The sequence below is a fragment of the Priestia endophytica genome (genome assembly GCF_026790145.1).
Classification (GTDB): Bacteria; Bacillota; Bacilli; order Bacillales; family Bacillaceae_H; genus Bacillus_I; species Bacillus_I endophytica_A.
Genome location: NZ_JALAMS010000015.1, coordinates 115,344 through 286,955, shown reverse-complemented (window position 1 = coordinate 286,955; position 171,612 = coordinate 115,344). Strand labels below are relative to the sequence as shown.

Genomic DNA, 171,612 nt, shown 5'->3' with positions numbered 1-171,612 from the left:
TGGCGGTGTAGCTCAGCTGGCTAGAGCGTACGGTTCATACCCGTGAGGTCGGGGGTTCGATCCCCTCCGCCGCTATTGCTTTATTATATTATCCATAATGGACCCTTAGCTCAGCTGGTTAGAGCAGACGGCTCATAACCGTCCGGTCGCAGGTTCGAGTCCTGCAGGGTCCACCATAATTTCAGGTGGAGGAATACCCAAGTCCGGCTGAAGGGATCGGTCTTGAAAACCGACAGGGGTGTCAAAACCCGCGGGGGTTCGAATCCCCCTTCCTCCTCCATACATATAACATTAACAAGTTTTCTGCTAAGCAGAAAACTTTTTTTGTTTAGTCGTATAAAAACCGGGTAAAAGGTAAATATAAACTCGTTGTTTCAGCAAGAAGAAAATCATTTTAATTGAAACAATAGGGTATATTTGCTATTCTAAAGCTAACGGAGCAATTTTTGCTACCACAAATTTTACATAATCTAAAGGAGGAATTTTTCATGGCACATGAATTACCACAATTACCTTACGCGTATGACGCACTTGAACCACATATCGACAAGGAAACAATGAACATTCACCATACGAAACACCACAACACATATGTAACTAAGTTAAACGATGCAATCAAAGGTACTGATCTTGAAGCTAAAAGCATTGAAGAACTAGTATCAAACTTAGACGCTGTACCTGAAAACATTCGTACAGCTGTACGCAACAACGGTGGTGGACATGCTAACCATAGCCTTTTCTGGACAATCCTTTCACCAGAAGGTGGCGGTGAGCCAACTGGCGAATTAGCAGATGCAATCAACAAAAAATTTGGAAGCTACGAGAAATTCCAAGAAGAATTCGCAGCAGCTGCAGCAGGCCGCTTCGGTTCTGGTTGGGCTTGGCTTGTTGTAGACAACGGCGAAGTTGCGATCACAAGCACTCCAAACCAAGATTCACCGCTTATGGAAGGTAAAACACCTGTCCTAGGCTTAGATGTTTGGGAGCATGCTTACTACTTAAACTACCAAAACCGTCGTCCAGACTACATTTCAGCATTCTGGAATGTTGTAAACTGGGACGAAGTATCAAAACGCTACGAAGCAGCAAAATAAGAGAAACGCTTATAATAAAAAGGCTCGGAGACAACATGTCTCTGAGCCTTTTTATTATAGAAGTTATATTCCTTTGTTCAAAATTACATTATGTAGTATAACTCTTTTATCTTTTGCCAAACTAGGGGTAGAAGAGAAAAGGAGTTTTACGTATGGCAGTTTTGAAAAAAGTGTTTGGGGATGTTGAAGTTACGAAAGATCTTTTGCTTCTTTTAACGGTTGGAGCTCTTTATTCACTTGCAATATCATTATCCAATACGTTTGTAAACGTCTATTTATGGAAGCAATCAGGGCAGTTTTTGGATCTTGCTCTCTACAACTTAGCCATTGTGATTTTTCATCCTTTGACATTTGTTGTAGCAGGGAAGCTTGCTAAGAAAGTGGATCGAGTTATTGTCTTAAGGCTAGGAGTATCATTTTTAGCAGTCTTTTATATTACGGTCTTACTTGTTGGAAACAATGCTTCATCGCTCCTTTTACTCTTAGGAGCTTTACTTGGAATTGGCTATGGATTTTACTGGCTTGCTTTTGATGTATTAACATTTGAGATTACAGAACCTGAAACAAGAGATTTTTTTAACGGATTTATGGGCATATTGAATTCATTCGCAGGAATGATTGGTCCCATTGTAGCAGGATTGATTATCTCGTCTTTCATTAAAATGACGGGATATAAAATTATTTTTTTTACTTCTTTATTTTTATTTCTAAGCGCTGTTGTATTAAGTTTCTTTCTTAAAAGAAGAGAAGCAGAAGGAAAGTATCGTTTTAAAGAAGTACTTGCTGAACGAAAAAAGAATCGAAACTGGCGTCTTATTTTATATGCACACCTTTTCCAAGGAATCCGAGAAGGTACCTTTATTTTTATTATCTCTGTTCTTGTTTTTATTACGACAAACAGTGAGCTTGCGCTAGGAACATTTGGTCTTGTTAATTCCGCTGTCGCTTTTGTTGGCTATTATTTAGCATCACGATTTATAAAGAAGAAGCATCGATACAAGTCAATCTTAGCAGGTGGACTTTTGCTATATGCTTCTGTCTTTTTAATTATTTTTAAAGTAACGTATGTTAAATTGTTATGCTATGCTGTTTGCATTGCAATCGGATATCCGCTCTTACTTGTTCCTTATATGTCGATTACATTTGACGTAATTGGAAGGGCCGAAGGAATTAAAGAAAAGCGAATTGAATTTATCGTTGTACGGGATGTTTTTTTAAATATGGGACGAATTATCTCAATTCTTCTATTTATCGGGGCCATCACCTTTTTTGATGAAAAACAAAGCGTGCCAATTCTTTTAGCAATAATCGGAGTTGGACATGCAACTATTTATTTTTTTGTTCGTCATGTATCATTGAAGCCCTTAGAAAAAATAAAGGAAGAAGAACCCTCAATTTCCAAAAAAACTTTAAATGAAGGTGATGGAGAGTCACCTGCATGAGTAATTTGGCGGTAGAAATCTTTCTTTATTTGCATTAAAATAACACTAGACAGTTAATAGGGCACCTTCCATAGGTGTCTTATTTGTTTGTGGAATAGCGAGAGATTGAAGGTGAAGGGATGAAGAAAAAGAGAAGAAAAAAAACGCACATTTCGTTGCGACTTAACCTCCTGTTTTTTGTTGTTTTTCTTCTTTTTGCAATTTTAATTTTAAGGCTTGGTCTTGTTCAAATTGTCCAAGGTGAAGATTACAAACGAGAAGTAGAAGAAACACAGGATTCAACAGTGAGTAACCCAGCTCCCCGGGGCAAGATTTATGATCGATATCATCGTTCAATTGTTGATAACAAGCCGCTTAATGCGATTACGTATACGCGCTTTAAAAATGACCCTGAACAGTCTCTTAAAGTGGCGAAGAAGCTTGCAAAGCTTATCGATAAATCAACAGACAAAGTAACAGAACGAGATATGAAAGATTATTGGCTTATGGTTCACCCGAAAAAAGCTAAAAATCTAGTTCCACAGAGTGAAATTAAGAAAAAAGAGTTAGCTGATGATAAAGTCTATGATCTTCAGCTTGAACGTATTACAAAGAAAGATCTTGCTTCTATTTCGGATGCTGAGATGGAAGTTATCGCAATCAAGCGCGAAATGGACAGCGGGTACAAAATGACGCCTCAAAACATTAAAAATGAAGGTGTAACAGATGCAGAATATGCCCGTGTTAGTGAGAATTTAGCTGACCTTCCAGGTGTTAATACAACAACATACTGGAAACGAAACTATGTTTATGATGGACTGCTTCGCTCACTTTTAGGAAATATTACGAGCGATGAAGAAGGGCTTCCAAAAGACCGCTTAGATTACTACTTAACGCGCGACTACAGTCGTAACGATCAAGTTGGGAAAAGTTATCTTGAATCTCGCTACGAGGAACTGTTAAACGGTCAAAAAGAGCAAGTAGAATATATTAATAATGAAGCAGGCGACATATTAGATACTGAGTTAGTCAAGGAAGGGCAACGCGGTCGCGATCTTGTATTAACAATTGATATGGAACTGCAAAAAGCAGTCGAAGAGAGTTTAACAAAACGTCTTCAGGCTCATCATAGTGGAAATCCATATATGGACCGTGCATTTGTTATGATGATGGATCCACGTAATGGTGACATTCTAGCAATGGCTGGGAAGCGCTATGAGAAAAATGAGAAAACAGGTGTTCAAGAGATAACAGACTATGCGCTTGGAAATCTTGTTTCCTCTTATAATATGGGTTCGACTGTTAAAGGAGCAACAATTTTAGCAGGTCTTGATTCAGGAGCTATCCAACCAGGAACTACTTTTGTAGATGAACCAATCAAAATTAAAGGAACTCCCCTTAAAAAATCATACAAAAATATGGGGCGAATTGGAATAGGAACAGCTCTAGAGATGTCATCAAACGTTTATATGTTTAAAACAGTAATGGCTATGGCTGATGCTAATTACGTTCCTGGACGTTCACTTAACATTCCAAAATCAACTTTTGATCAATTACGTAATTACTATTCACAATTTGGTCTTGGGACTGAAACAGGTCTTGATTTACAAAATGAATTTACAGGATATCAAGGTACAAAATATAATCCAGGTTTTGCACTTGACTTAGGGATTGGTCAGTATGACACATATACACCGCTACAGCTTGTTCAATATGTGTCAACAATTGCGAATGACGGTTATCGAGTGAAGCCGCAGCTTTTAAAAGAAGTGCGAGAAGCAACGGTTGATGAAGATAAAGAAGGGAAAATTCTTTATGAATCAGAACCAGAAATTCTAAACCGCATTTCTATGAAAGATGAGTATATTGATGTTGTACAAAATGGTTTCCGTCGTGTTATGACATCTGGTACAGCTGCAAAGACATTTAAAAATGCAGCGTACAATCCAGCAGGAAAAACAGGTACAGCTCAGTCATTCTATACAGAAGGAAATCGTCCTAAAGGTACAGAACCACCTGAAACAGAGAACCATACGCTTGTTGGTTATGCACCTTACGACAATCCTGAAGTAGCTTTCGCTGTTGTTGTGCCATATGGAACAACAAGCGATATTGGAACAATGAGTCAACAAGTTGCAAAAGATGCGCTAGATGCTTACTTTGAGAAAAAAGAAGAAGGCGAGAAAGATCAGCAAGAAAACTTGAATGCAGCAGGCGGCGTTCAAGCTGTAGACAGTGAAGACTCCGAAGCATCAAGCGGAGATGAGTAAAATAGAAAAACCCCTCTTTTTATAGAAAATTTACCAAAAGTGGATTATAATAGTCATATAACATAAAAGCACCTTTTTAAAAGGTGCTTTTATTTTGGTCTTATATAGTAAGGAGAGGGAAATATGAAAAGAAAAAAAGGCAGAAAAAGAACGCACATTACAACGCGCGTTAGTCTTCTGTTTTTTGTTGTTTTTCTCCTTTTTGCCATTTTGATTTTGAGACTTGGTCTCGTTCAAATTGTTCAAGGAGAAGAATATAAACGAGAAGCAGAAGCAGAGCAAGACTCGACAGTAAGCAATCCTGCTCCGCGTGGGAAAATTTATGATCGGTACCATCGTTCTATTGTCGACAACAAACCCGTTAATGCAATTACATATACGCGTGTTAAAAATGATCCAGAGCAGTCGCTAAAAGTAGCGAAGAAGCTAGCAAAACTGATTGACAAGCCAACAGACAAAGTAACGGATCGCGATATGAAAGATTATTGGATTTTAATTCATCCAAACAAAGCGAAAAAATTAGTGCCGCAAAGTGAAATTGAGAAAAAAGAGTTGTCAGATAAAAAGGTCTATAGCCTGCAGCTTGATCGTATTACGAAAAAAGAGTTAGGAACGATTTCGGTCGGGGAAAAAGAAGTTATTGCGATTAAACGCGAGATGGACAGTGGCTATAAAATGACGCCTCAATATATTAAAAATGAAGGAGTAACAGCTAAAGAATATGCTCGCGTTAGTGAGAATCTAGCTGATCTTCCAGGAGTAAACACTACAACATACTGGAATCGTAACTATGTTTATGACAGTTTACTACGCTCGTTAATAGGCAACATCACAAGGGATGACGAAGGGTTACCAAAAGAGCAACTAGATTATTATTTAACCCGTGACTATGGCCGTAATGATCAAGTCGGCAAAAGCTACCTTGAATCGCGCTACGAAGAACTTCTTCAGGGTCAAAAAGAGCAAGTGGAGTATATTAATAATAGTGCAGGTGATATATTAGATACAGAGTTAATTAAAGAAGGTCAGCGCGGTCGTGATCTTGTGTTAACAATTGATATGGAACTGCAGAAAGTTGTTGAAGAAAGTTTAACTAGTCATCTTAAAGCCCAGCATAATGGGGCAAATCCATATATGGACCGTGCTTTTGCTATTGCAATGGATCCGCGTACAGGTGATATTTTAGCAATGGGTGGGAAACGTTATCAGAAAAATGATGAAACAGGTAAAGAAGAGTTAACAGACTATGCACTTGGGAACCTCGTTTCCTCTTATAACATGGGATCTACTGTTAAAGGAGCAACAATTTTAGCAGGATTGGATTCAGGAGCTATTACACCAAATCAAATTTTCTATGATTCCCCTATTAAGATTAAAGGAACTAATCCGAAAAGTTCGTACGTTAATATGGATAATATCGGTATTGGGGAAGCTTTAGAACGCTCTTCCAACGTATTTATGTTTAAAACTGTAATAGAGATGGCACATGCGAACTACATTTATAATCATTCGTTAAACATTCCAAAATCAACTTTTAGTGAACTGCGTAATTATTATGCTCAGTTTGGTTTAGGATCTGAAACAGGTCTTGATTTGCAGAATGAATTTATAGGATACAAAGGCACATCATACCTTCCAGGATATGCGCTTGATTTAGGCATTGGACAATACGATACGTATACACCATTGCAGCTTGTTCAATATGTCTCAACCATTGCAAACGATGGGTATCGTGTGAGACCACAGCTTTTAAAAGAAGTACGCGAATCAACAGTTGATGAAGAACAAGAAGGAAAGGTTATATATGAATCAGAACCAGAAATTTTGAACCGTATTTCTATGAAGCAAGAGTATATTGATATTGTTCAAAACGGATTCCATCGCGTTATGATGGGAGCTAAAGGGACAGCAAGAACAACGTTTAGCAACGCACCATACAATCCAGCTGGTAAAACAGGAACAGCTCAATCATTTTATACAGAAACAAAACGCCCTAAAGGGACTGAACCACCTAAAACTGAAAATCATACATTAGTTGGTTATGCGCCATATGACAATCCTGAAATCGCCTTCGCTGTGGTTGTACCCTATGCCAACGGTAATAAAGTAGGCGCAATGAGCCAACAAATCGGTAAAGACGTTCTTGATTCTTATTTCGAAAAGAAAGAACAAGGAGAAAAAGACCAAGAAGAAAACTTAAATGCAGCAGGCGGCGTTCAAGCTCCAAACAGTGAAGATTAAACTAGAAAAATAGTTAAATTTGTAGAAATTTTACTAATAATGGATTAAACTATATGTGACAACAAGTAAAGGCACCTTGCAAAAAGGTGCCTTTATTTTTTGAGGAATTTTACAGGGGGAGAAGGAATGAAAAAGAAGAGAAGAAAATCTCAACTTTCAACGAGAATCAACTTATTGTTTTGTATTGTCTTTTTTCTTTTTGCTGTGCTTATTTTAAGGCTTGGACTTGTTCAAATTGTAAGAGGAGAAGAGTACAAACGCGAAGCGGAAGAAATGCAGGACGTGTCTGTTGAAAACCCGGTTCCTCGCGGAAAGATTTATGATAGCAGCTACAGGTCAATTGTTGATAACGTTCCACTTGAGGCTATTACGTATACTCGATTTGAGGACGATCCGGAAAAGACACTTTCAGTAGCTAGAAAACTAGCAAAAATGATTGATAAACCAGTCGAAGATGTTACGGAACGTGATAAAAAAGATTATTGGATTTTAACGAATGAAAAGAAAGCAGAAGCAAAAGTACCACAAGAAGAGATTGAAAAGAAAAAATTATCTGATAAAGAGGCTTATGAGCTACAGCTCAAACGTATTACAAAGAAAGATTTATCTTCACTTTCTAAGCAAGATGAGGAGATTATTGCCATAAAAATTGCGATGGATGGCGGTTATAAACAAACTCCTCAAGTTATTAAAGGGGAAGGTGTGACAAAAGAGGAATATGCCCGCGTTAGTGAGAACCTAGCAGATCTTCCAGGTGTTAATACAACAGTCCTTTGGGAAAGAAGTTATGTTTATGATGACCTTTTGCGTTCTCTTCTAGGAAACATCACCTCTGAAGGAGAAGGATTGCCAGAAGAGAAACTTCAGCACTTTCTTGTACGAGAATATAGCAGAAGTGATAGAGTTGGAAAAAGTTATCTTGAAGCTCGCTATGAAGAAACGCTAAATGGTGAAAAAGAACGTGTTGAATATATTAACAACGAAGAGGGTGACATTATTGGTACAGAGTCAATTCAAGAAGGTGAGCGAGGACGCGATCTTGTTTTAACAATTGACATGGAGCTTCAAAAAGCAGTCGAAGAATCGCTAACAAGAAATTTAAAAACGTATCAAGGTGAACCATATCTTGACCGAGCATTTGCGATTATGATGAACCCAAAAACAGGTGATATTCTAGCGATGGGTGGAAAGCGATTTGAAAAAAATGAAAACGGAAAAGAAGAAATTAAAGATTTTGCACTTGGGAACCTTGTTTCTTCATATGGTATGGGATCAACTGTAAAAGGAGCAACAATCCTAGCGGGTCTTGATTCAGGAGCAATTACTCCAAATACCATGTTTTTAGATGAACCACTTTACATTGCAAGCACGCCAAAGAAAGGGTCATATAGCAATAACCTAGGAACTCTTGGTATCAATGGCGCTCTTGCAAAATCATCAAACGTATATATGTTCAAAACAGTTATTGAAATGGCTGGAGCTAAGTATGTTCGAAACGGCTCACTGCAAATCGGTCCTAAAACATTTGAACAACTTCGTAACTATTATGGTCAGTTCGGTTTAGGAGTTGAAACAGGGTTGGATTTACAAAATGAATTTACAGGCTATAAAGGGTCAGAGTTCAACCCAGGTTTGGCGCTTGACTTATCGATTGGCCAGTATGATACGTATACTCCGTTACAACTTGTCCAGTACGTTTCAACGATTGCAAACGACGGCTACCGAGTTCGTCCACAGCTTGTTAAAGAAATTCGGGAGGCAACCATTGAAGAAGATAAACCAGGGAAAGTTTTACATGCTACAGAACCGGAGATTTTAAACCGCATTTCAATGAAAGATGAATACATTGATATTGTGCAACGCGGTTTTAGAAGCGTAATGACAACGGGAACAGCTAAACAGTTTGCAAGTAAATCATACAACCCTGCTGGTAAGACAGGAACAGCTCAGTCTCTTTACACAGAAGGAGAAGGCCCAAATGTAGAAACCTATAATGTTACACTTGTTGGCTATGCTCCATATGATAATCCTGAAGTAGCCTTTGCCGTTGTTGTGCCATATGCCATAAGTTCAGATAATCCAATGTCAAAAAATATTGGAATGGATATTCTGGATGCTTATTTTGAACAAAATGAAGATAAAGAAAATGCTCAATAATATTTTAAAATAAATTAGGTCTAAAAGAGGGAAGACGAAAGCGTCTAAGCGCGATTGTCTTCCCTTTTTGTCGATTTTACAGAGATAAATAGGAGAAAAGGTCTACAAAAAATATGCAACATTTACAAAACCTTTACATTCGGTTAAAACTGATTTAAAAATTGAGCGTTATTGTAGTACTCGTAGGACAAAACAACGAATATTCTTAGGGGGAATTACCAATGAAAAGCTTCAAGCGTCTCACATTTATGATGATGCTATCGTTAGTAGTAATCATCGCTGCAGCCTGTGGGAATAACAGTGCAAAAGAAGACGGTGAAGGAAATAGTGGTTCAGGAGAAGGTTCAGGAGAACTTTCTGGATCAATCACAGTTTCTGGTTCAAGTGCAATGCAACCTTTAGTAGCTGCTGCTGCTGAACAATTCATGAACGAAAACCCAGATGTTGACGTACAAGTACAAGCTGGTGGTTCTGGTACAGGACTTAGCCAAGTTTCTGAAGGCTCTGTAGACATTGGAAACTCTGATGTATTTGCAGAAGAAAAAGAAGGTATTCCAGCAGACGAGCTTGTTGACCATAAAGTAGCCGTTGTTGGTATGACAGCTGCTGTAAACCCTGAAGTAGGCATTAAAGATATTTCTAAAGAAGATCTTAAAAAAGTATTTACTGGTGAAATTAAAAACTGGAAAGAACTTGGTGGTAAAGACCAAAAGATCGTTCTTGTAAACCGTCCAGATTCTTCTGGTACTCGTGATACTTTCGTAAAATATGGTTTAGATGGTGAAACACCTGCAGAAGGCGTAACAGAAGATTCTTCAAACACAGTTAAAAAGATTATCTCTGAAACTGAAGGTGCTGTAGGATATCTAGCGTTCTCATATTTCACTGATGATACAGTAACACCACTTTCAGTTGATGGTGTTAAAGCAACAGATGAGAATGTTCAAAAAGGTGAATTCCCAATCTGGGCTTACCAACATTCTTATACTAAGGGCGAAGCTGATGGTGTAGCTAAAGAATTTTTAGACTACATGATGAGTGAGGAATTCCAAAAATCTGTTCTTAAAGACCAAGGTTACATTCCAGCGATCGATATGAAAGTTGAGCGTGACGCAGAAGGTAAACAGACAGATAAATAAAAACATTTCATGGCTCTTTAGGAAAACTATTTAAAGTAATAGGGTAAGTGCTAAAAGGAGGCATTTACCCTATTGCAATGTTATTAGGGGTGTTTTAAAAATGGAAAATAAAATGAGTTTAACAGCTAGGGAGCGTCTCATCACTTCAAAGAAAAATAAACATAAGGATGAAACGCGTGGGAAATGGTTGGTAAGAATTTGTGCATTAATCATGATTGCTGCAACAGTAGCAATTACAATATTCCTAACAGTAAAGGGATTACAATCCTTCATTAAAAATGGTGTAAGCCCAATTGAATTTTTAACCAGTACAGATTGGAATCCAAAAAATGGAGAATTTGGCGCGGTACCGTTTATTTTTGGCTCATTTGCCGTAACATTTTTATCGGCAATTATCGCAGCTCCACTTGGCATTGGAGGAGCTATTTTTATGACGGAGATTGCACCTTCATGGGGACGAAAAATTTTGCAGCCGGTTATTGAGCTACTGGTTGGTATTCCGTCCGTTGTTTATGGATTCATAGGTCTTACAATACTTGTTCCGTATATCCGCGGAAATTTTGGAGGCATTGGCTTCAGTTTACTAACAGGAACAATTGTTTTATCAATTATGATTCTTCCAACGGTTACAACTATTGCAACAGATGCAATGAGTTCATTACCGAAAAGTCTTCGTGACGGCTCTTATGCGCTTGGGGCTACTCGTTGGCAAACGATTCGAAAAGTATTAATTCCTGCAGCTCTTCCATCACTTTTAACAGCAATCGTTCTTGGGATGGCTCGTGCATTTGGAGAAGCATTAGCAGTTCAGATGGTAATCGGAAATACAAGAAATCTTCCAGAAACGCTTCTAGACCCGTCAGCAACATTAACAACGATTATTACACTTAACATGGGACATACAACATACGGAAGTATTGAAAATAATACGCTATGGTCAATGGGACTTATCCTTTTGGTTATGTCATTTGCTTTCATTCTTGTTATTCGCTATCTATCTGCTAGGAGGAAAATGTAATGAACAGTAAGAAGTGGGATAAAATTGCGACAGGAGTATTTATTGTCATCGCAGGGATTATCGTGTCGCTGCTTGTGGCATTATTTTCTTATATTATTGTTAACGGATTTAAACAGCTTTCATTTGATTTTATAACAAATCCATCAAGTGCAGTTATGGCAGGCGGTGGAATACGAGATCAGCTTTTTAACTCTCTATATATTCTCGTGATCACAATGGTTATCACAGTTCCTCTTGGAATTGGTGGCGGAATTTATATGGCTGAATACGCAAAACCAGGAAAAGTAACAGATTTTATTCGTACTTGTATTGAAGTTTTAGCTTCACTTCCATCTATTGTTATTGGGATGTTTGGTTTATTAATGTTTGTTAACTTAACAGGATGGGGCTACACGATTATTGGCGGAGCTCTAGCTCTTACTGTATTTAACTTACCTGTTATGGTGCGTGTGAGTGAAGATGCTATTCGCTCTGTACCAAGAGATCAAAAAGAAGCAAGTCTTGCATTAGGAATTACACATTGGCATACGATTAAAACGGTTCTACTGCCAACAGCATTCCCATCTATTTTAACGGGAGCTATCTTAGCATCTGGGCGTGTCTTTGGGGAAGCAGCAGCGCTTCTTTTCACTGCAGGGCTTTCAACACCGCGTCTTGATTATGCAAACCTTAATCCGTTTTCTGAAACATCACCATTAAATATCTTTCGTCCAGCTGAGACATTAGCTGTACACATTTGGTCTGTAAATACACAAGGACTTATTCCTGACGTGAGCGAGATTGCGAATGGTTCTTCAGCAGTACTTGTATTGGCAGTTCTTGTGTTCAACTTATTAGCACGTTTCATTGGAAGTATTATTCATAAAAAACTAACAGCTTCAAAATAATAGAGTGGGGGTTTCCAGCATGGCCAATATCGCCAGCTTAAAACAAAGAGATAAAAATGAAGGTATAGCTGAACGAATTGCAGAAAAAGATGTATCGTTATCTGTTGAAGATTTAAGCATTTATTATGGTCAGAACCAAGCGGTAAAAGGAATTTCTTTTGAAATCGAGAAAAATAAAGTAACAGCGCTCATTGGTCCTTCAGGATGTGGAAAATCCACATTTCTCCGCAGCGTTAACCGAATGAATGATCTAATTCCAATTGCTAGAAGCGAAGGGAAGATCATGTATGAAGACATTAACATTTTAGGGAAAGATATTAATGTTGTTTCTTTACGAAAAGAAATTGGGATGGTATTTCAAAAGCCAAATCCGTTTCCAAAATCTATTTATAACAATATTACACATGCTTTAAAGTACAGCGGTATAAAAGGAAAGAAAAACTTAGATAGCGTTGTAGAAGAAAGCTTATGTAAAGCAGCTCTATGGGATGAAGTAAAAGATCGTCTTCATGAGTCAGCTCTATCTCTTTCAGGAGGACAGCAACAGCGCTTATGTATTGCCCGTACGCTTGCTATGAAACCGAGAATTCTCTTGCTTGATGAACCATCTTCAGCTCTTGATCCTATTTCAAATGCTAAGATTGAAGAGCTTATCGTCAATTTGAAGAAAGAATATACGATTGTCATTGTTACTCATAACATGCAGCAAGCTTCTCGTATTTCTGATAAAACTGCCTTTTTCTTAAATGGAGATTTAGTAGAGTATGCAGAAACAGATAAAATCTTTACAAATCCATCTGTAAAGAAAACGGAAGAATATATTTCTGGACGTTTTGGATAAGGAGGAGCGAGAATATGTCTGCTGTCGCAACAACGAAAACAGTATTTAATATGAACGATTTAAATTTATGGTATGGAGAACACCATGCATTAAAAAACTTAAATTTCGCAATTTATGATCATGAAGTGACGGCTATTATCGGACCTTCAGGATGTGGAAAGTCAACGTTTATTAAGACACTTAATCTTATGAATAAAACAGTGCCAGGCGTAAAGATGTCTGGTGAAATTAATTACAATAACCAAAACATTTTAAACTCTAAAGTCGATTTAGTAGAGCTTCGTAAAAATGTAGGAATGGTATTTCAAAAAGGTAATCCATTTCCACAATCTATTTATGACAATGTTGCTTATGGACCAAGAGTTCATGGAACAAAGAAGAAGCAAGTATTAGATGAAATTGTAGAAAAAAGTTTAAAAGATGTAGCGCTTTGGGACGAAGTAAAAGATCGTTTGAAAGCTCCAGCACTAGGTTTATCAGGAGGACAGCAGCAACGTTTATGTATTGCAAGAGCGTTAGCTACAAAACCTGAAGTGGTATTGATGGATGAGCCTACATCTGCTCTTGATCCTATTTCTACATTAAAAATTGAAGAGCTTGTATTAGAACTTAAAAAGCAGTACACAATTGTAATGGTAACTCATAACATGCAGCAAGCAGCACGTGTTTCTGATAAGACTGCCTTCTTCCTAATGGGAGAGCTTGTAGAAATTAATGATACAGAACAAGTTTTTTCTAATCCTACAGATCAACGCACAGAGGACTACATCACAGGACGCTTCGGGTAAGTTATTATTTCGTATCATGGGAGGAGACATGAATCATGCGAAAGATGTTTGACGTAGAATTAGACAGTTTGAGAGAGAAACTGTTCTATATGGTTGAACAAGCGCAACACAGCCTTAAAATGGCTGTTTCCTCATTACAACAACAAGACGAAAACCTTGCTAGAAAAGTAATTGAAGAAGCTCCAAAAATTGATGAGTTAGAATATGAAATTAATAATGATGCAATCCAGCTTTTAGCAAAGCAATCTCCTGTTGCTTCTGATTTACGTCGTATTGTTATAGCTATTAAAGTTTCCTCAGACCTCGAGAGGATTGGAGATTTGTCTGAGAATATTGCTCGTATTAGTTTGAGGATAGGAGATAAGCAACTTGTGAAGCCAATTGAGGAAATTCCAAAGATGGCTGAAGTTGTACAAGAGATGCTTCTTTCTTCTTTCAAAGCTTTTGACGCAGAAGATGTAAGGCTTGCTAAAGAAGTAGCAGATAAGGATGATCTCGTTGATGCGTACTATGGCAATCTTGTTGATGAGCTTACAATACTTATGACGACCCATCAACAGGATATTCATCAGCTAACACAGCTTCAATTTGTTTGTCGTCATATTGAACGAATTGGAGATCATATTACAAATATTTGTGAAAATATTGTTTATCTTGTTACAGGAAAAATGTATGAGTTAAATTAACAAAGAGCGACGGCTAATAGCTGTCGCTTTTTTTGTTGTAAAGTTTTTGTGAAGAATGAGGGTAATTAGTCATGTGTATTTAGTAATGAGTTATGATGGTTATATAGGTAATCATCAAGACTTGAAAGGAATTTTTAAGCATGAACAGTAAAAAAGCATGGATTTTTAAATCCTTCTGGAGAAGTGTACCGATTAGCAAGAAGTTTTATAGTATTTTTTTAATGATGTTTTGCTTTATGATTGCTTCTATTTTTATAGCTATGTTTTTTCTGAATACAACACTGCAAACTTTTCAAAGTGCTAAAGAAAAAAACGAGCGGGCTGTTCATATTACAGAAATAGGATCTCTTATTCGTTCTAAAGATATTAACATTGCTGATTATATTACATTTTTAAAAGAAGAGGATCTGAAGCTTTATCGTTATCATCGAGAAGAACTTCATAAGTTAATGAATTTAATTCAGGAAGATGTAAATGTTTCGACTGAGATGAAACAACTTTTCTCTAAAGTCAAAGAGAATAATGAAAAAATTGATAGATTATTTATTTTTGAAATTTCTCCAGCTGTTGTTCGATTAGATAAAGAAATCTATACGTCGGCTCGAGACGAAATTTCAAGCTTGAGAGACGAGAATCTGCGGCTGCTAAAGGAGCTTAGAACATTTACCACAAAAGAAAGTATAGAAGCTTATAATGAAGCAGAAGGCAGCATTATTATTAGCATATTAGGTCTTCTCATCTCTACAGCTGCTACTTTTCTATGTGGAAGCATTGTTTTATTTTTCTTAGTGCGATTTATCAACTATCACTTGCAAAAGGTTGTTGGTTTGGCAAAGAAAATTGCAGAAGGAGATTTGTCAGTAGAAAAAATGTTCTATGATGGAAATGATGAAATTGGCGTTCTCATTCATTCTTCAAATCAAATGGCAGAAAATTTGAGGACCTTTGTAACCTCTATTCATGCTGTTTCTAAAAACATTCATTATGAAAGTGACCGTCTCTTAACATCTACACAAGAAGTAAGAAGCGGCAGTGAAGAAATATCTGCAACATTCCAAGATCTTTCAGATGGAGCCCATATACAAGCTTCCTCGGCAGCCCGAGTGATGAAAACGATGCAAGCTTTTAGTGAAGAGATGGATTCAGCTACCAAGGAAGTAGAACATCTTGTCCTTGCCTTTCGATACATAAGAGATATTACAAATAAAGGGAACAAATCAATGGGGGATTCTGTTCAAGAAATGACTTCTATCTATAATATTGTTCAACATTGTTACAAAGAAATCCAATCTCTAGATAAAAGCTCAGAGCAAATTACTCAACTTACTGATTTTATTAAAGAAATTGCAGAGCAAACAAACCTACTTGCCTTAAATGCGGCGATTGAAGCAGCTCGAGCAGGAGAGTATGGAAAAGGGTTTAGCGTCGTAGCTGAAGAGGTGAGAAAACTATCACAGCAAGTTGAAAGCGCATTAGGAGATATAACAGGAATTACAACTGAAATTCAAACTAAAGCAAAGGATGTTTTACAAGGGCTAGAAATTGGCTATGAAATGGTTGAAAAAGGAACAACCCATATCGAAGCAACAGGACAAGGATTTCAACATATTAACGAGAGAATGGAAAAAGTTATTACAACTATTGAAAAGATTTCGCGTTCTATCTATCACCTAAAAGAGCAAAATGTCCATGTTAAAAGTACTTTTGACCAAGTTGCACTAAGTTCGGATAAAATGACAAATCGAACGTTCCAGACGTTACAATCTGTCCAAGTTCAGGACAGTGAAATTGAAACTATATTAAAAAGGATTGAAAACTTATCAAATAATGCTGATGACTTAGCTTTTCTTGTCGAAAAGTTTAACCTAATGAAAGATAAAAAAGAAGAATAGTATGATTCTTTCTAAAATCGTCATACAGAAAAGCTCATGGCAATGGGAGATCAAAACATTTTAAAATAGATAAAAGTATAAAGAATATAGAATCGACAAATTCTGTTCATTGTAGTGGTAATCCAATGATGGTAAAATAAAGGTAAGAAAATTTTAACTATTGTTATGTTTTAGAGTCTCTTGAGCGTAAAAGAATGAGGAAGTAGAAATTATAATGTCTCTAGATAGACTGATCCTTTCAGTGCACACATGTGAAAGGAACATTGTTTTCTTATAGGTAATATAAGTTTACAATATTCTTTACAATTAACTGAATTTTTAGAAAAATAAAAGTGCTAATGCCTATAAACAATCTTCAACAGAAAGATTTAATAGAAAACGTTTAGATGACAGTAAATTTACAAAGCTTTTAATAAGTTCACATATCAATTGTGTTCGGTACAATAAAACAGATAGAGGGTGCGAAGATGGATACATTGTATACAAACGAGAAGTGTATGGATAATTTCAATGATTCAGCAACATTTTTTCAACTAAGAATTGGAATGTGGATTGATGGAGAATTTTCATGGATTGAAATGTCCGAAAAAGAATATCACATTCAAAATTGTGTCCAGTACAAATCCTTTGCTTTTCAAGACGAGCATAAGTCTTGCCTTATTGATGGACACAGAATTTCTTTAGAGAACTTAAATAATAGAAGTAAAGAAATTAAGCTATATGTGCAGTATGAGCAAACGAAGCCTTTAGCAAAGCTTGCTTACTACAGGCCGAAAGATCATCTTCTTTCTTATCATATTGAAGAAGGGCTTGTTTTTATTAATGGAAAAATTGATGAAAAAGGTATAAAGCAGTATACTGTAACTTCAGCAGATCAAATAAATGAAGAGCGTCATCTTTGGGGAAATATCCGTAAAGGGGCGTTAAAACATCAACCTCTTGCATCTCGAAATATTGTGAGTGCGTTTACTTTAGAGAGCTTTCTTCTTCCATATGAATATACTTCCGCTGATATATGGAATATTAAAGCAATAAATGAAGAAAACGGGGTTAGTGCTAATAGAAAGCTTATAAAAAACAGACTGGAATTTTCATTCGAAAGATGATATTATATTATAGTCTGATTAACGAAATCATGTTTGGAGGGATAACATCATGCGTGTACAAGTAACTTTAGCTTGCACTGAAACTGGTGACCGTAACTACATCACTACTAAAAATAAACGTAACAATCCAGATCGCCTTGAGCTTAAAAAATATAGCCCAAGACTTAAAAAAGTAACATTACATCGTGAGACTAAGTAAAACAGTAGGAATTTTATTCCTGCTGTTTTTTATTTAAAAAGAACTCTTTTAAAAGATAGATAAGAACATTACATAATAAGGGGATAAAATGATGGAGGAGAAAAAGGTTAAAAGAAATCTAATGAAGAAGAACTTAAAAGAGCTGTCTTTGTTAGAGCGGAAAGAGATGAATAAAGAGATTCTATCAAGAGTTGAAAATACAAGAGAATGGAAAGAAGCAAGAACAATTGGAATTACACTTTCACTTCCATTTGAGGTTGAAACAAGAGATATTATTGAGAAAGCATGGGAGGAAGGGAAAAGAGTTGCCGTCCCTAAGTGTTTTCCTCAAACGCACAAAATGGAGTTCTACCAACTTTCATCTTTCACTGAGCTTGAGACTGTTCAGTTTGGCATTGAAGAACCGCTTATTACAGCTGAAAAAATATCAAAAGAAGAACTTGATGTGATCTTTGTTCCAGGAGTAATTTTTGCGAAAAATGGTTATAGAGTAGGGTTTGGGGGAGGATATTATGACCGTTATTTGCAAAATTACCTAGGGAAGAAAATATCCATTGCCTTTCATATTCAAATTGCTGACTTTGTGCCAATTGAACCTCACGATATTCCCGTTGGTAAAATCATTACAAACCAAGAGGTGTTGATTTGTGAATGAGCATCTTCTTTTCTTCCTTCTTATTATTGTCGCATCATATGCAGGATATAAAGTAAAGGCTCTTACAAAATCAGGAGCGTTTGGAGCCTTTTTAATAGGAAGCAGTATCTATGCTGGAACAGGAGTGAAAGGTCTTGCTTTACTTGGTGTTTTCTTTATTACTTCTTCATGTGTGAGTTTTTTATTTCAAAAGCGAAAAGAACATGTTGAAGAAAAGTTAGAAAAATCAAGCAGTAGAGATATTATACAGGTGTTTGCAAATGGAGGAGTTCCAGCTTTATTTAGTCTTTTCTTGCTTTTCGATCCTACTCACAAAGAAATGCTCACTTTCTTATTTGCGGTAAGCATTGCAGCAGCAAATTCGGATACGTGGGCATCAGAAATTGGGACACTTAGTAAAAGAAAGCCACGTTATATTTTAACATTAAGAAAAGTAGAAGCAGGAACATCAGGAGCTATCTCATTGCTTGGAACCTTTGCCGCATTTAGCGGAGCTTTGTTAATTGGTCTTTTTTTCACTATCTTTTGGGAGGAAAAGTTGATAGCTCTTTTGTTTATTGCGATTTTCGGTTTTTTAGGAAATATAGCCGATACTGTTCTTGGAGCAACCATCCAAGTAGAATACAAATGTGCGAATTGTGGTATTCATACTGAGAAAACAGAGCATTGCTACATGAAAACAAAGAAAATTAAAGGTATTACCTTTTTTAATAATGATACAGTTAACGTAGCAGCTGTCTTCATTGGAGCATTTCTCGCTTTTCTTGCCTTCTCTTATATACAAGTTTAATTAAGAAAGGAAAGAATAATCAGCATTGTTCGTGGGAAAGTAAGAAGAGGAGGTTAGAATATATGAAACGTTTATTGAAGTTTTTCATTATGACTTTACTTATTTCACTTGTTTATCAGTCACGTTATCAGTTGTTAAACATGCTGTTAAGAAATAGAGTAGGTCGCAGCTTAGCTGTAAGAACGGCTTTTACTTTCCCTTATATCCGCGGTAAGATGATGTCGCAACTTTTTAAGTATTAAGAAGGAAGGAACACAGTTTCTTCCTTTTTTTATATGGATGGAATGTAAAAACTTGCTTTTTTTACTGGATTTTGCGATGTTAAAAAAAAGAGTTCAGGGTGGTGAAAAAGATAGCAGTCTTAAAGCGAGATTTTCTATACTTTCAAATCGCACACTTTCTTATAGAAGAACAGAACTACAAACTAATCTATGCTTCCGATTCTAAACAAAATTTATACTTTAAAAATATCGAACAGGATAGCTATATTAGGCTTGTTAGAAAAGATTTAATTTGGACGAGAGATCTTAAAGAAGATATAGAAAAAGAGGAAGAAACTTTACGAAATTCAACAGTTTATCGTTTGTCTAAAAAAGCAAAATGGACTTATTTATATATATCAGATGTTAATCCTTTTTTTGACTTTCACTATATTTTTAGCACAATTACAGAAGAAAACATAACTGGAAATCTTTTTTCTCCAGCTGATGTAATGGAAGAGGAAGAATTGGCTTTTGGGAAAAAGTTTTCACCGCTTGTAGATGAGGAAAGCGCTTTAAACTTTATAGAAGGTGTGAAACAAAAAATACAAAGTATTGAGCGAGAGCGGGAAAAGACCATTCAAAGAACGTTCTTTTACGGAAAGCCCATCTTTTCTTCCATTTTCTTATTTATACAGATTCTCTTCTTTTTTTGGCTTGAATTTAACGGAGGAAGTCAGAATGTAGAAACGCTCGTTAAATATGGAGCTAAGCATAATGAGCTTCTCTTAGAGGGAGAATGGTGGAGACTTATTACCCCTATTTTTCTCCACATTGGCTTTTAGCACCTTTTAATGAACAGTATTGCTCTGTATTATGTTGGCACAGTTGTTGAGCGAATATATGGAAGCAGTCGTTTTCTATTAATTTATCTTATAGCTGGAGTATCTGGAACAATAGGAAGCTTTTTATTTAGTCCAACCATTTCAGCCGGAGCCTCTGGTGCTATTTTTGGCTGTTTTGGTGCTCTCTTGTTTTTTGGGTATAAAAGCCCGAAAATCTTTTTTGATACGTTAGGAACGAACGTCATCATGCTCGTTCTATTTAATATTGTGTTTGGATTCGTTGTACCTGGTATTGATAATGCGGGTCATTTGGGCGGACTTATTGGAGGGTTTGTTGCAGCAGGTGCTGTTCAACTTCCTAAAAATCAGAGTAAACGAGCTTCTTTAGTGTATATTGTAATTTTAATAATTGGGATTGGCAGCAGTTTATTTTATGGATATAATTATAAGAGTTAGCAGTAAGATTTAATAGGTATATTGAAAGGATTATAGCTTTTAAAAAAGAAAGTATGTTCATACCTATTGAAAGAATTTACAGTAATTCACGAGGGAGAAACCTTGACGACTATAGTGATTCTCGTTACAGTAATATAGGAGAATTTATTAATTAATAGGTGAATAAATGAAAACGTTATACGATGTGCAGCAGCTTTTAAAAAGATTTGGAACTATCATTTATACAGGAAGCCAACAAGCTGACCTTGACCTTATGGAAGAAGAGCTAAGAGAGCTTGCAAGGTCTGGTTTGATTGAATATCGTCAGTTAACTGAAGCACTTCTTTTAATTCGCCATAGACGTGAACAAAGAACAGAAAAAGGATGAGATCTTATGGAAGAGAAATGGCTGATTGGGGTTGATTTAGGAGGAACGACAGTAAAGTTAGCCTTCGTTAATCAATATGGAGAAATCATTTACAAATGGGAAATTCCGACTGATAAAAGCAATCAAGGGCATAATATCCCAACAGATATTGCAAAATCAATTGATGAACAGCTTGAAAAGTGTGGGGAAATAAAAGCTAAAATTATGGGAATTGGCATCGGAGCACCAGGACCTGTAAAGGAAACAAATGGTTCTGTAGATGTTGCCGTTAATTTAGGGTGGAATAAATTCCCTTTGAAAGACTTACTTGAAGTTGAAACAGGTCTTCCTGTGTTTGTAGACAATGATGCAAATATTGCAGCAATTGGTGAGATGTGGAAAGGTGCTGGTGAAGGAGCAAAAGATCTTCTTTGCGTTACCCTTGGTACAGGTGTTGGCGGTGGCATTATTGCACATGGTGACATTGTACGTGGAGTAAATGGGGCTGCTGGTGAGATTGGACATATTACTTCTATACCTGAAGGTGGGGCTCCTTGTAACTGTGGAAAAACGGGATGTTTAGAAACAGTAGCTTCAGCAACAGGAATCGTTCGTCTTGCTAAAGAAAAGATTGCTGAAAACGGAAACACGACAATGCAACGTTTTTATGAAGACGGAACTTTAACAGCCAAAGAAGTATTTGACTGTGCTCGTGAAGGCGATGAAGTAGCAAAGGCAGTAATTGAAGAAGTAGCATTTCACCTTGGTTTAGCACTAGCGAATACTGCAAATGCATTAAATCCTGAAAAAATCGTGCTCGGTGGAGGCGTTTCTCGTGCCGGTGATATTTTACTTCAGTCTCTTAAAGACAGATTTAATCAATTTGCGTTTCCTCGCGTTGCAAAAGGAGCGGAAATTACAATTGCAACGTTAGGTAACGATGCAGGGGTAATTGGTGGGGCATGGCTTGTTAAAACACAGCTGCCACAGCAAGTGTAAAAGTTAGACTTGGACAAAAAGCTTAGAAAGTAAAAGAGTGTTGTTATACACCCTCTTACTTTCTAAGCTTTTTTAGTATGTTGAATATCTCTTAACAGTTCTTCAACATAAAGAAGCTTCTTCTATAATAAAATGAATGAGAAGAGGGGGGATAACGTGTGGAATACACCTTGTGATTCAAGACGCTTAGAGGAAGCTTTATATGCATTAAACAACTTATACTCTTTCGTTAACATAGAGGTTATTGGGCAGAGCGTGCTAGGACAAGATTTATATCATATAACAATAGGAGAAGGAACACGAAAAGTTCATATGAATGCCTCGATGCACGCGAACGAATGGATTACAACAAATAGCCTTATGCTCTTTTTGTTTCACTATTGTCAAAGGATTGATTGTGATGGAGAAATTGAAAACAAGAAAGCAAGAGAACTTTTTAAGGAGACAACACTTTCTGCCTTTCCGATGATTAATCCAGATGGAGTTAACCTCGTTTTACATGGAGTTAAAAGTGTCGATGTAGAAAGAGAGAAAGTGCTGTTTATAAATGAAGGAAGTATGGAGTTTCATCACTGGAAAGCTAATATTAGGGGAATAGACTTGAATAATCAATTTCCAGCCAATTGGGAAATTGAAAAAGAGCGCAAGGAAGCCAAACAAGCTGCACCACGTGACTATCCTGGTGATGTGCCGCTTACAGAACCTGAAGTAAGAGCACTGTATACTTTAACAAAGCAGGAAAACTTTGATTCCGTTCTTTCCCTACATACACAAGGAGAAGAATTTTATTGGGGCTATATGAACAAAGAACCACAAATCTCTAAAAAAATGGCGGATGAGTTTGCAAGAGTAAGTAATTACAAATCAGTTCAAATGATTGACAGCCATGCAGGGTTTAAAGATTGGTTTATTCATGAGTATAGAAGACCAGGTTTTACAATTGAACTTGGCAAGGGTATTAATCCACTTCCTATTTCCCATCTTCCTTCTATTTATGATAGATGTTCTAAAATCTTAGTAGCTCAGTTAGCTTTTAATACAAAAGGATAAAATAAAAAGGATCGCTTATATTTAAGCGATCCTTTTGCTTTTACAAGCTGCTTAGCTTGCTTTCTTCTTTGTTGCTTTCTCTTCTTCAAATTCCTCTCGCAATGCTTTGATAAGTGCCCAGCACATAAAGAGAAGAACAAAAATAAACGGAAAGGCTGAAACGAGAGAAGCCGTTTGGAGAACATTTAGAGCATTTTCCCCACCAGCTAAAAGTAGAACTGCTGCCGATGCAGCTTGCACAATTCCCCATGTTACTTTGATTTTAACAGATGGATTTAAGTTTCCTCGCTCACTTAACATCCCTAGTACGAAACTAGATGTATCTGCTACTGTAATATAATAAATTAATACAACAGCAAATCCAACAGCAGTTAAGATACCACTTGCAGGAAGATAGTCAAAGAACGTGAAAACAGATAGAGATACGTTAGATGCAATATTATTTGCTAATCCAGGATTGCTTGCATTTTGGACTAAATCAAGCGCAGCTCCTCCGAAAACAGCAAACCATGCGCACGTACCAAGTGTTGGTACAACAAGTACGCCGATAACGAATTCGCGAATTGTTCTTCCTTTTGAAATACGAGCGATGAACATTCCAACGAAAGGACACCAAGCAATCCACCAAGCCCAATAGAATAGGGTCCAGTCTCCAACCCACGTGTTATCCGTGAATGGAGTTAAACGTAAGCTCATTTCCACAAAGTCGTTTAAGTAACTACCAAGTGAAGTGAAGAACGTTTCAAAAATAATCGAGGTTGGTCCTAGAATTAATACCAGGAACATGATCAAGAAAGATAAAATAATTGCTCCATTAGATAAAAACTGGATACCTTTCTCTAGTCCTGTACTAATCGAGATGATAAATAATATCGTTCCAGCACCAATAACGGTCATTTGAATTGCTGTTGTGTCAGGCAGACCAAATATAGCATGAAGTCCAGCTGAAATTTGCATTGCACCAAGCCCAAGAGATGTTGCAATTCCAAATACGGTAGCGAACACGGAAATAATGTCAATCGTTTTTCCGATTGGTCCGTAAATTCTTTCTTTAAGAACAGGGTAGAAGATAGAACTAATTGCCGCAGGCAACCCTTTCTTAAATTGGAAATAAGCTAAAGCTAACCCAATGACAGTATAAATACCCCATGGTTGTAATCCCCAGTGAAAGAATGAGAACTTCATAGCAACGTTTGCTGCTGAATCTGTAAAACCTTCTCCATATGGAGGATTTGTATAATGCGTAACAGGTTCTGCAACTCCCCAGTAAACAATACCAACGCCCATACCTGCTCCAAATAACATAGCAAGCCAAGATCCTGTTCTAAACTCTGGTTTCTCGTTATCTTTTCCTAGTTTGATATGTCCATATTTAGAAAATAATAGATATACTGCGAAGATGACTAAGAAAAAAGCAGAGCCTAGATAAACCCAACCAAGGTTGTTAATCATGTAAGTGTAAATAGCATTTGTAACCGTAGTGAAGTTTGAGGTGAAGAGACCTCCCCAGACGATAAAAATAACCGTCAGTAAAATAGATATGATAAAAACACTATGTTTTCCAAAACCTTTGTTCATGATATCTATTGTTGCTCCTTTCTTTATTCAGTTTTTAGAAAATGGTATTAAAGGGGGGGGGGGGGCATGTGGTGATCGTCGGACTGTANNGGGGGGGGGGGGCGAACAAGTAACTAGTTTAACATACTCATATGCATTGTCTAGTCTAACGGTTCCTATTTTCAAACAGTTGGTGTCTTTATGCCTATTATGAAAGGGGTTTGAAGAGATGAACTTTTTTTAAAAAAATTTTATAAATTGTGTTATTAGATACAAAAAATTCACGTAACAGAATTTATGAAGAACCATTTAACGAATGAAAAAAGTATGAGTCAAAGGTACATTATTGGCTAAAATGAATGTGGTATTTGGACTCTAAAAAGGTGAAAAATGAATGTATTTTTATCGAAAAGGCTTTTTAAAAATGCACATAACACAAATATATGGTCGTTATTAACTGTAGTGGAAGAAATGTCCATTATCAAATATTAAAAGAGATAATTTAACGTTTTTGATTTTTAAAATATAGTTGAAATCACCCATTACACGTAGGATAATTCAAGTTAGAATAGAATAAGTTTGAGGAAAAGTGGGTGAGTTGATGAGGAAGAATATGTTTTTTTTATTATTGATTTTTGTAGTCCTAACAGGGTGTCAAGCTCATCAACCTAACTCGAAAATTAGAGAAGGAACCAAAGAGAATTATACATTTGATGATATTAAGTCTCTTCATACACAAGAGTCTACAGCAATTGGAGATTGGTATGATAAGCATCATGTTTTAGTTATAGATAAAAAAGACAAGGAATATGAAGTGAATCGGTACAATTTATATTCAGGAAAAAGCTCTTCTTTTTTTAAAACGAGCAATCAAGTGATGTCAATAAAGAGAAGTCCTGACAGTAAAATGTTTCTCCTGCAAACTTCTTTATCAGAAGAGAAAATCGAACTTTCTTTTTTGAATAGAAAAGGAGAGTTGCAAAAAAGGTTTTCGTTTCCAGCCTATGAAGTTGAATATAGTTGGAATCCTTTTAATGAAAATCGCATTGTTGTTACAACGTTTTCAAAAGATTGGAGCTTTGATGTTTACGCTCTTAATATTGAGACGGGGGAGAAGAAACACCTTTCTACAGATCAGCCATTTGTTCAATGGGTGAGTAAAACAAATATTGCTTATTTAGATAATAAGGATTTAATAAACAATGAAGCACCACTTGTGAAAGAAGACATTGAAACAAATAAAAAGGAGAATCTATCAAAAAAAGGCCTTATGTTTTCAAATGACCCAAAATATTTACTTGTCCTGCGTTACGATCGGGATCAAGAAGGATATGGAACTTATACTTTTTATGATATGAAAAATCAAAAGGTAGGAGAGTTTCAAGTTCCTCTTCTTTCAGATTACTCTGGATGGAGTGTACCATACTATGAATGGGCTTCTTCTCAACATATATTTTATACATATAAGCCAAAGTACAGTACAAATAAAGCTTCTTACAATGAGGAATTTACGCTTGTAGGCTTTTCCTTAGAAACGGGGCAAGAAAACAAAATTGCGTTGTTAAAGGAAGAGAAACCAATAAGGATTTCTCCAGACGGTAAATATGCTTTACTTGGTTTGAATGGAAAGAAAATAATAGATTTAAAGACAGGGGAAACTAAATCGTTGATAAAATAATAGCATGTAAAAACGGCTTTTGAGTAATATTACTCAAAAGCCGTTTTTGTGTATGTTAATGTCCGCCTGGATAACCATTTCCGATGATTGTCATAACTGTAAAAAATCCGAATACAGCAAAAGTCGCTAAAGCAAAACCAAATCCTAAAAAGTTTTTGTTTTTAAGCGCTGAAATCGTACCAAATATCGCTAAAAGTGCAACTAGACCAAAAATAATAACTGTACCCATTGATTTCCCCCTTTTCTCCAGTTACTTAATACTATTCACTTGCTACGTCAAAATATCCGATGTACCATAAATAATGTACACACTTAAGCTTATTTTATAGCTTTTCTAAATATTTGTCGAGGTAAAAAATCTGAAAATAAGAGGTGTTAAAGGAAATGTTGAAGCATTACAAAAGATCACTAGGTCCTGTTGGAACGAACTGCTATGTTGTAGCAAATGAAAAAAAAGAATGTCTAATTTTTGATCCAAGTGCAGAAGGTCACAAAATTATGGCACTTATTAAAGAAAAAGGTTTAAAGCCACAAGCTATTTTATTAACTCACGCTCATTTTGACCATATTGGAGCCCTTGATGAAGTAAGAGACCGCTTTGACGTACCTGTTTATGTCCACAAAAAAGAGAAAGATTGGCTTGGAGATCCATCAAAAAATGCTTCTGCTTCTTTCCCATTAGGTCCTGTTACAGCTAAAGAAGCAACAAACCTTTGGGATGTAGAGGGAGAGAAAACGATTGGCAACTTCTCATTTTCTGTGCTTGAGACACCAGGGCACACGCCAGGAAGTGTCTCTTATGTTTTCAAAGAAGATGATTTTGTTATCTCAGGTGACGTTCTATTTGCTGGCAGCATTGGAAGAACTGATTTGCCAGGTGGAAATCACGAAGAACTGCTAGAGAGCATTCATAAAAAAATGCTTACTCTAGGAGAAACAATGCTTGTTTTATCAGGTCATGGTGAAGAAACCACAATTGAAAGAGAAATGGACAGCAACCCATTTTTGAATGGCTTCATGTAAACAAAAAGCAGTGCTAACAATAGCACTGCTTTTTGTTTTTGATTTGGAAGCGCTATCTAATTATCCTCCAGGAGTCATCATAAATGTCGTCCAATATGTGAATCCAGCAAAGAAAACGGTTAGATACGCTCCAAAAACATAGATGTACATTCGCTCTGAAAGTTTTAAATAGCTTAATAGCACAAAAAAGCCTGTTTGACCTAGAAACAGCAGTGAAGTTGTTGGCATATGGCCGAGATAGAACATAACTGCGAAAAGTCCCGTCCAAAAGCCAAGAACTCGATACATACGATCCATACGTATCCCTCCCCTTTGGCTCACTATAAAACCTTTTCTTTTTTATTATAATGTGAAAATTAGGAAAAAGTAAATGAGGTTTAAGCTAATCACTAAAAAAGCTTTTCTACACTATATGTACAAATACCTGCTTCTAAACCAACTGTTTTGTTAGAGTCTGAAAAAGTAGCGTTTTTGAAAAAGTAATATATCATTCCTTGGACGAAAGAACGATGAATACAGCGCGTTAATTCTTCATTTTGAGGAACAATGGTTTGAAAGGGACAACGCAAAATATGCAGAGAGATGGAGCTATAATCAGGTGAGCCTTGAATAGACAAGCGCATACCAATCTTTTCGGCAGCTTCTTTTATAAGAAAAATTTTATCTTTTCCGTATTTTATAGGTTTAGAAGAAGCATTTTGATGGTAATAATCTTTAATATAGGCTATCCCCATTTTAATAGCGGTTTTGTAAAGAGCTTCTTTTCCTTCTTCTCCAAATGTAGATATCGTACAGAGAAGTAAATTAGAAAGAAGCTGATAAACATCATAGGAGAATGTAAGCTGGGTAAGATGATCAGAAAGCTTATACAGAAGACGGGGACGTCCCCCTTTTCCGGTTTTATGAGCTTCTGAGATTATGAGATTGCTATCTTCAAGTTTTGTGAGATGGCTTCTGGCTACATTGGGGTGAATATGAAATTTCTCGGAAACTTCTTGAGCGGTAATAGGCATCTCAGTTGTTTTTAAGTGATTATAGATATTAAAACGTGTTGGATCACCGAGAATGCTCGATAGTTTTAATACTTCCTCCATTATTGAAATCAACCTCCTAATTCAAAAGATAGCTACATTATAGTTCATTCGTCCTATTTTTGGAATATGCAATATAGTAAATTAAAACTCTTTTAAAACAGCCTTAAAAAAGGCTTAAAACAAGGTAACTATGTATTATGCCAATATTATACAAAGGGATAAGAGAATAAATATAATAAAGGGAGAGAATTACAATGGAAAACATTCGTTTCTACACATACCCAAGCTGTACATCTTGTCGTAAAACAAAAAAATGGCTAAAAGGGGAAGGAGTTCCTTTTAACGAGCGTCATCTCTTTCGTGAAACACCTACATATGAGGAGCTTATTAACCTTTTACGTTTAACAACAGACGGAATTGATGAAATTTTAGCGAAACGCAGTCAAGAATTTAAGAAGTTAAATATCAATATTGAAGAACTTTCACTATCAGAAGCTGTAGATTTGCTGATTGAACATCCAAGATTGCTAAGAAGACCAATTTTAACAGATGGCCAAAAGCTAGTAATTGGCTATAATGAATCAGCACTTAAAAATCTTGTGAAAAAGAAATCTAAAAAAATTCTTTCAGCATAGAAATCTTTTTGGCTAAGGTATGACTTAGCAGTTTTTTGTAGAAAAATTAAAAATAAAGAAGGAATTTTGAAAAACGTGGCGAAATTTCTGTTTGTACAAAATTCATAGAAAGGTGTGACAGAAATTTTGCTTTCTTCAATTGAAAAGCTTGCTGAAAGTTTAGTTGAAAAAGCTTGCTTGCACAGAGTATCAGATATTCACCTTATTCCTCGTGAACTTGATGCTCTCATCCAGCTCAGGCTAGATCAAGAGCTTTTTCAACATGCAATTTTGAAAAGAGAGGTATTTCAACGGTTACTTGCTCATTTTAAATTTTTAGGAGGTATGGATATTGGGGAAAAAAGAAAACCTCAAAGCGGCTCTCTTATGATGCAAGTAGAAAACCAACGTGTATATCTTCGACTTTCAACATTACCGACTATTTTTGATGAAAGTCTCGTTATTCGTGTACTTCCTCAAGATAACATGACATCTACTCATTTTCTTTCCCTTTTCCCACACTCTACAAGAAAACTTCTCGCTCTTTTACAACATTCCCATGGATTATTAATTTTCACTGGTCCTACAGGATCGGGCAAAACGACTACGTTATATACACTCCTCCGGCAAGCGAAAAGCCTCATTAATCGAAATATCATTACTCTTGAAGATCCCGTAGAGAAGCAGTACGATGGTGTTTTGCAAGTTCAAGTAAATGAAAGGGCAGGCATCACCTATGAAAAAGGGCTGCGTGCAATTTTAAGGCATGATCCTGATATTATTATGGTCGGAGAAATTCGAGATGGTGAAACAGCAAAAATTGCAGTGCGCGCTGCTTTGACAGGGCACCTAGTACTTACAACAATGCATACGAGAGATACAAAAGGAGCTATATACAGGTTGTTGGAATTTGGAGTTCCATATCAGGAAGTATATCAAACACTTATTGGAGTAGTAGCACAGCGACTTGTTCAAATTCGCTGTCCGTATTGTGAGGAAAAGTGTGTGCCGCTCTGCAAAATAATGCGAGAGCAACGGCAGGCCGGCATCTACGAATTTCTATACGGAAAAGTACTAAAGGAAGTTCTTCAAGAGGCGAACGGCAAGCAAAAAGTCTCTTCATATCCAAAACTCAAAGATATGGTTTGGCGAGGCGTTGCTTTTGGATACCTTTATCCTTCAGTATTGGAAAGCTGGAAAGCATATGATTAAAAAAACAAAACAAAAGAAGCCGTTGCGTGAACAGGCTCAGCTGTTAACAAGGCTAGCTAGTTTATTAGAAAAAGGTTATACGATGTCTCAAGCACTAGAATTTCTTCGACTTCAAGGAGATAAAAAGCTTGGAACTGAGATTAGAAGTTGCTTAACAGCTTTGAAAAAAGGGCGTCCTCTTCATGAAGCATTCCAGTTCTACGAGCTTAATAAAGAAGCGCTTGTTTACCTTTATTTTGCAGAGCAGCATGGGGACATTAGTTTTGCTTTAAAAGAAAGTGGACGACTTACAAATGAAAAAGCGCAGCAGCTTATTAAAATTCGCAAAGTTATTCAATATCCCCTTTTATTATTTTTGTTCTTAATTGGCTTATTTATGACAATGTCATTTGTATTAATTCCTCAATTTTCTTCTCTTTACAGCTCCATGAATGAGAAACCTTCTTTTTTCCTTCTTACCTTCTTTTTTCTAGCAAATCATTTTCCACTCCTTTTCCTAACTTTTATCATCATAATGGTAGGTATCCTCTTTTACTGTAGAGCATATTTAAAAAGATTATCTCCAGCTCAGAGGGTAAGATTTTTAGCGCGCTTGCCAATCTTTGGACCTCTTTATAAAAGTTTTTGTTCTTACTCCTTATCAGCTCATTTAGGCAATCTTTTGAAAGGAGGGTTGTCTATTAACGAAAGTTTACAAGCCTTTTGTAGGCAAAAGCATTCACCATTTTTTCAAGGAGAAGGAAAACGATTGGAGCTTGCTCTAACAAGGGGGAGACGACTTCCAGAAATTATTGCAGAAGTTTCGTATTATGAATTAGAATTGTCGCAAATCGTTTCGCACGGCCAGTCAAATGGTAACTTAGCACAGGAGCTTTGTGACTATAGTGCACTTGTGATTGAGAAATTAGAAGGGAAAATAACAAAAATAATGAGCATTGTACAACCTCTTTTGTTTTCTCTAATCGGGTTAACTGTTCTTTGTTTATATTTGGCGATTATGATTCCTATGTTTCAAGCGATGTCCAGTTTATAAGGAGGTAAAAGTACATGATAAGAAATGAAAAAGGATTTACCTTAATTGAAATGCTTATTGTGATGCTAGTTATTACGGTTTTACTTCTTATTATGATTCCGAATATTGTTAGCCATAATAAAGCAATCCGAAATAAAGGGTGTGAGGCCTTTCTTAATACTGTTGAAGCGCAAGTCCAAGTGTATGAAATTGAAAAAGGAAAGAAACCAACGATGAATGAACTTATTGAAGGAGGATATTTGAAGGAAGCCAAATGTCCTAACGGAACAGAAATTATAATAAATGCTGACGGAAAAGCAAGTGAAGTTAGTGGAGGATAAGAACACAAAGATTGAAAGAGGATTCACGCTCCTTGAAACAGTTATTGTATTATTAATGCTTCACATTGTGATTGTCATTTTTGTTTTTTCGTTTCACCATCTTATCAAAACTTATAATGAGCAAGCTTTTTTTGACAGATTTCAAAAAGACGTTCTCTATGCACAACAGCTTGCTATTCATCGTCAAACCCCAACAGCCATTAAATTTTCCCCTGAAGATCACAAATATCAAATAACCGCTCAAGGCAAAGTTATTTCTCAAACTTTTTATCATGAAGACGTTAACATTTCTTTCAAAACACTGAGGCCACCAATTACATTTGCTACAACTGGAAATATTAGTAGACCTGGTACCCTGCATGTTACTTTTCAAAAGAAAGTATATGCAGTGGTATTTCTACTTGGGAGAGGCAGGATGTATATTAATGAAGTATGAAAAAGGTTTTGTTATGGTGGAAGCCGTTATCGCTTTTTCAATTTTTCTTCTTCTCACACTTTCTATTCTTCCGTTTTATATTCATTTAAAACAACAGCGTGCAAATTTAGACCGTGAATATATGGCAAGAACCGCATTATATAATGAGCTTCTATATCAAACATATAATTCTCATCATCACTCTTCATCTACAACAAACTTCATGTTTACTTTTCAAAATGTCCAAGGTGGTAAGAGAGGATGTGTTTCTTGGTACACATTTCATGGGAAAGAAAAAAAGGTTTGTGAGGTGCTGTTTCCGTGAAAAGAAATGGATTTACACTGCTTGAAACCATCTTTTGCTTTGCCATCTCACTTATTCTTTTAGCATCTTTTCCACTTCTCTTATCAGTTATTGAAACGGAAAGTTCTTATGATACTTTTACACAAGCAGAGTGGGATACATTTATTGCTCAAACGTCCATTGAACTTCGTGAAGCAGAAGATGTTTCCATCTATAAATCATTGTTACAGTTATCGCCTTCAGATCAAAATATTGTTGTGCAATATGAAAAGTATGGTCATCTCGTTAGACGAAGAGTAAATGGATTAGGTCATGAGATTGCGCTTCGCAATATCCAGTCCCTTTCTTTTTCAGTGCATTCTCCCAAAACCATTACAATTGCAGTTGAGTCATTAAAAGGAAAAGTTTACGAAGCTGTTATTCCCTTATATGGAGAACAGCTATGAGGAAAAATGAAAGGGGATTTGTGTTGCCAATCACTCTTCTTCTATCTTTTCTTGTCCTGTTTCTTCTTACTCATTATAGTGCGCTTTACATTGTAGAATCGCGAAGTTTTTATGAAACAAAAGGAAGGTATCAGCTTCAATATCTGATTAATCATGGTCTATTTGAAGCGAAAAAGTATGTTAATGATTCATTAAAAAAGGAAGAGACATCATGGATCGAAACCAAAAACGGAAGTGTCGAAATTACGATTATTCCTTTAAGTGCAACGGAAGCAAAAGTAGAGCTTGTGTGTAAAGGGGAAAATAGCGGAAATGCAACAGTATCGGTTGTTATGGATGTAGACTCTCATAAAATAATTCAATATCAAGAAGGGTCATCCCTTTCTTTTTAAAACTTGGCTATGGAAATCAAAAATGAAGTTAGTTTTATCGTTAATAAAACTTAAGAGATGATGAAGTACAAGAGATAAGCAATAGCGTAAAATTAGCGTTTCTTCGCTAAAACTAATCATATGTATTATAGTTTACACCATTTTCTATTCTCTATCCCTTTCTTCCATGATTAAAATCCGTTAAAAAAGGGCATGCTACGTACTGAAAGAAGGTGGACAACGTGTCAGTGAATGATTATGTTAAGTTTATGACACAAGAAATTGTTCAATACATGGATAAGCCAAAAGACGATCGGAAAAAACAGCGTCAGCAAAAAAAGCAAGAACGCCAACCATTTGCAGTTCGCTGGTTTGGTGTTTTACCGTATGCGCTAATTATGATGAAGCGTCGTCAAAAAAATAAATAGCCTAATAAGCATCCTGCACCCTTTGTAGGATGCTTTTATATACAATCCTTTTTAAGTGTGTTAAAGTAAAAACTACTTTAACGCATGATGAGTAAGAATATTCTATCAATTTATATATAGAGAGAGTCACACATGAACGGATGTATATGTAAGGGGGATTACGGCTTATGGCTGTACAAGATCAATTTAAACGACCGCTAAGAGATTTGCGCCTTTCTGTTATTGATCAATGTAATTTTCGCTGTCACTATTGTATGCCAGCCCATATTTTTAATGAGAATTATACGTTTTTACAGAACGAAGAACTTCTTACAGATGATGAGCTCGTACGCTTAAGCGTGTTGTTTTCCCGGTTAGGAGTGGAGAAAATACGCATTACAGGTGGAGAGCCATTACTTAGAAAAGGATTACCTTTTTTAATAGAAAGAATTGGGGAAAAAACAAGGATTGAAGATATTGCTGTAACAACAAACGGCGTGTTTCTTCCAAAGTTTGCTCAAGACTTGCGAGGAGCAGGTGTACAGCGTGTTAACATTAGTTTGGATGCCATTGAAGACGATGTATTTCGCTATATGAATGGAAGAGGTGTTGGAATTTCTCCTGTTTTAAAAGGAATTAATGCTGCTAGAGAAGCAGGTCTCTATGTGAAAATTAATATGGTTGTCCAAAAAGGTGTAAACGACAATCAAATCCTACCTATGGCTCGCTATTTTAAGAGATTAGGAGTAACGCTTCGATTCATTGAATATATGGATGTTGGCTCAACAAATGGATGGGATATGAGCGATGTAATGACGAAAAAGGATATTTTAACAGAACTTCAGAGCGATTTTTCGCTGACTCCTGTAAAAGAAGCCTATTTTGGAGAAGTTGCAAAGCGTTATAAGTACAGTGATAAAACAGGAGAAGTTGGTTTTATTAGCTCTGTTTCAGACACGTTTTGTGGTTCCTGTACAAGAGCAAGAGTATCTGCAAGCGGGCAGCTTTATACCTGTTTGTTTGCTTCAAAAGGAACGGATTTAAGAGAAAAATTAAGAAGTGGAAAGTCGGATGAAGAGCTTTTGGGATATATTTCTTCTGTATGGGAGAAGCGTAATGATCGGTATTCAGAAGATCGAGCAAACTTAAAAGATAAGCGAGAGCCAATTGAGATGTCTTATATTGGTGGATAAAATAGTGCATATTTAATGCACTATTTTTTTGAAATGAAAAAGTTTATAGAGAAGTATCTTTTAATTAGGAAAGATTAAAATTATAGCAAAGCTATTTTACTGTTTCGTAGAGATATGATAGTTGCCTTTTCGAGGAGCTTTTTTTATTTATTATCACCCATAAAGAATTAAAAAAAGAAACAAAAAGGAAAAATCTTGATTTTTTATCCAATGAAAGTATTCCAATGACGTTCTTTTTTCCCATATAACCAACTTGTTAACAATTTTGTCTCAATTATGTCATAGAATGTTCAATGTTTCACAAACAAATATATATATGAGGGAGTATACTAGAGACATGGATTAGATTGCTCAGTGTTTCACAAAGATAAATTTAGAGAGAAAGAGGGGGACTTTATGGATGTAGTAGAATTATCACGCATTCAGTTTGCTTCCACAACATTATTTCACTTTCTATTTGTACCACTATCAATTGGATTAGCTTTCATCATTGCAATTATGGAAACAATCTATGTAGTGAAGAAAGATGAAGCATATAAAAAGATGGCAAAGTTCTGGGGGCATCTGTTTTTAATTAACTTTGCTGTCGGTGTTGTAACAGGTATTTTGCAAGAATTTCAGTTTGGAATGAACTGGTCTGAATACTCTCGCTTTGTTGGAGATGTGTTCGGAGCACCGCTCGCAATTGAGGCATTGCTTGCCTTTTTTATGGAATCAACATTTTTAGGACTATGGATTTTTGGTTGGGATCGTTTGCCAAAATGGCTCCATGCTCTTTGTATTTGGCTCGTTTCATTAGGAACGATGTTCTCAGCATTTTTTATTTTGTCAGCAAACTCTTTCATGCAACATCCAGTTGGAGAAGTACTTCAACGGGGACGTCTTGAAATGCATGACTTTGCAGCAATTTTGACAAATGGACAGCTTTGGGTTGAGTTCCCTCATACGCTATTTGGATCATTTGCAACAGGGGCACTATTTATTACAGGTATTAGTGCAATCGCCTTTTTGAAAAAGAAGCACGTTGATTTTTATCAAAGATCTTTTAAAGTAGCAATTGCTGTTGGGGTAGCATCAGGAATTGGACTAGCGCTTTCAGGGCATGAACAAGCTCAATATTTAGTAGAAACACAGCCAATGAAGATGGCAGCAGCAGAAGGGCTTTGGGAAAACAGTGAAGACCCAGGAGCATGGACAGCTATTGCAAATATTGATACAGCAAACAAAGAAAATACGTCAGAGGTTGAAATTCCTTACCTATTAAGTTACTTATCTTATGGTAAGTTTTCAGGTTCTGTAACAGGTATGAATGAATTGCAAGAACGCTATACGAAAATGTACGGAGAAGGAAACTACATACCGCCGGTTAAAACCGTATTTTGGAGTTTCCGCGTTATGGCCATTTTAGGCGGAGCAATCGTTGGATTAGCTATTTTAGGAGTGTATCTCTACGCTCGTAAGAAGTTAGTTCAAAGCAAATGGTATCTTCGCTTGATGATTATAGCTATTTCATTTCCTTTTATAGGGAACTCAGCAGGTTGGATCATGACCGAAATTGGACGTCAACCATGGGTTGTTTTTGGATATATGCAAACAGAGGATGCTGTTTCGGCTAATGTAACAGCGGGTCAAGTATTGTTCTCACTTATTGCTTTCTCAACATTCTATGTTATTTTATTTGCAGTTATGGTCACTTTGTTTGTGCGGGAGATTAAGAAGGGACCACATCATGAGGAAGAGATGATAGAAGAAAATCATGATCCATTTATGAAGGAGGGTCAACATGCTATCTCTTAATGAATTTTGGTTTATTCTTGTGGCCTTTATGTTTGTTGGATTCTTCTTCTTAGAAGGATTTGACTTTGGAGTTGGAATGTCAACAAAATTTGTAGCGAAAACAGACGCAGAGCGTCGTGCTTTTATTAATTCAATTGGTCCTGTGTGGGATGCTAATGAAGTTTGGCTTATCACAGGGATTGGCGCGATGTTCGCGGCATTCCCAAACTGGTATGCTTCAATGTTAAGTGGTTTTTACCTAGTTTTCGTGATTATCTTACTTGCTTTAATTGGTCGGGGCGTTGCGTTTGAATTTAGAGGAAAAGCAGAAAGTCCTGTTTGGAGAACAACGTGGGATTGGATAATTCTTTTTGGAAGCATTATTCCTCCACTTGCTTTTGGCACAATGTTCACAGCTGTTATTCAAGGAGTACCAATTGATGGGGATATGCAGATGAGAGCATCTTTCTCAGACATTATCAACTGGTATACGCTACTTGGTGGGATAACATTAACAATGCTTTGTTTTATGCACGGCCTTACATTTGGAACAATCCGTCTTATGTATGATTTAAGAGATCGCTGTCGCCAAGTTGCTAAGAAACTACTTCCTATTAATGCTGTCTTATTAGTTGCAGTTGGGGTGGCTACTTTCTTTAAAACAGATTTGTTCACAGTGCATGGAAACTTATTGGAGTACTTATTTCTAGCAGGAATCGTTGTTTACTTATTTCTTGGCTACTTTCTAACAAGAGGGCGAGATGGATGGGCATTCTTTTCGTCAGGTCTTGTCATTATGTTAGTAACAGGATCGCTGTTTATTGGATTATTTCCACGGGTAATGATTAGTTCAATTAATGAAGCTTACAACTTAACAATTCATAATGCAGCATCTGGAGCTTATTCATTAAAAGTAATCACATATCTTGGCCTCACATTGTTACCGTTCGTTTTAGGATATCAAATTTGGAGTTACTACGTTTTCCGTAAACGTAGTAACCATAAGGAGCATATGGAATACTAATGGGAAGAAACTTAATGGCCTATAAAGGCATCAAAAGAGTATTAGCGCTCGTATCTCTCGGGGTGCTTCTTCAAACTATAGCCATTATTTTTCAAGCAAAATGGCTAGCAGAAGCCATTACCTCATTTTTTAATGGAAAAAGCTTAACATCACAAATAGAAACAATAGGCTACTTTATAGTAGCCTTTCTTGCTAGACATCTATGTTCATTGTTAATTAAAAAAATACTTTATAAGTTTGGGGAAGCGACTGTTACCGAATTACGCTCAGCGCTCCTTCAAAGTATTTTTAAGCTTGGACCACGCTATACAAAAAGAGAAGGTACGGGACATCTTGTAACATTTTTAATCGAAGGATTAGGAAAATTACGTGATTATCTTGAGCTTTTTATTCCGAAGCTTGTTGCTATCGGGATTACACCATGGCTTGTGCTTATTTATATTTGGTTTTATGACCATCTTTCTGCTCTGATTTTATTGATTACAATGCCTATTTTAATTATCTTTATGATTTTACTTGGACTTGCCGCACAAAAGAAAATTGACGCACAGTGGGCATCCTATCGTTTGCTTTCAAACCACTTTGTTGATTCGTTGCGCGGTCTTCGTACACTGAAATTTTTAGGTAGAAGTAAAGAGCATGGGGAAACAATTGAAAAAGTTAGTGATCAGTATCGAAAGTCAACAATGGGTACGCTTCGTATTGCCTTTTTATCAACGTTTGCCCTTGATTTATTTACACAGCTATCCATTGCTATTGTGGCGGTTATGTTAGGTTTGCGTCTTATCGACGGTACGCTTACATTAGAGCCGGCTCTTCTTGTGCTGCTACTTTCACCAGAATACTTTCTTCCTATCCGAGAAGTTGGGAATGACTATCATGCAACATTAGATGGAAAAGAAGCAGGAGAAGAAATACTAGCCGTGATTAAAAAAGGTGAGGAAGTAACCGTTTCAGGAACAGCACCTCGTTTTACAAAGGAAAGCACAATTACTTTTCAACATGTCAGTATTCATCATGAAGGAAAAGAAGAAAATACGCTGCATAACCTTTCTTTTCAGATAAAGGGAAATCAAAAGGTAGGAATTATGGGAATGAGCGGAGCTGGAAAGTCTACGCTAATTGACGCGTTAAGCGGTTTTCTACCTGTTAATGAAGGCGTTGTTCGCATTGATGAAGAGGACGTTCAGCTTACTTCAGAAGCATGGCAAGAACAAACTGTTTATATTCCTCAGCATCCCTTTATTTTTACAGGTTCTATTAAAGAAAACATTCGGTTTTATCAGCCTGATGCGAGTGATGAAAGAGTAAGGTTAGCTATCCGCCAAGCTGGATTAGGAAGTATGGTAGCACGTCTGCCACATCGTGAAGATGAAATCATCGGTGATGGAGGGCGTACGCTAAGCGGTGGTCAAGCACAGCGCATTGCATTAGCAAGGGCTTTCTTGAGTGAGCGCTCCGTCCTATTATTTGATGAACCAACAGCACAGCTTGATATTGAAACTGAGTATGATTTAAAAGAAGTATTACTACATCTTTCACAAGAGAAGCTCATGTTCTTTGCTTCACATCGTTTGCACTGGATGAAAGAAATGGATGTTATTTTAGTGATGGAAGACGGCAAAATTGTTGAAGTTGGCACACACGAAGAGCTTATAGAAAAAAATGGAGCTTACAAACGATTACTAAAGGCACAAATGGGGGATGCATTGTGAAGAAGAGCAGCTGGATTATGCCATATGTTCAAAAGTATAAATACCGAATGATTGCGATTATGCTGCTTAGCATGCTGTCAATTGGATCAGCAGCAGCCCTTATGTTCACATCTGGGTTTTTAATCAGTAAATCCTCACTTCGTCCTGAAAACATTTTGCTTGTTTATGTACCGATTGTACTTGTTCGTACGTTTGGGTTGGGGCGCGCCGTTTTTCGTTATTCGGAGCGTCTAGTAAGTCATGATTTTATTTTACGTGTACTTGCTAAGATGAGAACTCGTCTCTATCATCTTGTTGAGCCACGTATTGCAGGAAACAAACAGCTGAAAACAGGAGAAATACTAGGCGTGCTTGCTGAAGATATTGAGGGGCTTCAAGATCTTTATTTACGGACAGTCTTGCCTACAGCTTCAGCGCTCTTACTATATATCATTAGCATTATTGCTCTTGGCTATTTTAGTCTTCCTTTTGCTCTTTTAATGGCTTTGTATTTTTTTATGCTTATTATCGTGATGCCTATTTTCTCTCTTGTACATATGAGATCAGTGAATAGAACATATAAGCACGAAAAAGATCGTATGTATCAATATACGACAGACGGTTTGCTTGGTATTAGTGACTGGCTTATGAGCGGTCAGAAAGGCACTTTTTTAGAGCGAGTCCTACGCATTGGTTGTAAAGTGGATGAGGCTGATCGAAAAACAAAAAGATGGCAATACTACCGGGAGTTTATCGCTCAAGTTGTTGTAGCAGCTATGATTGTAACAATGATGATATTCTCATCAAACTTGTTCTCACATGGTGAACTTGCAAACGTCTATATTGCTGCTTTTGTGCTTGTTGTTATTCCGTTATCAGAAGCTATTATCCCTGTTTCAAATGCGGTTGAGAAATATCCACGCTATGAAGAATCGCTAACACGTATTACAAACTTGGAAAATAAGCAAGAGTCTTCAAGGGAAAATATCTTAGAGCAAGTTGTGTATAACCGTTCAAAAGAGAATATTACAATTGACTTGAAAAATCTATCCTTTCAATATGAAGAACAAGAAGGGGCTGTGTTAAAAGATATTAATTTGCACATTCCTCAAGGTAAGAAAATTGCTATTATCGGAAGAAGTGGAGTAGGTAAATCTACGCTTTTACAATCAATTCAAGGACTGCTTGTTCCAACAGGGGGAGCTGTTACGTTAAATGAATACAATGCTTCGTCTATTAAAGACGGAACATCTTCTCTTATTTCAGTTTTAAATCAAAATCCATATTTGTTTAACACAAATTTAGCGAATAATTTGCTACTTGCAAACGAGAACGCAACAGAAGAAGAAGTTAAAGAAGTAGTGAAAAAAGTTAGATTAGAAAATCTTGTTTCCTCTCTTCAGGACGGATATCAAACCTCAATGGAAGAGACAGGACAGCGCTTTTCAGGTGGTGAACGTCAGCGGATTGCTCTTGCTCGGGTTCTTCTTCAAAAAACGCCTATTGTCATGCTTGATGAACCAACAGTTGGTCTTGACCCTATTACAGAAAGAGCATTGTTAGATACCATTTTTGAAACGTTAGAAGGCAAAACACTTTTATGGGTAACACATCATCTCACAGGAATTGAGAAAATGGACGAAATTATCTTTTTAGAAGATGGACGTGTGAAAATGAGAGGTACGCATGATGAATTATTAAAAACATCTTCTTACTATCAGAAGTTATATGAATTGGATAAACCAATACAGTTTGTCTAAAGCCGATTCTTTTCTTATTGGCTAATTAAAAAGAGGAGCAAATTCGCTCCTCTTTTTTAATTTAAACTTTCTACAAACTGAATTTTCTTCATCGTGTTGTTTTTCGGATCAACTTTGATTGTAATGAACACAGTAAACTTTTTCTCTCCTTGCTGAAGCCAAAGTTTAAAGCGCTGTGTTTCAAGATTTTTTTCTTTTCCTCTGCCAAGATATGCATAATCTTTAATTTGAGCAACAGGATACCTCATTTGTGTCTGTTTAACAGCGAGGCGGCCCCATTTTGCGTGATCAGCTGATTGAGTTATATGTGAAGATGTTTCGGCATGACCGTACAAAAACGGCACGGTAATAAGGCTTAATGAAAAAAATGCAACAATTGTTTTAATAAAAAGTTTCATCAAAATCCTCCTTGTTGTTTTCAAGCCATTTTTCGTTGTAAAAGGGTACGAACTGTTCCTTCCTGTAAATAAAAGATTCCTCCGTTAACGACGTTGACAGAGATTCTTGGTTCATATTGGTCTTGAAGCGCCTTCTTTTCAATATCATACGTTGATGGCTTTTCCTCAATGTCTTCGTAGAAATGATTAAGAAGATCAAGATCCTGTTTCCATCTTTCTTTTGCTTCTTCCGCCCAGCTGTGGTCATCCTCATATATATGTTTTTCAATATATTGATGAAGGCGATTGAATCCGCTTTTTGGTTTAATAATAGGAGAAAGGGTAAACGTAAAGTCTGGAATTTTAGGCGTTAGTGCTTGCCCTTTTAAAAGTTCGTGAAAATCTTCAATAATATTTCCTGTAATTAAGTGGATTCCAAGAGATAAAAGATAATCTCTTTTATGATCACACTGATACGACACCATAACGTTCATATTAAGCCAAGGATGCAAAGCAGTATTATGAGTTGAACGTGCTACATTAGCTTCATAAAGCCTGATTGCTGAGCCAAACCTTCTTGTTGCTTGGAAAATTTGATGAAGGCGGGGAGAACCGAAATGAACTTTCTCTCCTTTAATGTCTTGTGGTGCACGCTGTTCATTTGTAATAAATGTTAAAGAGGCGGGATTTGGCTCCCCGCCAACTTTTTCTAAATAGTGCCAGTAAAAAGGGCGATTCATAAGCTCTTTGTCTTGATCAATTGTAAGTTGAACAGTTAGATAACCGTTTCCTTCTTCAAGAATTGAGCACTCTGTTGATTGAAAATATCCTTTCAAGAACTGGTGGATGTCATGTTGCTGCATTTGCTGCATTCTCCTCTCCATCGTTCATATCATCAATAATAGAAGACAAATGTTCCATTTTAAGTTTCATTTCTCCCTCAGAACGAGAATGAAGGAAAACATCGTTCACATATTCTTCAAAGTCTTTCATTTCAAGCTGTGTAAGAATATCGTCTAAATTGCCAATTACGCGTTCAAACAAGCGGATTTTTTCATATAAAAGCTTTAGGATATGCTCTTCAATTGTTCCAGACGTTGCAAAATTATAAATATGGACATCTTTTTCCTGCCCAAGGCGGTGAATCCTTCCGATTCGCTGTTCAAGGCGCATTGGATTCCACGGAAGATCATAGTTAATAATATGATGACAGAATTGCAAGTTGATTCCTTCTCCACCTGCTTCTGTAGCAATAAGAACTTGAACATTGTTTTGGAAAAGCTGTTTCATCCAATCTTTTTTTCCGCGTTTAAAGCCCCCGCGGAATGGAACCGAAGAAATACCATGCTGCTGCAAGAGCCACTGCAAATACATTTGTGTTGCCCTGTATTCAGTGAAAACAATAACTTTGTCATCAATTTTCTTAATGAGTTCTACCATTTTTTCTGCTTTTGAATTTCGCCCAGTTTTTCCGATGTTTCCAATCCTGTCCATGAGCGTCTCAATTAAAGTGTATGGAGGGGTATACTCTTCACTTTCTTTATCAAGCATTCCTTTAAGTGTCATATATACAGCTTCTTTGCTGCTGCATGCTTCGCGTTGTAGTGTTAAAAGAGCAAAAGCACTTGATGGGCTATCGTGTTCTTTAAACGATCCAATAGCGTCATATAGCGCACGCTCCTCCTTAGAAAACTGAATCGGAATGGTTTCGACTTTCCGACTTGTCCATTCGATTCCAGTATCTTGTCTTCTGTTGCGAATCATGACTTTATTAATAAGTTCGCGCAAATGTTCATCGTTTTCTAGCTTGCGGTTTTTCGCTGAAAACAACTCTTCAAAATATGCTTGATTTCCGAGATGACCAGGCTTTAAAAGAGAAACAAGATTAAAGATTTCTTCAATTTTATTTTGCACAGGTGTAGCTGTTAAAAGAAGACAAAACTTCTTTTTTAGCTCTTGTACAAATTGATAGTTTTTAGTTTTATGATTTTTTAATTTGTGAGCTTCATCAATAATAATAAAATCATAATTTTGTTCTAAAATAATGTCTCTGTGCGGCATGCGTTTTGCTGTATCAATAGAAGAAACAACAACATCGCATTGCTCCCACACATAAGATTTGCGCTGTGCAACTGCTGGAATATGGAACTTTTGATTAAGTTCTATCGTCCACTGAGATACAAGGGAAGCAGGGACGAGAATGAGTACTTTTTTTACAAGACCTCGAATCATATATTCTTTTAAAATAAGTCCTGCTTCAATTGTCTTACCAAGTCCAACTTCATCAGCTAATATAGCTTTCCCGTTCATCTCTGTTACTACTTTTTTAGCAACTTCAAGTTGATGTGGAAGAGGAGTTAAGTCGGCCAAATAGCTCGGAGCTTGAAGGTCGTGAAAAGAAGGAACCGCTGTTCTTTGGGCAACTTTATAGGCAAGCTGATAAATGTCGTAATTTGCCCAAGGGCCGTCTTCTTCGAATGATTTTAGAAACGAATCTTGCCATTCATGATCAAATGAAATCGGAACATTCATATTTTTGCACCTCTTCTGCAAATTTTTATTGAATTTTCATAAAGTTTAATGGTAGGATAAATTTGTATTCAAGAATTGTTTAATAAGTATTTTTCAGTGCATGAACATTTTGCAACGAGTTCATTTTTCTTTTTTTATGTAGTATGTCCGAAACTGTAACAAAATATAGATGCGAATGAAAACAAAGGGAGAGACTATTATGTTGTAGCGCCGAAGGAGCAAGCGAATGAGCGAATCTCTCAGGCAAAAAGACCTTTGTTTGACGCAACTCTGGAGAGAGCTTAAAACCAAGCCACCAACGAGGCAACCTTTTCGTGTGAGGAAAGGGAAACTTTCAGGTCAAAGGACAGAGTACTTCTTAAAAGGGAGTACTCTGTCCTTTTTTTAATACCGTTTTCTATTAACATAGAAGACAGAATTCTATTGAAAATAGAGATGTCAATTTTATAGGAGATGAGAATGATGAAGAAAACGCCGCTTTATGATATACACAGTAAGCTTGGTGCTAAAATGATTGATTTTGGCGGATGGAGTATGCCTGTTCAATTTTCATCCATAAAAGAAGAGCATATAGCTGTTCGTACTAAATGTGGGCTTTTTGATGTTTCACATATGGGAGAGTTTAAAGTAGAAGGAAAGGGAAGCCTTGATTATCTACAAAAATTAATGACAAACGATGTTTCTGCTCTTTCTCCAGGAAAAGCTCAGTATACGGCAATGTGCTATGAGGATGGAGGAACTGTTGATGATTTGCTTGTTTATCAGCTTTCTCTTAACTCTTATTTTGTTGTTGTGAATGCTTCAAATATTGAGAAGGATTTTGACTGGATGAAAGCCCATCTTACACCTGATGTTACGTTAACAAATGTATCAGAAGAAATAGCTCTCATCGCTCTACAAGGTCCTTCATCAGAAAAGGTATTAAGTAAACTAACTTCTCTTGATCTTTCTAAAATAAGTTTTTTTAATTTTCAAAATAGTGTCTCGGTAAATGGGGTTGAGGTGCTGATTTCAAGAACTGGTTATACAGGAGAAGATGGATTTGAAATTTATTGTCAAAAGGAACATGCGTCTTTCTTATGGGAAACAATTCTAAGAGCAGGAAGAGATGAAGGACTATTACCATGCGGATTAGGAGCGAGGGATACCCTTCGCTTTGAAGCAGCTCTTCCCCTTTATGGGCAAGAACTTTCACACGACATCACACCATATGAAGCAGGAATTGGTTTTGCCGTTAAGTTAAATAAATCTTCATTTATCGGAAAAGAAGACCTAGTAAAACAAAAAGAAACAGGAGTAAAACGAAAACTTGTTGGTCTTGAAATGATTGAACGCGGCATCCCTCGTCATGGCTACCGGGTTTTTGTAGATGGAAAAGAAGTTGGAAAGGTAACAACAGGAACGCAATCTCCAACTCTAAAAAAAAATATTGGGTTGGCTCTTATCAATGAAGAATATACCTCTCTTGCAAGTGAAGTGTTTGTTGAAATTCGTAATAAGTTTGTGAAAGCATCCATTATTAAAACACCGTTTTATAAGCGGAAAAAAGGAGCAAAAACGCTATGACCCATCATTACTTGCCAATGACAGAAGAAGATCGTAGAGAAATGTTAGCAGCAATTGGTGTTTCTACCGTTGATGAGCTTTTTGAAGATATTCCAGAAAGCGTTCGTTTTAAAAGAGAATACAAATTAAAAAAGAGAGCACCTGAAGCTTGCTTAACACGAGAGCTTTATGCTTTATCAGCGCAAAATGCTTCAACAAAGCAATATGCTTCTTTTTTAGGCGCAGGTGTTTATGATCACTACATTCCCTCTATTGTAGACCATATTATTTCACGCTCGGAGTTTTATACTGCATATACGCCATATCAGCCTGAGATTTCGCAAGGAGAACTTCAAGCTATTTTTGAATTTCAAACGATGATTTGTGAATTAACAGGGATGGATGTTGCCAACTCTTCAATGTATGACGGAGGTACAGCACTTGCGGAAGCGGCGATGGTAAGTGCTGGTCATACTAAAAAACGAAAAATACTTGTTTCGTCAGCTGTTCATCCAGAATCAAGAGAGGTATTAAAAACATATGCAAAAGGCCAAAACCTTACTGTTGTTGAAATTCCTCATAAGGATGGATTAACAAATTTACGAGTGTTAGAAGAAGAGATGGATGAAAATGTGGGAAGCGTTATTCTTCAATATCCAAACTTTTTCGGTCAAGTTGAACCTTTAAAAGAAATTGAAAAAATTGCTCATAAGCAAAATGCTCTTTTTGTTGTGTCGAGCAATCCACTCTCGCTTGGCGTACTTGCTCCCCCGGGAGAATTTGGAGCGGATATTGTTGTAGGAGACGCTCAACCTTTTGGAATTCCAATGCAGTTTGGAGGGCCTCACTGCGGTTATTTTGCGACATCTAAAAAATTAATGCGTAAAATTCCTGGAAGACTTGTTGGTCAAACAAAAGACAATGATGGAAAGCGAGGATTTGTGCTGACGCTTCAGGCAAGAGAACAGCATATACGTCGTGACAAAGCAACGTCAAATATTTGTTCGAATCAAGCATTAAACGCTCTAGCAGCTTCAGTAGCTATGACATCCCTCGGCAAAAGTGGTGTAAAAGAGATGGCAAAGCAAAATATGAGCAAAGCGCACTATGCGAAAAAAGCTTTTGAAGAAGCAGGGTTTGATGTTTGGTTTTCTAACGCTTTTTTCAATGAATTTGTTGTTTCTTTCGACTGTAGTATTCAGAAACTAAACGCTTCACTTTTGAAAAAAGGAATTATTGGTGGTTATGATTTAGGACGCGATGATAACAGCTTACAAGGGTGTATGCTTATTGCTGTAACGGAAATCCGTTCAAAAGACGAGATTGATAAATTTGTAGAAGAAGTGAGGGGATTTCATCATGAAAACTGATCAGCCGCTAATCTTTGAGTTGAGTAAGCACGGGAGAAAAGGTTATTCCTTGCCAGAACTTGATGTAGAAGAAGTAGACGTTTCTTCTATTTTAGGAGGAGACTATGAAAGAAAGGAAGAACCGTTATTACCAGAAGTATCAGAACTAGACATTGTAAGACATTATACAGCTCTTTCAAAAAGAAACCATGGAGTTGACTCAGGTTTTTATCCACTTGGTTCTTGTACAATGAAATACAATCCAAAAGTAAATGAAGATGTAGCACGTTATCCAGGATTTTCACATATTCATCCATTGCAAGACGAAGAAAGTGTTCAAGGAGCTCTCGCTCTTTTATTTGACCTTCAGGAGAGTTTGAAGGAAATTACCGGAATGGATGAGGTCACGTTGCAGCCTGCAGCAGGAGCTCACGGAGAATGGACAGGACTTATGCTTATTCGTGCCTTCCATGAAGAAAAAGGAGATTTTAACCGAACAAAAGTGATTGTTCCAGACTCTGCACATGGAACAAATCCTGCTTCAGCTACTGTAGCTGGTTTTGAAACCATTACTGTGAAATCAGATGAAAACGGTCTTGTAGATTTAAATCATCTCCGGCAGGTTGTTGGAGAGGATACAGCAGCTCTTATGCTTACAAACCCGAACACGCTTGGTTTGTTTGAAGAAAATATTATTGAAATGGCTCAAATTGTTCACGATGCAGGCGGGAAACTTTATTATGATGGAGCAAATTTGAATGCTGTATTAAGTAAAGCACGTCCAGGAGATATGGGATTTGATGTTGTTCATTTGAATCTGCATAAAACATTTACAGGTCCTCATGGTGGAGGTGGCCCTGGTTCTGGTCCTGTTGGAGTGAAAAAAGAGCTTATTCCTTTCTTACCAAAGCCAGTGTTAATCAAAAAAGAAAATGGTTATACGTTTGACTATAACATTCCAAAGTCCATTGGTCGTGTTAAGCCGTATTATGGGAATTTCTCGATCAATGTGCGAGCTTATACATATATTCGCACAATGGGTGGAGACGGACTCAAGGCTGTATCAGAGTATGCGGTTCTCAACGCAAATTACTTAATGCGTAAGCTTGCTCCTTATTTTGATTTACCATTTAATCGGCATTGCAAGCATGAATTTGTACTATCTGGAAGGCGACAGAAGCATTTAGGAGTAAGAACGCTTGATATGGCGAAACGACTTCTTGATTTCGGTTATCATCCTCCAACAATTTATTTCCCGTTAAATGTAGAAGAAGGTATGATGATTGAGCCAACGGAAACAGAATCAAAAGAAACATTGGATAATTTCATTGAAGCAATGATTACGATTGCAAAAGAAGTAGAAGATAACCCTGAAATTGTGCAAGAAGCCCCGCACACAACGGTTATTGGACGTCTTGATGAAACACTTGCAGCTCGTAAGCCTGTTTTACGTTATAAAAAAGAAGAAGTGAAAATTTAACAATCAAAAAGGATGGAGAGTATTCTCCATCCTTTTCTTATGTGTAATCCATTATTTTTTCTTTGTTTTTACTTTGCCTGTCCAAAGTTTAAAGCCGCCTTTTAACTGATAAATGTCTTTAATTCCACGATGACGACGAATCATTTGTGCTGCTTTTCCTGTACGAATGCCAGCTTGATCGTAAAGATAGACAGGCTGATCTGGACGAAGCTCTTTAATACGCATTTTTAGCTGTGAAAGCGGGATATTACGAGCTCCTAAAATGTGCCCACCTTCAAAGTCTTTTTGTTCGCGAATATCAATAAGCTGCGCTTTACGGTACCCAGCGCGAAATTCTGCTTCCGTTAACGATTTCATAATGCGGCGTTGCATGAGAAGCATAATGATCGAGTATACGATAAAAGCTCCTAATAAAATTAAAATGACGTAAATGCCTTCCATCAAACATAATCCTCTCTTTCATGTGACTACTAAAATACGAGATATCTCTATTATATAAGTTCTCTTTAAAAGAAGTAAAGCAACCACCTAAATTCTTTGCACGACAAATTGGTTTTGATAAACTGTATAAGAATGTTCAAAAAATAAGTGTCGAAAAAAGAAAAAAGTTAGGGATGAGAAAGATGACAGAAGTTTGGTGTTTTATTAATTGGAGTAAACATTCACCGTATTATAATATGGCTCTTGATGAAGCTTTACTTGATTGGCATAGTGAAGGCAAAATTCCACCAACTATTCGTTTTTATGGATGGGACCCAGCAACTTTATCAATCGGTTATTTTCAAAAAGCAGAAAAAGAAGTGAATTTTGAAGAAGTAAGAAAACGCGGACTTGGATTTGTAAGACGGCCAACAGGCGGTAGAGGCGTTCTACACGACGATGAGCTCACGTATAGCGTTATTGTATCTGAGCAACACAAAAGCATGCCACATACGGTTACAGAAGCATACAGAGTAATTTCAGAAGGTCTTTTAGAAGGATTTCGCGCGCTTGGTTTAGACGCTTACTTTGCAATTCCACGAACAGAAGAAGAAAAAGAAGGATTAAAAAATCCAAGATCTTCGGTTTGTTTTGATGCTCCTTCATGGTACGAACTTGTTGTTGAAGGACGTAAAGTAGCAGGAAGTGCACAAACTCGTCAAAAAGGGGTCATTCTTCAACATGGTTCTATCTTGCTTTCAATTGATGAGGAAGCGCTTTTTAGCATGTTCCATTATCCAAGTGAACGTGTGAAAGAGAGAATGAGAAAATCTTTTCGGAATAAAGCAGTTGCAGTAAATGATGTAGCTGGACGGATTGTTTCAATTGAAGAGGCAAATGAGGCTTTTAAAAGAGGTTTTGAAAAAGGATTGAACATCAAATTAGAAGAATACATCCTTTCAGAAGAAGAAGAAGCCTACGTTAAGAAATTAGCTTTGGATAAATATGCTAAAGATGAATGGAATTACCGTAGATAATCTCTCTCCCATTTTGCTTCAAAAAAGTGTACAATAAAAAAGTTGTGTTTTAAAAAAATAAGCAAATTCCGAAAAGGACTTGACAAAAAATCAATATATAGTATGTCGTTTATTGATGAATACTATATATTGATTAGTCGGTCCTTTTATGTTAGCTTTAATAATATAGTACAAGTAAGAGGGAGATGTGTGTATGACTGTTGTTCTAAACGAGGAACCAAAAGTGAACATTGAGAAATTAAATAAGGATATTGGTTTATTTCCTCAAGTGCATGAAATTACAGCAGATATGAATATGACTCATAAAGGCGTGTCAAGACTTGTAATGCTTGACAGATATTCGTTCAAAGATACGAAAAAGGTGACGTTAACAGAGGGAGACTTCGTTGTATTAACAGTCAAAGACGATCCTAAATTCCCTGCGCGCGGTCTAGGATTTATTCGTTCTATTAACTGGGAGAAAAAAACAGCAAAAGTATGGATTGAAGAAGAATTTCGCGGTTCTTTAACGGACGAGCTTGAAGTTCAAACTGGAATTGTTGAACGTTCACTAGACGTAATGGAAAAGCCGCTTGAAATTTTTTATGAGCAAATTGCTAAACGAAATGCAGTTGGTCTTTCTTCATCAGAGAAAACAGAAGAGAAGCGCCAAAAATGGTTTCAAGCTTTTTATGAAGAATTAAAAAGTACAAATTTTGTACCGGCAGGACGCGTATTGTATGGAGCAGGGGCTAACACAGATGTTACATACTTCAATTGCTATGTTATGCCATATGTAAAAGATTCACGCGAAGGAATTTCAGAACATCGCAAGCAAGTGATGGAAATTATGAGCAGAGGTGGAGGAGTTGGCACAAATGGCTCTACTCTTCGCCCACGCAACACACTTGCTAGAGGCGTCAACGGAAAATCAAGCGGATCTGTATCATGGTTAGATGATATTGCAAAGCTAACCCATCTTGTTGAACAAGGTGGATCTCGTCGTGGAGCGCAAATGATTATGCTTGCTGACTGGCACCCAGATATTGTGGAATTCATTATTTCTAAAATGCAAAATCCACGTATTTTACGCTTCTTAATTCAAACAACAAAAGATGAAGGAATTAAAAAAGCGGCGGGGGACAAGCTGAAGTTTACACCATTTACAGCAAATGAGCGTGACATGTATCAAGGCATCTTAAATTATGAAAACATTCCTGGACAAGGTGGATTTCCTGCAAAAGTGATTGAAGATGCAAAAGAGAAATTAGCTGCAGGTGGAACATACAGCGTTCATAATGCTGAGTTTCTAACAGGAGCAAACATTTCTGTTTGTTTAACAAAAGAATTCATGGAAGCTGTTGAAAACGATACAGAGTATGAACTTCGTTTCCCAGACGTTGAGGCTTATTCAGAAGAAGAAATGAATGCCTACAATGAAAACTGGCATGAAGTTGGAGACGTACGTAAATGGAAAGAACAAGGATACAGTGTACGCACATATCGTAAAATCAAAGCAAAAGAGCTTTGGAATTTGATTAACATTTGTGCAACATATTCAGCAGAACCTGGTGTTTTCTTCATTGATAATGCTAATGATATGACAAATGCAAGTGCATATGGTCAACAAGTTGTAGCTACAAACCCTTGCGGTGAGCAGCCTCTTGCACCATATAGTGTTTGTAACTTAGCTGCTGTGAACTTAGCACAAATGGCGGATAAAAAGAATAAAACAGTAGATTTTGAGAAGTTAAAAAGAACTGTAGAAGTAGGCGTGCGCATGCAAGATAATGTAATCGACGCTACTCCTTACTTCCTTGAGCCAAATCGTAAGCAAGCCCTTGGGGAACGACGTGTTGGTCTTGGCGTAATGGGACTTCATGATTTACTTATTTATTGTGAAACAGAGTACGGTTCAAAAGAAGGAAATGAGCTTGTTAATCGTGTTTTTGAAACAATTGCAACAACAGCTTACCGTGCTTCTGTAGAGCTTGCCAAAGAAAAAGGGAGCTTTCCATTCCTTGTTGGGGAAAATGAGGAAGAAACGCAAGAACTCAGAGAAAACTTTACAAGAACAGGTTATATGAGCAAGATGCCTGCTGATATTTTAGATAGCGTAAAAGAGCATGGAATCCGCAACTCGCATCTTCTAACTGTTGCTCCAACAGGAAGCACAGGAACAATGGTCGGTGTATCAACAGGTCTTGAGCCATATTTCTCTTTCTCTTACTTTAGAAGTGGACGCCTTGGTAAGTTTATTGAAGTAAAAGCAGATATCGTTCAGGAGTATCTTGATGCACATCCTGAAGCTGACGAAAATAAATTGCCACACTGGTTTGTATCTGCAATGAGTCTTTCACCTGAAGCACATGCTGACGTACAGTGTGTCATTCAGCGTTGGGTTGACAGTTCAATAAGTAAAACGGTTAATGCACCACGCGGTTATACAGTTGAACAAGTTCAAAAAGTATACGAGCGTTTATATAAAGGTGGAGCAAAGGGCGGTACAGTATATGTAGACGGAAGTCGCGACGCTCAAGTTCTTTCTTTAAAAGCAGAAGATAACTCGTTTGAAGAAGAAACTGAGACAAAAGTTTCTGTACAAAAAACAAAGGAAGCTGAGGAAGTAACGTATGGCTCTGAAGTTGGAGATACGTGCCCAGTTTGTCGTGAGGGAATCGTTGAGGAACTTGGCGGTTGTAATACATGCACAAATTGTAACGCTCAGTTAAAATGTGGCCTATAAAGAAAACAACGTAAATCAACCGGGGCTCTCTCCTCGGTTGATTTGCTATTGTCGTTGCTTGTTTTTAAGGTTATTGTATAGTAAAATTTAAATGCAGTTTTACATAAAACAAATGGAAATAATGGAGGAGAAGTTATGCCAACGCCAAGTATGGAAGATTATATTGAACAAATTTATATGCTAATTGAAGACAAAGGGTATGCCCGAGTATCGGATATTGCAGAAGCCTTGGCTGTTCATCCCTCCTCAGTAACAAAAATGGTTCAAAAGCTTGATAAAGACGAATATTTAATTTATGAGAAATATCGCGGCTTAATTTTAACAGCAAAAGGCCAAAAAATTGGGAAGCGTCTCGTATATCGCCATGAATTGCTTGAGCAATTACTTCGAATCATTGGTGTTGATGAAGAGAATATTTATGAGGATGTTGAAGGAATTGAGCATCATTTAAGCTGGAATTCAATTGATCGTATTGGTGATCTCGTTCAATATTTTGAAGAAAATGAAGCGCGTGTTGAAGCTCTTCGTGCAACACAGCGTAAAAGTGAACAATAAATATAGAAACGTTAAGCACCAAGTGCTTAACGTTTTTTTATTGTTTTTATAAAGACGTGCATAAAGAAAGAAAGGTGCGATTAAAAATGTAAAAAGGCGGATTTTGAAGGGGTGAAACCTTGTACATAGACGGCGTTTTTGCAGGAGGCGGTATTAAAGGGTTTGCACTTGTGGGAGCTCTTCAAGCAGTGGAAAACAAAGGACTTATTTATCGCAGGTTGGCAGGAACGAGCGCAGGAGCAATTATTTCTGCTTTTATTGTTGCAGGCTATACAAGTAGAGATATACAAAAAATGTTAGAAGAAATGGAGCTCAGTGATTTGTTAGACAGCAGAGCCTCTCTTTTGCCTGCAAAGTGGGGGAAATGGCTTCTTTTATATTGGCGCCTTGGTTTATATAAAGGAGATCGCCTTGAACTTTGGATAGAGGAAAAGTTAAAAGCAAGAGGAATATATTCATTTGGAGATGTGCCAAAACATGCTTTACGTATTATTGCTTCAGATATTACGGATGGAAAGATTGTCGTAATTCCAGATGACTTGCCAAGCTACGGAATTAACCCTGAGAAATTTTCTGTAGCTAAAGCTGTGAGAATGAGCTGTAGCTTACCTTACTTTTTTGAACCTGTAAAGCTAAAAGCAAACTCAGGAGTCAAAATAATTGTAGACGGTGGAGTGCTAAGTAATTTTCCAATGTGGCTGTTTCAAAAACGAGATCAACCAAAAGTACGTCCTGTTCTAGGAGTGAAGTTTAGCTCTCCTGAAGATAGTGTGCAGTCAGCTGAAATCCATAATGCAATTGACTTATTTGGTGCTCTTTTTGATACGATGAAAAATGCACATGATGCTAGACATATTTCTAAAAAGCATGAACGAGATATTATTTTTCTGCCGGTTGATTCCACGCTTACAACGGAATTTGGGTTAACAGAAGAAAAAAAAGAAGAATTGATTTCTTTAGGCAGAGAGCGTGCAAATGCCTTTTTGAAAACGTGGACATATTAAAAAACCAGGTGACAGCTGTCACCTGGTTTTTTTATTAGAAAAGAGCTCTGTTTTTCTTTTTACCTTTTTTACCTTCGATGACCGTTAAGTGACTTGAGCTACGTTTTCGTTCTTTCGTAAAAGACTGACCAAGATTTTTGGCTTTACCTTGAATAGGCGTGATTTTTGGATTTTTAATCATACGCTTTTTTGGCTTAACTTTAGCTTTTTCTCGCGCTCTCAAACGAGATTTTGACTGCTTTACGGCTTGAGCGTATTTTCGATCATACGGAGAACTGGAGGGCTGACGACGGCCTAAAACAAAGCGATATACGAGATAAAAAATAATCAAGAAGAAAAAGATTGTTCCGATAGAGCGTAAGAGACTCCCTGGTTCAAACAAAATTGTATACAGAAAACCAACTACCCCAAGTGTAATGACGGCGTACACAACATACGTAACAAAAGAACGTCTCATTATCTTCACCTCCACCAAAGATGTACACTATTTATTGTAAAAAAGTTTTACACAACTTTATTTTGGGTTGTTCCGGCTTTTTTTTCTTCAAGAGCAAGTAGGCGTGAGAAAGAAGCAATCGCAACTTCTACTTGATCGTCTTTTGGTTCTTTCGTTGTTAAGAGCTGAAGCCATAACCCTGGGTAACCTAAATATTTTAGAACAGGGAAAGAGCTTAGTTTGTTTGTTAATTGCAATACTTCAAAAGAAAGACCAAGAACAACGGGGATAAGAGCGAGGCGATTTACAATCCTTACCCAAAGTGGATCAGTTGGAACTAGTAAATAAACGAACATACCAACAATAACAGTAAATAGAATAAAACTACTTCCGCATCTGTAATGAAGACGGGACTGGGACTGTACACCTTCTATTGTTAACTCTATTCCCTTTTCGTACGCATTAATAACCTTATGTTCCGCCCCGTGATACTGAAATACTCGTTTTATAAGCGGCGTTTGCGAGATTAAGAAAATATAGCAGATAATCAATAAAAATTTGAAGAAAGATTCAACAACTATCTGTGCCACATCTGAAGAAAAAATGGGCCTTGTTAGTTCTGCTAAAAATACGGGAACAAGTGTCATTAACACTTTACCAATGATAAAAGAGAGAACGCCTATAACAGCCACGCCAAGAATCATAGTTAGCTTTGATTCTTTTTTCTCTTTCAGTTTTTCATCTTCACTAGGATCAAGATCAAAGCGATCTGATGAAAAATTGAGATGTTTAGAACCGTTCGCTGTAGCTTCAACAATAGCCGCAATACCGCGAAGAAAAGGAACCTTTTTAATTTTTTTCAGAAATGGTGATGATTTACGGGGAGCTTCAAAGAAATCGATGCTTTGATCTTTTCGGCGGATAGCCGTAACGCACGAGGTTTTACCACCAAACATAACACCTTCCACAACAGCCTGCCCACCGTAAACGGGTTTTGAATTTTGAGCCATGATGTACAAACACCAACCTAACTAATGAATTGTGTATTAACTAAATTATTTCAGTAAAGAACAGTTCATTCAAATTTCTTTTTTCTTTGTGTCATTTATATTCTACAAGAAAAGGCAAGAAACCTCTAGGTTGTTGTATATTCTCTAGTTTAGACAAATTTTATGATAATTAGACTAAAACTAACAAACAATATAAAGGCAAATAGAATCTAGGTAAAAAGATTATACTAAAATTAGTGAGGTGAGAAAAGATGGAAAAAAATCAAGAGAAAAAAGAAAAGCTTCCTTCTTTTATGAATAAAGCGATTGTGATTGGTATTTCGGCAGGAGTTTTGTTTGGTATTTTAAGCTACATTGCATATGTGTTAAATTTGAGTGAAATTCGAGCAAATCTTATTTTAGAGCCTTGGACATTTGGAGAATGGAAACATCACATCATTGGACATATTATTGGAATTATTCTCCTTGCCATTATTTCTATTCCTGTTGCACTTATTTACTATGCACTACTACGAAAATTTGAAAGCATGTGGGTTGGGGCGGCATATGGTATTATACTTTGGGGCTTTGTTTTCTTTCTGTTAAATCCGATTTTTCCAAATTTAAAAGAGATTACAGACCTTAGTAAAGATACCATCATTACATCTTTTTGTTTTTACTTGCTCTATGGAATTTTTATTGGGTATTCTATTTCGTATGAAGAATCTGAATTGCGACGAATTAGTGCTTCCTCATAAGCTATAGCGCCTTCTTTATGATAAGATAAAGAAAGAACGGAATTTTTTGAAGCAAAGGGAGAGTGCTATGAAACAATTCTTAGTTATAAATGGACCAAATTTAAACTATTTAGGGAAGCGCGAGCCTGAAATTTACGGAAGTACAACGCTTGTAGATTTAGAAAACAGCTTAAAAACAAAAGGGGAAGCTCTCGACCTTTCTCTGGATTTTCTTCAATCCAACCATGAAGGTGTAATTATTGATGCTATGTACAAAGCAAATGAAACATGTGATGGAGTACTCCTAAACCCGGGTGCTTTCACTCATTATAGCTATGCGATTCGCGATTGTATTGCAAGCCTTAACATTCCGGTTGTAGAAGTTCATATTTCAAATGTTCATGCAAGAGAAGAATTCCGCCATACCTCTGTTATTGCACCAGTAAGTGCAGGTCAGATCGTTGGGTTTGGATTGTTTGGATATGAAATGGGAATTAATGCTTTAAAGAATATCGCGGAAGGGAAGGAATAGCATGTCAGAAAAACTAGTAAAACTTCGTGGAAGCTTTGAACAAAGAGGAATTGACGGTCTTCTTATCACAAGTAAATACAATCGTCGTTACATGACAAACTTTACGGGAAGTGCTGGAGTTGTTGTCATTTCAAAAGAAAAAGCCGTCTTTATTACAGACTTTCGCTACATAGAACAAGCAACAAAGCAAACAGAAGGATTTGAAATTGTCAAACATACTGGACCAATTGCAAAAGAAATTGCTTCTGTCGTTGAACAGTTAGGAATCGAAGCGCTAGGATTTGAAGAACATGCAATTACGTACGCTGACTTCTCCACATACCAAAAGGAAATCTCGGCCCAACTTGTTCCTGTCTCAGGTCTTGTAGAAAACTTACGCTTGATTAAGACTAGTGAAGAGATTAAGATATTAAAGGAAGCTACCAAGTTAACAGACGAAGCTTTTAATCATATTTTATCGTACATCAAACCCGGTGTAACGGAGCTTGAGGTTTCAAATGAGCTTGAATTTTATATGAGAAAACATGGCGCAGCGTCTTCTTCATTTGATACAATAGTTGCTTCAGGGTATAGAAGCGCTTTACCACATGGAGCTGCTAGCGAAAAAGTGATTAAGGAAGGCGAGCTTGTAACGCTTGATTTTGGTGCGTACTATAAAGGGTATTGTTCAGATATTACAAGAACAGTTGCTGTTGGCGACGTTAGTGATGAATTGAAGAACATTTATGACATCGTTCTAAAGGCGCAGTTGCGTGGCGTTGACGGTATTAAAAAAGGTATTACAGGAGTTCAAGCCGATGCCTTATCGCGTGACTATATTATAGAACATGGATATGGGGAATACTTTGGGCACTCCACAGGCCATGGAATTGGTCTTGAAGTTCATGAAGGTCCCGCTCTTTCAACTCGTTCTGATACTGTACTAGAGCCTGGTATGGTTGTAACCGTTGAGCCTGGTATTTACATACCAAATGTAGGCGGCGTTCGAATTGAAGATGATTTGCTCATAACAGATGAAGGCAATGAAAATTTAACATATGCCCCAAAAGAACTTATTATTTTATAAAGGTAAACTAGGAGGACTATTAGATGGTTTCAGTAAATGATTTTCGTACAGGGTTAACAATCGAAGTAGACGGAGGAATTTGGCAAGTAATGGAGTTCCAGCACGTTAAGCCAGGAAAAGGAGCTGCATTTGTTCGCTCTAAACTTCGTAACCTTCGTACAGGAGCTGTCCAAGAGAAAACATTCCGTGCAGGTGAAAAAGTAAACAAAGCACGAATCGATAATCGCAAAATGCAGTATCTATATGCAAATGGTGATCAACACGTATTCATGGATACAAACACATATGATCAAATTGAACTTCCGGAAGTTCAAATTGAATATGAGCTTAAGTTCTTAAAAGAAAACATGGAAGTAAGCATTATGATGTATGAAAGCGAAACATTAGGTGTTGAGCTTCCAAATAGCGTTGAGCTAACAGTAACAGAAACAGAACCAGGTATTAAAGGAGATACGGCTTCAGGTGGAACAAAACCTGCAACAGTTGAAACAGGTTTAGTTGTTCAAGTTCCATTCTTCGTAAACCAAGGAGACGTTCTTGTTGTTAATACAAGCGATGGAAGTTACGTATCACGTGCTTAATTGAAATTAAAAAGCAAGGGCCTATTAGGCTCTTGCTTTTTTTTGTGCATAAAAGTCAAAAAAAAGCATAGGTTGTACTAATATTTTGCTCTTAGGCGAGGAGAAGTGAACAGATGAGGCCTTTTTGGAATATGTTTGATACAACAATTATTACGATGGCGTGTTTGCGCTTTATCTCAGGATTTATTGAGCTAACAGCAGCAGTACTTATTCTTTTTGGGAACGATGTCAAGAAAGCTCTTTTTATCAACAGCTTATTAGCTTTAATTGGGCCGCTCGTTATGTTGGCCTCTATTTCAATTGGTCTATTTTCCATCGCAGATCAGCTTTCATATGGAAAGTTTGTGTTTATTGGCCTTGGAGTAGCATTTATTTTTATTGGCATTTACAAATAGCGTTCTGGCATTAAAATAGCCAAGCTTGCATACATTGAAAATAACTAAGTAGGCGAGGGGATTAAGGATGGAATCAGTTTTAAGTGTACTTCCTCAACATGTCGTAGAGCTCCTCAGGCGCTATATAGATGAAGATGTGCAAGAAATTCGGCTAAGGATTAACCGTCCTATTGAATTAATCAAAAAAGACGAGCCTATTTTTTATTCCGTATTACCTGTAAAAGAGGATTTCGTATATATGCTTAGTCAACTTAGTCAATCATCGATGTACATGCTTGAAGAAGAGTTACAAAAGGGCTATATCACAATAAAAGGTGGACACCGTGTCGGACTAGCGGGGCGGGTCATTACTGAGAATGGCAAAGTAAAAGCAATTCGTGATATTACGTCATTAAACATTCGAATTGCACGTGAGAAAATTGGAATTGGAGAAAGTCTAATCGACAGTCTTTACGATCGTAAATGGTTAAACACAGTCATTATTGGAGCTCCTCAATCTGGGAAAACAACCATGCTAAGAGATCTTGCCCGCCTTGTTAGCACAGGAGTAGAAAGAAAAAGAATTCCTTCGCAAAAAGTGGGGATTGTAGATGAACGATCGGAAATTGCAGGCTGTCTTGACGGAGTGCCACAGCATACGTTTGGCCCTCGGGTTGATGTGCTTGATGCATGTCCAAAAGCAGAAGGAATGATGATGTTGATTCGTTCAATGAGTCCGAACGTTCTTATTGTAGATGAAGTTGGACGAGTAGAAGATACAGAAGCTATTTTGGAAGCTGTTCATGCAGGAGTTAGCTTAATTTTAACTGCTCATGGAAGCTCTGTTAAAGATATGGCAACAAGGCCTTCATTAAAAGCGCTAATAGACGCTTGCATTATCGACCGTTTTGTACTTCTTTCAAATCGAAATGGACCTGGCACTGTCGAAGGGATTTTTCAGCAGGAAGTAAAACGAAAGAAAGATGGAATAGAAGGTGTAAGAAAATGAAACTTTTTGGGGCTTTGTTTATTTTAGTTGCGACAACATGGTTTGGATTTGATCTCGCAAAACAGCTCAATGCAAGACCAAAACAGCTTCGCCAGCTTAAAAGTGCTCTAAGATCACTTGAGGCAGAAATTATGTATAGTCATCGTCCTCTACCACAGATTGCCCGTTTATTAACAGAACAAGTACCAAAACCAATCGCTTCCTTTTTTGACTCTTTTGCAACATATTTAGAAAAAGGTCAAAAAAGTGCTGGAGAGGCTTGGCTGCTTAGTATAGAAGAAAATTGGCGTCTAACTGCTTTAAAGCAAGGGGAGAAAGAAGCTTTAAAACAATTTGGACAGACGCTCGGACAGCATGATCGGTATTCACAGCAAAAGCATATTGTGTTAACACTTAACCATTTAGAGCGGGAGGAAGCAGACGCTGTTGACAGGCAAACGCGCTACGAGAAGATGGTGAAAAGCCTAGGGTTCCTAACAGGGTTATTGTTAGTCATTTTATTACTGTAGCTGTAGGAGGATGAAACAAAATGGGGGTAGACATCAATACCATTTTTCAAATTGCCGGAGTAGGCATTATCGTTGCTTTTTTAGTAACCGTTCTAGAACAAATGGGCAAAAAAGATTTTGCAAACTGGGTTACGCTCATTGGTTTTATTTATATTTTGTTTATGGTCGCGTCAATTGTACAAGACTTGTTTCAAAAAATTAAATCTGTATTCCTTTTTCAAGGCTAAAGGAGGTGATGGGAGATTGAAATGATCCAAATTGTTGGCCTTGGTTTAATTGCCACGTTTTTAACGATTATTTTAAAAGAACAAAAATCCTCCATCGCTTTTCTTCTTGTTGTATTTGTTGGCTGCGTTATTTTCTTGTTTCTCGTTGATAAAATCAGCGAAATTATTGGAATGGTTGAAGTCCTTTCGCGTCAAGCCGGGGTCAATGTTATATATGTAGAAACTATTTTAAAGATTATTGGGATTGCTTATATTGCTGAATTCGGCGCTCAAATTACGAAAGATGCTGGACAAGGTTCCATTGCTTCAAAAATCGAGTTAGGAGGGAAAATCCTCATTTTATCAATGGCAATACCAATCTTAACAGTTGTGATTGAAACCATTATTTCAATGTTGCCAACAACCTAATGAATGAGGATTGAGGTGCGCACATGAAAAAGAAAAAAAGCTTATTTTGTTTAGTATTGCTGCTTTTTCTTTTTTTTCTACCTGACAGTGTACAAGCTTTTCCAAATGCTGATGAAATGGTAGATAAACAAGTGGATCAGCTTGGCATTGATGAGATAAAAGGGTTTTGGAATAATATCATGACAGAGTATGGTGGTTTTTTGCCGGAAAGTCAGAAAGGAAGTCTTGTCGAGTTTTTGAAAGGAGACAAAGAACTTTCGCTAGAGGAGTGGTTGAAAGGGCTTATGAAGTTCTTTCTTCACGAAATTATTGCAAATGGAAAACTCCTCGGTACGCTCATTATGCTCACAATCTTTTGCGTATTCCTCCAGAATCTTCAGAATGCATTTGAGAAAACAACCGTTAGTAAAGTAGCTTATGCACTTGTTTATCTTGTGCTTATTGTTATTGCTTTAAATAGCTTCCACATTGCTATCTCATATGCAACGGAAGCCATACAGACGATGATTCATTTCATTATCGCGCTTATTCCTCTTCTTCTAGCTCTTATGGCTTCTTCGGGAGGCGTGATGTCAGCTGCTTTTTTTCATCCAGTTATTATTTTTCTTATGAACACAAGCGGATTGCTTATTCAGTATGTTGTAATGCCGCTTTTATTTCTTTCTGCCCTGTTAAGCATTGTAAGTACAATTTCAGAACAATACAAAGTGACACAGCTTGCTCAGCTTATGAGAAATGTGAGTATTGGAGTTCTTGGTGGGTTTCTCACTATTTTTTTAGGCGTTATTTCTGTTCAGGGGACAAGCTCGGCTGTAGCAGATGGGATCACTGTGAGAACCGCAAAATTTATTACAGGAAACTTTGTTCCTGTTGTAGGACGGATGTTTACAGATGCAACAGATACAGTATTAAGTGCCTCTCTTCTATTGAAAAATACGGTGGGCCTTGTTGGAGTAGCGATTTTACTTTTTATTACAGCTTTTCCTGCTCTTAAACTCCTTTCAATTGCGATTATTTACAAGCTTGCTGCAGCTCTGATCCAGCCTGTTGGAGGAGGACCAATCATCTCCTGTTTGAGTATCATTAGCAGAAGCGTTATTTATATTTTTGCTGCTCTTGCTGTTGTTTCTTTAATGTTTTTCTTATGTATTACGCTTGTTATTACTGCAAGTAATATTACGATGATGGTCAGATAAGGAGGGTGTTGATGGGAGCGTTAACAGAATGGGTTACAAATATTATTCTGTTTATCTTGCTTGCTACCATTATTGATCTGTTGTTACCAAGCTCATCTATGCAGAAGTACGCAAAGATGGTTATTGGTCTACTTCTTATGCTTATTATTTTGACACCTGTTTTCAGCATATTCAAAGTGAACGTTGATAAACTGTTTACCGCCATTAACTCTTCTTCTATCTCTCAAGAAAACTCTTCAAAAAATTTGCTAGATTTAAAGAAAAAAGAAATACAAGCGTCACAAGATGCATATATTTTAGAACAGATGGCTGTCCAACTAGAAGAGGGAGTAAAAGAGGAGTTGGTGAAGGAGTATGGAGTAGAAGTTTCAGGCGTAGAAGTTCATATGAAAGACGAGAAAGGTGAAAAAAGTTTTGAAAATATTAGTTCCATCTCTCTGTCTGTTCAGCCAAAGGAGAATAAGCATACAGCATCAGTCTCAGAAGTTGAAGTTGTTTCCATTAATACGTCGGAACCTATTAAAAAAGAGAAAACAGAAAACGACGAGAAGCTAAAGAAAGTACAAAGTTTTCTTTCTAAAAAATGGGATATGGATAAAAAACAAATTATAGTCACAATGGGAGGAGGAGAAGCAGATGAGCGATAAGGAGAGCAACAAGAAAAAGAACTTCTTAGCGAGACTATCTTCTTCAGATCCACCTAAGAAAAACCGCAAGCTTGCATATGTGATTTTACTTTTGGCCGCTGGGGTTTTTGTCATGCTCTATGGGAATTTTCAAAGCTCAACAACAAAACTAGACGCCGTTGAAACGAAAGGCTCAGGAGATAGCCAACAAGAAACAGAGGAAGTAGAAACGTTTGGAAGTGGAAAAGAAAAGCAGGCTAGAACAATTTCAGACTATGAAAAAAAATACGAAGCAGAACTTACAGATGTGCTAGAAAGTATGATTGGCGTTGATAATGTGCAAGTATTTGTAAATGTTGATGCTACAGAAGAGAAAGTTTATGAGCATAACACAGTAAACCAAAGTCAAACAACAGAAGAAAATGATCGTGAAGGCGGTACAAGGAATATTGAAGATAACTCAGTGGATCAACAGCTCGTTATTGTTCGTAACGGTGATAAGGAACAGCCCGTTGTTGTAAAAACACTAAAACCTGATATTAGGGGCGTTCTTGTCGTTGCGAAGGGAGCTGATAATATAAAAGTGAAAAAGTCGGTTGTGGACGCAGTTACGAGAGTACTTGATGTTCCAAGTCATCGCGTGGCAGTCACGCCTAAAAAGACGAAGGGGGATTAAATTTTATGTTGCTGAAAAAACAAACCGTTTGGTTATTAACAATGCTTAGCTTAGTTGTTGTTTTATCTGTTTATTATATTACGTCTCCAAGCCCACAGAGTGATAACGTCGCTTTTACAGATAAAGAAGAAAGTAAAGAAAAAGAGAGCGCAAAGCAAACGGATAAAGAAACAGAGCAAAAGGGAGCTTCAACAACAGAGAAAAACGGTGAAACAGTTGTTTCAACTGTGGAAAATGAAGACCAATTTTTGGCGATGCGCATGCAAATTACAGACGAGAGAAGTAAAGAAATTGAGAAACTTGAGGACGTTGTCGCATCAAATGAGGCTTCAGTAGAAGAGAAAAGTGAAGCAAAGGACAAAGTAGAAGAACTTTCAAAACTCAATGAAAAAGAGCAAACAATTGAAACATTAATCAAAGAAAAAGGGTATGAGGATGCCCTTGTACGCGCTGAAGATAATGGGGTACGTATCGTTGTAAAATCAAAAGAAGATAGCAAAAAACAAGCAAATGAAATTATGAATATCGTGACGCAAGAAATTGGAGCTAAGAAAGTAGCGGTAGAATTTGAGCCTGTTAAATAATGAAATAAAAAAAGGCGACTTCTGTCGCCTTTTTTTATTTGAACTTATTTTGCATCCGAAGCAAGACTGAAATATAATAGTTAATGATAACACTAGGTAATAACTAGTACATTGTCAAAGAAAAGAAGTTTACTTAAAATAGAAAAGGACGGTTGTCAAAAGCATACGGCTGTTGAAATTTTAAGGACAGTTAGCGTATGATGTTAAGTATTCACTAGTCGATGAAATGGAGTGTAACAGAGATGTTAAAAATTCAAGAGATTCGCGAAATTATTCGCCTTGTTGATCAGTCATCTATCGAAGAATTTATGTACGAGCATGAAGGATCAAAAATTAAGTTAAAAAAGAAGGGTGCTCTTGCAGCACAACAGAAAGTAGTTATTCAGGAACAGCCTGTTCAACAAACACCGGCTCAGCCATCAGTGCAGCCTGTTGTGCAACAAAATGAACCACAACAACCGGTACATACAGAAGAGAAAAAAGAAGAGAGCAACCTTCATAAAATTACATCACCAATGGTTGGAACTTTTTATAATTCTTCTTCACCAGAAGCAGGTCCATATGTTCAAACGGGAACCAAAGTTAAACAAGATAGCGTAGTTTGTATTGTGGAAGCGATGAAACTATTCAACGAAATTGAGGCTGAAGTAACAGGTGAAATCGTTGAAATACTTGTTGAAAATGGTCAGCTTGTAGAATATGGTCAACCACTTTTCTTAGTTAAACCAGAATAAAGGGAGATCAATTATGATAAAAAAATTGCTTATTGCGAACCGCGGAGAAATTGCCGTAAGAATTATCCGTGCATGTAAAGAATTAAATGTCGAGTCTGTTGCGATTTATTCAGAAGCAGATAAAGAGTCACTGCACGTTCGTCTTGCTGATGAAGCATATTGTGTAGGTCCTACCGCTTCAAAAGACAGTTACTTAAATTTCACAAATATCATGGGTGTTGCAATGCTTACAGGATGTGATGCGATTCACCCTGGTTACGGATTTTTATCTGAGAACGCTGACTTTGCTGAGCTTTGCCGTGAGTGTAACGTAACGTTTGTTGGACCAACATCAGAGTCCATTTCAAAAATGGGTACAAAAGATGTGGCAAGAGAAACAATGCGTGAAGCAGGTGTACCGATTGTACCTGGATCTCAAGGAATTATTGAAAGTGTGGAAGATGCAGTTACAATTGCAGAGGAAATTGGGTATCCTGTAATTATTAAAGCAACAGCAGGCGGAGGCGGAAAAGGAATCCGTGTTGCGCGTGACGAATCTTCTTTAAGAAAAGGTGTAGAGATTACACAGCAAGAAGCCGCAACAGCATTTGGAAACCCAGGGGTTTATTTAGAAAAGTATATCGAAGACTTCCGCCACGTTGAAATCCAAGTGTTGGCAGATGAATTTGGTAATACCATTCACCTTGGTGAACGTGATTGCAGTATTCAACGCCGTCTTCAAAAATTAGTTGAAGAAACGCCTTCTCCAGCCCTTGATGGAGAAATGCGTGCGAAAATGGGAGAAGCTGCTGTTAAAGCAGCACAAGCTGTTCAATATAGAGGGGCTGGAACAGTGGAATTTATCTATGACTACCGTGAAAGAAAGTTCTATTTCATGGAAATGAACACGCGTATCCAAGTTGAACATCCTGTGACAGAAATGGTAACAGGTATTGACTTAATTAAAGAGCAAATCAAAGTGGCAAACCATGAGAAGCTCTCGTATACGCAAGAAGACGTTACATTTTCTGGATGGGCAATTGAGTGCCGTATCAATGCTGAAAACCCAGCGAAAAACTTCATGCCATCTCCAGGGGAAATCAATATGTATCTTCCTCCAGGCGGTTTTGGCGTTCGTGTTGATTCTGCGGTATACTCAGGGTATAAAATTCCGCCTTTCTACGATTCAATGATTGCTAAATTAATTGTTCACGCTCCAACGCGCGAAGAAGCTGTTGCAAGAATGAGAAGAGCTCTAAGCGAGTTTGTTATTGAAGGCGTAGATACAACAATTCCGTTTCATTTAAATTTATTTCAACATGAGAAATTCATTGAAGGGGAATTTAATACGAAGTTTCTAGAAGAACATGAGGTAATGAAAAGTAAGTAATTCTCAAGGAGGAATAGCCTATGAACGAAAATCATGTGTTAGATATGGGAGAAAATGAAAATGCGTTAGGGAAAGTAGAAATCGCTCCTGAAGTGATTGAAGTTATCGCAGGTATTGCCGCATCTGAAGTAGCAGGCGTTGGCCAAATGCGCGGAAACTTTGCGTCTGGCGTTGTTGAGAAGCTTGGGAAAAAGAATCACGGCAAAGGCGTCAAAGTAGAGCTTAGTGAAGAAGGCATTAAAATTGATGTGTTCTGCTCTATGAACTATGGCGTTTCTATTCCAACGGTTGCAAGTCAAGTTCAAGATAATATTCGAGAAGCGTTGAAAAATATGACAGCACTCGAATTAGCAGAAGTTAACGTTCATATCGTGGGCGTAATCTTTGAATCTCCTCAAAAGGAAGAAGAGATTGATTCTATCTAATGAAGGAGCTGCTCTTACAATAAGAGCAGCTTTTTTGCGAGTTTCTTTCTTGTTGTTTCCAATTCTCATTTCTGTGAAGATTCGGAAAATAACAATACGTGGATACGTTATGTACTCGCGGTAGGAAACTATGCTATTATCAGGATATGATAATTGGATAAGTTAAAAAAGGAGTATACCTATTTATGAAAAGACGTACAGCAAGGGAAAAAGCGCTTCAAGCTCTTTTTCAATGTGAGATTGGCCAAAATAGCCCCGAAGAAGCTATTGACAATGTAGTAGAAGAGGAAGCGGTTGATGCGTTTTTACGTCAGCTTGTTCTTGGGGTGTCAGAAAACAAAGAAGAGATTGACAGCTTGATTAGCGCAAACCTTGAAAAATGGACGCTAGATCGTCTAGCGAACGTTGACCGTATTATTTTAAGACTTGCGGTTTATGAAATGAAATATGAAGAAGACATTCCCAAAAATGTAAGCATTAATGAAGCCATCGAACTTGCAAAGACGTTTGGCGATGATCAATCAGGTCGTTTTATCAATGGCGTATTATCTAAAATCTCAGCATCAAATAGTTAAAAATCTTTTATAAAAGATTTAAAATAAAGTTATAAAACAACATACAGAGATGACAGAGAAGGAGAGAATGATCAATGAGTGCACAATTAATTAATGGTAAAGAACTAGCAAGTGAGAAGCGAGAAAGTATGAAAAAAGAAGTTGAAATGCTAAAGGAGCAAGGAGTTAAACCAGGCTTAGCTGTTATATTAGTTGGACAAGACCCTGCTTCAGAAACATATGTACGCAGTAAACATCGCGCTTGTGAAAATACAGGTATTCATTCGGTTTCAATCAAACTTCCAGATACAGTATCAGAAGAAGAACTACTTGGTCATATTGACAAGTTAAATGAAGATGATGCAATTGATGGAATTTTAGTTCAGCTTCCACTTCCAAAACATATTAATGAAGATGCTGTCATCGAGCGCATTTCTCCTAAAAAGGACGTTGATGGTTTTCATCCAATCAGCGTTGGTAAAATGATGATTGGTCAAGAAACATTCTTGCCATGTACTCCACATGGCGTATTAGAAATGGTTAGAAAAACAGGTATTGAAGTATCTGGAAAACACGTTGTTGTGATTGGGCGCAGCAATATTGTTGGGAAACCTGTTGGACAATTATTCTTAAATGAAAATGCAACGGTAACATACTGTCACTCTAGAACACAAAACATGCAAAAGCACACAAGAGATGCAGATATCCTAATTGTTGCGGTTGGAATTCCAAACTTTGTTAAAGCTCAAGATGTAAAAGAAGGAGCGGTTGTGATTGATGTTGGAATTAACCGCGTAGATGGAAAGCTTTGTGGAGACGTAGATTTTGAAGAAGTAAAAGAAGTTGCTGGTGCTATTACACCTGTTCCAGGTGGAGTAGGTCCGATGACAATTACAATGCTTTTAGAAAATACAATCCAGTCAGCAAAAGCTCGCGTTCGTTCTTAATAACAAGGGGGAAGTGTCATGAGCGAATTAAAGCCTTTAACAATTACGGCTTTAACGAAATATATCAAACGAAAATTTGACGTTGATCCCCATTTGCAAGATGTGTGGCTGAAAGGGGAAATCTCAAATTTTAAACAGCATAGCAGAGGGCATATGTATTTTACCTTAAAAGACGAGCATGCCCGCATGTCTGCTGTGATGTTTTCGAATCAAAATAAAAATTTGCCTTTTACCCCTGAAAACGGTATGAAAGTTCTTACAAGGGGAGAAGTTTCAGTTTACGAAGGAAGCGGCAATTATCAGCTTTATATTCGCGACATGCAGCCTGACGGAGTAGGAAGTCTTCATCTTGCTTATGAGCAGCTGAAGAACAAATTAGAGGGAGAAGGGCTTTTTGATCCTAGGATTAAAAAGCCTCTCCCTCTTTATCCTAACCTCGTTGGAGTTGTGACCTCTCCAACAGGAGCAGCTGTAAGGGATATTATGACAACGATTAAACGGAGATATCCTGTTGCTCAAATTATTTTAATTCCAGCTCTTGTACAAGGTGATCGCGCTCCTGCTTCAATTGTAAGTGGAATTAAAAAAGCGAAGGATATAAACGCGGATGTGCTGATTATCGGACGTGGCGGTGGTTCTATTGAAGAACTTTGGGGATTTAACGATGAAAAAGTTGCCCGAGCTATATATGAGTCAACGCTTCCTATTATTTCAGCTGTAGGTCATGAAACAGATTTCACGATTGCTGATTTTGTAGCTGACATGCGTGCTCCAACTCCTACTGCAGCAGCTGAACTAGCTGTGCCTAATTTAACGGAGGTACTTGAACGAATTAGCCAGCGGAAAATTCGCTTAACAAGAGCAATTTCGTCTCATATTACCGCAAAAAAGACGCGCTTAGAACGTACAGAGAAGTCGTATGCTTTTCGATATCCAACAAAGCTGCTAGAACAAAAGGAGCAGCAATTGGATCTTTTGCTTGATCGTTTACATAAGGAAAGTAAGCGTATTGCTATGAGAAAGGAAGAAAAGTTCTCTTACATAAAGCGTCGTCTTCTTACACATCATCCATACGCAAGGTTAAAAGAAGCTGACAGAGAACGAGAACGTTTAACACGCTTATTACAAAAAGATATAACAACAGTGTTGAATGCTAAAAAGATGTTGTTGTCTTCTCAGATGGCAAAGCTAAATGCGCTCAGTCCGTTAAAGATTATGGAGCGAGGATATAGCCTTGTATACAATGAAGAAGAAAAGCTCGTGAAAAGCACAAAAGGTGTAGCAAAAGGTGAAACGGTAACGCTACGCTTGAAAGATGGGTCCATTGATTGTCTTGTAGAAGACATAAGGAGTGGTGAGAATGAGTGAAGAAAAAGAATATACATTTGAAGAAGCGATGGAAGAACTTGAAAAAATCGTTGATAAACTTGAAGAAGGTGACGTTCCTTTAGAAGAAGCTATTGACCGATTTCAAGAAGGAATGAAACTTTCAAAATTTTGTCATGATCGGCTTCAAAAAATTGAAACGCAAATGGAGCAAATCTTGCAAGAAGATGGAAATCTTGCTCCTTTCTCTGTTGGAGAGGAAGGTGACAAATGATCGCGCTTGAGAGCTATTTAAAAGAATATAAAAAGTTAGTCGAAGAGCTTCTCCCAACACAAATCGAAGCGCTGCAGATGCCAAGTTTGCTGAAAGAATCGATGTTATACTCTCTAACAGCAGGCGGAAAGCGCATTCGTCCGATTCTTCTTTTAGCAACGCTTGAAGCATTCGGGAAAGATAAATCCCTTGGTTACGAAGCAGCATGTGCTGTTGAAATGATTCACACATACTCATTAGTTCATGATGACTTGCCAAGCATGGATGATGATGATTTAAGAAGAGGAAAGCCAACAAACCATAAAGTGTTCGGAGAAGCAGCCGCTATTTTAGCTGGCGATGCTTTGCTAACCTATAGCTTTCAAATCGTAACAAAAGCTAACCTTTCTCCAGAAATTAAGTTGCTTGTGATTGAAGAGTTAGCACGTGCAGCAGGTGCTGAAGGAATGGTTGGGGGGCAGATGGCTGATATTGAAGGCGAAGAGAAAAAGCTTTCGTTAAAAGAGTTAGAATACATCCATGAACACAAGACAGGAAAACTCCTTTCTTTTGGGATTATTGCTGGAGCAATTATTGCTGGAGCATCGGAAGATCAGCTTAGTCATTTGAAAAATTTCAGCTATCATCTTGGTTTAGCTTTTCAAATTCAAGATGACATCTTAGATATTGAAGGAAATGAACAGCTTCTTGGTAAACCTGTTGGAAGTGATACAGGTAATGATAAAGCAACATATCCAGCTCTTTTAGGTATGGAAAATGCAAAAGAGAAATTAAAGTATCATATGGATCAAGCCATTATGGAGCTTGAAAAAGCTGAAATTCAAGATAGCATGTTAAAAGAGCTTTCTTATTACATTGCATGGCGTCAGCAATAAAAGAATATCAAAAGCTAAAGATTGAGCTTGAGATGTTTTTATGCTACAATAATGTCACAATTATGCTATGGAGTGTTTAGTTTTTTTTGAAAATTAGAAAGTGATTCTTTCTTGCCGTTATCACGTTTGTGTTAGCGGCTCTTTTTTCAAGGAAGGCTACTAAAGTAGTGTGGCTAACTAAGTACGAAAGTGAGTGATCCGATTTGGATCTTACGTCAATAAAAAATCCGGCATTTTTAAAGAAAATGTCTACTAGTGAATTAGAGTCACTTGGAGAAGATATTCGACGCTTTTTGATCGAGAATCTGTCCGTTACAGGGGGCCACATTGGTCCGAATCTTGGGGTTGTTGAATTAACAATTGCGCTTCATAAAATTTTTGATAGCCCAAAAGACAAGTTTTTATGGGATGTTGGACATCAATCATATGTCCATAAAATTTTAACTGGGCGTGCCTGTAAATTCGATACATTACGTAAATACAAAGGATTATGTGGATTTCCGAAACGAAATGAAAGTGAACATGATGTTTGGGAAACAGGTCACAGTTCAACGTCTTTATCAGCGGCAATGGGAATGGCTATTGCAAGAGATCTGAAGAAAACAGATGATTATATCATTCCGATTATTGGTGATGGAGCTTTAACAGGTGGAATGGCTTTGGAAGCTTTAAATCATATTGGACATGAGCAAAAAGACATGATTGTTATTTTAAATGATAATGAAATGTCTATTGCCCCAAACGTTGGCGCACTGCATAATGTGCTAGGTCGTTTGCGCACAGCTGGCAAATATCATTGGGTTAAAGATGAGCTTGAGTTTTTACTTAAAAAAGTTCCATCTGTTGGAGGGCGTTTAGCTTCAACAGCTGAACGTGTAAAAGATGGTCTAAAGTATATGTTTGTATCAGGCATGTTCTTTGAAGAACTTGGGTTCACATATCTTGGTCCTGTTGATGGGCACAACTATGAGGAACTGTTCGATAATCTTCGCTATGCTAAAAAAACAAAAGGGCCTATCCTTGTGCATGTTTTAACGAAAAAAGGAAAAGGATACTTGCCTGCTGAAAGCGATAAAATTGGAACATGGCATGGTACAGGCCCTTACAAGATTGAATCAGGTGACTTCATTAAACCAAAAGACACGCCTCCAGCGTGGAGTAAAGTTATCAGCGATACTGTTCAAAAAGTAGCACGTGAAGATGACAGAGTTGTTGCAATAACACCAGCTATGCCTGTAGGCTCAAAGCTTGAAGCTTTCCAAAAAGAATTTCCTGAGCGCATGTATGATGTAGGAATTGCTGAACAGCATGCCACAACTGTAGCAGCAGGACTTGCTACACAAGACATGAAACCGTTTTTAGCTATCTATTCAACATTTTTACAGCGTGCATATGACCAAGTTGTGCATGACGTATGTCGTCAAAACTTGAACGTTTTCTTTGGTATTGATCGAGCAGGTCTTGTGGGAGCTGATGGTGAAACACATCAAGGCGTATTTGACATTGCCTTTATGCGCCATATTCCAAACATGGTTATGATGATGCCGAAAGATGAAAATGAAGGCCAACATTTAGTATACACAGCTCTTCAATATAACGATGGTCCAATTGCAATACGTTATCCACGTGGAAATGGACTTGGTGTTCCAATGGATAAAGAACTAAAAACAATTCCAATTGGAACGTGGGAAGTGTTAAAAGAAGGGCATGATGCCACAATCTTAACATTTGGCCCTTCAATTGAAATGGCCATGGAAGCGCGTGAAAAGATGGCGAAGAACGGAATATCTGTTAAGATTGTAAACGCTCGTTTTATTAAGCCGCTTGATCATAATATGCTTCATGAGCTTTTTAAAGAAAATAAGCCGATCATGACTATTGAAGAAGCTGTTTTAGAAGGTGGCTTTGGAAGTGCTGTATTAGAGTTTGCTTCAGATCATGGGTATGATAGTTCACTTGTTGATCGCATGGGAATTCCAGACTACTTTGTAGAGCATGGAAGCGTTGATCGCCTTCTAGAAGAAATTGAGTTTACAACAGAACATGTTGTAACTCGTTTACAAAAGCGTGTGAACGTAAAAAAGACTAAAGGACTTGAAGCAAGGTGACGAAAAAAGAACGTGTAGATGTGTTATTGGTGGAGCGTGGCTTAGTGGAAACACGTGAAAAAGCTAAACGCACTGTCATGGCAGGTCTCGTATATACAAATGAACAAAGATTAGATAAACCTGGAGAAAAAATTTCAGTTGATACACCTCTTACTGTAAAAGGAAAAGTAATGCCTTATGTAAGCAGAGGAGGATTTAAACTCGAAAAGGCGCTTAAGGAATTTGATCTTACTGTAAAAGATAAAATTATGTTAGATATCGGAGCATCGACAGGTGGCTTTACAGATTGCGCTCTTCAAAATGGAGCACAGCTTTCTTATGCGCTTGATGTGGGATATAATCAGCTTGCATGGAAAATGCGTCAAGATGAGCGTGTAGTTGTGATGGAAAGAACAAATTTCCGCTATGTAACACCAGATCAGCTACAGTTTGGAATGCCGCAATTTGCTTCTATTGACGTTTCTTTTATTTCTTTAAAATTAATTTTTCCGGTTCTTAAAACATTACTTGTCCCAAATAGTGATGTTGTTGCTCTTGTGAAACCACAGTTTGAAGCAGGACGCGAGCAAGTTGGGAAAAAAGGAATTGTCAGAGATCGAGCTGTACATGAAGATGTACTCCAAGAAATTTGTACATTTGTTCTTCATGAAGGATATGATATTGCTTCTTTGACGTATTCTCCAATTACAGGGGGAGATGGAAATATTGAATTTCTTCTTCATCTAAAGTGGAGTGGAGAAAAAGAAGTTGGCGAAACTTTTTCTGAAACAACAATAGAGCAAGCCGTAACACAAGCGCATGCGGCTTTAAAAAAAGGGTAATAAATTAAGCGGTGCTTTTTATAGCGCCGCTTAAAGTTTGTCATGGCTTGCTTTATAAGTTGTCTAAGCTGCGATAATTAGCTAACATAGTATTACATACATTGTTTTGTGAAAAAGGGAGAGCTTATAAAAAAACAAGAAAACTTTTTCTTATACATAGCTATAATTCAAATTCAAAGATTATGTGAGGTGTAAATGATGAATAAAGGACAGCGACATATTAAAATTAGAGAAGTTATTGCAAATAACGATATTGAAACACAGGATGATTTAGTCGATATTTTAAAAAGCTTAGGTTTTAATGTTACACAAGCAACAGTTTCCCGTGATATTAAAGAACTTCATCTTGTAAAAGTGCCAATGCTTGATGGGCGCTACAAATATAGCTTACCAGCTGACCAGCGTTTTAATCCTCTTCAAAAATTAAAGCGTGCTCTTACAGATGCATTTATAAAAATTGATGCGGCTGAGAATTTGCTTGTTATGAAAATGTTGCCAGGCAATGCGAACGTAGTTGGAGCTCTTATTGATCACTTAGATTGGGAAGAAATTTTAGGAACAATTTGTGGAGACGATACGTGTTTAATTATTTGTAGAACGTCTGAGGAAGCCAAAACGATTTCAAATCGCTTTTTAGAAATGCTGTAGGGATGTGAGTAGGAGTGTTAGCCGAACTATCGATTAAAAACTTTGCAATTATCGAAAGCCTATCTCTTTCATTTGAAAAAGGATTAACTGTTTTAACAGGGGAGACAGGGGCTGGAAAGTCTATTATTATTGATGCGATTCATTTACTTGTTGGAGGACGAGGCTCTGCTGAATTTGTTCGACACGGTACGGATCGAGCAGAAATAGAAGGGCTGTTTTTAATTGAAAAAAGCCATCCCTGCTTTGAAAAAACAGAATCGCTTGGAATTGAAGTGGAGGATGAGATGGTTGTGCTAAGGCGCTCGATTACAGCGAGCGGAAAAAGCATTTGTCGCATTAACGGAAAGCTTGTGACACTTGCAATTTTACGTGAAGTCGGTGGAACGCTTGTTGATATTCACGGGCAGCATGAACATCAAGACCTTATGAATGGTGATCGACACTTAACATTGCTTGATCAATATGGTGGTTCGACTATTGAAAAAGCGCTAGGGGTATACGGTTCGCTTTATGATGAATACATAAGTCTGAAAAAACAAATGGAAAAGCTAACGGAAAATGAGCAGCAAAGGGCCCATAGGCTAGATTTAATTCAGTTTCAGCTCAATGAAATCAAAACAGCTGAACTTGTACCAAAAGAAGATGAGAATCTTTTTGAAGAGAAAATTAAAATTTCGAACTATGAAAAGATTTATAGCTCGCTCAGAGATGCTTATTATGCTTTGCACGGGGAACAAAGAGGGCTTGATTTAGTATCTGTTGCAATGAACAACACAGGTGAGATTGCTGACCTAGAAGATGACTATAAAGAAATTTCAGAAACAGTGTCAAACTGTTTTTATCAACTTGAAGACGTCTCATACAGCATTCGCCAACAGCTTGATGCTTTAGAATTTGATCCAAATCGGCTTGATATTATTGAAGCTAGATTAAATGAGATCAATCACTTAAAGAGAAAGTACGGACAATCTGTAGAAGAGATTTTAGCATATGCTGATGCTATTGAAGAAGAAATTGATACGATTCAAAATAGAGATACGCATATTTCTAAAATTGAAAAACAGCTTGAGGCATTGATGAGTGAACTTTTTAAAGAAGCGAAAAATGTTTCTCATATTCGACAAAAGCTGGCTGAAGAGCTAACAGAAAAGATTCATCATGAGCTTCAAGCTCTTTATATGGCTAAAACCGTATTTAAAATTCAGTTTGCTAAATGTGGAGAAGAAGCGCCCCTTAGTGAAAAAGATGTAAAATTTACGAAAAGCGGAATTGATCATGTGGAGTTTTACATCTCAACAAACCCTGGTGAACCGTTGAAGCCTTTATCAAAAGTAGCGTCAGGAGGAGAGCTTTCTAGAATTATGCTCGCACTTAAAAGTATTTTCTCACATCATCAAGGTGTAACATCTATTATTTTTGATGAAGTAGACACAGGAGTAAGTGGGCGAGTTGCTCAAGCTATTGGAGAGAAGATTTACCAAATCTCAACAGGTTCACAAGTTTTCTGTATTTCTCATCTGCCACAGGTTGCAGCGATGGCTGATACGCACTTATTTATTGCTAAAAAGTCTGTGAATAATAGAACGCAAACAAGTGTTACACCGCTTAGTTCTAATGAAAAAATTATTGAAATTGGCCGTATGATCGCAGGAGTTGAAGTGACAGATTTAACAAAAGAACATGCAAAAGAGCTACTTGAGCTTGCACATCAGCTGAAAAAGTAGGGAGACAAATTCTCCCTACTTTTTCTCGTTTTTCGTAGTTATAATTGTGCGCAAAGAAGGTAACATTAAAGACATAAGCAAAAGCTTCATTTTACAATCTCAGGTGCTTATTTATTCAACGAAGAAGTGTGTGTGGCAGGAAGCGAGGAGAGTGAAATGTTCAATGGATAGATATAGAAAATGGATAGGAACAATTCTCCTTGTTTCGCTCATCGTAATAGGTTTTATACCAAGTGTGCAGCAATATGTAAAAATCCCAACAAACATCACCCTTTTTGAAAATCAAACGTTGCCCATTCAGTCCGCTCAGCAAGTGTCATCAAATCAGCCAAATGTTTCAGTAGAACCTGAAAAGGAAAGTTCAACATGGCAAGTTAGTGGTAATAATGCTGGAGAAAGCAAACTCGTTGTCCAAGCAGGCGCTTTTCCAGCAAAAGAAGTTGATGTAAAAGTTCTTCCTGATTTTAAAGTATATCCAGGAGGACAATCGATTGGAGTAAAACTTAACTCTAAAGGTGTTCTTGTTGTTGGATATCATCAAGTTGATACAAAAGACGGAAAAAAATCTCCAGGTGAAATTGCAGGAATCCAAGTTGGAGATATGATTACTGAAATTAATGGGAAAAACATCGAGAAAATGAGTGATGTAACTCCGTTTATCAAACAAGCCGGAAAAAATGGAGATCCACTTAACATCACAGTTACTCGTGATGACCAAAGTATTAAAACAAAACTTTATCCATTAAAGGATAAAGGAGATTATGCTTATCGAATTGGACTATATATTCGTGATTCAGCAGCTGGTATTGGTACGATGACTTTTTTTGAGCCGAATTCGAAAAAATATGGAGCTCTTGGTCATGTGATTTCGGATATGGATACGAAAAAGCCGATTGTTGTGAAAGATGGACAGATTATGAAGTCAACGGTCACGTCGATTGAAAAAGGAAGTGACGGAGCTCCTGGAGAGAAGATTGCTCGTTTTTCTTCGGAACGTTCTGTAATTGGTGACATTACGCGCAACAGTCCGTTTGGTATTTACGGGAAGTTAACGGAACAAGTAGAAAACAACATTGTGAACAAACCCCTTCCTATTGCGCTTTCACATCAAGTGAAAAAGGGGCCAGCCAAAATCTTAACCGTAATTGAAGAGAATAAAGTAGAAGAGTTTAGTGTCGAAATTGTAAGTACAGTTGATCAGAAGTTTCCAGCAACAAAAGGAATGGTAGTTAAAGTAACAGATCCAAAACTTCTCGAGAAAACGGGAGGAATTGTGCAGGGCATGAGTGGAAGCCCAATTATTCAAGATGGTCGCTTAGTTGGTGCTGTAACTCACGTTTTTGTTAACGATTCAACCTCAGGATACGGGGTCCATATTGAATGGATGCTAAACGAAGCAGGAATAGACATTTATGAACATCCACGACAAAAGGCGAGCTAATTATAGTTCGTCTTTTTTGTCATTTCTTCTTTTCTAAACATAAACCTTTTAACCTTTGTCATATTGTTTAAAGTGCTGACATTTCTTATCAATATAACGATATTTTTGTTAAAATGGTGGAAGGAATCACCTTTTATCCAAAAAATAAAAGGAAATGGTCTTGCATTGTCGAATTGTTCATTTAGAATAAGTTTAGAGACCTATCGACACAGTAGCTTATTATATGGGATCGAGGAGGAGTTATATTGAAAAAGATTAAGGTTTGCTTAGTTGATGATAACCGTGAACTCGTGAGCTTATTAGAAGATTACCTCTCAACACAAGAAGATATTGAAGTTGTAGGGGCTGCTTATAATGGCCAAGAGTGCCTTTCGTTAGTCAAAGAGCAAAAACCTGATGTGTTGCTATTAGATATTATTATGCCCCATTTAGACGGGATAGCGGTATTAACAAAGTTAAGAGAGATGGGGCTTGAAAAAACACCTAATGTCATCATGTTAACTGCGTTCGGACAAGAAGATGTAACAAAGAAAGCCGTTGACTTAGGTGCTGCATACTTCATCCTTAAACCGTTCGATATGGAGAACCTCGTCAACAATATCCGCCAAGTGAGCGGAAAAGCGCCAACTTTTACAACTCGCCCACAAAATTCAGCAATTAAAGTGCAACGAGAAAATAAGAGCAATAATTTAGATGCAAATATTACAAGCATTATCCATGAAATTGGCGTACCTGCTCATATTAAAGGATATATGTACTTACGAGAAGCTATTGCAATGGTATATAGAGATATTGAGCTACTTGGCTCTATTACCAAAGTTTTATATCCAGACATTGCTAAAAAGTATAATACAACAGCAAGTCGCGTTGAGCGTGCTATTCGTCATGCAATTGAAGTTGCATGGAGCAGAGGGAATATTGAATCGATTTCTTCGCTTTTCGGCTATACAGTAAGCATGAGTAAAGCAAAACCAACAAATAGCGAATTTATCGCAATGGTAGCAGATAAATTACGCCTTGAGCATAAAGCAAGTTGAAAGGGTTAGACCTACTGTAATTACAGGGTTTTATATCTTTTGTAATGTATAGTATGAGCCGATAAACTTTGACGAGGTATACTAAATATCAAATTTAAAACCAATAAACTTTTCACTTAATGACCAATGAATTTTGATGATTCTTTGGTCTTTTTATTTTGTCTTGAGAGGTGAAAAGTTTGAAGCTAACTGAGATGGAGTTTTATTTAGAAGACTTTTTAATTTACTGCTAATCGAAAAGTCTATCATCAAAAACGGTGTCTTCTTATGAACAAACTTTAAAGTTGTTTATATTGTATTTGAAAAATGAACAGGAAATTGAAGAGCCTAATAAAGTGAAGGCAGGACATATAAGACAGTATGTGAGATATGTTCAAGAAAGAGGAAAATACACGGTAGTAAGAAATGAAAAAAGCAGAAAAATAAATTGGCCTGAACATCGAACAGACTATCAAAAAAAGGTAAGTAATGTAACCATTAATAATTACCTAAGGAATATAAAAGTGTTCTTTAAGTGGCTTCACAATGAAGGAGAAATCCAAAAGAACCCTCTTGAAACAATTAAGCAAATAAAGACAGTGAGAAGACCAAAAGAAGCAATAACAGAAAAAGAATTTAAGAATCTCTTAGAGCAATTCGATTATACAAAATTCCATGGGTATCGCAATAAAATTATTGTTATGTTACTTCAAGATACAGGAATGAGAATTGGGGAATGTTTAGCTTTAAAAGTAGATGATATTGATTTTAAGCACAAAATGATTTTAGTAACTAAAACAAAAGGAAGAAAAGAAAGGTATGTTTATTTTAGTCGGAGAATGCTTCGAGAACTAAAACATTATATAAAATTCAGGGATAGATATACATCTACAAAAGTGCTTTTCCCTACAACAAGAAATACTGAGATGAGTGTTCACTCTTTTGAAAAACAATTGAAAAAAGCTGGCAGTCGAATTGGGTTGTCTATACATCCACATCAACTGAGGAACAACTTTGCTAGACAATTTTTAATGAACGGTGGAGATTTGTATACGTTAAGTAGAATTTTGGGGCACTCTTCAGTGACTATAACAGAATCAGCATATTTAGACTTAACTCACGAGGAAATTGCAAAAAAGTATCAAAATCATTCTCCATTATCTAACTGGAAAATTTAGTATGTACGAACTCTTGTTCGTTATTATAAAATATATAAAGAGATGGCATGGAGTTTGGCGGCTCTACCATCTCTACATAAAAAACAGAAGAATACACTTCATACAAATAATGATATCAAGGTATTTTCTTCTGTGCAACAGGGAGAGAGAATATGAAGTTAATGTCAGTGTTAAGTGGTCAAGGATTTGTGATGTACAATAAACATTTGGCTAAATCAGTATCAGTAAATGCAGCAATTATCTTTGGTCAACTATGTGCAAGTTATGAAAGTTTTGATGGAAAGGGGATGCTTACAGTAAAAGATAATAAGGAATATTTCTTTTTAACTAGTGACACATTACAAGAAGAGACTGCTTTGACTTATAAGCAACAGTTAAAAGCTGTTAAAGATTTAGAAGAGGCAGGTTACATAGAAACTAAATTAATGGGCGTTCCTTCTAAAAAATATTTTTCGATTACTGATAAAATTATTCAAGAGTTATTTAATGAAGTAAACTTCAGCTCTGACAAAAGGGAAGACCTAGAAGGTACATTAAACCAAGAAGCAGTAGTACAAAAGGTAACTCCTAGTTATGACGAAAGGGAAACCCTAGGATTGACAAAAAGAAACAGCAAGCCTGTACAAAATGGCTCAAGTATTAAAAAGAAAAATAAAAAAGAAAAATATAAAAATAAAAAAGATAAAATTGATAATTATCAAGGCCCTATTACCAATTTATATGATCCTCAGGTTTTTAAGTCTTTATTATTTGAAGCAACAAATAATTTTTATACTCAATTTGCAGTAGGAAGGTGGTCAAAGAAAGATTGGAATACGTTAATAGAAAAATTTGTGGATGAAACGATTGAAAGCGGTCGGTATAAAAATATTCCTGAAGAAAAGATTCAAAGCTATGCTTATGTGTCAATCAAAAATATGGCAGATCACTCTGATTATAAAAGATCTGATGAGTTTAAAGAGTATGTAGAAGTTATGAAAGAATTATCGAATAACAGTAGCTCAAAAAATCTAACATCGTATCTATACAGTAGGCTAGAAGGGGACAATGATGAGTTGCCCTATTAATTATTTATTAGAACAACAATCATTTGCTCCAGATTGAGCCAGATTGCACCTGAATTGGATTCTTGAGTAAATATACTTGTTTTATGAAGGGAATATCCTGTGGCTTAATTAGTACCTTAAAAGAATTATAGATTTTTCTTTAGGGAGTTAAGGGTTTGTGCTAAAAAAGTTATCGGTTCTAGTAGAGGGATGAAAATGTTATGAACACTTATTTAAAAGTAGGAGATGTTGCTAGTTTACTTGAAGTAACTTACTCTACCATCTCAAAGTATTATGCACTTTTTGAAAAGAATAATTACAGATTTAAGCGAAATAATCAAGGGAATCTCATATTTTCAGATAATGATGTTGAATTATTTCGCAAATTAATTCAATTGAAAAATACTCCTGATTTTACTGTTGAAAAAGCTGTAGTCCACCTTGTAGAAGAAAGCATGGTTGATACAATTGATTTAACTCGTCACATACAGAATATGACGATAAAGCACGCTGAATTGGAACAATTAATTCAATATCAGGCTCAGATTATTAAAATGCAGCAAAAACAGCAACATAGAATAGAAGAGTTATATAAAATACATGAAAAGTCAGTGAGAGAAATAGAAGAACTCATAAATCAGAAAAAACTATTCAATCAACCTTAAACTTCTATTAAGGAATATAAAAGTTCATAAATATTATGAAGAATCCTTTATTTTTAGCAAGAGATGTTGCTGAATGGATTGAACATAGCCATATTACAAAAATGTTAACTACTGTAGATGAAGAAGAAAAGCTGAGTGAACAATCAGTTTATGCAGGTCAAAGAAGAGAAATGTAGTTCTTAACTGAGGACGGATTGTATGAGGGATTATGGCAATCACTTAAGGTTATCGCAACACAATTAAAAAAACAGTTAGGAGGCCTAATGGAAATACTATCTTTATTAGGTTAAAAGGGGGTGGGATTTTTTGGGAGAATTAAAAGGGAAAATAAAAAAAGTTGAAAAAGAACTAAAGAATCAACTTTCTCAATTAGGTCAAGAAATGAATAAACAATTTAACTCAATAAATAAACAGTTAGATCGAATTGAAGAGATAACAAATAAATCCAAAAAAGATACTGAAAAATCTATAGAGGAAAGGGAGGCTCTTATTGAAAGGTTTAAAGAAGAGGTATTGACATCAGACGATGTATTATGCATTATTGATAATCTAGAAAACGGTGAAAGATTAGATTTATTAAACAAGCTATATGACCTATATTACAATTTTAATCCAGATATTCCTAAGGGCACAGAGATAGCATGGGACTAATCAAGAACTCCTTAATATATTTTTTAATAAATCGAGTATAGTTACTCGGTTTATTTTTATGCCCTTTTATTTGTTCACTAAGTTGTCACATTTTCTTATTGAAAAGTTTGAGAATCGATAAGTATAATACATAATACTAATTAACAGCCTCATAATTTACCTTCCGTGAATTAGACAAGTATCCCAAATACCCTAAAAAGCCTCTATCCAATGGATAAAGGTTTCTTTGTATGTAAAGATTTTGGAGGCTTAGTACTTTTGATACAGTTCTACTGGTTTATTTTCTACGCATTTTTACTTTTTTTCTTTTTTTCTATTTAAGAAGTTGTAAAATGTTAGTTGATGGTAAAGTTGGAAAGGGTGTTCTAGCTATGGGTAGAATTCAAGCAGACCTGAAGGATCTCGAGCAACTTGCCGAGAAAACAAAGTTGGCAAAGGCGAAATGCGAGGCTGTCCCAGCTCAGCTAAGTTGGAGTCTGTCTGGTGTTTTGTTAGAATTAAGTGGAGTATGGACGCCAGAATTAGAGGGGCTACAACAAAAACTAGAAAAAAGTATGCGAGACTATGCAGAAAAGTTAGGGGAAGCTCATCAGCTCGTTGTGAACACAAAAAATGAGTTGAAAGCAGCAGATGAAGCCCTTCTTCGAGAGTTGGGATTAGATGGGGAAATTGCTCCTCAAAAAACGTCTAAAGGAAAAGCAGAAGGAGCAAGTAAGAAGAAAAAAGAGAAAGAAGAAGGAAATGCTTTTACACAATCGTTAAAAGGAATAGGTGATGGAGCAGGAGATGCCCTTTCAGAAACATGGGATGGGATTGTTTCTTTTGCAAAACATCCTGTAGACAGTACTGTTAATACGGCTAAAGGAGTCTATGAGGCAGGAAAGCATCCAATTCGTACTTACAACACAGTAAAAGATGGGGTTGTTACTGCAGTAGATGAGAAACTTATCCATGGGGACGCTTATAGTCGCAGTCACTTTTTTTCTTATGCAGGAACAGAGATTGGACTTGCAGCTCTTGGAGACAAAGGAGCAGGTTTAGCTGTTAAAGGTGCAGGAACAGTATCCAAAACAGCGAAGGGGATGAAAGACGTTCATAAAGTAACTGTGAATCAAAGAATGCCTGCCTTGCAACCTGCTTTTGCAGGAGGAAAACCACCTGTTAATGCTCTAGATACGGGTTATCTGGGTCGTTATTTACAGAATGCCAAGGATATGTATTGGAATTTTGCTAAAGGAAAGGGCGGTTGGCGTAACGGAGAACTACCTAGTTTTGGTCCGAAATCTGTTCCTGGGCCTCCTTATCGTCAAGTATATGATGGATATCCTGCTAAAGTTAAACATGGTGCACAGGAGAAACATTTAATGGAAGCACCAAACTATAAAGAAGCAGATAAACAAGCCCAACTTAAAGGGAAACGTAGAAAAAGTGTGATGTATGGTCAGAATAATGCAGAAATGCAAAAGCTATTAGATCAATACGCAGGTACAGGTGAATCAGTTCCAAGAAGTCCAAATAAAGAAAGAGTACACTTTAATCAATACATTGGTGAATATTATGATGAAGAAAGTAAAACTTATATTCCTACAACAAATGCTATAATACACTATAGCAAAGATGGAGCTCACATTGTTCCGGCTCGTCCAGATAGTGAATAAAAAAGGAGAGAATATCATGGGGTATGATCCTTTAATTAAAGCTTTTTATTATAACGATAAAGAAACTTTAATATTAGAATGGGAAGGAGGGTTAAAGTTAGCTGGTAAACTAGATACCATATTTGAAGAGGACAATGGTTTAGATGATGATGATGAACAATTTGAAATATACGATATTGCCCTTTTTGATGTATCTAAGATTCTTACTTTTCCTGCTCCAGAATATAAAGTTGAGAACGAAATCGTAGAAGCTTTACAAAAGGTAGACCTTACAAAAGGGCAAGGCCTCTTAGAAATCTCACACTATTATGATAAACCTCATAAAATAAGTTTAGAAGATGAAACGGTGATCTGGGAGGACTCTGAACCAAGGTAAGAGACAAGAGAACTTATGGATAAATATATAAAAACCCTTACTCAATGAGTAGGGGCATTTTTTATTTTACAAAAGGAGAGCTATTGCAATTAAAATGGATGATAAGAGAAGGTATTCATAGTATGAGAAAAGAAAAAAGTTTTATTCAAATCATTTAGAAATAAAGAATAAAATCAATATTTTATCAATCAAAACAAAAAGGACCTAAGTGGTCCTTTTTTAGCTTATTCAATTAAAGTGCCTCTTTTCTTGAATAAGAAAATTGCTAAACTATTACCTGAATTCAAACATATCTTCTACTTCTTTGCTTGCTTTTGGTAAATCCATTCCTTCTTTCCAAATCAAAATGTTATCTTTTGGGGTTCCGTAGTACAAGGCTTTTATCTCAGCACCGTTATGATTTATCTCTTGAGCTTCAATATCAAAAAACTCATAACCCTTTACCATTGAATATGGTGGCTGTGCCTCTTTCTTAATTATCGGTCGTAAAGGAGTTAAGTAAAAGTTCCCGTTTTCATCCATATCGTATTTAACTCTATTCAAACTATAACCATCTGATAGTTCTATATGATAAACGATTTTACCATCTGTCAACTTACTTACATCCTTTATCTCTACAACATCAATTGGAACATTTGTGATATTCCAATGAAACAAACCAAAATACCCTAAAAAAATAAGTGATAACAATAATGCACTAATGATTAATCCTTTGATAAAGGATATAGCTTTTGAACGATTCCAGAAATCAGATATATTTTTCAACACATTACCATCACTTCTATTTTCTTCAATTTCTTTTTTCGGTAATATAATATCAGTTTGTATTCTATCTAATTCACTTTTACAACTATTACAATGGATAAGGTGTTCTTCCACCATTTTTTTGCTATCTTCACTGCAAACATCGTCATAGTACAAAGGAAGCAAATCTTTAACAATATCACATGATACTTTACTCATTTTTATTCCTCCCTTAATAGGTCTTGAATTTTATGTTTAGCTCGATGAAACGTGACTCTCGCCCAACTTTCTGTTTTCTCAAAAAGCTGGCTAATTTGTTTAAAAGACAGTTCTCCAAACACTCTTAATGTAAACACCTCTTTATAAGGCTCATCTAAGCCATGTAAGACCTTATGAATAAGGAAAGTTTTCTCCTTATTTAGTAACATTTCTTCAATACTACTTTCACATGCTTGTTCTGTTATATCATTTGTAACAAATCGCTTTTGTTTATCTAGATAAGTAAAGTATGTATTTTTTGCTATTTGACAAAGCCATACGTTAATTTTGCAATGGCCATTAAATTTATCGATACTTTTTAAAGCCTTGAAAAATGTTTCTTGAGTTATTTCTTCTGCAATCTTTTCATTACGGCTTAGTGATAATACAAACGAGTAAACATCTCGAAAATATTGACTATAAATACCCTCAAACTCTGTCACATTTCTACCTCCTTTCATATATAAGACTACGATATAGGATATTCGTTACAAAAATAAAAAAATTGGCAGACGTATAGGTCTGCCTTTAAAACATAATAAAATACCTTGTGTTATTCAATTATCTGGCCCGTTTATTGAACAAATTAAACAAATTCTTCAATTAACCTGTAACGTTAGTTCAATAAAATTCTCATTTTATTAATCAAAATAAAAAAGGACCACTTGGGTCCTTATATGAAAGCTTTGGTTTACCATCACCACTTTTGTTAATTAGATTTATAGTGTTTTTTTACAATATGTTGGTCAAGTTGCACGACAACCCTTCTGATAGTATCAATTGCTTTTGATAAGAATTTATTAGATACAACTATTTCATCATCAATTACTTCAATTTCACTTGGGATATGTAGATATTGATCTGGTCTTACAACTCCGGTATTATGGGCAACAATATTTCTTACTAGATATATTCCTTTTAACACTTCTAGATCATTTAAATCAATATTGTATTTTAGCATTTTATCTAAATATTTTGCCCAATCATTTAACTTAAAATGTCCCACTTTATTCATTTCTTTATTAATTAGGAGACTTAGAGGATCTTCTAGATTATCTAAAATTTCGTTAGTATTAAAATTATTTTTTTCGGTCTTAAGCATAGATGGATTTTTTCTAAATAACTCTGAAAATGCCTGATATAAATATGTTTCCAATGTTCCCCAAACAAATACAGTTAGTATAGAAAATATATATTTATCCAAGATAGAGTGCTCTTCGTGTGAGTAATCCATTGACGCTTTAATTAACATTAATTCTCTTTCATTAAGTTCAAGCTCTATTAATTCTTCTTCTGATTGAATATTGTCCTCTGATTTTTCTCCATTTAATACTTTTCCTATTTTTGTTAATATATCCTGATGCTCTTCTAATTCTGATTCTAATCCTTTTATGCTGACACTTAGTAGAGTTTCTGTACGCCAAATAGATATTAAAAACCTCTTAAGTGCATTTGTTTCATAAATTTTTTGTTTATCCTCATTTACTACTGTCTTTTCTATCTGTGATTCCATTAATTAATCTCCTTAAATACAATTTCCTACAATATTACCATAATTATAATGAGTTTATAGTGTTTTCTTAGCCATTAGATTAATAATATAAAATTTTCATTTTATATACAGGGTTCTAGCATAGAAGGTTAAAGCTTCAGTCGGCGAAAACCGCGCCGCCTTCATCTTCAACCTGTGTCCAAGAGTTCATCAGGCAGAAAGCGCGCCTGTTGAATCTTGTACACTTGATAGTTTTTAAAAAGAATAAATAAAAAAAGCTTTAGTCAGAACTAGTAGTCAATCTGAGTACAAATTTGTATATGAGTATATATACTCGTGTACAGTTTTGTGCTCATTCATTAGATGTTTTCCCCTTTTTTGTCTCTTTATAAAGGCACTGAAACCAAAAAAGTTATCTTTGTTATTTAAAATAGAACAATAACATATTTGGTTTCAATTTATAGAAAATAAAAATAAAAAAGTTCTCCAGTTTAATTTACGTTTTCAATACTCTAGATAGAATACTCATGTAATGAAAACTAATCTGGAGGAATGAACTATGGAAAATAAAATTTATGTAAGTGATGTAATTACTACTGATGTCATAAAAAAATTAGGGAAAGGGAGAAATTATATTATCAGTTCAGAAATGAATAGTGGAAAAAACTATTGGGTGAGATATATCCTTCTTCCCTTTGCTGATGAAAATAATAAACGAACTTTAATACTATCCCATAGAAGAAATACTTTAGATCAACAATTAGATTATCTTGAAGAGTATAAGTGGGAACGCTTACGTCAATTTAAAGGTGGTATGTTCGATATAAGATCATACCAGCAGTTTCAGAATATGATTAAAAGAAACGATCCAATGATTCATAGTTATGACTATATCATTTGCGATGAAGCTCATTACTTCGTGAGCGACAGCTCTTTCAATACGAGAACAGAACTATCTTTTGATTTTTTGAATGAAAATACTGAAGCTATAAAAATCTTTATGACGGGTACTTCAGATGGTCTTTACTACCTGCCTTGGGAAAATAAATTAGAAGTGCTACATGAAGCAAACTACTATAACAATCAAGTTAAGGATATGTATCGTTATGAACAAAATGAAACAGCTTCGGCAGTAGTTCAAAATGAAGTCGAAAAAGGAAATAAAGTCATTATTTATCATAATTCCAAAGATACAATGGATGACTTTGATATCGGGAACAGCAAAACTTTGCATTCTGGAAATCGTGAAAATTCATTGGAATTCAAACAGATTGCTGAAACTCGCCAATTTGAGTGCGATGTTCTTAATACAACCAAACTTATGACTGAAGCAACAGAAATCAAAGATGAATCAATTGAATCTGTTGTTATACATGGAATCAGTGATATTGATACATTCGTTCAAGCTACTGGACGAGTTAGAACTCAGAAAGTAAATGTTTATTATAAACGTATTTCTAAGAGATCTATTCAAGCAAAGCTTCGTTATCTTAGAAAACAACTTCATTATTTTGATGAATTTGTAGAACTTGGTGAAATTGAGTTCATTAAAGAATATGGCCTTGATGTAATTAACAAATCTATGAAGGCCTTCTATCTTGCTACTAGAATGCATCCAGTTAGCTATGAAGAGTGTCCTCAATTAAAAGTTCATAAAACAGGTCTAGCATATTTATGTTATCAAGAAGAAATGTACGAATTTATGGACAGATATGGATTTGAGGCGTTTTTTGAGAAGTATTTTCCTGATATTCAATATTACGATTTAGAACAACTTAAGAGAGAAGACCTCATTCAATTAGATATGGTCGATAATTACATTGATAAAAAAATCTTTAGAGAACAGCAGCAAGAATTAATAAATGTAATTTGTAATAAGTATGGATTACGAGGTAAAAATGGCTCAATAAAAGTGGGGATGAAAACTATTAATTCATTCTTTGAAGAGAATAATATTCCTTTTATAATCAAAAGTGAAAAAGATAATGTGAGAAGTTCAGAAACTTACGGAAAAAGATATTGGATACTTAAGAATAACTGATGGTATATTTTGATATTAAATAAAGGTTGGCTCTTTATAGTGTGAGCTAACCTTTTATGTACTTAATCTATGTAAGATTATTTATTATTATCTTTTAGAGAAATTTAAAAATCTCATTATTATAAGTGAAAATAATTAAATATAAAAAGAGTGCATAAGAGCACTCTTAAAAGTTAAGATTGATATAAAGTTTCTTTATCTAATTCTTTATATTCTCTAAGTTCTTTGGGCTCCCGAAATTTCTTGGGATTTCTAATATTCTTACGCTTTCTAAATTCTTTAAGTTCTGCCATAACCTGTGACTGTTCATGTTCTAATTTAGATTCATCAAAGTCAAGGCTTTTAAGATCTTCCATTACTTGTAAATGATCTTGCTCACTCATAGTATTGGAGCCTGGTTTCCAATTAGTTGAGGATGCTTTTTCATAAATATCTAAACTACGAAGAATACGATTTGGTTCACCAGAAAAATTCTCCGTTTGATTAGTTTTAAACGAATTGTTAATTGCATCATTTAGCATTTTTTTCATTAGTATCACTCCTTCTTTAAGTAAATCGGGTGTGATGAAATCGCCATAATAAGTATTAATATTTGGTAGTATAAACATATCATTATTATCTTTCATGTTCAACCAAATCCTGTAATCTTCAACAAGGGATTCTTTTAAGAGGTATACTTTGTCCCAAGAACTAGCACTTTGGAATTCAGGAGAACGTTTATTCATTAAATGGGCGTAACCATGCTGAAAAAACCAATTGTAAATATCTGCAGCATTTTTTAAACCTAAGGAATCAAAAAGCCTCCCATGTAGTATATGACCGTATTCATGTTGGAGTGATTGGGCACATCGCTCATTTACCGTTAAAAGTTTCAAATTATCTAGAAGTTTACTTTGTTCATCTGGGTTCATTGAACCTTGCTTTAAAACTAGATCTGTAGCAATATTTTTGTAAGTATTTGTCAATCTGGAGTTTTCTTGTTTTGTGTCCTGTGGAGAAAGAAGAATGACCTCTTCTTGTTTATTTCTATATACCATTGCAGATGTATTAAGATTACCAAGTCCATTACCATTAGAATATCGAAAGTATAGATTATAAATTTTTACTTTTGAAAAATCAGCTGCTAAAGAAGCTTGTCTACGTTTAGCGATCTTATAACCACCAAACACCTCAAATTTAGGTCTTGGAGGATAGCCATAAGAAATTTCAAAACCAGGTTTTAATAAGTTTGTTAGCATAGCAGTTTTTTCTCTTAGATTTTTAACGATTTTTTCTTTTTCAAATGAGTGAGAAGTTAATATCTCATTAAAGCCATTATCTAATTCTTTATTATCGTATAAATCTAGCCTAGTATATTCTAGGGAATCTTCCGAATTGTTTCTCATAACGTTTTCCTGAACCACTGCTACAATTAATTTACCCTCCATAAGTCCTCCTAAAAAGTCTTTTTACCTAATTTTAACACAAGAAAATTAAATCAAGACTAAAAAAGTTAGTGATAACTCGTTCAATAGGATACTTAAGTTGTTAATGTAAATATCTAATGGGTTTGAGAGGAACCTTTTAGTAAAATGAGAACATTATTGAATTAGTGGTTCATTTATGAAGAAAGTAATCTAGAGTATAAAGAAGTATAAGGAAGTAATAAACATATTATTCGTTTTTTGCTTGCACTTGTGTCTAAAAGTATTAACTTATGTACACCAGAGAATTTACCCTGAAAATATTCAGATAACCTTGTGTACGTTGTCTAAAAGTTAGTATATAATTAAAAGTATAAAACATTATAGACTTTTAGACAGGAGAATTGTTTTATGGCTTTAATTGGATATGCTAGAGTGTCTACTATAGGACAGTCACTTGAAAATCAAATCGACTTACTAAAGGATTATGGCTGCACTAGAATATTTCAGGAAAAACAGTCTGGATCAAAATCAAATAGAGAGGCACTCCAGCAAGCATTAGAATATATGCGAGAAGGGGATAAACTTATTGTAACTAAAATAGATCGACTTGCTCGTTCGGTTAAAGATTTACATAACATCGCTAGTCAATTAGAAAATAGAGGTATTGGACTCGTCTTTTTAAAGGAACAAATCGATTTTTCAACTCCATCAGGTAAATTAATGTTTACCATGCTAGGAGCGATTGGTGAATTTGAAAGAGATTTAATTAATGAAAGAACAGCAGAGGGAAGAGAAAGAGCTAAAAGACAGGGAAAACATATGGGAAGACCAGGCCAACCACCTAAGAATTTGCAACGTGCTTTAGAACTCTTTGCTAATCGAGAGGAAAGTGGGATTAGTGTTAATGATATAGTAAAGATGACTGGTGTCCCAAGAAGTACCATATACGCAAAAAAGAGATAAAACTGTTTTTAATTATTGAGATCTAATCTGAATAAAAGCACTTATCTCATAGGTATCCCTTTTATTTTTCCCCCGCGGGGCGTTTTGGGATGTTTGTAGTGAATGGACTCTCCCATGTTATCCCTCTTGCTAGTAGGTTTTTTTCTAAAAAGACAGGGCGATAGCCTAACGAGATATCATTATAATTAATTGAAGAAAAAACTGTGATTAATTCAGTAATTTAGTTGTTAAAAATTCAATTTCATAATGTACAAAAGATCCGGAACAATATATTCAAGCATTAGAAATATAATTCAAAAGTGATGAGATGATTGCGAGAATGTTTTGAAATATAAAAGTAAAAGGTCATCTCTGATAAAAAGGTTACAATTTTTTATTTTCTATATAATGTTTTTTGTTTATATATCCTCATCTCTTACATCTAATAAAGGAACACCAATAAAATGAACTTTGTTATAACTAAAAGGGCTTGTAGAAGTAATATTAAGAAGGTAAAAAGAGAAGCTTATTATCTCTTTTAAAAACTATTCAAACGTTAGAATTTTGTAAGGAAAACTGAATCTAATGTATACTTATTTATTCTGGGATTTTATAAGAATCAGAATGGTTAGAATTACTTAGAAAATTGATACCAATGATATATAATTAAACTAGAAATTCTGAGGAGGAAATTCAATGCCTGGTTTAGATAATATTAAACTTAATGGGTATAAATCCATTTTGGATTTAGATTTAAAGTTAAGACCGCTTAACGTATTAATTGGGGCAAATGGTTCTGGAAAGTCGAACTTTATATCATTCTTTAAGCTCTTGAATCATTTAGTTAATGAAAACTTGCAAAATGCTGTAGCAAAATCTGGAGGAGCAAATACATTATTTTATTTTGGTACGAAAAACACTGAAAAAATTCAATTTAATTTGCGATTTGGACGAAATTCATATCGTGTTAGTTGGGAGATATCAGACGATTCAAGGTTGTATTTTTCTTCTGAAACATTGGGATTTTTAGGGGAGCGTTATGATACACCTTTATTAGTACCTTTAGGAGCAGGTCATTTTGAAACAGAGATTAGAAAAGAATCAAAAAGACATTCAAACAGAGTTGTAATAGCAGATCATGTTATAAACAATCTAAATGGATGGAAAGTATATCACTTTCATGATACCAGTGATACTTCAAAGATGAAACAAGCATGTCCGGTTAATGATAATAAATATTTTAGAGAGGATGCCTCTAATCTTGCTGCTTTTTTATATAAAATGAAAAAGAATAATCCGGAAAACTACAACGCGGTGTTGCAAACTGTACAATTGGTAGCTCCGTTTATTAGAGATTTTGATTTATCGCCTATGGAATTAGATAAAGACAAAATTCGTTTAAAGTGGTTACATACAGAATCTGATGAGTATTTTGACAGCAGTCAGCTATCTGATGGAACATTAAGATTTATCTGTATAGCAGTGTTATTATTACAACCAGACTTACCATATACTGTTATTTTAGATGAGCCTGAACTTGGATTGCATCCTTTTGCTATTAATTTGTTAGCTTCTCTTCTAGAGAGTGTTTCTAAAAAAACACAAGTAATTATCTCAACACAATCGCTTTTACTTCTAGATAATTTTGAGCCTGAAGATATTGTTGTAGTTGATTATGTAGATAATACTTCAAAATTCCGACGCTTAAATAGTGAGGATTTAACAGATTGGCTTGATGAATATTCGATTGGTGAACTATGGGAGAAGAACTTGCTTGGAGGTAGGCCGAAATGATTAAACAAGTGATGATTTTAGTCGAAGGCCAAACTGAAGAAGCCTTTGTAAACCGGGTTCTACAACCATACCTTAATGAAAAGGGTATTTATTTAAGTACTACTATGGTTTGTACTAAAAAAGTAAAGGGGGTACGTAGACATAGAGGTGGCATAGGTGATTACAATCAAGTGAAAAGAGATCTTGCTGCACTTTTAAAATCCTCACATTTTAATTTAATAACTACATTTCTTGACTACTATGGTCTACCAAGCAATTTTCCAGGCCAAAGCACACTCCCTAATGGTGATTGCTATGCTAAAGTTGCCCATCTAGAAAAAGAACTAAAACAAGATATAGGTAGTACTAATTTCTATCCTTTTGTTATGTTGCATGAATTTGAAACAATGATATTCTGCGATATATATTCGTTAAGTGACTTTTTTAGCGATAAAATTAGGAGATTAGATAGGTTAAATAACATCTTTAATGAGTATAAAAATCCCGAATTGATAAATAATTCACGCGAAACAGCACCTTCAAAGAGAATATTAGCAGAGCTTGAAAACTATGAGAAGCCATTACATGGACCTATAGCAATAAAAAATATTGGAATTGATAAAATTAGAAAGTTATGTCCTCACTTTAATGAGTGGTTAAATTATATTGAGAGTTTCCAAGTTTCTTAGAGAAGGGAAAGATGTTTTTTTATTATCTTTCTATTAAACTCAAAGTTGTTACAAAAATTAAAATATGAAATTTTTTAGGTGAGTTGCTACCTCAAAATAAATAAGATTAAGTCCATTACATCTAATTTAACTAATTAATGTTTTGATTGAACAAGAAGTTGCCTACAGTAATTATTATTGTTTAGCTTGGAGAATTATCAATGCTTTTTGTGGCTAATATAAAATATTAATTCTATTATTGGGAGATGTAAAGAATATTAATTTCTATTTTTATATTAAAGGGAAAAGAAAAAAGACGACTCATTCAAGTTGTCTTTTTTCTTTTGAACAGGATTCAGTTATAGAAGTTTAAAACTAAAAACCACATAATTATCCTTTTGTTCATAGTCGGTAATATAAAGGATCTCTATGTTAGTTTTCCTTCCTGTATATTCTTTTTTTTCATTGTCCCATTCGTTTAAGATAACTTTATCTCCTACACGGAAATCTCGGTCATTCTTTCTTATTTCAAAAGTTTTAATTCGTTCTAGAACAGGAGTGAAAAATTCTTTATTAATTTTCAAATTATGAAGCATAACAATAGCCACCTCTAGTGAAAGCTCTTTAGTTAGTTATAAAATTCAATAACTCTGATAAAGGATGTTTTTCATCATATATGAATAGGTTAATTCCCTTTTCAGTTGAATATTTCATTGCTTGTTGCATTTCACAAAATTGAAGATTTTCTAATAGTTTAATGGGATAGTCAGTACCATCTCTTTTTAATAAGCGTTCCCTAATAATAGTAGGATTATTTTTCATAAATATAATTTTAGTCATATCAGTATTTTCAAAGGTAGTAAAAGGCAATGGAGTTATCTCCCTCTTGACATCTAACAAGCAAAAGTGACCATCTAATAACAACTTAGATATTCCTAGTTCTAAGTTATTTAATTCATTTTTCCATAATTCTTGGTTTTGTGAAATATTTTCAGTTTTCTTGTTAGAACTATCAAGTTTTTTCCCAGCCTGTCTAATTAAATCACTGACTGAGATAGATTTAATATCAATGAAGCTCTTAAGTTCCTTTGCCAAAGTTGATTTTCCTACTCCGTGTATACCAGATAAGAAAATATATTCCACTTTTAAAACCCTCCATTTGTATAACAAAATGATTGAGGAGCGACCTTTAGATTACTATCAAATTCATATAAGTCTAGAGGAGTTTGATATGGCTTAAAATCTTTAATTTGAATCGCAAACCCTTTTGGTTTATTTTGGAAATAGTCATTAAAGTAGCTTTTGGTTATTCCTGAATATTCTTTTGTTTTTTTCCATATATTCTCGGGGTTGTCCATTAATATATTTTCTATCTCAAATTCCCCAACAACCTTCCCATAGGGCTTAGTTGCATAAACTACAATAGAGGAAATATCTTTTCTTTTAAAGATGCTCTTTCTATATTCAAACTTTTTCTTTCCCAAGACTATTTCTTCTACAAATTCTGGCTTAATTGATAATAAAACTTTCATTTACTTCACCTAATTCTATAATCTTTTTAAACTGAGCGTCTGTTAGGGAGAGAAATCCAGCATAATCATCCTGACTCATTACTTTATTTTCTAATAGATCATTTCTAACAATGCGTTTAGGCAACGAAATATTATAAAGCATTTTAATGATATGAGGATACTTTTTCTGATTCCAAAAGTAACTTAATTCTCCTTGATTAAATATAGTGCCTTTTCCACAATATTTAATGAACTCTTCTAGTGTATCAAATTCTCTAATATTTCTTGTTTCTAATACTGTACAAACTGAAGTCGCAACAGAACTCCATTTAGCACTTCTATTATTTTCAGCTGTTCTATAGATAACAATTAAATCTCCAGGGCTAATAGATTCCATTCCAACCATTCCAGCTAAATAAACTTTTTGTATTGTGTTTGTAAAAGATAAATCTTCAACTTTATGATCTTTTTCAGTCTGTAATCTGGAGTATGGAAATAGTTTTGTATGATATTTTGGGTAGATGGATAAAAGAAACTTGGATTTACCTTTAGTTTGAATGCGGGGAAAATCTTTATATATATTATTACTTATTTCTAATGTTTTTACATAGATTAATTCCCCGTTTGTTTTACTACCCCAAAGATGAAATCCAAATCTTTCAAATAATTGAATAAGAGGCTGTTGCTTTTCAAATATAGTTACATAGCATTCATCATAACCATCTTCAATCATTTGCTTTAAGATTAAACCCATAAATCTCTGACCTAGTACTGTCCCATGAGCATCTATCTTAAAGGTACCAATTTTGAGACGCCTTTTCTTTTCAAATCTAGGGGTAATGGTATAATCAGCCTCATTTTCCTCTTTTAGATACAAAAAGCCCATTAAATGCTTTTCTTTTAGAATATAAGCCTTTTCACCTTGAAGAGATTTTTTCTCAAACCATTGATTGAAACCATCATAGTCGCTAGCTAAACTAGAGAAGAAAGAATCATTTACATCTATTCTGGAAAATTCAACATACTCAATTACATCATTACTCATTAATATATACCTCCTAATCTTACCTCACATATTATATGTAATCAAACAAATGTTCGTTAAGGGATTTAGAAATCTTTGCTAATTAAATTATAACAAAATGAATAGATATTAAGTATTAATAAAATTGAACTATATAAAATGTTTTAGCGCTTTACATATGGTTTTTACTAGATATAAGTATTAAGAGGTGATTTTTATGTACTATGTTTATATTCATAAACACAAATTAACAGGAGAAGTAGTATATTGCGGAAAGGGTTCCAATCAACGTTATAGAGACTACAATAGTAGGGGAGAAGAACATATAGAATTAATGAAAGAAGGACAACTGGATTACATTGTTGTTAAATACTTTCAGTATGAAAAAGAAGCGTATATATATGAAGAAGAACTTACAAAGAAATATAAAAAAGAGGGACAATGTCGATTCAACACTTATATAGGAAGAAAAGCTACTGAAAACACTAAACGTAAACTTTCTGAAGTTCTAAAAGGTAAAAAGAGAACGAAAGAAACAAAAGAGCGTATAAAACAAAATCATGCCAGACCCCTCGCGAAAAAAGTATCTATGTATAAGGATGAAGTATTAATTAGAATCTTTAGAAGTGCAAGAGAAGCAGGAGTTTATGCTGCTGAAAATGGAATTTGTTCTTATGGTTGGTGCGGAAGAAGTCTTAAAACTGGAGAAATTACTAAACCCACCAAAAATTTTCCTGTAGGGGGCTATCTCTTCCAGTATGAAGATGCTAAAATAGAATTAGAAAAAGCTCAATGAATTTTAGAGATGAACCAATAAATTATTGGTCATTTAAGTGAAAATACTAAATTTGATATTGATATATTAATGTTCAATAACCTTTGTGTGTAAGTAAAAACCAAAGTGTAGCGAATTTATCGCAATGGTAGCGGATAAATTACGCCTTGAGCATAAGGCCAGTTGAAAGGGTTAGACTTTTTTTTCTGCAAAAAAAGACCAATGATTATTCATTGGTCTTTTTTGTCATTTAGTTTTGCGCTTCTAACCAGTTCTGTGACCACTTCTCAATTTCATTCATGAGTGGTTCTAGTGCTGCTCCTTTTTCCGTTAAGGAATATTCAATTCTCACGGGTGTCTCAGGAAACACTTCGCGCTTTACAATTCCTTCATGTTCAAGATCTTTTAAGCGTTCAGACAGCACGCGACCACTAATTCCAATGGATGATTCAATATGACAAAAGCGCTGTGGACCTGTTAGAAGTTGATAAATAACTAATCCAGTCCATCTTTGACTTAATATGCTCATAGCTTTTTCGAAACGTGGGCAAATTAATGATCTATCCAAATGTATCACTCCCTACTTTCTATTATAATCATTAAAGTGAATAATTAAATGATTTTGACTCAGAAAGTTACTTGACATAAATTAATATCGAAAATATAATAGCTTACATAAAGTAAGCTACTAACAAACAGAGAAAAGGAGAAAGTATAATGACAGGATATAGAGTAGGTTCAGCACTTTTACGTGTGTTTTTAGGAATTACATTTTTTATTCATGGACTTCAAAAATTTCAGGGAGGAATTGAAAATACGGTCGCTTTCTTTGAAAGTGTCGGTTTTCCAGGATTCTCTGCTTACGTTGTAGCAACAATTGAACTAATTGGTGGAATCCTTATGGTTTTAGGTGTTGGAACCCGTATTATTGCAGCTTTGTTCTTCTTCGTTTTAGCAGGAGCTATTCTAAAAGTTAAGCTATCAGCAGGCTTTGTTGGTGGATATGAAGTTGACCTAGCGTTACTTGTTATGGCTGTTCATCTAGCAATTGTTAAAAACACAGCATATTCACTTGAAAATTTGTGGGCAAAGAAGGAAAAATAAAGATGAAATTTCAACGCTATCCAATTCAACATGTGGAACTTAAAGTTGAAAATTTAGAACGATCCCTTTCTTTCTATAAAAAAGTGATTGGCTTTTCTGTATTAGAAAAAACGGAGAAAGAAGCTTTTCTGACAGCAGATGGTGAAACAAGTTTGCTTTCTTTAAAAGAGCTTGAACACTATAGTCCAAAGCAAGGAAAAACAACAGGACTTTATCACTTTGCTATTTTATTACCAGAGCGGATGTACTTAGCTTCCATTCTGAAGCACTTTTTGAAGCAAGGCATTGAGCTTGGCGCATCTGATCACCTCGTAAGTGAAGCACTTTATTTATCAGATCCAGATGGAAACGGAATTGAAGTATATGCTGATCGTGATTCATCAACATGGAAGTGGCAAAATAATGAAGTTGTTATGGATACAAAACCACTTGATGGACACAATCTTTTAAATGAGCTTCCAAAGGATGAAGAGTGGAAAGGTCTCCCGCATAAAACTCTTATTGGACATATCCATCTTCATGTTCGTAGTCTTGAAGAAGCAGAGAAGTTTTATAAAGAAGGTTTAGGTCTTGATATTGTAACGAATTACGGAGGGCATGCGCTTTTTCTTTCTTTTCATCGTTATCATCATCATATTGGAGTTAACGTTTGGGCAGGTAAGGATGCTAAAAATCCAAAACCTGAACATGTAGGTTTAAAATCATTTGCTCTTTTTTACGATACGAAAGAGCAAAGAGACAAAGCGATTGAAAGATTAATTTCTCTTGGGTTCCATGTAAAAGAACAAGATGATGTATTTACAGTCGAAAACGAGAGTGGAAATAAAATAAAATTAGTTTTCTGATATAAGGAGGAGAAACGATGGGATTTTTACAAAAAGTGTTCGGAAGTGAACAAGAAGAAACAAAAGGAACTAACTTTTATGAGGCTGTAGAAAGTCGACGTTCAATTTATGGGATTAGCAATGAGCAAGTTATCTCAGATGAAAGATTGAAAGAAGTTATGGAACATGCTGTAAAACATACACCATCTTCTTTTAATTCGCAAAGTGCATCTGTTGTCGTATTAACAGGGGAAAGCCATAAAAAACTTTGGGATATTACAACAGAAACGCTTCGTAAAATTGTGCCAGAAGATGCTTTTAGCGAAACAGAAAATAAAATGAATGGCTTTAAAAGCGGTTATGGGACTGTGCTGTTTTTTGAAAATATGGATGTTGTCCAATCACTTCAGGAACAGTTCCCATCATATGCAGAAAACTTTCCACTCTGGTCTTTACAATCAAGTGGAATGTTGCAACACGTTATTTGGACAGCACTGGAAGTAGAGGGATACGGCGCATCTCTTCAACATTACAACCCATTGATTGATGAAGAAGTGAAGAATGAGTGGAATGTACAAGGAAATTGTAAATTGATTGCCCAAATGCCGTTTGGGAAGTCAACTAGCGCACCAGGTGAGAAAACGTTCAAACCATTAGCAGAACGAGTTTCTTTCTATAACTAATGAAAAAAGCTAACCACTTACTTGTGGTTAGCTTTTTTGTGTGAGCGAAAAAGGAAAGGAATGATTCTAGCAGTAGAACATTTACTGAAAATCATGTAAAGTAAAAGCGTACAGAATATGCAAAAACTTAAGGGAGTGAGAAGTATGGAAATTATCGGCCACCGTGGTGCAGCAGGAACATGTCCTGAGAATACAATGGTTTCATTTCAACGAGCAATTGAAGAAGGTGCAAGTGGAATTGAACTTGATGTTCATCTTTCAAAAGACGGAGAAATTATTGTTATTCATGATGAAACAGTAGACAGAACAACAGATGGCAAAGGATACATAGGAGAACTCACTTACAAAGATATTCGCAAGTTAAATGCAAAATATAAGTTTAAAGAGCATAATAAATGTATGGTTCCATCATTGCCTGAAGTGTTTGAATGGGCAAAGGAAGAAACGTTTTTTATAAATATTGAATTAAAAAATAATGTTATCGAATATCCGCTTTTGGAGTGGAAAGTGATTGATTTAGTTCATCAATATGGATTGAAAGATCGAATTGTTTTTTCTTCTTTTAATCATAATAGTTTGGCACGCGTACTTAGCTATGACTCTCGTTTTGAAACAGCTGTTTTGTATTCCCATAAACTTTTTGAACCGTGGCACTATGCAAAACATCTAGGAAGTGATGGTCTTCATCCAAATAGTAGGAACGTTACAGAGGTTGTTGTTAAAGCAGCTCATAAAGAAGGTCTTAAAGTCCGTCCTTACACAGTGAATAAAAAAGAGGAAATGCTAGAAATGAAAAAAGCTGGATGTGATGCAATTGTGACAGATTATCCTAAAAGGGCTATTGAGTTATTGAAATAACGACTAAAAGGCGGCTGTTTCCCGCCTTTTTTGTTCATCTACTTCCAAGGCCGTTGGAAGCGGCGCTGAACTTTTTTTCGTTTCCGATCGCGATAAAGAACAAACCCTGCTACAAAGCTTAGGCCGCTTGCAAATAGAATAAAGCCTATGAAAAATTGCAGTGGAAGGGAAGTAAAAGGTTCGACAGTTTGACCAAAAAGCATATCTCGCATCAATTTAATCCCAAATGCAGCAATAACCCCTGGGATAACCATAACAAGCAAAGCAATAATACGAATCATATAAAGTATGCTCCTTTCCTTAAAGGCGTCGATATAAATATATTCGAGTTTTTGATTTGCTTATCCTTTTTTAGAAAAAAGTAAAACGACTTTTATAAACGATAAGGTGATGTTAATGCAAAATGTATTAATTGTTGGAGGTGGAAAAGGAGGGACTTCTCTTCTTAAATTGCTTCTCCAGTCCGATTCATTTAAAGTAATCGGAATGATTGACTATAACGAATGGGCAGAGGGGGTGTTACTCGCACAAAAGGAACGAATCTCAACAGGAAGAGAATGGAGTTCTTTTTTAACAGAGGCTGTTGATATTGTTATTGATACAACAGGAGATGAGAACGTATTTCAAAAAATACGAGCAAAAAAACACAATCATACTGTTCTTATTCCAGGAACAGTTGCTTTCATTATTGCTTCTCTGCTTGAGGATAAGGAAGAACTTATTGAAACTCTGCAGCAAGAATCATATAAACAAGAGCTCATTTTTAATGCAACACATGACGGAATGATCGCGATTGATGAAAAAGGGATTGTAACTCTTTTAAATGAAAGTGCAGAGCATATGACCAATTTAAAAGCAAAGGACGTTGTTGGTAAGCATATTCATGAAACAATGCCATCAAGTGAGCTTATTGAAACTCTTCATACAAGGCGAGTTGATAAAGATCAAAAATTCACTCTTGATAACGGGAGAAATATCATCACATCACGCGTTCCTCTTGTGGATGAGAAAGGACATCTTTACGGAGCTTTTTCAATTTTTAAAGATGTGACAGATGTTGCTCATTTAGCAGAAGAGCTTACAAATGTAAAAGAGCTTCAAACAATGCTTCAAGCAATTATCCAATCTTCTGAAGAAGCAATCTCTGTTGTGGATGAGAAAGGACACGGTATTTTAATTAATAAAGCATATACAAAGATGACAGGATTAAAAGAAGAAGATGTAATCGGCCTTCCGGCAACGGCAGATATTTCAGAAGGGGAAAGCATGCATATGAAAGTGCTTAAAACACGTCGTCCTGTCCGCCGCGTTCGGATGAAAGTTGGTCCACATAAGCGTGATGTTTTCGTGAACGTGGCACCAGTTATTGTAGACGGAATTTTAAAAGGAAGCGTTGGTGTTATCCATGATGTATCTGAAATTACAGAGTTAACGAATGCTTTGAAAAGAGCACGCCAAATCATTCGTACGCTTGAAGCGAAATATGCATTTGAAGATATCATTGGTTCATCAGAAGCATTCATGCTCTCAATTCAGCAGGCAAAGTTAGCGGCAAAGACGCCTGCTACAGTGCTTCTAAGAGGAGAATCTGGAACGGGAAAAGAACTTTTTGCGCATGCTATTCATAATGAAAGTGACCGAAAATATAACAAATTTGTTAGAGTGAACTGTGCGGCTATCCCCGAATCTTTACTTGAAAGTGAACTTTTTGGTTATGAAGAAGGAGCATTTTCAGGTGCAAAGAGAGGGGGAAAGAGAGGGCTTTTTGAAGAAGCTCATAACGGAAGTATCTTTCTAGACGAAATTGGGGAACTTTCAGCAAATACGCAAGCAAAGCTTTTACGTGTTCTACAAGATAGTGAAATCATCCGTGTTGGCAGTACTGTGCCAAAACCAATTGACGTAAGGGTTATTGCAGCTACAAATGTCAATCTTGAACGAGGTATTACAGAAGGTAAAATACGCGAAGATTTATATTATCGTTTAAGCCAAATTCCGATTCAAATTCCTCCTTTACGCGATCGCAAAAAAGATATTAAAGAACTTTGTGATCACTTAATTCGAAAAATTAATGCTGATTATGGACGCAATGTAGAAGGAATTACAGATAGAACGCTAGCTTATTTGCAATCGTATGATTGGCCAGGTAATGTTCGTGAGCTTGAAAATGTGTTAGGAAGAGCAATTATTTACATGGAAATGAATGAACAATTGATAGATGTTGAACATATTCCGACTCTTGAAAGAAAGAAAAAGGTAGCTTCGAACGATGAAAAGAAAGTAGCAACAGATAAGTCGTTAGCCGTTCTTTTAGAAGAGCATGAAAAGAAAATTTTAGCCCAAGCCTTAGCAGAAAATAAAGGAAGCAGAACAAAAACAGCAAAGCAACTTGGCATCTCCATTCGCTCTTTTTACTATAAACTAGAAAAATATCAGCTCTAAATTCTACACAAAAATAAAATTCATGTTATAATTTGCATGCAGTAAATTGCTCAACCTGCAATTTATTGCATGTTTTTTCTTTTTCAACGAGTGATATTTCATACATATAGTGCTGGCACGCTTTTTGCATAAGTATAGAGAGTAGAGCAAATTTGCTCGTATCTCGTAAAAAACAAAGTAAGTTTGCAACTTTCTGGTTGAGAAATCTTCACTTTGTTAAAACTTTAAACGAAAGGTAAAGGTTATTTTATGAGTACTCTCACAAGGCTGATTGCCCAAGCAAAAGAAAATAGAGTAACAGTAGCAGTAGCTGCTGCGGAAGATATGGAAGTTATCAAAGCTGTACGCGAAGCAAACAAGAATGAAGTGGCTCATTTTCAACTCTATGGCGATGAAAAAAAACTTCTTTCTTTGATAGAGCGTGTAGATTCTGATCTTTTGAACAACAAAGCGATTAATATTATTTCAGCAACATCTCCTGAAGAAGCAGCTTATAAAGCTGTTAAAGCTGTTCACAACAAGACAGCAGATGTTTTAATGAAGGGAAATCTCCCTACTAAAACCATTTTGAAAGCAGCTTTAGATAAACAGTTTGGCTTGCGAACAAGTCGAGTATTGTCTCATGTTGCTTTGTTTGAAGTGCCGATATATGAACGACCAATCATTATTACAGATGCGGCAATGAATATTGCCCCAACTGTTTCGGAAAAAAGTCAAATCATTAAAAATGCAGTTTCTGTAGCTCATGCGATCGGTTTGGATTATCCAAAGGTAGCTGTTTTAGCAAGTGTTGAAGTTGTGAACCAAAACATGCCCGCAACCCTTCACGCAAAAGAGCTTGTAGAAATGTTTCAACAGGAAACAAATTGTTTTGTTGAAGGTCCCTTTGCACTTGACAATGCTATTTCGCCTTATGCTGCAGAGCATAAAGGGATTGGTGGAAAGGTGGCCGGTCGTGCCGATATTTTACTGGCTCCAAACATCGAGTCAGGGAATATTTTATACAAATCACTTATCTATTTCGCTAAAGCAAGAGTTGGCGCGATTATCGCTGGAGCAAAAGCTCCTATTGTTTTAACATCTAGAGCAGATTCAGCCGAGAGCAAACTTCATTCCCTAGCCTTAGCCATTTGTATTTCACAACATGAAAGCAGGGAGGAAACATGATGGGAATCTTCAGCTATATGGAGAAGTATGATTATGAACAGCTTGTTATCTGTCAAGATAAGCAGTCTGGCTTAAAAGCTGTTATTGCAATTCACGATACAACACTTGGTCCAGCATTAGGGGGGACAAGAATGTGGACGTACGCTTCTGAAGAAGATGCGATAGAAGATGCGCTCCGATTAGCGAGAGGAATGACATATAAAAATGCAGCAGCAGGCTTGAATCTAGGTGGAGGCAAGACTGTTATTATTGGAGATCCAAAAAAGGATAAAAATGAGGAAATGTTTCGAGCATTTGGTCGCTACATTCAAGGGCTTAATGGTCGCTATATTACAGCAGAAGATGTTGGCACAACAGTAGAAGATATGGATATTATCTATCAAGAAACAAACTATGTCACAGGCATTTCTCCCGCGTTCGGTTCCTCTGGTAACCCTTCTCCTGTTACGGCATACGGAGTTTATAAAGGAATGAAAGCGGCAGTGAAAGCAGCATATGGAAGCGATAGTTTGGCAGGAAAAACAGTTGCCGTTCAAGGTGTTGGCAATGTGGCTTATCATCTTTGTAAACATCTTCATCATGAAGGTGCAAAGCTTATCGTGACAGATTTAAATAAAGAGGCTGTAAAACGTGTTGTGGAAGAGTTTCAGGCAAAAGCTGTTGAAATAGACGACATTTATAGTGTAGAATGCGATATTTACGCTCCTTGTGCGTTAGGTGCAACGCTTAATGATCAAACAATTCCCAAATTAAAAGCAAAAGTTATTGCAGGCGCTGCTAACAATCAGCTCAAAGAGTCTCGACACGGAGATGTTCTTCATACAATGGGAATCATTTATGCTCCTGACTATGTTATTAATGCAGGAGGAGTTATCAATGTTGCAGATGAACTAGAAGGCTATAACAGAGAGCGTGCTTTAAAAAAAGTAGAAGGCGTCTATGACAACATTGAAAGAGTATTATTAATCGCAGAGCGAGATAACATCCCTTCATACAAAGCAGCAGATCGCTTAGCAGAGGAGCGAATTGCTCGAATGAGAAATTCACGAAGCCAATTTCTACAAAATGAACATCATATATTAACGCGTCGCTCCAGAATGTAGAAAATTAGGGGGGAGATGGTGACGGCCTTATCCCCTCTTTCTCATTGGGAGAGGAGAATATTACATAGCTTATTTGAGCGTCACTTTACAATAAGGGGGATCTGCTTTGTCACAATTTATGTATCGAATACTTGTTATCAATCCTGGTTCAACATCAACGAAAATCGGGGTGTTTCACGATGAAGTACCGCTTTTTGAAGAAACGATTCGACATAATCAAGAAGAATTAGCTCCTTTTGAGACAATCAATGATCAGTATGATTTCAGAAAACAAAAGATTGTTGAGCTTCTTCATAGAGAAGGAATTAACTTATCAAGAATTGATGCCGTTTGTGCACGTGGTGGCTTATTACGTCCTATTGAAGGCGGTACGTATACCGTTAATGAAGCAATGCTAGAAGATTTGAAAGTAGGGTATGCAGGACAGCATGCTTCAAATTTAGGAGGCATTATTGCTCACCACATTGCTCAGTCACTAAATATTAAGGCTTATATTGTAGATCCAGTTGTAGTTGATGAACTAAGTGATCTAGCACGTGTTTCAGGACTTCCTGGCATTGAACGAACAAGTATTTTTCACGCTTTGAACCAAAAAGCAGTAGCAAGAAGATATGCCAAAACGGTTCATAAAAAGTATGAAGATCTTAACTTAATTATTGCTCATATGGGTGGAGGAATTACCGTTGGAGCACACAACCACGGAAAAGTCGTTGACGTAAATAATGGTCTTCACGGAGATGGTCCATTTAGTCCAGAGCGCGCAGGAACGGTTCCTGCTGGAGATTTAGTTCGCATTTGTTTTTCAGGAGAGTACTACCGTGAAGAAGTGATGAAAATGCTTGTTGGTCAAGGTGGACTTTATGGCCATCTTGGAACAAATGATGCAGTAAAAGTGATAGAGATGATTCGACAAGGAAATGAGAAAGCTCGCTTAATTTTTGAAGCTATGAGCTATGGAGTTGCAAAAGAAATCGGGTCTGCAAGCACTGTACTTAAAGGGAAAGTGGATGCCATTTTATTAACAGGCGGACTCGCATATGGAAAAGAGCTTGTAGCTGATATTACAGAACGAATAAGCTGGATAGCAGACGTTAGTGTGTATCCTGGTGAAAACGAACTTCAAGCCTTAACAGAAGGCGCGCTTCGAGTGCTTCGAGGAGAAGAACGGGCAAAAAAATATCCAAAAGAAATAGAAGTGAATACAAATTTTTCAAAAAGAAGGTGAACTACGTTGTCAAAAGAGTACGATGTGGTCATTGTCGGAGGCGGAACAGGTGGGTATGTAGCAGCCATTCGCGCGTCACAGCTTGGCTTATCAACGGCAATTGTAGAAAAAAATAAACTTGGAGGAACATGCCTTCATGCAGGGTGTATTCCAAGCAAAGCGCTTTTAAAAAGTGCAGAAGTCTTTCAAACAGCTAAACATAGCGAAGATTATGGAATCCTTTCATCACAAGTGGAGCTTGACTTTTCAAAAGTTCAACAGCGAAAAGAACAAATTGTAGAAAAGCTTTATAGCGGTGTTCAATATTTGATGAAAAAAGGGAAAATCGACGTGTATGAAGGAACAGGTCGCATGCTTGGACCGTCCATCTTCTCGCCAATGGCAGGTTCTATTTCAGTAGAATTTACAAACGGAGATGAAAATGAAGTACTCATTCCTAAAAACGTAATCTTAGCAACAGGTTCAAGACCTAATACACTACCAAACCTTGAGGTGGACGGAGAAAAAGTGATTACGTCAGATGAGGCGCTGAAAATGGAGAACCTGCCAACATCCATCATTATTGTTGGAGGGGGCGTAATTGGAGTTGAATGGGCCTCAATGTTATGTGATTTCGGAGTTTCGGTCACAATTGTAGAATATAGCGAACGTATTCTCCCAACAGAAGATGAGGATGTATCAAAAGAGATGCACCGTGCTTTAGTAAGCAGAGGGGTTGAAATTGTAACAGGAGCAGAAGTGCTGCCAGAAACGCTTCAAAAAGAAGCTGAAGTTGTAATTGAAGCTCAAACAAGTAATGGGAAGCAAACGTTTAAAGGTGAAAAACTTCTTTTATCTGTTGGAAGAAAAGCAAATACAGAAGGAATAGGGATCGAAAATACAAGCATTGAGCTTGATCGCGGTTTTATTATGATAAATGAATACTATCAAACGAAAGAATCACATATTTACGCGATTGGTGATGTTATCGGTGGTCTTCAGCTTGCACATGTTGCATCACATGAAGGAATAAAAGCAGTTGAACATATTGCTGGACGAACACCTATACTGATGCGTTCGACAGATATCCCGAGATGTGTATACAGTTCACCACAGGCTGCAAGCGTTGGCTTAACAGAAGAAGAAGCCATTAAAAATGGATTTCAGGTTAAAGTTGGAAAGTTTCCATTTCAAGCAGTTGGTAAAGCGCTGATCTCAGGAGAAGAATCAGGGTTTGCAAAGATCATTGCTGACAAGGAAACAGATGACATATTAGGTGTTCATCTTATTGGTCCAAATGTGACAGAGCTTATTTCAGAAGCAGGTTTAGCTAAAGTTCTTGATGCAACACCATGGGAAATGGCTCATGCGGTGCACCCGCATCCAAGTTTATCAGAAGTACTTGGTGAAGCAGCGCTTAGCGTTGATGGTAAAGCAATACACTTTTAATTTAAAGGAGGCGGTTATATGGCAGAGAATCGTCATAAATCACTTGGTTTAACAGATGAAAATGTTTTAGAAATGTACAGAACAATGCTCTTATCAAGAAAAATCGATGAGCGCATGTGGCTATTAAATAGAGCGGGAAAAATTCCGTTTGTTATTTCATGTCAAGGACAGGAAGCAACGCAAATCGGAGCGGCGTATGCGCTCCATCGGGAAGAAGATTACATTTTGCCGTATTATCGTGATTTAGGTGTTGTGCTTGCATTTGGAATGACAACTCGTGATTTAATGCTTGCAAGCTTTGCAAAAGGTGAAGATCCAAACTCAGGGGGACGCCAGATGCCTGGTCACTTTGGCAGTAAAAAGCACCGTATTGTTACAGGCTCTTCTCCTGTAACAACTCAGGTTCCGCATGCAGTAGGAATTGCGCTTGGGGCGAAGATGCAGGGGAAAAACTTCGTATCGTTTGTAACATTTGGAGAAGGTTCTTCAAATCAAGGAGACTTTCATGAAGGAGCGAACTTTGCAGGCGTTCATAAGTTACCTGTTATTTTAATGTGCGAAAATAATAAATACGCGATTTCTGTTCCAACAGAAAAGCAATTAGGATGTGAAAAAGTATCTGATCGTGCGGCTGGGTACGGAATGCCTGGTTATACAGTAGACGGGACAGATGTTTTTGACGTTTATGAAGCAACGAAAAGAGCGGCTGATCGGGCACGAAGTGGGGAAGGACCAACACTAATTGAAGCTGTTTCACATCGTCTAACAGCTCACTCAAGTGATGATGATGATAAAAGCTATCGTGCAAAAGAAGAGCTTGAAGCAGCAAAACAAGATGATCCAGTTGTTAAATTCGCAGCATATTTACGCGAAGAAGGACTGCTAACAGACGAAAAAGAAGAAGAGCTGCTAAAGGAAATCATGGATATTATAAATGATGCAACAGACTATGCTGAAAAAGCAGCATATGCTGATGGAGAGCATGCTTTGAAATACGTATACGGTGAGTAGAGGAGGAAGAAAAATGCCGGTAATTTCTTATATTGAAGCTATTACAGCCGCAATGAGAGAAGAGATGGAAAGAGATGAAAAAGTATTTTTATTAGGAGAAGATGTAGGTGTAAAAGGAGGCGTATTTAAAGCTTCACAAGGTCTTTATGAAAAATTTGGAGAAGCTCGCGTACTGGATACGCCACTTGCCGAATCTGCTATTGCAGGGGTCGGAATAGGGGCGGCAATGTATGGAATGCGTCCGATTGCTGAAATGCAGTTTGCAGATTTTATTATGCCTGCTGTAAACCAAATTATTTCAGAAGCAGCGAAAATTCGCTATCGCTCTAACAATGATTGGAATTGTCCGATTACAATTCGTGCTCCTTATGGAGGCGGTGTTCACGGTGCCCTTTACCACTCCCAATCTGTTGAAGCAGTTTTCGCTAATCAGCCTGGTCTTAAGATTGTCATGCCTTCAACACCGTATGATGTGAAAGGGATGCTAAAAGCTGCTATTAGAGATGATGATCCTGTTCTGTTTTTAGAGCATAAGCGTGCATATCGCTTAATTAAAGGAGAAGTTCCAGAAGAAGAGTACGTTGTGCCACTTGATAAAGCAGACGTTAAGCGTGAAGGAGAAGATATTACGGTCATTACATATGGCCTTTGCGTTCATTTTGCACTTCAAGCAGCAGAAAAGCTGGCAGCAGACGGTATTTCTGTTCATGTTTTGGATTTAAGAACGGTTTACCCATTAGATAAAGAAGCAATTATTGAAGCAGCTTCTAAAACAGGAAAAGTGCTGCTTGTAACAGAGGATAATCTAGAAGGAAGCATTATTGGAGAAGTATCGGCTATCATTGCAGAAAATTGTTTGTTTGATCTTGATGCACCAATTAAACGTTTAGCAGGACCAGATGTTCCAGCAATGCCTTATGCTCCAACAATGGAAAAATTCTTTATGATGAATCCAGATAAAATTGAAAAAGCAATGCGTGAGCTTGCAGAGTTTTAAAAGGAGGGAAAAGAATGGCAATCGAAAAAATGACGATGCCACAGCTCGGTGAAAGCGTCACAGAAGGAACCATTTCATCGTGGCTTATTTCTGCCGGTGACACAGTTCAAAAATACGATCCTATTGCAGAAGTAACAACAGATAAAGTAACAGCAGAAGTTCCCTCAAGCTTTGAAGGGAAAATTACAGAAATTGTTGCAAAAGAAGGGGAAACAATTCCTGTTGGCGAAACTATTTGTTATATCGAAGTAGAAGGATCTTCAGCTGAGAATAAAGAAGAGACAGCTGAGAAACCAAGCGAAAAAGAAAGCGAAAAACCAAAAGACGAGAGTGCGAAAACGCGCTACTCACCAGCAGTTCTGCGTCTTTCACAAGAACATAATATTGATTTAACAAAGGTTGTAGGGACAGGTGCTGGTGGCCGTATTACACGTAAAGATATAACAAAAATCATTAATAGCGGCGGTGTCAAATCTGAGACTTCCGTACCTGATACAAAGCCAAAACAAGAATCAAACGTCGAGAAAACACCTGAACCACCTAAAATAACAGAAAGCACACCTGTTTCTGTTAGCAATGGAGACAAGGAAATTCCGCTTACTTCTGTTCGTAAAGCTATTGCTTCTAATATGGTTCGCAGCAAACATGAAGCACCTCATGCTTGGACAATGGTTGAAGTTGATGCAACAAACCTTGTTAATTATCGTGAGAGCGTAAAAGCTTCCTTCCGTGAAAAAGAAGGCATCAATTTAACGTTCTTTGCTTTCTTCGTAAAAGCTGTTGCGCAAGCTCTTAAAGAATTCCCAGAAGTGAATTCAATGTGGGCAGGAGATAAGATTGTCCAAAAAAGAGATGTTAACATTTCGATTGCTGTAGCAACAGATGATGCCTTATATGTTCCAGTCATTAAACATGCTGATGAAAAAACAATTAAAGGCATTGCACGGGAAATTAGTGAGTTAGCAGCTAAGACGCGTAGCGGAAAGCTCACTTCAGACGATATGACAGGTGGGACATTTACAGTGAACAATACAGGTTCATTTGGTTCTGTTCAGTCTATGGGAATTATTAATTACCCACAAGCAGCTATTTTACAAGTTGAAACAATTGTTAAGCGTCCTGTTGTAATCAATAATATGATTGCAATTCGCGATATGGTAAACATTTGCTTATCGTTAGATCATCGTGTTTTAGACGGTCTTGTTTGCGGAAGGTTTCTAGCGCGAATTAAAGAAATTATTGAAAACATTTCATCCGAGACAGCTCTTTACTAAAAGTTCTCAAAACAAGAAAGATAGCTTATATAAGCTATCTTTCTTTATCATAGAGAATAAAGAAGGAGGAAAATGTGATGAAGCAAAATGAAAGCGTTTTAGAGAGTGCTTGGCTTTCACTAGCTAAAAAAACATTGAAAGATAGGGAATGGGAGTCTATTTGTTCACAGACCCTTGATTCAATCAAAATTGAACCACTTTACTGGAAGGGAGCGGCTCCATCCCTTTTTACAAGAACACATCGTTCTAGTCCGTATAGTGAACAGCCATGGAGGATTGCACTCATACCAGAAGACTTTTCGTCTTATCAACGTGACGGAGAGGAAGCTCGTTTTCTTTACTTACATGAAAACATTAACGCATCGCCATATCTAGAAAATATAATAAAAAAAGATTCCTATTTTTTTATTAAGCAACCTTCTTTAAATTTAGCTTCTTTTCTTCAAAAATACGCTTCCCTACAAATGAAAGGCATCATTGGGAGCGACCCGCTTGGTGAATATTATGCTTCATCTTCTTTTTCATTAGAGAAAGCTTATGACGAGCTTTTGCCTCTTTTTTATATTGATAGAGAAGAAAGTAGGAAACTGCTTATTGTAGATGCCTCTACATATGAACAGGATGGAGCAACCGTTACTCAGCAACTTGCAAGTGCTATTGCTGTTGCATGTGATTATATAGATGCTTTTGCCAAACGCGGAATATCGCCTGAAAAAACCGCAAAAAAAATAGCATTCACTTTTTCTATAAGTAACGAATTTTTTCAAGAAATAGCAAAAATCAGGGCGTTTCGAGCGCTTTGGATTCATCTTCTAGAATGTTTTCACATTCCTAATCCAACTTCTATCTTTCCACATATTCATGCTAAAACATCTTCTCGTAATAAAACAGCCTATATGACTTATACAAACTTACTTCGTACAACAACAGAATCTCTTTCAGCTCTATTAGGAGGAGTTGATAGTTTATATATTGAGCCTTATGAGCGAAATTCACCCCTTGGGGTTCGGATGGCTCTTAACCTTCATCACATTATTTATTATGAAACCGGAATTTCCTATGTATTAGACGGAGGTGGGGGGTCTTATTATCTTGAAAGTTTAACAACAGAGTTTGCCGAAAAAGCTTGGATTCATTTCCAAACGATCGAAAAAGATGGAGGAATGGCTAATACGTTAAAAAAAGGAACATGGCAGCGAGAAATAGCAATTATACATGAAAAAGAACAAAGGGAAATTCAAAAGGGAAATATTAAGATTGTTGGGACAACAGATTATATAAATGGAACGGAAAATCCACCTCTCTTTATTTCAAACGAAAACAGAAGAGCATTTCCTTATGAAAAACTAAGAAGCAGCATATTAGCTACTTTACCACCTTCTAAACGAAACATTACATTATTACTTCTTCATAAAGAACAGGAAGAAATCACGTTTTTTTCTAGAATATTTACATCTGTTGGATTTACGGTGCAGGAAAGTGCAATGTTATCGACAGTAGAAGATTTAAAAAGCTTTTTAAAAGAAGATTTTTCACCTTTCTATATTTTATGCGGCAAAAATGAACTGTATCAACAGTTCGATCTTCCTTCTCTTTTCCAGTTTGATAAACGAATTGTTTTTGCGTTGGATGAAGTACCTCGAAAATCCAGCACCTTTCTATGTAAAGAAGAGGATATTTTATCAAAGCTTGCTTTGTTTATAGAAACGTTGAAAGGAGACGAAGCATGTACAAAAGACCTTCCTTCAAAAAACCGTTCTTAATACATGAAGAGAAGTTTTTACCCGTATCTCTTAAAACAAGAAAAACAGTAGAAAACATTGATATTTACAACATGTATATGGAAGAGAACTTTGAACATCTTCATACAGCGCCAGGAGTGTCTCCATATGTGAGAGGTCCATATCCTACAATGTATACAACAAAGCCTTGGACAATAAGACAGTATGCAGGTTATTCCACAGCTGAGGAAAGCAATGCCTTCTACAAGCGAAACCTTGCAGGGGGACAAAAGGGGCTTAGCATTGCTTTTGATCTTGCAACACATCGAGGATATGATTCTGATCATCCTCGTGTTGAAAGTGATGTTGGCAAAGCAGGGGTTGCGGTTGATTCCATTTTGGATATGAAAATCTTATTTGACGGCATTCCTCTTGATAAGATGTCTGTTTCGATGACAATGAACGGTGCGGTGCTTCCTGTTATGGCTTTTTATATTGTAGCTGCTGAGGAAGCGGGAGTTGAGCGTGCGAAGCTTTCTGGTACAATTCAAAACGATATTTTAAAAGAGTATATGGTTCGCAATACTTACATTTATCCTCCAACGATGTCAATGAAAATTATTGCGGATATTTTCTCCTACACATCTAAACATATGCCGAAGTTTAATAGCATTAGCATTTCAGGATATCATATGCAAGAAGCAGGAGCCCCAGCAGACGTTGAGCTCGCTTACACGCTAGCAAATGGTTTAGAGTACGTTAAAACAGGAATAGAAGCTGGTATTGATATTGACTCTTTTGCTCCAAGATTGTCTTTTTTCTGGGGAATTGGCATGAATTATTTTATGGAGATAGCTAAGATGAGAGCCGCACGTTTTCTATGGACGGAGCTGATTGAGCCGTTTTCGCCGAAAAATCCAAAATCACTTATGCTCCGGACACATTCACAAACATCAGGATGGAGTTTAACAGCACAAGACCCGTTTAACAATGTAGCAAGAACGTGTCTTGAAGCTCTTTCTGCGGTTTTGGGTGGCACACAATCTCTTCACACAAATGCGCTTGATGAAGCAATTGCGCTTCCAACTGATTTTTCAGCCGAGATTGCTCGAACAACTCAGCTTTATCTCCGAGAAGAGACAGGAACCACAAATGTGATTGATCCATGGGGCGGTTCTTACTATGTTGAAAAATTAACAAATGAGCTTATTATGCGCGCGAGAGAGCATCTAAAAGAAATGAATGAACTTGGCGGAATGTTAAAAGCTATTGAAGCAGGATGGCCTAAGCTGAAAATTGAAGAAGGAGCTGCAAGACGTCAAGCCCAAATTGATTCAGGTGAAGAAGTGATTGTTGGTGTTAATAAGTATAAAAATGAAAACGAAGAGCCGCTTGAAATTTTAAAAATTGACAACACGAAAGTAAGAGAAAAGCAGATGGCTAGGCTACAAACATTAAGAAGAGAACGGAATGAAGAACGGGTAAACGAAACGCTTTCTCTTTTAACAAATGCAGTCGAAACAGGAAAGGGAAATTTACTAGAGCATGCTGTTGAGGCTGCTAGAGCGCGAGCAACGCTCGGTGAAATTTCGTACGCTATTGAAAAAACGAGTGGCCGTTTTCAAGCTGTAACAAAATCAGTCAGCGGTGTTTATAGCCACTCATTTTCAGAGAGAGAGAAGATTGCAAATATTCGTAAGCAAACTTCTCTATTTTACGAAGAAGAAGGAAGAAGACCACGCATTTTAATCGCGAAAATGGGGCAAGACGGACATGACAGAGGAGCAAAAGTCATTGGCAGTGCTTTTGCAGATTTAGGATTTGATGTTGACATTGGTCCTCTATTCCAAACACCTGAAGAGACAGCTTGTCAAGCAATTGAAAATGACGTTCATGTTATCGGAATGAGCTCGCTTGCAGCAGGACATACAACATTACTTCCCAAATTAATGAGCGAGTTAAAAGCACAAGAACGGGAAGATATTGTTGTTATTGTAGGTGGAGTGATTCCGAAGGAAGATTACGCTTTTTTATATAAAGAAGGAGCAGCTGCTATTTTTGGGCCTGGAACCGTTATTCCAGAAGCTGCTGAGAACGTATTAAAAGAGATTATAAAAAGAATTGAGGGGGAGTAGGTGAGAAAGAAAACGGTTAGTGAATATATAGAAGGAATTAAAAATGGCGATCGTGCTCTCTTAGCTCAAACCATTACGCTTATAGAAAGTAATGCGGCAAAACATAGAAAAAAAGCCGAAGCTATTCTAAAAGCTATTCACCACCTTTCTGGAAACTCGATTAGAATCGGGGTAAGCGGCGTTCCTGGCGCAGGAAAAAGTACGTTTATTGAAACACTTGGAACATATCTTTGTAACAATGGATATCATGTTGCTGTATTGGCAGTTGACCCGAGCAGCACTGTTTCAGGAGGAAGTATTTTAGGAGATAAAACAAGAATGAGTGAATTAGCAAGAAACAAGAGAGCGTTTATTAGACCGTCTCCATCTGGTGGAAAGCTTGGTGGCGTTCACTATAAAACGAGAGAAAGCATCCTTTTATGTGAAGCAGCAGGATATGACGTTATTTTTATTGAAACAGTAGGAGTTGGGCAAGGCGAGACAGAAGTTCGAGAGCTTGTTGATTTTTTTATTCTGCTTGTTTTAACAGGAGGAGGAGACGAGCTTCAACAGATGAAACGAGGAATTTTAGAGCTTGCAGATCTTCTATGTGTTCATAAAGCGGATGGGAACAATAAACAACAAGCGCTTCTCACTCGAAAAGAGTATGAGCTTTCTCTTCATTTATTGCATAGCAATCAAGATGGATGGGAGCCTAAAGCTGTTTCGTGCTCTTCATTAGATAATGAAGGAATAGAAGAAATATGGGATATCATTTGTGAGTTTAAAACATACATGAAAGAAAGACATCTTTTTTACGAAAATAGAATGAAGCAGTCAAATGCTTGGTTAGAAAGTCTTGTGAGAGAGTATTTATGGAATTCTTTTTATGAAAATGAAGAAGTGAAAAAATATTTTTATGATATTAAAACAAGAACAGAGCATGGAAGCTTAACCGCACTAGAGGGGGCATATGAGCTTATTCACCTTTATGAAAAAAAGACCGCGAAAAATGAACGCTGTGACTAAACCATTCTCATTGTGTTCTTTTATAAAAGTTGCTAAGATAAAGAGAAAAGACTCGTTTGAAGCGTTAGAGAAAAACGGTCAATAAGGAGGAACAGCACACAATGGATTTGAATTTCAATTTATTTATGAATGACGTTGTCAGACAAGCACGTCAAGAGGCGGTAGCCGCAGGATATACTGAGCTTACAACGCCAGAAGACGTCGAAGATACATTTGCTCAATCAGGAACAACTCTTGTTCTTGTGAATTCTGTTTGTGGGTGTGCAGGCGGCATTGCTCGTCCAGCAGCAGCTCACTCTGTTCACTATGACAAACGTCCAACGCGTCTTGTTACGGTTTTTGCTGGTCAAGATAAGGAAGCAACAGCACGCGCTCGTGAGTATTTTACAGACTATCCGCCATCATCTCCATCATTTGCTCTTTTAAAAGATGGAAAACTTGTTTCAATGGTTGAAAGACACGAAATCGAAGGACATGAACCAATGCAAGTTGTAATGAAGCTGCAAGAAGCATTTGAAAAACACTGTGAGGAAGTATAAATAGTTTTGTAGAAGAACGATGATTATCGTTCTTCTTTTTTTGCATAAAATTACTACTTTTATAAGTGTGCGCCTTAAATATCTAATATAGAAAGGTGTTAATTGGTTGTTATATGAGGGAATCTATGAAAAAACAAATTTATATTTAAAAAATATATTGCATAATTATAAAGTTCCGTTATAATACAAAATATATAGTAGAATAATAAAAGTTATCAAATCATATGATTAATTATTTATATTTTAGGGGGATTTATCGTGATGAAGAAATGGTCTTTATTATTTGTATTCGTATTAATCGTTGGCCTTCTTTCAGCGTGTGGAAGCAAGGAAAATAGCGAAGATAAAAAAGTATTAGTTATGGGAACGTCAGCAGACTACCCTCCATTTGAATATGTAGATACAGGTAAAAGTGAAGAAGTTGTCGGTTTTGACATTGATCTTGCTAAAATGGTAGCAAAAGAGCTTGGATATAAAGTAGAAGTAAAAGATATGGAATTTAACGGACTTATTACAGCCTTAAAATCAGATCAAGTTGATTTTGTATTATCAGGTATGACACCAACTGAGAAGCGTAAAAAGAACGTTGATTTCTCAGAAATTTATTACACAAACAAAAACATGATTGTAACAACAGATAAAAGCATTAAATCAATTGAAGATCTAAAAGGGAAAACAGTTGGAGTTCAAACTTCTTCTATTCAAGAAGATGCAGCAAAAGAAGCGAAGAAAAGCGTTAATCTAACAATTGAATCACGCGATCGTATTCCACAGCTTGTATCAGAGATGAAAGCGGGACGTTTTGACGCAGCCATTATTGAAGATAATGTTGCAAAAGGGTATTTAGAAAAAGATAAAGAACTAAACGGTACTGTGATGGAAGGCGGAGACGATGCAGGAATGGCAATGGCTTTCCCGAAAGACAGTGAATTAACAAAAGAATTTAACCGCGTTCTAAAAGAAAAACAAGAGAACGGTGAAGTTGATAAACTAATTCAAAAGTGGTTCAACAACTAATGAAAGACGAAGAAAAGAGTAGAGGGGAAGGGATACAATGAATCTGGATTTCCAACAGCTCGGGCCTTCCATCTCTTACATTTTACAAGGGATACAGGTTACGCTACAGATTGTTGTTTTAGCCGCTTTAATCGGCTTTGTATTCGGAATTATCCTAGCACTATGTAAGATTAGTAGATTTAAAGTTCTTGCTTGGCTTGCAAATATTTATACATCTGTTTTTCGAGGAACGCCACTTGTATTACAGCTTATTATTATTTATACAGGTCTTCCTGAATTAACAGGAATCAAAATTGAAGCATACCCAGCAGCGGTGGCCGCTTTTGCTTTAAACTCTGCTGCCTATATTTCAGAAATTATCCGTGCAGGCATCCAAGCGGTTGACAAAGGTCAAACAGAAGCCGCAATGGCTTTAGGAGTTCCGCCTCAAAAAACATTACGACACATTATTTTGCCACAAGCACTGAAAAACATTTTACCAGCGCTTATGAACGAATTTATTTCATTAACAAAAGAATCGGCAATTGTAACCGTAATTGGTGTTACAGATGTTATGCGTAGAGCGTATATCGTTGGAGGAGATTTGTACTCTTACTTAGAGCCGCTTCTAGTAGCTGGTCTTATCTACTATGTGATGGTTATGATTTTAACGCTTCTCGGAAGAAAGCTCGAGGGGAGATTGAAGAAAAGTGATTAAGGTTGAAAATTTACACAAATCGTTCGGTAAAACACATGTATTAAAAGGAATTACAACAGAAATTAAAAACGGGGAAGTTTTGGCAATCATCGGACCTTCTGGTTCAGGGAAATCAACGTTCCTTCGCTGCCTTAACTTACTTGAAAAACCATCTGATGGGCTTGTGGAAATTAATGGGGAACAGATAACGGAGAAAAATGCGATGAAAATTCGTCAAAATATCGGTATGGTATTTCAGCATTTTCATCTTTTCCCACACAAAACAGTGTTAGAGAATGTAACATATGCACCTATTAATGTTAAAGGCGTTGGAAAAGAATCGGCAATCAAGTTAGGAAAAGAACTTCTTGAAAAAGTAGGTTTGGCAAATAAAGCAGACGCTTATCCAAACAGACTGTCAGGAGGACAAAAACAGCGTGTTGCGATTGCAAGAGCGCTTGCAATGGAACCTGATGCCATTCTTTTTGATGAACCAACATCAGCTCTTGATCCTGAGATGGTAAAAGAGGTGCTCGAAGTTATGAAATCTCTTGCCCAAACAGGCATGACGATGGCTATTGTTACACATGAAATGGGTTTTGCTCGTGAAGTAGCTGACAGAGTGTTCTTTTTAGATAATGGTCTTCTTGTCGAAGAAGGAGAACCTGAAGCGTTTTTTACAGCACCAAAAACAGAAAGAGCGCAGGAATTTTTAGAAAAAGTTTTATAAAAGTGGGGGAGTTACTTTACGAAGTAACTCCCTTTTTATTTTAGAATATGAAAGAGAACCTATTGCGCGTTTTTTGATTCCGTGATACAAATTGAAAGAAGTTATTTTAAACTTATAGGAGTATACAAAATATGAAATTTCGAATTGGCTATCGTACGCTGAAAACAGCAGTTGGAACAGGGCTTGCGATTTTCATCGCTCAGCTTTTGTCTCTTGATAATTTTGTTTCAGCAGGGATTTTGACGATCCTTTGTGTGAAAAGTTCAACAAGGCAATCTGTTCAAAGTGCATGGTCACGCCTTGTGGCATGTATGATTGCAATGGGTTTTTCTTTTATCTTCTTTGAGCTAATCGGGTATAACCCAGCCTCAATTGGTCTTCTTCTTCTTTTCTTTATTCCAACAACGGTTCTCTTAAAAGTTAGTGAAGGAATTGTAACAAGTTCTGTTATTATCTTGCATATTTACTCATTCGGTGAAGTGACATGGCGTATTATCTTAAACGAGACAGGAATTATTTTAACAGGAATTGGCGTAGCACTCATAGCTAACCTCTACATGCCAAGCTTAGATCGACAGCTCAAAACATATCAATGCCAAATCGAAGATAATTTCAAGAAAATATTAGGCGAGATGGCATCTTACTTACAAAAGAATGAAAGTCAGTGGATGGGACAGGAGATTACCGAAACAGCTAACATTTTAGCAAAAGCAAAAAGTTTGTCTTTTAGGGATGTTGAAAATCATTTTCGGCGCACCGAAAATTACTATTATCACTATTTCAAGACGCGTGAAAAACAGTTCGAAATTATTGAACGCATTCTACCTGTTGTTACATCAATTGAACCAATGGTCGAACAGCGTCATATGATTGGAGCATTTATGGAAGAACTTAGTCTTTCCATTCATCCAGGAAACACAGCAAAGCTGTTTTTACTGAAGCTTGAAAGTCTTGCAAAAGAATTTCGAAAGATGCCGCTTCCCCAAACGCGTGAAGAATTTGAAGCACGAGCACAGCTGTACAGGTTTATGAAAGAGATGGAGCAATATTTAATAGCAAAAGAATCATTAAAAGTAGACATATAAAAAGCAAGCCGAAAAGGCTTGCTTTTTTTGTATGAGAATAACGAGAAAAGTGAAGAATAACCGCAAAAAGGAGGGGGTTTTTTGAAACTTCTACGGTTTTTATGTTTAGCGCTTTGCTCTTTTGTACTCTTTCCGTCACATGCTTATCAGCAAGAACAAGAACCGCTTGTTATTGTAAATAAAGCTATCAATCAAGCTGCGTTTATTAAAGGAGATAATATTATAAAAGTTGTGGATGCTGCTTCTGGGAAAACAGAAGAGCTAACTCCAGAAGGGCTTTTTACCGTTATAGTGAAAGCTAAAAATCCATATTATCGGAAAAAGGATATTGAAGGGGGAAGTCCTGAAAATCCTCTTGGCACAAGATGGATTGGATTTGACGCTCGTGAAACAGACGGTAGAATTTACGGTATTCATGGAACAAATCAAAGTAGCTCAATTGGTCAATATGTAACAAACGGATGCATTAGACTCTCAAATGAAAATGTAGAATGGTTATACGAAAACGTCCCTAAAGGAACGAGCGTTTATATTGTAAAAAAAGACGTGCCTTTTCAAGTTTTAATAGAGGAAGTCAAAACATTAAGGTATAAAAATTAATTTGTAAAAATTACAAAAAAAGTTGCTTCTTCTCTCTTGTAGGATATAAACTATAAGCACAAAATCTAAATAGGGAAAGGGCTATCGTATGGAGAAGAAGCCGGTTCAGCGTAGTATGAGAAGAGACAGGGGGATTTTTGGGCGTTTATTTTTACTGTTTTTTCTCTTTTTTATTTTAGCTATTGTTCTTATTGTTGCTTTTAATTTTCAAAAGGAAGAGCCTACTGACACCAAAACAAGTGAGCAGAAAGAGGAGAAAAAACGTGAACCTGCTTTTCCTGCTCTTTCAGAAACAATTGATCAAAAAGTTCAAGGAGTATCAGTTATTTCGAATCCTAATTCTTTGTTGCTTGTTGTTAATAAAAAACGAAGTCTCCCAGAAGGATTTGTCCCACAGAATCTTGTTGTTCCTAACGTTGAATTTTCCTTTAGCGGCGAGGCGGAGAAAAAGTATTTACGACAAGAAGCTGCAGAAGCACTTGAGAAGTTATTTGCTGAAGGAGAAAAAGAAGGGATTAAACTTTATGCTGTTTCAGGTTATCGTTCATATGACCGTCAAATTACTGTATTTAATCAGCATGTACAGGAGTATGGAGAAGCGGAAACAAAAAAAGTCAGCGCAGTTCCTGGAACAAGTGAACATCAAACAGGCTTAGCAATGGATGTTTCTTCTCAGTCGGCAAACTTTCTTTTAACAGAGCAATTTGGGGAAACAGAAGAAGGAAAATGGCTTAAAGAGAATGCTTACAAGCAAGGCTATATTATTCGTTATCCAAAAGGAAAAGAAGAGGACACAGGGTATTCCTATGAACCATGGCATATTCGATATGTAGGAAAGGAACATGCTACTTATCTATATAAACAAGGATTAACATTAGAAGAAGCTAGTAGATAAAAAGAGATGGCGGAGGGGAATTATGTACATTGTAGAAGCCTGTGTAACAGATTATAAAAAGGTAGCCGTTCTTTTTAACGAATACCGTGTTTTTTATAAACAGAAAAGTGATATAAAAGCTGCTGAACGCTTTATTTATGAACGTTTACACAACAAGGAATCTGTCATCTTTTTAGCTTTAGAGGAAGGTGAAGCTGTAGGTTTTGCTCAGCTGTATCCTTCTTTTACTTCAATTGGAATAAAGAGAATCATTATTTTAAATGATTTGTATGTTACAGAAAAAACGAGAGGAAGCGGAGTAGGTGCCGCTCTTTTACAAGAAGTAAAGGAGTACGGCAAAAAAGAAGAGAGAGATTCAATTGTTTTGCAAACAGCAAAAGATAACGTTCGTGCTCAGCATCTATATGAAAAGTTGGGCTATCAAAAAGACGATCACTATTTCTATTACTCCTTATCTCTATAGAAAATGGACCTTTTAGTAAGGTCCATTTTTTATACCCATGTGCTAATACCAATCATAATGGTAGAAAGAATCATAATACCAAGCATAATCATTACAATCGTTTTTTGGATTTTCTTATTAGACACTTTCGGCCAACTCCCTGTCTTTTGTTTGTCTACATTGTAGCTTGTCCTGAAGCATTCGACAAGCGTTGTGATATAAAAGGAAAAAAGAGAAACATATAGAATAGATATAGAAAGAATACGATAATGATAAGGAGGATGCAATGATTGAAAAAGTAGATCATATAGGAATTGCTGTCCATTCGATTGAAAGCGCTTTATATATGTATGAGAAACTACTTGGTCTTACTCTAATTGGAGAGGAAATTGTGGAAAGTCAAGGTGTAAAAGTAGCTTTTTTAGAGACGCCATCAGCTAAAATTGAACTTCTTGAACCATTGGAACAAAAGGGAGCTATTTTTTCGTTTTTAAATAAAAGAGGAGAAGGTATTCATCATATTGCTTTTCGTGTTCAAAATATAAGAGCAAAAATACAAGAGCTTGAAAAAAAAGGTCTCACAATGATTGATAAAGAACCGAGGATAGGAGCGGGAGGCGCTCTTATTGCTTTTTTACATCCATCTTCAACACATAAAGTACTTATTGAGCTTTGTGAAAAAGGAGGAGATCAGCGTGTATGAAAAACTTTATAGTCTTCACGACAAGAAGGAAGCAGTTGAACTTGGAGGTGGTAAGGAGGCTATTGAGAAACAGCATAAAAAGAACAAGTTAACGGCAAGAGAGCGGATTGATTTGCTTCTTGATGAAGACTCTTTTGTAGAACTTAATCCTTTTATAAAACATCGTTGTCATGATTTTGGTCTTCATGAAAAAGAAGCTCCTGGTGAAGGTGTTGTGACGGGATATGGGAAAATAATGGGGAGGCCTATTTATTTATTTTCGCAAGATTTCACCGTTTTTGGAGGTGCGCTTGGGGAAATGCATGCAAAAAAGATTACGCATGTAATGGACTTAGCGGCTAAAACAGGAGTTCCCTTTATCGGACTGAATGATTCAGGAGGAGCTCGCATTCAAGAAGGAGTAGCATCTCTTGACGGATATGGTCAAGTTTTTTATCGAAATGCTATTTACTCAGGCGTTATTCCTCAAATATCAGTTATTATGGGCCCTTGCGCTGGAGGTGCTGTTTATTCTCCTGCGATTACCGATTTTGTTTTTATGGTCGAAGAGAGAAGTCAAATGTTTATAACAGGCCCGAAAGTAATCGAGACTGTGACAGGAGAAAAAATAGCCGCAGAAGATTTAGGAGGTGCACATGTTCATAACGCCATAAGCGGAAACGCTCATTTTTCAGCTCAAAGTGAAGAAGAAACATTAGCAAATGTCAGGAAATTGCTGTCTTACTTACCTCAAAATAATCGTGAACAACCACCATATGTTGCTGTTCAATCTTCCAATGATGATCGCCCAAATTTACTTCATATCGTACCAGATAACCCTACACGCCCTTATGATATCCGCCTTGTAATTCAAGAAATTGTAGATCATAACACTTTTTTTGAAATTCACCGAGATTTTGCGAAAAATATTGTTGTTGGCCTTGCTAGAATAGAAGGACAAACAGTTGGATTAGTATGCAATCAGCCACGCATTATGGCGGGAGGACTTGATATTAATTCTTCAGATAAAGCCGCTCGCTTCATTCGTTTTTGTGACTGTTTTAATATTCCGCTCATTACGCTTGAAGATGTGACAGGGTTCTTTCCTGGTGTAAAACAAGAGCATGGTGGTATCATAAGACATGGAGCAAAAATTTTATATGCTTACTCAGAAGCAACAGTGCCAAAATTAACCGTTATTTTACGTAAAGCGTACGGTGGAGCGTATGTTGCTCTAAACAGCAAAGCAATAGGTGCAGATCTCGTGTATGCGTGGCCTCATGCTGAAGTTGCCGTTATGGGGCCTGAAGGAGCTGCCAACATTATCTTCGCTCAAGAGATTGCTAATAGCAGTAATCCTGAAGAGACAAGAAAAAGCAAAATTGAAGAATACCGAGAAAAATTTGCAAATCCTTTTGTTGCTGCAAGCCTTGGGATGATTGATGACGTTATTGACCCAAGAGAAACACGAATCAAATTGAAGAAGGCACTTGAAATGCTTCGTCACAAAAAAGAAGAGCGTCCAGCGAAAAAACATGGAAATATTCCACTGTAACACTTACAAACTAAGGAGGAGTACATAATGAAACTTAATGAACAACGTTTAGTAGACACATTTTTACAACTTGTCAAAGTAGATTCTGAAACAAAATACGAAAGTGAAATTTCAGAAGTACTAAAAGAAAAATTCCAATCACTTGGCGTGGAAGTAAAAGAAGACAATGCCAAAGAAGTAACAGGACATGGAGCAAACAACTTAATTTGTACTTTAAAAGGTACAAAAGAAGGCGTTGATACAATTTATTTCACGTCCCATATGGATACAGTTGTTCCTGGTAAAGGAATTAAGCCACAAATTGAAAATGGCTATATTAAAAGTGATGGAACAACGATTTTAGGAGCGGATGATAAAGCAGGCCTTGCTGCAATGTTTGAAGCTTTGGAAGTTATTAAAGAAGAAGGAATTGAGCATGGAACAGTAGAGTTTATTATTACGGTTGGAGAAGAGTCAGGACTTGTGGGAGCGAAAGCATTAGATCCAAGCATGATTACAGCGAAGTTTGGATATGCATTAGACAGTGACGGAAAAGTAGGCGATATTATTGTTGGTGCTCCAACTCAAGCAAAGGTTCAGGCAACAATTTATGGAAAAACAGCTCATGCTGGCGTAGCTCCTGAAAAGGGCGTTTCAGCTATTACAATTGCTGCTAAAGCTATTTCAAAAATGCCGCTTGGCCGCATTGATGAAGAAACAACAGCAAACATCGGTCGCTTTGAAGGTGGAACACAAACAAATATTGTTTGTGACCAAGTCCATATTCTAGCAGAAGCTCGTTCACTTGTAAGCGAAAAGATGGAAGCCCAAGTCGAAAAAATGAAAAAAGCATTTGAAGAAGCAGCAGAAGAAATGGGTGGAAGAGCAGAAGTAGAAGTGACGGTCATGTACCCAAACTTCAAATTTAAAGATGGAGATCATGTTGTTGAAGTAGCAAAAAAAGCAGTTGATCGCATTGGAAGAACATCCCGTCTTCTTCATAGCGGCGGTGGAAGTGACGCAAACGTGATTGCTGGTCACGGTATTCCAACAGTTAACTTAGCTGTTGGATATGAAGATATTCACACAACAAACGAGAAGATGCCAATTGAAGAACTTGTTAAAACAAGTGAACTTGTACTTGCTCTTATTCAAGAAGTAAGTTGTTAAAAAAAGAGCACTACACATTGTACATAATGTGTAGTGCTCTCTTTTTTTATTTTACATGGTGTATAGTGTACAAGCAAAAGGATTCTAGTAGAATAAGTATTAATTTCAGAAAATTTAGACATTTGGACAAAAAAAGGGGGAAGCGAGATGGACAAAATAAAAATCGGACTTATTCAGGCATCACACAATGTGGAAGGAAATGAGCCTATTGAAGTTCACAAAGCAGCGGCTATTGAGAAACATATAAAGCTTGTGAGAGAAGCAAAAGAAAAAGGGGCCAACATTATCTGTATGCAGGAAATCTTTTATGGGCCCTATTTTTGTTCTGAGCAAAATCCAAAATGGTATAGTGCGGCTGAACAAATTCCAGAAGGATCTACAACAAAAAAATTTATGGAACTTGCCAAAGAATTACATGTTGTAATTGTTTTACCGATTTATGAGCGTGTAGGAGTTGCTACGTACTATAACACAGCAGCTGTTATTGATGCTGATGGAACATATTTAGGGAAATACCGAAAGCAGCACATCCCCCACGTTGGAGCTGGAGAAGAAGGATATGGATTTTGGGAAAAGTTTTACTTCAAGCCTGGAAATTTAGGGTATCCGGTTTTTAAGACAGCATATGGAACAATCGGCGTTTATATATGCTATGATCGTCATTTTCCAGAAGGAGCTCGAGTGCTTGGTCTTAAAGGAGCAGAAATTGTGTTCAATCCATCAGCAACTGTTGCTGGTACATCCGAATATTTGTGGAAGCTAGAGCAGCCTGCACATGCTGTTGCGAACGGTTATTACGTTGGAGCAATTAACAGAGTCGGATTTGAAGCCCCTTGGAATATGGGGGAATTTTACGGTCAGTCTTATTTAGTAGATCCGCGCGGTCGTTTTGTTGCAACAGGAAGCAGAGATCGTGATGAAGTCATCATTGGCGAGGTAGACCGCAAGCTTATCCAAGAGGTAAGAGATGCTTGGCAATTCTACCGAGATCGCCGTCCTGAAACATATGAAGAAATGACATCACTTCTTCCGTAACAAACGATTTTTATTCTAAAAAAAGAAGGTGTGTAAATGGAGAAAAATCTCATTGAGCAGCTGAAGGGGAATTTTGAAGAGGTTGATAAAGGGTTAGGAACAAAGGCACTTAATGAAGCACACCGATGTTTATACTGCTATGACGCCCCTTGTATTAAAGCATGTCCCACAAGTATTAACATCCCCAGTTTTATTAAGAAAATTGCTTCTGGAAATATAAAAGGCTCAGCTCGCGTCATTATGGAAACAAATCCTGTTGGAGCAAGCTGTGCGAGAGTTTGTCCAACAGAAGAACTTTGTGAAGGAGCTTGTGTATTAAACAGCGATAGCGCCCCAATTCCAATCGGAAGCTTGCAGCGCTATGCAACAGATTGGGCAATTCACAATGATGCTCTTCTTTTTCAAAAAGGAGAAAGCAATGGTTTAAAAGTAGCCATAATTGGAAGCGGTCCTGCTGGTCTCTCAGCAGCACGTGAACTCGCACGCTTTGGATATAGCATCACAATGTTCGAAAAAAGTGAGAGAGCTGGAGGATTAAATACTTATGGGATTGTGTCCTTTCGCTTGCCACAAAAAATTTCATTTTGGGAAGTTTCTCAAGTAGAAAGACTCGGTGTAGAAATAAGAACAGAGACAACAGTTGGAGAAGATATAAGCGCTGAAGATATTCTATCAAGCTATGAGTTTGTTATTTTAGCAGCTGGTATGGGGTCTGTTCCTCATTTACATGTAGAAGGAGAGCAGCTTGAGGGTGTTTATGATGCAATCGAGTTTGTAAAAGATACGAAAACAAAAGAACTAACAGAAACATTTCAAGGTAAGAAGGTAGCTGTTATTGGAGCAGGAAATACGGCAATTGATGCTGCAACGTGCTCAGTTCGACTCTGTGCGGAAAACGTGAAAATTGTGTATAGAAGAACAGTAAAAGAAATGACGGCCTATGATTTTGAGTACGAGTTTGCTAAACAAGATGGAGTCGAATTTCGATTTTTAACGGCTCCAAAGGAGATTATTGGAGATGAGCAAGGACGTGTAAAAGCATTAAGATGTGTCAAAATGAAGCTTACAGAGCGTGAAAAAGATGGACGAAGCAAGCCTGTTGAAATAGAAGGAAGTACATTTGATATGCCTGTTGATGTTGTAATTAAAGCAATTGGACAAACGCGACATACCTCATTAATTGAGCAGTTCGGCCTTGAACATGAAGGCGGTGTTGTAAAAGTAGATGGAAGTACAATGAGAACATCAAAAGAGGGCATATATGCGTGTGGTGATATCGTATTTGGAAAAGGTTATGGAGATGCGATGGTTGTCACAGCTGCAGAGCAAGGAAAAAACGTAGCTTATGAGATTCATAAGAGTGCTATAGAGAGAAAGAAAAATTTAGCATAGGGAAGGGAGAGAAAAGAATGGCAGACTTACGTGCAAATCTTGCTGGAATACAGTCTCCAAATCCTTTTTGGCTCGCATCAGCACCTCCAACAAACTCTGGCTACCAAGTGCAGCGTGCATTTGAAGCAGGGTGGGGAGGAGCTGTCTGGAAAACGCTCGGAGAACCTATTTTAAATGTTTCTTCTCGGTTTGCTGCAGTTAGCTTCAACGGTCAGCGTGTCGCAGGTTTCAATAACATTGAACTTATTACAGATCGACCGCTTGAGGTGAATTTAAAAGAAATTGAGGACACAAAAAAGAAGTTCCCAAACAATGCTATTATCGCTTCTCTTATGGTGGAACCAAAAAGAGAAAAATGGCACGAGATTGTAAAAAAAGTCGAAGCTGTTGGTGTAGATGGACTTGAACTCAATTTTGGCTGTCCACACGGTATGGCTGAACGAGGAATGGGGGCTGCATCAGGGCAAGTACCAGAGCTTGTTGAGAAACAAACATATTGGGTAAAAGAAGTTGCAACAACGCCTTTAATTGTAAAGCTAACTCCAAACATTACGGACATTACAGTAACAGCCAAATCCGCTGTTGAAGGTGGTGCTGATGCCGTTAGTATGATTAATACAATCAATAGTCTTGCAGGAGTGGATATTCATAGTTGGAATACGATTCCACATGTGAATGGGAAAGGAGCACATGGAGGATACTGTGGGCCAGCTGTAAAACCAATTGCTTTAAATATGGTCGCTGAATGTGCAAGAAATCCTCATATAAATGTACCGATTTCAGGAATGGGTGGAATATCTAGCTGGCAAGATGCTGTTGAATTTATGCTTATGGGAGCGTCAGCTGTTCAAGTATGTACAGCTGCTATGCACCACGGATTCAGCATTGTAGAAGATATGATAGATGGGCTTAACAATTACCTTGATGAACGAGGTCTGAACGCTATAAGCGATTTAGTAGGCGGAGCTGTTAGCAAATATAGGGATTGGGGAGATCTTGATTTAAATCATAAAGTTGTAGCGCGAATTAACAATGAAACATGTATTAACTGCAACAAATGCCATATTTCCTGCGAAGATACGTCACATCAATGTATTGATATCTTAAAGGGTGAAAACGGAAAAGAATATTTACAAGTGCGAGAAGAAGACTGTGTTGGCTGTAATTTATGTTCTATCGTATGTCCTGTTGATGGAGCCATTTCTATGATTGAAATTCCAAGTGACAAACCAATGACGTGGAATGAGAGGCAGGCGGTGCTTTCAGGAACGTCGGTTTCTATGATGAAAGCAGCGGAATAAAGGAGGGCAAAACATGAAGAAAATTATTAAAAACGGTTGTATTGTAACGGCTTCAGATACGTTTGAAGGAGATATTTGTATTGAAGGAGAGCGTATTGTAGGGATTGGTAACGGGTTTGATGAAGATCATGCAGAAATTATTGATGCAAAAGGGCTTTATGTATTTCCAGGTGGGATTGATCCTCATACACATCTTGAAATGCCTTTTGGGGGAACGGTTAGTAAAGACGATTTTGAAACAGGAACAATTGCTGCAGCTTTTGGAGGCACTACAACTGTTATTGACTTTTGCCTTACTAAAAAAGGAGAGCCGCTCCAAAAAGCCATTAACGAATGGCATGATAAATCAAGTGGGAAAGCGTTTATAGATTATGGGTTTCACTTAATGATCGGTGAGATAAATAGCACTGTGTTAAATGAGCTTCCATCAGTAATCAGTGAGGAAGGGATTTCGTCTTTCAAAGTATTCATGGCTTATAAAAATGTTTTTCAAGCGGACGATGCAACACTTTTTCAAACAGTAAAAGAAGCGGAAAAACTAGGCGCACTTGTAATGGTGCATGCTGAGAATGGAGATGTTATTGAATATTTAACAGAAAAAGCGCTTAAAGAAGGGAAAACAGATCCTATTTATCATGCGCTTACAAGGCCGCCTGAGCTAGAAGGAGAAGCAACAGGGAGGGCAGCTGTTTTAACAGAGATGGCAAACTCTCAGCTCTATGTTGTTCATGTTACTTGTCAAGAGGCAGTCACTAAGATTGCAGAGGCGCGTCGCCGAGGAGTCGATATATGGGGAGAAACGTGTCCTCAGTATTTAGTTCTTGATCAATCTTATTTAGAAAAGGAGAACTTTGAAGGAGCAAAATACGTTTGGTCTCCGCCTTTACGCGAAAAGAAAAATTTAGACTATTTATGGAAAGCTCTTCAAAATGGTGAGCTGCAAACGATTGGCTCTGATCAATGTTCGTTTGATTTTAAAGGTCAAAAAGACTTAGGTCTCGGTAATTTTACGAAGATTCCAAACGGAGGGCCAATCATTGAAGACCGTTTTAGTATTTTATACTCAGAAGGAGTAGCAAAAGGGAGAATATCACTTGGGCAATTTGTTGATCTTGTATCAACAAGAGCAGCTAAGCTTTTTGGATTATATCCTAAAAAGGGAAGCATTGTTGTTGGAGGAGATGCTGATTTAGTTTTGTTTGATCCAAAAATAAAGCGAACGATTTCTGCGTCAACTCACCATATGAACGTAGATTATAATCCATTTGAGGGAATGGAAGTTACAGGAGAGCCTGTTTCTGTATTAAGCAAAGGAGAATTTGTTATCAGAGACAAAAAGTTAGTTGGTAAGAAAGGTCATGGTACTTATATAAAGAGAGCAAAATATAAAGAAAGTCTTCTTACTGCGACAGCTTCACTTCATCTATAAAAACGGTTTCGCCCCTTATTGTACGAATAGGAATAATAGAGTGAAAAGGAAGAAGGGGTGCTTAAAATGAAAAGAAAAGAAAATTATTTGAAATCAAAGGACTTACTGCCTGTTGCGCATAGCACGCGGAAGATTGGTACGCTAAGCTTCGTATTTATGTGGATCAGCATGGCTGTTGTACTTGCTGCTTTTGCCATTGGCGGCTCAGGAGTGCAGAGTTTACCACTTGGTCTTGTTGTGCTTGCGACTGTGATTGGCTCTCTTTTGATTGGCTTGTTTATTACGATTATTGGAGATATCGGTATTGAACATGGTCTGTCTTTTCCGGTCTATATGAGAGCTCCTTTTGGTACAATAGGAACTCATATTCCTTCTGTTATAAGGGGTGTTGCTGCTTCGTGCTGGTTCGGCATCAACACTTACTTTGGGGCAACAGCTATGAACAGTATCTTAAATGTACTAATAGAGTTTGATAACTGGTTTCTTTGTTTTCTTCTTTTTGCACTTCTTCAACTCCTTAATACAGCACTTGGTATTAAAGCTGTAGAGCGATTTACCGATCTTGCAGCACCTGTTATTATTCTTATCTCTGCATGGATGTATACAACATTATCAGAAAGCGCTGCTGAAGGAGGGAGAGACGTTTGGACATGGATTGAAAATCCTACAACAGGAATTGCAGCCTTCACTGCTTTTATGATTGTAATCATGGGAAATATGGGATTTTGGGCTACGCTTGCGACAGATATTCCTTCTATTTCTCGTTATATTAAAGCACCAAAGTACGAACGGAGCTGGCTCAAACGCAATAAGTCTTCTTTAATTGGAAGTATGGTTGCCCTCCCATTAACACAGACGTTCATGGTCATCATTGGAGCTGTTTCTTATATTGCTGTCCAAAACTATGATCCTGTTGTTGCCTTACAACAATCAGCTAGCGGTTTTGTATTAGGTGTGCTTCTTTTGATGATTGTATTTGCGCAATGGTCAACAAATATTGCGGCAAATTTAGTTCCAGCTGCAACTATATTCTCTAATGTTGGCGGTCCTAAAATGCCGTTTTGGATGGGCGTTTTTTTAGCAGGTATTATCGGGTGTTTTTCACAACCTTGGAGCTTGTTTGAAATGTTGAATACTGTTCTTCTTATTGTAGGGGGTATTCTTTCAGCAATTGTAGGGATTTTATTTTCAGATTACTACTTACTTCGCAAACGACGTGTAAATGTAAAAGAACTGTATGAACTGCAAGGACAATATAAATATTATTATGGATTTAATGGAGCTGGCTTTATCTCTTGGGCAATTGGAGGAGGAGTAGCAACTTTCTTTTCTACGTATTCTTTTCTTGTCGGTTTTTTTGTTGGTGCCCTTTTGTATTATGTGTTAGGGAAGTTTTGGTGGTTTGTGAAATATCCTCAAAAAGAAATTGAAGATCCTAGTGATGAAAAATATTTAGGAATGACAGTAGGAAGAGATTGGGATATTCCTTTAGAGGAAGAGGAGGGAATATCGATACCGCTTTCAACTTCCAAGGTAGAGACGTAATCAAAAGGAGGGATGAAATGTCAGAGTATGCGCTCTATAAAAAAGAACGCAAAGATATTGATCGTTTAATCCAAGATGGCTACAAAATTACTCATGTTTTAGAAAATTTAAGCGGTGCTTTTTTAACATTTAAACATAGTGAGAAAGCGGAAGAAAATCTTCATATCTTAACAGCAGATGCTAGGAAGTATTTTATGAGATATATTATGAAGTAGGAAAAGAGAGGGATTTTCCTCTCTTTTTTTTGTTATTTTAACGAGAGGTAACTTTTAAGTTACATTTTATTAACAAGTTCCTTTAACTAGCATAAAAGCGATACGATAAGGGTAGTGAAAAAAGATTTATTAAAAGGAGGACAAACGATGTCAAACGAGAATAATTGGTTAACAGGTGAAGAAAAGAAAGTTATTGAAAAACTTAAACTAGAAGTTGTAAACGCACACAGTTTGGCGCACGTCCGTTTTTATAAAAGAGAGATAGAGCAAATTGTAAAACATGCAAAACGACGTAAAGAAGTGTTACAAAGTATATCTCACTATTCAGGATAGTGTGGTAAGATAAGGAAAAACATAAGGCGGTGATTTCTTGCAAGCAACATTGACCGTTAGCGAGCTTTTAAAGCGTAAAAACTTTGAGCATTGTGAAGTCGTTGCAGGAAAGGAAGGATTAGAACGTCGAATAAAATGGATTCATATTGTAGAGGTGCTTAAAGTTGAGCATCTTCTAAAAGGAGAGGAGCTCATTTTATCGACGGGAGTAGGCTGGAAGGAAAATGAAGAAGCTTTTTCTTCTCTATTGCAACAGTTAATCACCCGCAATGTTGCCGGTTTATGTATCGAAATTGGATCCTATACAAAAAGTATTCCCTCTTCTATTATTAATCTAGCAAACAAACACAAATTTCCTCTTATTTTATTTCATCAAGAAGTTCCATTCGTTGAAATCACGCAAGATGTTCATACGTTTATGATTAACGCCCACTATGAAATTCTTGCTCGTTTAGAAACATATTCGAGAGAGCTTCAAGAACTTCTTTTAGCAACACATGATCTTTCAGACTTATTGTCTCATTTTCATCAATACCTTCAAGAAACGGTTGTTCTTCGCCTTAAGGAGAGCACAACTCACATTTTCCCACCTTTTCAACAAAACAACTCAAAGCAGTGGAGCATCATACATAAAAGTATAATCGATGACACTTATACAGAAAGCAGAAAAATAAGCAAAAAGATTCAAGTATTAGGAAGAGAATATGGCGAGCTGTATGTTGTGGTTAAAAATAGAAGGTTTACAGAAGAAGATATGCTTGCCCTTGACAGAACAGCACTTGCGATTTCCCAGCATTTCTTGCGTAATCTTTATATAGAAGAGAAAAAGAAACGGTGTGAAAACGAATGGCTGCGAGAATGGATTAGAGGGGAAGTGTCCCTTCCAAATATCTTTCACAAGCTCGGAAAAATAGACGGTCTTCATAACTATGAAGGCGGAGGTGTTTTTCTTTGCCGTAAGCAAGAAGGAGTAGAGTGGGAAGGAGCGAGTTTTTCGTACGCAAAATTGCTTCTTACAACTCTATTTGAACAACGTGGTTTTCTACTTTGTATAACAGAATATCACCAGAACATCTTATTTGTGTTTGTTAACAAGCGCCAAAAACAAACGTGGAGAGATCGATTCACACAATCATTGGAGCGTTTTAAAAAAAGCGAAGCATACGAAAAACATGCCAAGCTTTTTTCTTTTATTAGTGTAGGTTCTTTCGTTGACCGATTAGATGAGATGGAGAAAAGTTATAAAACAGCCCAGATTACGGCTGATATTTGCAGTGAGCAAGTTTCTTCAGCTGAAAATCTTTTTTTTCACGATGATTTGCATATCTATCGCATTCTTTCTCTGATTTCCGATCAAAGAGCTCTTCATGAAGTGATTTTTGAATATTTGAATCCTGTTTTACAGTACGACAAGAACTATAATGGCAAGCTTTTCGAGACCCTAAAAACGTACTTAGCGTGCAGTGGTTCAAAAAAAGAAACTGCCGAACAGCTCTTTGTAGTGAGACAAACGCTCTATCATCGGTTAGCCAAACTTGAACAGCTTCTTGGCGAAGATTTTATGGAACCAAGAAAGCGAATGGCTCTTGAATTTATGATTTTAGCATATGAGCAAATCTTTATAAAAAAGAAAGAAGAAAAATATTCTCAATGTTCAGAAATTGAAGGGTAACAAGGGTCTTTTGTCTAATGTAAAAGAGGAGATAGTATACAACAAATTGAGGTTCTTTCAAGAAGGATGTGGATGATAATGGAGAAAACAGAAAGTATCTTAGGAAAAGATGAAAAGCATCTTTGGCACGGAATGAAGCCTTATAATCCTGAAAATACAATTGTTGCAAAAGAAGCAAAAGGAGTTTGGGTCACAGATGAAAATGACCGTCGTATGCTTGATGCAATGGCAGGTCTTTGGTGTGTGAACGTTGGATATGGACGAGAAGAACTTGCAGAAGCAGCATATGAACAGCTTAAAAAGCTTGCCTATTTTCCACTTACACAAAGTCATGAACCAAGTGTAAAGCTCGCTGAAAAAATTAGCGACATGCTTGGTGGCGAATATGTTGTCTTTTTCTCAAACAGCGGTTCTGAAGCAAATGAAACGGCTTTTAAAATTGCTAGACAGTATCACCAACAAAAAGGAGAGGGAAATCGATATAAATTTGTATCAAGATATCGAGCATATCATGGCAATACAGGAGCTGCTTTAGCTGCAACAGGTCAAGCGCAGCGCAAATTTAAATATGAACCTCTTTCTGGAGGATTCATCCATGTACCGCCTCCAGACCTTTATCGTGGTGAAGATAAAGAAGATACAAAAGCGAACGAATTGCAAAGTGTAAAGGCTATTGATAATACGATGACATGGGAGCTAAGTGAAACAATTGCAGGCGTAATTATGGAACCCATTATTACAGGTGGAGGAATTTTGATGCCTCCAAAAGAGTACTTACAAGGAGTTAAAAATATATGTGAGCGTCACGGTGCTCTTCTTATCGTAGATGAAGTAATTTGTGGATTTGGCAGAACAGGTGAACCATTTGGTTTTATGAACTATGGAGTGAAGCCTGATATTATTACAATGGCAAAAGGAATTACAAGTGGCTACCTTCCTTTATCTGCAACAGCTGTTCGTCGCGATATTTATGAAGCGTTTGCGGGAAGCGAGGAGTACGATTACTTTAGGCATGTCAATACGTTTGGAGGAAGTCCTGCAGCTTGTGCTCTTGCATTGAAAAACATCGAAATCATAGAAAATGAACATTTATTTTCTCGTTCAAAAATAAAAGGAAAAGAGCTTTTACACCTTTTACAGAATAAAGTCAAGGATCATCGCTATGTTGGAGATGTGCGAGGAAAAGGGCTTTTAATCGGAATCGAGCTTGTAGAAGATAAAGGAACTAAAAAACCGCTAGATGTTGAAAAAGTGAATAAAGTGATCTCTTTCTGTAAAGATAAAGGAGTTATCATTGGAAAGAATGGAGCAACAGTAGCTGGATTTAATAATGTATTAACACTATCTCCTCCACTTTGTATTTCAGACGATGAAATAGTCATTCTTGCTGAAACCGTTACAGAAGCAATTCATTCTCTTTAAAGAACTTTCAAATATAGGAACGAAGCCTGTATAATAGAATACAGGCTTTTTGTTCGTAAGAAAGGAGAAAAGATTGTGGATTTATTATTTCTTGGCACAGGAGCAGGAGTTCCTGCTAAACATCGCAATGTGACGTCGCTTGCATTAAATTTATTAGGTGAGCGAGGCGTAACATGGCTGTTTGACTGTGGAGAAGCAACGCAGCATCAAGTGCTACATACCTCAATTCGACCGAGAAGAATTGAGAAGATTTTTATTACGCATCTTCATGGAGATCATATATTTGGTTTGCCAGGCTTTTTAGGAAGTCGTTCGTTTCAGGGAGGAGAAACACCTCTTACAATATACGGACCAAAAGGCATTAAAGAATTTGTAGATATCTCGATGCGAGTTAGTGAAACACATTTACGCTATCCCATTCATTTTGTTGAAGTAGAAGATGGCATTGTTTTTGAAGATGAGCAATTTGTCGTTGAAGCACGCTTGTTAGAGCACGGTGTTTCTTCTTATGGATATCGTATAATAGAAAAAGATACAAAAGGAACACTTCTAGTTGAAAAGCTAAGAGAGATAGGAATGAAGCCAGGTCCTGTTTATCGCGACATTAAAGAGAAGGAAGAAGTTGTGCTTGAAGATGGGCGTGTCTTAAAAAGCGCAGATTATATTGGTCCTTCAAAAAAAGGACGAATTGTCACAATTTTAGGGGATACACGTCCGTGTACAAATGCTCTTGAACTTGCTAAAGGTGCTGATGTACTTGTTCATGAAGCAACGTTTTCAGAGGAAGATGATAGAATTGCTCACGAGTACTATCATTCAACATCGTTTGGAGCAGCAGAGACAGCGAAAAAAGCGGGAGTGAAAAAGCTAATTTTAACTCATATAAGTTCTAGATATCACAAGGAAGAAGCCCTCGTTTTATTAGAAGAAGCGAAGAAAACTTTTGAGAATACAGAAATGGCATTTGATTTCTCGCAGTTTATGATAGACAATGAAGGACGTTAAAAAAGGAAAAGAGAATATCTCTTTTCCTTTTTTAATGCCTAGAAGAAATGGAAGCTGCAAGGCGTTCTTCAATGTCTTTTCCCATTTCTTCTGAACGATTTTTAGCTGTTTTAATACAAGAAGAGATGCTTTCCTTAAACTGCTCTTGTTGGAGCATTTTAATGCCTGCTTCTGTTGTTCCATTTGGACTTGTAATGTCTTTTCGTAGCTGATGAGGAGTTTTATTTGAAGCTTTCACCATGCCAGCAGCACCAACAAAGGTTTGGAAAATAAGTTCTCTTGCTGTTTCTTCTGTCATTCCTTCTTGAACGGCAGCATCCTGCATAGCTTCAATCATATAATAAAAATAAGCAGGACCGCTTCCAGAGAGGCCAGTAACAAGATGCATGGCTTCTTCATCTACTGTAACAACTTTTCCGATAGCTTCAAAAAGAGCACGTGCTAATCTTTCATGCTTATCATTTGTCCAATTTCCACTTGTAATAGCTGTAGCTGATTGTCCAATAGAAGCAGAGGTGTTCGGCATTGCTCTTATAACAGGTCCTTCAAATCCAAGTAAATTTGTAATCGAATCTGTGCTAACACCTGCAATGACGGAAATAACAAGATGGTCAGAAGAAAGATCTTCTTTTAATAGTGAAAGACTTTTCACAACATCTTTTGGTTTAAAAGCTAAAACAACAACGCTTGCCTTTTTTAATATTTTCGTATAATCACGACTTGTTGTAACCCCGTAAAGTCGAGAAAGTTCTTGAAGTCGTTCATCATTTGAGCGATTTGTCACAATGATCTCTTTTCCACTATACATCTTTTTTTCAATCAACCCTGAGAGCATTGCTTCTGCCATAGAGCCAGCTCCAATAAAAATAATTTTGCTCATAGGTAAGCCTCCTTTTTTCATAAAAAAGGCCTTTCTATCACAAAAGGACAGAAAGACCTCTTAGGTATCCTTATTCATTTACCTATACCGTTTTGAAAGTCTTTTTTGACATTATCTACTGAAGCAATTGATATTGTCAATAAGGCTTGAAAAGAAAAAGGAGCAAAAAGTGACCTCAAGTCTGCAAATGTGTACAATAGATGTAATGAAAAATAAGGAGAGTAAGATACGATGGAAAATATTTATCAAATTACAGTTCCTACTCCATACCAAATTGGTGATGTTCATTTATATGTGATTGTGAACGACAGTATAACTCTTATTGATGCGGGAGTGAAGACGGAAAAAGCGTGGGCTGCTTTCAAAGACCAGCTTGCATCGCTTCATTTGACAGTTGAAGATATTGACCAAGTCATTTTAACTCATCATCATCCAGATCATGTTGGCTTGCTTCACTATCTCCCTTCAGTTCCTGTTTATGGTCATCCTCATATTGAGCCATGGCTTACATATAAGAAAAGTACTGCAAAAACGTACAATTCTTACTTTGAAAAACTCTTTTTACAGCTTTCTGTTCCACATTCTTATAAGTCTCAAATCCCTCGGTTTGAAGGGCAGTTTAAATATGGAGCAGAAGCGACACTAGCTGGTACATTATCAGAAGGAGCCTCTCCTCCTTTATTGAAAAGATGGAAAGTTCTCCATATGCCAGGGCATGCAGGAAATCATATTGCTCTATATCATGAAGAAAAAGAAGAGCTTATTGCAGGTGATGTTTTACTCGACAAAATCGTTTCAAACCCACTCATTGAACCTCCATTTTTTGAAGGGGAACATGAGAAACCTCAGCTTGAGTACAATCATTCTTTACAAAGATTATTGTCTTTAAAGGTACAAAAACTTTATCCAGGACACGGAAAAGTGATTGGAAATGTGAGCGAACTCACAAGAGAAAGAATAATAAAGCAAAGAAAAAAAGCAGAATCTCTGCTTCCGTTTCTTGAAGAAGGAAAAACAGGGTTTGAAATTTGTCAGCATCTATTTCCACATGCATATGAGAAACAGCTTGCTCTTACGTTATCAATGACGCTTGCACAGCTTCATTATTTAGAAGAGGTAGGGTATATCCAAAAGGTAGAAAAGCAAGAGAAATGGTTTTTTAAGAAAAGTGAGGTAAAGGTATGAAAGACGCGTTAAAAAGTAGCTCTGTTATTATTACAGGAGCCTCTGGTGGTATCGGAGAGCAAATGGCATACGAGGTAGCAAAAAGAGGAGGAACACCAATCCTTCTTGCACGCAGTAAAGAGAGTCTAGCAAGGATAAGTGAAAAAATAGACAATGATTTTGGAATTAAAGCACCTTATCTTGTACTTGATGTTAGTGATCGTTCGGCAATTAAAGAAACGTTTGCTAGCATTATCGAACATCATGGACCAATTGATGTCCTTATTAATAATGCGGGATACGGGAAGTTTGAATATGCTGTTGAAGGAAGTATAGAAAACTTTGAAGGCATGTTTGAAGTGAACGTGCTCGGCCTTATTGCTTGCACAAAAGCAGTTCTTCCTCATATGATTGAACGTCAGCATGGTCATATTGTTAATATTGCTTCGCAAGCTGCTAAAATTGCAACGCCAAAATCGAGCGGATATGCCGCAACAAAACATGCTGTCCTTGGTTTTACAAACAGCTTAAGGATGGAAGTAGAAGATGAAGGAATCTTTGTAACGACTGTCAATCCTGGTCCAATCAAAACAAATTTCTTTGATGTTGCAGATGAATCAGGTCAATATCAGAAAAACGTAGAACGGTTTATGCTTGATCCGAAAGAAGTAGCAAGTAAAACTGTTTCAGCTCTTTTTACAAAAAAGCGGGAAATTAATTTGCCCCGGTGGATGAATGTTGGAAGCACATTTTATCAAGTTTTCCCACTCATTGTCGAGAAACTTGGCGGAAATGCTTTTAAACAAAAATAGCTCTACCAAGGTTCACCATCTTCTGTTAAATAGTTATATACAGCATCATGAACAACTTCATATAAAGGCTGTGTTAAGTCTTTTAAATGCTCTCTTTCACACTTATCAATTAGCGTATCAAGATCTTCAGGAGAGATATTGCGCTCCGTTCCCATGTCATCATATTGAGCAAGTGTTGAGTGAATGAGTTTTATTATAAAGTTTCTATTCATAGAGAAATCTTACCTTCCTGATAGGAGTCTTAAAATTAGGGTAAAGTGTACTATATAGTATACTATGTTTAAAAGAGAGGGGAAATGGAAATGAACATTACATTTTCAGAACGTGCAGCACAGGAAATCGAAAAGCTTTATCCAAACGCTGGAGAGAAAAATCTAAAATTAAAATATGATACAGAAGATACAGGATGCGTAATGTGCGGTGTTACGGTGCTTTGGTTTGTTAAAGAGCTGTCTGAATCAGATGAAAAAATTGAAACAAACGCATGGCCAGTATATGTTGAACCATCTAAAAACGTTTTTTTAGATGATGAATTAAAAATCGATTATGTCGAATCTGCTCATTGTTTTTCATTGAAGAGTCCTGGTCAAATTTTAAATGCACGTATGAGCTTAATTGATAAAACAATAAACTAAAAAAACACCTTTTGAAGGTGTTTTTTTACTGAAGCTGAAACTTAGTTAAGAAAGAGCGTACTGTTTCCTCATAGTGTTCATAGTTATCTACAAGGGAACGAGCATGAGTTCCGTGTGGAGCAATAAATAGCATCTTTTCCCCTTGTTTTTTTCGATAAAGTTCCTTCGTCATTTGAGGCAGAATGTAGGTATCTTCTGCGCTATGAATAAACAGAACAGGTTCCTTTATTTTTTCAATCTCGTTAAGCGGTGAAATATCTGTTAAGCGATAGCCATCTCTCCATCTTAGAACAATGTTGGCAAGTGGAATAATTGGAAATGGAGGAAGCTTAAAATCTTCTTTTAGGCGATGCGCAAGCTGCTGTTTAAAGTCTGAGAACGGACAGTCAGCAATATAGAAATCAGCTCTACTTTCTTTCATAGACGCATATAAAAGTGTTGTAACGGCTCCCATTGATTCCCCATGTACACCAAGTCTAATATGTTCTCCAAATTTAGCTTTTACCATCTCAACTACGGTTTTTAAATCTTGTTTTTCATAGAAACCATAGCTTGTTGTTTTTCCTCCTGATTTTCCATGTCTTCGATGATCATAAGAAACAACGTTCCAACCTTCATTTAGAAAAAGCTTCATATATTTGAACGAAGTTAATGAATTCACCGTTACGCCATGACAAAAAATCATAAACTTATTTTCAGGATGTGGGGCAATAATGGTTCCGTATATGTCATATCCGAATGAAGAAGGAACTGAAAAATGTTCTTTCTCTGCCTCTTCATATTCTTCGTGAGAAAAATGAGTTGAGCGTTGTTCACTTTCGAGAATCTGTTCTTCCGTTTTCTTTTTTATGTACATCACTTTATTCGTGAAAAATGCGCCAGCGCCTGCCGCGGAAGCAAGTGCGAGAGCTGCGCCAATCCATCTTTTTTTCATAAGAGAAGCTCCTTTAACTAGAATATAATCCATTTTAACATAAAGTAAAAAGAGTCGTTTTCCGCTTTTTATCAGCAGTAAATTAGTAAAAAAAACAAAGAATAACAAAAAAGTTAAAAAAATTTAAAAATTTTGAAGGGTTTAGGAGAAGTATGTAGAATATTTTGTTTGTGCAGCATTATACAGATTACATAAGGAGTTGTTGAGTAATGGTCCAACAAGAAGTGGTTATCGTAAGCGCAGTAAGAACAGCAATTGGTACTTTCGGGGGGAGCTTACAAAATGTATCCGCTCCAACTTTGGGAAGCATTGTGATTAAAGAAGCGTTACAAAAAGCAGGGGTCAAAGCAGAAGATGTAGACGAAGTTATCATGGGAAACGTACTACAAGCTGGCTTAGGGCAAAACCCAGCACGTCAAGCTGCGCTAAAGGCAGGACTTCCACAAGAAGTGGCAGCACTTACCATTAACAAAGTTTGTGGCTCTGGTTTGAAAGCGGTTCATTTAGCAACACAGGCTATTTTTGCAGGAGATGCAGAAATCGTTGTTGCAGGTGGAATGGAAAACATGAGTCAAGCTCCATATTTATTAAAAAATGCACGTAATGGATTCAAAATGGGAGATCAAAAAGTTGTTGATAGCATGATTGCAGACGGTTTATGGTGCGCTTTCAACGATTATCATATGGGCGTTACAGCTGAGAATTTGTGCGAAAAGTATGAAATCTCTAGGCAAGAGCAAGATGAATTTGCAGCAAGCAGCCAGCAAAAAGCTGAAAAAGCTATTACTTCAGGTCGTTTCAAAGACGAAATTGTGCCTGTTGAAATTCCACAGCGCAAAGGAGATCCTATCGTATTTGCAGAAGATGAGTTTCCTCGTAAAGGAACAACTGCAGAAGGTCTTGGCAAATTAAGACCAGCTTTCAAAAAAGATGGGTCAGTTACAGCGGGTAATGCGTCAGGAATTAATGATGGAGCTGCAGCTCTTGTTGTAATGAGTCGCGAGAAAGCAGATGAGCTTGGTCTTCAGCCACTTGTTCGCATTAAAGCGAATGCAAGTGCAGGCGTAGATCCAAGTATTATGGGAATTGGCCCTGTTGCATCTGTGCAAAAGGTTCTAAAGAAAGCAGAACTTGAACTTGATCAATTTGATTTAATTGAAGCAAATGAAGCATTTGCGGCACAGTCAATTGCTGTTGATCGCGAGCTTTCTTTCAATAAAGAAAAGCTAAACGTAAATGGAGGAGCTATTTCACTTGGTCATCCAATTGGAGCAAGTGGTGCACGTATTCTAGTGTCCCTTATTCATGAAATGACAAAGCGTGAAGCAAACCTAGGTTTAGCAACGTTATGTATTGGCGGAGGTCAAGGCGTAGCAACGGTTGTTGAACGCGTATAAAGGTAGTGTGCTGTAGTTGCAAGAGAACTTTCTTCGTTTTATAATTTTTAAAACAGGAGGAGGGACCATCTTGAAAAAACAGCGAGAAAATGATATTCATCTTAAAGATGGATTAGGAAGCGACGTGCTCAAAAAACTGCAGGAGAAAAAGAAATCACTTCAAAAAGCTGAAGAAAAAAGGCAGGAAGAAGAGCGTAAACGTCGCCTTGAAGAAAAGCGTCAACGCGAGAAAAATAAATCCTTTGATGAGCTTTTAAATGAAAGTGACTTAAAGTGGAAAGATTTTAAATAAAAAGGAAGCTCTACAGAGCTTCCTTTTTTATATTAGCGATGACTTTCATATTGATTTGCTTTTGTTAGACGTTTGATGTCTGCAACTTCTGAGTCTTTCAATGGAAGTGAACCTGCAGCTGTTGTATTTGAAAGCACTTGTTCAACAGAGCTTGCTCCTGCAATAACAGAAGCAACCGCTTTGTTGTGCAAGCAATATTGAAGGGCAGTTTGTTCAAGAGAGTGAGTTGGACGGACGTTTGCTATGTGTAGAATAGTTCTCTCAAGATCTTCGTATTTATAGTCCAAATAGTCTTTATTATAAAACTTGCGCTGCAGCTGGTCTGTACCTCGGCTTGTAAGAAGACCTTTAGCAAGAGGGCCTCTTGCAACAATACTAATGTTATGCTCTGCAAGTAGATCTTCTATGCTTTCTTCAGGACGACGATCTAGTATGCTGTATTGCATCATTACACTTACGATAGACGACTTTTCTACGTATTCACGAATCACATTTGGACGAATAGAGGAAATGCCGTATTCTCGAATAAGGCCCTCTTTTTTTAGTTCTTCAAAAGTTTCAATTGTTTCATCAATAGGATCTTCAATTGTCCCTCCATGAAGTTGATAAAGATCAATATAATCTGTTTGGAGACGCTGTAAGCTTTTCTTTACACTTTCTTTAATATGTGCTTTAGAAGGGTCCCATGTCCAGCCTTCTTTTCCTTTTTCAAACTTATTGCCAACTTTTGTAGCAAGAATAAGGTCTTTTCGTCTTCCTTTAATTGCTTCACCAACAAGCTCTTCATTAGTCCCGAAGTCATATAAATCAGCTGTATCAAGGTAGTTAACACCTTGTTCTAACGCTTCATCAATAATAGATTTTGCTTTTTCTTTATCTTGACCAAGTGACATGCATCCAAGTCCCATTACACTAACAAGCAAATCCGAACGTCCCAGCCTTCTTTTTTCCATTTTAATCCATCCCTTTCTATCTCTTTAATATATATGTATCCGTTCACTTGATGATAAAAACACTTTCTTCCTTATTGTATCGCTATCCTTTCCATATCTGCAAGAAAGGTGAATAAAAAGGCTCGTCAACGTATGTTAACGAGCGAAAAAGAAATCTATAGCTTTGATGAGGGAATACTGTTTACCCAATCTTTAACAAGCTTAAATTCGCGTTCATATTGCTTCAGTTTCTCTCTAATTTCCCATGCCTTTCCGACAAGAACGATTCCGCGATCAAGTCGATACACTTTCACCTGATTTTCCCACCTCTTTCTAATATGATAAAATTTATGAGCAAGCATCAAAAACTAGAACGAGGTGAAGCATTTTGAAACATTTACAAGAAGAAACGCTACAGTCTAAAACTATTTTTGAAGGAAGAGTCATTAGTCTTTTAGAAGAGGAAGTAAAGCTCCCTAATGGAAAGAAAAGCACACGTGAGATTGTAAAACATCCGGGAGCAGTTGCGCTTATTGCATTTACAGATGAAAATAAACTGCTTATGGTTCGTCAATATAGAAAAGCGATGGATAAAATTCTTGTGGAGATTCCAGCTGGAAAGCTTGAAAAAGGAGAAGAGCCGCATGTAACGGCAAAACGTGAACTCGAAGAAGAAACAGGATATACAACAGACAACCTTACACATCTAATCTCTTTTTATACATCACCAGGGTTCGCGGATGAGCTTGTACATCTTTACGTTGCTGAGGATTTAAAAAAGGTAACAGAACAAGCAAGTCTTGATGAGGATGAATTCTTAGACGTGTTAGAGCTAACGCTTGAAGAAGCAATCGCCCTTATTGGAACAGGAGAAATATATGATGCTAAAACAGCATATGCTGTTCAATATCTACAGCTGAAAAGCGTACTTGGAGAATAAAATGAAAAACTACTATGCTGATTTACATATTCATCTTGGACGAACAAGAGAAGGGCATCCTGTTAAGATTACAGCTTCACCTACGTTAACGCTGCAAAATGTCTTACATCATGCGGAAAGCGAAAAAGGACTGAATTTGATCGGCATCATTGATTGTCATGTTCCCGAAGTTCTTGCAGAATTAGAAGAGATGCTAGAAAGAGATGAGATATTAGAACATGAAGAAGGCGGAGTCTATGGTAGTGGTTTGACTATTTTACTTGGCTCAGAGCTTGAAATTTATGATGAATACTGTCATGGACCAATTCACGTTCTTGCTTTTATGCCAACGATTCAAAAGATGCGCGAATTCTCAGCATGGCTTTCTGAAAGAACGAAGAATATTACGTTAAGCACTCAGCGACTTTATGAAAAAGGGAAAGTAGTGCAAGAGAAAGTTAAGACTCTTGGAGGATTATTTATTCCAGCTCATATTTTCACTCCGTTTAAAAGCTTGTTTGGCAAAGGAGTTCAGCGCTCGTTAACGGAAGTATTCGATCCAACTTTAATTGATGCAGTAGAACTTGGTTTGAGTTCTGATACCGGTATGGCAGATATGGTAAAAGAACTGCATCAATATCCATTTCTAACAAACTCCGATGCCCATTCTCTCGGAAAAATTGCGAGGGAGTACAATGAGTTGTTCCTTAAAGATCGAACTTTTATGGAATTTGAAAAAGCATTGAAGAAAATAGAAGGTCGAAAAATTGCCCATAACTATGGATTAAATCCTGCCTTAGGAAAATATCATCATACAGTTTGTGAAAAATGTTTGCATCTCTGGGAAGAAGATAGACAGGGATATTGTGTATTTTGTGGCCATCATTCATTTATTAAGGGAGTATATGAAAGGTTGCAAGAGCTAGCTGACAGCCTGGAAAGTCCTCTGAGACCCCCTTATACACACCAAGTACCGCTACAGTTTCTACCAGGTATTGGACCGAAAACGCTTGAAAAACTAGTAGCAGCGTTTGGAAGTGAGATGGGGATTTTACATCATGCTAGTGAAAAAGAACTTTCACAAGTTGTGAAGCCAGCCCTTGCTGACCTTATTTTAAAAGCCCGAAGTGGCGAGCTTGATCTTGTATCTGGTGGAGGAGGAAAATATGGAAGTGTGAAGAAGTAGAAAAGATTCATGAAACTCTTTCTTCTATCATATAGTCTAGTAAAGACTGTTTGAGATGATAGGAGGACACGGTAATGAATAAGCAACGTGTACAGGAGTTGTTATTTTACCATATTCAAAAACATAGCTCTGTCTATTTATTTGTGACGGTTTTGTTCTTTATCGGAGTGGTGTTTGGTGCTGTTGTTGTAAATAGTTTAAATTTGGGGCAAAAAGAGGACTTGTTTTACTATTTAGATCGATTCTTTGGACAAGTTACAAAAGGAGAAGTAGCAAATTCTGCTGATATTTTAAAGCAAAGCTTTTGGCATAACATAAAATACTTAGGGTTTATTTGGATTCTCGGTATTTCAGTTATCGGTTTGCCTGTTGTTCTTGTGTTACTTTTTCTAAAAGGAATTGTAATTGGATTTACGGTTGGATTCTTAGTAAATCAAATGGGCTTTCATGGCTTTCTTCTTTCTTTTGTTTCTGTGCTCCCGCAAAATTTATTTCTCATCCCTCTTTTTCTTGTTGTTTCAACCCTTTCGCTTTCTTTTTCATTAAAATTAATGAAACAATTTGTAAGAAGCGGCAGTGAAACAATGATAGCGGCTTTTATGCGTTACAGTACAGTTATTCTACTCATCTTAGCCGTTGTAACAATTTCTTCAACACTTGAAGCATATGCATCGCCATTTTTGATGAAAACAACTCTTTCTTTTTTAGAATGATTATTATATAATAATGTGTGTGTTTCCTAATTGATAATCATTTTATTTTCCTTACTGAGAAAAATCTGTTATAATGTACAGATGAATGGCGAGGGAGGGACTAGCAAATGGAAAGTAGAATTGATCGGATAAAGCAGCAGTTGCATTCGTCAAGTTACAAACTGACCCCACAGCGTGAGGCGACTGTACGAGTTTTGCTTGAGAATGAAAAAGATCATTTAAGTGCAGAAGACGTATATCTCCTCGTCAAGGAAAAGGCTCCAGAAATTGGCCTTGCAACGGTTTATCGGACACTAGAACTTTTAACAGAATTAAAGATTGTAGACAAAATTAACTTTGGTGATGGGGTATCAAGGTATGACCTTCGTAAAGAAGGGGCAGATCATTTCCATCATCACCTTGTATGTATTGAGTGTGGAGCAGTAGATGAGATTCAAGACGATCTTCTTGGAGACGTAGAAAAAATCGTTGAACGCGATTGGAACTTTAAAATTAAAGACCATCGTTTGACATTTCATGGTATTTGTCATCGTTGCCATAATGAGAATCACGAAAAAGAATCGAATTGAACGATATAAAAACCTTTTCCGACGTGGGAGAGGTTTTTTTTATTAGGATAAAACAACAAGCACCCTTCTTCAAAAAGGTATAAAATCTGCTCCTGTTGGCATATGTTTTAGTAGAAATCTTTTTTGGAGGATGCCAATGAAAACGTGGTGGGATGTAACAGTACAGGCTTGTAAAGTGTTTGTGCTTTTTGTTAGTTTTACGGTATTATTTTACTGTGCACTTTTATGGGTATATGAAGAATATCAAAACTATCATCGCTACGATGTTCCAGAAGGATCTGCTGTCAAAGTAGCCAACATGGTACACGAAGAAGAAAAATCATGGATAGAAAGATTAGTGATGTTTTATCATAACGGGGAGTAGAGAGTATTGAACCTTACAATTGAAGATTTTATTCACTATTTAGTTGTAGAACGAGGGTTAGCTCCAAATACGATTGAATCTTATAAGCGCGATTTAGTGAAATATGCTGAGTACTTAAAAAAAGTGGAGACTGTTTCTTCTTTTGAAGAAGTCACAAGAGAGCATATTATTGCGTTTATGAGATATATGATGGAGAATGGAAAATCCTCGAAAACTATTGCAAGACATGTTGCATCTATTCGATCTTTTCATCAGTTTCTGTTGCGTGAGCATATTGTGGACAAGGATCCATCTGTCCATATTGAAACCCCACAAGTGGAGAGGACTCTTCCAAAAGTGCTGTCACCAGACGAAGTAGAAGCTCTTTTGACTGCTCCTGACGAATCTACACCGTTTGGAAAACGCGAAAAAGCAATGTTAGAGCTTTTGTACGCAACAGGAATTCGGGTTACAGAGCTTATGAATTTGAATGTAGAAGATGTTCATATGACAATGGGATTTGTCCGATGTATTGGAAAAGGAGACAAGGAACGAATTGTTCCGATGGGCAAAATGGCAAGTGAGGCGTTACAGAAATATATTGAAGAAAGTCGTCCAAAGCTTTTAAAAAGAAACCAAAAAGAAGAAGCTCTTTTTCTTAATCATCATGGTCGCAGGTTAACACGTCAAGGGTTTTGGAAAATTTTGAAAAAGTTAGCCCTATCTGCTCAAATTGAAAAAGAACTTACCCCACATACATTACGACATTCGTTTGCAACGCATCTCCTTGAAAATGGGGCCGATTTACGAGCGGTGCAAGAAATGCTTGGACATGCTGATATCTCCACAACGCAGATCTATACACATGTGACGAAAAAGCGATTAAAAGATGTATACAATGAATTTCATCCACGAGCATAGAAACTAAAAAGGTAGAATAATCATTATTCTACCTTTTTTAGTTTCTTAAATGTAACCACTTCCAATTTGAATAGAGAAACGTTATACTGAAGAAGTCAGACCTCTTGTCTCCTTACATAAATTTCGCTTAAAACGATAGTAAAGAGGGAATGTTATAAACAAACCAGATATTTTGGAGGAGATTGTTATGTCTTATACATATAAACGTATATTTTTAGTTGTGATGGACTCTGTTGGGATTGGTGAAGCTCCAGATGCTGAGCAGTATGATGATAAAGGCGCAGACACGCTTGGCCATATTGCTGAACATCGTGGAGGACTTAACATGCCAAACATGGGTAAGCTAGGCTTAAGCAATATTCGTGAGATTAAAGGAATCCAAAAAGTGGATACACCACTTGCTTACTATACAAAAATGCAGGAAGCTTCAACAGGAAAAGATACAATGACAGGTCATTGGGAGATCATGGGTCTTCACATTGATCAGCCGTTCCGCGTTTTTCCAGATGGATTCCCTGAAGAGCTAATTGCTGAACTTGAAGAAAAGACAGGTCGTAAAATTATCGCTAATAAACCTGCTTCAGGCACCGCTATTTTAGACGAGCTTGGTGAAGAACATATGAAGACAGGAGCGCTTATTGTTTATACTTCAGCAGATTCAGTATTGCAGATCGCTGCACATGAAGATATTGTTCCGCTTGATGAGCTTTATAAGATTTGTGAAATTGCTCGTGAACTCACACTTGATGAAAAATATATGGTTGGTCGTGTGATTGCTCGTCCGTTCATTGGTAGTCCTGGGAAATTTGAGCGTACTTCAAATCGCCATGACTATGCTTTAAAACCATTTGGCCGTACTGTTATGAATGAGCTTAAAGATGAAAATTTTGACGTGATTGCAATTGGTAAAATTTCTGATATTTATGATGGAGAAGGTGTAACAAAATCCCTTCGAACAACGTCTAATATGGACGGAATGGACAAATTGGTAGAGACTCTTCATATGGATTTTGAAGGGCTAAGCTTTGTAAACTTAGTAGACTTTGATGCGAAGTTTGGACATCGCCGTGATCCACAAGGCTATGGAGATGCACTTGAAGAATATGATGTCCGCCTTGCTGAAGTATTGGAAGGATTAAAAGATGATGATTTACTCATCATTACAGCAGACCATGGAAACGATCCTATTCATCATGGTACAGATCACACGAGAGAATATGTACCGCTCCTTGTATATAGCAAAGGAATGAAAAAGGGCGAGAAGCTTGATGTTCGTCAAACATTTGCAGATATTGGCGCGACAGTAGCAGATAATTTTAATATTAAGTTACCGGAACATGGAAAAAGTTTTTTAAATGAACTAACTCAAAAATAAGATAAGAGGGAGAGAGAATATATGAATAAAAATGCTATTCAAACAGCTGCTTCATTTATTGAAGAAAAGTTACAAGTTAAGCCGGAAATCGGACTTATTTTAGGATCAGGATTAGGAGTCCTTGGCGATGAAATTGAGAATGCGGTAAAAATCCCATACGAAGATATTCCTGAATTCCCTGTTTCAACTGTTGAAGGACATGCAGGGCAGCTTGTTATTGGAACGTTGAACGGAGCGAAAGTAATCGCAATGCAAGGGAGATTTCATTATTATGAAGGTTACAGCTTTGACAAAGTAACGTTCCCTGTTCGCGTAATGAAAGAGCTTGGAGTTGAGAAACTTATTGTTACAAATGCAGCCGGAGGTATTAACGAATCGTTCAATCCTGGTGATTTGATGCTTATTAGTGATCATATCAATAACTTTGGTAGCAATCCGCTTATTGGAGCTAATGATAGCAACCTTGGTCCTCGTTTCCCAGACATGTCAGAAGGATATTCTAAAGAGTTGCGAGTTCTTGCAAAAGAAGCAGCAGCGAGCTTAGATTTATCGATTCAAGAAGGCGTATATGTTGGTAATACAGGTCCATCTTATGAAACACCTGCTGAAGTTCGTATGCTTCGTATTCTTGGAGGGGACGCAGTTGGTATGTCAACAGTTCCAGAAGTTATTGTTGCTCGTCATGCGGGGATGAAAGTCCTTGGAATCTCTTGTATTTCAAATATGGCTGCAGGCATATTAGATCAGCCTCTTAATCATGAAGAAGTAATTGAAACAACAGAAAAAGTAAAGAAAAACTTCCTTGCATTTGTAAAAGAAATCGTACGAAAAATGAGCAACTAAATTAGGGGGGATGAGCCAACATGAGAATGGTTGATTTAATTGCAAAAAAGCGTGACGGTAAAGAATTAACAAAAGAAGAAATTTCGTTTATCGTTGAAGGCTACACATCAGGAGACATTCCAGATTACCAAATGAGTGCTTTTACAATGGCTGTTTTCTTCCAAGGCATGACAGCTAATGAACAAGCAGAGCTAACAATGTCAATGGTTCAATCAGGAGACACGATTGACCTTTCAGCAATTGAGGGTGTGAAAGTTGATAAACATTCAACAGGCGGTGTAGGTGACACTACAACACTTATTCTTGCCCCTCTTGTAGCAGCAGTAGGAGTACCAGTTGCTAAAATGTCTGGCAGAGGGTTAGGTCATACAGGTGGAACCATTGATAAGCTTGAAGCTGTTAAAGGATTTCACGTTGAAATTGATAAAAAAGAATTTATTGAGCTTGTGAATAAAAATAAAGTAGCGGTTGTGGGACAGTCTGGAAACTTAACACCAGCAGATAAAAAAATCTACGCGCTTCGTGATGTAACGGCAACAGTTAATAGCCTACCTCTTATTGCAGCATCTATTATGAGTAAAAAGATTGCGGCTGGAGCAGATGCAATTGTTTTAGACGTAAAAACAGGTGCTGGTGCTTTTATGAAAAACTTAGAAGATGCCAAAGCTCTAGCACAATCAATGGTGAATATCGGAAATAACGTTGGCCGTCAAACAATGGCTGTTATTTCTGATATGAGTCAACCGCTTGGTTTTGCGATTGGAAATGCTCTTGAAGTCGAAGAAGCCATTGATACGTTAAAAGGTAAAGGTCCAAAAGATTTAGAAGAGCTATGCTTAGTGCTTGGTAGCTATATGGTCTACTTAGCAAACAAAGCTTCGTCTCTTGAAGAAGCACGTCGTATGCTTCAGGAAGTTATTGAAAATGGAAAAGCACTTGAAAGTTTTAAAACATTTTTAGCTGCTCAAGGTGGAGATCCTTCTGTTGTTGATGATGTGGCAAAACTTCCACAAGCAGCACATAAGATTGAAGTGAAGGCAGAGAAAGATGGTTATGTATCAGAAATTGTGGCAGATGAAATGGGTACAGCGGCAATGTGGCTTGGTGCAGGACGTGCTACAAAGGATTCTGAGATTGATCTTGCTGTTGGTCTTATGCTTCGTAAGAAAGTCGGCGATGAAGTGAAAAAAGGCGAGTCGCTTGTGACAATTTACAGCAACAAAGAAGATGTTCAAGAAGTAAAAGAACATATTCTAAAGAACATTAGCATTTCTTCTGAAAAAGTTGATGCTCCTTCTCTTATTTATGATACAGTTCAAAAATCAAACTAGTATCCATAAAAAACGCGGTGAAGAATATTCTTCACCGCGTTTTTTTATGGATATAAAAAATTTTTCCTCCATTATTTTCAACGAAATTCAGTATAATATGTGCTTTTTTGGAAAAAATAGTGGTATTACGAATGGAGGTTAACATGCAATGAAACAACTCTTTTCTTTTATACTAGTTCTCTTATTAGGCGTCTCCACTTTATCACCAACAGCATTTGGAGCTGAGAAAAAAGCACCAAATTTAGCTGAGAAAGCAAAGTCGGCTATTTTAATTGAACGAGACACAGGAGAGATTTTATACGAAAAAAACGGCAATGAAAAACTTCCTCCTGCAAGTATGACTAAAGTTATGACAATGATTCTTATTATGGACGCTCTTGATAAGGGGAAAATCAAGATGAGCGACAAAGTTCGGACAAGTGAACATGCAGCATCAATGGGTGGCTCACAAATTTTCCTTGAGCCTGGCGAAGAAATGACGGTAGAACAAATGTTAAAAGGAATTGCAATTGCTTCAGGAAACGATGCCTCAGTTGCAATGGCTGAGCACCTCGCAGGTTCTGAAGAAGAGTTTGTAAGCATGATGAATCAAAAGGCAAAAGATTTAGGACTTAAAAATACAAAGTTTCAAAATCCAACAGGTTTATCTGTTGAAGATCATTATAGTACAGCTCATGATATGTCTATTATGGCAAAAGAGCTATTGAAATATGAAGAAATTACAAAATTTACAGGCACATATGAGGACTATCTTAGGGAAGATACAGATAAAAAATTCTGGCTTGTGAATACAAATCGTCTGCTGAAGTTTTATGATGGCGTTGATGGATTAAAAACAGGGTACACAAAAGAAGCAAAATATTGTTTAACAGCAACAGCTAAAAAAGGCAATATGCGCGTTGTAGCTGTTGTATTTGGAGCAGACACACCTAAAGATCGCAACAGCCAAATTACAAAGATGCTTGATTACGCGTTCAGCAAATACGAAACATCTCCACTTTACAAGCGAGATCAAGTTGTTGGAGAAGTGAAAGTTGCAAAAGGAAAAGATAAAACAGTAAAAGTTGTAACTTCAGAGCCTATTTCAATCTTAAATGAAAAAGGACAAGGAAAAGCAAATATGAAAAAAGAAGTGAAGCTGAATAAGGATTTAAAAGCGCCTTTGAAAAAAGGAGATGAAGTGGGAACGCTTATTATAAAAAAAGATGGAAAAGTTGTCACAACATCACCGCTTCTTGCAAAGGACAGTATGGAAGAAGCTTCTTGGTGGAATTTCTTTAAACGAACGTTTACAACATTTACAAAGACGAGCTAAATTTGACGAATCTAAACTAGTTTTGTCATGAAGAAGGAAACCTCCTCCTTTCTAGCGAAAGAAGCATTATATGAAAGCAAGGAGGGTTTAATGTGAGTCTTGTGATTGAATGTGAGGTAAAAGATTCTGTTTTACTTGTTCGTTTGAAGGGCGAGCTTGATCACCACACAGCAGAAGAATTGAGAACGCGAATTACCGGCTTGTTGCAAAAAGACGTTAATCATATTGTATTAAATTTGGCTGATCTATCTTTTATGGATAGCTCAGGACTTGGTGTCATTTTAGGACGCTATAAGCAAATTAAGAGCGCTGGAGGGGAAATGGTCGTTTGTGCTATATCTCCAGCTGTTCACCGTCTTTTTGAAATGTCAGGGATGTTCAAAATTATTCGATTAGAGCAAAGTGAACAAAAAGCTCTAACAACGCTGGGGGTGGCCTAAATGAAAAATGAAATGCACCTTCAATTTTCGGCACTGAGTCAAAATGAAGCATTTGCGCGTGTTACTGTTGCTGCTTTTGTGACACAGCTCAATCCCACAATGGATGAAATTACAGAAATTAAAACGGTTGTTTCAGAAGCTGTCACAAACGCTATTATTCATGGATATGACAGCAATCCAGAAGGCACAGTATATATTTCTGTTACATTAAGTGATGATGGTGTTGTTGAGTTAAATATAAGAGACGAGGGACATGGAATTGACAACGTAGAAGAAGCAAAACAACCTCTTTTTACAACAAAACCTGAACTTGAACGGTCTGGTATGGGATTTACGATTATGGAAAACTTTATGGATGAATGCAAAATCGAATCATCCACAAATCATGGCACAGCTCTTTACTTAAAAAAGCATTTAGCAAAGCAAAAAGCGTTGTGCAACTAAGGAGACTTGCCTATGGATGTGGAGGTCAAGCGTGAGAAGAATCAGCCATATTTAAAGGACCATGAAGTCAAAGAATTAATCAAACGAAGTCAAGATGGTGACCAAGAAGCCCGGGATACGATTGTGAATCGTAATATGAGGCTCGTTTGGTCTGTTGTACAGCGGTTTCTAAACAGAGGATATGAACCAGATGACTTGTTTCAAATTGGAAGCATTGGGTTACTGAAATCTGTGGATAAATTTGATCTTTCGTATGACGTAAAGTTCTCAACATATGCAGTTCCAATGATTATTGGAGAAATTCAGCGCTTTATAAGAGATGATGGCACGGTGAAAGTTAGTCGGTCTTTAAAAGAAACGAGCAATAAAATACGTAAAGCAAAAGACGAACTTTCAAAAGTATATGGACGTACACCAACGATCAATGAAGTTGCAGAGCACCTTGATATTACGCCAGAGGAGGTTGTGCTTGCTCAAGAAGCGAATCGAGCACCTTCTTCTATTCACGAAACGGTCTATGAAAACGACGGCGACCCTATTACATTACTTGATCAAATCGCAGATCAGAGTGAAGATAAATGGTTTGATCAAATTGCTTTGAAAGAAGCTGTTGAACATCTTGATGAACGTGAAAGGTTAATTGTTTACTTGCGCTACTATAAAGACCAAACGCAATCAGAAGTTGCAACAAGACTAGGCATATCACAAGTTCAAGTTTCAAGGCTTGAAAAGAAGATCTTAAAACAAATTAAAGAACAAATGGGTGAATAAAGCTATCCTTTTAAAAAGGATAGCTTTATTTTTTTCTATTTTTTGGCTCTTTAAACTGTGTATGAGAAAAGATTTGGAAACTCATACTACATGTACAGAGAAAACGAGCTATAAGGTGTGTGGTATATGTGGGTCGTTCAGTATACATCAAAATGAGACATCGAGTACAAGTGAGGCCAAAAGAAAAGATCACAGTAGGAGATGTTGCTGTCGTTTTTACCTCGAAGGAAGAGAAAGAGAAGATTGAAAGCTTAGTGATTTATAAGGTGAATGAAAAAGACCAAAACATTATTATCATTGATGTTATGAGGATCATCCAAGCTATTTCTAGAGAAATGGAAAATATGGAAATACAGCAAGTTGGCCCAACTCAAACGATTGTAGAAGTGGTATTTGAGAGAAAACGTGCTTCTCTTCCTTTTTTTATTGTTGTTTGGCTTCTTCTTTTCATTGGAGCCGCCTTAGCTATTATGAACTTCCATGAGGATGTGAGCATGAGGGCAGTGCATCAACGTCTCTTCTTTATCTTAACAGGAGAACAAGATGAAACACCTCTTCTTCTTCAAGTTCCTTATTCTATCGGTCTTGGTCTTGGAATGATTTTATTTTTTAACCATGTGTTTAAAAAGCGAATCAACGAAGAACCAAGCCCATTAGAAGTAGAGATGTTCAACTATCAGCAGGACCTAGACCGATACGTAATCATCAATGAAAATGATGAGAGCGTGACTCACATTGACGAGCGTTAATGTTTTATTAACTATCGTTATCGGACTTGGCGGAGGGCTTATGGTTGGCTGTGGATTTGTTGCATTTCTGACAGTGCTTGGTATTTTACCACGATTAATGCAGTTAACGAAAACGATGAAGTATATTCAAGGCTATGAATGGGCTATTATCTCTGGAACAATTGTTGGAGTTTGGTTTAGCTTAAATCTTGTCTATTTTCCAGTATTCCCAACATTGATTGCGCTTATTGGACTTGCTCATGGCATATTTGTTGGCATGCTTGCAGCAGCATTGACAGAGGTTCTGAATGTTTTCCCCATTCTAGCTAAACGAATTGGAATTGATGATCGGCTTGCTATTCTATTGATGGCTATTGTACTTGGAAAAATTGTAGGATCTTTATTTCATTGGATGTATTTTACAAGTTAAGGGAGGAAGGTACAATGAGTGATAAAAATTTGAAAGACAATTATTCGAAGAAAGTACAGCAATATCAGCCAAAACCTAATTATTTTCTTAACTGTTTGAAAGCATTTGTTGTTGGAGGACTAATTTGTACTTTTGGACAGCTTGTTCAAAATTTCTATATTAGATATTTTGACTTCACGAAGGAAGATGCTGGAAACCCTACTGTATCAACTCTTGTTCTTATTGCTATTTTGCTAACCGCATTTGGAGTATACGACAGAATTGGACAGTTTGCAGGAGCTGGGTCAGCTGTTCCTGTAACAGGATTTGCAAACTCGATGGCAAGTGCTGCTATTGAACATAGAAGTGAAGGAATTGTGCTAGGTATTGCAACAAATATGTTTAAACTAGCCGGAAACGTTATTGTTTTTGGAGTTACAGCAGCTTATATCGTTGGACTTATTCGCTATATCTTTCAACATTATCTTATGCAATAGCTATAGAAAGGGTGGAACAAATGATTCTAACTGGGAAACAATCGTGGGTTTTTCAAAATGATCTTTATATTAACGCAACTGGAACAGCGGTTGGCCCGAAAGAAAAGGATGGACCTTTAAAAGAAACGTTTGATGTTACGTATGATGATTTGCACTGTGGAGAAAAAAATTGGGAACTTGCCGAGCGGAAATTAATGAATACGGCTATTGATACTTGTATACAAAAGCTCAACTACACGTACGATGATGTGGATTTCTTTTTAGCAGGTGACCTTCTTAATCAAAATGTAACAGCAAACTTTGTAGCAAGACAAAATCAAATTCCGTTTTTATGCATGTTTGGTGCATGTTCAACTTCAATGGAGACGCTCGCACTTGGTTCGGCTCTTGTTGATGGGGGATTTGCAAATCGCATTATTGCGGCAACAAGCAGTCATAATGCTACAGCTGAACGACAGTTTCGCTATCCAACAGAATATGGAGGCCAAAAACCAGACACAGCAACCGCAACTGTAACAGGAAGCGGAGCAGCTCTCATATCAAAAGAAAAAGGAAAAGTAAAAATTACGTCAGCTACAATTGGAAGAGTAGCAGACTACGGAATTAAAGATCCATTTGATATGGGTTCAGCAATGGCACCTGCTGCAGCACAAACGATTTCTCAGCATTTCAAAGATTTAGGAAGAGAGCCAAGCGACTATGATTTAATTGTGACAGGAGACTTATCAGGAGTTGGAAGTCCTATTTTGAAAGATTTATTAAAAGAGGAAGGATACAACGTGTTTTCAACACATAACGATTGTGGCCTTATGATTTATCGACCAGATCAAAATGTGTTTGCAGGTGGAAGCGGCTGTGCATGTTCAGCTGTTGTTACGTATGGACACCTTGTAGAGCAGATTGCAAAGGGAGAACTCAAGCGCGTATTTGTTGTAGCAACAGGAGCACTTTTAAGCCCAACAATGACGCAGCAAAAAGAGACCATTCCAACGATTGCACACGGAGTTGTCCTTGAATCTGTGGAGGTGGAAAGCTGATGGAATATTTAATTGCCTTCGTTTGTGGCGGATTAATTTGTGTAGTTGGTCAGCTTTTACTCGATTTTATTAAAGTCACGCCTGCTCACGTTATGACTCTTTTTGTTGTGACAGGAGCTGTCTTAGATGGATTTGGTTTATATGATAAATTTATTGAATTTGCAGGAGCAGGAGCAACGATTCCAATTACAAGCTTTGGTCATTCTCTTTTACATGGAGCAATGAAAGGAGCAGAAGAACACGGATTAATTGGGATTGGTATGGGGATGTTTGAATTAACATCTTCAGGGATTTCAGCAGCTATTCTTTTCTCTTTTCTTGCTGCATTGATCTTTAAACCGAAAGGATAAAAGACATGAAAACACGCCAAGTAATTGTTGTGACAGATGGAGATGAATTTGCGAAAAGAACGATTGAATTTGTAGCTGAAAAAGTGGGAGGACGCTGTATTTCTCAGTCGTTTGGAAATCCGTCTATTCTCTCAGGTGAAGACCTTGTTTCACTTATTATGCAAACTCCTCACAGCCCTGTATTTGTAATGTTCGATGATTGTGGCTACTTAGGGGAAGGAGCAGGAGAGACGGCGTTAAAATATGTTGCAACACATCCAAACATCGATGTTCTTGGCGCAATTGCTGTAGCTTCGAAAACGCATCAAAATGAATGGACAAAAGTAGACGTAAGCATTGATGGAAATGGAGAACTTACCGAGTATGGAGTAGATAAATATGGTGTTGCAGAAATGGATGTTGGGAAACAAAACGGCGATACAGTGTACTGTTTAGATGAACTTTCCCTTCCGATTGTTGTGGGTATTGGTGATATTGGAAAAATGGGGATGAGAGATCACATTAAACATGGTTCTCCTATTACCTTAAAAGCCGTTGAGTTAATTCTTGAAAGGAGTAAAGGTTATGTCAAATAAAAATTTACAAAAGACGCCCATTTCCAAAAATATTTACGATAATGACGAGTTTTTTAAAGATGAAGCAAACATGGGTGCGAGCTTTGATTTAGGCGTCCGAAAAATTTTAGTTTTAGATCATGCCGTCCATTTTTACTATGTAACAGGCCTTTGTGATTCTCAATACATCATTAAAATTGCTGAATCGCTTGTAACAATCAATGATCATGAAAAAGAGCCAAGAAAAGTAAAACAGATTGTTGAAAATAGATTGATTCATCAGCAAGTGAAGAAATTAGACAATCTTGAAGATTGCATGGTTTCGGTTTTATCTGGATTGATTGTGGTGATGATCAATGGAGAAGATGTTGGATTTGAAGTTGACGTTCGTACATATCCAGGTCGTTCACCAGAAGAGCCTGATACAGAAAAAGTCGTTCGAGGCGCGCGCGATGGTTACACAGAAAATATCATTATTAATACAGCTCTTACAAGAAGAAGAATTCGCGATGGACGCTTGCGCTATGAGATTATGAAGATTGGAAAACGTTCAAAACTTGATGTGTGTCTAGCTTATATTGATGATGTAGCAGATCCTGATTTAGTAAAAAAAGTTCGGAAAGAATTACAGTCAATTGACATTGATGGACTTCCAATGGCAGATAAAACAATTGAAGAGTTTCTTATTAAGCAAAATTTCAATCCTTTTCCACTTGTGAGATATACGGAGCGTCCAGATGTTGCTGCAGCACACATGTTTGAAGGTCACGTGATTATTATTTCCGATACGTCCCCAAGCGTTATCATTACACCTACAACTTATTTTCATCATGTGCAACACATTGAAGAGTATAGACAGTCTGCTGGAGTTGGAACATTTACAAGGTGGGTTCGCTTCATTGCTATCTTTGCTTCTATCTTTTTATTGCCATTATGGCTTATGTTTGCATTAGATCCTAGCTTATTAAATGATAACTTGAAATTTATTGGTCCAAACAGCAGCTCACGTATTCCAATGATTTTACAAATCTTCTTAGCAGATATAGGAATTGATTTCTTGCGGCTTGCCTCCATTCACACTCCAACATCACTCTCCACAGCGATGGGACTTATTGCTGCTGCTCTAATTGGACAAATTGCTATTGATGTTGGATTATTTGTTCCAGAGGTTATTTTATATGTTTCAATTGCCGCAATTGGATCGTTTGCAACACCAAGTTATGAACTTGGTGTCGCCAATAAAATCGCACGTCTTACGCTCCTTATTGCTGTGGCACTTTTCAAAGCCCCAGGTTTTGTTATTGGAACAACGCTTTATATTCTATACCTTGTTCATATTAAATCTTTAAACACACCATACTTGTGGCCATTGCTTCCATTTAATCCAAAAGCTTTCTTGCAAGTTATTATTAGAACGCCTGTCCCTGGAGCAACGGTTCGTCCAAGTATTGTAAACCCACGCAATCGTATCAGACAAAAGCTAAAAGAATAAAGATATAAAAAGTGAATCCTACTAGAAATAAAGTAGGGTTCATTTTCTTGTCTAGGTCTAATGCCCCTAAGTACATGTTGAAAGACCTTTATGTATATGGTAAAGTAACTTTAATTCAAAAAATGATTGATATTTCAAAAAAAGGAACGAGGTAAGGCAACAATGTTTTTTCATGGCACAAGCAAAGTGAACAATCAAAATCATTTAGAAATAGGCGGAGTAGATACAATTGAGCTTGCGAAAAAGTACGGAACGCCTCTATATGTATATGATGTCGCCCTCATTAGACAGCGAGCAAGACAGTTTAAAGAGACATTTGCAGAGGAAGGAGTAGAAGCGCAAGTAGCGTATGCAAGTAAAGCTTTTTCTTCTCTAGCAATGTTTCAACTTGTTAATGAAGAAGGTCTCTCACTCGATGTTGTATCAGCAGGGGAACTTTATACAGCCCTTCTTGCTGGATTTCCAAAAGAGCGAATCCATTTTCATGGTAACAACAAAAGTTATGAAGAATTAGAATATGCAATTAAAGAAAAGATTGGATGCATTGTTGTAGATAATTTTCATGAAATGGCGTTGCTTGAAGAGTTAAGTAAGAAACATTCATGGGAAGTACCTGTTCTTTTACGTGTCACTCCAGGAATTGAAGCACATACACATGACTATATTTTAACGGGTCAAGAAGACTCTAAGTTTGGTTTTGATCTTAAAAATGGGCAAGGAGATAAAGCTGTTGCTCATGCTTTTCACTCTCCATATTTAGATTTACTTGGGATTCATTGCCATATAGGATCGCAAATTTTCGAAGTAACAGGTTTTGTGATGGCAACGAGAAAGCTTTTTGAAAAAATTGCTTCTTGGAAAGACGAATTAAGCTTCGTTCCTCGTGTATTAAATCTTGGTGGCGGATTTGGGATTCGCTATACAAGCGAAGATACGCCACTGCCTCCATCTCAGTATGTAAGTGAGATGGTCAAAGAAATCAAAAGTCAAGCAGAAAAGTTAACGATTGACATTCCTGAAATATGGATTGAGCCTGGGCGTTCTCTTGTGGGAGATGCAGGAACAACGCTTTATACAGCAGGTTCTAGGAAACATATTCCAAATGTGCGTGATTATGTAGCAGTTGATGGAGGAATGAGTGACAATATTCGTCCTGCTCTTTATGAAGCAAAATATGAAGCTGCCCTTGCAAATCGAATGAATGCTCCTCATGAAGAGAAAGTTTCTATTGCTGGAAAGTGTTGTGAATCAGGTGACATGCTCCTATGGGATATTGAGCTTCCGAAAGTGGAAAGCTCGGACATTTTAGCTGTATTTTGTACAGGTGCTTATGGTTACGCTATGGCGAGCAACTATAACCGCATGCTAAAACCAGCTGTTGTTTTTGTTGAAAATGGGGAAGCACAGCTTGTTATCAAACGAGAGACGTTTGAAGATCTTGTTCGTAATGAAGTTGGATTAAAGTCAAAAGTTTAATACGCAATATGGAAAATAGAGCTCTTTTTTTGAAAGAGCTCTATTTTTTTTGAATCATTATCCCTAAAATAATATAAACGGGATTAGGGGGGAAGAGAAATGAATGATAGAAAAAGACGGATTTTACGCTATATGCTTGCAAGCTCTTCTTTTATTACAAGTGATGAATTAGCCAAAAAAGTTGGGGTTACTTCTCGGACAATTCGCAATGATATTAAATTATTGAACGAAGATCTTCATCACTATGAGATTGACATTCAATCGATTCGTGGAAAAGGATATGCTCTTAGTGTTAAAAACCAGGAAAAGTTTCAAGAATTAATGAGAAAAGTCTCAGCTGAAGATATGATTGTAACAACGGAAAGACCTGAATCAAAAGAAGAAAGAGTTGTGTATATTATAAAACGCTTGCTTCTTACTCATCAGTACATAAAATTAGAAGATTTAGCTCACGAACTTTATGTTAGTCGTTCGACTGTGCAAGGGGATTTAAAGGAAGTAAAGAAGCGTCTTGAGTTTTATAACCTTGTCTTTCTTCAAAAACCCAATTACGGATTAAAAGTAGAAGGAGAGGAAGTGAAAATTAGGTTTTGCATGTCTGAATATATTTTTAACCGACGCTCTCTATCAAAAGAGGTAAACGAGCATCTTGGAGCAATCTTTGCAGAACAGGAAATTTCAGTTGTGCGATGCATTATGATTGAGGAAATAAATAAACAGCAAATTATTCTGTCCGATTTGTCACTAAATAATCTTGTTGTTCACTTGTTAATCTCTTACAAACGAATTCAGGCTGGAAACTATGCTTCTTTCTATATTGAGGAGTTTTCTTCAATTAAGGAAAGCAAGGAATATGAAGTTGCAACATGCATTGTCAAAGAGCTTGAAAAACACTTTGGGCTTCCTTTTCCACAGCATGAAATTCTGTATGTTGCTCTTCACCTTTTAGGAACAAAGTTGATTTCTCATTCTAAAAAACAAGGAGTTAGTGTAAAAGAGTTAGTAAATCAAGAAATGTATCAGCTTGCTCGGGAATTATTACAAGCGATAGATGAAGAATTGAAACTTGATCTGCAGCATGATGAAGAACTACTTCTTGGCCTATGTCTTCACTTAAAACCGTTTTTAAATCGGCACAAATATGGAATGAATTTAAGAAATCCTCTTCTTGCAGAAATTAAAGCAAATTATCCACTTGCATTTGAAGGAGGAGTTGTAGCCGGTTCAGTGTTGAAATCAAAATATAAGATTGATAGTACGGAAGAAGAAATAGGCTATTTAGCTCTTCATATTGGGGGAGCGTTGGAAAGAAAAAGTATGAAAGTTAGGCGGAAAAGGTGTGTGATTGTATGTGCATCTGGCTTGGGAAGTGCTAAATTGCTAGAATATAAGCTTCGTAAAGAATTTGGTCATGAATTAGAGATTGTGGGAACAACAGAATATTATCGGCTTTCTGAAATGTCACTGCATTCTTTAGATTTTGTAATTAGTACAATTCCGATTGAAACGGCTTCTATTCCGGTTGTGCAAGTGAAATCTATTTTAGGTGTAGAAGATTTAAACAAAATTGAAAAGACGATAAGGAAAAACAAACATCAAATCGCTCAATTTATAAAGGAAGACCTTATCTTTTTTAATCGGACGTTTGAGAATAGGAAGGATGTTATCCATTTTTTAGCTTGTGAATTAGAAAAGAAAGCATTTGTTCCTTCTTCTTTTGTTAACTCGGTAATGGAGCGCGAAGAAATTTCCGCCACAAGTTTTGGAAATCTTGTTGCAATTCCTCATCCAATCCAGCCGTATACAGATTCCACCTTTTGGACGATTGTTTTACTAGACAAGCCAATTAAATGGGGAGAGGAATTTGCACAGTTTATTTGCCTTTTGAACGTTGAAAAAGAGAGCAATCAAGATTTAAAGGAAATGTATGAGTTTCTCATTGAGATTGTAAACAATCCACATCTTGTACAAAAACTTTTGAAGTGTAAAACATATAAAGAGTTTATGAACGTTCTCTTTTTGTGTTCTTCACACTCATAAAATTTCCGTTAGCTACGGAAATTTTATGAGTGGATATGAAAGCGTTTTCATATTAATCTTAAGATAAGAAAATTAAAAGAATCCAAGGGGGAAACAAAAATGAATATTTTATTATGTTGTGCAGCAGGAATGTCTACAAGTCTACTTGTTACAAAAATGGAGAACCACGCAAAAAATGAAGGAAAAAAATATAAAATCTGGGCTGTAAGTGCTGACTCAGTTAAAAACCATATTGATGAAGCAGATGTTCTTCTACTAGGTCCACAAGTTCGCTATCTTTTGCCACAAATGAAGAAGCTTGGAGAAGAAAAAAGTATCCCAGTGGCAGCTATCAATCCTGTTCACTATGGTACTTGCAATGGAGCAGAGGTATTGAAAACAGCTGCAAGTTTAGTTAATAGCTAATCTTAGAAGGGGTGAAAGAGATGAGTAAGTTCAATCGGTTCTTAGAAGATAAGGTAATGGTTGTTGCAGGTAAAGTAGCTGGACAAAGGCATTTGCAAGCATTGCGTGACGGTTTAATTTTAACAATGCCACTTCTAATTATTGGATCACTGTTTCTTATTTTAGCGAACTTCCCTGTTGAAGGGTATTTAAACTTTATGGAGAAGACATTTGGAGAAAGCTGGGCAACAAAGCTTGGCTATCCTGTAAGTGCTACTTTTGATATTATGGCGCTTATTGCCTCTTTTGGAATTGCTTACAGACTTGCAGAAAAATATGGCGTTGATGCGTTGAGTGCAGGCGCCATTTCTGTATCTGCTTTTCTGCTTGCAACACCATATAGTTTCTTATATACACCACCTGGAAGCGAGGCTGGGATTGAAGTTACAGGCGGTATTCCAGTAGCTCTTTTAGGAAGTAAAGGTCTCTTCGTAGCCATGATCTTAGCTCTTGTCTCTACAGAAATATATCGCTTCATTATTCAGCGAAACATTGTGATTAAAATGCCTGACGGAGTTCCGCCAGCGGTAAGTAAATCATTTGTCGCTCTTATACCCGGTTTTATTATCATTACCCTTGTTTGGATTGTTCGACTTGTCATTGAGAATACATCTTTTGAAAGCGTTCATAATATTGTAAATCAACTTTTGCAAGAACCCCTTGGCGCCCTTGGTGGTGGACTTGTTGGAACAGTGATTGCAGTACTGCTTCAACAGCTTTTATGGGTTTGTGGCCTTCACGGTGCAACAATTGTTGGAGGGGTAATGGATCCTATTTGGTATTCATTTATGGATGAAAACCGCCTTGCTTTTCAAAACGGAACAGAGATTCCAAATATCGTAACAAAACAGTTTATGGACGTATGGATTAATATGGGTGGTTCTGGAGCAACATTTACCCTTGTTGTGGCGATGATTTTATTTGCAAGAAGTCAGCAAATGAAGCAGCTTGGGAGACTTTCAACAGGACCAGGAATTTTCAACATTAATGAGCCAGTTATCTTTGGAATGCCAGTTGTTCTAAATCCATTAATGATAGTGCCATTTATTCTGACACCGGTTGTTCTTGTCGTCATCACTTACGTATCTATGCAAACAGGTCTTGTTGCAAAACCTGCAGGAATTGCTGTGCCATGGACAACACCGCCTATTTTAAGCGGTTATCTCGCAACTGGTGGGAAAGTCTCGGGTGCTGTTATTCAAGTAGTGAACATGGTTGTAGCTTTCTTAATCTATTTCCCATTTCTTAAAATGTGGGATGTTCAGAAGTATAAAGAAGAGCGCCAGTTAGAGGATTTAACAAGCACAGATTCCAATGTAAATGTAAACTAAATAGGCTAGAAAATGCCTAGAAAGGACTAAAGAGATGACAAAAGAAGAGCTATACGATATCTCATTTCATCTTATTATGCATAGTGGAAATGCCAAAAGCTTAGCAATGCAGGCAATCGGAGATGCAAAAGTTGGAAACTTTGTAGAAGCAGATCAGAAATTAAAAGATGCTGAAGAAGAGTTTAGGAAAGCGCATCACTTCCAAACAAGCTTAATCTCAAATGAAGCAGGAGGAGAAAACTATGACATTCCTATTCTCCTTATTCATGCTCAAGATCATTTAATGACGTCATTAACTGTAAAAGATCTAGCAAAGGAAATGATTGAGCTATACGAACGTACTTCAACTAAAGGAGTGGAGAGATAATGGAAGGAAAAAAAGGTCTTAAAATTGTAACAATAGGTGGAGGATCAAGCTATACACCGGAACTTATTGAAGGCTTTATTAAAAGATATGATGAACTTCCAATTCGTGAATTATGGCTCGTTGATATTGATCAAGGAAAAGAAAAATTAGAGATTGTGGGAAATCTTGCTAAGCGAATGGTGAAAAAAGCAGGAGTACCAATTGATATCCATCTCACATTAAATAGGAGAGAAGCTTTAAAAGATGCGGATTTTGTTACAACTCAATTTCGCGTTGGTCTCCTTGATGCTCGTAAAAAAGATGAAGAAATACCGTTAAAATATAATGTGATTGGTCAAGAAACAAATGGACCTGGGGGGCTTTTAAAAGGTCTTCGCACAATTCCGGTTATTTTAGAGATTTGTCGTGACATTGAAGAGCTTTGCCCAAATGCATGGCTTATCAATTTCACAAATCCTGCTGGGATGGTAACAGAAGCAATTTTAAGGCATAGCTCAATTACAAAAGTTGTGGGTCTTTGTAATGTTCCAATTGGGATGAAAATGAAAATTGCTGAAATGCTTGGAGTAGAACAAAGTCGAGTGCATGTTCAGTTTGCAGGTCTAAATCACATGGTATTTGGCTTAGATGTATTTCTAGACGGAGTTAGCATTAAAGAGAAAGTATTGAAAGAAATGGGGAATCCAGAGAATGCGATGACAATGAAAAACATTGCTGGTGTTGCATGGGATTCAGACTTCCTTCAAGCATTGAATGCTATACCATGCGGTTATCATCGTTATTATTATAAAACAGATGAGATGCTTGCAGAAGAAATACGAGCTTCTCAAGAGGAAGGAACTCGAGCAGAAGTTGTTAAGGAGCTCGAAAAAGACTTATTTGAACTTTATAAAGATGAAAATTTAAGTATTAAGCCACCACAGCTTGAAAAAAGAGGAGGCGCTTATTACAGCGATGCAGCATGTAGCCTTATTCACTCCATTTACACGGATAAAGGAGATATTCAGCCTGTTAATACAAGGAACAATGGAGCGATCGCAAGCATACCATATGATTCAGCTGTTGAAGTAAACTGTGTTATTACAAAAGACGGGCCGAAGCCAATCGCAGTTGGCGACTTACCTGTTCATGTCCGCGGTCTTGTAAGCTCGATCAAATCTTTTGAAATTACAGCAGCAGAGGCAGCTGTTAGTGGAGATTACCAAAAAGCTCTTTTAGCAATGACAATCAATCCGCTTGTTCCATCAGATACAATTGCTAAAAAGATTTTAGATGAAATGTTGGAAGCTCACAGAGAGAATTTACCTCAGTTTTTTAATTCGGTAGAAGCATGAAAAAAAGCGTAAGAGGCTTAGCCTCTTACGCTTTTATAAATTAAAACAAACTTGCAAAGAATGAACGAATAGCGTTAATAATACTCATAAAAAACTCTTTTAGTTTCTGTAAGAAGGATTGACCTTCTTCAGAATTTAAAAAGTCGCTTACTTTTTCTTTTGTAACATTGAACTGATTTTCAATTTGGTTCCAGTTAATATCAATGTTTGTTAGTTTGTTGAAGAAGTTAACAAGAGAGTTAATCTCCCCTGTTGTTAAGTTGATATTCAGTTCATTTGCATTATTTTCAATGATTTGCTTAATCTCTTCTTTATTTTCCGGGGTGTTCTTTGCAATTTCTTCTTTTACATTCGCCATTAGAGCAGCTGCTTTTTCTTTTCCAACAGAGTCGCCAAGCTGGCTTGTTTCCACCATTTCTTCGTTAGCAATCTTTTTAACATCCTCTGGAATTTCTTCACCAGATTGAACTTCATATGCTTTTAAGATGCCTGTTAGAGCAGCCGTTCCTGAAACTTCAAATGGAGCAGTAATGTAGATCTTAGCATCTTTAACTCCTGCAGTAATTAAAGCATTTGTATACATTTCATCGGTTACCCAATTGATATTGTTTGTTGTAATGTTAAGACCAGAATCTTTCTCCCCAAGGGTAATACTTGCGGAAGAAATAGCTTTCGTACCAATTTGTGATTTTGGAATAAAATCCCCTAAATATTCATGTTCTTCAGCATTTGACACAGTTACTTCCTGTGCATCTTGAGGTACTTCCATTTCATTTAAGAGCTTTGTTTTTTGTTCTTGCGTTAGATTTTCTCCAAGGGTTACGATCACGTCCCCAACTGCAGCATCAGCGGAAGCAAGAGACGGTAGTATTGTCAAAGAGATCAATACTGCTAATAATAGTTTGAAACACTTTTTCAAGGTTCAAAACCTCCTTCGTAGACGAAAAGCCATGTTCATTATAGTATGTTTTCTTTCGCTCTGGCAATAGCAAAAAGAAGGGCTAAGATCTTACTAGATTATTAGACGATTGAAAAAGGAAAGAGTTTCAAAAAAGTTATGTTCTTAAAAAATAAAAGAAGGGAAGGAAAAATTCGTGTCTCTCACATTTATGTGGTAAGATAGGATGGAAATTGTTTAATAAAGGAGCGATTACTATGGTGAAAAAAGGCTATATTTTAATGCAAAACGGTGAAAAAATTGAATTTGATCTTTATCCAAATGAAGCACCGATTACAGTTGAAAACTTTGAAAAACTAGCAAACGAAGGCTTTTATAATGGCTTAACATTCCATCGTGTTATTCCTGGTTTTGTTTCTCAAGGTGGATGTCCAATTGGAAATGGGACAGGTTCTGCTGATAAAACAATTCCTTGTGAAACAGACAACAACCCGCACAAGCATGTTGTAGGTTCACTTTCTATGGCACATGCTGGCCGTGATACTGGTTCTTGTCAGTTCTTCATCGTACATGCTCCACAACCTCACTTAGATGGCGTACATACGGTGTTTGGACAAGTAACAAGCGGCATTGAGACAGCATTAAATATGTCTAATGGCGACATTATGGAAAAAGTAGAAGTTTTTGATGTGTAAAAAGTGGAGGAACAGTTTTGTTCCTCTTTCTTTTCTATAAAAAATAAGGTTCTTTGAGAAAGGGCTTACATAAAAGGGCGTTATTCGTAAAAATGTTCCGAATAAATGCGTAGGAAGTCATATAATACAGCGGGGCTTCAAAAAACGAAGATATTACTGAAATAACAAACATTGATATTTTAATCGTTATTTTGTATTATAAGGTGGATACACCGAAGTGAAGGTCGATTCAAAAAACTTGATTAAGGGTTTATAGCCATACTTTTCTTTTCTGAACCTTTATATTAAAGAGGAGAATTTTATGTTAAATCGATACAAGAAAGCAAATGAAAAAATTGCGATGGGTCTGCTTTCCTTTATGCCCAATGAAAAAGACTTAAAAAAGCTGCAACAAACAATTAAAGAGTATGAACAAAATGCAGATTGGCAGCTGTATCTTTGGAAAGAAGAAGATGACTTTGTTGGCATAATTGGCATTATTAAGCACTCGGACACTGTTGCTGAAGTTCAGCATATTAGCGTCAATCCATCTTACCGTAAACAGGGAATTGGGAAAAAGATGATGAAAAAAGTGCAGGAAATCTACAAAAATGCAGAAGTTCGTCCTAATGAACATATAGCCTCATTTTTTGAAAAGTGTGAGGCACATAATAAAACAGACAATGAAACGATTTCTTAACATTGCCTGTTTTTTCTTTTCTTATACAAATTCATCTCTCTCTGTAAAATAATTTCGGTACGATCACGCAATTTGTGTCGGTCGATAATAAATTTATTTGATAAATTTGATGGCTGCCACCATAGAAGCTGTTTATTAGCAGCTTCTTTTTTGCATGCTTGCTGGAGTTCATTGTTTGCAATAGGGAAATAAAAGCTTTCGTATGCTTTTTCTGCTCTAATGCGTTCTTCTAGAGATTTTAAAGAAGCTAGAAGCTTTTCAGCATGAAGGCCAAGTTCCTCAAGTGTTGTTCGTCGACCTTTCATAATACGACGCGCGTTTTTAACCATGCGGTAAGCACCTTTAAAGTTGGTTCTTCGTTGATGGTAGAGGCCAACGGCGATTTGGATAAACGCAACCCAAATTTCATCTCTATGTTGAGCTTCTTTTTCTTTCCAAAAATCTTCTAAAATTTCGTGACATTCAAAATAATCACGATCACTGTGGAAATGAACTAAATAGTCTATGTATGCTTGTGGAAATTTCATGTTTTTAACCTCCTATAAAAAGTGTAGCATATGTTTTTCTTTCTTCAAAATAAAGAGGAGTTAGCAATTGCTAACTCCTTTTTTACCTATTAGCACCAAGCTGCACCTACGATAATAAGCAAAATAAATAAAACAACGATAAGCGCAAATCCGCTTCCGCAATTAAACCCTTTTTCACCCATGATGTTTTCCTCCTTTAATCTTTCTTACATAAGCATAGTATGTTCTTTCTTTCGTTTTGGTTGGGCAATATACCCAATTCCAAAAATTATTATTGGACAGAAGACTATAATCCTCTATACTAGTTACAGAATGCCCTTAAAGATGAAAGAAAAAGTGTTGGTGAAGTGTAGTGGAATATAGTGTAAAAATAGATGCTTTTGAAGGACCGCTTGATTTGCTGCTGCACCTTATTAATCGTTACGAAATCGACATATATGATATTCCTGTAGCTAAAATCACAGAGCAGTATATGTCTTACGTTCATACGATGCAAGAGCTTCAGCTTGATGTAGCAAGTGAATATTTAGTAATGGCTGCAACTCTTTTAGCAATTAAAAGCAAGATGCTGCTTCCGAAAGAAGAAGAGCTTGAAGAACTAGAAGAGGACTTTGATGAAGAAGATCCTAGGGATGAGCTTATGCAACGTCTTCTTCAATATCGTCGCTTCAAAGAAGTTGCAAAAGATTTTGAAGAACGAGATATAGAGCGTGGATATGTTTTTACACGTCCTCCTCAAGACTTACAAAGCATGGAGATCGAAGCGCAAGAAAGCAGAGAGCTTTCCGTTTCAATGTACGATATATTAAGCGCAGTTCAGAAACTATTAAAACGAAAAAAAATTCAAAAGCCGTTAAAAACCCGGATTGCAAGACAAGAAATTCAAATTGAAGATCGGATGACTGATATTTTAAAAGATCTTCGAACAACGCGGAAGAAAACAAGCTTTTTTGAGCTTTTTCCTGTTCCTGAACGAGAACACATTGTTGTGACGTTTTTAGCGGTGTTAGAGCTTTTAAAACAAAACCAAATTATTGTAGAACAAAAAGGGAATTTTGATGAACTTTTCGTGTCTGCAAGCCAAGGAGGAGAAGCTGGTGAAGAATGAGAAATGGTTTCCGATTATTGAAGCTCTCCTTTTTACAGTAGGTGATGAAAAGGCAACGCTCGAACAAATTTCAGCTGCACTTGAGCTTTCCTTACAAGAAACAAAGGAATGTATGGAGGAGTTTCAAACCTTCTATGCTCAAAGTGAAAGAGGAATGAGCGTTTTAGAAATTGCGGGCGGCTATCAGCTTGCAACGAGAAAAGAATACTCGGAGTATATAAAACGTCTTATTTCTGTACCAACACATCAATCTCTTTCGCAAGCTGCTCTTGAAACACTTGCGATTATTGCTTATCGTCAGCCCATTACACGGCTTGAAGTTGAGGATATAAGAGGAGTAAAAACAGATAGAGCACTTCAAACGCTTGTTGCCAAAGCCCTTGTAAAAGAAGTAGGAAGAGCAGAAGGGGCAGGACGAGCTATTTTGTATGGAACAACAGACGATTTTTTAGCTCATTTTGGCTTTAAAACGCTTGAGGAACTACCTCCATTGCCAGAGGAGTTTTATGAAGAAGAAGTAGAAAAAGAAGCAGATTTATTTTTCGAAAAAATGAATGAGTAAATAGCCAAAAAAAAGACGTTTTTTGTATAAAAAGACGAATTTTTTCATATAATGGACAATCGCAGTGCCGCTTATAGAAAACGTGTATAAAATATGACAAGAGCAACAAAGCTTGGCCACCATATGAAATTCGTAGAGTAAAGATATTCGGAGGCGAAAAAATGCAAGAACATACCGTGCAAAAACAGGTTGAATTTGCACAAACAAAGCTTTCCGTCATTGAACAGAAGCTTCAGCATTATTTAAATTACACAAACATTATGGTTCTTGAGAGAGAAGGAAAGGAAAAAGAGGAATATCCACTCCTTTTATCAGACTTGCGTCGGCTTTCTGTACACTGCTTAGAAGCAAAAGAAGCTTGTACAATGTTTTTAACAACCAAAGCCGTACCTTCCGCTCAAGCCCAGCAGCTATTAAAACGAATTTACCAGCGCTGTGTACTTGAGTTTTTCAATCCTAAAAATGACTTGTGGTATGAGAACAGTAGGGCATCATACACAGGAAGTGATGCAATTCACTTTCGGTTTGAGGCACCAAACTCCGTTCACGTCCTGTTTCGGAATATTGAAGAGCCTTTCCTCTCTTTACAGGAAGAACTTCAAATGTATGAAAAAAAACTATTTTACTAATTAAATAAAGAAGAAAAACGTCAGCACACGTGCTGGCGTTTTTTCTTCTTTATTTTTAATCATATCAGCAAACGGACAGGCATAAACTTGTACAAACAAATGATGTGCTAAAGGGACGTGGAGACGATGAAGGGTTATAAAAAAATTCTTTGCTA

At 36.8% G+C, this 171,612-nt stretch carries 186 protein-coding genes, 3 tRNA genes, 1 pseudogene and 1 riboswitch (1 of these 191 cut by a window edge); of the genes and pseudogenes, 161 read left to right on the top strand and 29 right to left on the bottom strand.

What is annotated here, in order from left to right; translation table 11 throughout:
- Position 1 precedes the first annotated feature (1 nt).
- The 25 genes from MOC86_RS13445 (at position 2) to MOC86_RS13330 (ending at position 23,080) form a co-directional block, all read left to right on the top strand.
- Positions 2-75: transfer RNA gene (locus tag MOC86_RS13445), tRNA-Met, on the top strand.
- Between the two features lie 24 nt (positions 76-99).
- A tRNA-Ile gene (locus tag MOC86_RS13440) sits at positions 100-176 on the top strand.
- 11 nt (positions 177-187) lie between these two features.
- Positions 188-280: transfer RNA gene (locus tag MOC86_RS13435), tRNA-Ser, on the top strand.
- 208 nt (positions 281-488) lie between these two features.
- Positions 489-1,094, top strand: a complete 606-nt coding sequence (gene sodA / locus MOC86_RS13430; RefSeq protein WP_268584613.1) for a superoxide dismutase SodA — start codon at positions 489-491, stop codon at positions 1,092-1,094.
- A 152-nt stretch (positions 1,095-1,246) separates the two neighbouring features.
- Positions 1,247-2,536, top strand: coding sequence for an MFS transporter (locus MOC86_RS13425; RefSeq protein ID WP_040056804.1), 1,290 nt, complete (start codon positions 1,247-1,249; stop codon positions 2,534-2,536).
- A 119-nt stretch (positions 2,537-2,655) separates the two neighbouring features.
- Positions 2,656-4,785 (top strand): peptidoglycan D,D-transpeptidase FtsI family protein, encoded by a 2,130-nt coding sequence (locus MOC86_RS13420; protein ID WP_243517647.1) that lies wholly within the window; start codon positions 2,656-2,658, stop codon positions 4,783-4,785.
- Between the two features lie 123 nt (positions 4,786-4,908).
- A complete protein-coding gene (locus MOC86_RS13415) occupies positions 4,909-7,026 on the top strand; it encodes a peptidoglycan D,D-transpeptidase FtsI family protein (RefSeq protein WP_268584612.1) in 2,118 nt (705 codons plus the stop codon).
- Positions 7,027-7,152: 126 nt separating this feature from the next.
- The gene (locus MOC86_RS13410) at positions 7,153-9,183 is read left to right on the top strand and encodes a peptidoglycan D,D-transpeptidase FtsI family protein (RefSeq protein WP_268584611.1); all 2,031 of its coding nucleotides are present in this window, start codon (positions 7,153-7,155) and stop codon (positions 9,181-9,183) included.
- Between the two features lie 221 nt (positions 9,184-9,404).
- Positions 9,405-10,322, top strand: coding sequence for a phosphate ABC transporter substrate-binding protein (locus MOC86_RS13405; RefSeq protein ID WP_019391476.1), 918 nt, complete (start codon positions 9,405-9,407; stop codon positions 10,320-10,322).
- Positions 10,323-10,422: 100 nt separating this feature from the next.
- The gene (gene pstC, locus MOC86_RS13400; RefSeq protein WP_040056800.1) at positions 10,423-11,340 is read left to right on the top strand and encodes a phosphate ABC transporter permease subunit PstC; all 918 of its coding nucleotides are present in this window, start codon (positions 10,423-10,425) and stop codon (positions 11,338-11,340) included.
- Entirely contained in the window at positions 11,340-12,227 is an 888-nt protein-coding gene (gene pstA / locus MOC86_RS13395) for a phosphate ABC transporter permease PstA (RefSeq protein WP_268584610.1), read from the top strand. The genes pstC and pstA overlap by 1 nt, the downstream gene beginning before the upstream one ends.
- A 19-nt stretch (positions 12,228-12,246) precedes the next feature.
- Positions 12,247-13,068, top strand: a complete 822-nt coding sequence (gene pstB, locus MOC86_RS13390; protein ID WP_268584609.1) for a phosphate ABC transporter ATP-binding protein PstB — start codon at positions 12,247-12,249, stop codon at positions 13,066-13,068.
- Positions 13,069-13,082: 14 nt separating this feature from the next.
- Positions 13,083-13,856, top strand: coding sequence for a phosphate ABC transporter ATP-binding protein PstB (gene pstB, locus MOC86_RS13385; protein WP_268584608.1), 774 nt, complete (start codon positions 13,083-13,085; stop codon positions 13,854-13,856).
- A 35-nt stretch (positions 13,857-13,891) separates the two neighbouring features.
- Complete coding sequence (gene phoU, locus MOC86_RS13380; RefSeq protein ID WP_268584607.1) at positions 13,892-14,542, top strand: phosphate signaling complex protein PhoU; 651 nt, start codon at positions 13,892-13,894, stop codon at positions 14,540-14,542.
- Between the two features lie 140 nt (positions 14,543-14,682).
- Positions 14,683-16,434 carry a methyl-accepting chemotaxis protein gene (locus MOC86_RS13375; RefSeq protein ID WP_268584606.1) on the top strand — a complete coding sequence of 584 codons (1,752 nt, stop codon included), beginning with the start codon at positions 14,683-14,685 and terminating at the stop codon, positions 16,432-16,434.
- 467 nt (positions 16,435-16,901) lie between these two features.
- Positions 16,902-17,540: a hypothetical protein gene (locus MOC86_RS13370; protein ID WP_268584605.1), complete on the top strand. Its 639-nt coding sequence runs from the start codon at positions 16,902-16,904 to the stop codon at positions 17,538-17,540.
- Between the two features lie 49 nt (positions 17,541-17,589).
- Positions 17,590-17,739 carry a 50S ribosomal protein L33 gene (rpmG, locus tag MOC86_RS13365; RefSeq protein WP_019391484.1) on the top strand — a complete coding sequence of 50 codons (150 nt, stop codon included), beginning with the start codon at positions 17,590-17,592 and terminating at the stop codon, positions 17,737-17,739.
- Positions 17,740-17,830: 91 nt separating this feature from the next.
- A complete protein-coding gene (locus MOC86_RS13360; RefSeq protein ID WP_268584604.1) occupies positions 17,831-18,394 on the top strand; it encodes a 5-formyltetrahydrofolate cyclo-ligase in 564 nt (187 codons plus the stop codon).
- The gene (locus MOC86_RS13355; RefSeq protein WP_268584603.1) at positions 18,387-19,184 is read left to right on the top strand and encodes a DUF92 domain-containing protein; all 798 of its coding nucleotides are present in this window, start codon (positions 18,387-18,389) and stop codon (positions 19,182-19,184) included. Before MOC86_RS13360 ends, MOC86_RS13355 begins: the two co-directional genes overlap by 8 nt.
- Positions 19,185-19,246: 62 nt before the next feature.
- Positions 19,247-19,426: a hypothetical protein gene (locus tag MOC86_RS13350; protein ID WP_061801986.1), complete on the top strand. Its 180-nt coding sequence runs from the start codon at positions 19,247-19,249 to the stop codon at positions 19,424-19,426.
- A gap of 101 nt (positions 19,427-19,527) precedes the next feature.
- Positions 19,528-20,229: a hypothetical protein gene (locus MOC86_RS27370; protein ID WP_326847728.1), complete on the top strand. Its 702-nt coding sequence runs from the start codon at positions 19,528-19,530 to the stop codon at positions 20,227-20,229.
- Between the two features lie 9 nt (positions 20,230-20,238).
- Positions 20,239-20,685 (top strand): rhomboid family intramembrane serine protease, encoded by a 447-nt coding sequence (locus tag MOC86_RS27365; protein WP_326847727.1) that lies wholly within the window; start codon positions 20,239-20,241, stop codon positions 20,683-20,685.
- Positions 20,686-20,851: 166 nt separating this feature from the next.
- Positions 20,852-21,052: a YqgQ family protein gene (locus MOC86_RS13340; protein WP_019391489.1), complete on the top strand. Its 201-nt coding sequence runs from the start codon at positions 20,852-20,854 to the stop codon at positions 21,050-21,052.
- A 6-nt stretch (positions 21,053-21,058) separates the two neighbouring features.
- The gene (locus tag MOC86_RS13335; RefSeq protein WP_268584602.1) at positions 21,059-22,030 is read left to right on the top strand and encodes an ROK family glucokinase; all 972 of its coding nucleotides are present in this window, start codon (positions 21,059-21,061) and stop codon (positions 22,028-22,030) included.
- A 156-nt stretch (positions 22,031-22,186) separates the two neighbouring features.
- Entirely contained in the window at positions 22,187-23,080 is an 894-nt protein-coding gene (locus MOC86_RS13330; protein ID WP_268584601.1) for a M14 family metallopeptidase, read from the top strand.
- A gap of 51 nt (positions 23,081-23,131) precedes the next feature.
- Here the strand turns inward: MOC86_RS13330 and MOC86_RS13325 are convergent, their stop codons facing one another.
- Positions 23,132-24,658 carry a BCCT family transporter gene (locus tag MOC86_RS13325; protein ID WP_268584600.1) on the bottom strand — a complete coding sequence of 509 codons (1,527 nt, stop codon included), beginning with the start codon at positions 24,656-24,658 and terminating at the stop codon, positions 23,132-23,134.
- A gap of 592 nt (positions 24,659-25,250) precedes the next feature.
- Here MOC86_RS13325 and MOC86_RS13320 point away from each other — a divergent pair.
- The gene (locus MOC86_RS13320) at positions 25,251-26,315 is read left to right on the top strand and encodes a hypothetical protein (RefSeq protein WP_268584599.1); all 1,065 of its coding nucleotides are present in this window, start codon (positions 25,251-25,253) and stop codon (positions 26,313-26,315) included.
- Positions 26,316-26,370: 55 nt separating this feature from the next.
- Here MOC86_RS13320 and MOC86_RS13315 read toward each other — a convergent pair whose 3' ends face one another.
- Entirely contained in the window at positions 26,371-26,544 is a 174-nt protein-coding gene (locus tag MOC86_RS13315; protein WP_019391493.1) for a DUF2759 domain-containing protein, read from the bottom strand.
- A gap of 158 nt (positions 26,545-26,702) precedes the next feature.
- Between MOC86_RS13315 and MOC86_RS13310 the strand changes: the two genes are divergently transcribed.
- Positions 26,703-27,338, top strand: coding sequence for an MBL fold metallo-hydrolase (locus MOC86_RS13310; RefSeq protein ID WP_375754201.1), 636 nt, complete (start codon positions 26,703-26,705; stop codon positions 27,336-27,338).
- Positions 27,339-27,398: 60 nt separating this feature from the next.
- Here the strand turns inward: MOC86_RS13310 and MOC86_RS13305 are convergent, their stop codons facing one another.
- Positions 27,399-27,635: a DUF2626 domain-containing protein gene (locus tag MOC86_RS13305; protein ID WP_019391495.1), complete on the bottom strand. Its 237-nt coding sequence runs from the start codon at positions 27,633-27,635 to the stop codon at positions 27,399-27,401.
- Positions 27,636-27,727: 92 nt separating this feature from the next.
- Positions 27,728-28,432 carry a helix-turn-helix transcriptional regulator gene (locus tag MOC86_RS13300; RefSeq protein WP_268584598.1) on the bottom strand — a complete coding sequence of 235 codons (705 nt, stop codon included), beginning with the start codon at positions 28,430-28,432 and terminating at the stop codon, positions 27,728-27,730.
- A 194-nt stretch (positions 28,433-28,626) separates the two neighbouring features.
- Between MOC86_RS13300 and MOC86_RS13295 the strand changes: the two genes are divergently transcribed.
- The 14 genes from MOC86_RS13295 (at position 28,627) to cydC (ending at position 40,941) form a co-directional block, all read left to right on the top strand.
- Positions 28,627-29,007: a Spx/MgsR family RNA polymerase-binding regulatory protein gene (locus MOC86_RS13295; protein WP_268584597.1), complete on the top strand. Its 381-nt coding sequence runs from the start codon at positions 28,627-28,629 to the stop codon at positions 29,005-29,007.
- Between the two features lie 126 nt (positions 29,008-29,133).
- The gene (comGA, locus tag MOC86_RS13290) at positions 29,134-30,198 is read left to right on the top strand and encodes a competence type IV pilus ATPase ComGA (RefSeq protein ID WP_268584596.1); all 1,065 of its coding nucleotides are present in this window, start codon (positions 29,134-29,136) and stop codon (positions 30,196-30,198) included.
- Positions 30,191-31,231 (top strand): competence type IV pilus assembly protein ComGB, encoded by a 1,041-nt coding sequence (comGB, locus tag MOC86_RS13285; RefSeq protein ID WP_268584595.1) that lies wholly within the window; start codon positions 30,191-30,193, stop codon positions 31,229-31,231. Before comGA ends, comGB begins: the two co-directional genes overlap by 8 nt.
- 14 nt (positions 31,232-31,245) lie before the next feature.
- On the top strand, positions 31,246-31,551 hold the full coding sequence (gene comGC / locus MOC86_RS13280; protein WP_268584594.1) for a competence type IV pilus major pilin ComGC: 306 nt from the start codon (positions 31,246-31,248) through the stop codon (positions 31,549-31,551).
- Positions 31,541-31,987: a competence type IV pilus minor pilin ComGD gene (comGD, locus tag MOC86_RS13275; RefSeq protein ID WP_268584593.1), complete on the top strand. Its 447-nt coding sequence runs from the start codon at positions 31,541-31,543 to the stop codon at positions 31,985-31,987. Before comGC ends, comGD begins: the two co-directional genes overlap by 11 nt.
- Positions 31,977-32,291, top strand: a complete 315-nt coding sequence (locus MOC86_RS13270; protein WP_268584592.1) for a type II secretion system protein — start codon at positions 31,977-31,979, stop codon at positions 32,289-32,291. The genes comGD and MOC86_RS13270 overlap by 11 nt, the downstream gene beginning before the upstream one ends.
- A complete protein-coding gene (comGF, locus tag MOC86_RS13265; RefSeq protein ID WP_243517692.1) occupies positions 32,288-32,716 on the top strand; it encodes a competence type IV pilus minor pilin ComGF in 429 nt (142 codons plus the stop codon). The genes MOC86_RS13270 and comGF overlap by 4 nt, the downstream gene beginning before the upstream one ends.
- Positions 32,713-33,108 carry a competence type IV pilus minor pilin ComGG gene (comGG, locus tag MOC86_RS13260; RefSeq protein ID WP_268584591.1) on the top strand — a complete coding sequence of 132 codons (396 nt, stop codon included), beginning with the start codon at positions 32,713-32,715 and terminating at the stop codon, positions 33,106-33,108. Before comGF ends, comGG begins: the two co-directional genes overlap by 4 nt.
- A 221-nt stretch (positions 33,109-33,329) precedes the next feature.
- Positions 33,330-33,515, top strand: coding sequence for a YqzE family protein (locus MOC86_RS13255; protein WP_019391505.1), 186 nt, complete (start codon positions 33,330-33,332; stop codon positions 33,513-33,515).
- Between the two features lie 167 nt (positions 33,516-33,682).
- Complete coding sequence (gene moaA, locus MOC86_RS13250) at positions 33,683-34,687, top strand: GTP 3',8-cyclase MoaA (RefSeq protein WP_268584590.1); 1,005 nt, start codon at positions 33,683-33,685, stop codon at positions 34,685-34,687.
- A 396-nt stretch (positions 34,688-35,083) separates the two neighbouring features.
- Positions 35,084-36,484 (top strand): cytochrome ubiquinol oxidase subunit I, encoded by a 1,401-nt coding sequence (locus tag MOC86_RS13245; protein WP_268584589.1) that lies wholly within the window; start codon positions 35,084-35,086, stop codon positions 36,482-36,484.
- A complete protein-coding gene (gene cydB, locus MOC86_RS13240; RefSeq protein ID WP_268584588.1) occupies positions 36,471-37,487 on the top strand; it encodes a cytochrome d ubiquinol oxidase subunit II in 1,017 nt (338 codons plus the stop codon). The genes MOC86_RS13245 and cydB overlap by 14 nt, the downstream gene beginning before the upstream one ends.
- Entirely contained in the window at positions 37,487-39,202 is a 1,716-nt protein-coding gene (gene cydD / locus MOC86_RS13235) for a thiol reductant ABC exporter subunit CydD (RefSeq protein ID WP_268584587.1), read from the top strand. The genes cydB and cydD overlap by 1 nt, the downstream gene beginning before the upstream one ends.
- Positions 39,199-40,941, top strand: coding sequence for a thiol reductant ABC exporter subunit CydC (gene cydC / locus MOC86_RS13230; RefSeq protein ID WP_268584586.1), 1,743 nt, complete (start codon positions 39,199-39,201; stop codon positions 40,939-40,941). Before cydD ends, cydC begins: the two co-directional genes overlap by 4 nt.
- A 56-nt stretch (positions 40,942-40,997) precedes the next feature.
- On the opposite strand, the gene MOC86_RS13225 is transcribed toward cydC, so the two are convergent.
- From MOC86_RS13225 to MOC86_RS13215, 3 genes are read right to left on the bottom strand one after another with little or no spacing between them, the layout of a single operon-like run.
- Complete coding sequence (locus MOC86_RS13225) at positions 40,998-41,339, bottom strand: DUF3889 domain-containing protein (protein ID WP_243517715.1); 342 nt, start codon at positions 41,337-41,339, stop codon at positions 40,998-41,000.
- Positions 41,340-41,359: 20 nt separating this feature from the next.
- Positions 41,360-42,181 (bottom strand): YqhG family protein, encoded by an 822-nt coding sequence (locus tag MOC86_RS13220; RefSeq protein ID WP_268584585.1) that lies wholly within the window; start codon positions 42,179-42,181, stop codon positions 41,360-41,362.
- Positions 42,168-43,850 (bottom strand): DEAD/DEAH box helicase, encoded by a 1,683-nt coding sequence (locus tag MOC86_RS13215; protein WP_268584584.1) that lies wholly within the window; start codon positions 43,848-43,850, stop codon positions 42,168-42,170. The genes MOC86_RS13220 and MOC86_RS13215 overlap by 14 nt, the downstream gene beginning before the upstream one ends.
- A 175-nt stretch (positions 43,851-44,025) precedes the next feature.
- A riboswitch (glycine riboswitch) is annotated at positions 44,026-44,115 on the top strand.
- Positions 44,116-44,309: 194 nt separating this feature from the next.
- Here MOC86_RS13215 and gcvT point away from each other — a divergent pair.
- The 3 genes from gcvT to gcvPB are packed head-to-tail and all read left to right on the top strand — an operon-like array spanning position 44,310 to position 48,224.
- On the top strand, positions 44,310-45,416 hold the full coding sequence (gene gcvT, locus MOC86_RS13210) for a glycine cleavage system aminomethyltransferase GcvT (protein WP_268584583.1): 1,107 nt from the start codon (positions 44,310-44,312) through the stop codon (positions 45,414-45,416).
- A complete protein-coding gene (gcvPA, locus tag MOC86_RS13205) occupies positions 45,413-46,765 on the top strand; it encodes an aminomethyl-transferring glycine dehydrogenase subunit GcvPA (protein WP_268584582.1) in 1,353 nt (450 codons plus the stop codon). The genes gcvT and gcvPA overlap by 4 nt, the downstream gene beginning before the upstream one ends.
- The gene (gcvPB, locus tag MOC86_RS13200; protein ID WP_268584621.1) at positions 46,752-48,224 is read left to right on the top strand and encodes an aminomethyl-transferring glycine dehydrogenase subunit GcvPB; all 1,473 of its coding nucleotides are present in this window, start codon (positions 46,752-46,754) and stop codon (positions 48,222-48,224) included. The genes gcvPA and gcvPB overlap by 14 nt, the downstream gene beginning before the upstream one ends.
- A 51-nt stretch (positions 48,225-48,275) precedes the next feature.
- Here gcvPB and MOC86_RS13195 read toward each other — a convergent pair whose 3' ends face one another.
- Positions 48,276-48,665, bottom strand: a complete 390-nt coding sequence (locus tag MOC86_RS13195) for a rhodanese-like domain-containing protein (protein WP_268584581.1) — start codon at positions 48,663-48,665, stop codon at positions 48,276-48,278.
- A 182-nt stretch (positions 48,666-48,847) separates the two neighbouring features.
- Here MOC86_RS13195 and MOC86_RS13190 point away from each other — a divergent pair, with 182 nt between their 5' ends.
- From MOC86_RS13190 to MOC86_RS13175, 4 genes are all read left to right on the top strand, one after another.
- Positions 48,848-49,681, top strand: a complete 834-nt coding sequence (locus tag MOC86_RS13190) for a lipoate--protein ligase family protein (RefSeq protein ID WP_419146637.1) — start codon at positions 48,848-48,850, stop codon at positions 49,679-49,681.
- 193 nt (positions 49,682-49,874) lie between these two features.
- On the top strand, positions 49,875-52,406 hold the full coding sequence (locus tag MOC86_RS13185; RefSeq protein ID WP_268584579.1) for a vitamin B12-dependent ribonucleotide reductase: 2,532 nt from the start codon (positions 49,875-49,877) through the stop codon (positions 52,404-52,406).
- Positions 52,407-52,541: 135 nt separating this feature from the next.
- The gene (mntR, locus tag MOC86_RS13180) at positions 52,542-52,961 is read left to right on the top strand and encodes a transcriptional regulator MntR (protein ID WP_019391521.1); all 420 of its coding nucleotides are present in this window, start codon (positions 52,542-52,544) and stop codon (positions 52,959-52,961) included.
- 119 nt (positions 52,962-53,080) lie between these two features.
- Complete coding sequence (locus tag MOC86_RS13175; protein ID WP_268584578.1) at positions 53,081-53,965, top strand: patatin-like phospholipase family protein; 885 nt, start codon at positions 53,081-53,083, stop codon at positions 53,963-53,965.
- 34 nt (positions 53,966-53,999) lie between these two features.
- On the opposite strand, the gene MOC86_RS13170 is transcribed toward MOC86_RS13175, so the two are convergent.
- Entirely contained in the window at positions 54,000-54,422 is a 423-nt protein-coding gene (locus MOC86_RS13170) for an SA1362 family protein (RefSeq protein WP_243517736.1), read from the bottom strand.
- A gap of 47 nt (positions 54,423-54,469) precedes the next feature.
- Positions 54,470-55,411 carry a DUF1385 domain-containing protein gene (locus MOC86_RS13165; RefSeq protein WP_268584577.1) on the bottom strand — a complete coding sequence of 314 codons (942 nt, stop codon included), beginning with the start codon at positions 55,409-55,411 and terminating at the stop codon, positions 54,470-54,472.
- A 251-nt stretch (positions 55,412-55,662) separates the two neighbouring features.
- On the opposite strand from MOC86_RS13165, the gene MOC86_RS13160 reads away from it, so the two are divergent.
- The 34 genes from MOC86_RS13160 to MOC86_RS12995 all read left to right on the top strand — a co-directional run bounded on the left by MOC86_RS13160 (position 55,663) and on the right by MOC86_RS12995 (position 83,751).
- A complete protein-coding gene (locus MOC86_RS13160; RefSeq protein WP_268584576.1) occupies positions 55,663-56,148 on the top strand; it encodes a YqhR family membrane protein in 486 nt (161 codons plus the stop codon).
- Positions 56,149-56,215: 67 nt separating this feature from the next.
- Positions 56,216-56,659 carry a type II 3-dehydroquinate dehydratase gene (aroQ, locus tag MOC86_RS13155; protein WP_040056774.1) on the top strand — a complete coding sequence of 148 codons (444 nt, stop codon included), beginning with the start codon at positions 56,216-56,218 and terminating at the stop codon, positions 56,657-56,659.
- A gap of 1 nt (position 56,660) precedes the next feature.
- Positions 56,661-57,725, top strand: coding sequence for a M24 family metallopeptidase (locus tag MOC86_RS13150; RefSeq protein WP_268584575.1), 1,065 nt, complete (start codon positions 56,661-56,663; stop codon positions 57,723-57,725).
- A gap of 23 nt (positions 57,726-57,748) precedes the next feature.
- On the top strand, positions 57,749-58,306 hold the full coding sequence (efp, locus tag MOC86_RS13145; protein ID WP_019391528.1) for an elongation factor P: 558 nt from the start codon (positions 57,749-57,751) through the stop codon (positions 58,304-58,306).
- Positions 58,307-58,419: 113 nt separating this feature from the next.
- Positions 58,420-58,701 (top strand): YqhV family protein, encoded by a 282-nt coding sequence (locus MOC86_RS13140; protein ID WP_061801950.1) that lies wholly within the window; start codon positions 58,420-58,422, stop codon positions 58,699-58,701.
- A gap of 67 nt (positions 58,702-58,768) precedes the next feature.
- Positions 58,769-59,689 (top strand): stage III sporulation protein AA, encoded by a 921-nt coding sequence (gene spoIIIAA, locus MOC86_RS13135; RefSeq protein WP_268584574.1) that lies wholly within the window; start codon positions 58,769-58,771, stop codon positions 59,687-59,689.
- Entirely contained in the window at positions 59,686-60,198 is a 513-nt protein-coding gene (spoIIIAB, locus tag MOC86_RS13130) for a stage III sporulation protein SpoIIIAB (RefSeq protein ID WP_243517746.1), read from the top strand. Before spoIIIAA ends, spoIIIAB begins: the two co-directional genes overlap by 4 nt.
- A gap of 20 nt (positions 60,199-60,218) precedes the next feature.
- Positions 60,219-60,425 (top strand): stage III sporulation protein AC, encoded by a 207-nt coding sequence (gene spoIIIAC, locus MOC86_RS13125; RefSeq protein WP_019391532.1) that lies wholly within the window; start codon positions 60,219-60,221, stop codon positions 60,423-60,425.
- A 21-nt stretch (positions 60,426-60,446) separates the two neighbouring features.
- Positions 60,447-60,833, top strand: coding sequence for a stage III sporulation protein AD (gene spoIIIAD, locus MOC86_RS13120; RefSeq protein WP_019391533.1), 387 nt, complete (start codon positions 60,447-60,449; stop codon positions 60,831-60,833).
- A gap of 23 nt (positions 60,834-60,856) precedes the next feature.
- Positions 60,857-62,029: a stage III sporulation protein AE gene (gene spoIIIAE, locus MOC86_RS13115; protein ID WP_268584573.1), complete on the top strand. Its 1,173-nt coding sequence runs from the start codon at positions 60,857-60,859 to the stop codon at positions 62,027-62,029.
- 11 nt (positions 62,030-62,040) lie between these two features.
- A complete protein-coding gene (gene spoIIIAF / locus MOC86_RS13110) occupies positions 62,041-62,676 on the top strand; it encodes a stage III sporulation protein AF (RefSeq protein ID WP_268584572.1) in 636 nt (211 codons plus the stop codon).
- Entirely contained in the window at positions 62,666-63,331 is a 666-nt protein-coding gene (gene spoIIIAG, locus MOC86_RS13105; protein ID WP_268584571.1) for a stage III sporulation protein AG, read from the top strand. The genes spoIIIAF and spoIIIAG overlap by 11 nt, the downstream gene beginning before the upstream one ends.
- A 5-nt stretch (positions 63,332-63,336) precedes the next feature.
- Positions 63,337-63,915, top strand: coding sequence for a SpoIIIAH-like family protein (locus tag MOC86_RS13100; RefSeq protein WP_326847726.1), 579 nt, complete (start codon positions 63,337-63,339; stop codon positions 63,913-63,915).
- A gap of 242 nt (positions 63,916-64,157) precedes the next feature.
- Positions 64,158-64,649 carry an acetyl-CoA carboxylase biotin carboxyl carrier protein gene (accB, locus tag MOC86_RS13095; protein ID WP_268584570.1) on the top strand — a complete coding sequence of 164 codons (492 nt, stop codon included), beginning with the start codon at positions 64,158-64,160 and terminating at the stop codon, positions 64,647-64,649.
- A 13-nt stretch (positions 64,650-64,662) separates the two neighbouring features.
- A complete protein-coding gene (accC, locus tag MOC86_RS13090; RefSeq protein WP_243517754.1) occupies positions 64,663-66,018 on the top strand; it encodes an acetyl-CoA carboxylase biotin carboxylase subunit in 1,356 nt (451 codons plus the stop codon).
- A 20-nt stretch (positions 66,019-66,038) separates the two neighbouring features.
- The gene (locus MOC86_RS13085; RefSeq protein ID WP_019391540.1) at positions 66,039-66,443 is read left to right on the top strand and encodes an Asp23/Gls24 family envelope stress response protein; all 405 of its coding nucleotides are present in this window, start codon (positions 66,039-66,041) and stop codon (positions 66,441-66,443) included.
- A gap of 185 nt (positions 66,444-66,628) precedes the next feature.
- Positions 66,629-67,018: a transcription antitermination factor NusB gene (nusB, locus tag MOC86_RS13080; RefSeq protein ID WP_268584569.1), complete on the top strand. Its 390-nt coding sequence runs from the start codon at positions 66,629-66,631 to the stop codon at positions 67,016-67,018.
- Positions 67,019-67,092: 74 nt separating this feature from the next.
- Positions 67,093-67,944 (top strand): bifunctional methylenetetrahydrofolate dehydrogenase/methenyltetrahydrofolate cyclohydrolase FolD, encoded by an 852-nt coding sequence (folD, locus tag MOC86_RS13075; protein ID WP_243517757.1) that lies wholly within the window; start codon positions 67,093-67,095, stop codon positions 67,942-67,944.
- 18 nt (positions 67,945-67,962) lie between these two features.
- Positions 67,963-69,312 carry an exodeoxyribonuclease VII large subunit gene (gene xseA / locus MOC86_RS13070; RefSeq protein ID WP_268584568.1) on the top strand — a complete coding sequence of 450 codons (1,350 nt, stop codon included), beginning with the start codon at positions 67,963-67,965 and terminating at the stop codon, positions 69,310-69,312.
- Positions 69,305-69,544, top strand: coding sequence for an exodeoxyribonuclease VII small subunit (locus MOC86_RS13065; RefSeq protein ID WP_019391544.1), 240 nt, complete (start codon positions 69,305-69,307; stop codon positions 69,542-69,544). Before xseA ends, MOC86_RS13065 begins: the two co-directional genes overlap by 8 nt.
- Positions 69,541-70,419, top strand: a complete 879-nt coding sequence (locus tag MOC86_RS13060) for a polyprenyl synthetase family protein (protein ID WP_268584567.1) — start codon at positions 69,541-69,543, stop codon at positions 70,417-70,419. Before MOC86_RS13065 ends, MOC86_RS13060 begins: the two co-directional genes overlap by 4 nt.
- Positions 70,420-70,622: 203 nt before the next feature.
- Positions 70,623-72,527 (top strand): 1-deoxy-D-xylulose-5-phosphate synthase, encoded by a 1,905-nt coding sequence (dxs, locus tag MOC86_RS13055; protein ID WP_268584566.1) that lies wholly within the window; start codon positions 70,623-70,625, stop codon positions 72,525-72,527.
- Positions 72,524-73,348: a TlyA family RNA methyltransferase gene (locus tag MOC86_RS13050; RefSeq protein ID WP_268584565.1), complete on the top strand. Its 825-nt coding sequence runs from the start codon at positions 72,524-72,526 to the stop codon at positions 73,346-73,348. The genes dxs and MOC86_RS13050 overlap by 4 nt, the downstream gene beginning before the upstream one ends.
- A 198-nt stretch (positions 73,349-73,546) precedes the next feature.
- A complete protein-coding gene (gene ahrC, locus MOC86_RS13045) occupies positions 73,547-73,996 on the top strand; it encodes a transcriptional regulator AhrC/ArgR (protein ID WP_019391548.1) in 450 nt (149 codons plus the stop codon).
- A 14-nt stretch (positions 73,997-74,010) separates the two neighbouring features.
- Positions 74,011-75,720, top strand: a complete 1,710-nt coding sequence (gene recN, locus MOC86_RS13040; protein ID WP_268584564.1) for a DNA repair protein RecN — start codon at positions 74,011-74,013, stop codon at positions 75,718-75,720.
- 163 nt (positions 75,721-75,883) lie between these two features.
- Positions 75,884-77,161, top strand: a complete 1,278-nt coding sequence (spoIVB, locus tag MOC86_RS13035; RefSeq protein ID WP_268584563.1) for a SpoIVB peptidase — start codon at positions 75,884-75,886, stop codon at positions 77,159-77,161.
- Between the two features lie 245 nt (positions 77,162-77,406).
- On the top strand, positions 77,407-78,198 hold the full coding sequence (gene spo0A, locus MOC86_RS13030; RefSeq protein WP_268584562.1) for a sporulation transcription factor Spo0A: 792 nt from the start codon (positions 77,407-77,409) through the stop codon (positions 78,196-78,198).
- Positions 78,199-78,455: 257 nt separating this feature from the next.
- A complete protein-coding gene (locus MOC86_RS13025; protein ID WP_419146636.1) occupies positions 78,456-79,355 on the top strand; it encodes a tyrosine-type recombinase/integrase in 900 nt (299 codons plus the stop codon).
- 152 nt (positions 79,356-79,507) lie between these two features.
- Positions 79,508-80,422: a hypothetical protein gene (locus tag MOC86_RS13020; protein WP_268584561.1), complete on the top strand. Its 915-nt coding sequence runs from the start codon at positions 79,508-79,510 to the stop codon at positions 80,420-80,422.
- Positions 80,423-80,622: 200 nt separating this feature from the next.
- On the top strand, positions 80,623-81,066 hold the full coding sequence (locus tag MOC86_RS13015; protein ID WP_268584560.1) for a MerR family transcriptional regulator: 444 nt from the start codon (positions 80,623-80,625) through the stop codon (positions 81,064-81,066).
- Between the two features lie 35 nt (positions 81,067-81,101).
- The gene (locus MOC86_RS13010) at positions 81,102-81,242 is read left to right on the top strand and encodes a hypothetical protein (protein WP_268584559.1); all 141 of its coding nucleotides are present in this window, start codon (positions 81,102-81,104) and stop codon (positions 81,240-81,242) included.
- Between the two features lie 130 nt (positions 81,243-81,372).
- A complete protein-coding gene (locus tag MOC86_RS13005) occupies positions 81,373-81,717 on the top strand; it encodes a hypothetical protein (protein ID WP_268584558.1) in 345 nt (114 codons plus the stop codon).
- A gap of 371 nt (positions 81,718-82,088) precedes the next feature.
- A complete protein-coding gene (locus MOC86_RS13000) occupies positions 82,089-83,375 on the top strand; it encodes a polymorphic toxin type 50 domain-containing protein (protein WP_268584557.1) in 1,287 nt (428 codons plus the stop codon).
- Positions 83,376-83,391: 16 nt separating this feature from the next.
- Positions 83,392-83,751, top strand: coding sequence for a hypothetical protein (locus MOC86_RS12995; RefSeq protein ID WP_268584556.1), 360 nt, complete (start codon positions 83,392-83,394; stop codon positions 83,749-83,751).
- A 273-nt stretch (positions 83,752-84,024) separates the two neighbouring features.
- On the opposite strand, the gene MOC86_RS12990 is transcribed toward MOC86_RS12995, so the two are convergent.
- The 3 genes from MOC86_RS12990 to MOC86_RS12980 form a co-directional block, all read right to left on the bottom strand.
- The gene (locus tag MOC86_RS12990; RefSeq protein ID WP_151587757.1) at positions 84,025-84,714 is read right to left on the bottom strand and encodes a zf-HC2 domain-containing protein; all 690 of its coding nucleotides are present in this window, start codon (positions 84,712-84,714) and stop codon (positions 84,025-84,027) included.
- Positions 84,715-84,716: 2 nt separating this feature from the next.
- Positions 84,717-85,196: an RNA polymerase sigma factor gene (locus MOC86_RS12985; protein WP_151587756.1), complete on the bottom strand. Its 480-nt coding sequence runs from the start codon at positions 85,194-85,196 to the stop codon at positions 84,717-84,719.
- 266 nt (positions 85,197-85,462) lie between these two features.
- Positions 85,463-86,266: a hypothetical protein gene (locus tag MOC86_RS12980; RefSeq protein WP_151587755.1), complete on the bottom strand. Its 804-nt coding sequence runs from the start codon at positions 86,264-86,266 to the stop codon at positions 85,463-85,465.
- A 538-nt stretch (positions 86,267-86,804) separates the two neighbouring features.
- On the opposite strand from MOC86_RS12980, the gene MOC86_RS12975 reads away from it, so the two are divergent.
- Positions 86,805-88,286, top strand: coding sequence for a DEAD/DEAH box helicase family protein (locus MOC86_RS12975; RefSeq protein WP_268584555.1), 1,482 nt, complete (start codon positions 86,805-86,807; stop codon positions 88,284-88,286).
- A gap of 173 nt (positions 88,287-88,459) precedes the next feature.
- Here the strand turns inward: MOC86_RS12975 and MOC86_RS12970 are convergent, their stop codons facing one another.
- Positions 88,460-89,713, bottom strand: a complete 1,254-nt coding sequence (locus tag MOC86_RS12970; RefSeq protein ID WP_268584554.1) for a hypothetical protein — start codon at positions 89,711-89,713, stop codon at positions 88,460-88,462.
- A gap of 387 nt (positions 89,714-90,100) precedes the next feature.
- Between MOC86_RS12970 and MOC86_RS12965 the strand changes: the two genes are divergently transcribed.
- From MOC86_RS12965 to MOC86_RS12955, 3 genes are all read left to right on the top strand, one after another.
- The gene (locus MOC86_RS12965; RefSeq protein WP_268584553.1) at positions 90,101-90,655 is read left to right on the top strand and encodes a recombinase family protein; all 555 of its coding nucleotides are present in this window, start codon (positions 90,101-90,103) and stop codon (positions 90,653-90,655) included.
- A gap of 675 nt (positions 90,656-91,330) precedes the next feature.
- Positions 91,331-92,428 carry an AAA family ATPase gene (locus MOC86_RS12960; RefSeq protein WP_268584552.1) on the top strand — a complete coding sequence of 366 codons (1,098 nt, stop codon included), beginning with the start codon at positions 91,331-91,333 and terminating at the stop codon, positions 92,426-92,428.
- The gene (locus tag MOC86_RS12955; protein ID WP_268584551.1) at positions 92,425-93,096 is read left to right on the top strand and encodes a DUF4276 family protein; all 672 of its coding nucleotides are present in this window, start codon (positions 92,425-92,427) and stop codon (positions 93,094-93,096) included. Before MOC86_RS12960 ends, MOC86_RS12955 begins: the two co-directional genes overlap by 4 nt.
- Before the next feature lie 338 nt (positions 93,097-93,434).
- Here the strand turns inward: MOC86_RS12955 and MOC86_RS12950 are convergent, their stop codons facing one another.
- Genes MOC86_RS12950 through MOC86_RS12935 form a run of 4 tightly spaced genes read right to left on the bottom strand, consistent with a single transcriptional unit; the run spans position 93,435 to position 95,631 of the window.
- Entirely contained in the window at positions 93,435-93,671 is a 237-nt protein-coding gene (locus MOC86_RS12950) for a DUF3850 domain-containing protein (RefSeq protein WP_268584550.1), read from the bottom strand.
- Between the two features lie 28 nt (positions 93,672-93,699).
- Positions 93,700-94,218 carry an ATP-binding protein gene (locus MOC86_RS12945; RefSeq protein ID WP_268584549.1) on the bottom strand — a complete coding sequence of 173 codons (519 nt, stop codon included), beginning with the start codon at positions 94,216-94,218 and terminating at the stop codon, positions 93,700-93,702.
- Between the two features lie 2 nt (positions 94,219-94,220).
- On the bottom strand, positions 94,221-94,607 hold the full coding sequence (locus tag MOC86_RS12940) for an ASCH domain-containing protein (RefSeq protein ID WP_268584548.1): 387 nt from the start codon (positions 94,605-94,607) through the stop codon (positions 94,221-94,223).
- Complete coding sequence (locus MOC86_RS12935; RefSeq protein WP_268584547.1) at positions 94,585-95,631, bottom strand: hypothetical protein; 1,047 nt, start codon at positions 95,629-95,631, stop codon at positions 94,585-94,587. Before MOC86_RS12935 ends, MOC86_RS12940 begins: the two co-directional genes overlap by 23 nt.
- A gap of 196 nt (positions 95,632-95,827) precedes the next feature.
- On the opposite strand from MOC86_RS12935, the gene MOC86_RS12930 reads away from it, so the two are divergent.
- Together MOC86_RS12930 and MOC86_RS27495 are read left to right on the top strand one after the other, a co-directional pair.
- Positions 95,828-96,406, top strand: coding sequence for a hypothetical protein (locus MOC86_RS12930; protein WP_268584546.1), 579 nt, complete (start codon positions 95,828-95,830; stop codon positions 96,404-96,406).
- A gap of 97 nt (positions 96,407-96,503) precedes the next feature.
- Positions 96,504-96,572: pseudogene (locus MOC86_RS27495) on the top strand (stage 0 sporulation protein A); the annotation flags it as partial.
- Between the two features lie 63 nt (positions 96,573-96,635).
- Here the strand turns inward: MOC86_RS27495 and MOC86_RS12925 are convergent.
- Complete coding sequence (locus tag MOC86_RS12925) at positions 96,636-96,953, bottom strand: winged helix-turn-helix transcriptional regulator (RefSeq protein ID WP_019391552.1); 318 nt, start codon at positions 96,951-96,953, stop codon at positions 96,636-96,638.
- Positions 96,954-97,102: 149 nt separating this feature from the next.
- Here MOC86_RS12925 and MOC86_RS12920 point away from each other — a divergent pair, with 149 nt between their 5' ends.
- The 4 genes from MOC86_RS12920 to MOC86_RS12905 all read left to right on the top strand — a co-directional run bounded on the left by MOC86_RS12920 (position 97,103) and on the right by MOC86_RS12905 (position 99,854).
- Positions 97,103-97,489 (top strand): DoxX family protein, encoded by a 387-nt coding sequence (locus MOC86_RS12920; RefSeq protein WP_268584545.1) that lies wholly within the window; start codon positions 97,103-97,105, stop codon positions 97,487-97,489.
- Positions 97,490-97,491: 2 nt separating this feature from the next.
- Positions 97,492-98,334 (top strand): VOC family protein, encoded by an 843-nt coding sequence (locus tag MOC86_RS12915; protein WP_268584544.1) that lies wholly within the window; start codon positions 97,492-97,494, stop codon positions 98,332-98,334.
- Positions 98,335-98,351: 17 nt separating this feature from the next.
- Positions 98,352-98,996 (top strand): nitroreductase family protein, encoded by a 645-nt coding sequence (locus tag MOC86_RS12910; protein ID WP_268584543.1) that lies wholly within the window; start codon positions 98,352-98,354, stop codon positions 98,994-98,996.
- 144 nt (positions 98,997-99,140) lie between these two features.
- Complete coding sequence (locus MOC86_RS12905) at positions 99,141-99,854, top strand: glycerophosphodiester phosphodiesterase (RefSeq protein ID WP_061801930.1); 714 nt, start codon at positions 99,141-99,143, stop codon at positions 99,852-99,854.
- Between the two features lie 38 nt (positions 99,855-99,892).
- Here the strand turns inward: MOC86_RS12905 and MOC86_RS12900 are convergent, their stop codons facing one another.
- Positions 99,893-100,135 carry a DUF2627 domain-containing protein gene (locus MOC86_RS12900; protein ID WP_019391557.1) on the bottom strand — a complete coding sequence of 81 codons (243 nt, stop codon included), beginning with the start codon at positions 100,133-100,135 and terminating at the stop codon, positions 99,893-99,895.
- A 115-nt stretch (positions 100,136-100,250) separates the two neighbouring features.
- Between MOC86_RS12900 and MOC86_RS12895 the strand changes: the two genes are divergently transcribed.
- The 19 genes from MOC86_RS12895 to MOC86_RS12805 all read left to right on the top strand — a co-directional run bounded on the left by MOC86_RS12895 (position 100,251) and on the right by MOC86_RS12805 (position 121,370).
- Positions 100,251-102,296, top strand: coding sequence for a sigma-54 interaction domain-containing protein (locus tag MOC86_RS12895; protein ID WP_268584542.1), 2,046 nt, complete (start codon positions 100,251-100,253; stop codon positions 102,294-102,296).
- A 249-nt stretch (positions 102,297-102,545) separates the two neighbouring features.
- Positions 102,546-103,463, top strand: coding sequence for a phosphate butyryltransferase (gene yqiS, locus MOC86_RS12890; protein WP_268584541.1), 918 nt, complete (start codon positions 102,546-102,548; stop codon positions 103,461-103,463).
- Entirely contained in the window at positions 103,463-104,566 is a 1,104-nt protein-coding gene (gene bcd, locus MOC86_RS12885; RefSeq protein WP_268584540.1) for a branched-chain amino acid dehydrogenase, read from the top strand. The genes yqiS and bcd overlap by 1 nt, the downstream gene beginning before the upstream one ends.
- A gap of 118 nt (positions 104,567-104,684) precedes the next feature.
- Positions 104,685-105,791: a butyrate kinase gene (gene buk, locus MOC86_RS12880; protein WP_419146639.1), complete on the top strand. Its 1,107-nt coding sequence runs from the start codon at positions 104,685-104,687 to the stop codon at positions 105,789-105,791.
- A 6-nt stretch (positions 105,792-105,797) separates the two neighbouring features.
- Positions 105,798-107,219 carry a dihydrolipoyl dehydrogenase gene (gene lpdA, locus MOC86_RS12875; RefSeq protein WP_268584538.1) on the top strand — a complete coding sequence of 474 codons (1,422 nt, stop codon included), beginning with the start codon at positions 105,798-105,800 and terminating at the stop codon, positions 107,217-107,219.
- Positions 107,220-107,237: 18 nt separating this feature from the next.
- Positions 107,238-108,230 carry a thiamine pyrophosphate-dependent dehydrogenase E1 component subunit alpha gene (locus MOC86_RS12870; RefSeq protein ID WP_268584537.1) on the top strand — a complete coding sequence of 331 codons (993 nt, stop codon included), beginning with the start codon at positions 107,238-107,240 and terminating at the stop codon, positions 108,228-108,230.
- A gap of 13 nt (positions 108,231-108,243) precedes the next feature.
- The gene (locus MOC86_RS12865) at positions 108,244-109,227 is read left to right on the top strand and encodes an alpha-ketoacid dehydrogenase subunit beta (protein WP_019391564.1); all 984 of its coding nucleotides are present in this window, start codon (positions 108,244-108,246) and stop codon (positions 109,225-109,227) included.
- A 14-nt stretch (positions 109,228-109,241) separates the two neighbouring features.
- Entirely contained in the window at positions 109,242-110,501 is a 1,260-nt protein-coding gene (locus MOC86_RS12860; protein WP_268584536.1) for a dihydrolipoamide acetyltransferase family protein, read from the top strand.
- A gap of 77 nt (positions 110,502-110,578) precedes the next feature.
- Positions 110,579-112,264, top strand: coding sequence for a methylmalonyl-CoA mutase family protein (locus MOC86_RS12855; protein WP_268584535.1), 1,686 nt, complete (start codon positions 110,579-110,581; stop codon positions 112,262-112,264).
- On the top strand, positions 112,228-114,357 hold the full coding sequence (gene scpA / locus MOC86_RS12850; protein WP_268584534.1) for a methylmalonyl-CoA mutase: 2,130 nt from the start codon (positions 112,228-112,230) through the stop codon (positions 114,355-114,357). The genes MOC86_RS12855 and scpA overlap by 37 nt, the downstream gene beginning before the upstream one ends.
- A complete protein-coding gene (gene meaB, locus MOC86_RS12845; protein ID WP_268584533.1) occupies positions 114,358-115,365 on the top strand; it encodes a methylmalonyl Co-A mutase-associated GTPase MeaB in 1,008 nt (335 codons plus the stop codon).
- 101 nt (positions 115,366-115,466) lie between these two features.
- A complete protein-coding gene (locus tag MOC86_RS12840) occupies positions 115,467-115,904 on the top strand; it encodes a BrxA/BrxB family bacilliredoxin (protein ID WP_061801918.1) in 438 nt (145 codons plus the stop codon).
- Between the two features lie 261 nt (positions 115,905-116,165).
- Positions 116,166-116,921 (top strand): transporter substrate-binding domain-containing protein, encoded by a 756-nt coding sequence (locus tag MOC86_RS12835; protein ID WP_243520718.1) that lies wholly within the window; start codon positions 116,166-116,168, stop codon positions 116,919-116,921.
- A 37-nt stretch (positions 116,922-116,958) separates the two neighbouring features.
- Positions 116,959-117,618 (top strand): amino acid ABC transporter permease, encoded by a 660-nt coding sequence (locus MOC86_RS12830; RefSeq protein ID WP_061801917.1) that lies wholly within the window; start codon positions 116,959-116,961, stop codon positions 117,616-117,618.
- Complete coding sequence (locus MOC86_RS12825) at positions 117,611-118,327, top strand: amino acid ABC transporter ATP-binding protein (RefSeq protein WP_268584532.1); 717 nt, start codon at positions 117,611-117,613, stop codon at positions 118,325-118,327. Before MOC86_RS12830 ends, MOC86_RS12825 begins: the two co-directional genes overlap by 8 nt.
- 131 nt (positions 118,328-118,458) lie before the next feature.
- Positions 118,459-119,412, top strand: coding sequence for an aromatic acid exporter family protein (locus MOC86_RS12820; RefSeq protein ID WP_268584531.1), 954 nt, complete (start codon positions 118,459-118,461; stop codon positions 119,410-119,412).
- A gap of 81 nt (positions 119,413-119,493) precedes the next feature.
- Entirely contained in the window at positions 119,494-120,012 is a 519-nt protein-coding gene (locus tag MOC86_RS12815) for a L,D-transpeptidase (RefSeq protein WP_268584530.1), read from the top strand.
- Between the two features lie 115 nt (positions 120,013-120,127).
- A complete protein-coding gene (locus MOC86_RS12810; protein WP_419146638.1) occupies positions 120,128-120,907 on the top strand; it encodes a M15 family metallopeptidase in 780 nt (259 codons plus the stop codon).
- Between the two features lie 22 nt (positions 120,908-120,929).
- Positions 120,930-121,370, top strand: coding sequence for a GNAT family N-acetyltransferase (locus MOC86_RS12805; protein WP_268584528.1), 441 nt, complete (start codon positions 120,930-120,932; stop codon positions 121,368-121,370).
- 29 nt (positions 121,371-121,399) lie between these two features.
- Here the strand turns inward: MOC86_RS12805 and prli42 are convergent, their stop codons facing one another.
- Complete coding sequence (prli42, locus tag MOC86_RS12800) at positions 121,400-121,495, bottom strand: stressosome-associated protein Prli42 (protein WP_019391577.1); 96 nt, start codon at positions 121,493-121,495, stop codon at positions 121,400-121,402.
- A 140-nt stretch (positions 121,496-121,635) separates the two neighbouring features.
- Here prli42 and mce point away from each other — a divergent pair, with 140 nt between their 5' ends.
- The 13 genes from mce to rnz all read left to right on the top strand — a co-directional run bounded on the left by mce (position 121,636) and on the right by rnz (position 136,084).
- Positions 121,636-122,052: a methylmalonyl-CoA epimerase gene (mce, locus tag MOC86_RS12795; RefSeq protein WP_268584527.1), complete on the top strand. Its 417-nt coding sequence runs from the start codon at positions 121,636-121,638 to the stop codon at positions 122,050-122,052.
- Entirely contained in the window at positions 122,045-123,586 is a 1,542-nt protein-coding gene (locus tag MOC86_RS12790) for an acyl-CoA carboxylase subunit beta (protein ID WP_419146635.1), read from the top strand. Before mce ends, MOC86_RS12790 begins: the two co-directional genes overlap by 8 nt.
- Positions 123,587-123,613: 27 nt before the next feature.
- Entirely contained in the window at positions 123,614-124,735 is a 1,122-nt protein-coding gene (locus tag MOC86_RS12785) for a tripeptidase T (RefSeq protein WP_268584526.1), read from the top strand.
- 147 nt (positions 124,736-124,882) lie between these two features.
- Positions 124,883-125,770: a nitrilase-related carbon-nitrogen hydrolase gene (locus MOC86_RS12780; RefSeq protein WP_268584525.1), complete on the top strand. Its 888-nt coding sequence runs from the start codon at positions 124,883-124,885 to the stop codon at positions 125,768-125,770.
- Positions 125,771-125,806: 36 nt separating this feature from the next.
- Positions 125,807-127,162 (top strand): NAD(P)-dependent oxidoreductase, encoded by a 1,356-nt coding sequence (locus tag MOC86_RS12775; protein WP_268584524.1) that lies wholly within the window; start codon positions 125,807-125,809, stop codon positions 127,160-127,162.
- A 17-nt stretch (positions 127,163-127,179) separates the two neighbouring features.
- The gene (gene preA / locus MOC86_RS12770; RefSeq protein WP_268584523.1) at positions 127,180-128,463 is read left to right on the top strand and encodes an NAD-dependent dihydropyrimidine dehydrogenase subunit PreA; all 1,284 of its coding nucleotides are present in this window, start codon (positions 127,180-127,182) and stop codon (positions 128,461-128,463) included.
- Positions 128,464-128,476: 13 nt separating this feature from the next.
- Entirely contained in the window at positions 128,477-129,892 is a 1,416-nt protein-coding gene (gene hydA / locus MOC86_RS12765; RefSeq protein WP_268584522.1) for a dihydropyrimidinase, read from the top strand.
- 66 nt (positions 129,893-129,958) lie between these two features.
- Positions 129,959-131,437 carry an NCS1 family transporter gene (locus MOC86_RS12760; protein ID WP_268584521.1) on the top strand — a complete coding sequence of 493 codons (1,479 nt, stop codon included), beginning with the start codon at positions 129,959-129,961 and terminating at the stop codon, positions 131,435-131,437.
- Between the two features lie 17 nt (positions 131,438-131,454).
- Positions 131,455-131,652, top strand: a complete 198-nt coding sequence (locus tag MOC86_RS12755; protein ID WP_061801905.1) for a hypothetical protein — start codon at positions 131,455-131,457, stop codon at positions 131,650-131,652.
- Positions 131,653-131,799: 147 nt separating this feature from the next.
- Positions 131,800-131,985: a hypothetical protein gene (locus MOC86_RS12750; protein ID WP_061801904.1), complete on the top strand. Its 186-nt coding sequence runs from the start codon at positions 131,800-131,802 to the stop codon at positions 131,983-131,985.
- Between the two features lie 37 nt (positions 131,986-132,022).
- Positions 132,023-133,657 (top strand): PucR family transcriptional regulator, encoded by a 1,635-nt coding sequence (locus MOC86_RS12745; RefSeq protein WP_268584520.1) that lies wholly within the window; start codon positions 132,023-132,025, stop codon positions 133,655-133,657.
- A 78-nt stretch (positions 133,658-133,735) separates the two neighbouring features.
- Positions 133,736-135,079: an aspartate aminotransferase family protein gene (locus MOC86_RS12740; RefSeq protein ID WP_326847725.1), complete on the top strand. Its 1,344-nt coding sequence runs from the start codon at positions 133,736-133,738 to the stop codon at positions 135,077-135,079.
- Between the two features lie 75 nt (positions 135,080-135,154).
- Positions 135,155-136,084 (top strand): ribonuclease Z, encoded by a 930-nt coding sequence (rnz, locus tag MOC86_RS12735; RefSeq protein ID WP_268584518.1) that lies wholly within the window; start codon positions 135,155-135,157, stop codon positions 136,082-136,084.
- Positions 136,085-136,115: 31 nt separating this feature from the next.
- Here rnz and proC read toward each other — a convergent pair whose 3' ends face one another.
- Positions 136,116-136,964 (bottom strand): pyrroline-5-carboxylate reductase, encoded by an 849-nt coding sequence (gene proC, locus MOC86_RS12730; RefSeq protein ID WP_268584517.1) that lies wholly within the window; start codon positions 136,962-136,964, stop codon positions 136,116-136,118.
- 231 nt (positions 136,965-137,195) lie between these two features.
- On the opposite strand from proC, the gene MOC86_RS12725 reads away from it, so the two are divergent.
- Together MOC86_RS12725 and MOC86_RS12720 are read left to right on the top strand one after the other, a co-directional pair.
- Positions 137,196-138,149 carry an MBL fold metallo-hydrolase gene (locus MOC86_RS12725; RefSeq protein ID WP_268584516.1) on the top strand — a complete coding sequence of 318 codons (954 nt, stop codon included), beginning with the start codon at positions 137,196-137,198 and terminating at the stop codon, positions 138,147-138,149.
- Positions 138,146-138,940, top strand: coding sequence for an SDR family NAD(P)-dependent oxidoreductase (locus MOC86_RS12720; protein WP_268584515.1), 795 nt, complete (start codon positions 138,146-138,148; stop codon positions 138,938-138,940). Before MOC86_RS12725 ends, MOC86_RS12720 begins: the two co-directional genes overlap by 4 nt.
- 2 nt (positions 138,941-138,942) lie before the next feature.
- On the opposite strand, the gene MOC86_RS12715 is transcribed toward MOC86_RS12720, so the two are convergent.
- Entirely contained in the window at positions 138,943-139,152 is a 210-nt protein-coding gene (locus MOC86_RS12715; protein ID WP_268584514.1) for a YqzH family protein, read from the bottom strand.
- Positions 139,153-139,242: 90 nt separating this feature from the next.
- Between MOC86_RS12715 and MOC86_RS12710 the strand changes: the two genes are divergently transcribed.
- The gene (locus MOC86_RS12710) at positions 139,243-139,575 is read left to right on the top strand and encodes an iron-sulfur cluster biosynthesis family protein (protein WP_019391595.1); all 333 of its coding nucleotides are present in this window, start codon (positions 139,243-139,245) and stop codon (positions 139,573-139,575) included.
- A gap of 25 nt (positions 139,576-139,600) precedes the next feature.
- Here the strand turns inward: MOC86_RS12710 and MOC86_RS12705 are convergent, their stop codons facing one another.
- Positions 139,601-140,509: an alpha/beta hydrolase gene (locus MOC86_RS12705; RefSeq protein WP_268584513.1), complete on the bottom strand. Its 909-nt coding sequence runs from the start codon at positions 140,507-140,509 to the stop codon at positions 139,601-139,603.
- A 209-nt stretch (positions 140,510-140,718) separates the two neighbouring features.
- Between MOC86_RS12705 and MOC86_RS12700 the strand changes: the two genes are divergently transcribed.
- Together MOC86_RS12700 and MOC86_RS12695 are read left to right on the top strand one after the other, a co-directional pair.
- Positions 140,719-141,906 carry an acetyl-CoA C-acetyltransferase gene (locus MOC86_RS12700; protein ID WP_061801895.1) on the top strand — a complete coding sequence of 396 codons (1,188 nt, stop codon included), beginning with the start codon at positions 140,719-140,721 and terminating at the stop codon, positions 141,904-141,906.
- A 70-nt stretch (positions 141,907-141,976) separates the two neighbouring features.
- A complete protein-coding gene (locus MOC86_RS12695; RefSeq protein WP_268584512.1) occupies positions 141,977-142,198 on the top strand; it encodes a YqkE family protein in 222 nt (73 codons plus the stop codon).
- A gap of 32 nt (positions 142,199-142,230) precedes the next feature.
- Here the strand turns inward: MOC86_RS12695 and MOC86_RS12690 are convergent, their stop codons facing one another.
- Both MOC86_RS12690 and mciZ read right to left on the bottom strand, forming a co-directional pair.
- Entirely contained in the window at positions 142,231-143,151 is a 921-nt protein-coding gene (locus MOC86_RS12690) for an aldo/keto reductase (protein ID WP_268584511.1), read from the bottom strand.
- A 155-nt stretch (positions 143,152-143,306) separates the two neighbouring features.
- Positions 143,307-143,444 (bottom strand): Z-ring formation inhibitor MciZ, encoded by a 138-nt coding sequence (gene mciZ / locus MOC86_RS12685; RefSeq protein WP_019391600.1) that lies wholly within the window; start codon positions 143,442-143,444, stop codon positions 143,307-143,309.
- Between the two features lie 74 nt (positions 143,445-143,518).
- Here mciZ and MOC86_RS12680 point away from each other — a divergent pair, with 74 nt between their 5' ends.
- The 26 genes from MOC86_RS12680 (at position 143,519) to MOC86_RS12555 (ending at position 166,359) form a co-directional block, all read left to right on the top strand.
- The gene (locus tag MOC86_RS12680) at positions 143,519-144,070 is read left to right on the top strand and encodes an NUDIX hydrolase (protein ID WP_268584510.1); all 552 of its coding nucleotides are present in this window, start codon (positions 143,519-143,521) and stop codon (positions 144,068-144,070) included.
- Between the two features lies 1 nt (position 144,071).
- Positions 144,072-145,235: an endonuclease Q family protein gene (locus MOC86_RS12675; protein WP_268584509.1), complete on the top strand. Its 1,164-nt coding sequence runs from the start codon at positions 144,072-144,074 to the stop codon at positions 145,233-145,235.
- Positions 145,236-145,309: 74 nt separating this feature from the next.
- Positions 145,310-145,948 (top strand): stage II sporulation protein M, encoded by a 639-nt coding sequence (gene spoIIM, locus MOC86_RS12670; protein ID WP_268584508.1) that lies wholly within the window; start codon positions 145,310-145,312, stop codon positions 145,946-145,948.
- A 107-nt stretch (positions 145,949-146,055) separates the two neighbouring features.
- Positions 146,056-146,517, top strand: a complete 462-nt coding sequence (locus tag MOC86_RS12665) for a Fur family transcriptional regulator (RefSeq protein ID WP_061801889.1) — start codon at positions 146,056-146,058, stop codon at positions 146,515-146,517.
- 136 nt (positions 146,518-146,653) lie between these two features.
- Positions 146,654-146,881 carry a YqzK family protein gene (locus MOC86_RS12660; protein WP_019391605.1) on the top strand — a complete coding sequence of 76 codons (228 nt, stop codon included), beginning with the start codon at positions 146,654-146,656 and terminating at the stop codon, positions 146,879-146,881.
- Between the two features lie 6 nt (positions 146,882-146,887).
- On the top strand, positions 146,888-147,781 hold the full coding sequence (gene xerD / locus MOC86_RS12655) for a site-specific tyrosine recombinase XerD (protein ID WP_268584507.1): 894 nt from the start codon (positions 146,888-146,890) through the stop codon (positions 147,779-147,781).
- A 187-nt stretch (positions 147,782-147,968) separates the two neighbouring features.
- A complete protein-coding gene (gene deoB, locus MOC86_RS12650) occupies positions 147,969-149,156 on the top strand; it encodes a phosphopentomutase (protein WP_268584506.1) in 1,188 nt (395 codons plus the stop codon).
- A gap of 21 nt (positions 149,157-149,177) precedes the next feature.
- On the top strand, positions 149,178-149,999 hold the full coding sequence (locus tag MOC86_RS12645; protein WP_019391608.1) for a purine-nucleoside phosphorylase: 822 nt from the start codon (positions 149,178-149,180) through the stop codon (positions 149,997-149,999).
- A gap of 20 nt (positions 150,000-150,019) precedes the next feature.
- The gene (locus MOC86_RS12640; RefSeq protein WP_019391609.1) at positions 150,020-151,330 is read left to right on the top strand and encodes a pyrimidine-nucleoside phosphorylase; all 1,311 of its coding nucleotides are present in this window, start codon (positions 150,020-150,022) and stop codon (positions 151,328-151,330) included.
- Between the two features lie 148 nt (positions 151,331-151,478).
- Positions 151,479-152,645 (top strand): D-alanyl-D-alanine carboxypeptidase family protein, encoded by a 1,167-nt coding sequence (locus MOC86_RS12635; protein WP_268584505.1) that lies wholly within the window; start codon positions 151,479-151,481, stop codon positions 152,643-152,645.
- Between the two features lie 92 nt (positions 152,646-152,737).
- Positions 152,738-153,085, top strand: a complete 348-nt coding sequence (spoIIAA, locus tag MOC86_RS12630; RefSeq protein WP_019391611.1) for an anti-sigma F factor antagonist — start codon at positions 152,738-152,740, stop codon at positions 153,083-153,085.
- Positions 153,086-153,529: an anti-sigma F factor gene (gene spoIIAB / locus MOC86_RS12625; protein ID WP_019391612.1), complete on the top strand. Its 444-nt coding sequence runs from the start codon at positions 153,086-153,088 to the stop codon at positions 153,527-153,529.
- 12 nt (positions 153,530-153,541) lie between these two features.
- A complete protein-coding gene (gene sigF / locus MOC86_RS12620; RefSeq protein ID WP_019391613.1) occupies positions 153,542-154,300 on the top strand; it encodes an RNA polymerase sporulation sigma factor SigF in 759 nt (252 codons plus the stop codon).
- 128 nt (positions 154,301-154,428) lie between these two features.
- Positions 154,429-155,049: a stage V sporulation protein AA gene (locus tag MOC86_RS12615; RefSeq protein ID WP_061801882.1), complete on the top strand. Its 621-nt coding sequence runs from the start codon at positions 154,429-154,431 to the stop codon at positions 155,047-155,049.
- A gap of 40 nt (positions 155,050-155,089) precedes the next feature.
- A complete protein-coding gene (locus tag MOC86_RS12610; RefSeq protein ID WP_268584618.1) occupies positions 155,090-155,458 on the top strand; it encodes a stage V sporulation protein AB in 369 nt (122 codons plus the stop codon).
- A gap of 14 nt (positions 155,459-155,472) precedes the next feature.
- A complete protein-coding gene (gene spoVAC / locus MOC86_RS12605) occupies positions 155,473-155,934 on the top strand; it encodes a stage V sporulation protein AC (RefSeq protein WP_268584504.1) in 462 nt (153 codons plus the stop codon).
- A gap of 20 nt (positions 155,935-155,954) precedes the next feature.
- Complete coding sequence (gene spoVAD, locus MOC86_RS12600) at positions 155,955-156,971, top strand: stage V sporulation protein AD (protein WP_268584503.1); 1,017 nt, start codon at positions 155,955-155,957, stop codon at positions 156,969-156,971.
- Positions 156,971-157,321, top strand: a complete 351-nt coding sequence (gene spoVAE, locus MOC86_RS12595; RefSeq protein WP_268584502.1) for a stage V sporulation protein AE — start codon at positions 156,971-156,973, stop codon at positions 157,319-157,321. Before spoVAD ends, spoVAE begins: the two co-directional genes overlap by 1 nt.
- A gap of 5 nt (positions 157,322-157,326) precedes the next feature.
- Positions 157,327-157,896: a stage V sporulation protein AE gene (locus tag MOC86_RS12590; protein ID WP_268584501.1), complete on the top strand. Its 570-nt coding sequence runs from the start codon at positions 157,327-157,329 to the stop codon at positions 157,894-157,896.
- Positions 157,886-159,367: a spore germination protein gene (locus MOC86_RS12585; protein WP_268584500.1), complete on the top strand. Its 1,482-nt coding sequence runs from the start codon at positions 157,886-157,888 to the stop codon at positions 159,365-159,367. Before MOC86_RS12590 ends, MOC86_RS12585 begins: the two co-directional genes overlap by 11 nt.
- 162 nt (positions 159,368-159,529) lie before the next feature.
- Positions 159,530-160,843: a diaminopimelate decarboxylase gene (lysA, locus tag MOC86_RS12580; protein ID WP_268584499.1), complete on the top strand. Its 1,314-nt coding sequence runs from the start codon at positions 159,530-159,532 to the stop codon at positions 160,841-160,843.
- 99 nt (positions 160,844-160,942) lie between these two features.
- The gene (locus MOC86_RS12575) at positions 160,943-162,883 is read left to right on the top strand and encodes a BglG family transcription antiterminator (RefSeq protein WP_268584498.1); all 1,941 of its coding nucleotides are present in this window, start codon (positions 160,943-160,945) and stop codon (positions 162,881-162,883) included.
- Between the two features lie 63 nt (positions 162,884-162,946).
- On the top strand, positions 162,947-163,288 hold the full coding sequence (locus tag MOC86_RS12570; protein WP_268584617.1) for a PTS sugar transporter subunit IIB: 342 nt from the start codon (positions 162,947-162,949) through the stop codon (positions 163,286-163,288).
- A gap of 20 nt (positions 163,289-163,308) precedes the next feature.
- Positions 163,309-164,658 carry a PTS cellobiose transporter subunit IIC gene (gene celB, locus MOC86_RS12565; protein WP_268584497.1) on the top strand — a complete coding sequence of 450 codons (1,350 nt, stop codon included), beginning with the start codon at positions 163,309-163,311 and terminating at the stop codon, positions 164,656-164,658.
- A 34-nt stretch (positions 164,659-164,692) separates the two neighbouring features.
- Positions 164,693-165,025 (top strand): PTS lactose/cellobiose transporter subunit IIA, encoded by a 333-nt coding sequence (locus tag MOC86_RS12560; protein WP_124049506.1) that lies wholly within the window; start codon positions 164,693-164,695, stop codon positions 165,023-165,025.
- Positions 165,025-166,359 carry a 6-phospho-beta-glucosidase gene (locus tag MOC86_RS12555; RefSeq protein WP_268584496.1) on the top strand — a complete coding sequence of 445 codons (1,335 nt, stop codon included), beginning with the start codon at positions 165,025-165,027 and terminating at the stop codon, positions 166,357-166,359. Before MOC86_RS12560 ends, MOC86_RS12555 begins: the two co-directional genes overlap by 1 nt.
- A 40-nt stretch (positions 166,360-166,399) precedes the next feature.
- Here the strand turns inward: MOC86_RS12555 and MOC86_RS12550 are convergent, their stop codons facing one another.
- Positions 166,400-167,278, bottom strand: a complete 879-nt coding sequence (locus MOC86_RS12550) for a DUF1002 domain-containing protein (protein ID WP_019391627.1) — start codon at positions 167,276-167,278, stop codon at positions 166,400-166,402.
- A gap of 236 nt (positions 167,279-167,514) precedes the next feature.
- On the opposite strand from MOC86_RS12550, the gene MOC86_RS12545 reads away from it, so the two are divergent.
- Together MOC86_RS12545 and MOC86_RS12540 are read left to right on the top strand one after the other, a co-directional pair.
- Entirely contained in the window at positions 167,515-167,952 is a 438-nt protein-coding gene (locus MOC86_RS12545) for a peptidylprolyl isomerase (protein ID WP_268584495.1), read from the top strand.
- 301 nt (positions 167,953-168,253) lie between these two features.
- A complete protein-coding gene (locus MOC86_RS12540; protein WP_268584494.1) occupies positions 168,254-168,631 on the top strand; it encodes a GNAT family N-acetyltransferase in 378 nt (125 codons plus the stop codon).
- Here MOC86_RS12540 and MOC86_RS12535 read toward each other — a convergent pair.
- Positions 168,628-169,158 carry a DUF309 domain-containing protein gene (locus MOC86_RS12535; protein WP_243517898.1) on the bottom strand — a complete coding sequence of 177 codons (531 nt, stop codon included), beginning with the start codon at positions 169,156-169,158 and terminating at the stop codon, positions 168,628-168,630. The two genes, MOC86_RS12540 and MOC86_RS12535, sit on opposite strands and share 4 nt — an antisense overlap.
- Positions 169,159-169,247: 89 nt before the next feature.
- The gene (locus tag MOC86_RS12530; protein ID WP_019391631.1) at positions 169,248-169,340 is read right to left on the bottom strand and encodes a YjcZ family sporulation protein; all 93 of its coding nucleotides are present in this window, start codon (positions 169,338-169,340) and stop codon (positions 169,248-169,250) included.
- 170 nt (positions 169,341-169,510) lie between these two features.
- Between MOC86_RS12530 and MOC86_RS12525 the strand changes: the two genes are divergently transcribed.
- From MOC86_RS12525 to MOC86_RS12510, 4 genes are all read left to right on the top strand, one after another.
- Entirely contained in the window at positions 169,511-170,266 is a 756-nt protein-coding gene (locus MOC86_RS12525; protein WP_019391632.1) for a segregation/condensation protein A, read from the top strand.
- Entirely contained in the window at positions 170,256-170,828 is a 573-nt protein-coding gene (scpB, locus tag MOC86_RS12520; RefSeq protein ID WP_124049501.1) for an SMC-Scp complex subunit ScpB, read from the top strand. The genes MOC86_RS12525 and scpB overlap by 11 nt, the downstream gene beginning before the upstream one ends.
- Before the next feature lie 161 nt (positions 170,829-170,989).
- Entirely contained in the window at positions 170,990-171,457 is a 468-nt protein-coding gene (locus MOC86_RS12515) for a DUF3907 family protein (RefSeq protein ID WP_268584493.1), read from the top strand.
- A gap of 126 nt (positions 171,458-171,583) precedes the next feature.
- A protein-coding gene (locus tag MOC86_RS12510) for a D-alanyl-D-alanine carboxypeptidase family protein (protein ID WP_419146634.1) crosses the window boundary here: on the top strand, positions 171,584-171,612 show its beginning. The gene runs 1,108 nt beyond the window's last position; 29 of the gene's 1,137 nt are visible here — the first part of the coding sequence; it begins with the start codon at positions 171,584-171,586; its stop codon lies off the right edge, out of view.

Coding starts and splice junctions, on each gene's coding strand:
- sodA (WP_268584613.1), top strand. CDS start 489: ATGGCACATGAATTACCACAATTACCTTACGCGTATGACGCACTTGAA.
- MOC86_RS13425 (WP_040056804.1), top strand. CDS start 1,247: ATGGCAGTTTTGAAAAAAGTGTTTGGGGATGTTGAAGTTACGAAAGAT.
- MOC86_RS13420 (WP_243517647.1), top strand. CDS start 2,656: ATGAAGAAAAAGAGAAGAAAAAAAACGCACATTTCGTTGCGACTTAAC.
- MOC86_RS13415 (WP_268584612.1), top strand. CDS start 4,909: ATGAAAAGAAAAAAAGGCAGAAAAAGAACGCACATTACAACGCGCGTT.
- MOC86_RS13410 (WP_268584611.1), top strand. CDS start 7,153: ATGAAAAAGAAGAGAAGAAAATCTCAACTTTCAACGAGAATCAACTTA.
- MOC86_RS13405 (WP_019391476.1), top strand. CDS start 9,405: ATGAAAAGCTTCAAGCGTCTCACATTTATGATGATGCTATCGTTAGTA.
- pstC (WP_040056800.1), top strand. CDS start 10,423: ATGGAAAATAAAATGAGTTTAACAGCTAGGGAGCGTCTCATCACTTCA.
- pstA (WP_268584610.1), top strand. CDS start 11,340: ATGAACAGTAAGAAGTGGGATAAAATTGCGACAGGAGTATTTATTGTC.
- pstB (WP_268584609.1), top strand. CDS start 12,247: ATGGCCAATATCGCCAGCTTAAAACAAAGAGATAAAAATGAAGGTATA.
- pstB (WP_268584608.1), top strand. CDS start 13,083: ATGTCTGCTGTCGCAACAACGAAAACAGTATTTAATATGAACGATTTA.
- phoU (WP_268584607.1), top strand. CDS start 13,892: ATGCGAAAGATGTTTGACGTAGAATTAGACAGTTTGAGAGAGAAACTG.
- MOC86_RS13375 (WP_268584606.1), top strand. CDS start 14,683: ATGAACAGTAAAAAAGCATGGATTTTTAAATCCTTCTGGAGAAGTGTA.
- MOC86_RS13370 (WP_268584605.1), top strand. CDS start 16,902: ATGGATACATTGTATACAAACGAGAAGTGTATGGATAATTTCAATGAT.
- rpmG (WP_019391484.1), top strand. CDS start 17,590: ATGCGTGTACAAGTAACTTTAGCTTGCACTGAAACTGGTGACCGTAAC.
- MOC86_RS13360 (WP_268584604.1), top strand. CDS start 17,831: ATGGAGGAGAAAAAGGTTAAAAGAAATCTAATGAAGAAGAACTTAAAA.
- MOC86_RS13350 (WP_061801986.1), top strand. CDS start 19,247: ATGAAACGTTTATTGAAGTTTTTCATTATGACTTTACTTATTTCACTT.
- MOC86_RS27365 (WP_326847727.1), top strand. CDS start 20,239: ATGAACAGTATTGCTCTGTATTATGTTGGCACAGTTGTTGAGCGAATA.
- MOC86_RS13340 (WP_019391489.1), top strand. CDS start 20,852: ATGAAAACGTTATACGATGTGCAGCAGCTTTTAAAAAGATTTGGAACT.
- MOC86_RS13335 (WP_268584602.1), top strand. CDS start 21,059: ATGGAAGAGAAATGGCTGATTGGGGTTGATTTAGGAGGAACGACAGTA.
- MOC86_RS13325 (WP_268584600.1), bottom strand. CDS start 24,658: ATGAACAAAGGTTTTGGAAAACATAGTGTTTTTATCATATCTATTTTA.
- MOC86_RS13320 (WP_268584599.1), top strand. CDS start 25,251: ATGTTTTTTTTATTATTGATTTTTGTAGTCCTAACAGGGTGTCAAGCT.
- MOC86_RS13315 (WP_019391493.1), bottom strand. CDS start 26,544: ATGGGTACAGTTATTATTTTTGGTCTAGTTGCACTTTTAGCGATATTT.
- MOC86_RS13305 (WP_019391495.1), bottom strand. CDS start 27,635: ATGGATCGTATGTATCGAGTTCTTGGCTTTTGGACGGGACTTTTCGCA.
- MOC86_RS13300 (WP_268584598.1), bottom strand. CDS start 28,432: ATGGAGGAAGTATTAAAACTATCGAGCATTCTCGGTGATCCAACACGT.
- MOC86_RS13295 (WP_268584597.1), top strand. CDS start 28,627: ATGGAAAACATTCGTTTCTACACATACCCAAGCTGTACATCTTGTCGT.
- comGB (WP_268584595.1), top strand. CDS start 30,191: ATGATTAAAAAAACAAAACAAAAGAAGCCGTTGCGTGAACAGGCTCAG.
- comGC (WP_268584594.1), top strand. CDS start 31,246: ATGATAAGAAATGAAAAAGGATTTACCTTAATTGAAATGCTTATTGTG.
- MOC86_RS13270 (WP_268584592.1), top strand. CDS start 31,977: ATGAAGTATGAAAAAGGTTTTGTTATGGTGGAAGCCGTTATCGCTTTT.
- comGG (WP_268584591.1), top strand. CDS start 32,713: ATGAGGAAAAATGAAAGGGGATTTGTGTTGCCAATCACTCTTCTTCTA.
- moaA (WP_268584590.1), top strand. CDS start 33,683: ATGGCTGTACAAGATCAATTTAAACGACCGCTAAGAGATTTGCGCCTT.
- MOC86_RS13245 (WP_268584589.1), top strand. CDS start 35,084: ATGGATGTAGTAGAATTATCACGCATTCAGTTTGCTTCCACAACATTA.
- cydB (WP_268584588.1), top strand. CDS start 36,471: ATGCTATCTCTTAATGAATTTTGGTTTATTCTTGTGGCCTTTATGTTT.
- cydD (WP_268584587.1), top strand. CDS start 37,487: ATGGGAAGAAACTTAATGGCCTATAAAGGCATCAAAAGAGTATTAGCG.
- MOC86_RS13225 (WP_243517715.1), bottom strand. CDS start 41,339: ATGAAACTTTTTATTAAAACAATTGTTGCATTTTTTTCATTAAGCCTT.
- MOC86_RS13220 (WP_268584585.1), bottom strand. CDS start 42,181: ATGCAGCAACATGACATCCACCAGTTCTTGAAAGGATATTTTCAATCA.
- MOC86_RS13215 (WP_268584584.1), bottom strand. CDS start 43,850: ATGAATGTTCCGATTTCATTTGATCATGAATGGCAAGATTCGTTTCTA.
- gcvT (WP_268584583.1), top strand. CDS start 44,310: ATGATGAAGAAAACGCCGCTTTATGATATACACAGTAAGCTTGGTGCT.
- gcvPA (WP_268584582.1), top strand. CDS start 45,413: ATGACCCATCATTACTTGCCAATGACAGAAGAAGATCGTAGAGAAATG.
- MOC86_RS13195 (WP_268584581.1), bottom strand. CDS start 48,665: ATGGAAGGCATTTACGTCATTTTAATTTTATTAGGAGCTTTTATCGTA.
- MOC86_RS13190 (WP_419146637.1), top strand. CDS start 48,848: ATGACAGAAGTTTGGTGTTTTATTAATTGGAGTAAACATTCACCGTAT.
- MOC86_RS13185 (WP_268584579.1), top strand. CDS start 49,875: ATGACTGTTGTTCTAAACGAGGAACCAAAAGTGAACATTGAGAAATTA.
- mntR (WP_019391521.1), top strand. CDS start 52,542: ATGCCAACGCCAAGTATGGAAGATTATATTGAACAAATTTATATGCTA.
- MOC86_RS13170 (WP_243517736.1), bottom strand. CDS start 54,422: ATGAGACGTTCTTTTGTTACGTATGTTGTGTACGCCGTCATTACACTT.
- MOC86_RS13165 (WP_268584577.1), bottom strand. CDS start 55,411: ATGGCTCAAAATTCAAAACCCGTTTACGGTGGGCAGGCTGTTGTGGAA.
- MOC86_RS13160 (WP_268584576.1), top strand. CDS start 55,663: ATGGAAAAAAATCAAGAGAAAAAAGAAAAGCTTCCTTCTTTTATGAAT.
- aroQ (WP_040056774.1), top strand. CDS start 56,216: ATGAAACAATTCTTAGTTATAAATGGACCAAATTTAAACTATTTAGGG.
- MOC86_RS13150 (WP_268584575.1), top strand. CDS start 56,661: ATGTCAGAAAAACTAGTAAAACTTCGTGGAAGCTTTGAACAAAGAGGA.
- efp (WP_019391528.1), top strand. CDS start 57,749: ATGGTTTCAGTAAATGATTTTCGTACAGGGTTAACAATCGAAGTAGAC.
- MOC86_RS13140 (WP_061801950.1), top strand. CDS start 58,420: ATGAGGCCTTTTTGGAATATGTTTGATACAACAATTATTACGATGGCG.
- spoIIIAA (WP_268584574.1), top strand. CDS start 58,769: ATGGAATCAGTTTTAAGTGTACTTCCTCAACATGTCGTAGAGCTCCTC.
- spoIIIAB (WP_243517746.1), top strand. CDS start 59,686: ATGAAACTTTTTGGGGCTTTGTTTATTTTAGTTGCGACAACATGGTTT.
- spoIIIAC (WP_019391532.1), top strand. CDS start 60,219: ATGGGGGTAGACATCAATACCATTTTTCAAATTGCCGGAGTAGGCATT.
- spoIIIAD (WP_019391533.1), top strand. CDS start 60,447: ATGATCCAAATTGTTGGCCTTGGTTTAATTGCCACGTTTTTAACGATT.
- spoIIIAE (WP_268584573.1), top strand. CDS start 60,857: ATGAAAAAGAAAAAAAGCTTATTTTGTTTAGTATTGCTGCTTTTTCTT.
- spoIIIAF (WP_268584572.1), top strand. CDS start 62,041: ATGGGAGCGTTAACAGAATGGGTTACAAATATTATTCTGTTTATCTTG.
- spoIIIAG (WP_268584571.1), top strand. CDS start 62,666: ATGAGCGATAAGGAGAGCAACAAGAAAAAGAACTTCTTAGCGAGACTA.
- MOC86_RS13100 (WP_326847726.1), top strand. CDS start 63,337: ATGTTGCTGAAAAAACAAACCGTTTGGTTATTAACAATGCTTAGCTTA.
- accB (WP_268584570.1), top strand. CDS start 64,158: ATGTTAAAAATTCAAGAGATTCGCGAAATTATTCGCCTTGTTGATCAG.
- accC (WP_243517754.1), top strand. CDS start 64,663: ATGATAAAAAAATTGCTTATTGCGAACCGCGGAGAAATTGCCGTAAGA.
- MOC86_RS13085 (WP_019391540.1), top strand. CDS start 66,039: ATGAACGAAAATCATGTGTTAGATATGGGAGAAAATGAAAATGCGTTA.
- nusB (WP_268584569.1), top strand. CDS start 66,629: ATGAAAAGACGTACAGCAAGGGAAAAAGCGCTTCAAGCTCTTTTTCAA.
- folD (WP_243517757.1), top strand. CDS start 67,093: ATGAGTGCACAATTAATTAATGGTAAAGAACTAGCAAGTGAGAAGCGA.
- xseA (WP_268584568.1), top strand. CDS start 67,963: ATGAGCGAATTAAAGCCTTTAACAATTACGGCTTTAACGAAATATATC.
- MOC86_RS13065 (WP_019391544.1), top strand. CDS start 69,305: ATGAGTGAAGAAAAAGAATATACATTTGAAGAAGCGATGGAAGAACTT.
- MOC86_RS13060 (WP_268584567.1), top strand. CDS start 69,541: ATGATCGCGCTTGAGAGCTATTTAAAAGAATATAAAAAGTTAGTCGAA.
- ahrC (WP_019391548.1), top strand. CDS start 73,547: ATGAATAAAGGACAGCGACATATTAAAATTAGAGAAGTTATTGCAAAT.
- spoIVB (WP_268584563.1), top strand. CDS start 75,884: ATGGATAGATATAGAAAATGGATAGGAACAATTCTCCTTGTTTCGCTC.
- MOC86_RS13020 (WP_268584561.1), top strand. CDS start 79,508: ATGAAGTTAATGTCAGTGTTAAGTGGTCAAGGATTTGTGATGTACAAT.
- MOC86_RS13015 (WP_268584560.1), top strand. CDS start 80,623: ATGAACACTTATTTAAAAGTAGGAGATGTTGCTAGTTTACTTGAAGTA.
- MOC86_RS13010 (WP_268584559.1), top strand. CDS start 81,102: ATGAAGAATCCTTTATTTTTAGCAAGAGATGTTGCTGAATGGATTGAA.
- MOC86_RS13000 (WP_268584557.1), top strand. CDS start 82,089: ATGGGTAGAATTCAAGCAGACCTGAAGGATCTCGAGCAACTTGCCGAG.
- MOC86_RS12995 (WP_268584556.1), top strand. CDS start 83,392: ATGGGGTATGATCCTTTAATTAAAGCTTTTTATTATAACGATAAAGAA.
- MOC86_RS12990 (WP_151587757.1), bottom strand. CDS start 84,714: ATGAGTAAAGTATCATGTGATATTGTTAAAGATTTGCTTCCTTTGTAC.
- MOC86_RS12980 (WP_151587755.1), bottom strand. CDS start 86,266: ATGGAATCACAGATAGAAAAGACAGTAGTAAATGAGGATAAACAAAAA.
- MOC86_RS12975 (WP_268584555.1), top strand. CDS start 86,805: ATGGAAAATAAAATTTATGTAAGTGATGTAATTACTACTGATGTCATA.
- MOC86_RS12970 (WP_268584554.1), bottom strand. CDS start 89,713: ATGGAGGGTAAATTAATTGTAGCAGTGGTTCAGGAAAACGTTATGAGA.
- MOC86_RS12965 (WP_268584553.1), top strand. CDS start 90,101: ATGGCTTTAATTGGATATGCTAGAGTGTCTACTATAGGACAGTCACTT.
- MOC86_RS12960 (WP_268584552.1), top strand. CDS start 91,331: ATGCCTGGTTTAGATAATATTAAACTTAATGGGTATAAATCCATTTTG.
- MOC86_RS12955 (WP_268584551.1), top strand. CDS start 92,425: ATGATTAAACAAGTGATGATTTTAGTCGAAGGCCAAACTGAAGAAGCC.
- MOC86_RS12950 (WP_268584550.1), bottom strand. CDS start 93,671: ATGCTTCATAATTTGAAAATTAATAAAGAATTTTTCACTCCTGTTCTA.
- MOC86_RS12940 (WP_268584548.1), bottom strand. CDS start 94,607: ATGAAAGTTTTATTATCAATTAAGCCAGAATTTGTAGAAGAAATAGTC.
- MOC86_RS12935 (WP_268584547.1), bottom strand. CDS start 95,631: ATGAGTAATGATGTAATTGAGTATGTTGAATTTTCCAGAATAGATGTA.
- MOC86_RS12930 (WP_268584546.1), top strand. CDS start 95,828: ATGTACTATGTTTATATTCATAAACACAAATTAACAGGAGAAGTAGTA.
- MOC86_RS12920 (WP_268584545.1), top strand. CDS start 97,103: ATGACAGGATATAGAGTAGGTTCAGCACTTTTACGTGTGTTTTTAGGA.
- MOC86_RS12915 (WP_268584544.1), top strand. CDS start 97,492: ATGAAATTTCAACGCTATCCAATTCAACATGTGGAACTTAAAGTTGAA.
- MOC86_RS12910 (WP_268584543.1), top strand. CDS start 98,352: ATGGGATTTTTACAAAAAGTGTTCGGAAGTGAACAAGAAGAAACAAAA.
- MOC86_RS12905 (WP_061801930.1), top strand. CDS start 99,141: ATGGAAATTATCGGCCACCGTGGTGCAGCAGGAACATGTCCTGAGAAT.
- MOC86_RS12900 (WP_019391557.1), bottom strand. CDS start 100,135: ATGATTCGTATTATTGCTTTGCTTGTTATGGTTATCCCAGGGGTTATT.
- MOC86_RS12895 (WP_268584542.1), top strand. CDS start 100,251: ATGCAAAATGTATTAATTGTTGGAGGTGGAAAAGGAGGGACTTCTCTT.
- yqiS (WP_268584541.1), top strand. CDS start 102,546: ATGAGTACTCTCACAAGGCTGATTGCCCAAGCAAAAGAAAATAGAGTA.
- bcd (WP_268584540.1), top strand. CDS start 103,463: ATGGGAATCTTCAGCTATATGGAGAAGTATGATTATGAACAGCTTGTT.
- buk (WP_419146639.1), top strand. CDS start 104,685: ATGTATCGAATACTTGTTATCAATCCTGGTTCAACATCAACGAAAATC.
- MOC86_RS12870 (WP_268584537.1), top strand. CDS start 107,238: ATGGCAGAGAATCGTCATAAATCACTTGGTTTAACAGATGAAAATGTT.
- MOC86_RS12865 (WP_019391564.1), top strand. CDS start 108,244: ATGCCGGTAATTTCTTATATTGAAGCTATTACAGCCGCAATGAGAGAA.
- MOC86_RS12860 (WP_268584536.1), top strand. CDS start 109,242: ATGGCAATCGAAAAAATGACGATGCCACAGCTCGGTGAAAGCGTCACA.
- MOC86_RS12855 (WP_268584535.1), top strand. CDS start 110,579: ATGAAGCAAAATGAAAGCGTTTTAGAGAGTGCTTGGCTTTCACTAGCT.
- scpA (WP_268584534.1), top strand. CDS start 112,228: ATGTACAAAAGACCTTCCTTCAAAAAACCGTTCTTAATACATGAAGAG.
- MOC86_RS12840 (WP_061801918.1), top strand. CDS start 115,467: ATGGATTTGAATTTCAATTTATTTATGAATGACGTTGTCAGACAAGCA.
- MOC86_RS12835 (WP_243520718.1), top strand. CDS start 116,166: ATGAAGAAATGGTCTTTATTATTTGTATTCGTATTAATCGTTGGCCTT.
- MOC86_RS12830 (WP_061801917.1), top strand. CDS start 116,959: ATGAATCTGGATTTCCAACAGCTCGGGCCTTCCATCTCTTACATTTTA.
- MOC86_RS12820 (WP_268584531.1), top strand. CDS start 118,459: ATGAAATTTCGAATTGGCTATCGTACGCTGAAAACAGCAGTTGGAACA.
- MOC86_RS12810 (WP_419146638.1), top strand. CDS start 120,128: ATGAGAAGAGACAGGGGGATTTTTGGGCGTTTATTTTTACTGTTTTTT.
- MOC86_RS12805 (WP_268584528.1), top strand. CDS start 120,930: ATGTACATTGTAGAAGCCTGTGTAACAGATTATAAAAAGGTAGCCGTT.
- mce (WP_268584527.1), top strand. CDS start 121,636: ATGATTGAAAAAGTAGATCATATAGGAATTGCTGTCCATTCGATTGAA.
- MOC86_RS12785 (WP_268584526.1), top strand. CDS start 123,614: ATGAAACTTAATGAACAACGTTTAGTAGACACATTTTTACAACTTGTC.
- MOC86_RS12780 (WP_268584525.1), top strand. CDS start 124,883: ATGGACAAAATAAAAATCGGACTTATTCAGGCATCACACAATGTGGAA.
- MOC86_RS12775 (WP_268584524.1), top strand. CDS start 125,807: ATGGAGAAAAATCTCATTGAGCAGCTGAAGGGGAATTTTGAAGAGGTT.
- preA (WP_268584523.1), top strand. CDS start 127,180: ATGGCAGACTTACGTGCAAATCTTGCTGGAATACAGTCTCCAAATCCT.
- hydA (WP_268584522.1), top strand. CDS start 128,477: ATGAAGAAAATTATTAAAAACGGTTGTATTGTAACGGCTTCAGATACG.
- MOC86_RS12760 (WP_268584521.1), top strand. CDS start 129,959: ATGAAAAGAAAAGAAAATTATTTGAAATCAAAGGACTTACTGCCTGTT.
- MOC86_RS12755 (WP_061801905.1), top strand. CDS start 131,455: ATGTCAGAGTATGCGCTCTATAAAAAAGAACGCAAAGATATTGATCGT.
- MOC86_RS12750 (WP_061801904.1), top strand. CDS start 131,800: ATGTCAAACGAGAATAATTGGTTAACAGGTGAAGAAAAGAAAGTTATT.
- MOC86_RS12740 (WP_326847725.1), top strand. CDS start 133,736: ATGGAGAAAACAGAAAGTATCTTAGGAAAAGATGAAAAGCATCTTTGG.
- proC (WP_268584517.1), bottom strand. CDS start 136,964: ATGAGCAAAATTATTTTTATTGGAGCTGGCTCTATGGCAGAAGCAATG.
- MOC86_RS12725 (WP_268584516.1), top strand. CDS start 137,196: ATGGAAAATATTTATCAAATTACAGTTCCTACTCCATACCAAATTGGT.
- MOC86_RS12720 (WP_268584515.1), top strand. CDS start 138,146: ATGAAAGACGCGTTAAAAAGTAGCTCTGTTATTATTACAGGAGCCTCT.
- MOC86_RS12715 (WP_268584514.1), bottom strand. CDS start 139,152: ATGAATAGAAACTTTATAATAAAACTCATTCACTCAACACTTGCTCAA.
- MOC86_RS12710 (WP_019391595.1), top strand. CDS start 139,243: ATGAACATTACATTTTCAGAACGTGCAGCACAGGAAATCGAAAAGCTT.
- MOC86_RS12705 (WP_268584513.1), bottom strand. CDS start 140,509: ATGAAAAAAAGATGGATTGGCGCAGCTCTCGCACTTGCTTCCGCGGCA.
- MOC86_RS12700 (WP_061801895.1), top strand. CDS start 140,719: ATGGTCCAACAAGAAGTGGTTATCGTAAGCGCAGTAAGAACAGCAATT.
- MOC86_RS12690 (WP_268584511.1), bottom strand. CDS start 143,151: ATGGAAAAAAGAAGGCTGGGACGTTCGGATTTGCTTGTTAGTGTAATG.
- MOC86_RS12675 (WP_268584509.1), top strand. CDS start 144,072: ATGAAAAACTACTATGCTGATTTACATATTCATCTTGGACGAACAAGA.
- spoIIM (WP_268584508.1), top strand. CDS start 145,310: ATGAATAAGCAACGTGTACAGGAGTTGTTATTTTACCATATTCAAAAA.
- MOC86_RS12665 (WP_061801889.1), top strand. CDS start 146,056: ATGGAAAGTAGAATTGATCGGATAAAGCAGCAGTTGCATTCGTCAAGT.
- MOC86_RS12660 (WP_019391605.1), top strand. CDS start 146,654: ATGAAAACGTGGTGGGATGTAACAGTACAGGCTTGTAAAGTGTTTGTG.
- deoB (WP_268584506.1), top strand. CDS start 147,969: ATGTCTTATACATATAAACGTATATTTTTAGTTGTGATGGACTCTGTT.
- MOC86_RS12645 (WP_019391608.1), top strand. CDS start 149,178: ATGAATAAAAATGCTATTCAAACAGCTGCTTCATTTATTGAAGAAAAG.
- MOC86_RS12640 (WP_019391609.1), top strand. CDS start 150,020: ATGAGAATGGTTGATTTAATTGCAAAAAAGCGTGACGGTAAAGAATTA.
- MOC86_RS12635 (WP_268584505.1), top strand. CDS start 151,479: ATGAAACAACTCTTTTCTTTTATACTAGTTCTCTTATTAGGCGTCTCC.
- spoIIAB (WP_019391612.1), top strand. CDS start 153,086: ATGAAAAATGAAATGCACCTTCAATTTTCGGCACTGAGTCAAAATGAA.
- sigF (WP_019391613.1), top strand. CDS start 153,542: ATGGATGTGGAGGTCAAGCGTGAGAAGAATCAGCCATATTTAAAGGAC.
- MOC86_RS12610 (WP_268584618.1), top strand. CDS start 155,090: ATGGTTGGCTGTGGATTTGTTGCATTTCTGACAGTGCTTGGTATTTTA.
- spoVAC (WP_268584504.1), top strand. CDS start 155,473: ATGAGTGATAAAAATTTGAAAGACAATTATTCGAAGAAAGTACAGCAA.
- spoVAD (WP_268584503.1), top strand. CDS start 155,955: ATGATTCTAACTGGGAAACAATCGTGGGTTTTTCAAAATGATCTTTAT.
- spoVAE (WP_268584502.1), top strand. CDS start 156,971: ATGGAATATTTAATTGCCTTCGTTTGTGGCGGATTAATTTGTGTAGTT.
- MOC86_RS12590 (WP_268584501.1), top strand. CDS start 157,327: ATGAAAACACGCCAAGTAATTGTTGTGACAGATGGAGATGAATTTGCG.
- MOC86_RS12585 (WP_268584500.1), top strand. CDS start 157,886: ATGTCAAATAAAAATTTACAAAAGACGCCCATTTCCAAAAATATTTAC.
- lysA (WP_268584499.1), top strand. CDS start 159,530: ATGTTTTTTCATGGCACAAGCAAAGTGAACAATCAAAATCATTTAGAA.
- MOC86_RS12575 (WP_268584498.1), top strand. CDS start 160,943: ATGAATGATAGAAAAAGACGGATTTTACGCTATATGCTTGCAAGCTCT.
- celB (WP_268584497.1), top strand. CDS start 163,309: ATGAGTAAGTTCAATCGGTTCTTAGAAGATAAGGTAATGGTTGTTGCA.
- MOC86_RS12560 (WP_124049506.1), top strand. CDS start 164,693: ATGACAAAAGAAGAGCTATACGATATCTCATTTCATCTTATTATGCAT.
- MOC86_RS12555 (WP_268584496.1), top strand. CDS start 165,025: ATGGAAGGAAAAAAAGGTCTTAAAATTGTAACAATAGGTGGAGGATCA.
- MOC86_RS12545 (WP_268584495.1), top strand. CDS start 167,515: ATGGTGAAAAAAGGCTATATTTTAATGCAAAACGGTGAAAAAATTGAA.
- MOC86_RS12540 (WP_268584494.1), top strand. CDS start 168,254: ATGTTAAATCGATACAAGAAAGCAAATGAAAAAATTGCGATGGGTCTG.
- MOC86_RS12535 (WP_243517898.1), bottom strand. CDS start 169,158: ATGAAATTTCCACAAGCATACATAGACTATTTAGTTCATTTCCACAGT.
- MOC86_RS12530 (WP_019391631.1), bottom strand. CDS start 169,340: ATGGGTGAAAAAGGGTTTAATTGCGGAAGCGGATTTGCGCTTATCGTT.
- MOC86_RS12515 (WP_268584493.1), top strand. CDS start 170,990: ATGCAAGAACATACCGTGCAAAAACAGGTTGAATTTGCACAAACAAAG.